The 225,421-nt window shown below is 70.6% G+C and carries 206 protein-coding genes, 1 pseudogene and 1 riboswitch (2 of these 208 running past the window's edge); of the genes and pseudogenes, 109 read left to right on the top strand and 98 right to left on the bottom strand.

Going from position 1 to position 225,421, the window contains the following annotated elements; translation table 11 throughout:
- A protein-coding gene (locus tag OG453_RS05785; protein WP_266865113.1) for a trehalose-6-phosphate synthase crosses the window boundary here: on the bottom strand, window positions 1–174 show its 5' portion. The gene continues 1,233 nt to the left of window position 1, outside the view; only the first 174 of its 1,407 coding nucleotides appear in the window; the start codon lies at window positions 172–174; its stop codon lies beyond the left edge, outside the window.
- A gap of 134 nt (window positions 175–308) precedes the next feature.
- Window positions 309–1,253, bottom strand: a complete 945-nt coding sequence (locus tag OG453_RS05790; RefSeq protein WP_266869728.1) for a glucosyl-3-phosphoglycerate synthase — start codon at window positions 1,251–1,253, stop codon at window positions 309–311.
- A 155-nt stretch (window positions 1,254–1,408) separates the two neighbouring features.
- Window positions 1,409–1,538, top strand: a riboswitch (SAM riboswitch).
- Between the two features lie 17 nt (window positions 1,539–1,555).
- On the opposite strand from OG453_RS05790, the gene thrC reads away from it, so the two are divergent.
- The 5 genes from thrC to OG453_RS05815 all read left to right on the top strand — a co-directional run bounded on the left by thrC (window position 1,556) and on the right by OG453_RS05815 (window position 9,240).
- Complete coding sequence (gene thrC / locus OG453_RS05795; RefSeq protein ID WP_266865116.1) at window positions 1,556–2,860, top strand: threonine synthase; 1,305 nt, start codon at window positions 1,556–1,558, stop codon at window positions 2,858–2,860.
- 112 nt (window positions 2,861–2,972) lie between these two features.
- Entirely contained in the window at window positions 2,973–3,248 is a 276-nt protein-coding gene (locus OG453_RS05800) for a MoaD/ThiS family protein (RefSeq protein WP_266865118.1), read from the top strand.
- Between the two features lie 424 nt (window positions 3,249–3,672).
- Window positions 3,673–3,876, top strand: a complete 204-nt coding sequence (locus tag OG453_RS05805) for a cold-shock protein (RefSeq protein WP_005315736.1) — start codon at window positions 3,673–3,675, stop codon at window positions 3,874–3,876.
- Window positions 3,877–4,161: 285 nt separating this feature from the next.
- Window positions 4,162–5,787 carry a chaperonin GroEL gene (gene groL, locus OG453_RS05810; protein WP_266865120.1) on the top strand — a complete coding sequence of 542 codons (1,626 nt, stop codon included), beginning with the start codon at window positions 4,162–4,164 and terminating at the stop codon, window positions 5,785–5,787.
- Window positions 5,788–6,132: 345 nt separating this feature from the next.
- The gene (locus OG453_RS05815; RefSeq protein WP_266865122.1) at window positions 6,133–9,240 is read left to right on the top strand and encodes a helix-turn-helix transcriptional regulator; all 3,108 of its coding nucleotides are present in this window, start codon (window positions 6,133–6,135) and stop codon (window positions 9,238–9,240) included.
- A 77-nt stretch (window positions 9,241–9,317) separates the two neighbouring features.
- Here OG453_RS05815 and OG453_RS05820 read toward each other — a convergent pair whose 3' ends face one another.
- Window positions 9,318–10,571, bottom strand: coding sequence for a hypothetical protein (locus OG453_RS05820; protein WP_266865124.1), 1,254 nt, complete (start codon window positions 10,569–10,571; stop codon window positions 9,318–9,320).
- Between the two features lie 349 nt (window positions 10,572–10,920).
- Window positions 10,921–12,168 carry a triacylglycerol lipase gene (locus OG453_RS05825; protein WP_266865126.1) on the bottom strand — a complete coding sequence of 416 codons (1,248 nt, stop codon included), beginning with the start codon at window positions 12,166–12,168 and terminating at the stop codon, window positions 10,921–10,923.
- A 533-nt stretch (window positions 12,169–12,701) separates the two neighbouring features.
- On the opposite strand from OG453_RS05825, the gene OG453_RS05830 reads away from it, so the two are divergent.
- The 3 genes from OG453_RS05830 to OG453_RS05840 all read left to right on the top strand — a co-directional run bounded on the left by OG453_RS05830 (window position 12,702) and on the right by OG453_RS05840 (window position 14,569).
- A complete protein-coding gene (locus OG453_RS05830; RefSeq protein WP_266865128.1) occupies window positions 12,702–12,977 on the top strand; it encodes a hypothetical protein in 276 nt (91 codons plus the stop codon).
- Window positions 12,978–13,016: 39 nt separating this feature from the next.
- Window positions 13,017–13,304: a hypothetical protein gene (locus OG453_RS05835; RefSeq protein WP_266865130.1), complete on the top strand. Its 288-nt coding sequence runs from the start codon at window positions 13,017–13,019 to the stop codon at window positions 13,302–13,304.
- A gap of 74 nt (window positions 13,305–13,378) precedes the next feature.
- Window positions 13,379–14,569 carry an MFS transporter gene (locus OG453_RS05840; RefSeq protein WP_266865132.1) on the top strand — a complete coding sequence of 397 codons (1,191 nt, stop codon included), beginning with the start codon at window positions 13,379–13,381 and terminating at the stop codon, window positions 14,567–14,569.
- A gap of 10 nt (window positions 14,570–14,579) precedes the next feature.
- On the opposite strand, the gene OG453_RS05845 is transcribed toward OG453_RS05840, so the two are convergent.
- The 3 genes from OG453_RS05845 to OG453_RS05855 all read right to left on the bottom strand — a co-directional run bounded on the left by OG453_RS05845 (window position 14,580) and on the right by OG453_RS05855 (window position 16,760).
- Window positions 14,580–15,434: a hypothetical protein gene (locus OG453_RS05845; RefSeq protein ID WP_266865134.1), complete on the bottom strand. Its 855-nt coding sequence runs from the start codon at window positions 15,432–15,434 to the stop codon at window positions 14,580–14,582.
- A 236-nt stretch (window positions 15,435–15,670) separates the two neighbouring features.
- Window positions 15,671–15,937, bottom strand: a complete 267-nt coding sequence (locus OG453_RS05850; protein WP_266865136.1) for a DUF397 domain-containing protein — start codon at window positions 15,935–15,937, stop codon at window positions 15,671–15,673.
- Window positions 15,918–16,760: a helix-turn-helix transcriptional regulator gene (locus tag OG453_RS05855; protein ID WP_266865138.1), complete on the bottom strand. Its 843-nt coding sequence runs from the start codon at window positions 16,758–16,760 to the stop codon at window positions 15,918–15,920. The genes OG453_RS05850 and OG453_RS05855 overlap by 20 nt, the downstream gene beginning before the upstream one ends.
- Window positions 16,761–16,874: 114 nt before the next feature.
- Here OG453_RS05855 and OG453_RS05860 point away from each other — a divergent pair, with 114 nt between their 5' ends.
- Together OG453_RS05860 and OG453_RS05865 are read left to right on the top strand one after the other, a co-directional pair.
- Window positions 16,875–17,087: a hypothetical protein gene (locus tag OG453_RS05860; RefSeq protein ID WP_266865140.1), complete on the top strand. Its 213-nt coding sequence runs from the start codon at window positions 16,875–16,877 to the stop codon at window positions 17,085–17,087.
- Window positions 17,084–17,308 carry a hypothetical protein gene (locus OG453_RS05865; RefSeq protein WP_266865142.1) on the top strand — a complete coding sequence of 75 codons (225 nt, stop codon included), beginning with the start codon at window positions 17,084–17,086 and terminating at the stop codon, window positions 17,306–17,308. The genes OG453_RS05860 and OG453_RS05865 overlap by 4 nt, the downstream gene beginning before the upstream one ends.
- Before the next feature lie 3 nt (window positions 17,309–17,311).
- Here the strand turns inward: OG453_RS05865 and OG453_RS05870 are convergent, their stop codons facing one another.
- The 7 genes from OG453_RS05870 to OG453_RS05900 form a co-directional block, all read right to left on the bottom strand.
- Window positions 17,312–18,073, bottom strand: coding sequence for a polysaccharide deacetylase family protein (locus tag OG453_RS05870; protein ID WP_266865144.1), 762 nt, complete (start codon window positions 18,071–18,073; stop codon window positions 17,312–17,314).
- A gap of 193 nt (window positions 18,074–18,266) precedes the next feature.
- Window positions 18,267–18,605, bottom strand: a complete 339-nt coding sequence (locus OG453_RS05875; RefSeq protein ID WP_266865146.1) for a helix-turn-helix domain-containing protein — start codon at window positions 18,603–18,605, stop codon at window positions 18,267–18,269.
- Complete coding sequence (locus OG453_RS05880) at window positions 18,602–18,979, bottom strand: type II toxin-antitoxin system RelE/ParE family toxin (RefSeq protein ID WP_266865148.1); 378 nt, start codon at window positions 18,977–18,979, stop codon at window positions 18,602–18,604. The genes OG453_RS05875 and OG453_RS05880 overlap by 4 nt, the downstream gene beginning before the upstream one ends.
- Before the next feature lie 45 nt (window positions 18,980–19,024).
- Window positions 19,025–19,297: a type II toxin-antitoxin system Phd/YefM family antitoxin gene (locus OG453_RS05885; protein ID WP_266865150.1), complete on the bottom strand. Its 273-nt coding sequence runs from the start codon at window positions 19,295–19,297 to the stop codon at window positions 19,025–19,027.
- A gap of 114 nt (window positions 19,298–19,411) precedes the next feature.
- Window positions 19,412–20,932, bottom strand: coding sequence for a PTS transporter subunit EIIC (locus OG453_RS05890; RefSeq protein WP_266865152.1), 1,521 nt, complete (start codon window positions 20,930–20,932; stop codon window positions 19,412–19,414).
- Between the two features lie 62 nt (window positions 20,933–20,994).
- Window positions 20,995–21,957 (bottom strand): N-acetylmuramic acid 6-phosphate etherase, encoded by a 963-nt coding sequence (gene murQ / locus OG453_RS05895; protein ID WP_266865154.1) that lies wholly within the window; start codon window positions 21,955–21,957, stop codon window positions 20,995–20,997.
- 74 nt (window positions 21,958–22,031) lie between these two features.
- Window positions 22,032–22,955, bottom strand: a complete 924-nt coding sequence (locus OG453_RS05900) for a MurR/RpiR family transcriptional regulator (protein ID WP_266865156.1) — start codon at window positions 22,953–22,955, stop codon at window positions 22,032–22,034.
- Between the two features lie 100 nt (window positions 22,956–23,055).
- Here OG453_RS05900 and OG453_RS05905 point away from each other — a divergent pair, with 100 nt between their 5' ends.
- The 3 genes from OG453_RS05905 to OG453_RS05915 are packed head-to-tail and all read left to right on the top strand — an operon-like array spanning window position 23,056 to window position 24,019.
- Window positions 23,056–23,427: a hypothetical protein gene (locus tag OG453_RS05905; protein ID WP_266865158.1), complete on the top strand. Its 372-nt coding sequence runs from the start codon at window positions 23,056–23,058 to the stop codon at window positions 23,425–23,427.
- The gene (locus tag OG453_RS05910; protein ID WP_266865160.1) at window positions 23,424–23,690 is read left to right on the top strand and encodes a DUF4031 domain-containing protein; all 267 of its coding nucleotides are present in this window, start codon (window positions 23,424–23,426) and stop codon (window positions 23,688–23,690) included. Before OG453_RS05905 ends, OG453_RS05910 begins: the two co-directional genes overlap by 4 nt.
- Before the next feature lie 26 nt (window positions 23,691–23,716).
- Entirely contained in the window at window positions 23,717–24,019 is a 303-nt protein-coding gene (locus tag OG453_RS05915) for an NIPSNAP family protein (RefSeq protein ID WP_266865162.1), read from the top strand.
- 6 nt (window positions 24,020–24,025) lie between these two features.
- On the opposite strand, the gene OG453_RS05920 is transcribed toward OG453_RS05915, so the two are convergent.
- The 3 genes from OG453_RS05920 to OG453_RS05930 all read right to left on the bottom strand — a co-directional run bounded on the left by OG453_RS05920 (window position 24,026) and on the right by OG453_RS05930 (window position 27,202).
- Entirely contained in the window at window positions 24,026–25,243 is a 1,218-nt protein-coding gene (locus tag OG453_RS05920) for a Cmx/CmrA family chloramphenicol efflux MFS transporter (protein WP_266865165.1), read from the bottom strand.
- A 211-nt stretch (window positions 25,244–25,454) separates the two neighbouring features.
- The gene (locus OG453_RS05925; protein ID WP_266865167.1) at window positions 25,455–26,528 is read right to left on the bottom strand and encodes a GNAT family N-acetyltransferase; all 1,074 of its coding nucleotides are present in this window, start codon (window positions 26,526–26,528) and stop codon (window positions 25,455–25,457) included.
- A 20-nt stretch (window positions 26,529–26,548) separates the two neighbouring features.
- Complete coding sequence (locus OG453_RS05930) at window positions 26,549–27,202, bottom strand: hypothetical protein (protein WP_266865169.1); 654 nt, start codon at window positions 27,200–27,202, stop codon at window positions 26,549–26,551.
- A gap of 97 nt (window positions 27,203–27,299) precedes the next feature.
- Between OG453_RS05930 and OG453_RS05935 the strand changes: the two genes are divergently transcribed.
- Both OG453_RS05935 and OG453_RS05940 read left to right on the top strand, forming a co-directional pair.
- A complete protein-coding gene (locus OG453_RS05935; RefSeq protein ID WP_266865171.1) occupies window positions 27,300–28,709 on the top strand; it encodes an MFS transporter in 1,410 nt (469 codons plus the stop codon).
- A 151-nt stretch (window positions 28,710–28,860) separates the two neighbouring features.
- Window positions 28,861–29,535, top strand: a complete 675-nt coding sequence (locus OG453_RS05940; protein WP_266865173.1) for a maleylpyruvate isomerase family mycothiol-dependent enzyme — start codon at window positions 28,861–28,863, stop codon at window positions 29,533–29,535.
- A 126-nt stretch (window positions 29,536–29,661) separates the two neighbouring features.
- Here OG453_RS05940 and OG453_RS05945 read toward each other — a convergent pair whose 3' ends face one another.
- Complete coding sequence (locus OG453_RS05945; protein WP_266865175.1) at window positions 29,662–30,675, bottom strand: hypothetical protein; 1,014 nt, start codon at window positions 30,673–30,675, stop codon at window positions 29,662–29,664.
- 182 nt (window positions 30,676–30,857) lie between these two features.
- On the opposite strand from OG453_RS05945, the gene OG453_RS05950 reads away from it, so the two are divergent.
- From OG453_RS05950 to OG453_RS05965, 4 genes are all read left to right on the top strand, one after another.
- The gene (locus OG453_RS05950) at window positions 30,858–31,079 is read left to right on the top strand and encodes a heavy-metal-associated domain-containing protein (protein WP_266865177.1); all 222 of its coding nucleotides are present in this window, start codon (window positions 30,858–30,860) and stop codon (window positions 31,077–31,079) included.
- A 56-nt stretch (window positions 31,080–31,135) separates the two neighbouring features.
- Window positions 31,136–33,415 carry a cation-translocating P-type ATPase gene (locus tag OG453_RS05955; protein ID WP_266865179.1) on the top strand — a complete coding sequence of 760 codons (2,280 nt, stop codon included), beginning with the start codon at window positions 31,136–31,138 and terminating at the stop codon, window positions 33,413–33,415.
- Window positions 33,416–33,550: 135 nt separating this feature from the next.
- Complete coding sequence (locus tag OG453_RS05960) at window positions 33,551–34,249, top strand: copper homeostasis protein CutC (protein ID WP_266865181.1); 699 nt, start codon at window positions 33,551–33,553, stop codon at window positions 34,247–34,249.
- A 49-nt stretch (window positions 34,250–34,298) separates the two neighbouring features.
- Window positions 34,299–34,901 (top strand): DUF2165 domain-containing protein, encoded by a 603-nt coding sequence (locus OG453_RS05965; protein ID WP_266865183.1) that lies wholly within the window; start codon window positions 34,299–34,301, stop codon window positions 34,899–34,901.
- 7 nt (window positions 34,902–34,908) lie between these two features.
- Here the strand turns inward: OG453_RS05965 and OG453_RS05970 are convergent, their stop codons facing one another.
- Entirely contained in the window at window positions 34,909–36,951 is a 2,043-nt protein-coding gene (locus tag OG453_RS05970; protein ID WP_266865185.1) for an ATP-binding domain-containing protein, read from the bottom strand.
- Between the two features lie 566 nt (window positions 36,952–37,517).
- Between OG453_RS05970 and OG453_RS05975 the strand changes: the two genes are divergently transcribed.
- The gene (locus OG453_RS05975; protein ID WP_266869729.1) at window positions 37,518–38,684 is read left to right on the top strand and encodes a glycosyltransferase 87 family protein; all 1,167 of its coding nucleotides are present in this window, start codon (window positions 37,518–37,520) and stop codon (window positions 38,682–38,684) included.
- Window positions 38,685–38,760: 76 nt separating this feature from the next.
- Window positions 38,761–38,997 (top strand): hypothetical protein, encoded by a 237-nt coding sequence (locus OG453_RS05980; protein ID WP_266865187.1) that lies wholly within the window; start codon window positions 38,761–38,763, stop codon window positions 38,995–38,997.
- Window positions 38,998–39,029: 32 nt separating this feature from the next.
- On the opposite strand, the gene OG453_RS05985 is transcribed toward OG453_RS05980, so the two are convergent.
- Window positions 39,030–40,673, bottom strand: a complete 1,644-nt coding sequence (locus OG453_RS05985) for a DNA repair helicase XPB (protein ID WP_266865189.1) — start codon at window positions 40,671–40,673, stop codon at window positions 39,030–39,032.
- Between the two features lie 106 nt (window positions 40,674–40,779).
- On the bottom strand, window positions 40,780–41,394 hold the full coding sequence (locus tag OG453_RS05990; RefSeq protein ID WP_266865191.1) for a Uma2 family endonuclease: 615 nt from the start codon (window positions 41,392–41,394) through the stop codon (window positions 40,780–40,782).
- A gap of 400 nt (window positions 41,395–41,794) precedes the next feature.
- Here OG453_RS05990 and OG453_RS05995 point away from each other — a divergent pair, with 400 nt between their 5' ends.
- Window positions 41,795–42,598 (top strand): hypothetical protein, encoded by an 804-nt coding sequence (locus tag OG453_RS05995; protein ID WP_266865193.1) that lies wholly within the window; start codon window positions 41,795–41,797, stop codon window positions 42,596–42,598.
- Between the two features lie 146 nt (window positions 42,599–42,744).
- Window positions 42,745–42,969: a hypothetical protein gene (locus OG453_RS06000; RefSeq protein ID WP_266865195.1), complete on the top strand. Its 225-nt coding sequence runs from the start codon at window positions 42,745–42,747 to the stop codon at window positions 42,967–42,969.
- A 12-nt stretch (window positions 42,970–42,981) separates the two neighbouring features.
- Here OG453_RS06000 and OG453_RS06005 read toward each other — a convergent pair whose 3' ends face one another.
- Window positions 42,982–43,401, bottom strand: coding sequence for a hypothetical protein (locus OG453_RS06005; RefSeq protein WP_266865197.1), 420 nt, complete (start codon window positions 43,399–43,401; stop codon window positions 42,982–42,984).
- On the bottom strand, window positions 43,398–43,847 hold the full coding sequence (locus OG453_RS06010; RefSeq protein WP_266865199.1) for an ATP-binding protein: 450 nt from the start codon (window positions 43,845–43,847) through the stop codon (window positions 43,398–43,400). Before OG453_RS06010 ends, OG453_RS06005 begins: the two co-directional genes overlap by 4 nt.
- A gap of 236 nt (window positions 43,848–44,083) precedes the next feature.
- Here OG453_RS06010 and OG453_RS06015 point away from each other — a divergent pair, with 236 nt between their 5' ends.
- The 4 genes from OG453_RS06015 to OG453_RS06030 are packed head-to-tail and all read left to right on the top strand — an operon-like array spanning window position 44,084 to window position 45,470.
- Entirely contained in the window at window positions 44,084–44,935 is an 852-nt protein-coding gene (locus tag OG453_RS06015) for a helix-turn-helix transcriptional regulator (protein ID WP_266865201.1), read from the top strand.
- A 3-nt stretch (window positions 44,936–44,938) separates the two neighbouring features.
- Window positions 44,939–45,118 (top strand): DUF397 domain-containing protein, encoded by a 180-nt coding sequence (locus OG453_RS06020; RefSeq protein WP_266865203.1) that lies wholly within the window; start codon window positions 44,939–44,941, stop codon window positions 45,116–45,118.
- A complete protein-coding gene (locus OG453_RS06025; RefSeq protein WP_266865205.1) occupies window positions 45,115–45,294 on the top strand; it encodes a DUF397 domain-containing protein in 180 nt (59 codons plus the stop codon). The genes OG453_RS06020 and OG453_RS06025 overlap by 4 nt, the downstream gene beginning before the upstream one ends.
- The gene (locus tag OG453_RS06030; protein WP_266865207.1) at window positions 45,291–45,470 is read left to right on the top strand and encodes a DUF397 domain-containing protein; all 180 of its coding nucleotides are present in this window, start codon (window positions 45,291–45,293) and stop codon (window positions 45,468–45,470) included. Before OG453_RS06025 ends, OG453_RS06030 begins: the two co-directional genes overlap by 4 nt.
- 13 nt (window positions 45,471–45,483) lie before the next feature.
- Here OG453_RS06030 and OG453_RS06035 read toward each other — a convergent pair whose 3' ends face one another.
- On the bottom strand, window positions 45,484–48,021 hold the full coding sequence (locus tag OG453_RS06035) for a helicase C-terminal domain-containing protein (protein ID WP_266869730.1): 2,538 nt from the start codon (window positions 48,019–48,021) through the stop codon (window positions 45,484–45,486).
- A gap of 1,014 nt (window positions 48,022–49,035) precedes the next feature.
- Between OG453_RS06035 and OG453_RS06045 the strand changes: the two genes are divergently transcribed.
- Entirely contained in the window at window positions 49,036–50,067 is a 1,032-nt protein-coding gene (locus tag OG453_RS06045) for a hypothetical protein (RefSeq protein ID WP_266865209.1), read from the top strand.
- Window positions 50,068–50,079: 12 nt separating this feature from the next.
- Here OG453_RS06045 and OG453_RS06050 read toward each other — a convergent pair whose 3' ends face one another.
- Genes OG453_RS06050 through OG453_RS06065 form a run of 4 tightly spaced genes read right to left on the bottom strand, consistent with a single transcriptional unit; the run spans window position 50,080 to window position 54,045 of the window.
- On the bottom strand, window positions 50,080–51,051 hold the full coding sequence (locus OG453_RS06050; RefSeq protein ID WP_266865211.1) for an ABC transporter substrate-binding protein: 972 nt from the start codon (window positions 51,049–51,051) through the stop codon (window positions 50,080–50,082).
- Window positions 51,048–51,923 (bottom strand): ABC transporter ATP-binding protein, encoded by an 876-nt coding sequence (locus OG453_RS06055; protein ID WP_266865213.1) that lies wholly within the window; start codon window positions 51,921–51,923, stop codon window positions 51,048–51,050. The genes OG453_RS06050 and OG453_RS06055 overlap by 4 nt, the downstream gene beginning before the upstream one ends.
- A complete protein-coding gene (locus tag OG453_RS06060; protein ID WP_266865215.1) occupies window positions 51,920–53,050 on the bottom strand; it encodes an iron chelate uptake ABC transporter family permease subunit in 1,131 nt (376 codons plus the stop codon). The genes OG453_RS06055 and OG453_RS06060 overlap by 4 nt, the downstream gene beginning before the upstream one ends.
- Window positions 53,047–54,045: an iron ABC transporter permease gene (locus OG453_RS06065; protein ID WP_266865217.1), complete on the bottom strand. Its 999-nt coding sequence runs from the start codon at window positions 54,043–54,045 to the stop codon at window positions 53,047–53,049. Before OG453_RS06065 ends, OG453_RS06060 begins: the two co-directional genes overlap by 4 nt.
- A gap of 140 nt (window positions 54,046–54,185) precedes the next feature.
- Here OG453_RS06065 and OG453_RS06070 point away from each other — a divergent pair, with 140 nt between their 5' ends.
- The gene (locus OG453_RS06070; protein ID WP_266865219.1) at window positions 54,186–54,815 is read left to right on the top strand and encodes an HAD family hydrolase; all 630 of its coding nucleotides are present in this window, start codon (window positions 54,186–54,188) and stop codon (window positions 54,813–54,815) included.
- Here the strand turns inward: OG453_RS06070 and OG453_RS06075 are convergent.
- Complete coding sequence (locus tag OG453_RS06075) at window positions 54,808–55,059, bottom strand: hypothetical protein (RefSeq protein WP_266865221.1); 252 nt, start codon at window positions 55,057–55,059, stop codon at window positions 54,808–54,810. The two genes, OG453_RS06070 and OG453_RS06075, sit on opposite strands and share 8 nt — an antisense overlap.
- A 172-nt stretch (window positions 55,060–55,231) precedes the next feature.
- Between OG453_RS06075 and OG453_RS45105 the strand changes: the two genes are divergently transcribed.
- Complete coding sequence (locus OG453_RS45105) at window positions 55,232–55,615, top strand: cold-shock protein (protein ID WP_055701393.1); 384 nt, start codon at window positions 55,232–55,234, stop codon at window positions 55,613–55,615.
- A 67-nt stretch (window positions 55,616–55,682) separates the two neighbouring features.
- On the opposite strand, the gene OG453_RS06085 is transcribed toward OG453_RS45105, so the two are convergent.
- The 4 genes from OG453_RS06085 to OG453_RS06100 form a co-directional block, all read right to left on the bottom strand.
- Window positions 55,683–56,552, bottom strand: a complete 870-nt coding sequence (locus OG453_RS06085) for a 1,4-dihydroxy-6-naphthoate synthase (RefSeq protein WP_266865223.1) — start codon at window positions 56,550–56,552, stop codon at window positions 55,683–55,685.
- A complete protein-coding gene (locus OG453_RS06090) occupies window positions 56,545–57,228 on the bottom strand; it encodes a futalosine hydrolase (RefSeq protein ID WP_266865225.1) in 684 nt (227 codons plus the stop codon). Before OG453_RS06090 ends, OG453_RS06085 begins: the two co-directional genes overlap by 8 nt.
- Complete coding sequence (locus OG453_RS06095) at window positions 57,198–57,707, bottom strand: DUF2771 domain-containing protein (protein ID WP_266865227.1); 510 nt, start codon at window positions 57,705–57,707, stop codon at window positions 57,198–57,200. The genes OG453_RS06090 and OG453_RS06095 overlap by 31 nt, the downstream gene beginning before the upstream one ends.
- 77 nt (window positions 57,708–57,784) lie before the next feature.
- The gene (locus tag OG453_RS06100) at window positions 57,785–59,197 is read right to left on the bottom strand and encodes an MFS transporter (RefSeq protein WP_266865229.1); all 1,413 of its coding nucleotides are present in this window, start codon (window positions 59,195–59,197) and stop codon (window positions 57,785–57,787) included.
- Between the two features lie 358 nt (window positions 59,198–59,555).
- Between OG453_RS06100 and OG453_RS06105 the strand changes: the two genes are divergently transcribed.
- The 3 genes from OG453_RS06105 to OG453_RS06115 all read left to right on the top strand — a co-directional run bounded on the left by OG453_RS06105 (window position 59,556) and on the right by OG453_RS06115 (window position 64,770).
- Window positions 59,556–60,494 (top strand): DUF3027 domain-containing protein, encoded by a 939-nt coding sequence (locus OG453_RS06105; protein ID WP_266865231.1) that lies wholly within the window; start codon window positions 59,556–59,558, stop codon window positions 60,492–60,494.
- A gap of 577 nt (window positions 60,495–61,071) precedes the next feature.
- On the top strand, window positions 61,072–64,233 hold the full coding sequence (locus tag OG453_RS06110; RefSeq protein WP_266865233.1) for a sacsin N-terminal ATP-binding-like domain-containing protein: 3,162 nt from the start codon (window positions 61,072–61,074) through the stop codon (window positions 64,231–64,233).
- A gap of 90 nt (window positions 64,234–64,323) precedes the next feature.
- The gene (locus OG453_RS06115) at window positions 64,324–64,770 is read left to right on the top strand and encodes a prevent-host-death family protein (RefSeq protein ID WP_266865235.1); all 447 of its coding nucleotides are present in this window, start codon (window positions 64,324–64,326) and stop codon (window positions 64,768–64,770) included.
- A 71-nt stretch (window positions 64,771–64,841) separates the two neighbouring features.
- Here OG453_RS06115 and OG453_RS06120 read toward each other — a convergent pair whose 3' ends face one another.
- Window positions 64,842–67,244, bottom strand: a complete 2,403-nt coding sequence (locus OG453_RS06120) for an HAD-IC family P-type ATPase (RefSeq protein ID WP_266865237.1) — start codon at window positions 67,242–67,244, stop codon at window positions 64,842–64,844.
- A 95-nt stretch (window positions 67,245–67,339) separates the two neighbouring features.
- A complete protein-coding gene (locus OG453_RS06125; protein WP_266865239.1) occupies window positions 67,340–67,609 on the bottom strand; it encodes a DUF2530 domain-containing protein in 270 nt (89 codons plus the stop codon).
- Between the two features lie 213 nt (window positions 67,610–67,822).
- Here OG453_RS06125 and OG453_RS06130 point away from each other — a divergent pair, with 213 nt between their 5' ends.
- Window positions 67,823–69,271: an NCS2 family permease gene (locus OG453_RS06130; protein WP_266865241.1), complete on the top strand. Its 1,449-nt coding sequence runs from the start codon at window positions 67,823–67,825 to the stop codon at window positions 69,269–69,271.
- 55 nt (window positions 69,272–69,326) lie between these two features.
- Here OG453_RS06130 and OG453_RS06135 read toward each other — a convergent pair whose 3' ends face one another.
- Entirely contained in the window at window positions 69,327–69,509 is a 183-nt protein-coding gene (locus OG453_RS06135) for a ribbon-helix-helix protein, CopG family (protein WP_135333375.1), read from the bottom strand.
- Window positions 69,510–69,653: 144 nt separating this feature from the next.
- On the opposite strand from OG453_RS06135, the gene OG453_RS06140 reads away from it, so the two are divergent.
- From OG453_RS06140 to thpR, 3 genes are all read left to right on the top strand, one after another.
- The gene (locus OG453_RS06140; RefSeq protein WP_266865245.1) at window positions 69,654–70,091 is read left to right on the top strand and encodes a MarR family winged helix-turn-helix transcriptional regulator; all 438 of its coding nucleotides are present in this window, start codon (window positions 69,654–69,656) and stop codon (window positions 70,089–70,091) included.
- 56 nt (window positions 70,092–70,147) lie between these two features.
- Window positions 70,148–71,488, top strand: a complete 1,341-nt coding sequence (locus OG453_RS06145) for an MFS transporter (RefSeq protein ID WP_266865247.1) — start codon at window positions 70,148–70,150, stop codon at window positions 71,486–71,488.
- Between the two features lie 119 nt (window positions 71,489–71,607).
- A complete protein-coding gene (gene thpR / locus OG453_RS06150) occupies window positions 71,608–72,177 on the top strand; it encodes an RNA 2',3'-cyclic phosphodiesterase (protein ID WP_266865249.1) in 570 nt (189 codons plus the stop codon).
- Window positions 72,178–72,314: 137 nt separating this feature from the next.
- Here thpR and OG453_RS06155 read toward each other — a convergent pair whose 3' ends face one another.
- The 3 genes from OG453_RS06155 to OG453_RS06165 all read right to left on the bottom strand — a co-directional run bounded on the left by OG453_RS06155 (window position 72,315) and on the right by OG453_RS06165 (window position 74,598).
- Window positions 72,315–73,307 carry an aldo/keto reductase gene (locus tag OG453_RS06155; protein ID WP_266865251.1) on the bottom strand — a complete coding sequence of 331 codons (993 nt, stop codon included), beginning with the start codon at window positions 73,305–73,307 and terminating at the stop codon, window positions 72,315–72,317.
- Window positions 73,308–73,368: 61 nt separating this feature from the next.
- Complete coding sequence (locus tag OG453_RS06160) at window positions 73,369–73,974, bottom strand: Uma2 family endonuclease (protein WP_266865253.1); 606 nt, start codon at window positions 73,972–73,974, stop codon at window positions 73,369–73,371.
- An 81-nt stretch (window positions 73,975–74,055) separates the two neighbouring features.
- The gene (locus OG453_RS06165; RefSeq protein ID WP_266865255.1) at window positions 74,056–74,598 is read right to left on the bottom strand and encodes a MarR family winged helix-turn-helix transcriptional regulator; all 543 of its coding nucleotides are present in this window, start codon (window positions 74,596–74,598) and stop codon (window positions 74,056–74,058) included.
- 15 nt (window positions 74,599–74,613) lie between these two features.
- Here OG453_RS06165 and OG453_RS06170 point away from each other — a divergent pair, with 15 nt between their 5' ends.
- Window positions 74,614–75,120 (top strand): carboxymuconolactone decarboxylase family protein, encoded by a 507-nt coding sequence (locus tag OG453_RS06170; protein WP_266865257.1) that lies wholly within the window; start codon window positions 74,614–74,616, stop codon window positions 75,118–75,120.
- A gap of 374 nt (window positions 75,121–75,494) precedes the next feature.
- On the top strand, window positions 75,495–76,676 hold the full coding sequence (locus tag OG453_RS06175; RefSeq protein ID WP_266865259.1) for a calcium-binding protein: 1,182 nt from the start codon (window positions 75,495–75,497) through the stop codon (window positions 76,674–76,676).
- 77 nt (window positions 76,677–76,753) lie between these two features.
- Here the strand turns inward: OG453_RS06175 and OG453_RS06180 are convergent, their stop codons facing one another.
- Window positions 76,754–77,101, bottom strand: coding sequence for a DUF397 domain-containing protein (locus OG453_RS06180; protein ID WP_266865262.1), 348 nt, complete (start codon window positions 77,099–77,101; stop codon window positions 76,754–76,756).
- Window positions 77,098–77,904, bottom strand: coding sequence for a helix-turn-helix transcriptional regulator (locus tag OG453_RS06185; protein ID WP_266865264.1), 807 nt, complete (start codon window positions 77,902–77,904; stop codon window positions 77,098–77,100). Before OG453_RS06185 ends, OG453_RS06180 begins: the two co-directional genes overlap by 4 nt.
- A gap of 83 nt (window positions 77,905–77,987) precedes the next feature.
- Between OG453_RS06185 and OG453_RS06190 the strand changes: the two genes are divergently transcribed.
- Together OG453_RS06190 and OG453_RS06195 are read left to right on the top strand one after the other, a co-directional pair.
- The gene (locus OG453_RS06190; protein WP_266865266.1) at window positions 77,988–78,401 is read left to right on the top strand and encodes a hypothetical protein; all 414 of its coding nucleotides are present in this window, start codon (window positions 77,988–77,990) and stop codon (window positions 78,399–78,401) included.
- 106 nt (window positions 78,402–78,507) lie between these two features.
- Window positions 78,508–79,443 carry a hypothetical protein gene (locus tag OG453_RS06195; RefSeq protein ID WP_266865268.1) on the top strand — a complete coding sequence of 312 codons (936 nt, stop codon included), beginning with the start codon at window positions 78,508–78,510 and terminating at the stop codon, window positions 79,441–79,443.
- Between the two features lie 4 nt (window positions 79,444–79,447).
- Here OG453_RS06195 and OG453_RS06200 read toward each other — a convergent pair whose 3' ends face one another.
- A complete protein-coding gene (locus OG453_RS06200) occupies window positions 79,448–81,307 on the bottom strand; it encodes a tetratricopeptide repeat protein (RefSeq protein ID WP_266865270.1) in 1,860 nt (619 codons plus the stop codon).
- Between the two features lie 133 nt (window positions 81,308–81,440).
- Between OG453_RS06200 and OG453_RS06205 the strand changes: the two are divergent.
- Window positions 81,441–82,236: pseudogene (locus OG453_RS06205) on the top strand (triphosphoribosyl-dephospho-CoA synthase).
- Here OG453_RS06205 and OG453_RS06210 read toward each other — a convergent pair.
- Window positions 82,233–83,549 (bottom strand): DUF418 domain-containing protein, encoded by a 1,317-nt coding sequence (locus OG453_RS06210; RefSeq protein WP_266865272.1) that lies wholly within the window; start codon window positions 83,547–83,549, stop codon window positions 82,233–82,235. The pseudogene OG453_RS06205 and the gene OG453_RS06210 sit on opposite strands and share 4 nt — an antisense overlap.
- A 345-nt stretch (window positions 83,550–83,894) precedes the next feature.
- On the opposite strand from OG453_RS06210, the gene OG453_RS06215 reads away from it, so the two are divergent.
- Window positions 83,895–84,680 carry a hypothetical protein gene (locus OG453_RS06215; RefSeq protein ID WP_266865274.1) on the top strand — a complete coding sequence of 262 codons (786 nt, stop codon included), beginning with the start codon at window positions 83,895–83,897 and terminating at the stop codon, window positions 84,678–84,680.
- Here OG453_RS06215 and OG453_RS06220 read toward each other — a convergent pair.
- On the bottom strand, window positions 84,670–85,419 hold the full coding sequence (locus OG453_RS06220; RefSeq protein ID WP_266865276.1) for an SGNH/GDSL hydrolase family protein: 750 nt from the start codon (window positions 85,417–85,419) through the stop codon (window positions 84,670–84,672). The genes OG453_RS06215 and OG453_RS06220 overlap by 11 nt on opposite strands.
- 96 nt (window positions 85,420–85,515) lie before the next feature.
- Between OG453_RS06220 and OG453_RS06225 the strand changes: the two genes are divergently transcribed.
- Entirely contained in the window at window positions 85,516–86,520 is a 1,005-nt protein-coding gene (locus OG453_RS06225) for a WD40 repeat domain-containing protein (protein WP_266865278.1), read from the top strand.
- A 103-nt stretch (window positions 86,521–86,623) separates the two neighbouring features.
- Here OG453_RS06225 and OG453_RS06230 read toward each other — a convergent pair whose 3' ends face one another.
- Both OG453_RS06230 and OG453_RS06235 read right to left on the bottom strand, forming a co-directional pair.
- Window positions 86,624–87,022 carry a PPOX class F420-dependent oxidoreductase gene (locus tag OG453_RS06230; protein ID WP_266865280.1) on the bottom strand — a complete coding sequence of 133 codons (399 nt, stop codon included), beginning with the start codon at window positions 87,020–87,022 and terminating at the stop codon, window positions 86,624–86,626.
- Between the two features lie 46 nt (window positions 87,023–87,068).
- The gene (locus OG453_RS06235; RefSeq protein ID WP_266865282.1) at window positions 87,069–87,860 is read right to left on the bottom strand and encodes a TetR/AcrR family transcriptional regulator; all 792 of its coding nucleotides are present in this window, start codon (window positions 87,858–87,860) and stop codon (window positions 87,069–87,071) included.
- Between the two features lie 154 nt (window positions 87,861–88,014).
- Here OG453_RS06235 and OG453_RS06240 point away from each other — a divergent pair, with 154 nt between their 5' ends.
- Window positions 88,015–89,055 (top strand): ATP-binding cassette domain-containing protein, encoded by a 1,041-nt coding sequence (locus OG453_RS06240; protein WP_266865284.1) that lies wholly within the window; start codon window positions 88,015–88,017, stop codon window positions 89,053–89,055.
- Window positions 89,052–89,882 (top strand): ABC transporter permease, encoded by an 831-nt coding sequence (locus tag OG453_RS06245; RefSeq protein WP_266865286.1) that lies wholly within the window; start codon window positions 89,052–89,054, stop codon window positions 89,880–89,882. Before OG453_RS06240 ends, OG453_RS06245 begins: the two co-directional genes overlap by 4 nt.
- Before the next feature lie 82 nt (window positions 89,883–89,964).
- Here OG453_RS06245 and serC read toward each other — a convergent pair whose 3' ends face one another.
- Complete coding sequence (gene serC, locus OG453_RS06250; protein ID WP_266865288.1) at window positions 89,965–91,083, bottom strand: phosphoserine transaminase; 1,119 nt, start codon at window positions 91,081–91,083, stop codon at window positions 89,965–89,967.
- A gap of 279 nt (window positions 91,084–91,362) precedes the next feature.
- Here serC and OG453_RS06255 point away from each other — a divergent pair, with 279 nt between their 5' ends.
- Window positions 91,363–94,188 (top strand): FAD-binding and (Fe-S)-binding domain-containing protein, encoded by a 2,826-nt coding sequence (locus OG453_RS06255; RefSeq protein WP_266865290.1) that lies wholly within the window; start codon window positions 91,363–91,365, stop codon window positions 94,186–94,188.
- A 468-nt stretch (window positions 94,189–94,656) separates the two neighbouring features.
- On the opposite strand, the gene OG453_RS06260 is transcribed toward OG453_RS06255, so the two are convergent.
- The gene (locus OG453_RS06260; protein WP_266865292.1) at window positions 94,657–95,091 is read right to left on the bottom strand and encodes an ATP-binding protein; all 435 of its coding nucleotides are present in this window, start codon (window positions 95,089–95,091) and stop codon (window positions 94,657–94,659) included.
- Between the two features lie 165 nt (window positions 95,092–95,256).
- Between OG453_RS06260 and OG453_RS06265 the strand changes: the two genes are divergently transcribed.
- From OG453_RS06265 to OG453_RS06315, 11 genes are all read left to right on the top strand, one after another.
- Window positions 95,257–95,802: a GntR family transcriptional regulator gene (locus OG453_RS06265; protein WP_266865294.1), complete on the top strand. Its 546-nt coding sequence runs from the start codon at window positions 95,257–95,259 to the stop codon at window positions 95,800–95,802.
- The gene (locus OG453_RS06270; protein ID WP_266865296.1) at window positions 95,799–96,578 is read left to right on the top strand and encodes a GntR family transcriptional regulator; all 780 of its coding nucleotides are present in this window, start codon (window positions 95,799–95,801) and stop codon (window positions 96,576–96,578) included. Before OG453_RS06265 ends, OG453_RS06270 begins: the two co-directional genes overlap by 4 nt.
- Window positions 96,579–97,584: 1,006 nt before the next feature.
- Entirely contained in the window at window positions 97,585–98,082 is a 498-nt protein-coding gene (locus OG453_RS06275; RefSeq protein WP_266865298.1) for a cupin domain-containing protein, read from the top strand.
- Window positions 98,083–98,221: 139 nt separating this feature from the next.
- Window positions 98,222–99,250 carry a DMT family transporter gene (locus tag OG453_RS06280; RefSeq protein WP_266865300.1) on the top strand — a complete coding sequence of 343 codons (1,029 nt, stop codon included), beginning with the start codon at window positions 98,222–98,224 and terminating at the stop codon, window positions 99,248–99,250.
- Between the two features lie 76 nt (window positions 99,251–99,326).
- The gene (locus tag OG453_RS06285; RefSeq protein ID WP_266865302.1) at window positions 99,327–100,121 is read left to right on the top strand and encodes a TIGR03084 family metal-binding protein; all 795 of its coding nucleotides are present in this window, start codon (window positions 99,327–99,329) and stop codon (window positions 100,119–100,121) included.
- Complete coding sequence (locus OG453_RS06290; RefSeq protein ID WP_266865304.1) at window positions 100,118–101,809, top strand: acyclic terpene utilization AtuA family protein; 1,692 nt, start codon at window positions 100,118–100,120, stop codon at window positions 101,807–101,809. The genes OG453_RS06285 and OG453_RS06290 overlap by 4 nt, the downstream gene beginning before the upstream one ends.
- A gap of 16 nt (window positions 101,810–101,825) precedes the next feature.
- Window positions 101,826–103,427 (top strand): acyl-CoA carboxylase subunit beta, encoded by a 1,602-nt coding sequence (locus OG453_RS06295; protein WP_266865307.1) that lies wholly within the window; start codon window positions 101,826–101,828, stop codon window positions 103,425–103,427.
- A 10-nt stretch (window positions 103,428–103,437) separates the two neighbouring features.
- Window positions 103,438–105,327, top strand: coding sequence for a biotin carboxylase N-terminal domain-containing protein (locus tag OG453_RS06300; protein WP_266865309.1), 1,890 nt, complete (start codon window positions 103,438–103,440; stop codon window positions 105,325–105,327).
- Window positions 105,324–106,490, top strand: a complete 1,167-nt coding sequence (locus tag OG453_RS06305) for an acyl-CoA dehydrogenase family protein (RefSeq protein ID WP_266865311.1) — start codon at window positions 105,324–105,326, stop codon at window positions 106,488–106,490. Before OG453_RS06300 ends, OG453_RS06305 begins: the two co-directional genes overlap by 4 nt.
- A 36-nt stretch (window positions 106,491–106,526) precedes the next feature.
- Window positions 106,527–107,261 carry an enoyl-CoA hydratase family protein gene (locus OG453_RS06310; RefSeq protein WP_266865313.1) on the top strand — a complete coding sequence of 245 codons (735 nt, stop codon included), beginning with the start codon at window positions 106,527–106,529 and terminating at the stop codon, window positions 107,259–107,261.
- Complete coding sequence (locus tag OG453_RS06315) at window positions 107,249–107,839, top strand: TetR/AcrR family transcriptional regulator (RefSeq protein ID WP_266865315.1); 591 nt, start codon at window positions 107,249–107,251, stop codon at window positions 107,837–107,839. The genes OG453_RS06310 and OG453_RS06315 overlap by 13 nt, the downstream gene beginning before the upstream one ends.
- A gap of 116 nt (window positions 107,840–107,955) precedes the next feature.
- Here the strand turns inward: OG453_RS06315 and OG453_RS06320 are convergent, their stop codons facing one another.
- Window positions 107,956–109,056, bottom strand: coding sequence for a citrate synthase 2 (locus OG453_RS06320; RefSeq protein ID WP_266865317.1), 1,101 nt, complete (start codon window positions 109,054–109,056; stop codon window positions 107,956–107,958).
- A gap of 291 nt (window positions 109,057–109,347) precedes the next feature.
- Between OG453_RS06320 and pdxH the strand changes: the two genes are divergently transcribed.
- Complete coding sequence (pdxH, locus tag OG453_RS06325; protein WP_266865319.1) at window positions 109,348–110,097, top strand: pyridoxamine 5'-phosphate oxidase; 750 nt, start codon at window positions 109,348–109,350, stop codon at window positions 110,095–110,097.
- Window positions 110,098–110,205: 108 nt separating this feature from the next.
- On the opposite strand, the gene OG453_RS06330 is transcribed toward pdxH, so the two are convergent.
- Together OG453_RS06330 and OG453_RS06335 are read right to left on the bottom strand one after the other, a co-directional pair.
- Complete coding sequence (locus OG453_RS06330) at window positions 110,206–111,069, bottom strand: alpha/beta fold hydrolase (RefSeq protein WP_266869731.1); 864 nt, start codon at window positions 111,067–111,069, stop codon at window positions 110,206–110,208.
- Between the two features lie 723 nt (window positions 111,070–111,792).
- Complete coding sequence (locus OG453_RS06335; RefSeq protein WP_266865321.1) at window positions 111,793–112,485, bottom strand: metal-dependent transcriptional regulator; 693 nt, start codon at window positions 112,483–112,485, stop codon at window positions 111,793–111,795.
- Window positions 112,486–112,721: 236 nt separating this feature from the next.
- Between OG453_RS06335 and OG453_RS06340 the strand changes: the two genes are divergently transcribed.
- Window positions 112,722–113,486, top strand: coding sequence for an SIS domain-containing protein (locus tag OG453_RS06340; protein ID WP_266865323.1), 765 nt, complete (start codon window positions 112,722–112,724; stop codon window positions 113,484–113,486).
- 58 nt (window positions 113,487–113,544) lie between these two features.
- On the opposite strand, the gene OG453_RS06345 is transcribed toward OG453_RS06340, so the two are convergent.
- Window positions 113,545–114,720 (bottom strand): HAMP domain-containing sensor histidine kinase, encoded by a 1,176-nt coding sequence (locus OG453_RS06345; RefSeq protein WP_266865325.1) that lies wholly within the window; start codon window positions 114,718–114,720, stop codon window positions 113,545–113,547.
- A 29-nt stretch (window positions 114,721–114,749) separates the two neighbouring features.
- On the bottom strand, window positions 114,750–115,418 hold the full coding sequence (locus OG453_RS06350; RefSeq protein WP_266865327.1) for a response regulator transcription factor: 669 nt from the start codon (window positions 115,416–115,418) through the stop codon (window positions 114,750–114,752).
- A gap of 121 nt (window positions 115,419–115,539) precedes the next feature.
- On the opposite strand from OG453_RS06350, the gene OG453_RS06355 reads away from it, so the two are divergent.
- Genes OG453_RS06355 through OG453_RS06370 form a run of 4 tightly spaced genes read left to right on the top strand, consistent with a single transcriptional unit; the run spans window position 115,540 to window position 118,995 of the window.
- Window positions 115,540–116,025 (top strand): hypothetical protein, encoded by a 486-nt coding sequence (locus OG453_RS06355; protein ID WP_266865329.1) that lies wholly within the window; start codon window positions 115,540–115,542, stop codon window positions 116,023–116,025.
- On the top strand, window positions 116,022–117,095 hold the full coding sequence (locus OG453_RS06360) for a peptidoglycan-binding protein (protein ID WP_266865331.1): 1,074 nt from the start codon (window positions 116,022–116,024) through the stop codon (window positions 117,093–117,095). The genes OG453_RS06355 and OG453_RS06360 overlap by 4 nt, the downstream gene beginning before the upstream one ends.
- Window positions 117,092–117,781, top strand: coding sequence for an ABC transporter ATP-binding protein (locus OG453_RS06365; protein ID WP_266865333.1), 690 nt, complete (start codon window positions 117,092–117,094; stop codon window positions 117,779–117,781). Before OG453_RS06360 ends, OG453_RS06365 begins: the two co-directional genes overlap by 4 nt.
- Window positions 117,781–118,995, top strand: coding sequence for an ABC transporter permease (locus tag OG453_RS06370; RefSeq protein WP_266865335.1), 1,215 nt, complete (start codon window positions 117,781–117,783; stop codon window positions 118,993–118,995). Before OG453_RS06365 ends, OG453_RS06370 begins: the two co-directional genes overlap by 1 nt.
- A gap of 86 nt (window positions 118,996–119,081) precedes the next feature.
- Here the strand turns inward: OG453_RS06370 and OG453_RS06375 are convergent, their stop codons facing one another.
- The 4 genes from OG453_RS06375 to OG453_RS06390 form a co-directional block, all read right to left on the bottom strand.
- Window positions 119,082–120,458 (bottom strand): PAS domain-containing protein, encoded by a 1,377-nt coding sequence (locus OG453_RS06375; RefSeq protein WP_266865337.1) that lies wholly within the window; start codon window positions 120,456–120,458, stop codon window positions 119,082–119,084.
- Window positions 120,459–120,885: 427 nt separating this feature from the next.
- Window positions 120,886–122,496 carry a transporter gene (locus tag OG453_RS06380; protein ID WP_266865339.1) on the bottom strand — a complete coding sequence of 537 codons (1,611 nt, stop codon included), beginning with the start codon at window positions 122,494–122,496 and terminating at the stop codon, window positions 120,886–120,888.
- Window positions 122,493–123,287, bottom strand: coding sequence for an ABC transporter ATP-binding protein (locus OG453_RS06385; RefSeq protein WP_266865342.1), 795 nt, complete (start codon window positions 123,285–123,287; stop codon window positions 122,493–122,495). The genes OG453_RS06380 and OG453_RS06385 overlap by 4 nt, the downstream gene beginning before the upstream one ends.
- A gap of 173 nt (window positions 123,288–123,460) precedes the next feature.
- A complete protein-coding gene (locus OG453_RS06390; RefSeq protein WP_266865344.1) occupies window positions 123,461–124,120 on the bottom strand; it encodes a bifunctional DNA primase/polymerase in 660 nt (219 codons plus the stop codon).
- Window positions 124,121–124,404: 284 nt separating this feature from the next.
- Between OG453_RS06390 and OG453_RS06395 the strand changes: the two genes are divergently transcribed.
- Window positions 124,405–125,793, top strand: a complete 1,389-nt coding sequence (locus OG453_RS06395; RefSeq protein ID WP_266865346.1) for a transcriptional regulator — start codon at window positions 124,405–124,407, stop codon at window positions 125,791–125,793.
- Window positions 125,794–126,036: 243 nt separating this feature from the next.
- On the top strand, window positions 126,037–128,130 hold the full coding sequence (locus tag OG453_RS06400) for a hypothetical protein (RefSeq protein ID WP_323178609.1): 2,094 nt from the start codon (window positions 126,037–126,039) through the stop codon (window positions 128,128–128,130).
- Window positions 128,131–128,156: 26 nt separating this feature from the next.
- On the opposite strand, the gene OG453_RS06405 is transcribed toward OG453_RS06400, so the two are convergent.
- Entirely contained in the window at window positions 128,157–129,431 is a 1,275-nt protein-coding gene (locus tag OG453_RS06405) for an ABC transporter substrate-binding protein (protein ID WP_266865348.1), read from the bottom strand.
- Between the two features lie 117 nt (window positions 129,432–129,548).
- Between OG453_RS06405 and OG453_RS06410 the strand changes: the two genes are divergently transcribed.
- Together OG453_RS06410 and purU are read left to right on the top strand one after the other, a co-directional pair.
- Window positions 129,549–130,049 (top strand): hypothetical protein, encoded by a 501-nt coding sequence (locus OG453_RS06410; RefSeq protein ID WP_266865350.1) that lies wholly within the window; start codon window positions 129,549–129,551, stop codon window positions 130,047–130,049.
- 94 nt (window positions 130,050–130,143) lie between these two features.
- Window positions 130,144–131,016 carry a formyltetrahydrofolate deformylase gene (gene purU / locus OG453_RS06415; RefSeq protein ID WP_266865352.1) on the top strand — a complete coding sequence of 291 codons (873 nt, stop codon included), beginning with the start codon at window positions 130,144–130,146 and terminating at the stop codon, window positions 131,014–131,016.
- An 18-nt stretch (window positions 131,017–131,034) separates the two neighbouring features.
- Here purU and OG453_RS06420 read toward each other — a convergent pair whose 3' ends face one another.
- Both OG453_RS06420 and OG453_RS06425 read right to left on the bottom strand, forming a co-directional pair.
- Window positions 131,035–132,378, bottom strand: a complete 1,344-nt coding sequence (locus OG453_RS06420; protein WP_266865354.1) for a zf-HC2 domain-containing protein — start codon at window positions 132,376–132,378, stop codon at window positions 131,035–131,037.
- On the bottom strand, window positions 132,375–132,977 hold the full coding sequence (locus OG453_RS06425; RefSeq protein WP_266865355.1) for a sigma-70 family RNA polymerase sigma factor: 603 nt from the start codon (window positions 132,975–132,977) through the stop codon (window positions 132,375–132,377). Before OG453_RS06425 ends, OG453_RS06420 begins: the two co-directional genes overlap by 4 nt.
- 271 nt (window positions 132,978–133,248) lie before the next feature.
- Between OG453_RS06425 and OG453_RS06430 the strand changes: the two genes are divergently transcribed.
- Entirely contained in the window at window positions 133,249–133,623 is a 375-nt protein-coding gene (locus OG453_RS06430) for an STAS domain-containing protein (RefSeq protein WP_266865357.1), read from the top strand.
- A gap of 93 nt (window positions 133,624–133,716) precedes the next feature.
- On the opposite strand, the gene OG453_RS06435 is transcribed toward OG453_RS06430, so the two are convergent.
- Window positions 133,717–134,055: a hypothetical protein gene (locus OG453_RS06435; protein ID WP_266865359.1), complete on the bottom strand. Its 339-nt coding sequence runs from the start codon at window positions 134,053–134,055 to the stop codon at window positions 133,717–133,719.
- Window positions 134,056–134,322: 267 nt separating this feature from the next.
- Between OG453_RS06435 and OG453_RS06440 the strand changes: the two genes are divergently transcribed.
- Window positions 134,323–134,835: an EF-hand domain-containing protein gene (locus tag OG453_RS06440; RefSeq protein WP_266865361.1), complete on the top strand. Its 513-nt coding sequence runs from the start codon at window positions 134,323–134,325 to the stop codon at window positions 134,833–134,835.
- Window position 134,836: 1 nt separating this feature from the next.
- On the opposite strand, the gene OG453_RS06445 is transcribed toward OG453_RS06440, so the two are convergent.
- Window positions 134,837–136,432 (bottom strand): AMP-binding protein, encoded by a 1,596-nt coding sequence (locus OG453_RS06445; RefSeq protein ID WP_266865363.1) that lies wholly within the window; start codon window positions 136,430–136,432, stop codon window positions 134,837–134,839.
- 189 nt (window positions 136,433–136,621) lie between these two features.
- On the opposite strand from OG453_RS06445, the gene OG453_RS06450 reads away from it, so the two are divergent.
- The 4 genes from OG453_RS06450 (at window position 136,622) to OG453_RS06465 (ending at window position 140,908) form a co-directional block, all read left to right on the top strand.
- Window positions 136,622–137,815: an amidohydrolase family protein gene (locus tag OG453_RS06450; protein ID WP_266865365.1), complete on the top strand. Its 1,194-nt coding sequence runs from the start codon at window positions 136,622–136,624 to the stop codon at window positions 137,813–137,815.
- 11 nt (window positions 137,816–137,826) lie between these two features.
- Window positions 137,827–138,990: an acyl-CoA dehydrogenase family protein gene (locus tag OG453_RS06455; RefSeq protein WP_266865367.1), complete on the top strand. Its 1,164-nt coding sequence runs from the start codon at window positions 137,827–137,829 to the stop codon at window positions 138,988–138,990.
- An 8-nt stretch (window positions 138,991–138,998) separates the two neighbouring features.
- Entirely contained in the window at window positions 138,999–139,928 is a 930-nt protein-coding gene (locus tag OG453_RS06460) for an acyl-CoA dehydrogenase family protein (RefSeq protein WP_266865369.1), read from the top strand.
- A gap of 488 nt (window positions 139,929–140,416) precedes the next feature.
- Window positions 140,417–140,908: an ATP-binding protein gene (locus tag OG453_RS06465; RefSeq protein WP_266865371.1), complete on the top strand. Its 492-nt coding sequence runs from the start codon at window positions 140,417–140,419 to the stop codon at window positions 140,906–140,908.
- A 451-nt stretch (window positions 140,909–141,359) separates the two neighbouring features.
- Here OG453_RS06465 and OG453_RS06470 read toward each other — a convergent pair whose 3' ends face one another.
- Window positions 141,360–142,286, bottom strand: coding sequence for a cyclase family protein (locus OG453_RS06470; protein ID WP_266865373.1), 927 nt, complete (start codon window positions 142,284–142,286; stop codon window positions 141,360–141,362).
- An 84-nt stretch (window positions 142,287–142,370) separates the two neighbouring features.
- Between OG453_RS06470 and OG453_RS06475 the strand changes: the two genes are divergently transcribed.
- The 4 genes from OG453_RS06475 (at window position 142,371) to OG453_RS06490 (ending at window position 147,015) form a co-directional block, all read left to right on the top strand.
- On the top strand, window positions 142,371–143,318 hold the full coding sequence (locus tag OG453_RS06475; protein WP_266865375.1) for an SDR family oxidoreductase: 948 nt from the start codon (window positions 142,371–142,373) through the stop codon (window positions 143,316–143,318).
- A 13-nt stretch (window positions 143,319–143,331) separates the two neighbouring features.
- Window positions 143,332–144,546, top strand: coding sequence for an acyl-CoA dehydrogenase family protein (locus OG453_RS06480; protein ID WP_266865377.1), 1,215 nt, complete (start codon window positions 143,332–143,334; stop codon window positions 144,544–144,546).
- Window positions 144,543–145,592, top strand: coding sequence for a Zn-dependent alcohol dehydrogenase (locus OG453_RS06485; RefSeq protein WP_266865379.1), 1,050 nt, complete (start codon window positions 144,543–144,545; stop codon window positions 145,590–145,592). Before OG453_RS06480 ends, OG453_RS06485 begins: the two co-directional genes overlap by 4 nt.
- 169 nt (window positions 145,593–145,761) lie before the next feature.
- Window positions 145,762–147,015 (top strand): MFS transporter, encoded by a 1,254-nt coding sequence (locus tag OG453_RS06490; RefSeq protein ID WP_266865381.1) that lies wholly within the window; start codon window positions 145,762–145,764, stop codon window positions 147,013–147,015.
- Here OG453_RS06490 and OG453_RS06495 read toward each other — a convergent pair.
- Entirely contained in the window at window positions 146,938–147,954 is a 1,017-nt protein-coding gene (locus OG453_RS06495) for a GlxA family transcriptional regulator (RefSeq protein WP_266865383.1), read from the bottom strand. The genes OG453_RS06490 and OG453_RS06495 overlap by 78 nt on opposite strands.
- 71 nt (window positions 147,955–148,025) lie before the next feature.
- Here OG453_RS06495 and OG453_RS06500 point away from each other — a divergent pair, with 71 nt between their 5' ends.
- Window positions 148,026–149,342, top strand: coding sequence for an MFS transporter (locus tag OG453_RS06500; protein ID WP_266865385.1), 1,317 nt, complete (start codon window positions 148,026–148,028; stop codon window positions 149,340–149,342).
- Window positions 149,343–149,398: 56 nt separating this feature from the next.
- On the opposite strand, the gene OG453_RS06505 is transcribed toward OG453_RS06500, so the two are convergent.
- Window positions 149,399–150,031 carry a flavin reductase family protein gene (locus OG453_RS06505; RefSeq protein ID WP_266865387.1) on the bottom strand — a complete coding sequence of 211 codons (633 nt, stop codon included), beginning with the start codon at window positions 150,029–150,031 and terminating at the stop codon, window positions 149,399–149,401.
- 80 nt (window positions 150,032–150,111) lie between these two features.
- Here OG453_RS06505 and OG453_RS06510 point away from each other — a divergent pair, with 80 nt between their 5' ends.
- Window positions 150,112–151,017 carry a hypothetical protein gene (locus OG453_RS06510; RefSeq protein ID WP_266865389.1) on the top strand — a complete coding sequence of 302 codons (906 nt, stop codon included), beginning with the start codon at window positions 150,112–150,114 and terminating at the stop codon, window positions 151,015–151,017.
- A gap of 49 nt (window positions 151,018–151,066) precedes the next feature.
- On the opposite strand, the gene OG453_RS06515 is transcribed toward OG453_RS06510, so the two are convergent.
- From OG453_RS06515 to OG453_RS06530, 4 genes are all read right to left on the bottom strand, one after another.
- The gene (locus OG453_RS06515; protein ID WP_266865391.1) at window positions 151,067–151,513 is read right to left on the bottom strand and encodes an RICIN domain-containing protein; all 447 of its coding nucleotides are present in this window, start codon (window positions 151,511–151,513) and stop codon (window positions 151,067–151,069) included.
- A 54-nt stretch (window positions 151,514–151,567) separates the two neighbouring features.
- Window positions 151,568–152,380 carry an enoyl-CoA hydratase/isomerase family protein gene (locus tag OG453_RS06520; RefSeq protein WP_266865393.1) on the bottom strand — a complete coding sequence of 271 codons (813 nt, stop codon included), beginning with the start codon at window positions 152,378–152,380 and terminating at the stop codon, window positions 151,568–151,570.
- Window positions 152,381–152,477: 97 nt separating this feature from the next.
- Window positions 152,478–154,703 (bottom strand): acetate--CoA ligase family protein, encoded by a 2,226-nt coding sequence (locus OG453_RS06525; protein ID WP_266865395.1) that lies wholly within the window; start codon window positions 154,701–154,703, stop codon window positions 152,478–152,480.
- 456 nt (window positions 154,704–155,159) lie between these two features.
- The gene (locus OG453_RS06530) at window positions 155,160–156,338 is read right to left on the bottom strand and encodes an NAD(P)/FAD-dependent oxidoreductase (RefSeq protein ID WP_266865397.1); all 1,179 of its coding nucleotides are present in this window, start codon (window positions 156,336–156,338) and stop codon (window positions 155,160–155,162) included.
- Between the two features lie 225 nt (window positions 156,339–156,563).
- Here OG453_RS06530 and OG453_RS06535 point away from each other — a divergent pair, with 225 nt between their 5' ends.
- From OG453_RS06535 to OG453_RS06545, 3 genes are all read left to right on the top strand, one after another.
- Window positions 156,564–157,016 (top strand): DoxX family protein, encoded by a 453-nt coding sequence (locus OG453_RS06535; RefSeq protein ID WP_266865399.1) that lies wholly within the window; start codon window positions 156,564–156,566, stop codon window positions 157,014–157,016.
- Window positions 157,013–157,459: a Zn-ribbon domain-containing OB-fold protein gene (locus OG453_RS06540; RefSeq protein ID WP_266865401.1), complete on the top strand. Its 447-nt coding sequence runs from the start codon at window positions 157,013–157,015 to the stop codon at window positions 157,457–157,459. Before OG453_RS06535 ends, OG453_RS06540 begins: the two co-directional genes overlap by 4 nt.
- 227 nt (window positions 157,460–157,686) lie before the next feature.
- On the top strand, window positions 157,687–158,577 hold the full coding sequence (locus OG453_RS06545; RefSeq protein ID WP_266865403.1) for a GNAT family N-acetyltransferase: 891 nt from the start codon (window positions 157,687–157,689) through the stop codon (window positions 158,575–158,577).
- A gap of 336 nt (window positions 158,578–158,913) precedes the next feature.
- On the opposite strand, the gene OG453_RS06550 is transcribed toward OG453_RS06545, so the two are convergent.
- The 4 genes from OG453_RS06550 to OG453_RS06565 form a co-directional block, all read right to left on the bottom strand.
- Complete coding sequence (locus tag OG453_RS06550) at window positions 158,914–159,624, bottom strand: pyridoxal 5'-phosphate synthase (protein ID WP_266865405.1); 711 nt, start codon at window positions 159,622–159,624, stop codon at window positions 158,914–158,916.
- Window positions 159,625–159,649: 25 nt separating this feature from the next.
- A complete protein-coding gene (locus OG453_RS06555; RefSeq protein WP_266865407.1) occupies window positions 159,650–159,955 on the bottom strand; it encodes a hypothetical protein in 306 nt (101 codons plus the stop codon).
- A complete protein-coding gene (locus OG453_RS06560) occupies window positions 159,946–160,101 on the bottom strand; it encodes a hypothetical protein (RefSeq protein ID WP_266865408.1) in 156 nt (51 codons plus the stop codon). Before OG453_RS06560 ends, OG453_RS06555 begins: the two co-directional genes overlap by 10 nt.
- A 405-nt stretch (window positions 160,102–160,506) precedes the next feature.
- Entirely contained in the window at window positions 160,507–161,721 is a 1,215-nt protein-coding gene (locus tag OG453_RS06565; RefSeq protein ID WP_266865410.1) for an acetyl-CoA acetyltransferase, read from the bottom strand.
- A gap of 154 nt (window positions 161,722–161,875) precedes the next feature.
- Between OG453_RS06565 and OG453_RS06570 the strand changes: the two genes are divergently transcribed.
- Window positions 161,876–163,105: an acyl-CoA dehydrogenase family protein gene (locus OG453_RS06570; RefSeq protein ID WP_266865412.1), complete on the top strand. Its 1,230-nt coding sequence runs from the start codon at window positions 161,876–161,878 to the stop codon at window positions 163,103–163,105.
- Complete coding sequence (locus OG453_RS06575; protein ID WP_266865414.1) at window positions 163,105–163,581, top strand: nitroreductase family deazaflavin-dependent oxidoreductase; 477 nt, start codon at window positions 163,105–163,107, stop codon at window positions 163,579–163,581. The genes OG453_RS06570 and OG453_RS06575 overlap by 1 nt, the downstream gene beginning before the upstream one ends.
- A gap of 212 nt (window positions 163,582–163,793) precedes the next feature.
- On the opposite strand, the gene OG453_RS06580 is transcribed toward OG453_RS06575, so the two are convergent.
- Entirely contained in the window at window positions 163,794–164,441 is a 648-nt protein-coding gene (locus OG453_RS06580; RefSeq protein ID WP_135335578.1) for a TetR family transcriptional regulator, read from the bottom strand.
- A gap of 363 nt (window positions 164,442–164,804) precedes the next feature.
- Between OG453_RS06580 and OG453_RS06585 the strand changes: the two genes are divergently transcribed.
- The gene (locus OG453_RS06585) at window positions 164,805–167,171 is read left to right on the top strand and encodes a serine/threonine-protein kinase (protein WP_323178610.1); all 2,367 of its coding nucleotides are present in this window, start codon (window positions 164,805–164,807) and stop codon (window positions 167,169–167,171) included.
- A 128-nt stretch (window positions 167,172–167,299) separates the two neighbouring features.
- Here the strand turns inward: OG453_RS06585 and OG453_RS06590 are convergent, their stop codons facing one another.
- The 3 genes from OG453_RS06590 to OG453_RS06600 all read right to left on the bottom strand — a co-directional run bounded on the left by OG453_RS06590 (window position 167,300) and on the right by OG453_RS06600 (window position 169,758).
- Window positions 167,300–168,082: an enoyl-CoA hydratase/isomerase family protein gene (locus OG453_RS06590; RefSeq protein ID WP_266865421.1), complete on the bottom strand. Its 783-nt coding sequence runs from the start codon at window positions 168,080–168,082 to the stop codon at window positions 167,300–167,302.
- Window positions 168,079–168,534, bottom strand: coding sequence for a Zn-ribbon domain-containing OB-fold protein (locus tag OG453_RS06595; protein ID WP_266865423.1), 456 nt, complete (start codon window positions 168,532–168,534; stop codon window positions 168,079–168,081). The genes OG453_RS06590 and OG453_RS06595 overlap by 4 nt, the downstream gene beginning before the upstream one ends.
- 72 nt (window positions 168,535–168,606) lie before the next feature.
- On the bottom strand, window positions 168,607–169,758 hold the full coding sequence (locus tag OG453_RS06600; RefSeq protein ID WP_266865425.1) for a lipid-transfer protein: 1,152 nt from the start codon (window positions 169,756–169,758) through the stop codon (window positions 168,607–168,609).
- A 127-nt stretch (window positions 169,759–169,885) separates the two neighbouring features.
- On the opposite strand from OG453_RS06600, the gene OG453_RS06605 reads away from it, so the two are divergent.
- A complete protein-coding gene (locus tag OG453_RS06605) occupies window positions 169,886–171,490 on the top strand; it encodes a FadD3 family acyl-CoA ligase (RefSeq protein ID WP_266865427.1) in 1,605 nt (534 codons plus the stop codon).
- Here the strand turns inward: OG453_RS06605 and OG453_RS06610 are convergent.
- Window positions 171,487–171,867 (bottom strand): VOC family protein, encoded by a 381-nt coding sequence (locus tag OG453_RS06610; RefSeq protein ID WP_266865429.1) that lies wholly within the window; start codon window positions 171,865–171,867, stop codon window positions 171,487–171,489. The two genes, OG453_RS06605 and OG453_RS06610, sit on opposite strands and share 4 nt — an antisense overlap.
- Before the next feature lie 155 nt (window positions 171,868–172,022).
- Between OG453_RS06610 and OG453_RS06615 the strand changes: the two genes are divergently transcribed.
- Entirely contained in the window at window positions 172,023–173,024 is a 1,002-nt protein-coding gene (locus tag OG453_RS06615) for an alpha/beta fold hydrolase (RefSeq protein WP_266865431.1), read from the top strand.
- A 1-nt stretch (window position 173,025) separates the two neighbouring features.
- Here OG453_RS06615 and OG453_RS06620 read toward each other — a convergent pair whose 3' ends face one another.
- Entirely contained in the window at window positions 173,026–173,646 is a 621-nt protein-coding gene (locus OG453_RS06620) for a hypothetical protein (RefSeq protein WP_266865433.1), read from the bottom strand.
- Between the two features lie 41 nt (window positions 173,647–173,687).
- On the bottom strand, window positions 173,688–174,308 hold the full coding sequence (locus OG453_RS06625; RefSeq protein ID WP_266865435.1) for a DJ-1/PfpI family protein: 621 nt from the start codon (window positions 174,306–174,308) through the stop codon (window positions 173,688–173,690).
- A 234-nt stretch (window positions 174,309–174,542) separates the two neighbouring features.
- Between OG453_RS06625 and OG453_RS06630 the strand changes: the two genes are divergently transcribed.
- Entirely contained in the window at window positions 174,543–175,160 is a 618-nt protein-coding gene (locus OG453_RS06630; protein WP_266865437.1) for a Uma2 family endonuclease, read from the top strand.
- An 854-nt stretch (window positions 175,161–176,014) separates the two neighbouring features.
- Here OG453_RS06630 and OG453_RS06635 read toward each other — a convergent pair.
- The gene (locus OG453_RS06635) at window positions 176,015–176,563 is read right to left on the bottom strand and encodes a DUF1062 domain-containing protein (protein WP_266865439.1); all 549 of its coding nucleotides are present in this window, start codon (window positions 176,561–176,563) and stop codon (window positions 176,015–176,017) included.
- Between the two features lie 241 nt (window positions 176,564–176,804).
- On the opposite strand from OG453_RS06635, the gene OG453_RS06640 reads away from it, so the two are divergent.
- Window positions 176,805–177,233 (top strand): VOC family protein, encoded by a 429-nt coding sequence (locus tag OG453_RS06640; RefSeq protein WP_266865441.1) that lies wholly within the window; start codon window positions 176,805–176,807, stop codon window positions 177,231–177,233.
- A gap of 167 nt (window positions 177,234–177,400) precedes the next feature.
- On the opposite strand, the gene OG453_RS06645 is transcribed toward OG453_RS06640, so the two are convergent.
- A complete protein-coding gene (locus OG453_RS06645) occupies window positions 177,401–177,604 on the bottom strand; it encodes a DUF397 domain-containing protein (RefSeq protein ID WP_266865443.1) in 204 nt (67 codons plus the stop codon).
- A gap of 11 nt (window positions 177,605–177,615) precedes the next feature.
- Window positions 177,616–178,488: a helix-turn-helix transcriptional regulator gene (locus tag OG453_RS06650; protein WP_323178611.1), complete on the bottom strand. Its 873-nt coding sequence runs from the start codon at window positions 178,486–178,488 to the stop codon at window positions 177,616–177,618.
- A gap of 197 nt (window positions 178,489–178,685) precedes the next feature.
- On the opposite strand from OG453_RS06650, the gene OG453_RS06655 reads away from it, so the two are divergent.
- Window positions 178,686–179,120, top strand: a complete 435-nt coding sequence (locus OG453_RS06655) for an ATP-binding protein (protein WP_266865445.1) — start codon at window positions 178,686–178,688, stop codon at window positions 179,118–179,120.
- Between the two features lie 152 nt (window positions 179,121–179,272).
- Here OG453_RS06655 and OG453_RS06660 read toward each other — a convergent pair whose 3' ends face one another.
- The 3 genes from OG453_RS06660 to OG453_RS06670 all read right to left on the bottom strand — a co-directional run bounded on the left by OG453_RS06660 (window position 179,273) and on the right by OG453_RS06670 (window position 182,984).
- Window positions 179,273–179,452: a hypothetical protein gene (locus OG453_RS06660; protein WP_266865447.1), complete on the bottom strand. Its 180-nt coding sequence runs from the start codon at window positions 179,450–179,452 to the stop codon at window positions 179,273–179,275.
- 198 nt (window positions 179,453–179,650) lie between these two features.
- A complete protein-coding gene (locus tag OG453_RS06665; protein WP_266865449.1) occupies window positions 179,651–179,827 on the bottom strand; it encodes a sigma-like protein in 177 nt (58 codons plus the stop codon).
- A gap of 202 nt (window positions 179,828–180,029) precedes the next feature.
- Window positions 180,030–182,984, bottom strand: coding sequence for a BTAD domain-containing putative transcriptional regulator (locus OG453_RS06670; RefSeq protein WP_266865451.1), 2,955 nt, complete (start codon window positions 182,982–182,984; stop codon window positions 180,030–180,032).
- A 310-nt stretch (window positions 182,985–183,294) separates the two neighbouring features.
- Here OG453_RS06670 and OG453_RS06675 point away from each other — a divergent pair, with 310 nt between their 5' ends.
- The 7 genes from OG453_RS06675 (at window position 183,295) to OG453_RS06705 (ending at window position 193,156) form a co-directional block, all read left to right on the top strand.
- Window positions 183,295–184,536: an amidohydrolase family protein gene (locus tag OG453_RS06675; RefSeq protein ID WP_266865453.1), complete on the top strand. Its 1,242-nt coding sequence runs from the start codon at window positions 183,295–183,297 to the stop codon at window positions 184,534–184,536.
- 175 nt (window positions 184,537–184,711) lie between these two features.
- Entirely contained in the window at window positions 184,712–185,656 is a 945-nt protein-coding gene (locus OG453_RS06680; protein WP_266865454.1) for an LLM class F420-dependent oxidoreductase, read from the top strand.
- 35 nt (window positions 185,657–185,691) lie between these two features.
- A complete protein-coding gene (locus OG453_RS06685) occupies window positions 185,692–186,477 on the top strand; it encodes an SDR family NAD(P)-dependent oxidoreductase (protein ID WP_266865455.1) in 786 nt (261 codons plus the stop codon).
- A 125-nt stretch (window positions 186,478–186,602) separates the two neighbouring features.
- Window positions 186,603–187,730 (top strand): LLM class flavin-dependent oxidoreductase, encoded by a 1,128-nt coding sequence (locus tag OG453_RS06690; RefSeq protein ID WP_266865456.1) that lies wholly within the window; start codon window positions 186,603–186,605, stop codon window positions 187,728–187,730.
- A 149-nt stretch (window positions 187,731–187,879) separates the two neighbouring features.
- Window positions 187,880–189,619, top strand: a complete 1,740-nt coding sequence (locus OG453_RS06695) for an amidohydrolase family protein (protein ID WP_266865457.1) — start codon at window positions 187,880–187,882, stop codon at window positions 189,617–189,619.
- Window positions 189,620–189,838: 219 nt separating this feature from the next.
- Window positions 189,839–191,308, top strand: a complete 1,470-nt coding sequence (locus OG453_RS06700) for an aldehyde dehydrogenase family protein (RefSeq protein WP_266865458.1) — start codon at window positions 189,839–189,841, stop codon at window positions 191,306–191,308.
- 288 nt (window positions 191,309–191,596) lie between these two features.
- Window positions 191,597–193,156, top strand: a complete 1,560-nt coding sequence (locus tag OG453_RS06705; protein ID WP_266865460.1) for an APC family permease — start codon at window positions 191,597–191,599, stop codon at window positions 193,154–193,156.
- Window positions 193,157–193,199: 43 nt separating this feature from the next.
- Here OG453_RS06705 and OG453_RS06710 read toward each other — a convergent pair whose 3' ends face one another.
- The gene (locus tag OG453_RS06710; RefSeq protein WP_266865462.1) at window positions 193,200–194,744 is read right to left on the bottom strand and encodes a CehA/McbA family metallohydrolase; all 1,545 of its coding nucleotides are present in this window, start codon (window positions 194,742–194,744) and stop codon (window positions 193,200–193,202) included.
- A gap of 124 nt (window positions 194,745–194,868) precedes the next feature.
- On the bottom strand, window positions 194,869–195,285 hold the full coding sequence (locus OG453_RS06715) for an ankyrin repeat domain-containing protein (protein ID WP_266865464.1): 417 nt from the start codon (window positions 195,283–195,285) through the stop codon (window positions 194,869–194,871).
- A 133-nt stretch (window positions 195,286–195,418) separates the two neighbouring features.
- Here OG453_RS06715 and OG453_RS06720 point away from each other — a divergent pair, with 133 nt between their 5' ends.
- Genes OG453_RS06720 through OG453_RS06730 form a run of 3 tightly spaced genes read left to right on the top strand, consistent with a single transcriptional unit; the run spans window position 195,419 to window position 199,544 of the window.
- Window positions 195,419–195,958 carry a hypothetical protein gene (locus tag OG453_RS06720; protein ID WP_266865466.1) on the top strand — a complete coding sequence of 180 codons (540 nt, stop codon included), beginning with the start codon at window positions 195,419–195,421 and terminating at the stop codon, window positions 195,956–195,958.
- 33 nt (window positions 195,959–195,991) lie between these two features.
- Window positions 195,992–196,879 carry an LLM class F420-dependent oxidoreductase gene (locus OG453_RS06725; protein WP_266865468.1) on the top strand — a complete coding sequence of 296 codons (888 nt, stop codon included), beginning with the start codon at window positions 195,992–195,994 and terminating at the stop codon, window positions 196,877–196,879.
- Window positions 196,880–196,922: 43 nt separating this feature from the next.
- A complete protein-coding gene (locus tag OG453_RS06730; protein WP_266865470.1) occupies window positions 196,923–199,544 on the top strand; it encodes a bifunctional FO biosynthesis protein CofGH in 2,622 nt (873 codons plus the stop codon).
- Between the two features lie 12 nt (window positions 199,545–199,556).
- Here the strand turns inward: OG453_RS06730 and OG453_RS06735 are convergent, their stop codons facing one another.
- On the bottom strand, window positions 199,557–200,963 hold the full coding sequence (locus OG453_RS06735; RefSeq protein ID WP_266865472.1) for an FG-GAP-like repeat-containing protein: 1,407 nt from the start codon (window positions 200,961–200,963) through the stop codon (window positions 199,557–199,559).
- A gap of 210 nt (window positions 200,964–201,173) precedes the next feature.
- On the opposite strand from OG453_RS06735, the gene OG453_RS06740 reads away from it, so the two are divergent.
- Both OG453_RS06740 and OG453_RS06745 read left to right on the top strand, forming a co-directional pair.
- A complete protein-coding gene (locus tag OG453_RS06740; protein WP_266865473.1) occupies window positions 201,174–204,509 on the top strand; it encodes an ATP-binding protein in 3,336 nt (1,111 codons plus the stop codon).
- Window positions 204,510–204,616: 107 nt separating this feature from the next.
- Entirely contained in the window at window positions 204,617–208,105 is a 3,489-nt protein-coding gene (locus OG453_RS06745; protein ID WP_266865475.1) for an ATP-binding protein, read from the top strand.
- Here the strand turns inward: OG453_RS06745 and OG453_RS06750 are convergent.
- Complete coding sequence (locus OG453_RS06750; RefSeq protein ID WP_266865476.1) at window positions 208,068–208,292, bottom strand: DUF397 domain-containing protein; 225 nt, start codon at window positions 208,290–208,292, stop codon at window positions 208,068–208,070. The genes OG453_RS06745 and OG453_RS06750 overlap by 38 nt on opposite strands.
- A complete protein-coding gene (locus tag OG453_RS06755) occupies window positions 208,289–209,137 on the bottom strand; it encodes a helix-turn-helix transcriptional regulator (protein WP_266865478.1) in 849 nt (282 codons plus the stop codon). The genes OG453_RS06750 and OG453_RS06755 overlap by 4 nt, the downstream gene beginning before the upstream one ends.
- Before the next feature lie 156 nt (window positions 209,138–209,293).
- Between OG453_RS06755 and OG453_RS06760 the strand changes: the two genes are divergently transcribed.
- From OG453_RS06760 to OG453_RS06770, 3 genes are all read left to right on the top strand, one after another.
- A complete protein-coding gene (locus OG453_RS06760; RefSeq protein WP_266865479.1) occupies window positions 209,294–209,722 on the top strand; it encodes an ATP-binding protein in 429 nt (142 codons plus the stop codon).
- A 262-nt stretch (window positions 209,723–209,984) separates the two neighbouring features.
- Complete coding sequence (locus OG453_RS06765; protein ID WP_266865481.1) at window positions 209,985–210,818, top strand: helix-turn-helix domain-containing protein; 834 nt, start codon at window positions 209,985–209,987, stop codon at window positions 210,816–210,818.
- 186 nt (window positions 210,819–211,004) lie between these two features.
- Window positions 211,005–212,120, top strand: a complete 1,116-nt coding sequence (locus OG453_RS06770) for an ADP-ribosylglycohydrolase family protein (RefSeq protein ID WP_266865483.1) — start codon at window positions 211,005–211,007, stop codon at window positions 212,118–212,120.
- A gap of 61 nt (window positions 212,121–212,181) precedes the next feature.
- On the opposite strand, the gene OG453_RS06775 is transcribed toward OG453_RS06770, so the two are convergent.
- Window positions 212,182–213,762: a sodium:solute symporter family protein gene (locus OG453_RS06775; RefSeq protein ID WP_266865485.1), complete on the bottom strand. Its 1,581-nt coding sequence runs from the start codon at window positions 213,760–213,762 to the stop codon at window positions 212,182–212,184.
- Window positions 213,763–214,040: 278 nt separating this feature from the next.
- The gene (locus OG453_RS06780) at window positions 214,041–214,832 is read right to left on the bottom strand and encodes an SDR family oxidoreductase (protein ID WP_266865487.1); all 792 of its coding nucleotides are present in this window, start codon (window positions 214,830–214,832) and stop codon (window positions 214,041–214,043) included.
- 89 nt (window positions 214,833–214,921) lie between these two features.
- Between OG453_RS06780 and OG453_RS06785 the strand changes: the two genes are divergently transcribed.
- Window positions 214,922–215,773: a hypothetical protein gene (locus tag OG453_RS06785; protein ID WP_266865488.1), complete on the top strand. Its 852-nt coding sequence runs from the start codon at window positions 214,922–214,924 to the stop codon at window positions 215,771–215,773.
- A 147-nt stretch (window positions 215,774–215,920) separates the two neighbouring features.
- Here the strand turns inward: OG453_RS06785 and OG453_RS06790 are convergent, their stop codons facing one another.
- From OG453_RS06790 to OG453_RS06800, 3 genes are all read right to left on the bottom strand, one after another.
- A complete protein-coding gene (locus OG453_RS06790) occupies window positions 215,921–216,130 on the bottom strand; it encodes a DUF397 domain-containing protein (RefSeq protein ID WP_266865490.1) in 210 nt (69 codons plus the stop codon).
- Window positions 216,131–216,349: 219 nt separating this feature from the next.
- Window positions 216,350–217,207 (bottom strand): helix-turn-helix transcriptional regulator, encoded by an 858-nt coding sequence (locus tag OG453_RS06795; RefSeq protein WP_266865492.1) that lies wholly within the window; start codon window positions 217,205–217,207, stop codon window positions 216,350–216,352.
- Between the two features lie 431 nt (window positions 217,208–217,638).
- Window positions 217,639–218,406 (bottom strand): GPP34 family phosphoprotein, encoded by a 768-nt coding sequence (locus tag OG453_RS06800; protein WP_266865494.1) that lies wholly within the window; start codon window positions 218,404–218,406, stop codon window positions 217,639–217,641.
- A gap of 205 nt (window positions 218,407–218,611) precedes the next feature.
- On the opposite strand from OG453_RS06800, the gene OG453_RS06805 reads away from it, so the two are divergent.
- Together OG453_RS06805 and OG453_RS06810 are read left to right on the top strand one after the other, a co-directional pair.
- Window positions 218,612–222,301: a D-alanyl-D-alanine carboxypeptidase gene (locus OG453_RS06805; RefSeq protein WP_266865496.1), complete on the top strand. Its 3,690-nt coding sequence runs from the start codon at window positions 218,612–218,614 to the stop codon at window positions 222,299–222,301.
- Window positions 222,302–222,604: 303 nt separating this feature from the next.
- Window positions 222,605–224,467 carry a glycosyltransferase family 87 protein gene (locus OG453_RS06810; RefSeq protein ID WP_266865498.1) on the top strand — a complete coding sequence of 621 codons (1,863 nt, stop codon included), beginning with the start codon at window positions 222,605–222,607 and terminating at the stop codon, window positions 224,465–224,467.
- On the opposite strand, the gene OG453_RS06815 is transcribed toward OG453_RS06810, so the two are convergent.
- Together OG453_RS06815 and OG453_RS06820 are read right to left on the bottom strand one after the other, a co-directional pair.
- Window positions 224,464–224,997 carry a hypothetical protein gene (locus tag OG453_RS06815; protein WP_266865500.1) on the bottom strand — a complete coding sequence of 178 codons (534 nt, stop codon included), beginning with the start codon at window positions 224,995–224,997 and terminating at the stop codon, window positions 224,464–224,466. The genes OG453_RS06810 and OG453_RS06815 overlap by 4 nt on opposite strands.
- 140 nt (window positions 224,998–225,137) lie before the next feature.
- On the bottom strand, window positions 225,138–225,421 hold the 3' portion of the coding sequence (locus OG453_RS06820; protein WP_266865502.1) for a MerR family transcriptional regulator. The gene runs 586 nt beyond the window's last position; the window shows 284 of its 870 coding nt (coding positions 587–870); the start codon falls outside the window, past its right edge; its stop codon occupies window positions 225,138–225,140.

Genomic DNA, 225,421 nt, shown 5'->3' on the forward strand with positions numbered 1-225,421 from the left:
GCAGACCCACAGGGCGTCCGCGTCGTCCCCGATCGCGCTGAGCCCGGAGACGAGTCCGCCGCCGCCCCGCTTGGCCGTCAGCTCCCCGTTCTCCTCCAGGGTGTACGTGACAGGGCCGCGGTTGGACGCGACGAGGACCTGGGCGGCCGGGGCCGCTGCCTGCTCGGAGACCATGTGCCGAAACCTAGCCCCTCCGGGGAAACCTCAAACGTACGGCCGGACCCCCGCGGGGGCCCCGCCGTATACGTTCCAGGAGCAAGCAGTCGCGCGAAGGCTCGAGCGCCCAGTCGCGCCTCCGCTGGGCGTGGCTACGCCACGCGGCGTTCCGCGTACTCCGCGATGTCGGCCATCGGCGGCCGCTCCTCCGTGTCCACGGAGTGGGTGCGCGGCGCGAATCCGTGCTCGTCCCGCTCGAACTGCGTGAGCTCGGGGCGTACGAGGTGTCCGCGGGCGAGCCGCAGCTGTGCCGTCCGGTAGATCGCCGCGGCCATCCGGCCCAGCGCCTGACCGTCCTGGTGACGGTGCTTGCGCACACCGACGTCGACCTGCGCGAGCGCGTCGAGGCCCACCGTGTGCAGCGCGTCGACAAGGAGGCCCAGCTCCACTCCGTAACCGACGGGGAACGGCAGCCGTTCGAGCAGCGACCTGCGTGCCGCGTACTCGCCGCCGAGCGGCTGGACGAAGCCCGCGAGCTGCGGCCAGTGCATGTTCAGCAGCGGGCGCGCCATCAGCTCGGTGACCCGGCCGCCCTGACCTGCGGCCCCGCCGAGCGGGCGGTCGTACATCGCCTTCACGAAGTCCACGTCGGGCTCGGTCAGGAGCGGGCCCACGATGCCCGAGACGAAGTCCGCCGAGAACTCCTTCAGGTCCGCGTCGACGAACGCGACGATGTCACCGCCGGTCACCAGGAGCGAACGCCAGAGGACCTCGCCCTTGCCGGGCACGGCCGGGATGCGGGGGAGGATCTCGTCCCGGTGCACGACCCGCGCGCCCGCGGCGCGCGCGACCTCGGCCGTGCGGTCCTTCGAGCCCGAGTCGATCACCACGAGCTCGTCGACGAGCGGGGCCTTCTCGACCAGCTCACGGCGGATCTCCGCGACGATCTCGCCGACCGTCTCCTCTTCGTCGAGCGCGGGCAGCACGACACTCACCGACGTGCCGGACGCCTTCTTCGCCGCGATGAGCCGGTCAAGCGGCCGGTCGGCGACGGACCAGGAACGCCTGCTCAGCCAGCGCTCGGCCTCTTCCAGCAAGGTCAGGGTCCTCTCTGTGTGATCCATCTCGCGGTTCGGACGACTATCTCAAGCGTCCAGGCCTTCGGTTACAGTCTTGAACAACGCGGATGACCATCGCATGTCGGGGGTCATCGCGTAACAAATGCACCGGGACCGCGAGCCCGGCGCCATAGCGCTCATCCAGAGGGGCAGAGGGATACGGCCCGTTGAAGCCCCGGCAACCCTCCCGCCGACCGACGAGGTCACGGTGGGGAAGGTGCCAATTCCGTCTCGCGGCGAGATGCGCCGCGGGGAAGATGAGGAGAAAGGGCCTCGCCTCCATGGCTGCGCAGACTGTCGCAACGAACGACACCACCACCGCTACGAACTCCGTAGACCTCGGCCCCGCATCGGGCCTCTCCTGCCGCGAGTGCGGCGAGCTCTACGCGCTCGGCCCCATCTTCGCCTGTCAGGCCTGTTTCGGCCCGCTCGAAGTGGCCTACGACCTGCCGACCGGTGACCCCGAGGCGCTCCGCAAGCAGATCGAGTCCGGCCCCGCCAACATCTGGCGTTACGCGCCGCTGCTCCCCGTCCCCGCCGACGTGGCCGACAAGCCGAACCTGAACCCCGGCTGGACCCAGCTCGTCAAGGCCGACAACCTCGCCCGTGAACTCGGCGTCGAGCAGGGCAAGTTGTTCGTCAAGGACGACTCCGGCAACCCCACGCACTCCTTCAAGGACCGCGTCGTGGCGCAGGCGCTCGAGGCGGCGCGCGCCTTCGGGTTCACGACTCTTTCGTGCTCTTCGACGGGCAACCTCGCCGGTGCCGTCGGCGCCGCCGCGGCCCGCGCCGGCTTCCGCTCCTGCGTGTTCATCCCGCACGACCTGGAGCAGGGCAAGGTCGTCATGGCCGCGGTGTACGGCGGCGAGCTCGTCGGCATCGAGGGCAACTACGACGACGTGAACCGCTTCTGCTCCGAGCTCATCGGCGACCCGCTGGGTGAGGGCTGGGGCTTCGTCAACGTCAACCTGCGGCCGTACTACGGCGAGGGCTCCAAGACCCTCGCGTACGAGATCTGTGAGCAGCTGGGGTGGGTCCTTCCGGACCAGCTGGTCATCCCGATCGCGTCGGGCTCGCAGCTCACGAAGATCGACAAGGGTCTGAAGGAGCTGATCCGGCTTGGCCTCGTTGAGGACAAGCCGTACAAGATCTTTGGCGCGCAGGCGGAGGGGTGCTCGCCGGTGTCGGCCGCCTTCAAGGCGGGGCATGACGTCGTACGTCCCCAGAAGCCGAACACCATCGCCAAGTCGCTGGCCATCGGCAACCCGGCCGACGGGCCGTACGTGCTGGACATCGCGCGTCGCACGGGCGGGGCGGTGGAGGACGTCAACGACGAGCAGGTCGTCGATGCGATCAAGTTGCTCGCGCGGACGGAAGGCATCTTCGCGGAGACCGCGGGTGGGGTGACGGTCGGCGTCACGAAGAAGCTGGTCGAGGCTGGCCTCATCGATCCGTCCCTCACCACGGTCGTGCTGAACACCGGGGACGGCCTGAAGACGCTTGACGCCGTCGCTGAGACCTCGCAGGCGACTGCGACCATCCGGCCCAGTCTTGACGCGTTCCGCGCCGCGGGGCTTGCAGGCTAGTCGCCGTAGGGGCTGACCGCCGTCGCCGACCGGCTGGTCGTGGTCCGTCCTCGCGCAGTTCCCCGCGCCCCTTTCAGGGGCGCTCCCTCCCCGTATCTCTGAGGTGAACCCCATGAGCGTCAACGTCCGCATCCCCACCATTCTTCGCACCTACACCGGCGGTCAGGCCGAGGTCGCCGCCGAGGGGGCGAACCTCTCCGAGGTCATCGCCGACCTGGAGAAGAAGCACGCCGGTATCGCCGCCCGCGTCCTGGACGACCAGGGCAAGCTGCGCCGCTTCGTGAACGTGTACGTCAACGACGACGACGTCCGTTTCGAGCAGGGTCTGGAGACGGCCACTCCGGACGGCGCGGGTGTCTCGATCATTCCTGCCGTCGCCGGCGGCTGATCCTTTACGCAACCACCCTGTGTTATCTCAATTGCCCCCTCCGCGAGAGAAGTGGAGGGGGCAATTCCATGTGGTTGAGCGCGGTACAGTTGGGAAACGAGCTTCTCCGTTTGTGCCGAGCGCATATACGAAGTCGGTCCGGAGCCGATAAGAAGTAGCCAAAGTGCACTGCCCATTTGAGCCGATCGCGGCATTTGTCTGGCCCGACTTGCCCTGAACTCCGGCAAATTCTCCGCATATTTCCGATCGGGCGTGCCCGGAATTCTCGTCCGATTGACCTGTTGCAGACGGCAGTTGGACAGATACATTCAGCCGCGGTCGACGCGTTCCGGCGCACACCTCCACATCCCATTGGGGGGGTGAGGTCTGACCCGGGTCCGCGAAGTGCGGGCCCGTGCAAGGGCCAGTAATAGGGGAGTTAGGCATGGCTCAGGGCACCGTCAAGTGGTTCAACGCGGAGAAGGGGTACGGCTTCATCGCGGTCGACGGTGGTGCGGATGTTTTCGTCCACTACAGCGCGATCCAGATGGACGGCTACCGCACCCTTGAAGAAGGTCAGCGAGTCGAGTTCGAGATCTCGCAGGGCCAGAAGGGTCCGCAGGCGGACATGGTCAAGCTCGCCGTCTGATCTCGGCGCGATCGGCCACCGACGCACTCACGGCGAGGGGCCCGTATCCCGACAGGGGTACGGGCCCCTCGTACGTCTGGGATCCGCCAGGGGCGCTTGCACTCGTAGGGGGCGAGTGCTAATCATTGGCTTAGCACTCTCCCAGTGAGAGTGACAGAACTTGGATCGGGTCAGCGAGGTCCGCAGGCCGGGTGGGGCAAGGAACCACACGGCGCGCAGGCCGTCCGTCGCGGGCGCGGGCACGGTCCGTTTGCATTTCCACCCCGTCCGGGAGGACCACTTCACATGGCCAAGATCATCGCGTTCGACGAGGAGGCACGGCGCGGCCTCGAGCGCGGCATGAACCAGCTCGCCGACGCCGTCAAGGTGACCCTGGGCCCCAAGGGTCGCAACGTCGTCCTCGAGAAGAAGTGGGGCGCCCCCACGATCACCAACGATGGTGTCTCCATCGCCAAGGAGATCGAGCTCGAGGACCCGTACGAGAAGATCGGCGCCGAGCTGGTCAAGGAGGTCGCGAAGAAGACGGACGACGTCGCCGGTGACGGCACGACGACCGCGACCGTCCTGGCCCAGGCCCTGGTGCGCGAGGGTCTGCGCAACGTGGCCGCCGGTGCCAACCCGATGGCCCTCAAGCGCGGCATCGAGAAGGCCGTCGAGGCCGTCTCGGGCGCCCTGCTCGAGCAGGCGAAGGATGTCGAGACCAAGGAGCAGATTGCTTCGACGGCCTCCATCTCCGCCGCCGACACCCAGATCGGCGAGCTCATCGCCGAGGCGATGGACAAGGTCGGCAAGGAAGGCGTCATCACCGTCGAGGAGTCGCAGACCTTCGGGCTCGAGCTTGAGCTCACCGAGGGCATGCGCTTCGACAAGGGCTACATCTCGGCGTACTTCGCGACCGACATGGAGCGCATGGAGGCGGCCCTGGATGACCCGTACATCCTGATCGTCAACTCCAAGATCTCCAACGTGAAGGACCTGCTCCCGCTCCTGGAGAAGGTCATGCAGTCGGGCAAGCCGCTGCTGATCATCGCCGAGGACGTCGAGGGCGAGGCCCTGTCGACCCTGGTCGTCAACAAGATCCGTGGCACCTTCAAGTCCGTCGCCGTCAAGGCCCCGGGCTTCGGTGACCGCCGCAAGGCCATGCTCGGCGACATCGCCATCCTCACCGGTGGCACCGTCATCTCCGAGGAGGTCGGCCTCAAGCTGGAGAACGCCGGTCTCGACCTGCTCGGCCGCGCCCGCAAGGTCGTCATCACCAAGGACGAGACCACGATCGTCGACGGCTCCGGTGAGAGCGACCAGGTCCAGGGTCGCGTCAACCAGATCCGCGCCGAGATCGAGAACTCGGACAGCGACTACGACCGCGAGAAGCTGCAGGAGCGCCTGGCGAAGCTCGCCGGCGGTGTTGCGGTCATCAAGGCCGGTGCCGCGACCGAGGTCGAGCTCAAGGAGCGCAAGCACCGCATCGAGGACGCCGTTCGCAACGCGAAGGCCGCCGTCGAAGAGGGCATCGTCGCCGGTGGTGGCGTGGCCCTCATCCAGGCCGCCGCCGTCTTCGAGAAGCTTGAGCTCGAGGGTGACGAGGCCACCGGTGCCGCCGCTGTGAAGCTGGCCCTCGAGGCCCCGCTGAAGCAGATCGCCGTCAACGCCGGCCTTGAGGGTGGCGTCGTCGTCGAGAAGGTGCGCAACCTGACCGTCGGCCACGGCCTGAACGCCGCGACCGGTGAGTACGTCGACATGATCGCCGAGGGCATCCTCGACCCGGCGAAGGTGACGCGCTCTGCCCTGCAGAACGCCGCCTCCATCGCCGCGCTGTTCCTCACCACCGAGGCCGTCATCGCCGACAAGCCGGAGAAGGCGGGCGCTGCCCCGGCCGGCGGCGGCATGCCGGGCGGTGACATGGACTTCTGAGCCTCTTCGGCTCGGTAGGCCAGTCTTCACGTACCGAGGGCGGCACTCCTTCTCACGAAGGGGTGCCGCCCTCGGGCGTTTTCTGTACGACCTTCCATACGGCCTTCTATGCGACCAGAGTCCTGACCGCGACGGCGAGCAGGGTGATGTCCAGGGCGATCGCCACGATCAGGGAGAGCGCCGTGAGAACGGCGAGACGGGACGGGGACACTACGGCTCCTCGGTGAGTGTGTCCGGCAGGGACGTGAGGACTGTCCCGAAGTCCGTGTGCAACGGGGTGCGCCTGGAGGAAAATGAACGCCGTTGAACAGGGGCAGCGTTGAACGGGGAAGCGGAGGGCGGCCGGTGGCGGGCGGTGCGGGCGGCGACGCCGCGGCCGCGCTCGCTCAGCTGCGCAAGGAGCTGAGGCAGCGGCGCGACAGCGCGGGGCAGACCATCGACGGGCTCATCGGGCGTGCGGCGGCCCACCGCGTCCGGCTCGGCCGCACCACCGTCAGCCACGCCTTCAACGACGGCCATCCGCCGCCCACTTGGCGCACCGTCCACGCCCTGGCCCGCGCCACAGGGGCCGACGGCGACGGCGTCGCCCGGCTGCGGGAACTGTGGGAACGGGCCGCCCGCCGGGAGGACGCCGCCCTGCCGGTGCGGCGCGATGACCGCTCCCCGGCGGCGGCGGTGCTGTCCGCGGGCGTCGCGGACCCGGCCCTCCTGGAGGTGCACGAAGCCGTCCTGCCCGGACCGGCCCCCGGGGGTCTTCCGTACCTCACCCCGTACCTGAGCCGCCGCCACGACGGAGAGCTGCGCCGCCGCGTCGAGCCCGCCGTCGCCGGGGAGTGCTCTGTCCTGGTGATGGTGACCGGCGGCTCCTCCACCGGGAAGACGAGATCCCTGTACGAAGGGCTGCGCGCCCTCGCGCCCGACCGGCCGCTGCTGCGGCCCGAGGGCCACGCCGGTCTCCTGGAGCTGCTGCGCGCCGGGCGGATCGGCGCGGGCGCGGTCCTCTGGCTCGACGAGGCGCAGCGCTTCTTCCACGGCGGACCCGGCGCCGAGGCGGCGGCGGACCTGCTGCGGCAACTGCTGCTCGCACAGCGCGGCATCGTGGCGGTGGGCACCATGTGGACCGAGCCCTACCAGGAGTTCCTGGCCAGGCCCGACACGGTGACGGACCCGCACAACCGCGTGCGGGCACTGCTCGCGTCCCCCGCCACGCGCAGAGTGACCGTGCCCGACCGGCTGACGGGCCCGGAGCTCGAATGCTGGCGGCTGCTCGCCGAGTCCAGCGGGGACCAGCGGATGACCGCCTCCTTGAACGCGGGGTCGCGCGACGGTCTTGTCGTGCCGCACCTCAGTGGCGGGCCCGAGCTGCGGGAGGCGTTCGGCGCGGGCCCGGGCGCCTGCTTCAGCCACGTCGAGCACGCGCTCATCAGCGCGGCGCTCGCGGCGCGCGGCCTGCACCACTACGCCCCCCTGCCCGGCGCCCTCCTTTCCGCTGTCGCCGACGCCGCGCTCGATGCCAGGCACCGGCCCGCCGACCCCGACTGGGCAGCCGTCGCGCTGCGCTCCCTCTGCTCCGGGGTGCGCCCCGACGGCCGCCGTACGGACATCCGTTCCGTACTGACCGCGTTGGTCGCCGTACGGACGGTCGCGGGCGGGGATGCGGCCTACGAGCCCGCCGACTACCTGGAGCAGGCGCTGCGCTCCGAGGAGGCGCTGCCCGCGCCGACTCCCGCGCTGTGGCGGGCACTTGAGGAACACACGACGGACCCGCACGAGCTGCTCGTGACGGCCAGGGAAGCCGAGCGGCGCGACTTCCGGAAGCAGGCGACGCTGCTGTTGCGCCGGCTGGTCGCCGCGGGCCACCCGCATGTGCTGGAGATCCTGTTCCTCACGCTGCCCCGCCAGGTGTGGCGCGGCGAGGAGTTGATGCTCTGGATCGCGGAGAACGCCGGGCTCGTGTCGCGCGAGAGCACCCGCGCCTTCCTGTGGAGCGTGGCCCGCGCGAAGTGGCAGGCTCCCGTGGACCGGATCGTGGGGCGGGCGGTCGCACGGGTGGACCTGACCGATCCGGAGCAGCTCGCCGGCCTGCTGTCCGACCTGACGCAGATCGACCAGGAGGCTGCGCTTCTGGACCGGGATCCGATGGCCCGGGTGCGGCTGCCCGAACCACGGCTCGCCGCATGGCTGTTGGGATGCCTGACCCGCCGGGGCCACCTGGACGCGGCCGTCCGGCTCGCCGACCGGCTGCTCCCCGGTGCCGACCTCGGCGACGCGGGGCTCGCCGCCGCGCTCCTGGCGCTGCTGCACGCCGTGGGAGACCGGGGCGCCGATCTCGCCGCCGTGGCGCGGGAGGCGGCGCGGCGCGTCGACGTGGGCGACCAGGACGGTGCCTTGGAGGTCCTTGAGGAGCTGGTCGATGCGGGCGAGCCCGAGGCGGCGCAGCTGCTGGCCGGCCGGGTCGCGGCCGGTGCGGACGTGAGCGATCCGGAGGCCGTCGGGGTCGTACTCGATCAGTTGCGCTTCTACGACGGGATGACCGATGCCGCCCGTCACCTCGCCGAACGAGCCGCGGGAAACGTCGAGTTGAGGTCTCCGGAGGACGTCGCGTTCATGCTGGACGGGATGCGTGCCATGGGTGTGGCAGGCGCCCTGACGCAGCCCTTCGCCCAGGAGGCGGCACGGCACGTCGATGTCACCCGGGCCGCGGGCGTCACCCTCCTTATGTGGACGCTCGGCGAGATGGGAGAGACGCAGGCCGCGGCGCGGATCGCCGACCGGGCCGTGGCGGAGGGGGTGGCCCTCGGCGATCCCGAATGGGCCGCGTACTTCCTCGCCGAGATGGCCAAGCTCGGCAGAACGGACGCGGTCCCGGCGCTTGCCGAGCGTGCCGTGACGGAGGCCGACGCCGGCGACACGCGAGTGAGCTTCCTGCTGGGCGAACTGCGCGACATGGGGCGGACCGACCTGGTGGAGCGCCTTGCGCGGCGCAGCGCCGAGCGGGGCGGCGGTCTCACGCTGGCGCGGCGGTTGCGGGATGCCGGGCAGGACGGATGGGCCGAGCGGGTCATCGACGGGCTGCTCACCCGCTCCCGTGTGCGCCTCGGTGACGCGTACCAACTGGCCATGTTGCTGGACGAGTTGACGGAGGCCGAGGAGTACGCCGCCGCCGCTCGGCTGGCCCGCGACGCAGTACCCCAGGTCTCCATGGTCGGCGTCGAGGGCGCGGACGCCCTGCTGGAAGCGTTGCGCAAGGCGGACCTGCCGGAGGAGGCGGAGCGTCTGGAGGCCCGGGTGGCGCAGCGCCCGGCGCCCCGCGTCTGGTCCCCGAAGGCACCGTACGGCCTGGAGACCGACGGAAGCCCGGCCGAGCCGTGGACGTGGGACGAGCTGCCGCCTGTCGACGAGGCGTGGTGCCGCAAGGCGCGGGCGGTGGCCCGCGAGACGCGGTGGCTGTGACGTGGCCCCGCTCCGTCATGACGTGCCCCGCTCCGTCATCCGGAGCGGGGCCCATGCTGCTACCCGGCCGGGCCGGGCTACGGCAGCCGGTCCATGATCCAGGTGCAGAGTTCCTCGGTGACCAGGGTGTGGCCCTCGTTCCGGGAGGCGCAGAGGTACTCGTCCAGTTCGCTGTCCTCGGAGTTCTCCGGGAAGGGCTCGTACAGCTTCTGATGGGTGTCGACGTCGCGCAGGGCGACCGCGCTGACCGCGGGCACGAAGCAGTGCTCGCGGATCTCGGCCTCCGAGCCGAGGCCGATGATCGCGGGGATCTTGTTCAGCTCGTCGGCGAGGATGCCGAAGCCCTCCAGGGTGCCGCCGGGCGCGCCGTCGATCTCGGGCAGGCCCGAGGTGCGGATCTGCGGCTTGCGCAGGGTCACCACCCTTAGCTGTGCGACGAGTTGGTCCTCACCCGCGGGCTGGGTGTAGAGGTGAGTGCCGGTGATGGCCAGGCCCTTGCCGTGGAACGCCCGCTCGCCGGGGTCGATGCCGTTGCCCTCGCCGGTGCGTACGCCGTTGGCCACGCCGATCTTCCGGGGCTGCCGCGGCCAGCCGCCGACCCGCTCCAGCTCGGCGATGAACTCGGTGCGCTCCTTGTCGGTCTCGGGGCTGTCGTCCCACTCCGCGATGTGCTGCCACAGGAGCTGGCGGGCGGCCGGGCTGTTCATCTGGTTCGAGAAGGCGGAGTTGAGCTTGCGGATGTAGTGGGCGAAGGACTGCAGGGCGATCGGGATCCAGGCGCCGCGGTGCGGGCTGTCATAGGAGAAGTACAGCGCCGTCCGGTGATCCTCGGTGTCGTGCTCCATCTTGGCGAGCGCGTACCGCGTGACCAGGCCGCCCATGCTGAACCCGCCGACGGCCAGCGGATGGCCGCTCTTGCGCCGCGCGATCGCCTCGCGGATGGCGGCCCGCGCGACCTCGGCGTTCTCCAGGATGGACGCGCTGCGCTCCTCGAAGCCGATCAGTACGACGTCACGCCCGCGCTGCCGCAGCTCGCTGATGAACGGGTACGGGCCCCGCTCCAGGATCTCCCAGGAGTAGTCCAGATCGCTGGGGCCCGTGTTGAACCCGTCGCCGAGGAGCACCGGCTTGTCCAGGCCGAACTTGGGGTTGGCGAGGTACACCCAGGCCTTGCCGCCGGGCAGCGTCCACTCCTCGTCCGGGGCGGGGGCCTCGGCGGGGACCTCCCTGGGGCCGGGCGCCAGCGTGATGTGGGCGGCGGACCTCAAGGCTTCGGCGATCTGCTCTTCGTCGGGCTCGCTGGGCTGGTTGGGCTCGTTGGGCTCGGTCATGAAGGTCCCCTCCGGGAGTACCGGTGCGATGGCGTGCGATGACGTACGCGTGCTCATGACGTACACGTGCTCATGACGTTCGGTGTCATCTTTGGTACGCCGGGTAGCCGCCGGCAGCCGGTCCCCGCGATCCGCACCGGGGCCAGGAGCCTTTCGGACAGGGCGACTTCGGCCGATTACGCGTGTGACGCGAGGGGCGTGCCCCGCCGACCAGCGGCGTACCTGTGGCACCGGCGCCGGGGCCCGCGCCGGCCGACGGCGCGTCGGCCAACACGGCGCCGGGACCGGCCGCCCGCACCCCGCCGCGGCGCGGGAACTCTGTCGCGAAGACGACCGGGCCGGGTGACGGCTACTGGGGCAGCCGGTCCATGATCCAGGTGCACAGTTCCTCGGTGATCAGGGTGTGGCCCTCGTTCTGCGAGGCGCACAAGAAGTCGTCCAGTTCGCTCTCCTCCGGAGAGAGCGAGCTGATGTCGGCGTACAGGTTCGCCTCGGTGTCGAGATCGCGGATCGCCACGGCGCTCACCGCCGGCACGAAGCTGTGCGATGCGATGTGCGCCTCGGACCTGAAGCCGAGGATCGGCAGCAGGGCGTTGAAGCGGTCGGCGAGGATCTCGAAGCTGTTGAGCGTGCCGCCTGGGGCGCCGTCGATGGGCGGCAGGCCCGAGGTGTGGACCTCCTTGGCGGGCGGCGGCGTCACCACCCGCAACTGGGCCACCAGTTGCTTCTCGCCCGGCGACTGGGTGTTCAGCTTGCTGCCGAGCACGGAAAGACCCTTGCCCTCGAAGGCGAGTTCGCCGGCCCCGACGCCATTGCCCGTGCCGTTGGCCAGGCCGTTGGCGACACCGATCTTGCGCGGAATCCGCGGCCAGCCGCCGACCCGCTCCAGTGCTTCGAGGAAGCTGGTGCGCTCCTTGCTCTCGGCGGGTGTGTCGTTCCACTCCGCGATGTGCCGCCACAGCAGCTGCTGCGCCGCCGGGCTGTTCATCTGGTTCGAGAAGGCGGAGTTGAGCTTGCGGATGTAGTGCGCGAAGGACTGCAGGGCGATCGGGATCCAGGCGCCCCGGTGCGGGCTGTCGTACGAGAAGTACAGCTCGGTCTGGTGGTCCATGCGCTGCGTCTCCAGCCTGGCCAGCGCGTACCGCGTGACCAGGCCGCCCATGCTGAAGCCGCCGACGGCGAGCCGGTGGTCGCCCCGGCGGTCCGAGATGGCGCGGAAGATCGCGGCCGTGGCGGTCTGGGCGTTGTCCTGGATCGGGGCGCTGCGGTCGTGGTAGCCGATCAGGACGACGTCGCGGCCGCGCCGCCGCAGCTCGGTCAGGAAGGCGTACGGGCCGCGGTCCAGGAACTCCCAGGAGTCGTTCAGGCTGCTGGGCCCGGAGTTGAAGCCGTCGGCCATGAGGACGGGCCGGGTCAGCGCTTGATTCCCCTGGCCGTAGTACACCCAGGCGGTGCCGCCGGGCAGGTCCCATACCTCGTTGGCCACGGGGGCGGGGGTGACCACGGGCTCGCTCGGCCCGGTGCCGAGGGCGATCGGAGGCGCGGCGAGAAGTGCGTCCTGGACCTGCTGCTCGGTGGGTGTGTTCTCTTCGGGCATGGGTGTCCCCTCCTGCGATGTCGGCGACTGGGGCGGCATCGACGTCGACGCGATGACGCTCTGCGTCATATTGGGCACCGGCGGTAGGCATCGGAAGGTGATCGCCCGGATCCGAACGGGAGTTGGGGCGCTTCCGGACAGGGCCCATCCCGTGGGTTCCGGCCGCGGTCGGCGGGACTGGTACGGACCGCGCCGGAGTGGCGTGGGGCGCGTGCGGCGGGGTTGGCCCAGGAGGTGGTCCGGTGGCGCACTTCGGCCAACGGCGCCGCGCACGCCACCGGGCAAGGACGTCGCGAAGTGATCGACAGCGGGTGGTGCGGGCGGCCACGCGGTGCGCCGGGCGGCTCGGAACGGGGGTCGGCGCCGCTCGGCGCGCGGCGGGGCCCGCGGTGGTGAGACTGATCGATTCTGCCTAGCTCACACGAGTGATGGACGGGCTCGATGCCTGGTCAGGGCGGGCGCGGCGCCGGTACCAGTGGGGGTGAGGCCGGCCCGCGCGGGTCGGCCCGCACTCCTCTCAGTAGGGAGACATCATGCGCAAGGGCAAGATCCGACTCGCTGCCGTTGTCGTGACCGCCGTCGCCGGATTCCTGGCGACGGCCAACTCGCAAGCCACAGCGGCCCCTTCCGACCACCGGGTGGCCGCCGTCGAGTCCTCGCCGCCCCGCCCGACGGGGGTCTACGGCCCGTACGCCTTCTACGAAGCGTGCTGGGTCGCGGGCAACAACGGCCAGCAGGCCGGGCAGTGGCAGTCGTTCTTCTGCTCGCAGAACGGCACGGACCAGTGGTGGCTGTTCACCACCCCGTGAGGGCAGTGACCTAGTCAGGGGCTCTTCGTTTCCCTTGACATGAAGATCACCAAGATTCTGATGACGGGTGCCGCCGCCGCGGCGATGGCGGGCGCCTCCGCTTCCGGGGCGTTCGCGGCCGGCCCGGCGCCGAGCGCCCCGGTCGGCGACAAGAACGTGGGGGCGTCGTCCGTCGCGACCGAGGCGCTCAACCAGGCGCACGACAACCTCTACACCGGCCTCGCGATCCGGGGCGGCAGCGAGTCCCCGGATGCGCTGACCGACGTCGCCAACGTCGCCGGCAAGATCGATGAGACAGGGAAGTCCGCGCTCGTCCCGGGCAAGTAGGGGCGAGCAGCCCGGCGGCGGTGTCGGCCAGGTCATGGCAGGCGAGGGCGGTGTGCGGGGTTAGCGTCGGCGGCATGGATGGTGATCACCGGCGTTGGCGCCAGTGCCTGCTCAGCGGGGCGGTGTTCGCCGTGTGCATGGCCGGCACCACACTGCCGACCCCCCTCTACAGCCTCTACCAGGACAAGTTCGGGTTCTCCGAGCTGACGGTCACCGTCGTGTACGCCGTGTACGCCTTCGGGGTCATCGGCGTGCTGCTCCTGGCGGGCAACGTCTCGGACGTGGTGGGCAGGCGTCCGGTGCTGCTGTGGGGCCTTGGCTGCGCGGCGGCGAGCGCCGTCTGCTTCCTCTCCGCCGTCGGGATGGGCTGGCTGTATGCGGGGCGGCTCCTTTCGGGACTGTCCGCCGGACTGTTCACCGGGGCCGCCACGGCGTACGTGATGGACAGGGCACCGTACGTCGGCGCCTCCCGGGCCACGTTCGTGGCGACGGCCGCCAATATGGGCGGTCTCGGCTGCGGTCCGCTGCTCGCCGGTGTGCTCGCGCAGTACGCCGCCTGGCCGCTGTACCTGCCGTTCGCCGTGCACCTCGCACTGGTCGCCTGCTCGGCCGCCGTCCTGCTGCGGCTTCCGGAGACCGTACGGGAGCCGCGGCCGCTGAGCACGGTACGACCGCAGCGGCCCGGCGTGCCCCCGCAGGTGCGGGCGGTGTTCGTACCCGCGGGGATCGCCTCCTTCGTGGGGTTCGCGCTGTTCGGGGTGTTCACCTCGGTCAGCCCGGCGTTCCTCGCAGAGTCCCTGAACGTGGAGAACCACGCCGTGAGCGGCCTGGTCGTCGCCCTTGCCTTCTTCGCATCGACCGCCGGGCAGTTGGCGATCGGCCGGGTCGGGGTGGGGCGATCACTGCCCCTGGGCTGCGCCGGACTCCTCGCCGGCCTTGCACTGCTCGCGGGCGCGCTGTGGTGGGACCTGCTGGCGCTGGTGGTGCTCAGCGCACTGGTCGGCGGGTGCGGGCAGGGCCTTGCGTTCCGCGGGGCGCTGTCCGCGGTGGCCGCGGCATCTCCCGAGGACCGGCGCGCGGCGGTGATCTCGTCGCTGTTCGTGGTCGCGTACACGGGCATTTCGCTGCCGGTCATCGGGGTGGGCGTACTGACGGAGCCGCTCGGTCTGGAGGGCGCGGGCCTTGTGTTCATCGCGTGCATGGCGGTCCTGGTCTCGACCGCGGGCGTCTATCTGCTGCGGCGGCCGGTAGGGGCCAGGGCGTAGCCGCGTACGGTCATCTGCGGGTGCTCAGCGGGGCGCGGGCAGTCGCCGCGTGGGCGCGGACCGCCGCAGGCGACAGGGGCCTCGCGCGCTGTGCGGGCCCGGATGTGCCCCGGCACGGGCCGCATACGCCGTCGGGCAGGGCGCCGGGGCGGCCGGGGGTGCCGCACTTCGCACACTCCAGTACGCGGAGTACGGGGCGGAGGGCTGGTTCCGGCGGGAGCTTGGCGGTGAGGCGGCTGCGCACGAGGGCTGCCGGTCGGTGGATGACGGGCGGCAGCCCGGCGGTGAGGGCGCGCAGGAGGTCCTGTTCCGTGGCCCCGCCCTCGAACCAGCGGGCGGCGTCCGGTGCGAGGGCCGTGCAGTCGGCCTGCGAGAGGGAGAGGGAGGGGGCGGTACGGCCCAGGGCCGCAAGGAGGATGAACGCGCGGCTGCGGGTGGGGCGTTGGGGTGGGTCGTCGCTGTCTTCCGGTACGTCGCCCCGAGTGAATGTCGCCCACCAGGCGTTGTCCCGCGCCGTTCGCGAGAACCACGTTCGGGTGACCCAGCGGGCACTGCCGCTGCCGCGTACGTGTTCGCTGCCGCGCCGCAAGTGGCCCGCCGCCTGGAGCATGTTGAGGGCGGTGCGGAGGGCGCATTGGCCGTACGGGAGGTGCTTGGCCAGCGTCTTTACGGAGATGTCGGCGCCGTCCGGCAGGCGGTCGAGGATCGCGGCGATGGCCGCCTCGCGGGGCGGGAGGTGCGCGAAGTCGTGGGCGGTGCGGGGGCATTGGCCCGGGGCTGAGCGTTTCCCGTAACCCGGATTGGCCATCGGGTGCGGGTCTGCGTGCGCAGGGCGGAAGGCGGCACTAAGCTTGGCGTCAGCCATGGATCGAACCTTGTCTTTCGATCGTGATGGTCAAACCCCCGCAGGTGTTCCAGCACCGGGCGGGGGTTGTTCGTTATGCGGGCACGCTAGAGCGTTGTCACGCTGCGTGGCAAGTCGAACCCGAAAAGTGGTCGGCTGTGCCAACTGCCAGGGAGGGAGGGCGGGTTGAGGCCCGCCTCCCGTTCCTTGGAAAGAGGGCTCGCTGCTTGCGGCTTGAGCTCCGGGGGTCCTCGCTGTCAGGTGGCCTTGAGGTCCGTGATGAACGCGGACCAGGTCGTGGCCCGGAACACGAGCTTCGGGCCGGTGGGGTTCTTGGAGTCGCGGACGGGGACGAGCTCCGGGTGGCCGTCGGCTACTTCGAGGCAGTCGCCACCACTGCCGCCGCTGTACGTGGACTTGCGCCAGGTGGCGACCTCTACGCAGTCGCCACCCTGGCCGCCGCTGTAACTGGACTTGTGCCAGACGGCCGTACTCAGGTCGTACTCAGGGATGCAGTTCTCCATGCTCGTAATCCTGCGCCACCGACTCGATCAGGGCCAGGGATTCCTTCGGGGAGAGCGCTGTGGCCTGGAGCAGGTTGAACATCAGGGTGTGGCGGGTGACTGTCGCCGGGTCGTCCAGCAACTTCCCCATGTTCGGCGCTTCGACGAAGGAAAGTGCGGGCGCGTCCTCGAACTCCATGAGCTTCAGGGGGCCGTCCATCGAAGCGTGAGCTCCAGCGCCGAACGGCAGTACCTGCACGATGATCCGGTGCTTGCGCGCGAGGTCTGCCACGTGGCGAAGCGCCTCCGTCATCACCGTGTCGCCGCCCACTTCCCGTCTGAGGGCGGCCTCGTCCAGAACGGCCCACAACAGCGGGGTTGTTGGATCGTCGAGGAGGTGGGAGCGTTCCAGTCGCGCTGCCACCAGTGCGTCGATCGTCTTGTCCTGCGCCGTCGGGTGATACGCGCGGAAGACCTCCTCCGCGTACGCCTTCGTCTGGAGCAGGCCGGGGATCAGCAGTGTCGCGTACTGCCTGATGGAGGTCGCGATCGACTCCGCCTCGGCCGCCTCCGCGAAGTGATCCGGGTACTTGGACTTCGCGATCGCCGCACAGTTCCGCTCGAAGAACCCCTCTGTACCCAGGAGTTCGTCTATCTGTCGCGCGTACTCCAAGTGCATCCGCCGCGTCCCCGCTTCGAGCTGGCCGATGAACGAGCCGCTGACGAACAGGGGCGTGCCCAGCTCCTCCTGGCTCAGGCCCGCCCGTTCGCGGGCGTGGCGCAGCTCGGCGCCCAGTAAGGCGCGGGGTGACGATGAGGGGTCGAGGTCCTTCGGTCCTGGCATGGCAACTCCCGGTCGTACAGGGCGGGTTGTTGATGCGTCGTCGCTGTTCAGGCTAGCCGGGAGTGACCACGCTGGGTGAGGAAAACGGAACACTGTGTGTGAAAGGCGGAGGTCATGGCGCTGACGGCGGAGGAGCGGGTGCGGGCGGCGGAGGAAGCCGTACGGCAGTTGAGAGCGGGGCTCGAAGGGGCCGGGGTCACGCTGCCCTCGCTGCGGATGGACCCGCTGACGGCGGCGTCGGCCGGGGCCCTGCCCCTGGTCGAGCTGGGGCGCTGCAACCTCGACACGGCGCTGCGGCTGGCCGCCGTACTGGAGGGGGCGCGATGAACGAGGATCCGCGGGTGCCGGAGGAGGGGACGTACGCCGTCGACCACCGGGACGGCAGTGTCGGGCAGGTCATGGGGTGCGAGGGCGGGCTCGTGCAGCTCAGGCCGCTCGGCGGCGGGCGGGAGTGGGACTGCCCGCCGGAGTCCGTCGGGCAGGCGCCGCCGGGCGAGGTACTGCGGGAGAGGGTGCGGCAGGTCAATCGGGAGGGGCGGCTGCCGTGAAGGTCAGCGGACCGGGAAGCCGAAGGTGTAGCCCTGCTGCTTTAGGCGGGGGAGGAGCGTGCGCAGGGCCTCGACGGTCTGGGAGCGGTCGCCGCCCGCGTCGTGGAAGAGGACGGTCGGGCCGTTGGGAAGCTCCCGCTCGACGGTGGCGACCATGGCTTCCGCGCCCGGACGCTCGAAGTCCTTGGTGTCCACGTTCCAGCCCAGCGGGCGCATGCCCCGGGAAGCGGCGAGCTTGCGGCTGGCGGGGGTGAACGCGCCGCCGGGCGCCCGGTAGTACATCGGGCGTACGCCACCGGACGCCTTGGTGATCATGCGTTCGGCGTCGAGGATCTGCTGCGACTGATAGGCCTCGGACTTCTTGTCCATGGCGGTGTCGTGGGACACCGAGTGGTCGCACAGGCGGTGCCCGGCCGCGACCACCTTCTTCACCAGGTCCGGGTGGGCCTGCGCCTGCGTCCCCACCATGCAGAACGTGGCCTTCACGTCGTACTCCCGCAGCACGTCGAGCACTTGAGGGGTCCACTTGGGGTCGGGGCCGTCGTCGATGGTGAGGTTGACGCCGCGCTTCCCCGCCTCCGAGGCGTGCGCGATGGTCTTCGAGACCGGCTTGACGGCGCTGCTCGGCGCCTTCGCCGCCGGGGAGTCGTCCGCCGTACCGGCCTGCGCGCTCCATACCCCCGCGCCCGTGGCGAGCATCGTCACCCCGAGCGCCGCCCCGAGCAACTTGCCGTACCAGCCCCGCCCGCCACTGTGCCGTGCCATGTCCCGCCCCTTTGCGTCCGGCCCCTCGCCGCTCCCCGGTCACTTCGACCACAGGGCAGGACGGAGATCGGCGGCAAAGGGATGCGTCCGTTACCGATCACGGACAATTCCGGGGGAGTTCGCGGACAACTCCCCGCGGGGAGGCGGCGAAATGGGGCGAGGGCGGCATCGTGGGGGGCGTGATGCGGTGGGATCACGCCGCCGGGAGGGCGGTGAAGGTGACCTCTTCGTGGTCGGCGTCCAGGGCGATGTTCAGGGAGGCGTTCATCGCGGTGGCCACGCGGCGCAGGAGAGGCAGGGTGGGGACCGCGTCCGCGCCTTCGATGCGGGAGATTTTGGCTTGGGTGAGGCCTGCGCGCTCGGCGAGCTGGGTCTGCGAGAGCCCCAACTCCTTGCGGCGGTCGTACACGGCCTTGGCGAATGCCATCGCGAGGCGGATCTCGGCGCGGTCGGCCTCGGCCTCGGGTGACTTGGTGTATCCCTCGCGGAGCTTTCGCTCGCGGGCCAGCGTCCAGCGTGTGTGGCTGCTCATTTCGCGTCTCCGTCCTCAGCTCGGTCATACGTCAGATGGGCCGGGCCGTGCTCGCTCTCGCACACCTTACGTATCCGCACCGCACGGTCGACCTGATCCTTCTCATGCATCCGGGTCTTGTGGAAGACCGTGAGGAGCACGATGCGGCGGTCCGGCGTGAACCAGTAGGTGATACGCGTGTCTTGTCCGTCCAGGGTCGGGCGGAGCTCGTACACCCCGTCGCGCAGCGGGCGCGCGAACGGCATGGGTGTGGACGCGCCCATGCCGGCGAGCAACTCCGCGTACTCCTCGACCTTGCGGTGATGCCGATCCGTGAGGAGTTCGAGCCAGACACGGACGTCCGGCTCCATCTCGATCGTGTACAAGGCGTCCATGCGGGGACCGTAATATGTTGTTGGCGACATGATAGCCGTTGTGGCTCAGCTTCGCCGGATCGAGTGACTGGGGCTGTTGTCGAAGAGTCCGGCGAGGAGTTCGGCTGCGCTGACAGTGGGGTCATGCCGGTGGCGCTCGGCCTCGATCGCGGCGAGTTTGTCTGCCGCTTGGTTGAAGGCATCCAGGTCCTCGATGGGCACCAGTGCGGCCACGCGCCTACCGTTGCGGGTCAGTACGGTCATCTCGCCGGCCTCGGCCTTGGCGACAAGCTCGGTGAGATGCGCACGGGCTTCGCGGACGGTGACGCTCTCGCTCATGCCGTAAAGGTACGCATGCGGCAGTGCGCACGTGCAGAGGGAACTGGACGGGACGACTGAGGGGCGGCACCTGTCGGGTGCCACCCCTCACTCATCAACGTACGGCCGAGAGCCCTAGGTCCTCGCCGGTTCCGCCTCCGGAGCCGCCGGCCCGGCTGCCGTACCGGGGGAGCCCGCGACGACCTGCTCGGGGGCGGCCGGCTCCGTGTTCAGTTCCACCAGCATCTGCTTGCTGAAGCCGAAGAAGTACGTGGCCAGGAAGCCCACCGCATAGCCGACCAGTAGGCCGCCGCCGTAGATCGCGACTGTCAGGCCCAGGCCCTTGTTGCCGTCGAGGAGGGGGAACAGCGCCCAGCCCGACGGGCCGATCGCCGTGGAGCCGACCTTTTCGCCGATCATCGAGAAGAAGCCGATGAACGCGCCGCCCGCCGCGCCGCCCACGCACGCCGTGATGAAGGGGCGGCCGAGGGGGAGCGAGACGCCGTAGATGAGGGGTTCGCCGACTCCCAGGAAGCCCGCGGGGAGCGCGGACTTGATCGTCGTACGGATCGATGTGTTGTGCCTCAGACGCTTGAACACCGCGATCGCGCAGCCGACCTGGCCCGCGCCCGCCATCGCCAGGATGGGGAGCAGGACCGTGTAGCCCTGCTGCTCGATCAGGGTGGTGTGGATGGGGATCAGCGCCTGGTGCAGGCCCAGCATCACCAGGGGGAGGAACAGGCCGCCCAGGACCAGGCCCGCGAACGCGCCCGTGTTGTCCAGGAGCCAGTTCGCCGCCGTGCCGATGCCCGTCGACACCTCGCCCGCCAGGAACATCAGGCCGAAGATCGTGACCAGGCCGGAGAGCAGGACCGTGATGGTGGGGGTGACGAGGACGTCCAGGGCCTCCGGGACCCAGTGCCTGCACCACTTCTCGATGTAGGTGGCGAGGACTGCCGCGCCGAGTGCGCCCAGCACGCCGCCCTGGCCCGGCGACAGCTTCTGGCCGAACGCCTCGATGTTCGCCACACCCGGGAAGACGATGATCGCCGCGACCGCGCCACCCAGGATCGGCGTACCGCCGAACTCCTTCGCCGTGTTGAAGCCGACGAAGACGGCGATCAGCGCCATGAAACCGGAGGCGATGGCCGCCAGCGCCGGGGTGATCGACGGCAGCCACTCCAGGTTGATCAGGAGGCCGTTGATGCCCGCGATGATGCCGCAGCCGATCAGGGCGGGGATGAGGGGTACGAAGATGTTCGCGATGCGGCGCAGGAAGAGTTTGAAGGGGGTTGCGTTTCTTGCCTTTCGGGCCTCCTTCAGCGCTGCTCCCTGGGCCGCCAACTCCTCTGCCGTGAGGGTTTGTTCAGGGGCGGGGGCGGGGGCTGCCGCGCTGTCCTCCTCCACCAGTGCCTCGAACTCCGGCGTCACACGCGCGACCGTCCCCGGTCCGAGCACGATCTGGTACGTGTCGTCCTCGACCACGCCCAGCACGGCGGGCAGCGCCTTCAGGGCCTCGTCGTCGACCAGCGAGCGGTCGGCGATGCTCAGGCGCAGGCGCGTCATGCAGTGGGCGATGGACGTGACGTTCCGGGCACCGCCGACGAGGGGGAGGATCGCGGCGGCTGTGGCGCGGTTCTTGTTCTCAGGTGCCATGGTGCGGGGTGCCTTGCTCTGTGCGGGGTGGCGCTGTTCGGGCAGCAGCGGGGGCGAAAGGGTCAGGTGGTGCGGGTTGTGCGCGCGGTGTCCAGGGCTGCCCTGAGGTGGCCGTCCGAGGACGAGAGCAGGTCCGCTGCCGTGGCGCCGTCGACTCCGCCGAGGATGGTGAGGATGGCGTTCTTCACCTCCCCGTCGGTGGCGGCGAGTGCGGCCTCGATCTCCTCGTCGGACGCGCCGGTGGCGAGCGAGACGATGCGGCGGGAGCGGGCCCGCAGCTTCTCGTTCGAGGCGCGTACGTCGACCATCAGGTTTCCGTAGGTCTTGCCGAGGCGGATCATCGTGATCGTCGACAGCATGTTGAGGACGAGCTTCTGGGCCGTGCCCGCTTTCAGGCGGGTGGAGCCGGTGAGCAGCTCCGGGCCGACCACCACTTCGATGCCGTGGTCGGCGGCCGCCGCGAGACCGCTGTCCGCGTTGCAGGAGAGCCCGATGGTGAGCGCGCCCCTGGCCCGCGCGTGCTCGACCGCGCCGATCGCGTACGGGGTGCGGCCCGACGCCGAGATGCCGACCACCACGTCGTCCGCGGTGAGGCCGAGCCCGTCCAGGTCCTCGGCGGCGAACTCCTTGCTGTCCTCCGCGCCCTCGACCGCCGTGACCATGGCGCTCGGGCCGCCCGCGATGAGGCCGACGACCTCGCTGGGCGCGGTGTTGAAGGTCGGCGGGCACTCGGAGGCGTCCAGCACGCCGAGCCGGCCCGCCGTCCCCGCGCCCGCGTAGATCAGCCGTCCGCCGCGGGCCATGCGCTCAGCGGTGCCGTCGATGGCGGCGGCGATCGCCGGGAGCTGCTCGGCGACGGCCGCGGGCACGGTGGCGTCCTCGCCGTTCATGATCTTCGCGATCTCCAGCGTGGGCAGCTGGTCGATCTCGGAGAGCTCGGGCCGGAACGCCTCGGTGGTCAGCGTGTCCAGCTGGGCGCGGAGCTCGCCGTAGTTCTCGTCGGTGGCGTCGGTCGTGGAAGTCATGGCGTGCGGCTCTTTCATACGCGGGCGGGGGTGGCGGGTCCGGTACGTGTGCGGGCGCAGCGGCTGCTGCGGGCTCAGCGGCTGCTGCCGCGAGGGCTGTGGCGGTGGGCGAGCGCTTCGTAGGAGGCGGCGAGCGCGGGGGCCGCCGTCTCGTACGTCCGCTGGGCGACGCCCACGAACAGGCAGTCCACGACGAGCAGCTGGCTCGTGCGGGACGACATCGCGGCGGGCCGCAGCTCGCTCTCGCGCGCGGTGGAGGTGGTCAGTATGTGATCCGCGTACTGCGAGACGGGGCTGCCGGGGCGTCCGGTGATGGCGATGGTCGTGGCACCCCGCTCGAAGGCGACCCGCAGCGGCTCGATGACGTCGCCCGTCGACCCGGAGTGCGTGATCGCGATGGCCACGTCCTTGGCCCGCAGGGTGACGGCGTTGGTGACCGCGAGGTGCGGGTCGGAGTGCGCGTGGGCGATGTGGCCGATGCGCAGCAGCTTCTGCGCGAGGTCCTGGGCGACGAGCCCGGAGGCGGCGACGCCGTAGATCTCCGCGCGCGGGGCGCTGGCGAGGGCGGCGACGGCGGCGCCGAGCTGCACGGTGTCGAGCCCGGCCGCGGTGTCGGCGAGGGTCTGCTGCTCGTCGTAGGCGAGCTTGGCCACGACGTCCGCGATGGGGTCGTCGACGGCGATGTCCGCGGTGACGGCGGGCGCGCGGCCCGACTGCTGCTGGGCGGCGAGTCCGGCGAGGGCCAGGCGGAGGTCGCGGTAGCCGGGGTAGCCGAGCAGGCGGGAGGTGCGGACCACCGTCGCCTCGCTGGTGCCGGTGAGCTCGGCGAGGCCGGTGACCGTGAGGGCCGCGCAGCCTGCCGGGTCGCCGGCGACGGCTTCGGCGACCCGCTGCATGGAGCGGGTCATGGACGGCGCGAGGGTCCGCACCTTGGCCGCGAGGGCGGCCGGGGCGGGGGGCGCCGCGCCCGCGAAAATTTCCTTCACATCATTGGTCACACTTGAAAGATATTTTCGGAGCGGGGAAGGGTCAAGACCCCCTTGGTCCCGATCTCGGACGGGCCTCCGGCAGGTTGCGCATGGGGTGGACAATGGCTGCATGGACGCGATCGACCCCCTGGAGCAGGCGCTGCACGCCGCCCGCGCACTTGTCATCGCCGACCTCGTGGCCCGCGAGGTCGCGGAGGCGGAGGTCGTTTCGCTGGTCGAGGAGGCGGTGGCGCACCGCCGCTGGTGGGTCGAGCAGTGGCCGGACGGCATCGAGTACGTCGCGGGGCTCGTCGCCCAGGACGTACAGGACGCACTCCTTGAGCGCTACGGCCGCTGGCCGCTGTGCCCGGTCTGCGGCTCGGGCGATCCGCACGCGCTGGACGTGGAGCCGGAGTTGGGCCCCGACCCGCACTGGGTGTGCGGCAAGGCGGGCGTCGTCGTGGCCCGGGTGGGCGGCCTGACGGGGACGGGCCCGACGTGACGGTCTACATCGACCCGCCGACCTGGCCGGGCCATGGCCGCATGTGGTCGCACCTGGTCAGCGACGTCTCGTACGAGGAACTGCACACGTTCGCGGAGGCCATCGGCGCCCCTCGCCGCGCCTTCGAGCGCGACCACTACGACGTGCCGTCGGAGCGGTACGAGGACGCGGTGCGCGCGGGGGCCGTGCAGATCGGCTCGAAGGAACTGGTGCGGCGGCTCACGGCGGCGGGGCTGCGCAGGCCCAAAGGCAGACCCGCGTAAGGCGGTTCGAGCCTAGGGTGGGCCGCATGATCACCGTTCATCTGAAGTACGAGATCGATCCCGACCGCATCGACGACTTCGAGGAGTACGGCCGCCGCTGGGTCACCCTGGTCAACCGCTTCGGCGGCGACCACCACGGCTACTTCCTGCCGAGCGAGGGCGACAGCGACATCGCGTACGCCCTCTTCTCCTTCCCGGGCTTCGCCGAGTACGAGCGGTACCGCACCGACAGCGCGAGCGACCCCGAGTGCCAGGAGGCCATCGAGCTTGCGCGCCGGACGGGGTGCATCCGCCGCTATGAGCGGCGGTTCCTGCGGCCTCTGGAGTGAGGGCTTCTAGCGGGCGGCTTCGGCGTCGGCCCCCGCTTGCGTGCTGTCGGCCGAGAAGGCCGTGACCACGCGGCTCGGAGTCCTGCGGTGCAGCCGCAGCGAGAGGGTGACGGCCCCGATCGCCACCGCCGTCATCGCGGCGCCCGCCCAGGCCGTCGACGCGTACCCGAAGTCCAGGTCGATGACCGTGCCGCCGAGCCAGGGCCCGCCCGTGTTGCCGAGGTTGAACGCGGCCGTCGTGGTCGCGCCCGCGAGGGTGGGGGCGGCGCCCGCCACGTTGAACATCCGGGCGTTGAGGGCCGGGGCGGTGTAGAAGGCGGAGACGCCCAGGAGGAAGGAGAGGGTGACGGCGACGGCCGCCGTGCCCGAGAAGAGGGCGAGGGTGACGAGGAAGACGGTGGACGCCGCGATGCCGCTGAGCAGGACGCCGAAGAGGTGCGCGTCGGCGATGCGGCCGCCGATCCAGGTGCCGATGAGCGCGCCGGCCCCGAAGAGGCCGAGGACGGTCGGCACCCAGCTCTCGTCGAGCCCGGCGACGTCCGTCAGGAGCGGCGAGAGATACGAGAACGCGCAGAAGACGCCGCCCGCGGCGAGCGCGGTGATCGCGATGGAGAGCCAGACCTGCCGGTCCCGGTAGATGGAGAGTTCCTTCTTCAGCTCGGGCTTCTCGTCCGGGAGCGGGATGCGCGGGATGAGGGTGAGTACGCCGACGAGTGCGATGGCGGAGGCGACGCCGACCGCCCAGAAGGCCGAACGCCAGCCGAAGTTGTCACCGAGGAAGGCGCCGGCGGGGACCCCGAGGACGTTGGCGATGCTGAGTCCCCCGATCATCACGGCCATGGCGCGGGCCCGCTGATTGACGGGGACCATCGCGATGGCGACGGCGGCGCCGACCGCCCAGAACCCCGCGCAGGCGAGGGCGCTGATCACCCGGGACGCGAAGAGGATCTCGTACGTGGGAGCGAGGGCCCCTGCCACCTGGCCGAGGCCGAAGACCGTGATGAGCGTGATCAGTGTCGTGCGGCGGGGCAGCCGCAGGGTTGCCACGGCGAGGAGCGGGGCGCCGATGACCATGCCGATGGCGAAGGCGGAGATGAGGAGGCCGGCGCGGGGGATGGAGACACCCATGTCGTCCGCGATGGGCGGCAGCAGCCCCGAGAGCATGAACTCGCTCGTGCCGAGGGCGAAGACGGCGAGCCCGAGGATGTAGACGGCCACGGGCATGGCCTTTGGGGCAGGGGTCGGCATAACAGGGGTGAACGCTGGGGTGGGGCATTACATTCCCCGGCGGGGGTGGGGGTGGGCTTGTGTTCCGGGTGCGGGCCGGTCCCGGACTGGGCCGCCGCTCCGCGGCGGATCTTTCCCGCCCACCCACCCGATTGCCCCGGGTTCGCTTCGGGGTAATCGGGTGGGTGAGCGGGAAAGGCAGGAACCGTTACCCGCGACGGACGTAAGCCCGGTTCTCCTCCCGGTCGGAGACGCGGACGTATCCCGACCGCGTCACCACCCCCTGCGAAGCCGCGTTGCCGGGCTCGATCACGGCAAGGAGAGCGGACACCCCGGGACGGGCCAGCGCCCACGCGGAGAGGGAATCAAGCGCCTCGGAAGCGTAGCCGCAACCCCTCGCGGCGACCGCCAGGTCGTAGCCGACCTCCACGACCCCCTCCTCGTCCGGCGGCCCGTGGAACCCCATCCCGCCGACGGCGACCTCGTCCGCCACGCGGACCAGCGCGAACATCCCCCACTCGGGCCGGTGCACCCCGGATCCGTACGCCTTCGTCACCATCTCCGCCGCCGTCCGCGTCCCCTCGAACGGCCCGCTGTCGATCCAGTTCAGACCACCCGTGCCGCCCACGGCGAGATCCGCGGCCGCCGCGGGCCTGACCTCCCGCAGGGCGATCCGTCCGGCGGGAATCTCAAGGGAGTTGTGCCAGCGCCACCCGTCGAGGCGGGTCCGCCCCGGCAGCGTGCCGCGCCCCGTGGCCCAGAGCAGCGTCGGCCACTGCTCCTCCGGCCGGGACGCGGGCGTGACCTGCGGGAAGATCCAGGCGAGCACGGCTTCGCACAGCTCGGCGGGCGGCTCCGCGTCGATGCCGAGCGCCCGCGCGATGTCGTACGTGTGGAGCAGGACCTCCGCGACGCCCATCGCCGCGAAGCCCGTCGCGTCGGCCTTGCCGGAGGGGTACGGGTGGAAGGCCCGCACGCCGGGCGGCGTCGTCCGGATGACCGCCGAGAGCAGCCCGCCGGTCGCCTCGATGACGCTGATCGCGTCGGCGGGGCCCGAACCCTCGTCGAGGGAGATGTCGAAGGGGACGTACGCATCGGTCGCGCGGCCCGTCAACTGCCCCGCGTACGCGACGAGATCGCCCGCGATGTGCTCGGCGGTCTGCAGGCAACTCCACTCCAGGCCACCGGCCTTGACGCTCCAGTCGAGCCCCGCCGCCGCACGCAGCACCCGCGCCGCGTGCGCCACGGCCTCGTCCACCTGATCCCCGCCCATGAAAAGCATGCGCCGAGCGTACGGGAGCGTCAGGGACTGAGCAGGTCGATTTCTGTGGCGAGGTTCGCGCGCGCCGGACCCTCCCACTCCTTCGCCCCGTGCGGCGTACGGAACAGCCGTGGCAGGGCGAGGAGTTGGCGAAGCACCGCCGCGCGGCCCTCGCGGAAGGCGTCGTCGGGGACGAAGGCGTACTCCTCGCGCACGGCGGCGGCGTACGCGGCGTACGCGTCCGGGGCGGCGGCCAGGATCGCCAGGTCGGCGTCGCAGAGCGTCTCGCCGTTCAGATCCCCGTCGGCCGGGTCGTGGCTGACAGTGAGCCGGACGAGCCGGGCCACTTCGGCGACCGACCGCTCGCTCAACCCGGCCTCCACCAGGGCGCGTTCGGCGAGGCGGGCCGAGCGTTCCTCGTTGGTCGAGCGCTCGGGCAGATACACCGCGTCGTGGAACCAGGCGGCGAGCCGCACCAGTTCGGGGTCGTCCGCGTGCTCTTCGAGTACGTCGATGTGGTCGAGAACCGCCGACAGGTGGGCGGTGGTGTGGTACCGCCGCTGCGGCTCGGACCAGCGGGCGAGGAGGTTGTCGGCGTACTTGTACGGGTCGTAGACGCACTCGTCCGTGTCCCGCGCCCGCAGCAGCGTCGTGAGCCAGCGCCCGCGCAGCTCGTCGTTCTTGTCGTCGGCCATGGGGCGACCCTAACTCTTGAGTACCCCTAGGGGGTATGTTAATTTCCCAGCGCTAGATACCCCTCGGGGGTATTCGGACTCTTAGGAGGGGACCGTCATGTCAACCGCCAATCCCAAGCGCTGGTGGGCGCTCTTCGTGCTCGCCACCGCCCAGTTCATGGTGATCATGGACACCTCGATCATCGGGGTCGCGCTCCCCGAGATGCAGCAGGATCTGGGCTTCTCGCAGGGTGAGCTTCAGTGGGTCTTCAACGCGTACGTCATCGCCTTCGGCGGGCTGCTGCTGCTCGGCGGACGCCTCTCCGACCTGCTCGGGGCGCGCAAGGTCTTCGTGTCGGGGTGGCTGGTCCTCATCGCGGGGTCCGTTCTCGCGGCCGCCGCGCAGACCGCCACCGTCGAGGTCGTCGGGCGCGCCGTGCAGGGCGTCGGCGGCGCGCTGATCGCACCCGCCGCGATGACCCTCCTGATGATGCTCTTCGGGCACGACCCGAAGGAGCTCGGCAAGGCGATGGCCCTCTACGGAGCGGCGGCCCCCGCGGGCGGCACCGCCGGAGTCTTCCTCGGCGGTGTCTTCACGGAGTGGCTGAGTTGGCCCTGGGTGTTCATCATCTACGTGCCGATCGGCGTCGCGACCCTCGCGGCGACCCGTCTGCTGCCCGCCGTCGAGGGCAAGCGCGGCTCGGTCGACATCCTCGGCGCGGTCTCCGTCACGGCCGGCCTCGCGCTCGCCGTCTTCGCGGTCGTACGGGCGCCGGAGGCGGGCTGGGGCACGACCTCCACGGTCCTCCAACTGGTCGGCTCCGTGGCCCTGTTGGCGCTGTTCCTCGTCATCCAGAAGTCGGTGCGCGAGCCGCTGATGCCGCTCAAGGTGTGGCGCATCCCGCGGCTCGGTTCCGCCAACCTGGCGATGACGCTGCTCGGCGCGGCGTGGATCCCGATGTGGTACTTCCTCAACCTCTACCTCCAGCAGGTCATGGGGTACGGGGCGTTCGCGTCGGGCGCGGCTCTGCTGCCGATGACGGGGCTCCTGATGGTCTTCATGACGGCCATCACGGCGCGGCTGCTCGGCCGCTTCGGGGCCAAGTCGCTGATCGGTACGGGTCTGTTGGTGCTCGCGCTCGGCCTGGTGTGGCTGGCGCAGGTCGGCCCGACCGGCTCGTTCGTGATCGATGTGCTTCCGGCCTCGCTGGTGGCGGCGCTCGGCATGTCCCTCGCGTACATCCCGGCGATGATGGCCGCGATGTCCGGCGCCCCGCAGGAGCAGGCGGGCCTGGCCTCGGGCATCGTCAACACCACATACCAGGTGGGCTCCGCGCTTGGCCTCGCGGCGCTCACCGCTCTCGCGACGTCGCAGGGGGCGGGGGAGCTGGGGAGCCTGCCGGCGCTGACGGACGGGTTCAGCGCGGCGTTCACCGGTGCGGCGGCCGTGGCTGCGGTCGGGGGCGCCGTCACGCTTCTGGTGATGCGGGGAGAGTCGGTGGCCGCGAAGGAGAACGTGAACGCTTAGTGGGGTGACCGTCTGTCGTCGGCTTCGCCGTACTCGTCCTCAATCGCCGGACGGGCTGGATACTTCCGGCCCGTCCGGCGTTATGTGCGGCGTCAGGAATCCTGCGGCGTAGTCCGTTGCCGCACGTCGCCGTACACGCTTGGCTAGCGACATGACCACCACTCCGAACCGTGACGAGACCTACGAACCCGAGCGACCGGGACGCCTCCTGCGCACCGAACGCGACGTACTCATCCCGCTTTTGAGGAAGGCCGACGACTCCGCCTACGCGATCCGGACCTGCTGTCCCGGCTGGACGGTGCGGCACGTTCTGGCGCACTGCAGCTCGGCGCTGATGCGCGTCGTCGAGAAGCGTTTCGAGGAGGGCGTCTACAGCCCGGAGAGCAATGAACGTGACATCGCCGAGCGCGCCGACTGGTCCAACTCCCGCATCGTGGACGAGTTGGAGCGCGGCATGACGGAGGCAGGCGCGGTCATGGTCGGGTTCAAGGGGCGCCTCGACGGCGTGTCACTGGGGGAGTGGGTGCACGCGGGGGATGTGCGCGCGGCCTGGGGCCTGCCCGGCGCGTACGGGGGCGACGGCCTCGCGGACGCGCTGCCGCTGCTCGCGGAGCACAGCAGGAGGACGTCTGCGCTGCCGCTGCACGCGGACGTCGACGGCTGGGACGAGCCGCTGGTCCTGGGAGTCCCCGACGGCAAGCGCCCGCCGGCCCGCTACATCGGCGACGCCCCGACCCTCATCAGGCTGTACACGGGCCGCCCTTTGACGGGAACCCGCTACGAACTGGCGGGCGCGAAGGAGACAGAGCTGCCGATCTTCGACTGAGGGCAGCGGGACATGCGAAAGCCCCCGCGCCCCAAAGGGGCGCGGGGCTGAATCGATATGCGGCTCCGCCGCGTGGGCGCGACCAGCCACAACGAACCCGCAGCGACCCACAACCCCGCCCTACGCTCAGTGCGCGTGCCCCGAGTCCCCCGACTCGGCAGTCTCCCCACCCCCGGCGTCGGCCCCACCGGCGGAGCCCCCCGCATGGACGGTGAAGGCCGCCGTCCGGACCTTCCCCTCATGCTTGAAGTCGAGGAACAGCCGATAGGCCCCCGCACTGGGCGCCGTCGCCTGGAAGGACACGCCGGGCCCCGGCTTGGTGCGGCCATCACCCGGCTCGCCCGTCGGGTGGACATGGAGGTACGCGAGGTCCCCCGACCGCAGGGCGACCAGATGCCCGTACGAACCGAGGTACGGCTGGAGGTCGGTCACCGGCTTGCCGTTCTTCGACACGTTCAGGGTCAGGCCCGCCGACTTCCCCGGCTTCAACTCGCCCTTGAGGCCGACCTCGTAGCCGTCCACCGATGCCTTCGTGTTGTGGGCCGGCAGACCCGCGGGGGCGTACTTGCCCGCCACCGCCAGATCCGCCCCCAGCGTCAGGCCCTCCTTCGCGCCCTTGGGCTTGAAGTCGGCGAAGACGCGGTAGCCGCCCGCCTCGGGGAGCTCGACCGGCGTCGACCAGGTGCCGTCCGCCGCGCGGGACGGGTGCAGATGGCGGTAGGTGGTCAGGTCGCGTGAGGCGACGATGAGGTGCAGCTCCTTGTCGTGTTCCTTCTCGTACGCCGTGACGTTCTTGCCCGTGCTGCCCTTGCCGGTGCCGTCCTTGCCGCCGCCGTCCCTGACGATCGTGAACCGCAGCTGCTCGCGCTTCTCGGCGTCGACGCGGGCGGTCTTCAGGTCCAGCGTGTAGCCGCGCTCGGAGATCTGCAGGCCGCCGGGGACCTCGGCCGCGTGGCCCCCGCCCTGCTTCTCGCCCTTCTCGCCGGCGGCGGCCTCCTCACCTCCGCCGTGGCCGCCGTGCTCGCTCGCGGGCTTCTTCTGCGAGGTCACGGGGTCGACACCCTTGCCCACGCCGTACGCGGTGCCGAACGTCGCGGCGACCGCGGCGGCGAAGGCGGTGATCTTCAGTCCGGTGTTCATGGCGACTCCCGATGGATGACGTAAGCGGGTCGATGCGGGCCGATGTCTCGAAGATACCCCCTAGGGGTATGAAGTCAAGCGGTGGGTTCCTCTTGCGTTCGATACCCCCTAGGGGTATATATAGATCTCGTCAGCGGTACCCACCCCGGGTACCCCGCCCATCGAGGCCACGGGAGGCCCCCATGTCCGCGTACACCACCACCTACAAGGTCGACGGCGTCCACAGCGCCCACTGCAGGGGCGTCGTCAGCGACGTACTCGGCGCGCTCGACACGGTGACCGGCGTGCACATCCCCGCCGACGGCACCGGCCACGTCAGCGTCACCACCACCGCCGAGCCGGACGACGCCCGGATCGCGGAGACCGTCGAGGACGCCGGTTACGACTACGTCGGCCGCGTCTGACCCGCAGGGCCGCACCCCGCACCCAAGCCCGCCCACGTCACGAGGAGCCCGCAGCCATGTCCACCACTCCCGGCACCACCGAGGTGGCCTCAACCGCAGAGGTCGAACTCGCCATCGGTGGCATGACCTGCGCCTCGTGCGCCGCCCGGATCGAGAAGAAGCTCAACCGCATGGACGGCGTCGAGGCGACCGTCAACTACGCCACCGAGAAGGCCAAGGTCAGCTACAACGGCGAGGACATCGCCGTCCAGGACCTGATCGCGACCGTCGAGGCCACCGGCTACACCGCGCAGGAGCCCGCCCCGGCCCGTACGGAGCAGGGTCCGGTCGATGAAGAGCGGCAGGCCGACGAGGAACTGCGGCCGCTGCGCCAGCGGTTGACCGCCGCAGTCCTGCTCTCCGTACCCGTCATCGCGATGGCGATGGTCCCCGCCCTGCAGTTCGAGTATTGGCAGTGGCTCTCGCTGACCCTCGCGGCGCCGGTCGTGACGTACGCGGCATGGCCCTTCCACAAGGCCGCCTTCACCAACGCACGGCACGGCGCGGCCACCATGGACACCCTGATCTCGGTCGGGACGTCGGCGGCCTTCCTCTGGTCGCTGTGGGCGCTGTTCTTCGGTACGGCGGGCACGCCCGGCATGACGCACCCCTTCGAGCTGACCATCGCGCGGAGCGACGGCGCCGGGAACATCTACCTCGAAGCCGCCGCCGGCGTCACCGCCTTCATCCTCGCCGGGCGCTACTTCGAGGCCCGGTCGAAGCGGAAGGCCGGGGCCGCGCTGAAGGCGCTGCTGCAGCTGGGCGCCAAGGACGTCACCGTCATCCGTGACGGTGGGCGCGAAGAGACCATCCCTGTAAGTGACTTGAAGGTCGGCGACCGGTTCCTCGTCCGGCCCGGCGAGAAGATCGCCACCGACGGCAGGGTCGTCGAGGGTGCCTCCGCCGTGGACGCCTCCATGCTCACCGGCGAGTCCGTGCCCGTCGAGGTCGCCACCGGCGACGGCGTCACCGGCGCCACCCTGAACGTCGGCGGCCGGCTGGTCGTCGAGGCCACCCGCGTCGGCGCCGACACCCAGCTCGCCCGGATGGCCAAGCTCGTCGAGGACGCGCAGAACGGCAAGGCCGCCGCCCAGCGCCTCGCCGACAAGATCTCCGCCGTCTTCGTGCCGGTCGTCATCGCCCTGGCCATCGGCACCCTCGGCTTCTGGCTCGGCAATGGCTCCGGCCTGACCGCCGCCTTCACCGCGGCCGTCGCCGTACTGATCATCGCCTGCCCCTGCGCCCTGGGCCTCGCCACGCCGACCGCCCTCATGGTCGGCACCGGGCGCGGCGCCCAGCTCGGCATCCTGATCAAGGGCCCGGAGGTCCTGGAGACCACCCGCAAGGTCGACACGATCGTCCTGGACAAGACCGGCACCGTCACCACCGGCAAGATGACCCTGCTCGCCACGCACGCGGCGGACAACACCTCCGAGGACGAAGTCCTGCGCCTGGCAGGTGCGTTGGAGCACTCCTCGGAGCACCCCATCGCGCAGGCCGTCGCCACCGGTGCGGCCGAGAAGGTGGGCGCGCTGCCCACCCCCGAGGACTTCGCGAACGTCGCGGGACTCGGCGTCCAGGGCATCGTCGATGGCCACGCGGTCCTGGTCGGCCGCACCCAGCTCCTCGCCGAGTGGGCGATCCACCTGCCCATCGACCTTGAGCGGGCCAAGGCGGAGGCCGAGGCGGCGGGACGTACGGCCATCGCGGTCGCCTGGGACGGCGAGGCACGTGCGGTCCTGGAGGTCGCGGACGCGGTCAAGGAGTCGAGCCCCGAGGCGATCAAGCGGCTGCGTGCGCTCGGGCTCACCCCGATCCTCCTGACCGGCGACAACAAGGCCGTCGCGGCGTCGGTGGCCGCGGAGGTCGGCATCGCCCCCGATGACGTGATCGCCGAGGTCATGCCGCAGGACAAGGTCGACGTCGTCAAGCGCCTCCAGGCGGAGGGCCGCAGCGTCGCGATGGTCGGCGACGGCGTGAACGACGCGGCCGCGCTCGCCCAGGCCGACCTGGGCCTGGCGATGGGTACCGGCACGGACGCCGCGATCGAGGCGGGCGACCTGACGCTCGTACGGGGCGACCTGCGGGCGGCGGCCGACGCCATCCGCCTCTCGCGCCGCACCCTGGGCACGATCAAGTCCAACCTCTTCTGGGCCTTCGCCTACAACGTGGGCGCGCTGCCCCTGGCGGCCTCCGGCCTCCTGAACCCGATGATCGCGGGCGCCGCGATGGCCTTCTCCTCGGTCTTCGTGGTCGGCAACAGCCTGCGCCTGAGGGGGTTCAAGCCGCTGAGCTGAGTACCCGTCCTTAAGATCGCCCCGGTGCGCTTGGGTAGCGCCGGGGCGATCTGCGCGTAGGCTGGGGAATTGGACTAGACCTGTGTTCTACGTTCCTTTCCGCCCCCGAGGCGCCGGACCCGAAGGAAGACATCCATGAGCAAGCGTGCAGTCCTGGAGGTGATCGCCCTCGATGCCGAGGACGCCGTCGCCGCCCAGGCGGGAGGCGCCGACCGCCTCGAGCTGGTCACCGACATGGCCGCGGACGGCCTGACCCCGTCCCGCGAGACCTTTGCCGAGATCCGCGCCGCCGTGGACATCTCCCTGCGCGTGATGCTGCGCCTCGCGGACGGTTTCGCCGCGGGGGACTCCCGACAGCTCGACACTCTCGTACGCCGCGCCCGCGAGCTGCGGGAGGAGGGCGCCGACGAGTTCGTCCTCGGCTTCCTCGACGAGGCGGGCGGCCCCGACCTGGCCGCGGTCGAGAGGGTGGTCGGCGTCCTGGACGGCTGCCGCTGGACGTTCCACCGGGCCATCGACCGGGCCGCCGACCGCGACGCCCTGCGCAAGCAGCTCGCGGACCTGCCGGGGCTCGACACCTACCTCACGGCGGGTTCGGCGGCAGGCGTCGACGAGGGTCTGACCACACTCCTCACGGAGGCGGCACGGTCCGGGGAGCCCGGTTACGAGCAGCAGATCCTGGTCGGCGGCGGCCTCCGCCTCGACCACCTGCCGAGACTCAAGGCGGCCGGCGTCGACGCCTTCCACATCGGCGGCGCGTCCCGCCCCGACGGCTGGTCGGCACCGGTCTCCGCGGCGGCCGTCGCCCAGTGGCGGGCCGCGGTCGACGATTGATCGTTTCCCCTCCGGGCGCTACAACTGGGATCGAAACGGAGGGGACTTCATGTCGAGACCAGCAGAGAAAACGCGTCCCGCGGAACGAATACTCAGGGCCGGGACACTGCCCGTCGTCGCGTTGCTGTTCACCGGGACGCTCGCGCTCTACATCGCGCTCGTCGCGTTCGGGAACATCACCGACTTCGACTCCAACCAGCAGTTCGTCCGCCATGTCCTGGCGATGGACTCCACGTTCAAGGACGACGACCTGATGTGGCGCGCGGTGGAGTCCACCGCGCTCCAGGACACCGCGTACGTGGTGATCATCGCCTGGGAGACGCTGGCCGCGCTCGTCCTCGGCACGGCGACGGTCCTGTGGGCCAGGGGCCTGCGCCGCCCCGAGGTCCTGCGCCGCGCCCAACGCGCGGGCACCATCGGCCTGTTGATGCTCATCCTGCTGTTCGGAGTGGGCTTCATCGGGATCGGCGGCGAGTGGTTCGCCATGTGGCAGTCGGAGGACTGGAACGGCCTGGACGCGGCCACGCGCATCGTGACGATCACGGGCATCGCGCTGGTCGTTACGCACCTGCCGTCCGCCGTTTCCGCGGCGGACGGTTCCAGGAAGGTGTCCGAGAAGGTGTCCGAGAAGACGTCCGAGAAGGCCGACTGACCGGGCGTCAGGCGAGCTGTGCGGGCAGTCCGGCCGCGTGCACGACGATCAGGCCGGACACCGCACGGGTCAGCGCCACGTACAGCCGGCGCAGACCCGTCCGTTCGTCCGGCTCCCCGTCGACCACGGCGGCGGGCTCGTCGAGCACCACATAGTCGTACTCAAGACCCTTGGCCAGGGACGCGGGCACGAGCGTGAGCCGGGCGTCGGCCGTGGTCTCCTGGCCGGGGGAGAGGTACGAGATCCCGGCCGCCTTCAGGGCATCGGCGAGCGAGGGGATACGGGCGTCCGCGGCGATCAGCCCGATGGACCCCTCGTGCCGCAGCGAATCGGCACAGGCCTCCAGGCAGGCGGCGTCGAGCCCTTCGACGTCCTCGACATGCCGCACGGCGAGCGAGCCGGGCGACTCCCGCACCGAGTCGACCGCCGCGAGTCCGGGCGCGATGTCGGGCAGCAGCCGGGACGCGTACGCGATGACGTCGCGCGGCACGCGGAAACCGGCCGTCAGCTCCTCCACGACGGCGTCCCCCTTGCCCAGGTGGGCGAGGGCCTCGGCCCAACTCCGGGTCGCCCAGGGCGTGGTGCCTTGCGCGAGGTCGCCGAGGACGGTGGCGGAACCGGTGGTGCAGCGCCGCCCCACGGCGCGGTACTGCATGGGGGAGAGATCCTGCGCCTCGTCGAGCACCACATGCCCGAGCGAATGCGTACGCGACACGAGATCGCTCGCCTCATCGATCAACGCGGCATCGGCGGCGGACCACTTGGCGCTCTTGACGCCACGGGCGGGCTTGGCCCAAAGAACGGCCTTCTGCTCTTCTTCTTCCAGGAGCCCCTCGGCGTGCTCGGCGAGGAAATCGGCGTCGGACAGCAGCCGCAGCACGAGCTTCGCGGGATCAACGGGCGGCCAGACGGCCTTCACCGCGGCCTTCACGGCGGTGTTGCGCGCGACGGCGTCCTGTACGCGGTCGTCGGGGGCCTCGCCGCCCTGCTCCATGCGGACGAGGACGGCGTGGGCGATGCGCTGGGGAAGGGCGTCGCGAGCGGCTCCGTACCGAATATCGCGTTCGAGCAACTCCCCCACGATCTCTTCGAGTTCATGGGCGGGCACCCGCCACCGCCGGGACCCGCGCACGACGACGAGGGGCTCGGTGGGCATGGTCACGTGCGAGCGCACGGCCTTGCGCAGCACTTCGGCCATGCGGGCGTCGCCCTTGACGAGGGCGGCGATGGGATCGTCCGCGCCCCGCACCTCCACATGCGCGACGAGGGCGTCGACGGTGGCCTGCCTGACCTCCAACTCGCCGAGGGCGGGCAGGACTTGCTCGATGTAGTGCAGGAAGGAGGCGTTCGGCCCGATGACGAGGGTCCCGGTCCGGGCAAGCCGCTCCCGATGGGCGTACAGCAGATAGGCGACCCGATGCAGCCCGACGGCGGTCTTCCCGGTCCCGGGCCCACCCTGGACGCACACGCTCCCGCCAAGACCACTGCGAACGATCTCGTCCTGCTCGGGCTGGATGGTGGCGACGATGTCCCGCATCGGGCCCACGCGGGGCCGCTCGATCTCCTGCTGGAGGAGCTTGCTGGTCCGCTCGTCCTCGGTGGCGTCGCTGAGGTGCTCGTCCTCGTACGCGGTGAGCTCGCCGCCGGTGTAGCCGAACCGTCGCCGCAGGGCGATGTCCATCGGGTCCTTCTTGGAGGCCCGGTAGAACGGCTGGGAGACAGGTGCCCGCCAGTCGATGACCATGGGGTCGCCATCGCCGTCGTGCACATGCCGCCGCCCGATGTAGAACTGCTCGCCCTCGGCGCCTTCCGCCTGGTCGGCGCCGGGGGCGTGCAGATAGTCGAGCCGCCCGAAGAAGAGAGGCGTGTGCGAAAGGTCGGCGAGGGACTTGATCCGCTCGTCGATCTGGCTCTGCAGGACGGCGGCGTTCACCCAGTTCGCGGTGACGTCACGGATGTCGAGGGCCTCGGCGTCCTCACGCATGGCGCGAAGCGCCGCGCGGGAGCCCGCCAGGTGGCCTCGTTCATGGGCGAGCGGATCTTCGGGCACGGGGCGCCTCCGGCGGGTTGCGTGATCGGATGTGCGACGGGGCCGACCGGTTTCCGTCCGGCCGGCGGCGGGGCGCGACCCGCGGGCAGACCGGGCATCTTATGCGGGGGACGCGTGGCGGGGCCAACGAATTTCCCTCCGGGGGCTCACCTGACCGAACAGGCCTCTCCCGCCCACCCACCCGATTGCAGGTGAGGGGGGCGGAACCACGCCACTCACCCGCAGTGTGCGACGTACGCGAGGGGACGGGCATCGGCCCCCACGCACCGACACCGCGCATCGAGACGCGAGGGGACGTGTCGGTATGTCCGCACGGAGCACGGTACGCAGGACTCCCCAGCCGCAGCAGCAAGACGCTCGGACCGAGATGGCGAGTACGGACATACCGGCGCGGCCCCGCCCCTGGACGGGCAGTCCCGCAGACGGCAACAGGAGCTACCGCCCGGCCAGCTAAGGTCACCGCCGTGAGGGAACGCACCGTAACCAAAAGCACACTCACCGCCGCCATCCTGCCGACGGCCTCGCTGCTCGCCTTCTCCGCCCTCTGCCTGACGCAAGGCCTGCCCATGGCCGACGCCCTCGTCTACCGCGCCGAAGGGGCAGCGGTGGCCGACGGAAGCGACCTCTACGGGTTCGCCATCACCGAGTGGGACCTCCCGGCGACGTACCCGCCCTTCGCGGCCATCCTCTTCGTCCCCACGACCTGGCTCCCAGTCCCCGCCCTCAAGCTCACGTTCCTCATCGGCAACATCGCCCTCCTGGCCCTCCTGATCCACCTCTCTTGCCGCCTGACAACCACCCCCACCCGCCGCACCACCCTCCTGACCGCCACAGCGGCAGCGCTCTGGCTGGAGCCGGTCTTCCAGACGATCCTGTTCGGCCAGATCAACCTGGCCCTCGCCTGCCTGATCCTCTGGGACCTCACCCGCCCGCCCGGCGCCCCCGGCAAGGGCGTGGCCCTCGGCATCGCGGCGGGCATCAAACTCACCCCCGCGATCTTCATCGCGTACCTCTTCCTGAGAGGACGCGTACGCGAGGGCTGCACCGCACTGGCGGCCTTCACCGGCACGGTCGCTCTCGGCGCCCTCGTGCTCCCCGCAGCCAGCGCCGACTACTGGACGCACCGCCTCTTCGAGACGGGCCGCGTCGGCAAGGCATGGATCGTCGACAACCAGTCGCTCCAGGGCCTGATCGCCAGGGCGCTCCACGACCCCGCCCCCGGCCCGGCATGGGCGATCCCGGCGGCCCTCACCGCCGCACTCGGCCTCTGGCTGGCGCGCCGAGCCAAGTCGGAACCCCGCGGCATCCTCCTGACGGCGGCCACCGCCCTGCTGATCTCCCCGATCAGCTGGTCCCACCACTGGGTGTGGTGCGTACCGCTCCTGACCCTGCTCATGGCGGAGGGCCGCCCCCGCCTGACCGCGGCGGTGGCGACCCTCTTCACGGCCCGCACGCTGTGGCTGCTCCCGCACCAGGGCGACCTGGACCTGCATCTGCCGTGGTGGCAACAGCCGTTGGCTTCGCCGTACGTGCTGCTCGGCGTGGCGCTGCTGCCGATGTTGAGTACGTATCTGAGTACGGGGACGGAGGCGCGGGCGCCGCGCGCGGAGGTTGACTCGCTCCATGGACACCGAGCCGCGAACCGAGACGGAGCCGGGAACCGAGACGGAGCCGGGAACCGAGACGGAGCCGCGATCCGAGACGGAGCCGCAGGAGGCGTGGGCCGCCCGTAACGCCGCCTATGCCGCCGCGCACCCCGTCCCCCGCCCGAGCCGCATCCTCGGGCCGGCTCTCGCGACCCCCGTCGTGGTGCTGCTCCTCGTGCTCGGCGGGTACTTGGTCTCGCTGGACGCGGAGCTCGGTGACGCGTCGTCGCCGGAGCACCAGGACCTGGTGGCCCGCTATGTACTCGCGCTGCTCGGCGGCGTCGGCTGCCTGGCGGCGGGCTGGCTCACGCCGCGCGACTCGCGCGCGGCGTGGCTGCGGACGGCGTTCGCCCTTACGTCGGTCGTGACGATCCCCGTGGCGATGCTCGCGGGCTCCTGAGCTCCTGAGCCTGACGGCGACCGGCGTCGGCCTCAGCCCTCGGCCAGCAGCTCATCCGCATCGACGATCCGGTACGCGTACCCCTGCTCGGCAAGGAACCGCTGCCGATGCGCCGCGAAGTCCTGGTCGATGGTGTCCCGCGCCACCACGGAGTAGAAGCGCGCCTCGTGCCCGTCGGCCTTGGGACGCAGCACACGACCGAGCCGCTGTGCCTCCTCCTGCCGGGAACCGAAGGTTCCGGACACCTGGATGGCGACGGTGGCTTCGGGCAGGTCGATGGAGAAGTTCGCGACCTTGGAGACGACGAGAACCGAGATCTCGCCTTCCCGGAAGGCACCGAACAGCTTCTCGCGCTGCGCGTTGGTCGTCTCGCCCTTGATGACGGGCGCGTCCAGATGCTCGCCCAGCTCATCCAACTGATCGATGTACTGCCCGATGACGAGGGTCTGCTCCCCGGCATGCTTCTTGACCAGCGCCTCCGTCACCTTCCGCTTGGTGGCGGTGGTGGCGCAGAACCGGTACTTCTCCTCGGCCTCGGCGGTGGCGTACGCGAGCCGCTCCGAGTCCGTCAGATTGACCCGCACTTCCACGCAGTCGGCGGGCGCGATGTACCCCTGAGCCTCGATCTCCTTCCAAGGAGCATCGAACCGCTTGGGCCCGATCAAGGAGAAGACATCGGACTCCCGCCCGTCCTCCCGGACCAGGGTCGCGGTGAGCCCAAGACGCCGCCGGGCCTGCAGATCGGCGGTGAACTTGAAGACGGGGGCGGGCAGCAGATGCACCTCGTCGTAGACGATGAGCCCCCAGTCACGGGAGTCGAAGAGCTCAAGGTGCGGATAGATGCCCTTCCGCTTGGTGGTGAGCACCTGATAGGTCGCAATGGTGACCGGCCGGATCTCCTTCTTCGTCCCGCTGTACTCACCGATCTCGTCCTCGGTGAGGGAGGTCCGCTTCACCAGCTCGTGCTTCCACTGCCGCGCGGAGACGGTATTGGTCACGAGAATGAGAGTCGTCGCCTTGGCCTCGGCCATGGCCCCGGCCCCGACCAGCGTCTTCCCGGCGCCACAGGGCAGTACGACAACGCCACTCCCGCCGTGCCAGAAGCCCTCCACGGCCTGCTTCTGATACGGCCGCAGCGCCCACCCGTCCTCGGCGAGGTCGATCCGATGCGCTTCTCCGTCGACGTACCCGGCAAGATCCTCGGCGGGCCACCCCAACTTCAGCAACGTCTGCTTGATCTGCCCACGCTCGGAGGGATGCACGACGACGGTGTCCGCGTCGACCCGCTCGCCGACGAGCGGCTGCACCTTCTTGGACCGCAGGATCTCTTCGAGCACGGGCCGGTCGGTGGAGGTCAGCACAAGCCCGTGCGTCGGATGCTTGGACAACGTGAGCCGCCCGTACCGCGCCATCGTCTCCGCGACGTCCACGAGCAGCGCGTGCGGCACGGGATACCGCGAGAACTCCACAAGCGCGTCCACGACCTGCTCCGCGTCGTGCCCCGCCGCACGGGCGTTCCACAGACCGAGCGGCGTCACGCGGTAGGTGTGGATGTGCTCGGGGGCACGCTCCAGCTCCGCGAAGGGCGCGATGGCACGGCGGCAGGCATCGGCCCGCTCGTGGTCGACCTCGAGCAGGAGGGTCTTGTCCGACTGGACGATGAGGGGACCGTTCACGCGCGCACCCTTTCGGTAAGCCAAACGTCCAGTGTGCCGCATGGCGCGCGATTACCGGCCTGACTGTGCTGCGGGCCTCAGCAGCCGGCTCCTCCCTGGGGGCGTCTCAGAAGCGGGTGAGCTCCGTCAGGTCGATCTTCACGGGATACGGGAAGTCGGTGGCGAGCTCGCGACGGTGCACCGGGTGGGAGGGTGCCGGGAAGTACGAGAGGGTGTCGGCGTTCAGCCAGTACTCGTGGACGGCGAGCTGGTTGTCCCGCTCCAGCTCGACGCGCCAGTAGTAGGGGACCTTGGCGGCGGCGAACTCGGCGGGCTTGTGGACGCGGTCGACGCTGCGGGAGCCGGGGGAGACGACCTCGACGACGAGGACAAGCTTGGCGACGGGGACGCACTCCATCTCGAAGAAGCTGAGCCCCGTGCGGTCGTGGACCATGACATCCGGCACCCGGACGTTCTGCTCGTCCAGCATCACGCAGCTCTCGGTGACCACGGAGACGGACTCGGGTTGCGCGTTCTCCAGCGTCCTGCTGATCTTGTCCCGCACCTTGCCGTGCCAGTACTTCGCGCGCCCTCGAACCACGATCATCCCGTCCACGAGTTCCCAGTCGAAGGGCAGCTCCAGGTCTTTGACCTGCTCGAACGTCCAGCCCTCAGCAGGAGGGAACGCCCAATTGTCCTCAGTGGCCTGTACCTGTGCCTCGGCGCTCATCACTGCTCCCATGCGCGTGAGTCTGGACGCGGGTGCGACGCGTGGTCTCGCATACGACGGTACGGTCACCTGAAGTGAGGGTCCAGGAGCGAACGCCTTGACGCGGTGCACGCGGCGCGGGCACGGAGTCCCATAGGGCGAGCTGGTCGGTTGCACCCGCCGTCGTGCGGCGACGGCTGCGGTGGCGCATGCGGGGTGCGGTGCCGAGGCATGTTTTACCCGTAATCCCAACTTGACCTGTCATGGCACTCTCAGCCGGTCTACTCAATTGATCTTTCATAAATGGGGCCTTACAAGCACCGCTGACACATCCATGATCGCTGACACATCCATGATCATTTGCTGGCGCAGCACCTTTCAGGCCGCTGAACCGTTTGATGCTGCGGCGTCAGGATGGCTAGCGTCTGACGGCATGAAGAAGACGACATCCACCGTGCGGGAGTTACAGCAGAAAGCCACCGCGACCGGACGGGACACGCGTACGGCCGTCCTCACCCGCTCGGTCCGGGCCAACGTGCCGCTGCGCAAGACCTTCGTGCAGGCGAACGCGGGGAGTGACAGTCGGAGCGGGCCCCTGAAGGACTTCGTGACCGGGAGGGATCTGCGAGGACTCAAGGCTTACCTGCTCATCGTGGCCGCGTGCAGCAACGGGGACAACGGCTGGTCGACCACGCACGACAGCGCGGTGTGGGCGCGGATGATGGACATTCACGAGTCTGCGGATGACCAGTCCGCCCGCACGGGTGCCTGGCGAGCCCTGCTCCGGCTGCATGAGCGCAAGCTGGTCGACTGCCGCCGCAACGGGACCATGATCACTGCCACCCTCATGCGCGAGGACGGCAGCGGGAGACCTTACGACCGCCCTGACGGCAAGACCGAGGAGAACCGCTATCTCCAGATCCCGGCCGCGTTCTGGACGACGGGCTGTGACGAGCGCTTGGACTTGCCCGGCCTGGCCCTGTTCCTGGTAGTCGCCCGCGAGAAGAACTGGTCGGCCTTCCCCGCAGAGAAGGCCCCCGAGTGGTACGGCTGGTCTGCCGACACTCATGAGCGCGGGCTGAAGAAGCTTGTTTCTCTCGGGCTTGCCGAGCGACGCGAGTACTTCATCAAGGCCCCGTTCGCCCCGCTCGGCTTCACCAAGACCCACCAGTACAAGCGCACCGCCATCGTGCAGCCGCGCAAGCCCCGGAAGAAGGCCGCATCCGCTGGGCGATGAGCCGACCGCACTTGCGGGGCTAACTCCGCCGTCTCGCATGCTGCAGTCCGTCCAGCACCCCCGTCACGCAAGGGTGTGGGGCGTCTCATGCCCACCCCACCTTCCGCCTGCGGACAGTCCGCCGGCCCACCCAAGGAGGAAACTCCATGCCCGCCACAGCCAACCAGCCCCCGCCGCCGGCCCCGCAGTCCTCCGGCACGGACCCCGTGCTGCTCCTGGTGCTGGGGCTCGTCGTCGTCCTGGTCCTGGGCGCCACGCTCTATCTGTGCTTGGTCCACCCCTCGCTGGCCGGTCCGATCGGCGCCGTGGGCGGGATGGCCTCGGCGCTGGCCACCGCGCTCGGCGTGGCGATCGCCCTCCGCCGACGCTGAGCCGGCGCACGGCTACGTGCTCTCCGCGGGCCACCTCGGGGTTCTGTCGCGCACGTACGCGACCTCTGCAGGAGAGAGGGACCTGCACTGACTGAGCTCTTCCAGATTTCTGCGGAGCTCTGCCGTGGCCTGGTCCAGCGGCAGCCCGAGGGCGATGCTCAGCGCGCAGACTTGGGCGAGGCCCATGACTCCTTCTTCCAGCTCGGCGAAAAGGTCCTCGGCCGCTGTGGCCGAGAGGGACCGGTCGAACCAGAGGTCGAGGGTGACGAGGTCCGAGCAGGAGGTGATGCGCTCCTGGATGTCCTCGGGGACGCGGACGCCACGCTTCTCCAGCACGCGCAGGATCAGCGAGGCGTGCTCCTTGGCCCGCGCCTCAGCCCGCCCCTCTGCCCTTCCCTCGGCTTTGCCCCTGAGGTAGGCCGTCTCGTTCACGCCGCCTCCGTCAGCTCACACCAGACGAACTTCCCATTGCTGTAGTGGAGTTGGCTCCCGCTGCCCTGCGCGTACCAGCCCCACTTTTCGGTGCATTCCTCTACGAGCGTGAGGCCTCGGCCCGACGTGAGGGCAAGGTTCGGTGTCGTGGCGAAGGGGGCCGGGGCTGGTGGTCTGGGGTCGGTGTCCCAGACGCCGATGCGGAGGGTCGGGGCGGACCAGCGGAGCCTTATGGCCGCCGGGCCCTTGGTGTGCTGCACGGCGTTTGCGACCAGCTCGGTGGCGACGAGTTCGGCGGCCTCGGTGAGGTGGGGGAGGCCGTGCAGGGTGAGGACGAGGCGGAGGGTGCGGCGGCAGATCGTGACGGCGCGGGGATCGTTGGGGATGGAGAGGGTGTACGTCCACGGGGCGGGTGGGTGTGCGCTGAGATCTCCGGCTTCGGGCATGCGTGAACTCCGTTGTTCGCGGGTGGAAGTGGAGTGCGCGGCGAAGGGTGGGCGGTGGCAGTGTCGACCCCGTCATGGCATGGCGGGGCGGTGCGCTTCCGGGTTCCCCGGGATTCGCAGCGTGTGCGTCGCGTCACTGACGGTAGGGCAGTAATTTGTGCCAACGCAAGCCGGTTGCGTAACCTGGCCATCTCAAGTGGCCCAGCGTCAGGGCTTGTTGATGGGATGTGGTGCGTGTGCCGCCGAGGAGTCAGCCGACCGCACGGCAGGTGCGTCTGGGTACGGAGTTGCGCAGGCTGAGGGATGCTGCGGGCATGACCGCTCGGGAGGTGGCGCGGTTCCTCGGGTCGACATCGGGCCAGATGAGTCAGATGGAGGCGGGCATCGCAGGTGTCAGCGAGGAGCGCCTGCGGAGGCTTGCCAGCCATTACGCCTGCGCGGAACAGGAGTTGGTGGACGCCCTCGTCGAGATGGCGGTGGACCGTACACGCGGATGGTGGGAGGACCACCGGGACACGCTCGCCCCGACCTTCCTGGATCTGGCGGAGTTGGAGCATCACGCGCGAGTCATTCAGGTGATCGCCACGGCCCATGTGCCCGGGCTGCTCCAGACGGAGGAGTACGCGCGGGCGGTGTTCGGGTACTGGGTTCCGCCTCGCCCGGAGAGCGAACTGGAGCAGTGGGTTGCGTTCCGGTTGCGTCGCCAGCAGGTGCTGGAGCGTGAGGACGCCGTTCCATACGAGGCAGTTCTGCACGAGTCCGTTCTGCGCACCCGTGTTGCGGATCGGCGGGTGGCCCGCGCTCAGCTCAATGAGCTGCTGAGGCAGTCGGAGCGTCCGGCTGTGGCGCTGCGGGTCATCCCGTTCGATGTCGACGGGTTCGCCGGGGCGAGTTCGTCACTGGTGTACATGGGTGGTCGGGTGCCGACCTTGGACACCGTTCAGCGGGACACCCCCTACGGCACGGCCTTGGTGGATGCGGCCGCTCAACTCCGCGCCATGCGAACACTTTTCCGTAAGGTGGAGTCGGTGTCCCTCGACCCTGCCAGGTCACGGGACTTCATCCACCGTCTGGTGAAGGAGCTGTAGACCATGATCCAGTGGCAGAAGTCGACGTTCTCCGGTGGCGCGGAAGGCAATGAGTGCGTAGAGCTGGCCTGCGCCAACGACAAGTTGCTGCTCCGCGAAAGCGACGACCCTGCCCAGGTGCTAGCTCTCACCTGCGGTGGTCTCGCTGCCCTGCTGCAGCAGATACGAACGGCCCGGCCGTGATCCAGTGGCAGAAGTCATCCTTCTCCAGCGGTTCGGACGGGGCTTCGTGCGTGGAACTTGCCTCACACGACGACAAGTTGCTACTCCGCGAAAGCGATGACCCCACCCAGGCGCTAGCCCTCACCCGTGACGGCCTCGCCGCCCTGCTGCAACAGATGCGAACGGAACGGCCATGACCCAGTGGCAGAAGTCCTCGTTCTCCGGCGGCGGCGACGGAAACGAATGCGTTGAACTCGCCCGCAGCAATGACAAGTTGCTACTCCGCGAAAGCAACGCCCCGACCCAAGCCATATCCCCCGCCCCCGCAAGCCTCACCGCCCTCCTCCGCCGGCTCAAGGCCGACCGCCGCTGACGGAGGCCCGAGCTCACTCGGCGAGCTCCGCCACCCCCGTCACCCGGTGCAGCGGGTACGTCCTGACCTCGTCCGCCGTGTGGTCGTACGCCGTGACGAAGCCGCCCTCTACGCGGATCGGGGCGATCACGCGCTGGCTCGCCGAGCCCTCCGCGTTCACGTAGCCGATCCAGACCGCCTCGCCGGTCAGGACTGCCGCCTGCATCGTGGCGAGGGTTTCCGCCGCCGTCGTGCGGGGGAGTGCGCCGGTCGTCTCCGGGGTGGCCTTGCGGGGAGTCGTCGAGGCCAGGTCGCCTGCGCGGATGGCGCGCACCGCGGCGCCGGTCATAGTGTCGTCCGGCAGCGGCGGGCCGTCGTGGACGGGCTCGGGGGCCGTGCGCGGTGGTGTGCGGTGGGCGTGGGCGCGGTGGATCAGTACGTCGCCCTCGGCGCTCTCCGCGGCGGGCGCGAAGCCCATCGAGCGCAGCCCTTCGAGGAGCGCGCCGGGGTCGGCCTGCGCGGCGAGCACGGTGGGGGCGAGGCGGCGCAGGCGCAGGCCCTGGGAGCGCTTGTCGGCGAGGATCTCGTTGAGCAGCGCCTCGTCGTCGCAGCGTACGTACGCCGATGCGGCGCCGATCCGCAGATGGCCGTGCTTACGGGCCACGTCGTCGATGAGGTAGGCGAGAGGCTGTGGGACCGGTGTGCGGGAGTGTGCCGCCAGGAACGCGTGCAGGTCGGACGCCGACTTGCCCGCGTCCAGCGCGCGGCGCACCGAGCCGGGCGTGAAGCGGTACACCGTCGCGCCGCCCTTCGACTCGACGTCCGCGAGTACGGCGAGGGTCTCCGCGAGCGGGCGCTCCAGCGGGCCGGGGGCCACCGCGGTGAGGTCCGCCTGGAGGAGCACGTGGTCGAGGGGCTCGGGGAGGAGGGGGGTCAGGAGGCGGGCGGCTCGGGCCGCGGATACGGCCAGCTCGGCGGGGGACGGGGCGGGCGCCGTGGCCGCGCCCTCCTCGGAGCCAAGCAGTGCCCTCCCGTGCGACGACAGCGCGCCGCGGCCCGTGACGCCGAGCAACTCCGCCTCGTTCAGGGTCCATTGGGCGATGCGGGCGCGTAGTTCGAGTGGCGCGTTGCCTGCTGATGTGCTGCTGCCGGTGGACACGCCGCCCGCGGATGCCCCGCCCCCGGCGGAGCCCCTCGGCGGGCGCTCCCAGCGCAGTCTGGCCAGGAGCGAGTCGGGCGTCGGGCTCGCACCGTCCGGGAGTGTTGTGAGGAGCGTCAGGACACGGTGGCGGATCTCCGGGGCCGATGAGCGGTCCAGGTGCGGGCCCAGCGCCGACAGCGTGCGGTCTTTGCCGTCGCGGCCGCCGATCAGGCCCGCCGTGCGGGTCGCCGTCAGCCAGGCCGTGGCGAGAGCCGACCAGCGCTCGGCGGCGGGCAGTTCCTGCCAGTCGTCGTACGCCGGTGTCGCCGCGTACCGCTCCTCCGCCTCGCCGTCCGACGCCACCAGGCCCGCCGCGTAGGCCAGTTCGACCCAGAACGCGGCCACCGGCTCCGGTACGTCGAGGGCCACCGCCGTCCGCTTCAGATCCCGCACGCTCAGGCCGCCGGCCCGCAGGACCGTCGGGCCGCCCTCGTCCCAGTCCTTCAGGAGCTCCTCGACCGTGGCGAGCGCCGTGTACGCCTGGCCCGCCGCCGTCGCGTCCACAACCTGTGGACGGTGCTCGCGCAGCGGCTGCACGGCGGGCGGCGCCGGTTCGATGATGCGGTGCGCGCGGCCCGCGCGCAGGTGCAGGGCCGCCTCGCGGGGGAGTACGACGGTGCCGGGCGAGGTCGGCAGGAGCAGCCCCCGGTCCAGGAGCCAGCGCAGATGCCGCGCCGGGTCTGCGGTCACCTGGCCGTACGGCGGGCCCCAGACGAGCCGCGAAAGCACCTCGACGGACTCGGCGGGGGCCTCGTCGAGCAGCGCGGACATCCGGGTGCGGTCCGTGAAGAGGTCGGTCAGCGAGCGGACGGCGGACACCGCGTCGTGGGTGGAGGGCAGCCCGGCCGCCGTGACGATGTCCTGGATACGGTTCGGCGACATGCCCGCGGTGGCCTCGGCGACGGTGGGGCCGAGGCCGGTGGGGGAGGGGTACTGCGGGGCGGGGGCGAGGAGTTCGCGTGCCGTGCGGACCAGGCGCAGGCGGTCGTCCGGGCCCCAGACGAGGGCCTGCTCGCGCAGGACGCCGACGGCCCGGCCGAGGGCTTCGTCCATCGCCGTGTCCCCGCCGTCGCTCTCTTCGTCTCCGGCGATCAGCGCGTGCAGTTCGGCGTACGTCGCCGGCTCCGGAGCCACGGCGAGGGCCTCGGCGACCTGCTGAGTGAAACGGTCGAGCCGCTCCAGGGCGCGGACGACGGAGGCGCGGGTCGCGGCGCGGGTGGCCAGCTGCGTGAGGTCGGTCGGAACGGGGGTGAGCAGGTCGGGGCGGGCCTGCAGCAGCGCACCGAGCGACTCGTCGCCACGGGAGCGAAGCGCCTCGGCGAGTGACCGGGGGGTGTCCGCTGGACGCTGTGCCTGCTCGTCGGTGCTCATCCCGGCCACGGTAGCGGGTCGGGGGCGGAGGCTGGGCCTTTCGTGCCGGTGGACCGGGGGTGCGGCGTGCTGTGCGGGGTGGGGCTGCGGGTTCGTTGGCGGCTGCGGGGCTGCGGGGCTGCGGGGCTGCGGGGCTGGGGGCTGCCGGGCTGTGGGGCTGTGGGGCTGCCGGGCTGGGGGCTGTGGGGCTGCGGTCTGCGGTGCGGTGTGTCTTGGGGGCGGGGCTGCGGCTCGGGTGCCTGCTTGCGGTGCGGTGCGTCTTGGGGCGGGGCGGCCGCCTTCGGCCGTGGTGGGGCGCCTTGTCGTCTTGGCGGCCGGGCCGTCGTGGGTGGGGCGCCTCGCCGGTGTGAGGGCGGGGCCGCGCCGGTATGTCCGTACTCGCCATCTCGGTCTGGGCGTCTTGCTGCTTCGGCTGGGGAGTGCTGCGTACCGTGCTCCGTGCGGACATACCGACACGTCCCCTCGTGTCTCGTTGCGCGCTGACGGTGTGTGGGGGCCGATGCCGGTCCCCTCGTGTCTCGTCGCGCGCCAACGGTGTGTGGGGGCCGATGCCCGTGCCCTCGTGTCTCGTCGCGCACTGACGGTGCGTGCGGGCCGATGCCGGTCCCCTCGTGTCTCGTCGCGCGCCAACGGTGTGTGGGGGCCGATGCCGGTCCCCTCGTGTCTCGTCGCGCGCCAACGGTGTGTGGGGGCCGATGCCGGTCCCCTCGTGTCTCGTCGCGCACTGACGGTGCATGGGGGCCGATGTCTGTCCCCTCGCGTCTGGTTGCGCGCTGCCGGTGTGTGAGGCCGTGGTCCGGTCCCTTGCGTACGTCGCGTACTGCGGGTGAGCGGTGCGGTTCCGCCGCCTCCCCCACCCGCCCCGGCAAGTCGCCCGCTGCCGGGCAATCGGGCGGGTGGGCGGGAAAGGCATGTTCGGCGCCCCGAGACTGCGGGACCACCAAAGGGACGCGATACCGTCGAGGCACAGCGCATGCGACGGGCGGTCAACGCAGCCGCCCCGGAGGGGACTTCGTGGGGATCGAGAGCGATCAGCTCGTCTACGACTATCTGAGCCGCGTCGGCGACCTGGCCCAGCAGCGCCAACTGCCGTCAGGCACCCGTATGCGCCTCGTCTCGGAGCTCCGCAACGAGATCGACCGCAGCCGGGCCAAGGCCACGGCCGAGAACCCGGCAGCGATACGCCGCATCCTGGACCGCCTCGGCTCCCCGGAAGACCTCGTCGAGGCGGCAGCTTCCGGTAGTGAAGGTTCCGATGCGGGGCCGCGCCGCTCCCGAGACGTACCCCGCCCCGCCGTCCCCACCCAGCGCCCCGCCGAACCGCCCCAGCGCCCCAAACGCCTGCGCCGCATCATCCCCCGCCCCGCCGCCGACGAACCGGAGCTCCCGCAGGACGACTTCCGCCCGTCGCCGCCGCACCTCGCCGGCACGGACGAGCTGGGCCCGAGCGGCTCCGAGCCCGACTGGTGGCGGGTGGAGCGGGATGACGGCAACGGCCCCTTCGGCTTCGCCGACAGCGTGCCGGGCTTCGTCGGCGGCGTAGAGATCCCCGAAATCCTCAAGCCCCCGGCGAAGAAGCGCCCCGACGACGAGCCCGAAGAGGAGGAGTGGGAGGAGGAAGAGGAAGAGGAGGCAGAGGGAGAGGAGCCCGCTCCCCGGCGGCGCCTGAGGCTGCGCCGCCCGAAGGCCGCCGCCGACCCGCGCCCCGGCTTCAGCAACCCCCTGCTGCTGCTCGCCGCCGCGCTCCTCACCGTCGGCGCGATCCTCGGCAACTGGCTTGCCCTCGGCGGCGGCTGGCTCCTCGCCTACGCCTCGCGCAGGCTCAGCCGCGCCGAGGCCAAATGGGCCGTGCTCGGGCTTCCGGGGCTCTCCGTGGCCGCCGGGATCACCTGGCTGTGGGGCAGGAACGAAGGCCGCTGGGGCGATCCCGTCCGCGACGGCCACATGAACGACGCGATGGCCGACACCTGGCCCTGGGTGGTACGCGGCGCGGCCGTCGCCTCCGCGCTCTACCTGTTGTGGAGATCGCAGCGGCAACGGCCGTGAACCGAGCGGAAGTTACTTCTTCGTCAGGTCCGCCTGCATCTCGTCCAGGATCTTGTTCGCCGCCGTGTAGCCGATGCCCTGGATCCACAGCTCGTCCTCGACCGTGTGGACGTTGCCCGACTTGACCGCCTTCATGTTCTTCCACAGGCTGCTGCCCGTGGTCTGCGTCTGCTTGGCCTTCTTCGGATCGCCGTACGTCGCCTGGAAGATGACGTCGGTGTCGGCGAGGTCGATCTTCTCGGGCGACACGTCGTACGAGAAGCCGTCCTTGGCCTTCGCGGAGATCGGCGCGCGGCCGAGGCCGACGTCCTTCAGGATCGTGGCGATGTAGGTCTGCTCGCCGTAGATGCGGATGTCCGCGCCCTCCACGAAGCGGACGACGTTGACCTCCGTCGCCTTGGCCTTCGCCGGGCCGCCGACGGCCGTGGTGACCTTCTTGGCGTGCGCGTCGTAGGCGGAGACGATCTTCTTCGCCTCGGCCTTCTTGCCCAGCGCGTCGGCGTGCACCTGGAAGTTCTCCTTCCAGGGGTGGCCGGTGTTCTCCGTCATCACGGTCGGCGCGATCTCCTTGAGCTGGTCGTACTTGGCGCCGTGCCGGATCTTGCTGGTGAGGATGACGTCCGGGTCGAGGGCCGCGATGGCCTCCATGTTCGGATTCAGCATCTCGCCGACGTCCTTGATGCCGCTGACCTCGTCCTTGGGCAGGTAGCTCGGGAAGCCCTTGGACGTCTCGACGTGCGTGGCTCCGACCGGCTTCACGCCGAGCGTGATCGCGGAGTCCAGCTCGGCGGTGTCGAGGACGACGACGCGCTTGGGGGCGACCGGGACCTTCACGTCCCCCATGGCCGTCTTGACGACGTGCGTCTTGCCGGAGTTCGCCGCGTCGTCGTCGGAGTCCGACGAGCCGCAGGCCGACAGGGCGAGCGCGCCGCTCAGCGCGAGGGCGCCGGCGGCGAGGGCGCGGCGGTTCTGGGAGCGGGTCATGGCTGTTGGGCCACCTTTCGAGCGGATGAGGAGGGTGCGGAGGGTGCGGAGGACTGCGAACGGGACCCGGCGGCCCACGGCGCCCCGGGGACGACCAGCGGCGATCCGGTCACGGGATCCGGCACCACCACACACTCCAGACCGAAGACCTCGCGCACGAGCTCCTCGGTGACGACATCGGCCGGTGCGCCCTCCGCGACGATCCGGCCCTCCTTCATGGCGACGAGATGGTCGGCGTACCGGGCCGCCTGGTTGAGGTCGTGCAGGACGACGACCACGGTGCGGCCGCGGTCGTGGTTGAGCTGGCGCACCAGGTCGAGGACCTCGACCTGGTGCGAGATGTCGAGATACGTGGTCGGCTCGTCGAGGAGCAGCAGGCCGGTGTCCTGGGCGAGCGCCATCGCGATCCATACACGCTGGCGCTGGCCGCCGGAGAGCTCGTCGACGGAGCGTTCGGCGAGCGCGGACACGTCGGTACGTTCCATCGCCTCCGTCACCGCCTTCTCGTCCTCGTCGGACCACTGCTGCCACCAGCTCTGGTGCGGCTGGCGGCCGCGCGCGACGAGGTCGCCGACGGTGATCGCCTCGGGTGCGACGGGCGTCTGCGGGAGCAGCCCGATCTGCTGGGCGATCTTCTTGGTGGGGAGCTTGGCGAGGGCCTCGCCGTCCAGGAGGACCGCGCCGCTCTTCGGCTTGAGGAGGCGGCCGAGGGCCCGCAGGGTGGTCGACTTCCCGCAGGCGTTGGGGCCGACGATGACCGTGACCTCGCCGTCCGGGATCGCGAGGTCGAGGGCGTGCACGACCTCACGGTCCTCGTAGGCGAGGGTCAGCTCGCGGGCGCTGAGGCGGGCATTCAGACAGGCGCCGGTCACGAGGTGCCTCCAGTGCGGACGGAACGGCTGCGGACGATGAGCCAGATCAGGTACGGGGCTCCGACGGCCGCGGTCAGCACACCCACCGGGAGTTCCGTGGGCGAGAAGAGCCGGCGGGCGAGGAGGTCGGCGATGACCATGATCAGCGCGCCGAGCAGCGCCGAGCAGAGCAGCGGGATCTGCGCGGTGCGGGTCATCCTGCGGGCGATCTGCGGGGCCAGCAGCGCCACGAAGTCGACGGGCCCCGCGGCGCCGGTCGCCACGGAGGCGAGGACGACGCCGAGCAGCACGAGACCGAGGCGTACGTGTCCCAGGCGCACCCCGAGCGCGGTCGCCGTGTCGTCGTCCATGGTCACGGAGCGCTGGGCGCGGGCCGCCCACGCGATGAACGGGAGCAGCACGAGCAGGGTCAGGCCGAGCGGCTCCGCCTCCGCCCAGCCGCGGCCGTTGAGCGAGCCCGTCATCCAGATCTGCGCCTGCTGGGCGACGAGATAGTCGCCCTTGGTCATGAAGAGCGTGGTGATGGACCGCAGGGCGATGGCGAAGCCGATGCCGATGAGCACGAAGCGGGTGGCGTGCAGGCCGCCGCGCCAGGCGAAGACGTACACGAGAGCGGCGGCGGCGACTCCGCCGAGCACCGAGAGATACGGAAGGACGGTGTACGAGGTGACCCCGAGGGTCATCGCACCCACCGTGACGGCGCTCGCGCCCTGGCTGATGCCGATGATGTCGGGGCTCGCGAGGGGGTTGCGGGCGACGGTCTGGATCAGCCCGCCGGCGACGCCGAACGCGGCGCCGACGAGGAGGCCGACGACCATGCGGGGTTCGCGCAGCGTGCCCACGACCAGCTCGTCGGGGGACGGCTGCCCGAAGACGACCTTCAGGGCTTCGGCGGGCTGGACGAAGGACTCGCCTATGCAGAGGTACGCGAGACAGCTGGCTGCCAGCAGGGCGCTTAGGGCGAGGGTTACTGAGGCTGCCCGGCGGTGCACCAGGAAGGCTGCTTTGCGGACCCGGAGCACCGAATACCCAGCCGGACGCAGCTTTTTCGGTGGCCCGGCAGTGGGCGTTGTGCCCACCCGTTCCGCCGTGCGGAACGCCTGCCCACAACGAGGGCGGTCTGTCATGCCGCCACCACCTTCCGGCGCACGAGCGTCACCAGGAACGGCACCCCGATCAGCGCGGTCATCACCCCGGCCGGTACCTCGCTCGGCGGAAAGATCACCCGCCCCACCGTGTCGGAGACGAGGAGCATCACCGGCCCCAGGACAGCGGCCATAGGAAGCACCCAGCGATGCCCGCTGCCCACGATCGCGCGAGCGATGTGCGGTACGGCGAGCCCGATGAAGGCGATGGGCCCGGCGGCCGCGACCCCGGCGCCGGTGAGCACGGTGGCGCCAAGTCCGCCGACGATCCGCACCGTCGCGACCTTCTGCCCGAGCCCCTTGGCCACGTCCTCCCCGAGGGCGAGCGCATCGAGCCCGCGCGCCACGGACAGCACGAGCAGCAGCCCCACGAGCAGGAACGGCCAGATCTGCCCGACGACCTCCGTGTCACGACCGGAGAGCGAACCCACCTGCCAGAAGCGGAACTCGTCCAGGGCGGAGGCCTTGGTGGTGAGGACGGCGGTGGTCAGGGAGACGAGGAGCGCGTTGATCGCGGCGCCGCCGAGCGCGAGCTTCACGGGGGTCGCCCCGCCCCGTCCGCTCGCGGCGATCGCGTACACCGCGACGGACGCGATGCCCGCGCCGACGAAGGCGTACCAGACGTACCCGGTCAGCGTGTGGACCCCGGCGAAGGCGATCGCCATGACGACGCCCACCGACGCGCCCTGGCTGACGCCGAGGATGCCGGGGTCGGCGATGGGGTTGCGGGTGATGCCCTGCAGGACGGTGCCCGCCAGGGCGAGCGCGGCGCCCACCATCAGGCCGATGACCGTACGCGGCACCCGCATCTCGCGGACGACCTCGGCGGCGTCGCTGTGCCCGCCGTGCAGCAGGGCGTCGAAGACGGCGGACGGCGCGATCGCGCGGGCGCCGACGGAGAGGCTGAGCAGGACCGCGAGCAGCAGGGCCAGCACGGCCGCCGTCATCGCGACAGCGCGTCTGGCTGGCACACGCATCGGCTGAGCTCGTTTCGGAAGAATCGGCAGGGTGGAGGTACGGCGGTACATCAGGGGCAAAGCAGAGGTAAGGCTTGGCTAAGCCTAAGGGGGACCTCAGCCCCCGTCCCCCGGCCGTCGGGCCTCTGCACAATGGCCCCATGACCTCTCGCGCTCCGACGGTCGGTTTCGACCTCGACATGACCCTGATCGACTCCCGCCCGGGCATCAAGGCGGCCTACGAGGCACTGTCCGCGGAGACGGGGACGTACATAGACGCCGACTTGGCCATCACCCGCCTCGGCCCGCCCCTTGATGAGGAGCTGCGCCACTGGTTCCCCGAGGACAAGATCCAGGAGATGGGCGACCGTTACCGTGAGATCTATCCCACATACGCCATCGCGCCGGCGCTCGCGATGCCCGGCGCCCGGGAGGCCGTCGCCGCGGTCCGCGAGCACGGCGGCCGCGCGATCGTGGTGACCGCCAAGCACGAGCCCAACGCCAAGCTGCACCTGGCGCACCTCGGCATCGAGGCGGACGCGGTGATCGGCTGGCTGTGGGCCGAGGCGAAGGCGGAGGCGCTGCGCGAGCACGACGCGGCGGTGTACGTCGGCGATCACACCGGTGATGTACGCGGCGCGCGTACGGCCGGCGCGCTGTCCGTCGCGGTGCCGACCGGGCCGTGCGACGCAGCCGAACTGCGCGCGGCGGGCGCGGACGTCGTGCTCACCGACCTGACGGAATTCCCCGCCTGGCTCGCGTCGTACGCCGCCGACGCCGCCGCTAAGTAGCGGCGGACCTGGCCTGGCGGCGCTGGACGGCGATACCGCGCAGCACTCCCGCCCCGGCGACGAGGAATCCGACCCCCATCAGCATGCACACCGCGTACGCGATGGACGGGAAGGGATCCGTGCCGAGGAAAAGCGGGGCCACTGTGACGAGAGTGGCCACGGCTCCGACGAAGAAGACGATCGCGCCGGCACGGACCAGGCCATCGCCCGGTCCGGCTGAATTCGCTTGGGTTTTGTCACGCACCCCACCAGGGTAGTTCCCAGCGCGAAGGAAGAATCCGGGGACGTCTTGTCACCGGCTCCCGGACCAATAGTCTTGGTCCTGGCGGGTCGGGCGACCCGCTGTAGTGCTATCCAGAGCCGTTTTTCCGCGGCATAGACGAGTACGACGACAAGTACGAGGACGAGGACTTCACGTGCCTACCGGCAAGGTCAAGTGGTTCAACAGCGAGAAGGGCTTCGGCTTTCTCTCCCGCGATGACGGCGGCGACGTCTTCGTGCATTCCTCCGTACTGCCCGCCGGCGTCGACACACTCAAGCCCGGACAGCGCGTCGAGTTCGGCGTCGTCGCGGGCCAGCGCGGTGACCAGGCCCTTTCGGTCACGATCCTCGACCCGACGCCGTCGGTCGCGGCGGCCCAGCGCCGTAAGCCGGACGAACTGGCCTCCATCGTGCAGGACTTGACGACGCTCCTGGAGAACATCACGCCGATGCTGGAGAAGGGCCGTTACCCGGACAAGGCATCCGGCGCGAAGATCGCCGGCCTGCTCCGTGCGGTGGCGGACCAGCTGGACGTCTGACCGAGCTGTTCTTTCCGTACGCACGCGGGGCGGGCCGAGGCTTTTCGGCCCGCCTTGCGTACGAGATCTAGCCGAAGTTCAGCGCACCGGGCGGCAGCGCCGGGACAAGACCCTCCGCGGCGGCCCGTGTCAGCAGCCCCCGGACCGCCGCATATCCGCTCTCGCCGAGATCCGCGGTGAACTCGTTCACGTACAGACCGATGTGCTGGTCGGCGACCGCCGGGTCCATCTCCTGCGCGTGCTCAAGGACGTAGGGCCGGGATGCCTCGGGGTCGTCCCAGGCCATGCGCACGGAGGTCCGCGCCGCGTCGGCGAGCTGCCGCAGCCGCTCGGCGCCGAGCGACCGCTTGGCGATGATCGCGCCCAGCGGGATCGGCAGGCGTGTCGTCTGCTCCCAGTGCTCGCCCATGTCGGCGAGGCAGTGCAGGCCGTAGTTCTGGTAGGTGAAGCGCGCCTCGTGGATGACGAGCCCCGCGTCGACCTTTCCGTCCCGCACCGCGGGCATGATCTGGTCGAAGGGCAGCACCACGATCTCGCCGACGCCACCACCGGTCAGGGTGTCCGCGGCCCAGAGCCGGAACAGCAGATACGCCGTCGACTTCTCGCTCGGCACCGCCACCGTCTTGCCGGTGAGATCGACCCCGGCCTCCCGGGTGAGCACCAGCGGTCCGCAGCCCCGCCCGAGCGCCCCGCCGCACGGCAGCAGCGCGTACTCGTCGAGGACCCAGGGCAGCACGGCGTACGACACCTTCAGGACGTCGAACTCGCCGCGCTCCGCCATGCCGTTGGTGATGTCGATGTCCGCGAAGGTGACGTCGAGCTCGGGCGCGCCGGGCACCCGGCCGTGCGCCCAGGCGTCGAAGACGAACGTGTCGTTGGGGCAGGGCGAGTACGCGATCTGCAGCGGCCGGTCCACCTGGGCCTGGGTCTCAGTCATGCCTCTTCCAACTCTCCAGTACGGGCGCGAACTTCCCGAACGCGTCAGTCAGCGCGGCGAGCGCGTCGCCGATCCGCCAGGCGCCGCGGTCCCGCGGCCCGACGGCGTTGGAGACCGCGCGGATCTCCAGGACGGGCAGTCCGTACGCGGCGGCCGCCTCGGCGACCCCGAACCCCTCCATCGCCTCGGCGAGCGCACCGGGGTGGCGCCGCCGCAGCTCGGCGGCGCGCTCGGCGGAGCCGGTCACGGTGGAGACGGTGAGGACACCGCCGGCCCGGCCGCCGGTCGCCGCGGCCACGTCGCGTACGAGGGACGGCGGCGGGAGGTGCGTGACGGCACCGAACCCTAGTTCGGTGACCGGCAGGAACCCGTCGGGCGTCTGGGCGCCCAGATCGGCCGCGGTGATCTCGTCGGCGACGACGAGGGAGCCGACGGGCGCGCCGGGCTGGAAGCCGCCGCCGATTCCGGCGGAGACGACGAGGTCGTACGTGCCGCGCGCGATGGCGGCCGCGGTGTGCGCGGCAGCGGCGGCGGGGCCCACCCCGGCGGCGACGACATCGCCGTACTCAGAAGGCAGGCCCTTGGCCACCGCGTCCCGTTCGGCCGGGACGGCGGTGGCCACCAGAACACGTACCGAAGCCGTGGTCAGGAGTCCTTCTCGAGCTTGAACGACCACAGGCCCGTCGCCTTGGAGCCGGAGCCCTTGCCGCCCTCGAGCAGGCTGACGGTGGTGGCGTTGGTGCCGCCGCCGTACTGCTGGTTGAAGAAGACGCTGCCCGGGATGACGACGTACGTCTTGTCGCTGGACTCGGTGAGCGGCTGACCGTTCATCAGGAGCGTCCAGCCCTTCTCGGCGATCTCCGGGTCGACGCCGAAGCGGACCTTCTCGTCGGGATCGACCTTGATGGACTTGACGTCCTTGTCCTTCAGGCAGCCCTGCAGCTGAGACTGCTTGAGCTCCTCGCCGTCGTTGTAGCAGGAGGCCTCGGTGTTCACCGAGTTGCTGCCGACCGTGACGGTGGCGAGCGGCGTCGGCTTGTCGCAGGCGGACAGGACGAGGAGTCCGGCGGAGACAGCGCCAATGGCAGCCACGGAACGGCGGCGGCGCGCCGAGCTGTGAACGTGTGCGGCTCCGCCGCGGAGCAGGGAGGTCATGGGCGAAGGCTATCGGGCACCTCGTGCCGTCCTGCCACGTGGGGGTCGCGGCGTGCCGCACCCGCGATGTGACGGGCTCACGCCACCCGGCGCCGCTGCGGGCCGCCGTGCCGGGCCGCCGCGAGGAGGCCCCGCACGGTCGACAGCCAGCCGATGGCGACGATCGCGGCGGCCACCGAGAGGCCGAGCGACCCGTTCAGCGGCAGCGCCATGCCGATGCCGCCGCCGATCACCCAGGCCACCTGAAGCGTCGTCTCCGAGCGGGCGAAGGCGGAGGTCCGCACCTCTTCCGGGACGTCCCGCTGGATCAGCGCGTCCAGGGACAGCTTCGACATGGCCTGCGCGAAGCCCGCGACGGCGCCCAGGCAGGCGACGCCGACCGCCGAGAAGAACAGCGCGGCGGTGATCGCGACGGCGAGGACGAAGGCGACGACGGTCACGATGATGATCTCCGGCGCCCGCGACTTCAGCCCGGCACCGACGGCTGTGCCGAGCGCGTTCCCCACGCCGGCCGCGATCCCCACTATCCCCAGGGACACCGCCGCGCTCTGCCCGGCGAGCGGCTCCTCGCGCAGAAGGAAGGCGAGGAAGAAGATCAGAAACCCGGAGAGACAGCGCAGTGAGGCGTTGACGGCGAGGGCGTGGGTGACGGCGGGTCCGACGGTACGCAGCCCCAGTTTCCGCTTCTTGCTGGTGTCCGCCGCGGCTTCGGCCCGCGCGTGCAGATGCAGATGTTCCTCGTCGGCGGCGAGCAGCGCCTTGCTCTCGCCCTTCGCGGAGTCGACCTTGGGCGGCAGCGAGAGGGACAGGAACATCCCGACGACGAAGATCACAAAGGCGCCGTAGAGCGGCCAGCGCGGCCCGAGCGCCTGCAGCCCCGCCCCGATGGGCGCGGCGATACCGGTGGCGAGCAGCCCACCCAGGGTGACTCTGGAGTTGGCCTTGACCAGCGAGAACCCGGCGGGCAGGAGTCTGGGCACGACAGCGCTGCGGACGACCCCGTAGGCCTTGGAGGCGACGAGCACCCCGAGTGCGGCGGGATAGAGCTGGATGCTCCCCGTGATCACCGCTTCCGACAGGAGCAGGGCGAGCAGCGCACGGGCCAGCATCGCGGCGGCCATCGCGTAGCGGCGGCCGTGCGGGAGGCGGTCCAGAAGCGGGCCGATGACGGGGGCCAGGAGGGTGAAGGGCGCCATGGTGATGGCGAGATAGAGGGCGACACGGCCGCGGGCCTCGTCCGTCGGCACGGAGAAGAACACGGTCGACGCGAGCGCGACGGTGATCATGACGTCGCCCGCGCCGTTCACGGCGTGCAGCTCGATGAGCTTGCCGAGCCCGGACTCGCCCGCGCCGTGCGCGTGCGTGGCCTTCCTGATGCCGCGGGCGGTACCGGTGAAGGGCAGATGCAGGGCACGCCCGACGGAACGGACGGCCCTGCTCAGCGCCGAGCCCGCTCCGCTGTTTCCCTGAGAGGACCTTGCGGCGGCCACCTCGTCATAGTGCCCTCTATCGGGCCGCGCTAGTGCGCATCGACAGCCGGGTACGCGGGGTAATCAGGTGGGTGGGCGGGAAAATCCCCCGCGAAGCGGCGGGCGCGGGCGGCCCCCGCCACGGGGGCCGGGCACGCCGGTGTAGGCCCAGGGGCCAGGAGAAGGTAGCGTGCGTAGCGCGCCTGCGGCGGTAGTTCTTGGCCGCGCGCCTCTCGCTCATCCCGCAGAATGGATGACGTAGGGGTGCGCCCGAGGACGTTCGGGCGCGGACGTCGACGCGGCCCTTTGGTCCGCTCCGTCCGCACTCCCGCGTATGGGTGGCGCACTCGTGAGACGGCGTAGGAGAGAAGCGATACCTGTGAGCGCAGCGACAACGCGAAGCCGTACCCCGCGTACCCCGCGTACTCCCGACCGCCTGTGCGCCGAGGCGGTGGGAATGGCCCGTGAGGCGGCCGAGGAGGCCGCCGCACCGGGTGTCGTCGGTGAGCACGTCGATGTCGTGGTCGAGGGCGACCGCGTGGTCACGCACCTGTTCGAATGCAAGGAGTTCGGCTACCGGGGCTGGCGCTGGGCGGTGACGGTGGCGCGCGCCTCGCGGGCCAAGTTCGTCACGCTCGACGAGACGGTGCTTCTTCCGGGCCCCGACGCCTTGCTGGCCCCCGAGTGGGTGCCGTGGAGCGAGCGTCTGCGCCCCGGCGACATGGGCCCGGGCGACCTCCTCCCGACGGACGCCGAGGACCTCCGCCTGGAGCCCGGCTTCTCCGGCGAGGAGGAGCCGCCGCCGAATTCCGCGGTCTCCGAGGAGATGGCGGAGCTGGTCGAGGCGGAGGACGCCGAGGTGACGTCGGGGCCGCCGGCCGAGCTCCCGATGGCCCCCGCGCGCGGCTCCATCGCCGCGATCGCCGACGAGCTCGGCATGCGCAGGGCCCGTGTCCTTTCCCGGTACGGCCTGCATGCCGCGGCCGATCGCTGGGAGGAGACGCACGGCGCGAAGACCGCGATGGCGCAGGCGGCGCCTGCGACCTGTGTCAGCTGCGGCTTCCTCGCCCCGATCGGCGGGTCGCTCGGCCAGGCGTTCGGGGTGTGCGCGAACGAGTTCGGTCCTGCGGACGGCCAGGTGGTGTCTCTCGCGTACGGCTGCGGTGGGCACTCGGAGGCCGCCGTCATGCCGCGGCCCTCGCGCCCCGCGGAACCGGTCCTCGACGAGACCCGCGTCGACGTCCTCCCCCTGCGTCCGTCCCCCGACTCGGGCTCGGTCCTGCCGGAGGGCCCGAGCGAGGACCTCGGCCACTCCTGAGCTCCCGCTGGGGGCAGCCGACTCCTGGGCGGGCCCGCGGTCCCTTCGCGCTCCGCGCGGATTCTTTCCCGCCCACCCACCCGATTGCCCTGCGGTTCGCCCTCGGCCCGGGGCTCCGTGTGGCTGTGGGTTTTTGTCTGCGGCGAGTCGGGGTTCCTTCCCGCGCTCCGCGCGGATCTTTTCCCGCCCACCCACCCGATCACCCCGCAGGGCAATCGGGTGGGTGGGCGGGAAGAACCCGCGCGGAGCGCGGGAGGTCACGGGCGGCTCGCAGCCGAGAGACGTACCGCGGTCCGTGGCTGCCGGGTGATCGGGTGGGCTGGGTGGGGAAATCCCGCGCGGAGCGCGGGAATGTCCGCTGTCGGCCGCACTCCCGACCGCCGGAACCGCCCCGTCCCTGTCGACTGCGGAGTAATCGGGTGGGTGGGCGGGACAAGCCCGCGCGGAGCGCGGGAAAGTCACCCACCGGCCGACAGCCGAAGGACCGGCCCACCCCGCCGGAGGCAGCCGCACTGCCCGAGGCCCCCCGGCCACGCGATACCGTTCGCCCCGCGAACCAAGCGAGGGAGACGACACCGTGAGCAAGACCGTGCGGCCGGCGGCCGAGGGGACTGACCCGTTCGGCACGGCTCGGCTCCGACGGGGAGTCCTCGATTCCTGGGCGGCAAGCCCGGCGAGGTTCCGCGAGGACGCCAACGCCGAGGAGGACCTCGCCCTCGGCGGCTACCGTGACCGCCTCGTCGTCGAGCTGGCGCAGAACGCCGCCGACGCCGCGGCCCGCGCCGGGGCACGGGGCCGCCTCGCCCTCACCCTCCGGGACGGAGTCCTCGCCGCCGCCAACAACGGCGCCCCCCTCGACGCCGCCGGCGTCGAGTCCCTCTCCACCCTCCGCGCCTCCGCCAAGCGGGAGGGGCACGAGGAGACCGCCGTCGGGCGGTTCGGCGTCGGCTTCGCCGCCGTGCTCGCCGTCTCCGACGAGCCCGCCGTCGTCGGGCGTACCGGCGGAGTCCGCTGGTCCCTCGGCGAGGCACGCGAACTCGCCGCCGAAACCGCCCGGTTCAGCCCCGGCCTCGGCGACGAGATCCGGCGCCGTGACGGGCATGTGCCGCTGCTGCGGCTGCCGCTCGCCGCCGAAGGCACCGCCCCGGACGGGTACGACACCGTCGTCATCCTGCCGCTGCGCGACGCCGCCGCCGAGGATCTCGTCACCCGGCTCCTTGAGGGGATCGACGATGCGCTGCTCCTCGCCCTCCCCGGACTTGAAGAAGTCGTCGTGCAGGTCGCGGACGCCGAGCCGCGCGTCCTTCGCCGCACCGCCGGGGACGGATTCGTCGACGTATCCGACAGCCGTGAGGACCCGGAAGGCCGTACGACCCGCTGGCGTACCGTCAGCCGACAAGGCCCCCTGGAGCAGGAGCTGCTCGCCGGCCGCCCCGTCGAGGAGCGGCTGCGGCCCCACTGGTCCGTGACCTGGGCCGTTCCCACCGACCACGACGGCGCCCCGCGGCCGCCCCGCGGCGCCCCCGTGCTGCACGCGCCGACGCCGAGCGACGAGCCGCTCGGCGTGCCCGCGCTGCTCATCGCCTCGTTCCCGCTCGACACGACCCGGCGGCATGCCGCGCCGGGTCCGCTGACCGACTTCCTCGTGCAGCGGGCGGCCGACGCATACGCCGAACTCCTCGCCGGCTGGCGGCCCGTGGGGGAGGGGATCATCGGTCTCGTCCCCGGGCCGCTCGGCAAGAGCGAACTCGACGGTGCGCTGCGCCAGGCCATCCTCGACCGGCTGCCCCGCACCGCCTTCCTGCCGCCCGCCGTCGAGCCCGCCGCCCCGAAGGACGACGCGTCGGACGTCCCCGACTGGGAGGTTCCCGTCGCGCTGCGGCCCCGTGACGCGGAGGTCGTGGAGGGCGCGGGCGCCGAGACCGTACGCGTCCTCGCCGACGTTCTTCCCAGCCTGCTGCCCGCCGGGCTCGAGCGCCGCGCCGAGCTGCGCACCCTCGGCGTCGCCCGGGTCCCGCTGACCGAGGCGATCGACCGCCTTGCCGGTCTGGAGAAGGACCCTGACTGGTGGCGGCAGTTGTACGACGCCCTCGCCGGTGTCGATCCGGACCGGCTGACGGGCCTGCCTGTCCCGCTCGCCGACGGGCGTACGACGATCGGGCCCCGTCAGGTCCTGCTGCCCCTCACGGGCGCGGACAGCGAGGACGGCGACCCCGCGGCCCTCGCCCGGCTCGGCCTGAAGGTCGCGCACCCCGACGCCGTCCACCCCCTCCTGGAGAAGCTCGGCGCACTGCCCGCCACGCCCCGCGCCGTCCTGACGACCCCGCAGGTCCGTGCCGCCGTCGCGGCCTCCCTCGACGACGACACCTGGGACGAGGACGCCCTCGATGCCGAGGAGCTGGCGGATCTTGTCCTCGGACTCGTCCGTGGGGCGAACCTCGCGCCCGGCGACGAGCCCTGGCTCGGCGCGCTCGCGCTGCCCGACGAGGACGGCGAACCGGCACCCGCCGGTGAACTCGTGCTGCCCGGCAGCCCGTTCGCCGAGGTCATGCGCGAGGACGAACTCGCCATGGTGGACGCCGATCTCGCCGACCGCTGGGGCGAGCAGCCGCTGGCCGCGTGCGGCGTCCTGGCGACCTTCGCCCTGGTCCGCGCCACGGATGTCGTACTCGACCCCGACGAACTGGAGCCGCGCGAAGGGGACTTCGCCGAGCCCGACGACGCGGGGCTGCTCGACGCGGTCGACGTGTGGTGCGAGGACGTGCTCGACCGGCTTCCGGACACGCCCGTACCGCCGGTCGCGACCGAGATCGTCGCCGTACGGGATCTCGATCTGGTCGACGAGGACCGCTGGCCGCAGGCGCTGGCCCTGCTCTCGCGCCCGCCGCTGCGGGACGCGCTGACGCAGCCGCTGCGGATCCTGCTCCCGGACGGCACGACGGAGACCGTCCGGTCGTACACGGCGTGGTGGCTGCGCGGTAACCCGGTCCTCGGCGGCCGTCGTCCCGCGGGTCTGCGGGCCTCGGGCGGCGACCCGCTGCTCGAAGGTCTCTACGACGCCGCCGACGCCTCCGGTTTCGACGACGAGCAGGTCCTTCGCGCCCTCGGCGTACGCACGTCCGTCGCCGCCCTCCTGGAGGAGCCGGGCGGCGCCGCCGAGCTGCTCGACCGGCTCGCGGACCCGGAGCGGACCGTTTCGGCGGCCCAACTGCACGCCCTGTACGGCGCCTTGGCCGACCTGGACCCGGAGCAGGTCACGCTGCCGGACGAGGTGCGGGCCGTGGTGGACGGCGAGGTCGTCGTGGTGGACGTGACGGACGCGGTGGTCGCGGACGCCCCCGACCTGCTGCCGGTGGCCGACGGCGTGGCACTGCTGCCGGTGCAGCCCCGCAAGGCGGCGGACCTGGCCGAGCTGTTCCAGGTGCGCAGGCTGAGCGAGACGGCGGCGGTGGAGCCGGCCGGGGAGGGCGCGGAGCACCCGGTGCCGGATTCGGTACGGATCCTGCTCGGTCCCGCGACCCCGGAGACGTACATCGAGCACGACGAGCTGATCGCGGGCGGCGTGGAGCTGGACTGGCGCCGGATGCCGGACGGCACGATCCACGCGGCGACGCTGGAGGGCGTGGCCGCGGGGCTCGCCTGGGCGGCGGGGCAGTGGCCGCGGCGTTTCGAGGTGGCGGCGCTGCTTGAGGATCCGTCCCGGACGGAGGAGCTGGAGCGGGACCGCTGGTTCGACTGAGGGGCCGCGCGGCTGCCGCGAACCCCCAGGCTCGACTTCAGATTACGTTCTGAGTGTTGTTGGGGGATGAGCCTCAGCCAGAGTGAAGCCGTGACGTTCTCGGACCTCTCCCGCAATCCGAAGGCTGTTGCCGAGCGGGCGGCACGGCTGGGCAGGCTGCGCATCACCCACCGGGACGCGCGGGACTTCTACCTGACCGATGCCGACCGTGAGGACCAGCGCGACCAGTCCCTGACCTCGGCCTCCCGGGTGTTCGTCGCCCTGATGCGCGACGACGCGAGCCTCCGAGCGCTGCTCGTCGCCATACCGGAAGTCTTCCCTTGGGCGCGGCATCTCGCGGACCGGGAGGTCCGGGAATTCACGGTCGAGCTGGTCGAAGCGTTGTCGGACGCGGCCGAACTGGACCTCGACCGCAACGCCGCCGAGGTCATCGCGGGCTGGCGCGCCACGGCCCGCATCAAGGCCGACCCCGCCGAGTACCGCGAGGCCAAGGAGCCCACTGAGGGTGACTTCGGGCCTGTGCAGATCACCGGATGACGCCGAAGCGTGGCCAGGCACCAGTCGCCGCGACACCCCAAGGACACCGACTGCCGTTGACCGCAGTACCGTCACGCCGGAAAGCGGCGGCCGACCCACCGGTAGACGACCTCGATGATCAGTGAGGCCGCCGCCGCGATCGCGACCGCCGCCCACGGCATCGTCGTACCCACCAGCTTCAGTTGGAAGAAGTCCTGGAGCCAGGGGACGGTGAGCACCAGCAGGAAGCCGAGACCCATCGTGGCGATGAGCCCGATGCGCCACCACGTGTAGGGGCGGGCGATGATCGCGAGCACCCACATGGCGATCAGGAACAGCGCCAGCGTGGCCGCGCTGGTCTCGGCTTCCCGTGCGCCCGCGCCCTCGTAGTGGTGCCGGGCCAGGAGGTACGTCGCGAAGGTGGCGACGCCCGCGACGACACCGCCCGGGATCGCGTACCGCATGACCCTGCGTACGAAGTGGGGCTTGGCCCGCTCCTTGTTGGGGGCCAGTGCCAGGAAGAACGCCGGGACGCCGATGGTGAGGGTCGAGAGCAGGGTGAGGTGGCGGGGCAGGAAGAGGTATTCCACCTGCGAGCAGACCACAAGCAGCGCGATGATCACCGAGTAGACGGTCTTGACCAGGAACAGCGTCGCGACCCGCGTGATGTTGCCGATGACCCGGCGGCCCTCCGCGACCACTGAGGGCAGCGTCGCGAAGCTGTTGTTGAGGAGCACGATCTGGGCGACCGCCCGCGTCGCCTCCGAGCCCGAGCCCATGCTCACACCGATGTCGGCGTCCTTCAGGGCGAGTACGTCGTTGACGCCGTCGCCCGTCATCGCGACCGTGTGGCCGCGCGACTGGAGGGCGCCCACCATGTCGCGCTTCTGTTGCGGGGTGACCCGCCCGAAGACGGAGTTGGCGTCCAGGGCCTCGGCCATCTCGCCCTGCTCCGTGGGCAGCCGGCGGGCGTCCACCGTGTTCTCCGCGCCGGGCAGGCCCAGCTTGCCGGCGACCGCGCTCACCGAGACCGCGTTGTCGCCGGAGATGACCTTGGCGGCGACGTCCTGCTCCTCGAAGTAGCGCAGGGTGTCGGCGGCGTCCGGGCGAAGCCGCTGCTCCAGGACGACCAGGGCGGTGGCGCGGGCTCCGGCGGCGACGTCCGGGTCGTCCAGCTCACCGGCGGCGCGGGCGAGCAGCAGCACGCGCAGGCCCTGCTGGTTGAGATCCTCGATCTCCGCGAGGGACGAGTCGTCGGCGGGCAGCAGCACATCGGGGGCGCCGAGCAGCCACGTCGAGTTGTCGCCGTCGCCCTCGCTGAAGGAGGCGCCGCTGTACTTGCGGGCCGAGGAGAAGGGCAGCGACTCGGTGCAGCGCCACTCCACGGCGTCGGGGTAGGCGTCGATGATCGCCTGGAGCGATGCGTTGGGGCGCGGGTCGGATTCGCCGAGGGCGCCGAGGACTTTTCGTACGTACGCCTCGTCCGAGCCGTTGAGCGGGCGCAGCTCGGTGACGTCCATGCCGCCCTCGGTGAGGGTGCCGGTCTTGTCCAGGCAGACCGTGTCGACGCGGGCCAGGCCCTCGATGGCGGGCAGCTCCTGCACCAGGCACTGCTTGCGGCCGAGGCGGATCACGCCGATCGCGAAGGCCACCGAGGTGAGGAGCACGAGCCCCTCGGGGATCATCGGGACGATGCCGCCCACCGTGTAGGCGATGGACTCCTTGAAGTTGTCGTCCTTGACGACGAGCTGGCTGATGACCAGGCCGATCGAGGTCGGGACCATCAGCCACGTCACGTACTTGAGGATCGTGGAGATACCGCTGCGCAGCTCGGAGTGGACGAGCGTGAAGCGCGATGCCTCCTCGGCGAGCTGCGCCGCGTACGCCTCGCGGCCGACCTTCGTCGCGGTGAACGCGCCGCCGCCCGCGACGACGAAGGAACCCGACATCATGCGGTCGCCGGGCTTCTTGATGACCGGGTCGGCCTCACCGGTCAGGAGCGACTCGTCGACCTCCAGGCTGTCGGTCTCGACCGCCTCGCCGTCCACCACGATCTTGTCGCCGGGGCCCAGCTCGACCAGGTCGCCGAGGACGATCTGGGAGGTGGAGATCTCGGCGGCCACGCCGCCGCGCCGCACGGTCGGCTTGGCCTCGCCGATGACCGCGAGCCCGTCCAGGGTCTTCTTGGCGCGCAGCTCCTGGATGATGCCGATGCCGGTGTTGGCGATGATCACGAAGCCGAAGAGGCTGTCCTGGATCGGCGCGACGCCGAGCATGATCACCCAGAGCACGCCGATGATCGCGTTGAACCGGGTGAAGACGTTCGCCCGGATGATCTCGGTGGTCGAGCGCGAACTGCGTACGGGTACGTCGTTGACCTCGCCGCGTGCGACCCGCTCGGCGACCTCGGCGGCCGTAAGACCCGTCGCGCGTCCGGTGACCGGTGCCACCGGGTGGACCGGGTCGAGCTCGGCGCCCGCGTCGATATGCGTCATGCCCTCGACGGTAAGGGCGGGAAGGGGCGTTCACCCCTTGAGTGCCGGAAAGATCCGACCACGGTAGGACGCGAACCGTCCCGTGGTCGTACGGGCTACTCCGCGGCCCCGTGCGCCGAATCTTCGGCGGCTCGCTTGAGCGCGGCGTCGCGCCCACGGACGTACCAGATGCCGATCAGGCCGAGACCGGCCCCGGCGAGGCAGGTCCACACCCACCAGGTGGCGTCGCGGTCGTCGAACCAGCCATAGAACGGCAGCTGGACCAGGAAGAGGACGAACCAGAGGATCGTGCCGCCCGTGATGGTGGCGACGACGGGGCCCTCCAGGGGCTCCGGCGCCTCGTGCTTGGGGGTCCACTTCGCCATGTGCACAGCTTACGAGAGGGCCGGCCGCCCCCCGCCCCGGGGCGCACAGGTCTTGTGGCTCAAGGGTCTACGCGCGGAGATAGCGAATTCGGTCTCATGTATTCATACTGAAACGGTTCGTTAATGGCCGATTGCTTTCGTACGAAGAAACAATTCGATCTTAAGGTCACGGCTTAACGATCTTTCCCCTTCCCTGAGCTCATGAGGTCCCGCATGCCTTCCTCGGCCACCTCCCCGGTCGACGCCAGCAATGAGCCGCCGAAGCCCCCGCAAGGCGGCCTCGACGGCTACTTCAAGATCACGGAGCGGGGCTCCACGCTGGCCAGGGAAGTCCGCGGCGGCTTCGCCACCTTCTTCGCGATGGCCTACATCATCGTGCTGAACCCGATCATCCTGGGCAGCGCGAAGGACATGTACGGCAACCAGCTCGACAACGGCCAACTGGTCACCGCGACGGCCCTGGTCGCCGCCTTCACCACGCTGCTCATGGGCGTCATCGGCAATGTCCCGATCGCGCTCGCCGCCGGCCTCGGCGTGAACACCGTCGTCGCCCTCCAGCTCGCGCCCCGCATGTCGTGGCCCGACGCGATGGGCATGGTCGTCCTCGCGGGCTTCGTCGTGATGCTGCTCGTCGCGACCGGCCTGCGCGAGCGCGTGATGAACGCCGTGCCGCTGGGCCTGCGCAAGGGCATCGCGATCGGTATCGGCCTCTTCATCATGTTGATCGGCCTCGTCGACTCCGGCTTCGTCTCCCGCATCCCGGACGCCGCGCACACCACGGTCCCGCTGCAGCTCGGCGGCGACGGCCACCTCACCGGCTGGCCGGTTCTCGTCTTCATCCTCGGCGCGCTGCTCACGCTCTCGCTGCTCGTCCGCAAGGTGCCGGGCGCGATCCTCATCAGCATCGTCGTCATGACGATCGTCGCGATGATCATCGAAGCCGTCGCGACGGTCCCCTCCTGGGGCCTGACGACGCCCGAGTGGCCCGGCAACCCGGTCGCGTCACCGGACTTCGGGCTCATCGGTCAGATCAGCCTGTTCGGCGGCTTCGGCAAGGTCGGCATGCTGACCGGCATCCTCTTCGTCTTCACCGTGCTGCTCTCGTGCTTCTTCGACGCCATGGGCACGATCATGGGCGTCAGCGACGAGGCCAAGCTGACCGACTCCAAGGGCAATGTGCCCGGCATGAACAAGATCCTGTTCGTCGACGGCATCGCCGTCGCCGCCGGCGGCGCCTCGTCCTCATCGGCCACCACGTGCTTCGTGGAGTCCACCGCGGGCGTCGGCGAGGGCGCGCGTACGGGCTTCGCCAACATCGTCACCGGCGGCCTCTTCACGGTCGCGCTCTTCCTCACGCCCATCGCGACGATGGTGCCGTCCCAGGCGGCCACGCCCGCGCTGCTCGCGGTCGGCTTCCTGATCATGTCCGGCTCGATCACACAGATCGACTGGAGCGACTACACCATCGCGATCCCGGCGTTCCTGACGATGACGATGATGCCGTTCACGTACTCGATCACGAACGGCATCGGCATCGGCTTCATCAGCTTCACCGTGCTGAGGCTGGCCGCAGGCCGTGGGCGTTCGGTGCCGGTCGCGATGTACGTCGTGGCGGCCGTGTTCGGCTTCTACTACCTGATGCCGGCGCTGGGTCTCACGTAAGCGCCCCGAAGGGGCGCGGGGAACTGCGCGACCAGCCCCCACCGGTCCGCAGGTGTCACGCGGCCCCGTAGAACTTCTCTGTCTCCTCGACGGACGTCGCAAAGCGTTCGTCGAAGTCATCACGGATGAGCGTCCGGACCACATAGTCCTGGACGCTCATCCCTCTTTTGGCGGCGTGCTGCTTGAGCCGGTCGAGCAGCTCACCGTCTATCCGCAGGCTGAGCACTGTCGATCCCATGCGTGACAGGGTCGCCGCCGCCCCGCCGCGCGCGTCTCACTTTCCGAAGTCGCCTCACTCATATGGGTGACGAAAGGGTTCTCCCTGGTCCAGCACGGGAAACCGGGTGGTCCTTAGGCAGAGTAATGAGTTACTCTAACGAACATGCCGGACCTCTCCCATGGTGACGACGCCGCCGCCGTGAACTCACTGCGCTCCGCCGTGATGCGCCTGTCCCGTCGACTCAAGCACCAGCGGGTCGACGAATCGCTGAGCCCCACCGAAATGTCGGTGCTCGGCACCCTCGCCCGCTGCGGCCACGCCACCCCCGGTGAGCTGGCCCGCAAGGAACATGTGCAGCCGCCGTCGATGACCCGCATCGTGGCGCTGCTCGAAGCCAAGGGTCTCGTCCGTCTTGAGCCGCATCCCGAGGACCGCCGCCAGAAGGTGGTGACCCAGACAGAGACCGCCGAGGCGATGCTCGAGGAGAGCCGCCGCAAGCGGAACGGCTGGCTCGCCGGTCTGGCGGAGCACCTCGACGAGGACGAGTGGGCGCGGCTGCGCGCCGCCGCCCCGGTCCTGGAGAAGCTCGCCCATCTGTAACCCGGCAGGACCCCGGCAGGAACCCCTGCCACGTACGCCAAGGAGGCGAACGCACTTTGAGTACGGGATCCGGAGCAGACTCCGCCCCCGCACCAACCGCCCTCGACAAAGACCCTGCCGGTAAGTCGTCGATGTTCAGCTCGCTGAAGATCCGCAACTACCGGCTCTTCGCCTCCGGCGCCGTTGTCTCCAACACCGGTACGTGGATGGCCCGCATCACCCAGGACTGGCTGGTCCTGAGCCTCACCGGATCGTCCGCGGCCGTGGGCATCACCACCGCGATGCAGTTCCTGCCGATGCTGCTCTTCGGCCTGTACGGCGGCGTCATCGCCGACCGGTTCGCCAAGCGGAAGCTGCTCTTCTGCACCCAGGGCGCGATGAGCATCAGCGGCCTCTTCCTCGCCGCGCTCACGCTCACCGGCAACGTCCAGGTCTGGCACGTCTACCTGGCGGCCTTCTTCACCGGCCTCGTCACGGTCGTCGACAACCCGACCCGGCAGTCCTTCGTCTCCGAGATGGTGGGCCCGGACCAGGTCCGCAACGCGGTCTCGCTCAACTCGGCGAACTTCCAGTCGGCGCGGCTCGTCGGCCCCGCCGTGGCGAGCGGACTGACGGCGGCCGTCGGCCCCGGCTGGGCGTTCCTCGCCAACGGCCTTTCCTTCCTCGCGCCGCTGACCGGCCTGCTCCTGATGCGTACGAGCGAGCTGCACCACACCCCGCGCAAGCCGCGGGGCAAGGGCCAGCTGCGAGAAGGCCTGAACTACGTGTCGAAGCATCCCGAACTGATCTGGCCGATCGTCCTCGTCGGCTTCATCGGCACCTTCGGGTTCAACTTCCCGATCTGGATGAGCGCCTTCGCGGACGACATCTTCCACGGCGGCGTGGGGATGTACGGGCTGTTCAACACCCTGATGGCGGTCGGCTCGCTGGCCGGTGCGCTGCTCGCGGCGCGCCGCGGCACATCACGCCTGCGGCTGCTCGCCGGGGCGGCGATCGCCTTCGGTGTCCTGCAGATGGTGGCGGCCTTCGCGCCCGACCTGTGGATGTTCGTCGCGCTGATCATCCCGATCGGCATCCTCGGTCTGACGGTGAACGTCACCGCCAACTCCTCGGTCCAGATGGCCACGGACCCCGAGATGCGCGGCCGCGTCATGTCCCTGTTCATGATGGTCTTCACCGGCGGTACGCCGCTGGGCGGCCCGCTCTTCGGCTGGCTCGCCGACGCGTACGGCGTCCGCCTGAGCATGGCCGTCGGCGGTCTCGTCTGCGCGCTCGCCGCGGTGGGCGTCGGCCTGATGCTGGCCCGGGCGGCGAACCTTCGCCTGAAGGTGGATCTGCGGCGCGGCCGGCAGCATGTGCAGTTCGTGCCGAGGGAGCAGCTGGCTACGGCGGCGTGACGGTGCCCCTGGGGATGCCGGGCAATCGGGTGGGTGGGCGGGAAGGATCCGCCGCGAAGCGGCGGTTTCGGGAAGGGGCGGGATTGGGGAAAGGAACCGCCGGAGGCGAGACTCGCACCATGAGACTCTTCGCGGCAGTCCTGCCCCCCGCCCCGGTCACGGCCGAACTCACCCAGGCCACAGCCAAGTTGAAATCCCTGCCGGGCGCGGACGACCTCCGCTGGACCGCCCCGCAGGGCTGGCACTTCACCCTCGCCTTCATGGCAGAGGTCGAGGACACCACAGTCCCGGAGCTCTCCGACCGCCTGTCCCGCGCGGCCAAGCGCACGGCCCCCTTCCCCCTCTCCCTGCACGGCGGAGGCCACTTCGGCGACCGGGCGCTGTGGGCCGGCGCCGCGGGCGACATCGACGCCCTGCGTCTGCTCGCCGCCCGCGCGGACGCCGCGGCCCGCAAGTCCGGCATCACCATGGAGGAGCACCGCCACTACCGCCCCCACCTCACCCTGGCCCGCGGCAAGGGCGAGCCACCCCTCGCCCCGTACGCCGAAGCCCTCGCCGCATTCCAGGGCGAGGAGTGGACGGTGACCGAGCTGACCCTCGTACGCAGCAATCTGCCCAAGAGCGGGATGCCGGGGGAGCGGCCCCGTTACGAGGTGGTCGGGCGCTGGCCGCTCGGCGGCGCCGGTTAACCTCGACTACGTGGACCCGAAAACCAGGAACCGGATCATGGCCGGTGTACTCGTGATGATGTTCGTCGTAGTGGCGGTGGCGGCCGCGTTCGGCAGCTAGGACAGCAGCCTGCCGAAGCGGCCCGCCCGCGTACGCCCTACCAGGCGAAGGACTCCGGAGACGGCCCCGGCCCGGGGAAGATCTCGTCCAGCGAGCCCAGAACCTCATCGGACAGCTCGAGCTCGACCGCCCGCAACGCGGAGTCGAGCTGCTCGGCCGTGCGCGGCCCGACGATCGGCGCGGTCACGCCGGGCCGGGTGAGCAGCCAGGCCAGCGCGACCTCGCCCGGCTCAAGGCCGTGCTTGTCGAGCAGTTCCTCGTACGCCTTGACCTGCGCGCGTACCTCCGGCTTGGCGAGTTCCGCCGCGGCCCGCCCACCGGTACGACGCGAGCCCTCGCCTTCCTTCTTCAGTACGCCGCCAAGGAGACCGCCGTGCAGCGGCGACCACGGGATGATCCCGACGCCGTAGTCCTGGGCGGCTGGGATGACCTCCATCTCGGCGCTGCGCTCGGCGAGGTTGTACAGGCACTGCTCGCTGACGAGGCCGTAGCTGCCGCGCCGTGCGGCCACCTCGTTCGCCTGGGCGATCTTGTACCCGGGGAAGTTGGAGGACCCGGCGTACAGGATCTTCCCCTGCTGCACGAGCACGTCGACGGCCTGCCAGATCTCCTCGAAAGGGGTCCGGCGGTCGATGTGATGGAACTGGTAGATGTCGATGTAGTCGGTCTGCAGCCGCCGCAGCGACGCCTCCACCGACCGGCGGATGTTGAGCGCGGAGAGCTTGTCGTGGTTGGGCCACGGCGCTTCTCCGTCGACGGCCATGCTCCCGTACAGCTTGGTGGCGAGCACGACCTTGTCGCGCCGCTCGCCGCCCTGCGCGAACCAGGTGCCGATGATCTCCTCGGTGCGGCCCTTGTTCGGGCTCCAGCCGTAGACATTGGCGGTGTCGAAGTAGTTGATCCCCGCGCCGAGCGCGGCGTCCATGATCGTGTGGCTGTCGGCCTCGTTGGTCTGCGGCCCGAAGTTCATGGTCCCGAGCGTGAGCCGGCTGACCTTGAGCCCTGTGCGTCCCAGCTGCGTGTACTTCATGGGTACCTAGCCAACGACTTTGAGTGGGCTCCAGGCAAGGGGGCGCGGCCTGGTGGGGCGGTCAGTCGCGGGGGAAGTCGTCGGTCTTGAGGACGAGGTCGGCCGGCGTGCAGGTCAGGTCGACCTCGTAGCCGAAGGAGAACGGGAGATCGCTGGCATAGTCGATGCCGTTGTCGCCCTCCTTGGGGCAGGTGTAGAGGTGACACTGGCCCTCGTACGGATCCACGATCAGATAGGCAGGGACTCCGGCTGTGGCGTATGCGTACTTCTTGGCGTAGTAGTCGTTCTCGGCAGTGCCCTTGGAGATGACCTCGGCGACGAATTCGACGTCCTTGTACTGCCAACCGCGCTCATGATTCCACTGTGCCCCGTCCCGCAGTTTCGCCACGTCCGGGCAGAAGCCGTTCTGGTGTCCGGGGAAATCGATGCGCACGTCGGAGAGCACCATCACATCCATGCCGAACCTGTCCTCCAGGGCTCGGACGATTCGGCGAATGATCTGCCAGTGCGTGTTCCGCTGCGGCGTCATGAAGACGGCTCCCCCGACGATCTCGACTCGGTAGCCTTCGAGGAAGTGGTCTCGCCCGAGCGCCTTGAACAGTGCGTCCAAGCCGTTCCTGTCGCCGATCTCGGCCATTTCGATCCTGTCGGTGTCTACGACGGTCATCGTGGCGCTCCTCCCCGGCTGCCCCACAGTTGAGTACAGCCGCGCAGTACAACGATACGCACGGAGCCAAGGTCACGTCCGTCACGAACCGCCCATCCACCCCGCCGCGTCGAGCCGGAACGCCTCCGGTGGGACGACGGTGCGGAGGTCGTCCTCCATGGCGCGGAGGCGTCGCGTGCCCAACTGCCTCGCCCACTCCGCGTGCAGCTCCTCGAAGATCGCCGCCGAACGGGCGAGCGCGTCGATGCCGTGCGGCGTCAGCCGGACCAGCTTGCGGCGGGCGTCGGCGGGGTCGTCGGTGCGTGCCGCGTAGCCGAGGGCGATGAGGCGGTCGATCGTCTTGCCCGCGGCCTGCTTGGAGACGCCGAGCCGTCGCCCGACCTCACTGGCGCTGGCGCCCTGCATCCCGATGGCCTGCATGGCGAAGCCGTGCGCGGGGCGGGCGTCCGGGTGCCCCTGCCGGGCCAGCTCGGCGTGCAGCTGGTCGATGAGGGTGCGGAACCCGGCGAAGAGGAGCAGGGGCAGCTCGTAGCCCCGCCCGTCGCTCTCAGGATTCTCCGAGGAATCCCCCTTGCGGGAATCGTCAACCTGGTTTACCTTCTTATCGTCAACCACGTTGTCCATCGTAAGGGGTACCTCTTGTTCGCTGAGCACACTGTGGAGACCGCACCGGCCGAGTCGCGCGCCGCGATGGAGCGCACGGCAGCCGCCTTCGGCAAAACCCCGAGTGCGGTGGCGCGCCTCGCCGAGTCACCCGAACTCCTCAATGGCTTCCTGGAGTTGAGCGCGAGCTTCGAGCGCTCGACGCTGGAGCCGGTGGCCCGGGAGGTCGTCATCATGACGATCGCCGTACGCAACGACTGCCACATCTGCGTCACCATGCACACGGGGAAGCTGCGCAAGCTGGGCGCGGGGACGGGGCTGATCACCGCGCTGCGGGAGGGCCGGGCCCTGGAGGATGAACGGCTCGAAGCCGTACGGCAGTTCACGCTGGAGGTCCTTGCGACCGCGGGCGGTGTCGATGATGAGCAGCTGAAGGCGTTCCTGTCCCACGGCTACACGGAGCGGAACGCGTTGGAGGTCGTGCTCGGCATCGGTACGTACACGATGTCGACGTTGGCGAATCGGCTTACGCGGGCCACGTGAGGGCGGGGCGGGGCTGGCCCCGTCGCCGCCTGCCGGGTATCCGACTGCTGGGATTCTTTCGCTTCCTTCTGGTGGCGGATGACTGTTTCAGCATCAAATTGACACTTTCGCCCGCTCTATTCCGATGTTGAGTATGCCGGTGTCATGCTGGCGCCAACGACCCGCACGGGCCAACTCGGCGCAATGAACGGGGAGTTGAGCGTCAGCCGCGGCCCAGTCCTCGCCCGGCGGGCGGCAGACGGCAGGCTCCGGGGATGCCCCCGGAGCCGCCCCGCCGTCGTCGGCCCGTCGTGCCGTTGTCTGCATCACTGCGGATGCCCAGGGGGCTGCCTGCCCCCGCCGACAGGATGCGGACGCGGAAAGGGGACATCCTGATGTCTTCGACCACGCACTCCCGGTCCTTACCGCGCAGACTGCGCACCCGGCTGACCGTCCTGGTCTCCGCCCTCGCGCTGGCCCTGTACGGAATGCTCGCCGTCGCCGGACCCGCGCACGCGGACGATCACATCCAGATCACCGACTCGGCCGACCCGGTCCCGGCCAACATCCCGTACGACTACATCGTGACCATCCCCGAGCCGCTGTTCGAGGGCGGCTTCGGCGATGCCACCATCGACCTCAGTGGCGCCGCGGCCACCTTCACCGGAGCCGTCACCTCCAACAACGTGTCCTTGTCGTGCAGCGCGTCCGGCACCCACGCGTCCTGCTTCCCGCAGTTCAACCCGGGAAATGACCCCATCACCATCACCGCGACGGTGCTGCCGACCGCTGCCGGGATCGTCACTGCCGACGCCGAGCTGGTGGGCATGGGGCCCCTCGGGTCCGCCAGCACCACCACCACGATCGGCCCCGGAGGGCCCAGCGGCGCCGACCTGTCCACGGCCGTCTCCGACACCCCCGACCCAGTCGCGCTCGGCGACTCCTTCACCGACACCGTGACCGTCGCCAACAACGGCCCAGGCGCCGCCACTTCGGTCGATACCTCCGTCACCTACACGGGCGCCGCGGTCTCCGTGGGCAGCGTGTCCTCCAGCCAGGGCACCTGCACGCCCAGCGGCTCCACGGTGAACTGTTCCCTGGGTTCGCTGGCCGCCAGCGGCTCGGCCACCGTGACGGTCACCGTTGAACCCGCCGCCACCGGCACCGTCACCGCGACGGCCACCAGCAGCGCCGTCGAGGACGACCCGACGCCCGGCAACAACAGCGACTCCGAGTCCACCACCGTCAACAACGCCAACGGCTGCACGATCACGGGCACCGGCGGCGCCGACACGATCAACGGCACCGTCGACAGCGACGTGATCTGCGCGCTGGGCGGCAACGACACCGTGAACGCCGACAACGCCGACGACACCGTCTACGGGGGCGCCGGAAACGACACCCTCAATGGCGGCAACGGCGAAGACACCCTCAACGGTGGCGACGGCGACGACACCCTGAACGGGAACAACGGCAACGACACCATCAACGCCGGGCCCGGGGACGACACCGCCGACGGCGGCAACGGAACGGACACGTGCCCCGGCACTGAGCACCCGACCAGCTGCACCGCCTAGTTTTTGCCCCCCCCCGCACCACCGCGTGACACTGCCCCAGCCGGCCACTGGTTGGGGCAGTGGTGTGCCCCCGGCGGTTACGCGGTGGCGTGGGCGAGGAATGCGGTCCAGGCGGTGGGGGTGAGCGTGAGGTGGGGGAGGGTGGGGGCCTTGGAGTCGCGGATGTGGATGGCGGTGGGGGTTGCGGCTGCCTCTAGGCATTCGCCGTCGCCGCTGCTGTGGCTGGACTTGGTCCAGTCGGGGGCCACCTCGACGCATTCGCCCTCGCTGCCGCTGTAGCTGGACTTGCCCCAGTGGACGGCGGCTTCGACGCACTCTCCCTGCTCGCTGCTGTAGCTGGACTTGTTCCAGGAGAGGGCTGCCTCGACGCATTCGCCCTCGTCGCCGCTGTAGCTGCTCTTGAACCAGTCGAGCTCCATGCTCATAGTGTCTCTGCCGCCTCTTCGATCAGCCTCGCGGACTCGTCAGGGTTGAGAGCCTGTGCTCGCAGAATGCCATACCGTGCGAACAGGCTTCCCAGGTCCGGCTGTTCGCAGATGAAGTAGCCGCCCCTCGGGCCCTCGACGTAGGCGAGCTGGCGATGCTCGGCTGATTCCAGAAGGATCATGGGCCCGTTCAGCCCCGCATGGGCTTGCCGGTCGTGCGGCATGACCTGGATCTCGACATGGCGCAAGCGGCCGATGCCGAGGATGTGGTGCAACTGTTCTTTGAGAGCCATGGGCCCACCCAGCGGCCGTGCGAGCGTGCTCTGTTCCAGTACGTAGCTAATGACGGGCGCTGGCTTGCGCTGGAATAGCTGTTGGCGCGCTAGTCGAGCTGTCACCCGCTGCTCGATCTCGTCGTCGTCCAGCGCCGGGCAATGGCAGTTGTAGATCGCCCGCGCATACGCCTCCGTCTGGAGCGAACCGGGGATCACATGGCTCTGGTACACGTGAAGGGCGGACGCCTGCCTCTCCTCGGCGAGGTAATCCTCGGTCCACGGCCGAAGCCCGCTCTCCCTGAACTCCTTCTCCGCGAGCAGCAGAAGTGCACCTTGTGCACTCAGTACCTCGTCCGCGATCTCGACGAGCGTGCCCCTCGGCGGCCGCTCTCCCCGCTCCACCATCGCCACCTGCGACTTGGAGTACTGGACATGCGAGCCCAGCGCCTCCTGCGTAATCCCGGCCCGCTCGCGGAAGAACCGCAGCAGCGCGCCGAACGTCTCCGACCCGCGTTCACCTGAGTGCACAACATCCTCCCCAAGTGCACAGCCCTGCACGGCCCTTGTGTGGCCCTGGTCACAGTATGTGAGCAGCCGGAAGCATTCGGCGCATGAACCTGAAAACTCCACCCCCCGCCCCGGTCCACGACTGGATCCCCAGGTCAGGCCACGCCCTGCGTCACGCGGGCATCCACTTCGACGCGATCCGCATCGGTGGCGCGCTGGGTGAGCAAGTCGCCTACGAACTCATGCAGTTCACGGATTTCGAGGCGGGCCCGATCGTCCGCGAGGCGACGGGCGCGCGCAATCTGTACTTCCTGCTACCGGCGGGGGGCGCCGCCCGGCACGTATGGCGGGACGGCGCGCGGGCCATCGGCAGGGAGGGGAGAAGTGTGGCCTTCGTCGGCGTACCGGCACTGCGGGGCAACACCTGGCCGCTGGACTGGCGGTCGCCGCCGACCGCTGAAGTGCCGTTCGTGGAGGCGGAGTTGTTGCACGAGGCGGTGAGATGTGCTGTACGGTGAGCGCGTCATCACACTCCGTGTCCACTCGGGCGCGGAGCGGTCCTCGGAGGTGCTTGCGACACCGCCCGAGGACCTTCACCACCGAATGGATCAGAGGTCCACCGGGATGCTTCGGCATGCTATCGCGCCCACGCGGCGCTACACGAAGGCTTCGCACGACGTCGTACGGCATCAGGCCCTGAACAGCGACGCGAAGATTCTGCTCCTGTACGTGCAGGGGCTCTCGGAGGCGGATGCCGCCGCCCACTCCCTCGGAGAACACGCGGCACGGCTCGGCATCAAGGGCCGCGCCTACCAGCGGGCCAAACAACTCCTCGGCGAATACGGCTACTTGCACGCCTGGCGCTGGCAGGGCGAGCGCGGCCGCTGGGTCACGGAGCAGCTCCTGGCGAACATCACCCTCACGCGTGAGGAGGCGTCGGCGGTCCGGGCGGGAGGCGCACCTCCGAGTGAGCGCCCGCCGACGGTCGGCGGTCCGGGCGTGCGGAACGTCGGGGGCTCTTTACCGGTAGAAGAACTACCGGAGAAGAACCTTCCCCACCCCCCACCCCAAGAGCCGCCGCTTGCGGAAGGCGAGGGTGAGAGTGAGGGCGACGATGAACTGGCAGAGGCGGAACGGGTGTTGCTGTCGCTGCGGCACGTGAACCGTGACCTGCTGCTGGGGGTGCGCGAGGCGCGGGGGCTGGCGAACGCGGCGGCGGAGTGGTTGCGGCGAGGCGTCTCGGCGGGTGACTTGCGGCGCGCGCTGACGGTGGGGCTGCCTGCGGGTGGGGTGCGGTCGGCGGTGGGGTTCGTCAGGCACAGGTTGGTGCAGAAGCTGCCGGTGGAGGCGGCGGTGGATGCCCCTCCGGGGGCGACACCGGCTGGGCTGGTGACGTGCGTGGGGCCGGGTGCCGAGCATGTCTTCAGGCCGGTGGGCGAGGAGACGCGGTGCGGGCGGTGCAGGGTGGTGGGGGCGGGGGCGTCAGCCGCGGGTGCTGGCACTGGGCCTCAGCCTCAACCACCGTCGTGGCGCGATCGGCTTGCCGGCGCTGCGGGGTGAGGGTTCAGGCCTCGGCTTCTGCGATCTGGCGGCGCAGGGCTTCGGCTTCGTCGGTGCGGCCGCTTTCCTCCAGCAGGATGGCGAGGTTGTGCGCGGCGTTGGGGTCGCCGTTGTTGTGGGCGTGGCGGTAGAGCTGTTCGGCTTCGTCGGTGCGGCCGGTCTCTGCGAGGAGGATGGCGAGGTTGTACGTGGCGTCGGGGTCGCCGTTGTTGTGGGCGTGGCGGTAGAGCTGTTCGGCTTCGTCGGTGTGTCCAGCCTTGTTCAGGAGGATGGCGAGGTTGTTGGCGGCGTTGGGGTGGCCGTTGTTGTGGGCGTGGCGGTAGAGGTGCTCGGCTTCGTCGGTGCGGCCGGTCTCTGCGAGGAGGATGGCGAGGTTGTTGGCGGCGTTGGGGTGGCCGTTGTTGTGGGCGTGGCGGTAGAGGTGCTCGGCTTCGTCGGTGCGGCCGGTCTCTGCGAGGAGGATGGCGAGGTTGTACGCGGCGTTGGGGTGGCCGTTGTTGTGGGCGTGGCGGTAGAGGTGCTCGGCTTCGTCGGTGCGGCCGGTCTCTGCGAGGAGGATGGCGAGGTTGTACGTGGCGTCGGGGTCGCCGTTGTTGTGGGCGTGGCGGTAGAGCTGTTCGGCTTCCTCGGTACGGCCGTCCTCTGTTAGGAGGTTGGCGAGGTTGTTGGCGGCTGCCATGTCGCTAGCCTCGACGAGCGGTCGCCAAGCCGCCTCAGCGATGCTGTGCTCGTTGGCCCGGTACGCGCTCACCCCAATGGCGAAGCCATCATCCTCATCGGCAGCGCTGCCGAGCGCCCCATCCCATGTCCATCCCGGCACGGCCGACTCCGCAGCATCCACCAGGTAGTCAAAAGCCGCCCACCGCTCCTCCGCCATCGGTACCAGCAGACTCGTCACGCCAAACCGCACGCGCGACGCCCAGTGGAAGGCCTCCTCCAAGGGCTCGGGTCGCAGCACCCGACCGCCCGCCGCAGCCAGATAGTGGTCGTGCAGCTCGGCCAGCAGTGCCTGCGGGTAGGGCCCGCGCAGACCCGTGCGCGTCAGGTCGACGGCCGCCGAAACCAGCGCCGCGCCGCGCGGATGCCCCTGCGCCGACCACGCGTGCCGCCACTCCCGCAGCAGCGCGGGCCCCGCCGCCAGATACTCCCCGATCCCGTAAGTCCCGTGGTGAGCAACGGCGTCCACGATGCGTGAGTCGTCGCAGTCGCCGGCGCGAGAGAGCTCCTCATCGCTCCACAAGCGGTTCAGGTCGACGACCTCGGCCAGCCGCAGCACCCGCGAACCGATGCCATCCTCCTGGCCCAGGCTGAACGTCTCGTACGGCTTGAGGCGCATCGTCGCGACGACGGGGACATCGAGCCTGACGAGATCCTCGAGTACGTCCGGCTCAAGCCCCTCCGGGCCCAGGTACCGCTCCAGGTCGTCCAGCCACACGACGCACGGCACCCCGGCCCGCTCCACCACTTCTGGAGCCCGCTCCAAGTGCCCGCCTGGCGGAGGCGCCACCACCCGTCGCCCCGGCAGGACCGCCCGCACCGCCTCGTACGAAGCCCGCGTCTTCCCGGCCGTGGAGTCGCCGACGACCACGACAAGGCCGCCCCGCGCGACCGCCTCGCGCAAGACCTCGTCCACGTCCCGCTCGACGTACGGCGGCAGCTTGCTCCCGTCATCGCCGGGCCGCGCCCGATGCGCACCCGCCGCCAACGCCTCCCACTCGTCGGTGAGCGGCCAGCGGTCGGAGTCCCGCAGATAGCGCGGGAGCGATTCCTCGCTCTGCGGCGGCGACGTGATGGTCACGTTGTGCACAGTGTCGGCCTGGACGACTGCGTCCTGACGGCCACCGGAGACTGTGTTCTCCCCCATACATAGCTACGGTAGTCCGCTTGTCTTCAACTGCCGCTCCACGTCCCGTGATTGCCGGGGGCAAGGGTGACCCACAGGCCGCTCACAGCGCACCCCGAGGGGACTCACCGGATCCGCGCCTAGCGTCGCCGCCATGGCAGCAGAAAGTGAGAGTCGCGGCGTGGCGCTTTCAGGGGCGTACGACGACGAGTTGCTCGCCCGGTCCGCCGTTCGGGCGCTGCTCGTGGAGGCCGAGCTGGCACCCAGGCCCGGTGCCGTCCGCGAGGACGTGACCGCCGTGCGGTGGGCGGCGAAGGCGCTGCATCCCGGCTTCGCCGCCATGGCCGCCGCCGCACGCCGCAGCGCGGAGCCCACGCAGGCCCTGCGCGAGGAGCTCGGGTCCATCGGCCGCGCGACCGAGCGGTCCATGCTGCGGGCGACGGGCGGCGTGAACACGCACCGGGGCGCCATCTGGGCGCTGGGGCTGCTCGTGGCGGCCACTTCCCTCCAACCAACCTCACACATAGGCAAGTTGACCGACACAGCCAAAGCCCTCGCCGCCCTCCGCGACCGCGCCCCGCCTCCCCTCGCCCGGCTCGACCGTCTCCGCGCGCTACGGCGCCGCAGGCGCCCGCGGCGAGGCGCGCGCCGGATTCCCGCACGCGCGGCGGGCGTTGGCCGCTCTGCGGGGCGGGACCTGCCACCCAGACGTACCCCTCTCCCTCATGAGCACCCTCCAGGACACCGGGGTCCTGTACGCCGCCGGACCCCACGGCCTCCGCGCCGTCCAGGCCGGGGCGCGGGCCGTGCTCGACGCGGGCGGCACCGCTACCCCCGAGGGCGCCGCACAGCTTGCCTCCTTCGACGCCGAGCTGCGCGAGCGCGGGCTGCGGCCGCGAGGCAGTGCCGCGCTGCTCGCCTGCGGGATCTTCCTGGAGGGGGTGCGCTAGGCCGAGCCGCGCCCGGGCCGGTACATGATCCTGCGCAGCACCGTCTCCGCCGGGCCCCGCCGCCCCGCCCGCTCCAACGCGTACGCACCCGCCACCGTGATCAGCCACACCCCCACCGCGAACAGCGCCATCGTCGCGCTCGACAGGTGCTCGCCCAGGCCGAGGCCCCAGGCCGCGAGGACGGGGGCGAAGAGGAGCGAGTGGGCGAGGTAGCAGGAGAGGGACCGTTTGCCCACGGCGGTCACGGCGGTGACGGCGGTGACGGCCGACAGGGCCCGAGTGCCCCCGCGGGACTCCCGCCCCGCCCACCAGTGCGCGAACAGCGCCACCGCCGCCACATATCCGAGCCCGGCCGCGTTCCCCGTCGCGTCCCGCAGCATCGTCAGGACGCCGCCCTCGCTCTGCGCGTCGTCCGGGACATCCAGCGCCCCCACGTGCGCAAGCGCGGCGGGCAGCGCCCCCAGCCACCCCACCGCGATGCCGATCACTGCGGTCCATCGCAGTAGGGGCAGGTGGCGGCCCGGGTTCTCCAGTACGCCCCTGCGCGCGGCCCAGAAGCCGAGCAGGAAGACGACGTACGCGCCGCCGACGAGGGAGAGCGGGGCGGCGGCGAAGGTCACGAAGAGCCCGCTGCCGATCCGCGTCCCCGCGGCCGCCACCCAGCTGGACTCGCCGGCGGCGTAGGCATCGGCGCCCGGTTCGGCACCGGCGTCCCCGAGTGACCCCAATTCCCCTGCCAGCAGGGCGGATACGACGGGCTGGGCGGCCAGCAGCACGAACTGCGCGGTGGCGATCCAGATCCACCACTTCAGCGCACGGTCGCTGCGCCGCAGGAACAGCCAGCCGAGGATGAGGCTGACCACCCCGTAGAAGCCGATGATGTCCCCGGCCATCAGGAGGGTGGAGTGCAGCAGCCCGATGACGATCAGGCACACACTCCGCCGCCGCAGCAGGCGCACCGCGTCCCGCTCCGAGGTTCCGGCCGCCGTCTGCCGCAGGAAGAGCCGCATCATCCCGTACCCGAAGAGGAACGCGAAGAGCGGATAGATGCGCAGGTCAAGGACGGTGATCATGGTGAACTGCGCGGCATGGTCCAGCCATCCGCCGTCCACCGGCTGCCACCCGGAAGGACCGTGCCGGGCCGCCGTCAGATGGAACGCAGTGTTGGACAGGACGATGAACAGCAGCATGAGCCCGCGCGCGAGGTCGGGTGCGAGGGCCCGCTCGGCGGGCAGCACGCCCGCACGGCGGGGCGCGGTGCGAAGGCCCGTCTTCGCGGTGCGGGCACCCGTGTTCTTGGTCTCGACCGTCATGCTTCGACGCTAGAAAGGCGGCAGCGGGGTGGGCATCCGCCTTCCGTTCTGAGGTGGCCGACGAAGGGATGCGGTCGGCTGCCGGTCCCGCCGACCAAAGTACGAAGCCGCTGTTGGCGGTGTGTTGGCGGAGCTGCCTAGCGTTCTTCCTGCCGGGCGTCACGGGGGCGCCCGGCATGAAACGGGGGAACGAACGGGGGATCGGGGCGGGGTACGGGGGAGCGAACGGGGGACGGGGCGGTGCGGAGATCTTCCGCGCCGCCCCGCGCGCTTGAGGCAGGCCGGCGGCCGCCAAAGACCCACCCCCGTTGGGGAGTTGTTGGCACCCTCCGCGAAGATCCGCGCATGACCATGAAGAAGATCGTCCGCTCCGTCGGCGTGCTCGCCGCCGCCGCGGGGCTCGTCGCGCTCAGCAATCCGGCGTACGCCGCGGGGGACGTGTACCAGGGCACCGGATGGCGGATCCTGAACGGCCGGGGGATCCAGTCGCTCAGCCCGGATCCGTACGTCATCCATCTCGTCGAGCCCAAGGCGTCCGAGACCAAGCTCACCGCCGCGCAGACCAAGACCGCCGAGTCCCAGCTGCGGGCGCAGCTGAAGAAGACCGCGGCGCAGCTGACCGCGGTCACGGGGACCAAGTTCACGCTGGCCAGTGGCTATCACAAGGAACAGAACGCCTGTAACACCGCCGAGCGTCACGTCATCACCGTCGGCCTGAAGTACCGGCCCTTCATGCCCGGCAACAAGCCGGGCTTCTCCCAGGCGCACCCCTGCTCGGCGAGCGGCAACCAGAGTGCGTGGGGCGGGTGGATATGGGTCGACAGCGAGTACTGGAAGCCGGGGGACTACGCGATAGGACCGGCGCGCATCTCGAACATGATGAGCCATGAGATCGGGCACTCGATCGGGCTCGACCACGCGAACGCCGACGGCCCGGACGCCAACAAGACCGTCGACCCCTTCGAGTGCGTCAGCAACAGCAGCAAGGACACCCCGGTCATGTGCTCGCCCAACGGCGGCCACGGCAGGGCGAAGGGCGGCAGCGAGGACCGCGTCAAGAAGTACGCCGGTCAGTACACGAAGTGGGACATCGCGGGGCTCAAGGCCCTCAAGGCCAACTTCAGCCGGTAGTAAGTGAGTTGAGCAGTTCTGGGCGCGTCGTCCCGTACGGCGCGCCCACGCCCCACGCCTGGTGCATGGCGTCGGCGAACGCCCCCGCGAGGCGGTGCTCGCCGGAGGCGTTGGGGTGCGTCCCGTCGTAGGTGTCGACGTCGATGTCGTACGACGCCGGGGACGAGGCCAGGAGCAGCGGGGACGTACCCGTGTCGAGGTCGGCGACCGCCTTCGCGAGCAGCATGTTGAAGCGGGCGACCTCCGCCGCGAACGGGGCGTCCGTGCGGGCCCGGACGTTCGGTATGACGGGGAGCATGACCATCCGGATGTGCGGGTTGGCCGTACGGGCCTGAGCGACGAAGCGGCGCATGTTCTCCGCGGTCTGCTCGGCGTTCGTGTAGAAGCCGAGGTCGATCAGGCCGAGGGAGATCAGCAGCACGTCGGGGCGGTCGCGCGTCACCGCGTCGGCGATCTGCGGCGCCATGTGCAGCCAGCCCTCGCCCCAGCCCGCGAGGTGGTTGCGGGGGAAGGCGGGGTCCGTGCCGTCGGCGTAGGCGTGCGACGTCGGTTCGCCGGTGGACTTGTCGTGCAGCGTCAGACGCGGGCCCACGACGGCGAAGCCCTCGCCGCCGAGCTCGCCCAGCTCGCCGAGCTCGCCCAGCGAGGACCGCAGGTGTTGCCACATCCGGTGGCGCCAGGTGTGTTCCCCGGCGCTTCCGATCGTCATCGAGTCGCCGACGAACATGAACCTGAGCATCCGCTCATCATCCCGGATCAAGGCCCCGGCCTGCGATGTGAGGCTCAACACCCGCCGGACGCCCGTCGCCCCGCGCCGGGGTGGCAGTCTTGGGCCATGCGTTCACTGCGTACTTCGATGGGTGCCATGGCTGCGGCCGCCGCCGGCTGCCTGGTCCTGCTCGGCGCCGCCGCTCCGGCCGCCGCCGACGACAGCCACGACGGGTTCACCATGAAGGACCCTCGCATCATCGAGTCCAGCGGCCTTGCCGCGTCCCGCGCCCACCCGGGCGTCTACTGGACGCACAACGACCAGGACAAGGGCGGGGCGCTGCTCTACGCCGTGGACGGCAAGACCGGCGAGACGGTCGCGACGATCACCATGACCGGCGTCGGGAAGCCACGCGACGTCGAGGCGGTCTCCGTCGGCAGCGACGGCAACCTCTACGTCGGCGACATCGGCGACAACCTCGGCGGCACCTGGTCCCACGTGTGGATCTACAAGCTGCCCGAGCCGAAGCAGCTCCGCGACCAGACCGTGCGCGCCACGCAGTACACGGTGAAGTACGAGGACGGGGCGCGCGACGCGGAGGCGCTGATGGTCCACCCCAAGACCGGGCGGATCTACATCGCCGACAAGAAGGAGGAGGGCGGGGCGCTGTACGAGGGGCCTGCGCAGATGTCCGCCTCCGGGGTCAATGTGTTCAAGCGGCTGGGGAAGACGGGCCTCTGGACGACCGACGGCGCCTTCTCGCCGGACGGCAAGCAGCTCGCACTGCGGGGCTATCTGGGCGGTGTCTCGTACGCCTGGAAGGGCGAGGGGAAGATGCCGGCGCGCGAGGGGCGGCTGAGCGTTCCCCTGCAGGGCCAGGGGGAGTCGGTGTCGTACACCCTGGACGGGACGACCCTCATGTACGGCACGGAGGGCGAGCAGGGCGAGGTCGAGCCGGTTGAGGTGGAGGGCGCGGGCGGCACCGCCGGTTCAGGCGGCGGAAGTTCGGGCCCGGATGCCGGGGATGGCGGGGGCGCCGGGCTCGACGGGGACTTCAAAGTGGGGGCGTTGGCCCTGGCCGTCGTGGTGGCGGCCTTCCTCGGCCTGAAGCGGGTGTTGCGGCGGCGCTGAGGATGAAGTCTGCGGGCCGTATGTGGCTGGTCGCGCAGTTCCCCGCGCCCCTTTGGGGCACGGAAGCGCACCCCGTGGGGCTTCGGGGCGCGGAAGTGCAGCGCTACTCGCCCAGTACCCGTACCTCGTAGTGCAGCGTCTTGTCCCGCGTGACCTTGTGGGTGAGCGGGACGAACAGGCCGTGCAGTACCGGGTACTTGCGCCTGAGCAGCTTCGCCGCGTGCTTGTTCTCCTCGCCGCCCTGGTCGAGCAGCCGCACCCGTGCCTTGATCTCGGGTCCTGTCGGTGCGCCGCGCAGTGTGGACGGGGCGATCTCGACCTCGGGGTTGCGGCGCATCCGCTTGGCCTTCCACGCCTTGGCGTAGGTGCGGACGTACGCGTGGTCGCCCTCGACGACGATGCTGACGGGGGCGCCCACGCCCGTGCCGTCCTTTTTGTGGCTCGTGAGCAGGACGGTGTACTGCTTCACGAACGGGGCGAGGGCGGGGCTCGCTGGGCTCATGGGTTTCGGCGTCATCCGTCCATACAGGCACTGATCGCCGTATATGTCACGCTCTCTGGGCGTCCTGCTCACCCTCGCGCCGGGCGACCAGGACGTCCAGGCCGTCGAGCAGCCGCTGCAGGCCGAACTCGAAGTGGTCGAAGTCCGCGCCGAACGCGTCCTCGGAGAGGCCGGCGAGCGCCGGGTAGCGGCCGCTGCGCATGATCCTGTCGAGGGCCGGGGCCTGCGCCTCCCAGAACTCCCGGTCGGACAGGCCGGTCTTGCGCACCGCCTCGATCTCGTGCACCTGGGTGCGGGCGACCCCGGTGACGTACCCCTCGGTCATGACGATCACCCCGATCAGCTCGGGGTCGGTCAGGCCCATCGGCTTGATCCGGGACAGCGTCCGGTCGAGGCCGCCGACGGCTCCGGGGCCGAGCACCGGGCGGGCCTGGTTGACCTGGAGCAGCCAGGGGTGGCGGCGGTAGAGGACGAGGGTCTCGCGGGCGTACTCCTCGACGCCCTCGCGCCAGCCGCCGGTCCAGGGTTCCGCGCCCTCGGGGTCCTCGGGGGGCGCGTACACGCGGTCCAGCATCAGGTCGAGCAGATCGGCCTTGCCGGGGACGTAGCGGTACAGGGACATCGTGCCGGTGCCGAGCTCCGTGGACAGGCGGCGCATCGAGACCGCGGTGATGCCCTCGGCGTCCGCAAGGCGCACCGCCTCGGTGACGATCCGCTCCAGGGTGAGCCCCGGCTTGGGGCCCCGCGCCGGGCGCTCGCCGCTGCCCCAGAGCATGTCGAGGCTGCGGGTGATGTCGCTGCCGGTGCGCTGGACGTCGCCGCCGTTCGTGCTCGTCATGGCGCTCAGCCTAATGGTCCGAGAAGTAATTGGGTACGGTGTACCCGCAAAACTGGGTACGGTGTACTCTCAATTGGGTACGCCGTACTCATAGGGCGCCGGGCTTAGCGCATAGGGCATAGGGCTTGTGGCGGAACTGGCTGGAGGGGCAGCGATGGACGGGAACGACTACGACCGGAACGACTACGCGGTACGGGCCGAGGGCCTGGAGAAGCGCTACGGCGAGAAGAAGGCCCTGGACGCCTTCGACCTCACGGTCGCGCGCGGCACGGTGCACGGACTGCTCGGGCCGAACGGTGCGGGCAAGACCACCGCCGTCCGCATCCTCTCGACACTGGTACGGCTCGACGGCGGGCGCGCGGAGGTCGCGGGCGCCGATGTCGTCCGCAGCCCCGAAGCCGTACGCGCCCGCATCGGCCTCACCGGGCAGTACGCGGCGGTCGACGAGGTGCTCAGCGGCCGGCAGAACCTGGAGATGTTCGGCCGCCTCTTCCATCTGGGCGGCAGGCGGGCGGCGCGCCGCGCCCAGGAACTCCTGGAGCAGTTCGACCTGGTGGAGGCGGCCGACAAGAGCGCGGGCGACTACAGCGGCGGCATGCGCCGCAGGCTCGACCTCGCCGCCTCGATGATCCTCGCGCCGGCCGTCCTCTTCCTGGACGAGCCGACCACCGGACTCGACCCGCGCGGACGCCTCGAAGTCTGGGACACCGTACGGAAGTTGGTCGCGGACGGCACGACGGTCCTGCTGACCACCCAGTATCTGGAGGAGGCCGACAAACTGGCGTCCCGGATCACCGTCATCGACCAGGGCCGCGCCATCGCCGACGACACCCCGGAGGGCCTGAAGTCCACGGTGGGCGGCAGCTGCCTGGAGGTCGTGGTGCGCGATGCCGCCGACCTGTCGGCGGCGTGGACGGCCGTGTCCCGCGTGGCCGACGGCGTACCGCAGACGAACGCCCTGGAACGCCGCGTCCAGGCGGACGTCACGGACCGGGTCGGCGCACTGACCGAGGTGGCGCGGACGCTCCAGGACCAGGGCATCGCGATCGAGGACATCGGCCTGCGCAGGCCGAGCCTGGACGACGTGTTCCTGCGGCTGACGGGACACCGGGCGGAGCCGCCTGCGGAGTCGCCCGCGGAGCCGCTGACCGATGCCGACGCGAAGCACGACGAGAAGGACGGAGTGGCGGCATGAGCGTCGCACTGACCGCGGACACCTCGCGCGGGCGCCTCTACTGGACGCTCGCCGACTCCTGGAACATCACCCGCCGCTATCTCACCCACTACCAGCGCCGCCCGGTCTACATCGCCTGGCAGCTGGGCTTCCCGATCATCTCCGTACTCCTGTACGGCTTTGTCTTCGGCGAGGCGATGAAGGTGCCCGGCGGCGGCGAGGACGGCGACTACAAGCAGTTCCTGATGCCCGGCATGTTCGTGATGACCATGGCCTTCGGCTTCATGAACACCGCGATGGGCGTCGTCACCGACTCCACCAAGGGCGTCATCGACCGCTTCCGCTCGATGCCGATGGCGCCGTCGGCGGTGGCGTCCGGGCGCGGCCTCGCCGACCTCATCGTGGCCTGCGCCGAGCTGACGATCCTCGCCCTGACGGCGCTGGCCATCGGCTGGCGGTCGAGCGCGGGCCTGCCGCAGACCCTGGCGGCCTTCGGCCTCCTCCTGCTGCTGCGCTTCAGCCTGATCTGGGTGGGCGTCTACCTGGGTCTCGTCGTCCCGACCCCGGAGGCGGCGGGCGGCCTCTACGCGGTCGCCTTCCCGCTCACCATGATCTCCAGCGTCTTCGTGGCGCCGTCGCTGATGCCGGACTGGCTGGCGCCGATCGCCGCGTGGAACCCGGTGTCCTCCACGGGCACGGCGGCACGCGAACTGTTCGGCAACCCGGGCGCGGGCGGCGCGAGCTGGGTGGAGCAGCACGCGATCCTGATGGCGGTGGTGTGGCCGCTGGCGGTCTCGCTGCTGTTCCTGCCGCTGGCGGTAAGGAAGTTCAAGCAATTGAGCCGCTGAGGAGTTTTTCCGTACGCGAACGGGGGCGCCCGGCACGGTGTGTGCCGGGCGCCCCCGTCGACGTACGAAGAACCATCTATCGCTACAGCTTGTCGATCACGTAATCAATGCACTTGGTCAGCGCCTCGATGTCCGCCGGGTCGATCGCCGGGAACATGGCAACGCGCAGCTGATTGCGGCCCAGCTTGCGGTACGGCTCGGTGTCCACGATGCCGTTGGCCCGCAGTGCCTTGGCGACGGCAGCGGCGTCGATCTCGTCCGCGAAGTCGATCGTGCCGATGACCTGCGAGCGCTTGGCCGGGTCCGTGACGAACGGCGTCGCGTACTTGGACTCCTCGGCCCAGCCGTACAGCGTGCGCGAGGAGGCAGCCGTGCGGCCGGTCGTGAACTCCAGGCCGCCCTGGCTGTTCATCCACTCCAGCTGCTCGCCGAGCAGGAAGAGCGTGGCGAGCGCCGGCGTGTTGTACGTCTGGTTCTTGCGGGAGTTGTCGATCGCCGTCGGGAGGCTGAAGAACTCCGGGACGTGGCGGCCGGACGCGTGGATCCGCTCGGCGCGCTCGATGGCGGCCGGGGAGAAGACACCGATCCAGAGGCCGCCGTCCGAGGCGAAGGACTTCTGCGGGGCGAAGTAGTAGACGTCCGTCTCGGCGATGTCGACGGGGAGGCCGCCGGCGCCGGAGGTGGCGTCCACCAGGACGAGGGAACCCGCGTCCGCGCCGGCCACCCGCTTGATGGGGGCCGCGACGCCGGTCGAGGTCTCGTTGTGCGTGAACGCGTAGACGTCGACGCCCGCCTCGGCCTGCGGCTCCGGGTGCGTGCCCGGGTCGCTGCCGATGACGGTGGGCTCGGCCAGCCAGGGGGCGAGCTTCGAGGCCTTGGCGAACTTGGAGGAGAACTCGCCGAAGCTGAGGTGCTGCGACTTGTTCTCGATCAGGCCGTGCGTCGCGATGTCCCAGAAGGCGGTGGAGCCGCCGTTGCCCAGGATCACCTCGTATCCCTCGGGGAGGGAGAAGAGGTCGCGCACACCCTCGCGCACCCGGCCGACCAGGTTCTTGACCGGGGCCTGGCGGTGGGAGGTGCCGAGCAGGGAGGTACCGGTGGCGGCGAGGGCGTCCAGCGCCTCCGTGCGCACCTTGGAGGGGCCCGCGCCGAAACGTCCGTCGGCGGGCTTGATGTCAGCGGGAATCTGGATCTCAGCCACGGGGCGAGCCTAGCGGCTCAGGGCACGGGGTCTGACGGGTGTCCGCCGGGTGAGATCGCGTCGCCACGCGGGGTGGACGCCGCGGGGCTCCGCCCCGGACCCCGCTCAAGGCCGCCGCTCCGCGGCGGATCTTTCCCGCCCACCCACCCGATTGCCCCGCAGATCTTTCAGCCTGTCGAGGGGGTCCCCCCTGCTCTTTAAGAGCTTGGGGGAGTTTGAGGACGAACTCGGCGGAGCCGGGGGATTCGGGTAGGGGCGGGATTGGGGAAGAGAAGACGCATGAACGACCACGGAGACCTGGAGCGCGCCCTACGAAAAGCCGTCAGCGGAGACGTGGACTTCTCCACGACCGCCCGCGCCCTGCACACCATGGACGCCTCCAACTACAGACGCGTCCCGCAAGGCGTCCTCGCCCCGCGCGACGCGGACGACGTGGCGGCGGCACTCACGGTCTGCCGGGAGCACCGCGTCCCCGTGGTCGCCCGCGGCGCAGGCACCTCCATCGCAGGCCAGGCCACCGGGGTGGGCCTCGTACTCGACTTCACCCGCCACATGAACCAGATCACCGCCCTGGACGCGGACACGCGAACGGCGACCGTCCAGCCAGGAGTGATCCTGGACAACCTCCGCAACGCGGCCGGCCGCCACGGCCTCACCTTCGGCCCCGACCCCTCCACCCACAACCGCTGCACCCTCGGCGGAATGATCGGCAACAACTCCTGCGGCTCCCACTCGGTGGCCTGGGGCACCACCGCCGACAACGTCCACGGCCTGAAGGTCATCACTTCGGGAGGCGAAAGACTCAACCTCGCCCAGGGCTGGGAAGGCGCTCCCGAGGGCCTGCGTCCCTTGGTGGACGCCGAGTTGAAGCTCCTGCGGACCGGCTTCCCGGAGCTGCCCCGCCGCATCTCCGGATACGCCCTGGACGCCCTGCTCCCCGAGCACGGCGTCGACCTGGCCCGCGCCTACTGCGGCTCGGAGGGCACGCTCGCCGTCCTGACGGAAGCGACCGTGCGCCTCGTCGAGGCTCCACGCGCGCGTGCCCTCGCCGTTCTCGGATACGCGGACGAGAGCGCGGCGGCGGAAGCGGCGGCCGCACTGCTTCCGCACGGCCCGCTGACGGTGGAGGGCATGGCCGCCGACCTGGTGCGCGGCGCGGAAGGGCTGCCCAGGGGCGGCGCCTGGCTGTTCGTGGAGACGGGCGGCGGCAGCGAGGCCGAGGCACGCGCGCGTGCGGAGGCGATCGCGAAGGCGGCTTCCGGCGACGGCGGCTCCGTGGACTCGCTGGTGGTGACCGACCCGGCGGGACAGCGAGCGCTGTGGCGGGTCCGCGAGGACGCCAGCGGGACGGCGACGAGGATGCCGGACGGCAGCGAGGCATGGCCGGGCTGGGAGGACTGCGCGGTCCCGCCGGCCCGGCTGGGCGCGTATCTACGGGACTTCAGGGCGCTTCTCGCGGACCACGGCCTGCGCGGCACTCCGTACGGCCACTTCGGGGACGGATGCATCCACGTACGCATCGACTTCGACCTGATGAGCGAGGAGGGCGTACGCGGCTTCCGGCGCTTCTCGGAGGACCTGGCGGAGGTGGTGGTCGCGCACGGCGGATCACTCTCCGGCGAACACGGCGACGGCCAGGCGCGGGCGGAACTGCTCCCCAAGATGTACGGCAACGACTTGGTGCGCCTCTTCGAGCGGGTGAAGGGAGCATGGGACCCGGCGGACCTCCTGAACCCGGGAATGCTGGTGCGCCCCGCGCCGCTGGACGCGAACCTCCGCTTCACCCCGCTGCCGAGAAAGCCGGTGGACGTCGCCTTCGGCTATCCGCACGACGGCGGCGACTTCTCGGCGGCGGTGCGGCGATGCGTCGGGGTCGCCAAGTGCCGTACGGAGTCGACGGGTTCGGCGGGTAGCGGGGTGATGTGTCCCTCCTACCGGGCGACGGGCGAGGAGGAGCACTCGACGCGGGGCAGGGCCCGGCTGCTGCACGAGATGCTGGCGGGAGAGGTGGTTACGGACCGCTGGCGCTCGACGGAAGTCCGCGAAGCCCTGGACCTCTGCCTCTCCTGCAAGGGCTGCCGCTCGGACTGCCCCGTGGGCGTGGACATGGCCACGTACAAGGCGGAGTTCCTGCACCACCACTACGAGGGCAGGCGCCGCCCCGCGTCGCACTACGCGATGGGCTGGCTGCCGCTGTGGCTACGCCTCGCGTCCCGCACCCGCACGACCCGCCTGGCCAACGCCCTGTCCCGTGTAGGCGTGTTGGCGGACTTGGCCAAACGCGTCGCCGGTATCGCCCCGGAACGAGAGATCCCGCGGCTCGCCCCGGAGACGTTCCGCGGCTGGTGGCTCAGGCAGTCACGCCGCAAGGGAACACAGATCACGTCGTCCGACCGCTTCGTGGTCCTATGGCCGGACACGTTCACGGATCATCTCTCGCCGGAGGTGGGACGGGCGGCGGTGCGGGTACTGGAGGACGCGGGGCTGACGGTCTTCGTGCCGGGAAGCGGGGTGTGCTGCGGCCTGACGTACGTATCAACGGGCCAACTGGACCGCGCGCGTAAGGTCCTGAGCCGAACCCTGGACCACATGGAGCCGCTCCTGGAGGGCGGCGCACCGGTGGTCGTCCTCGAACCGAGCTGTGCCGCGGCCCTGAAATCGGACCTGGTCGAACTCCTAGGCGAGGACGACGAGCGGGCGCGGCGCCTCGCCTCCGCGGTCCGCACGTTCGCCGAGGTCCTGGAGGAACGCGCCCCCGACTGGCGCCCGCCGCGCATCGACCGCCCGGTGGTCGGCCAGACCCACTGCCACCAGCACGCGGTCCTGGGCGACGGCCCGGAACGCAGACTCCGCCAGAAGGCAGGCTTGGAGGGCGAGTTGAGCGGAGGCTGCTGCGGCTTGGCGGGCAACTTCGGCTTCGAGGCGGGCCATTACGAGGTCTCACGAGCCTGTGCGGAGGAGCAACTACTCCCGACGGTGCGCTCGGCCCCGCCCTCGTCGGAGATCCTGGCGGACGGCTTCTCTTGCCGTACGCAGCTGGAGCAGTTGGGGGAGGGGGTTCGGGGGCGGCATCTGGCGGAGGTACTGGCGGAGGGGCTTCGGTGATCCGGTGGTTGATTGGCGCCGGGGCCGCCCGGTTGTCCTGAGGTTGGCGGTTCCGGGCCGGGCGTAAAGGGCGCTCCTTCGTCGCGTCGGCTGCGCCGATTCCGCTTCGCTCCACCCTTGACACCCGTCCCTCCACCGCGAGAAGCGTGATGACCGGGCGGCCACGAAGCGGGGCTCACGGGGACCACCCGGCGGGCCATCCGGCTTTCCTGCCGGGTGCGGACTGGTTCGTATCAGTGCAGCCGGGCGGGAGGGGTGCGCGGCCGGTCCGGGGATGGGTCCCGGTCTCGTCAAGCGTCTGCCGACCGGATCTTCCGGGGTGGCGGCCGCTTGCGGGGTGGCCGTCACGCGGCACCGGTGCTGGGGGGTGGGGGACCTACTTTGGGAAAGTTGCGTTCTGGCACGAAGGGGGCGCACGCCATGCGAAACACAACTTTGCCGAAGTAGGTCGCCCCGGAACCGCCAACCTCAGGACAACTGGGCGGCCCCGGCGCCCTGTTCGCCGCAGGTGGCATTCACCGCCTTGAACGTGAGCCATACGGTCTTGCCCACCGAGTGTTCCGTGACACCGAAGGCGTCGGACAGTTCGCGGGCCAGGTGCAGGCCTCGTCCCGTGCAGTCGTCCGCGGTGGGCGTCGACGGCGTGGGGTAGCCGTCACCGCTGTCCCGGACCGTGACGCGGAGCTCGGCGTCTGCGCGTGAGATCGAGAGGCCCAGCTCGAATTCGCGGCCTTGGGGGACCCCGTGCAGCAGCGCGTTCGTGGCCAGCTCGGACACGCAGAGGCGGATGTCGTCGTGTCGTTCCGTGATGCCCCAGGTGGTGAGGGTGTCGAGGGCGAAGGCGCGGGCTGCGCGGACAGATCTGGGATGCCGGGGGAATCGTCGTTGCTGTGACAGGCGCACAGTGAACCACCGCCTTGTGCAGGGAGGTTGTACGATCGAGCAGGACCGTACTGCTATTCACGAATAGCAGCAAGGTTGGGCCAAGGCGGCGACCTACAGTGAGTTGGCTACGGTACGAAGGCGGCGCAACGCAGCAAGAAGCCCTCCGGCGCAGTGGAGTTCACGATGACCAGCAGTGGTGACTGGGTCAGTACGTCGATGCCGTATCTCACGCCGACGGGCCGGGAGCGCCCCGAGGCATGGGGTGCTGAAGCGGCCGCTGCGGGGCGCAAGGGGACTCAGCGCATCGTTCAGGCCGGTGAGGTTCCGGCGCCCGGTGAGGTGGCCGAACTGCTCGGCGTGACCGAAGGGGGGCCCGTGGTCGTTCGGCGTCGGATCATCGAACTCGACGGCGAACCCAATGAGTTGACGGATACCTATTACCCCGTTGAGATCGCCGGGGGGACTCCGCTGGCCGCCACGGCCAAGATCCGTGGAGGCGCGGTGACTCTGCTCGCCGAGCTCGGGCACTCCGGGGTCACGGTGCGCGAGGACGTCACTGCCCGGATGCCGAGCGAGGAGGAGCGGGCGGCCCTTCGCGCAGGTCCGGACGAGCCGGTCCTGCGGCTGGCCCGGGTCACCCTGGACGCGGAGGGCCGGGCCATCCAGGCGGACTTGATGGTGATGCCTGCCACCCGCCAGCGGCTGCGCTACGAGATTCGGATCGGATGAACGTGCCCCGTACCGATGCCAATGCGTCCGACCGCCGCGCGCTGCATGAACGCATCGCCGCCGATGTGCGGGACGAGATCATGAGCGGTGAGCTGGCGCCGGGTGCCAGGCTCCCCTCGACGGCGCAGCTCAAGGCCAGATTCGATGCGTCGAGTGCCACTGTGCAGAAGGCGCTGCAGCTGCTCAAGGATGAGGGCCTGGCCGTCGGCCGGGCCGGGGCGGCGGTCACCGTCCGCGAGCACCGCCAGCGGACCCTGCGGCCTGCCGCGTACATGGCTCCTGCCGGGGACGGGCGCCCGTATCGCTGGCTGACCGAGGCCGCCGAGCACGGCGCGAGCCCTCGGAGCACGCTGCTGGAGGTGGCCGAGGTGGTGCCGCCGGCGGATGTCTCGGCGGCGCTGGGGCTCGCCGGTGGCGGTGTGGCCGTGCTGCGCCGCCAGCTGCTCAGCATCGACGACGAGCCGGCGGAGCTGGTCGCCTCCTACTATCCGGTGGAGATCGCCCGGAGCACCCCGATCACGGAGCGGCGCAGGATTCGTGGTGGCACCCCGGCCCTGCTGTCCGGGCTCGGCTTCCCTCCGCGGCTCAGTGTCGACCGGGTCTCGGCGCGGGTGCCCACCCAGGAGCAGTACACGGCTCTCCTGCTCCCCAGCAGCCTCCCGGTGCTGCGCACCCTGCGCGTCGTCTACAGCGATGACGAGCGGCCCATCGAGGCGACGGTGATGGTCAAGGCGGGCCACCTGTACGAGCTGCAGTACGAGTTCGTGCCGTCCTGAGCTGCCGCCGGCGGCGTCGGGTGAGATGCCAACTGACGTGCTGTAGTCGGGGGGCTCTGCTGTTCCGGCGGTGTATTGGCGCCGGGGCCGCCCGGTTGTCCCGAGGTTGGCGGTTCCGGGCCGGGTGTAAAGGGCGCTCCGCTGCGCTACGCGTCGGCTTCGCCGATTCCGCTTCGCTCCACCCTTGACACCCAACCCTCCACCGCGAGAAGCCAATTGACCGGGCGGCCACGAAACGGGGCTCACGGGACTGCGGGGATGGGTCATCCGGCTTGAGCGCCGGGTGCGGACTAGTTCGTAGCAGCGCTGCCCGCTGAAGGGGTGGGAGGGGTGCGCGGCCGGTCCGGGGGTCGGTGCCGGTCTCGTCAAGCGGGCGCGGACCGGATCTTCCGGGGTGGCCGTCGCTTCCCGGCCGAGAGGTGGGGGTGGGGACCTACTTTGGAAAAGTAGTGTTCTGGCACAAGGGGGGCGCGCGGCACTGCGAAACGCAACTTTGCCGAAGTGGGTTCCCCACACCCCCCTCTCGCCCTTCTCGCGGCCGGGGCCGGTCCGCACACGCTTGACGAAACCCGCCACCCATCCCCGAACCGACCGCGCAGTCCGTCCATCCCTTCAGCGGGCAGCGCTGCTACGAACAAGTCCGTACCCGGCAGGAAAGCCGGACGCCCCAAGGGCCCGTCCCCGTGAGCCCCGCTTCCTGGGCCGCCCGGTCATATGGCTTCTCGCGGTGGAGGGTTGGGTGTCAAGGGTGGAGCGAAGCGGAATCGGCGCAGCCGACGCGCAGCGCAGCGGAGCGCCCTTGACTCCCGGCCCGGAACCGCCAACCTCGGGACAACCGGGCGGCCCCGGTACGAACACCACCACCGGCCCACATCACTGCCTGGACCCCAAAGAAATTGACCGGGATTTCTCGTGCCCAATTGCACTCGTCCAGAGGTCTTTCCGCTTCATAGAGTGGTGATCACAACGCAGCGAACCCCGCTGCCGAGCCGAAGAGGACACCGCCATGAGCAGCAAGAACACCGACTTCTCCGCCCTCCTCACCCGCGCATCGGACGCCGAGACCTCCGCCGATCCGAGCAGCGTGATGACCCTCCTTGCCGAGACGGACGGGCCGGAGGGCGGGTTCACCACGTACCGCTCCACGTTCGCCGAAGGCGCCGTCGGTGCTCCCGCGCACCTCCACACCAAGGCCACGGAGCTGTTCTTCGTGATCAGCGGCTCCCTCCAGGTCCTCGTCGGCGAGGAGATCACCGTCCTGAACGCCGGTGACTTCCTCGCCGTGCCGCCGCACACCCCGCACGCCTTCGCCGCCGCCCCGGGCTGCACCGCGGACGTCCTGTTCGTCTTCACGCCCGGCATGGCCCGCTTCGACTACCTGCGCCTGCTCGGCAGCGTCATGCGCGGCGAGACCGACCCGAAGAAGATCGCTGAGTCCTCCGAGCGCTACGACAACCACTACGTCGACAGCCCCGTCTGGCGAGACGCCCTCGCCGCCTCGTGAGCGCACCTCACCTCGGAATGTGGACGCGGTTTGCGTACAGCAGTGAAACCGCTCCACAATCCTGACGTGGTCTACTACCTTGGACGAGGCAGTCCAGGTGAGTGGACTGGCCGAGGCTGGAGAAGTGGAAGGGTTGGCTGTGGACGCGTCGAGGAGTGGCCAGGAGGCGGCAACCGGCGGGCGGTGGGGTGCCCTCGGGCCCGTCGGGCTGGTGCTCGCGGGCGGCGTCTCCGTCCAGTTCGGCGGCGCCATCGCCGTGAGCGTGATGCCCAAGGCGGGAGCCCTCGGCATCGTGACCCTGCGGCTCGCCTTTGCCGCTCTGGTGCTGATGATCGTCTGCCGGCCCCGGCTGCGCGGGCACTCGCGTGCCGACTGGGGGACCGTCGTCGCCTTCGGTGTGGCCATGGCCGGGATGAATGGGCTCTTCTATCAGTCCGTTGCCCGGATTCCCATGGGGCCCGCCGTCACCCTTGAAGTGCTCGGGCCGCTTGCCCTGTCCGTCTTCGCCTCCCGGCGTGCGCTGAATCTGGTGTGGGCCGGGCTCGCGTTGTGCGGGGTCTTTTTGCTGGGCGGGGGCGGTGGCTTCAGTTCGCTTGATCCTGTTGGTGTCGCGTACGCGCTTGGCGCCGGTGCCATGTGGGCCACGTACATCGTCTTCAGTGCGCGTACCGGGCGGCGCTTTCCGCAGGCCGACGGGCTTGCGCTCGCCATGGTCGTCGCCGCCGTGCTCTTCATGCCGCTCGGGTTCATCGAGTCGGGGGACAAGCTCATTCAGCCGGAAGTTCTCGGGCTTGGTGCTGCCGTTGCTGTGATGTCGTCGGTGCTCCCTTACACCCTGGAACTGCTCGCCCTGCGGCGGCTTCCCGCCTCCACCTTTGCGATCATGATGAGTCTGGAACCGGCCATCGCCGCCGTCGCCGGATTCCTCGTCCTGAACCAGGCCCTCTCCGTGAACGAGGCCCTCGCGATCTCGCTGGTCATCGCCGCCAGCATGGGCGCCGTCCGCACCCAGGTCGGGCGCAGGTCGGCCCGTGGCGGGGGTGTCGTCGCGGGGGGTGCGGGCGGTGTCCCGGAGACGGAACCCGCCCCCGAGCCCGCCCCCAAGCCCACCCTCGAGCCCGCCATGAGCGCCGTCGCCGAACCCCTCCCGGAGTCGTCCGGAAAGTAATGCAAGCACGCTTGCTTGTTTCTCCGGGCGCTGCCATGCTCCGGGGCACACCGTCGTGCCCCGAGGGGAGCGCCCCGTGTCCGAAGCTGTGCCCGTACTCGACGATCTGCGCAGTGAGAGTGAGGAACTCGACCAGCTGGTAGAGGGGTTGGGGGATGAGCAGTGGGCGCTCGCCACGCCCGCCGCCGGCTGGACCGTCGCCCATCAGATCGCCCATCTCGCCTGGACCGACCGGGCCGCGTTCATCGCCGTGACCGATCCTGATGCCTTTGGGAAGTTGGTCGAAGAGGCCCTTGCCGCTCCCGGCTCGTTCGTCGACGACGGGGCCGAGGAAGGGGCCGGTCTGCCGCCCGCCGAGCTGCTCGCGCGGTGGCGGGCGGGGCGTGCGGAGCTCCTGGCGGCCCTGCGCGCCGCCCCTCGCGGCACCCGCTTTCCCTGGTACGGGCCGCCCATGTCCGCCACCTCCATGGCGACCGCGCGGCTGATGGAGACCTGGGCCCATGGGCAGGACGTCGCCGACGCGCTCGGCGTCCGGCGGACCCCCACCGACCGGCTGCGGCATGTGGCCCATATCGGGGTGCGGGCCCGTGACTTCTCCTTCGGCGTGCATGGGCTGAGCGCGCCCGGTGAGGTCTTCCGGGTCGAACTTGTCCTTCCTTCCGGTGAGTTGTGGGTGCAGGGGCCTGAGGATGCCGGGCAGCGCGTCACCGGGCCCGCTCTCGACTTCTGTCTGCTCGTCACCCAGCGCGCCCATCGGGACGATCTCTCCGTACGCGCCGAAGGCCCCGACGCAGAGCGGTGGCTCGATGTCGCGCAGGCCTTCGCGGGGCCCGCCGGACCGGGACGCTCGGCGACGGGAGCCACCCCGTGAGCCGCATCCTGCGCGTCGGCAACGCCTCTGGGTTCTACGGCGACCGCTTCGACGCCATGCGCGACATGCTCACCGGCGGCCCGCTCGACGTCCTCACCGGCGACTATCTCGCCGAGCTGACCATGCTGATCCTCGGGCGCGACCGGCTCAAGGACCCGTCGCGGGGGTACGCGAAGACCTTCCTGCGGCAGCTGGAGGAGTGTCTGGGGCTCGCCAAGGAGCGGGGCGTCCGCATCGTCGCCAATGCCGGTGGGCTCAATCCGGCCGGACTTGCCGATGCCGTAAGGGAGTTGGCCGGTCGGATTGGGGTCGAGACCAACGTCGCGTACGTCGAAGGTGATGATCTCGGCGGGCGCTTCCCCGGCGCGCTCACCGCCAACGCCTACCTCGGCGGCGCCGGAATCGCCGAGTGTCTGAGGGGCGGGGCCGACGTCGTCGTCACGGGGCGTGTGACCGATGCCGCGCTCGTCACGGGGCCCGCCGCCGCGCACTTCGGATGGGCGCCGGACGACTACGACCGGCTCGCGGGAGCCGTCGTCGCCGGGCACATCCTCGAGTGCGGGACACAGGCCACCGGCGGCAACTACGCCTTCTTCAACCAAAGGCCGGGGCAGCTGCTCCGGCCCGGATTTCCCCTCGCCGAGATCCACGAGGACGGGTCAAGCGTCATCACCAAGCACGCCGGCACCGGCGGCCTCGTCGACGTCGGCACGGTCACCGCGCAGCTCCTGTACGAGACGTCCGGCGCCCGGTACGCCGGACCCGATGTCACCGCCCGGCTCGACACGGTCACCCTCACGCAGGAGGGGCCGGACCGCGTCCGCGTCGGCGGTGTGCGCGGCGAGGCGCCGCCCCCGACCCTCAAGGTCGGCCTGAACCGGCTCGGCGGCTTCCGCAACGAAGTCGTCTTCGTCCTCACCGGGCTCGACATCGAGGAGAAGGCCGCCCTCGTGCGGGCGCAGATCGAGGACGCGCTCGGGGGCGCCAAGAAAGCGCCCGCGGAAGTGCGTTGGGACCTCGTGCGCACCGACAGGGCCGACGCCCCCACCGAGGAGACCGCGAGCACCCTGCTGCGGCTCGTCGTGCGCGACCCGCAGCAGGAGCCCGTCGGCCGCACCCTGAGCGGCGCCGCGATCGAACTGGCCCTCGGCAGCTACCCCGGATTCCACGTGACGGCACCCCCGGGCAAGGGCGCCCCCTACGGAGTCTTCGAAGCCGCGTACGTCGAGCGGGGCGAGGTCCAGCATGTGGCGGTGCTCCCGGACGGGGAGCGGTTCTCCGTGCCGCAGGGTGCCGAGACCCGCGTACTCGAAGAACTCGAAACCCCACCGCTGCCCGAACCCCTGCCGCAAGGCCCCACCCGCCGCGCCCCCATCGGCCTCGTCGCCGGCGCCCGTAGCGGCGACAAGGGCGGTGACGCGAACGTCGGCGTGTGGGTGCGGACGGACGAGGCGTGGCGGTGGCTCGCCCACGAACTGACCGAGGAGCGCTTCCGTGAACTCCTCCCGGAGACCGCCGACTTGACCGTCGTACGCCATGTCCTGCCGAATCTGCGCGCGCTGAACTTCGTCGTCACCGGGATCCTCGGCGAGGGAGTCGCCTCGCAGGCCCGCTTCGATCCGCAGGCCAAGGGCCTGGGCGAGTGGCTGCGCGCCCGCCACGTCGACATACCGGAGGCCCTGCTGTGAGCCCGGAGGTACTGCTGTGACCGTCCTAGCGTCCGCGCTCGACCCCGCGAGCCCCGAGTACGCCGAACACCGCGAGGCCATGCTCGCCAAGCTCGACGGGCTCGGCAGTGAACAGGCCAAGGCCTTGGAGGGTGGTGGCGAGAAGTACGTCCAACGGCACCGGAAACGGGGGAAGTTGCTGGCGAGGGAGCGCATCGAGTTGCTTCTCGACCCCGATACGCCCTTCCTTGAGCTGTCCCCACTGGCGGCCTGGGGGAGTGACTATCCCGTCGGTGCCTCGATGGTCACCGGTATCGGTGTCGTCGAGGGCGTGGAGTGTCTGATCACCGCCAACGACCCGACCGTACGCGGCGGGGCGAGCAATCCGTGGACGTTGAAGAAGGCCTTCCGGGCTCATGAGATCGGGCATGCCAATCGGCTGCCGTCCATCCATCTCGTCGAGTCGGGGGGTGCCGATCTGCCGTCCCAGAAGGAGATCTTCATCCCGGGGGGTGCGATGTTCAAGCACCTCACCCAGTCGTCCGCCGCCGGAATCCCCACGGTGGCCGTCGTGTTCGGCAACTCGACCGCGGGCGGCGCGTACGTACCGGGCATGAGCGATCACGTGATCATGGTCAAGGAGCGGGCCAAGGTCTTCCTGGGCGGGCCGCCGCTGGTGAAGATGGCCACCGGCGAGGAGAGCGACGACGAGTCGCTCGGCGGCGCCGAGATGCACGCCCGCACCTCCGGCCTCGCGGACTATCTCGCCGAGGACGAGCGGGACGCGCTGCGGCAGGCCCGGCGGGTCGTCAAACGGCTCAACTGGCGCAAGGCGTACGCCGATCCGGTCACCGTCGTCGAGCCGCCGAAGTACGACGAGGACGAGCTGCTCGGCATCGTGCCCGGCGATCTGAAGGTGCCCTTCGATCCGCGCGAGGTCATCGCCCGCATCGTCGACGGCTCCGATTTCGATGAGTTCAAGCCGTTGTACGGGGCCAGTCTCACGACCGGGTGGGCCCAGCTGCACGGCTATCCCATCGGCATCCTCGCCAACGCGCAGGGCGTTCTCTTCAGCGAGGAGTCCCAAAAGGCCGCCCAGTTCATCCAGTTGGCGAACCAGCGTGACATCCCGCTGCTCTTCCTGCACAACACCACCGGCTACATGGTCGGCAAGGAGTACGAGCAGGGCGGCATCATCAAGCACGGGGCCATGATGATCAACGCCGTCTCGAACTCGCGCGTCCCGCATCTTTCCGTCCTCATGGGGGCGAGTTACGGGGCCGGGCACTACGGCATGTGCGGGCGGGCCTACGACCCGCGCTTTCTCTTCGCCTGGCCCAGCGCCAAGTCCGCCGTCATGGGGCCGCAGCAGCTGGCAGGGGTCCTGTCGATCGTGGCCCGCGCCTCCGCGACCGCCAAGGGGCAGCCCTACGACGACGACGCGGACGCCGCCCTGCGGGCCATGGTGGAGCAGCAGATCGAGTCGGAGTCCCTGCCGATGTTCCTCTCGGGGCGGCTCTACGACGACGGGGTCATCGATCCCCGCGACACCCGCACCGTCCTCGGCCTCTGCCTGTCCGCGATCCACACCGCCCCCTACGAGGGTGCGCGTGGCGGCTTCGGCGTCTTCCGGATGTGAGGAACTCCCCGTGATTACTTCCCTGTTGGTCGCCAACCGCGGCGAGATCGCCTGCCGCGTCTTCCGCACCTGCCGCGACCTCGGCATCGCGACCGTGGCCGTGTACTCCGACGCCGACGCGGACGCCCTGCACGTGCGCGAGGCCGACTCCGCCGTACGCCTGCCGGGCTCGGCGCCCGCCGACACCTATCTCCGCGGCGAACTGATCGTGAAGGCCGCGCAGACGGCGGGCGCGGACGCCGTCCATCCCGGCTACGGCTTCCTCTCCGAGAACGCGGACTTCGCGCGCTCCGTGCTCGACGCGGGGCTCGTCTGGATCGGGCCGCCCCCCGAGTCCATCGAGGCCATGGCGTCCAAGACGCGGGCCAAGGAGCTGATGGGCATCGCGTCGCTCGACTCGGTCACCGAGGCCGACCTTCCGGTGCTGGTGAAGGCGGCGGCGGGCGGCGGAGGGCGCGGCATGCGCGTCGTACGTGAACTGGCCGTGCTGGAAGGGGAGTTGGTGGCCGCCCGCGCGGAGGCGGCGAGCGCCTTCGGGGACGGTGAGGTCTTCGTCGAGCCGTACGTCGAGGGCGGCCGGCACGTCGAGGTGCAGATCATGGCCGACGCGTACGACACCGTGTGGGCGCTCGGCACCCGGGACTGCACGCTTCAGCGCAGGCACCAGAAGGTCATCGAGGAGTCCCCGGCGCCCGGCCTCGGGGACGGTCTCATCGAGACGCTGCACGCGCAGGCCGTGCGGGCGGCGCGCGTGACCGGGTATCGCGGGGCGGGCACGGTCGAGTTCCTCGTCGCGGGCGACAAGGCACACTTCCTCGAAATGAACACCCGCCTTCAGGTCGAACACCCCGTGACCGAGGCCGTGTTCGGGATCGATCTCGTCGCGCTGCAGATCCGGGTCGCGGAGGGCGAGGCGCTGGAGGGCGAGCCGCCGACCGCGCGCGGCCACGCCGTCGAGGCCCGGCTCTACGCCGAGGACCCGGCCACCGCATGGGCCCCGCAGACCGGCACCCTGCACCGCATCGACGTGCCCGGCGTGCGCCTCGACACCGGGTACGCGGACGGCGACACGATCGGTGTGCACTACGACCCGATGCTGGCCAAGGCCATCGCGTACGCCCCCACCCGCGCCCAGGCCGTGCGCAAGCTGGCGGGCGCCCTGGAGCGGGCCACCGTCCACGGCCCGGTCACCAACCGGGAGTTGCTCGTTCGGTCCCTTCGGCACCCGGAGTTCACCGAGGCCCGCATGGACACCGGCTTCTACGACCGGTACGTCACCGAACTCGCCACGGCCGCACCCGACCCCCACGCCCCGCTGGCCGCCGCGCTCGCCGACGCGCACGGCCGCTCGCGGTTCGGCGGCTGGCGCAACCTCGCATCGCAGCCCCAGGTCAAACGCTTCCGCAGCGAGCCGGACGGCACCGAGCACGAGGTCGGTTACCGGCACACGCGGGGCGGATTCACCGCCGACGGGGTGCGGGTCGTGTCCGTGGCCCGCGATCTCGTCGTACTCGAAGTGGACGGCGTACGACGGCAGTTCACGGTCGCGCGGTACGGCGACGACCGGGTGTACGTCGGCGGGGTCGCCCTCACGCCGCTGCCGCTGCTGCCCGAACCCACCGCTCGCCAGGAGCCCGGCTCCCTGCTCGCCCCGATGCCCGGCACCGTCGTGCGCCTGGCGGAGGGACTCGCCGAGGGGGCGACGGTGGCCGCCGGGCAGCCCCTCATCTGGCTGGAGGCCATGAAGATGGAGCACCGCATCTCCGCCCCCGCCTCCGGCACGCTCACCGCCCTGCACGCCGAGCCCGGCCGCCAGGTCGAGGTCGGCGCGCTGCTCGCAGTCGTAGACGTAGACGTCGAAGCCGCCGTTGGCGCCGTACAGGAGGAGCAATCCGTATGAGCACCGTCCTCGAAACCGAAGAGCACAAGGATCTGCGCGCCGCAGTCGCCGCCCTCGGCAAGCGCTACGGCCGCGAGTACATGAACGGCGTCGTCAAGGCCGAAAGCCACCCCGACGAACTGTGGGCGGATGCCGCCAAGCTCGGCTACCTGGGCGTGAACCTGCCCGAGGAGTACGGCGGCGGAGGCGGCGGCATAGCCGAACTCTCCATAGTCCTGGAGGAGTTGGGCGCGGCGGGCTGCCCCCTGCTCATGATGGTCGTCTCGCCCGCGATCTGCGGAACCGTCATCGCCCGCTTCGGCACCGACGAGCAGAAGCGGGCCTGGCTGCCGGGCCTGGCCGACGGCAGCCGCACCATGGCGTTCGGCATCACCGAGCCCGACGCGGGATCCAACTCCCACCGCATCACGACGACCGCGCGCAAGGACGAAGCGACCGGCGACTGGCTGCTCACCGGCCGCAAGGTGTTCATCTCCGGTGTCGACATCGCCGACGCGACGCTCATCGTGGGCCGCACGGAAGACGCCAAGACGGGCAGCCTCAAGCCCTGCCTCTTCATCGTGCCGCGCGAGACGGAGGGCTTCCAGCGGCGCCAGATCGAGATGGAACTCCAGGCCCCGGAGAAGCAGTTCGAGCTGGTCCTCGACGACGTACGCCTCCCGGCGGACGCGCTGGTGGGCGACGAGGACGCGGGGCTGTTGCAGCTCTTCGCCGGCCTCAACCCCGAGCGGATCATGACGGCGGCGTTCTCGATCGGCATGGCTCGGTTCGCGCTCGGCCGCGCCGTCGAGTACGCCAAGGAACGCAGCGTGTGGAAGAGCCCGATCGGCGCCCACCAGGCGATCGCGCACCCGCTCTCGCAGTGCCACATCGACATCGAACTGGCCCGCCTGATGATGCAGAAGGCCGCCCGGCTCTACGACGAGGGCGACGACATGGGCGCCGGCGAGGCGGCCAACATGGCGAAGCTGGCGGCCGCCGACGCCTGTGTGAAGACCGTCGACCAGGCGGTGCACACGCTGGGCGGCAACGGCCTGACGAAGGAGTTCGGCATCGCCTCGCTGATCGTGGCGTCGCGGGTGGCACGGATCGCCCCGGTGAGCCGGGAGATGATCCTCAACTTCGTGTCGCACCAGACGCTGGGGCTTCCGAAGTCGTACTGACGCCAAGTGCTCGGCCCCTCAACTCCCGGAGTTTCTATGAGTGTTGTGTACGCACCCCAGGAGCGCGGCATCGCGACCCTCACCCTGGACGCGCCCGCCAACCGCAACGCGCTCTCGGCGGGCCTGGTGGCCGCACTGGCCGAGGCGCTTGCCGACTGCGGCAAGGACCCCGACGTACGCGGGATCGTCCTCACCCACACCGGGTCGACGTTCTGCTCGGGCGCCGACCTGCGGGAGCCGCCGGACCCGGCCGCCTTCGTGGCGCTCCTTCGGCAGATCGTGGAGCTGCCGAAGCCGGTGGTGGCGCGGGTGGACGGGCATGTACGGGCCGGTGGGCTCGGCCTGCTCGGGGCGTGCGACCTGGGGGTCGCGGGCCCGGGGTCGTCCTTCGCGCTCACGGAGGTACGGATCGGGGTCGCCCCGGCGGTGATCTCGATGCCCCTCCTGCCGCGCCTCGACCCGAGCGCCGCGTCGCGCTACTTCCTCACGGGGGAGCGGTTCGACGCGGTGGAGGCGGCGCGGATCGGTCTGCTGACGGCGGCGGGCGAGGACGTGGACGCCGAGCTCGCCCCGCTGCTCGACGGGTTGCGGGAAGCGGCGCCGCAGGCCCTGGCCGAGACGAAGAAGCTGCTCACGGCTAGGGTGCTCGACGCATTCGACCACCACTCGGACGCCCTCATCGCCCTGTCCGCGCGGCTCTTCGGCTCCGCCGAGGCACGGGAGGGGATGGCGGCGTTCCTGGAACGACGGGAGCGCCCATGGGTGTTGTGACCGCGGCGGACCGCTCGCCGAAGCAGGACCGCAGCCGGGCGACGCGGCAGCGTCTCCTGGAGGCCGCCGTGTCCTGTCTGGCCGAGCACGGCTGGGCGGGGTCGACGGTGTCCGTGGTCGCCGAACGGGCCGGGGTCTCGCGGGGCGCGGCGCAGCACCACTTTCCCACGCGGGAGGACCTGTTCACGGCGGCGGTGGAGTACGTGGCCGAGCAGCGCTCGACGGCTCTGCGGTCGCTGCCGGCGCAGGACAGGGCCGCCGTGGTCGCGGCCCTGGTGGACCTCTACACGGGGCCGCTGTTCCGGGCGGCGCTGCACCTGTGGGTGGCGGCGTCGAACGAGCCGCAGCTGGGATCTCGGGTCACGGAGCTGGAGGCCCGGGTGGGCCGGGAGACGCACCACATCGCGGTGGAGCTGCTCGGCGCGGACGAGTCGCGCCCCGGCGTCCGGGAGACGGTCCAGGGACTCCTGGACATGGCGCGAGGCCTGGGCCTCGCGAACCTTCTGACGGACGACGGGGCGCGGAGGGAGCGGGTGGTGGGCGAGTGGGCGCGACTACTGGACGCTGCGCTGGGCTAGGGCGGGCTCAAGACCGCCGCTTCGCGGCGGATCTTTCCCGCCCGCCCACCCGTTTACCCGGCAGTGGCTTTTTCAGCCCGTCCGGCGTTTGAGGACGAACTCGCCGGAGGCAAACCTCAGCGCGCGATGTCCCCGTACCCCTCGATCTCCCGGGGGTTACGCGTGCCCGGCCCGACATATCGGGCCGACGGCCGCACCAGCCGCCCCGTCCGCTTCTGCTCAAGGATGTGCGCCGACCACCCGGCGGTCCGCGCGCACGTGAACATGGACGTGAACATGTGCGCCGGCACCTCGGCGAAGTCGAGGACGATCGCGGCCCAGAACTCGACGTTCGTGGCCAGGACCCGGTCCGGGCGGCGGGCGTGCAGCTCGTCGAGCGCCGCCTTCTCCAGCGCCTCCGCCACCTCGAAGCGAGGAGCGCCCAGCTCACGGGCCGTACGGCGAAGGACCCGCGCCCGCGGGTCCTCGGCCCGGTACACCCGGTGCCCGAAGCCCATCAGCCGCTCGCCCTTGTCCAGCGCCTGCTTCACGTACGCGACCGCGTCGCCCGTCCGCTCGATCTCCTCGATCATGCCGAGGACTCGGGAGGGCGCCCCGCCGTGCAGCGGCCCGGACATGGCACCGACCGCGCCCGAGAGCGCCGCCGCCACATCCGCGCCCGTAGACGCGATGACCCGCGCCGTGAACGTGGACGCGTTCATGCCGTGCTCGGCGGCCGACGTCCAGTACGCGTCGACGGCCTGGACGTGCTTGGGGTCGGGCTCGCCGCGCCACCGCTTCATGAAGCGCTCGACGACCGTGTCGGCCTTGTCGATCTCCCGCTGCGGCACCATCGGCAAGCCTTGCCCGCGGGCGGACTGGGCGACGTACGAGAGCGCCATGACGGCGGCCCGCGCCAGATCGTCGCGGGCTTCCTGCTCGCTGATGTCCAGGAGCGGCTTCAGGCCCCACACGGGGGCGAGCATCGCGAGGGCCGACTGGACGTCCACGCGGATGTCGCCGGAGTGCACGGGGATCGGGAACGGCTCGGCGGGCGGCAGACCGGGGTTGAAGGCGCCGTCGACGAGCAGGCCCCAGACGTTGCCGAACGAGACGTGACCGACCAGATCCTCGATGTCGACGCCGCGATAGCGAAGCGCGCCGCCCTCCTTGTCGGGTTCGGCGATCTCCGTCTCGAACGCGATGACTCCCTCAAGTCCGGGTACGAAGTCGGACATCAGGCGGCTCCTCGTGATGTGTACGACAGATGGTGGTGACAGACAGCTCGTGACCATGTGTCAGAAAGGGGATGCTGCCGGTCCGGTTACGTGGTCCGTCGACTCGCGGTCCGGATCGGTCACCCCGGTGATGCCCCGTGCGGCTGGTGGTCACCCAACCGATACGGCAGCGGAACGATATCCCTTGGTGCCACCCTTGGCGATGGATAGCGGCACTCAGTGCCACACGTCACCTCTACGTGGTGACCGTCGGCCCGTCGGGTGACCCTTCGTATACGGCAAGATGACCGCGTGACCGATCGAGCCGCCGCCTCCTCTGCCCCAGCTTCGCCGTCAGCCGCCGCACACGCTCCCCGGGCGGCCGGGCCCGATCCCGCGGCCCTCCGTGCCCAGTACGGCGCCGACGGGCTTCTGGAGGCGGAGCTGCCCGGAACGCCGATGGAGCAGTTCGCGATCTGGTTCGCGCAGGCGCTCGCCGCGGCCGAGGCGGGCGTGCTTCACGAGCCGAACGCCATGGTCGTGTCGACGGCGGACGCCGATGGCCGCCCCAGCTCCCGCACGGTCCTCATGAAGGGCTACGACCGGCACGGCTTCGTCTTCTTCACCAACTACGAGTCCCGCAAGGCCCGCGAGCTCGCCGCCAACCCGAACGTCGCGCTGCTCTTCCCGTGGCACCCGGTGGCCCGCCAGATCATCGTCACGGGCACGGCGGAGCGCGTCGGCCGCGAGGAGACGATCGCGTACTTCCGCAGCCGCCCGCACGGCTCCCAGCTCGGCGCCTGGGCCAGCGCCCAGTCCTCGGTGATCGCGGGCCGCGAGGAGCTCGACCGCGCGTACGCCGATCTGGCGGCGCGCTACCCGGAGGGCGAACAGGTCCCCGCGCCCCCGCACTGGGGCGGCTTCCGCGTCGAGCCGCAGGCGGTGGAGTTCTGGCAGGGCAGGGCGAACCGGCTGCACGACCGGTTGCGCTATGTGCGGGCGGATGCGGAGGCCGATCCGGGTTCCGCGACGGGCTGGACGCTGGAGCGCCTCAGCCCGTGAGAGCGGCTGTCCAGGATCGCCCCGCGCGAATCAGCCTGTCCGGCGTTTGAGGACCGGGGGCACGGGGGCGGAGCCCCCGAACCGGCACCCCAGCTGCGGGGCGCGAACCTACCCCGTAAGGACCCCGTCCAGAAACGGCTCGATCGCCTCGCGCCAGGCCTCCGGCTGGTCGTAGTGGACGAGGTGGCCGGCGTCCGCCACCTCCGCGTACGCGCCGCGCGGCAGCACGCGGACCATTTCCTGGGACTCGGCGCGGCCCAGCTCGCCGTCCAGGCCGCGGACGACGAGGGTGGGGCACTGGACCTGGGCGAGGTCCTCCCAGTGGGCGTCGTGCACCCACGTCTCGCGGGACTTCAGCATCTGGTCGCGGTCGAAGACGGGGCGCCAGCCGTCGGGGCCCTCGGTCATCACCTCGGCGAAGAACTCGCCGCGGGAGGGGTTGGGCCGCTCCACCCAGGGGTCGTCCTCGCCGAACCATTTCCGTACGTCGGCGAGGGTCGCGAAGGGGACGGGCCAGGCCTTGAACCAGTCCTCCCACTCGCGCTGCGACGCGGCCCCCAGGGCGGACGCCCGCATGTCGCAGATGATCAGGGCCCGGACGAGATCGGGGCGCCTCGCGGCGAGCTGCCAGGCGGTGAGCGCTCCCATGGAGTGGCCGATGAGAACGGCGGGGGCGAGGCCGAGCTGGACGAGCGCGGCCTCGGCGTCGTCCACGTAGGCCTCGCGGGTGAAGGGGCCCTCGGGTGGCTTCTCGCTCTGCCCGTGCGCGCGCTGGTCGAGTGCGACCGCGCGGTGCCGCTCGGAGAGCCAGCGGGCGGTGCCCGCCCAGTGCGATGCGCGGCCCATCAGGCCGTGCAGTAACAGCACACCGCCCGGCGACCCGTCGGCCTCCCTGGATTTGGGAGGATCGGCGAACTCCCAGGCGGCCAGGCGCACGCCACCCGCGCCCGTCACGTCGATGCGCCGCACCATGATTCCTGGCACCCCCCTTGAATCCTCTCGGGCTGAACGCCTGGTTCTGTCACGCACCCCCGCACGCTATCGAACTCCCTTTCGAAAGCGGGCGGATCGCCGGCAACACCCCTCGTTCGAGTGACCGCCCTCAAGGATTGGCCGCCGCAGCCGAGGGGAGATCTTCATCGGGAGGCGGGCCGCTCGGGGAAATCGGTCCGAGGGGGATGACCCTGGGAGCTCGGGGCTCCGGGTCAGAACAGGGGAGGACAGGCCCCGGCGCTCAAGGGCGCCGGGGCCCTCTGCATGTCCGAGGCGATGTCCGCGGCGTACGGGCACGCCATCTCCGCGGCGTACGGGCACACCATCTCCGTGACGTGCGCGCACGACCCGCGTGCGGACCCGCACGCGGCCTCGCTCGTGCTCACCAGACGGGCACATCCTTCTGCCCCCTCCCACGCCCGTGACGGCCAGACCCGGTGCCGACACGGTCAAGAGCCCTCAGGTCATATGCCTCTCGCGACAGCCTCGCACGCAAAACGTCCGGCCGCTGCGATTCCGCACACTGAATCTTGGACCCCACAGGATCCAGGAGTCTTCACAACTGCCCAATACTTACCGGTAGTTGACGCATGTTTCCCCCAACGGGAGACGGAATCCGCCGAAAGCCGACGTGGACGGCCGATGACGACGGCCGATGACGACGGCCGATGACGACGGCCGATGGCGAAGGCCGCCACGGCCTCAGCGCTTGGCGACGAACACGTGCGACGCGACATCCGCGGCCAGCTCGGCGGCCTCGCCGCTGCTGCCCACAAGAACCCCGCCCGCGGACTCCGTCACGCTCACCACGGAGCCGGGCTGGACGCCCGCCCGCCGCAGTGTGTACATCAGCTGCGCGTCCGTCTGGATCGGCTCACCGATCCGGCGGACCACGACCGTCTTGCCCTCGGCGCCCGGGTCGAGGTCGACCAGCGAGACCATGCCCTCGTCGAGGAACGGATCGGCGCCGTCCTTCTCGCCCAGCTCCTCAAGGCCCGGGATCGGGTTCCCGTACGGAGACTCGGTGGGGTGGCGCAGGAGCTCCAGGACACGGCGCTCCACCGCCTCGCTCATCACATGCTCCCAGCGACACGCCTCCGCGTGGACCTGCTCCCACTCCAGGCCGATCACGTCGACCAGCAGGCACTCGGCGAGCCGGTGCTTGCGCATCACGCGGGTGGCGAGCCTGCGGCCCTCCTCGGTCAGCTCCAGGTGACGGTCGCTCGCGACGGCCACCAGGCCGTCACGCTCCATGCGCGCGACCGTCTGGCTCACCGTCGGCCCGCTCTGGTCGAGCCGCTCGGCGATCCGGGCGCGCATGGGGACCACACCTTCCTCCTCCAGCTCGAGGATGGTGCGCAAATACATCTCAGTGGTGTCAATCAGCCCCGACATGGGTGCCCCTCAGATCTCGCTCGTGCGACCGGCCCTGCCCTCAATTCTGACGCATAGCGCTGACAACCGGGCTGCGCCGGGGAAAACCCGGTACAGGTGGTCTTGACGGGGGTGCCCGGGCCGTATTGACAGGGCACTGGTCCAGACCGCAACGTGATCCGCGGCACGCAGGACGGACAGACGTACAGGGCATGCATACGTACAGCACATTCGTACCCGGAAAGGTTCCTCGGCGCATGGGCTCCAAGAGCGAGAGCAAGCTGGCCGGTCAGTACATCGACGCCGCGATCGGCCTGCTCGGCCGGGTCCGCGACGAAGAGGGCGGGAACGTAGAGGCGGCGGGCACGCTGCTGGCCGACGCCGTCGAGGCGGGCGGCAGGCTCTTCGCCTTCGGCGCCGGGCACTCGTCGCTCGCCGCGCAGGACGTCGTCTACCGCGCGGGCGGCCTCGCCCTGATGAACCTCCTCGCCGTCCCCGGCGTCGTCGGCATCGACGTCATGCCCGCCACGCTCGGCTCCGCCCTGGAGCGCGTGGACGGCCTCGCGGGCGCCGTCCTCGACTCCTCGCCGGCCCGCCCCGGCGACGTACTCGTGATCATCTCGCTCTCCGGGCGGAACTCGCTTCCCGTGGAGATGGCGATGAACGCCCGCGCGCTCGGCCTGAAGGTCATCGGCGTGACGTCGGTGGCGTACGCGACGGAGACGAAGTCGCGGCATGTGTCCGGGACCTTCCTCAAGGACCACTGCGACGTCGTGATCGACTCGAAGATCGCGCTCGGTGACGCGGAACTGAGCCTTGATTCCGTCGATGCGCCTTTTGGGCCCGCCTCCAGCGTGGTCACCAACGCGATCATGCAGGCCATGATGGCCACTGCGGTTGAGGCTCTCGCCGGGCGGGGGGTTCAGCCTCCGTTGCTTCGGTCGGGGAACGTGGATGGGGGCCATGAGTGGAACGGGCGGGTGTTTGAGGAGTACGGAGACCGGATTTTCTATCGGCGGTGAGCGGCTGCGGGTGCGTCGTGGTTGCTCGCGCAGTTCCCCGCGCCCCTAAAAGGGGCGCCTAGCGCCCCGGCGGGAATCGGACCCGCACCGTTAGCCCTCCGCCCTCCCCGTTCGCCTCTGCCGTTACCTCCGCCCCGTGTGCCCGTGCGATCGCTGCCACGATCGACAGGCCCAGTCCCGCGCCCTCCCCCCTCGCATGCGTACGTTCCCGCAGGCGTCGGAAAGGCTCGAAGAGGTGGGGGACGGTCTCGGGTGGGACCGCGGGGCCCGTGTTGGTGACCTCGATGCCCTCGGGGCCCGTGCGCAGGTCGACGCGGCCGCCCTTCACGTTGTGGGACACGGCGTTCGCCACCAGGTTGTGCACCAGGCGGTCCAGCAGCACCCCGTCGCCGTGCACGGTCAGCGGCTCGGCGTGCACCGACACGGTCACCTCGCGCTCCGCCGCCCGGCCCGCAAGGCCCTCCGCGACCGCGTCGGCCAGCACGTCAAGGGCGATCGGCTCCCGGCGTTCAAGGCCCTGCTCGGACGTGGCGAGCAGCAGAAGACCCTCGATGAGGTGCTCGCTGTCGTCGGCCACCGAGATCAGTTTCGTACGGATCTTCGTGACCTGTTCCGCGTCCGGCGCACCGGCCAGGCCGATCTCCGCGGCGGCCCGCTGCACGGCGAGCGGGGTGCGCAGCTCGTGCGCCGCGTTGGCCGCGAACCGCTGCTGGGCGCCGACCAGCTGCTCTATCCGGCCGAGCATCTCGTCGAACGTGTCGGCCAGCTGCTTCAGCTCGCCGGGCGGGGCGTCGAGCGCGATCCGTTCGTGCAGGTTCTCGCCGGAGAGCCGGCGAGCGGTGCCGGTGATCACGGCCACGGGGCGAAGGACCCGGCCTGCCATCCACCAGGCGAGCAGGATGGACAGCGCGGCGTAGACGAAGAGGACGATCACGGAGACGGTCAGGAGTCGGCTGAGGGCGGCCTGCTCGGCTACATCGCTGATCTTTGTGACGGCGAGGCCCTGGGTGACCTCGGTGGGCAGGCGTTTGGTGGGGGCGGCCGAGGCGGCCGGGCTCGGTGGCCGCCAGGGCGGGCCGATCCTGCTCGCGGGGACTGCGGTGGTGACGGCGGCGGTGATCGAGGAGTAGAGCCCCTGCCGGACCAGGAAGTAGACGAGGCCGGTGAGCAGGGCTCCGGCGAGGACGAGCATGCCGCCGTAGAGGGCGGTGAGCCGGGCGCGTTCGCTGCTCATGCGGAGAGGCCCTGTCACTCCGAGCCCTTTCACGCCGACCAGCCCGCGATTCGGTAGCCGGCACCCGGCACCGTCTCCACCACCGGCGGATCGCCCAGCTTCGTGCGCAGTTTGGACAGCGTGACCCGGACCGCGTTCGTGCGGTAGCTGGTGTCCTCCTCCCAGACCTGTTCGATCAGGTCCTCGCCGCTGACCACCGCGCCCTCCGCCCGCAGCAGCGCCTCAAGGACCGCGAACTCCTTGCGGGAGAGGGCGAGATGACGCCCGTCGCGGCTTGCCTGGCGGCGGGCCGTGTCCAGGACCAGGCCCGCGCGTTCGATGACCGGCGGCAGCGCGGGGCGGGTGCGGCGGCCGAGCGCCAGGACGCGGGCCAGCAGCTCGTCGTACGCGAACGGCTTGGTCAGGTAGTCGTCGGCGCCCAGACCGAGGCCCGCGACCCGGTCCCGGACCGTGGCCGACGCCGTCAGCATCAGGACCCGGGTGAGCAGCCGCTGCCGCACGACCCGGCGGCACACCTCGTCGCCGTGCAGGCCCGGCAGGTCCCGGTCCAGGACGACGACGTCGTACTCGCCGAGCTGGAGCTTGCGCAGGGCGGTCAGGCCGTCGGACGCGACATCGACCGCGAGCGCGTCGCGGCGCAGCCCGTCGGCGATCATCTCGGCCAGGAATTCCTCGTCCTCCACCAGCAGTACACGCATCCGGCCTGTGTACCTGAAGTGCACCTTTCGTCGATGTAAGCGTCTCCGTTGAGAGAAACGAAACCCCGCTTGCCGCCAGCCTGTGCGCGTCGACGTGACAGCGAGAAGTGAAGGGGACGTCATGAGGACTCGTACGCGCTCAGCAGCCGTCGCATCGGGGTTCGCCGCGCTCGCCCTGTTCGCCGGAGCCTGCTCCTCCGGCGGCGGCGAGAGCAGCCAGGACAACGCCGACGGCGGAAAGGGCAAGCAGGCCGACGCCGCCTTCAAGGAGCGCGAGTGCCTGCGCAAGCACGGCCTCAAGGTGGCCGAACCCAAGGCCGGCGAGGACAGCCGCGGGATCACCATCGGCGGCGACCTGAGCAAGGAGAAGATGCAGGCCGCCATGAAGGAGTGCACCGGCAAGGGCGGCGGCGCGGGCGGCGGATCGGTCTCGCAGGCCGACAAGGACAAGATGCTCAAGTACGCCCGCTGCATGCGCGAGAACGGCTACAACATGCCGGACCCCAAGTTCGACGGCGGCGCCATGCAGGCCCAGCCCATGCCCAAGGGCGCCGAGGTCAAGAAGATGGAGAAGGCCGCCAAGGCGTGCAAGGACATCGTCGCGTGAGGCGCCGCACCGCCGTCGTCTCCAGCGTGGTGGCGCTGCTCGCCGTCACCGGCGGCGGGATCGCCGTCACCGCGCTCGCCGACGCGAAGAACGGCAAGGACGGCTCCGTACGCCAGAACGCCGGACTGCCGCCCGCCACCGCCCCCGTCGAGCGCGGCGACCTCAGCAGCGGCACCCAGACCGACGGCACCCTCGGCTACGCCAAGGAACGCAAGGTCAACGCGGGCGCCACCGGCATCCTCACCTGGACCACGGGCACCGGCTCGACGATCCGGCGCGACGGCCGTCTGTACGAGGTCAACGGCGTCCCGGTACGGCTCATGTACGGCACCGAGCCCATGTACCGCACGCTGAAGACCGGCGACGAGGGCGACGACGTACGACAGCTGGAAGAGAATCTGCGGGCGCTCGGGCACGGTGCGGGCCTCGCCGTCGACGACACGTACACGGAAGGCACCGCGGCCGCCGTCAAGCAGTGGCAGAAGGCGCACGACCGCAAGCAGACGGGGCGGGTCGGCCCGGACCAGATCGCCTTCTCGCCCGGAGCCGTCCGCGTGAAGTCCGCCGAGTCGGCCGTCGGCGACCAGGTCGCCCCGGGGAAGCCGGTGCTCGCCACGACCGGCTCCGAACGGGTCGTACGTTTCGACCTCGACGTCGCCGAGGGAAAGCTCGCCAAGGCGGGCACGAGGGTCACCGTGGACCTGCCGGACGGCTCGACGGTCAAGGGCCGGGTCGCGTCCGTCGGCAGGACAGCGAAGCCGGGCGACGACCCGGCCGACAAGACCCCGAAGATCCCGGTGACGGTCTCCTTCGACGACCCGGGGAAGGTCGACGGATTCGACCAGTCCCCGGTGACGGTGAACCTCACCGGCGAGACCCGCAAGGACGTGCTCTCCGTCCCCGTCAACGCGCTCCTCGCACTGCCCGGCGGCGGCTACGGCGTCCAGGTCGTCGAGCACGGCCGCGCCCGCCAGGTGAAGGTCGGGCTCGGCATGTTCGGGCAGGGGCGCGTCGAGGTGAGCGGCGGCGGGCTGCGCGAGGGTACGAAGGTCGGGGTGCCCAAGATATGAGCGCCGTCGTGGAGTTGGCCGGGGTCACCAAGGAGTATCCGGGCGGGGTCGCGGCCCTGCGCGGAGTGGACCTGACGGTGGAAGAGGGCGAACTCCTCGCCATCGTCGGCCCGTCCGGGTCCGGCAAGTCGACGCTGCTGCACATCGTCGGCACGCTCGACCGCCCCTCGGAGGGTTCGGTGGCGATCGCGGGGCACGACGTCGCGTCCCTCACCGACCGCAGCCTCTCGGCGCTGCGCGCGCGGCACATCGGCTTCGTCTTCCAGGCGTTCCACCTGGTGCCGGGGGTCAGCGCGCGGGACAACGTCGCGGAGGGCCTGCTGTACTCCGGGCTCCCGCGCGCCGAACGCCGCCGCCGCGCGGCCGACGCGCTGGAGCGGGTCGGCCTCGCGGACCGCATGAGACACCGGCCGCACGAACTCTCCGGCGGCCAGAAGCAGCGCGTCGCCATCGCACGGGCCGTGGTCGGCGCTCCGGATCTGCTGCTCGCGGACGAGCCGACCGGCGCGCTGGACTCGGCGTCCGGCGAGGCGGTCATGGAGCTCCTGCACGACCTCAACGCGGAGGGCGCGACGATCGCCGTCATCACCCACGACACGGAGATCGCCCGGCGGCTGCCACGGCAGGTGCGGATCAGGGATGGGCGGGTCGTGGCGGATGCGCGGGCAGAGGAGGTGTCCGTCTGATGACTTCGCTTGATACGTCACGCAAGAAGCTGCGAGCAGCGCGGCTCGGCCCCCGCGACGTCCTGCACGTCGGATCGGCGGGGCTGCGCAGCCGCCCGGTCCGGGTCGTCCTGTCCGCGCTCGGCATCGCGATAGGCATAGCCACGATGATCGCGGTGGTGGGTATCTCCTCATCGAGCAAAGCCCAACTCATGCAGGAACTCGACGAGTTGGGTACGAACATGCTGGTCGCGTCGCCGGGGGAGCCGCTGTTCTCGGGCGAGAAGGTGGTGCTGCCGCGCGACGCGGCGGGCCGGGTCTCGCGCGTCGAGGGAGTGGAGAACGTGGGCGCGACAGGCGACCTCGACCGCTCCGTACGGCGCAGCGAGAAGATCCCCGAGGACGAGACCGGCGGCATCTCCGTCAAGGCGGCGACCGAGGGTCTGCTGGAGGTGCTGCGCGGCGAGATGGCGCACGGCACCTGGTTCAACGCGGCCAACAGCCGCTATCCGTCGCTGGTCCTCGGCCATGTCGCGGCGCAGCGCCTCGGCATCACGGAACCGGGCACCCAAGTGTGGCTCGACGACCGCTACTTCACCGTCATCGGCATCCTCGACCCGCTGCCGCTGGCCCCCGAGATCGAACGCTCGGCGCTCGTGGGATGGAACGCGGCGAAGTCCGAACTCGCCTTCGACGGCCGCCCCACCTCGGTGTACGAGCGCTCGACCGACGCGGCGGTCGGGGAGGTCCGCGGGCTGCTCGCGGCGTCGATCGACCCGGAGAACCCGAGGAACGTACAGGTCACGGACCCGTCATCGGCGCTGAAGGCGAAGGCGGCGACGGAGGGCGCGTTCTCCACGCTGCTGCTCGGGCTCGGCGGGATCGCCCTGCTGGTCGGGGGCGTCGGGGTCGCCAACACCATGATCATCTCAGTCCTGGAACGGCGATACGAGATAGGCCTCCGCCGCTCGATGGGCGCGACGAAGGGACAGATCCGGATTCAGTTCGTGACGGAGTCGCTGATGCTGTCGGGCCTGGGCGGTGTCGCGGGAATCGCCCTGGGCGCGGCGGCGACGGCGGCGTACGCGGCGTCGGGCGGCCTGCCCTGGGTGATCCCTTTGTGGGCGGTCACGGGCGGCTTCGCGGCAACGCTGGTGATCGGCACGGTGGCGGGCTTGTACCCGGCGGTACGGGCGGCGCGGCTTTCCCCGACGTTGGCGCTGCACGCGGGGTAAACGCGCTGCCGGGTAAACGGGTGGGTGGGCGGGAGAGATCCGCCGCGAAGCGGCGGCCTCGAAAGCCCACCCACCCGCAGAAGCAGTCAGGAGCCCAGCACGCGCGCCAGGTCCAGCGAAGCCGCAACCCTCGCCGAGACGCTCTCCGCGTACGCCGCGTCCGCCCGCTCGAACTGCGTACGGCTCGCACCCCGCAGAAACGTCACCACGCCCAACGTCCGCCCCCGGCTGCGCAGCACCGTGCACAGCGCGTGCACGGAGTCCTCCGGCCACTGCCTGGCCGCGGCCCACTCCCGGGCCCGCTCGGGAGCCGCCGCGCCCGCACTGGCACGTACGGAACCCGCCCGCTCGACACACTGCGGCGCCGGATGCCCCTCCAGATACCGCACCGGAAGGCCCGCCTTCGCCACGGGAAGGCACGGCCCCGGCGCCCCCGCGGGCGTCGCAGCCGCCCGCACGAGCCGCACCGGCTCGTCCCCGGAGTCCCCCGCCACCAGATCGATCAGCGCGTGATCGGCGAATCCGGCAAGCGCGAAGTCCAGCTGGACGGTCGCCGCCTCCGTCGGATCCTCGCACTCGGCCGCAGCACGCGCCGCCCGATGCAACTGCTGCGAACGGAACCGCAGTTGAGCCGCCTCCTGCTCGGTCTGCTTGGCCTCCGTGACGTCCTGGAAAAGCCACCCCACACCCAGCGGAACCGGCTCCTCCGCCAACGGCGACGCCAACCGCACAAAACCACTCCGCCAGCACCGCCGCTCCGGCTCACCGCTCTCCGAGGCCCGCACGGACACCCACATCTCGGCGGGAGCCGGCGGCGCCCCCTCGGCAAGCACATGCGAGAGCGCGCTCTCCAACTCCTCGACACCCTGCCCCAGCAGATCACCGAGCGGCCGCCCGAGCACCGCCGTACGCCCCATGCCAAGGGCCCGCGCCGCATGCTCATTGACGACAGCGGGCCGAAGATCGGCATCAACGAGAACAACCCCCCAAGAGGCGTTCTCGAACAAGGCCTCGCTCAGGGCGATGGACCGCTCCAGATCGATCTGCGCGTGCACCTCACTGAAGGCGCAGTACACCCCCGCGGGCTTCCCGTCCCCGCCCCGCACCGCGGCGGACTGCGTCCGCACGAGCACCCGCCCGCCGTCCTTGGTCAGCAGCGCGAACTCGTGCACCTGCCGCCCAGGAGCCTCCATGGCGGAGAGCAGCCGCGTCTCGACCTCCTCGGCATCGGCCGTCCGCACCGCCCACCCCGCGAACCCCCGCCGCCCGACGGCCTCCGCCGCCGACCACCCGAGTATCCGCTCGGCCTCACGGTTCCAGTGGGTCACCACCCCGTCGGCATCGAACGCGCACAACGCGGCGTCCATCCCGTCGAGCAAAGCCGCAAGCAATTCCGCCCCACCCGGTTCGGGCTCCTCGGGCCCCAACTCATCGGTGGTCCCGCTACGCCGGGAAGCACTCACCTGGCACCCCCTGCAGGCCGTGTCCTCATGAGCTGCATGCTCTGCGAGTTCTGCGTATACCGCACGTCAGATCATTGAACTCGAACGTGACGCAGCACACAGGTGGTTCCCGGAAGTTGGGCGAAATCGTTGCTCCATAAAAACGGTTGTGCGACGGACGGGGCGGTTCCTAGGGTGGCACGTACACACGAAGGGAGGTGGTTCGGCCGATGTATGGAAACCGGACGCGTGAGGTGACTGCGGGCTAGTGGCCCGTCGTCGCAACTCGAATTCGGTGCCGGACCAGCACGTGTGATGTGCGTGCAGCCGGCCCAATCCCAAGCAGTCACCCGACCCGCGAGCCGCCGGTACGTCCGGCCGGCTTTCCGCCGTTGCGTACGGCGGGAACCACGGCTCGCGGGTTGTCCGCGTTCCGGAGACGCTCAGGTCAGCCCTTGCTGACCGCGAGGAGGATCTCCGGGAGGCGGCGCGCCACCCTCGGGGCGGCGAGGCGCAGGCCGAAGTAGGTGATCAGCGCGCCGTACGCGCCGCCGAGCGGCAGCAGCACCCAGGACCAGTCGGCCCCGCCCGCCACATGCAGCCAGATGGTGAAGGCGAGGACCGGGGCGCACAGCAGGGCCGCCGCGACCATCCCGCCGAAGATCGAGATCCAGGCAAGGCCTGCCTGGCCGGGGGCCACGTTCTTGTAGCCCTCCTGCGGGATCGAGTACGGGAAGCGGGCCGATGACCAGGCACCCGTCGCCAGCATCGCGCCGAGCAGCGCGAGCGAGAGGCCGAGGCCTTCCGGCAGGACGGGCCAGTCGCCGAGCACGGCCGCCGTGATGACGGTGACCAGCGTCGCGTACGGCAGGGTGATCACCAGCAGGGCCAGTGCGCGGCCGCGCAGTTCGACGTACGCGTCGTGTGCGGAGGAGATCGTCATCGCGACCATCCAGAACGCCGAGGTGTCCTGGCCGAACTGGTTGTACATGAGGACGCCGAGCATCCCCGCCGCGAAGCACGCGAAGTAGATCGAGCCGGTGCCCTGCAGGGCGTTGAAGAGCGGCACGATCAGGCCGATGGCCAGGGATGTCACCCAGGCGGCCTTCGTCTTCGGGTCGCGCCATACGTAGCGCAGGCTGCGCTCCATGACGGTGCCGGTGCGCCCGGCGGGCAGCAGCCGTCCCAGGCCGCGCGTGGAGCGTTCCTTGGTGGGTTCCGCCGCGGCGAGCGTGGAGCCGTCGGGGGTCGTCATCAGGCGGGTGAGGCTGCGCTGCCAGAGGGCGAGGAGGCCGGCCAGTGCGGCGCCGCTCAGGGCGAGTTGGGCGACCCCGACGGCATACGACCCCTCGCTCACCGAGTCGACGGCGCCGATCGCCGACGCGGGCGGGATCCAGCGCAGCACGTCCCTGGCCGGATCGAGCTGTGAGAGCCCGGACGAACCGAGCCGCTGCGCCCCGAAGTTGACGACCTGCGCGCCGACCGCGATGACGAGGCCGCTCAGTACGGCGAGGTCGCGGCCCTTGCGGCTGGTCAGCAGGCGGATGTTGGCGGCGGCGACGGTCCGGGCGAGGGCGACGCAGATCAGCACGGTGAGTGCGATGGCGAGGATGCCGGTGACGAGGGCGGCGCCGCCGTGCGCGAGCGAGATGACCGAGCCGAGCGCCAGGCAGAGCGTGAAGAGCGGCCCGATGCCCACGAGGGACGCCACGAGCAGTGCGCGCACCAGCGGCCGCGGCCGCAGCGGCAGCATCACCAGGCGCGTCGGGTCGAGGGTCTCGTCGCCGCTGGGGAAGAACAGCGGGAACACCGCCCAGCCGAGCGCGAGGATCGCGGTGAGCAGGATGGAGACGGTGGCGGCGTGTTCGTTGCCGCGCAGCGCGATCAGGCCGAGGAGCTGCAGCGCCGCCATGAGGAGCGCGGCCACGACGGAGGCGATGTAGGCGGCCTTGCGGCCGGACGACTGGTGCAGCCCGTTGCGCAGGAGCGAGAGCTTCAGTCGTACGAAGACGGGCGTGATGGAGGGCGCAGGGGCGACCGCCGCTTCGGCGGGGCTCATCGGGTGCCGCCGCCGAGCCAGTCGAGGTGCGAGCCCGCGTCACGGCCGTTGGCCCCGACCAGCTCCAGGAACGCTTCCTGGAGGGAGGGCGCCGCGCCGCGCACGTCGGCGAGGGTGCCCTGTGCGCGGATGCGTCCGGCCGCCATGACGGCGACCCAGTCGCAGAGCGACTCGACGAGTTCCATGACGTGCGAGGAGAAGACGACGGTGGCCCCGGAGCCGGTGTAGCGCTCAAGCACGCCCCGGATGGTCTGCGCGGAGACCGGGTCGACGCCCTCGAACGGCTCGTCGAGGAAGAGGACTTCAGGGTTGTGCAGCAGGGCCGCGGCGAGGCCGATCTTCTTCCGCATGCCGGTGGAGTAGTCGACGACGAGTTTGTGCTGGGCGCCGGCGAGGTCGAGCACGTCCAGGAGCTGGGTCGCACGTTTGTCGACCTCTTCGCCGGGAAGTCCGCGCAATCTTCCCGTGTACGCGAGGAGTTCGCGCCCCGAGAGCCGCTCGAAGAGGCGCAGGCCTTCCGGGAGGACGCCGATGCGGGCCTTGACCTCGACGGGGTCGGTCCACACGTCGTGGCCGACCACCTCGACCGTGCCCTGGTCGGGGCGGAGAAGGCCGGTCACCATCGAGAGGGTGGTGGTCTTCCCCGCGCCGTTCGGTCCTACGAGGCCGATGAACTTGCCCGCGGGGAGGGCGAGGTCGATCCCGGCAACCGCGATCTGCTGGCCGAAGGCCTTCCAGAGCCCTTGCACCCTTACCGCCGCGGGGGCTGCCACCGGGTCTGCCTCGGTCACGGTGTCCGCCGCCCTTCGTCGTAGCCGTCTCTGAAGTGCACGATACGTCTTGGGCACCGAAAGGCCTGCGGGGCAATGGGGTGGGTAGGAGGGAAAGATCCGCCGCGAAGCGGCGGTCTTGAGCGGGGTCTGGGGCGGAGCCCCAGGTGCGGCGCCGCACCCGCAGGGGCGCGCTACCTCCGCGCCTCGCGCCCACACGCGTACGCCAGAGGCGAGATGATCTCCTCCGCATCGGGGAGCCACCGGTTCGCCGCGGTCGGCCGGCAGGCCCACTGCACCGCGCCGGTCGCGCCGAACCGCGTGGGCGGCGCCGCAACGTACGTTCCCTCGCCCAGCGCGTCCAGGTCGATCGCGGCCGGCGGCCAGCCCAACTTGCGTACCAGGTCAGGCACCTTCACCGCCGCACCGGGGAGGACGAAGAACTGCATGCGGCGGTCCGGCGTGCAGGTCACGGGACCGAGCGTCAGTTCCATCCGCTCCATGCGCGCGAGCGCGAGGAACCCCGCCGTCTCCGGCACGTCGATCGCGTCGAACGTACGGCCCGTCGGCAGCAGGATCGACGACTTCGGCTGCTTGGACCACAGCCGCCTGGCGACCGTCGCGCTGCCCGTCGCCTGCGTCGCCCAGTCCTCGCGCGCCGGGTGCGATCCGGGCTGTGTGCACGCGCCGTCACCGCACGAGCAGACTTCGGTGCCTTCGACGGACTCCAGCCACGTCCCGGGGAACACGTCCCAGTGGCGCTCTTCCGCATATCGCACGGCCGTGTCCAGCAAGGCTTCTCCGCGCTGCTTCGGGATGTGCGCGGCTGACGTGACTCCCAAGGTCTCTTCCACGAAGTTCTCAACTCCGCCCGCCACCTACGGTTACGGCCCCGCCGTGCGCCGGGGCGGAGCATCGATCCTGCATCCGGGGCGCATGGGTGCACGGGCGGGGGCGCGCATGGGGAATGGGTTCCATGTGCGGGTAGCCAGGTCTGGGGCGCTCAGAAGAAGCCCAGTTACCGACTTATGGTCCGTTTGTGGTGCATCTTCCGTTTGCCCCTAGGGCATTGATCATCTGGGTGGCCGAATTTCGGCCCCTGTACCGATGATCCAACGTGCGCATCAGGGGGTACGCCATGGCCGCAAGGCCGCTCGTCGCGCGGCAGCCCAACGAAAGGCTGCAGGCACTCATTCAGGAAGCGGGTTGCTCGAACGCGGGCCTGGCCCGCAGGGTCAACATGTGCGGTGCGGAGCACGGTCTCGATCTGCGCTACGACAAGACGTCCGTCGCCCGGTGGCTGCGCGGGCAGCAGCCGCGCGGCCGGGCGCCCGGCATCATCGCCGAGGCCCTGGGCCGCAAGCTGGGCCGTACGGTCACGATCGACGAGATCGGCATGGCGAACGGCAAGAACCTCGCGTCGGGCGTGGGTCTGCAGTTCTCGCCGACCGTCCTCGGCGCCATCGAGCAGGTGTGTGAACTGTGGCGCAGTGACGTCGGGCGGCGCGATTTCCTCTCCGGGTCGTCCGTCGCCGCCTCCGCGCTGGTCGAGCCGAGCCGCGACTGGCTGATCTCGTCGCCGGACGCGCAGGTCGGGCGGATGGCGGGGCCGCGGGTCGGGATCTCCGACGTGGCGGCGGTGCGGGCGATGACGGAGGCGCTGACGCAGCTTGACCACCAGTACGGCAGCGGGCATGTGCGGCCGGTCGTCGTGCACTACCTGAACAGTGTGGTGTCGGGGCTGTTGGCGGGCTCCTATCGGGAGTCCGTGGGGCGTGAACTGTTCTCCGCCGTCGCGCGGTTGACGGAGCTCGCCGGGTACATGGCCGTCGACACGGGGCAGCCGGGGCTCGCCCAGCGCTACTACATCCAGGCGCTGCGGCTCGCGCAGGCGGCGGGGGACCGGGGGTACGGCGGGTACGTACTGGCCGCGTCCATGAGCCATCTCGCGGCTCAGCTCGGAAACCCGCGGGAGATCGCGCAGTTGGCGAGGGCGGCCCAGGAGGGGACGCGCGGGCGGGTCACCCCGCGCGCGGAGGCCATGTTCTACGCCGCCGAGGCGCGGGGGCACGCGCTGCTCGGGGACGGGCGGTCGACGCAGGCCGTGGCGGGCCGGGCGGTCGAGGCGATGGACCGCGCGGCGGGGGAGGCCGGTTCGGGCGATGACCCGGTGTGGATCCGGCACTTCGACCACGCGTATCTCGCCGATGAACTGGCGCACTGTCACCGGGACTTGGGACAGGCGGACGCGGCGGCGCGCAGTGCGGAGGAGTCCCTGGCGGGGCACCCCGAGACGCGGGCGCGGCGCCGGGCGATCGGGCTCGTCCTGCTCGCCACGGCGCAGGTGCAGCGGCGGGACGTCGAGCAGGCGTGCCATACGGGCCTGAAGGCGGTGGAACTGCTCGGCACGCTGCGGTCGAACCGTGGCGCGGAGTATCTGGACGACTTCAAGGACCGGCTCGATCCGTTCAGGGACGAGCCGGTGGTGCGGGAGTTCGGGGCGCGGATGGACATCCAGGCCGCGTGAAGCTTTTGTGGTGTCCGCTGTGGCCGGGTGAACGCCACCTGGCCCTGGCCCCTCCTCACCGTGAACGGCCAACTCCGGTATGCGATCGATCCTTCGCCGAACCATTACCAGCGTCTTGAGGTGAGGTTTTGTTACTCCCGTGATCGTGGCGGAGGCGGGGGTTTGAGCTGCGTGGCAGACGGCTGTGGCGACCCGGTAGCGTGAGCCGACGGTTCCGTAGGTCCCCCATTCGTAGGAGTCCCGGTGACGCAGCAGAGCGGACAGGGCGCCGCTTCCTCCGATCCGCATTCCGCGGACCGGCACGCGCACGAAGGCATCGTGCTGCCTGCCGACGGGAGCGAGCCCCTGATGCCCGGCACCGCCGGTGACCATGTGGCCCCCACGGGCGGCAGCCCCTGGGGCCAGCCGTGGGGCCCCGCCCCTGCGGACCCGCCGGGCGCGGGCCAGGCCTGGGGCTCGGCCCCCGACCAGCCGCAGACCTACGGCGCGGGCACCCCGCTGCCGCCCGAGGGCACACAGCCCCAGCAGGGCGCCGCACAGCCTTACGGGACGCAGCCCGCGGACGCTTCGTACGGCGGCCAGGCGCCGACCCCTTCTTATGGCGGCCAGGCGTCGGCTCCTTCGTACGGTGGTCAGGCACCGACTTCTTCGTACGGTGGCCAGCCGTCGGCTCCTTCGTTCGGTGGTCAGCCGTCGGCCCCTTCATACGGTGGCCAGGCGCCGGCCCCTTCGCACGGTGGGCAGCCGCAGGACGCTTCTTACGGCGGGCAGGCTCCGGGTGCTCCGTACGCGGGGCAGGCTCAGGGCGGCCAGCAGGCGGGGCAGCACGCGGGGCAGCCCGACGGCGGGGCCTATGGGGCGCAGACCTCGGGTGGCGCGCACGCCGGGCAGCCTGCGGGTGGCATGCACGCGGGGCAGTCCGCCGATGCCGCGTACCCGGGGCAGCAGGGACAGCACGCCACACCTGGGCAGTCGGGACAATTCGCCCCTGGTGCGCAGTCGGGCCAGCTCCCGTCCGGTGCGCAGCCGGGCCAGCTGCCGTCCGCCGCTCAGGGCGGCCAGCTTCCGCCCGCCGCTCAGGCCGGGCACCTTCCGTCCGCCGCTCAAGACGGCCAGCTTCCGCCCGCCGTTCAGCCGGGCCAGCTGCCTCCGGTCGCCGCGGCCGGTCAGCTGCCGGCCGCTGGTGGGGCCGGTTCCGCGCCGTTGCCGCCGGCCGCCGGGGACGCCGACGCGACGCAGTACATACCGGCGATGCCCGGTGCCGGTGCCGGTGCCGATGAAGGTGCCACCCAGTACATACCGCCCGTCGCGCCGGGCGCCCTGCCCCCCGAGGCTCCCGCGGGCGACGGGACGCAGGTTCTGCGGCGGGTCTCCAACCCCGCCGCGCCCATGCCCCCGGCGGCTGCGGGCCCCATGCCGGGCGCCGCCCCTGACGCGGACAGCGAGCCCACGCAGTACATCGCTCCCGTCCCCGCCGCACCCGGCGCCGCCCCCTTCGGGATCCGGCCCGGAGCTCCGGGGGACCGGCAGCCGCCCGCCGAGTTCGACAGTCTCTTCCGTACGGAGCAGCCGGAGTCGGAAGGCCCCGCCTCCACGCAGCAGATGCCCCGCTTCGAGCACCCGCAGCCCTCGCAGCCCGCCGGGCACGGCGGCGACGGCGGGGGACGTGCCGCGCGCCGTGCCGCCGCGGCCGCTCCCGCCCGCGGGGGCCGCACCGGTTCGAAGGCGCCGCTGTTCGCCGCCGTGGGTGTCGCCATCGCGGTGCTCGGCGTCGGCGCCGGCGCGATGCTCAGCGGCGGGGGCGGTGACGAGGACAAGGACGACCCCAAGACCGTCTCGGAGTCCGCGCCCGCCGAGGAGAAGCCGTCGCCGTCCGTCGACCCGGCCAAGGAGCAGGCCGTCGCCCTGGACAAGCTCCTCGCCGACAGCAACAACAGCCGTGACTCGGTGATCGCCGCCGTACGCAATGTCGGCAAGTGCGCGAACCTCGCCCAGTCGGCCACCGATCTGCGCAACGCGGCCAAGCAGCGCAACGGCCTGGTCACGCGCCTGGCCGGGCTCTCCGTGGACAAGCTGCCCGCCAACGCCCAGCTGACCGCCTCCCTCAACAAGGCGTGGAAGGCGTCAGCGTCCGCCGACAACCACTACGCCGCGTGGGCAGGACAGGTCGCGGGCAAGAAGGGCTGCAAGAAGGGCCACGCCCGCTCGACGCCGCACGCGGTCGCCGCGAACAAGGCGAGCGGCGAGGCGACCACGGCCAAGCAGCAGGCGGCCGGGCTGTGGAACACCATCGCCAAGCAGCACGGGCTCACCACCCGCGACAAGTCGCAGCTCTAGAAGCCCCCGCCGGTAGGCCTGCGGGCCTACCGGACCCCCTCCAGGGTCTTGGAGACGTTCACGAAGCCCTTGCGTGCCGGGACCAGACGGCCGTCCCGTACGACCTGGAACGTGATGTCGGCGTTGACCAGGCGCGGGAAGTCGCTCGCCGCGAGCATGTCCTTGAAGCGCCAGCTCAGGGTGGGCGTCAGGCCGCCCGTCTTCACCTGCAGCCCCTTGTCGAGGGCCCGGCGCAGGGAGCGGGACGAGACCTCGTCGCCGTCGAGCGACTCGACGACCTGCTTCAGGACGGTGTAGGCGATCCACGTGGTCTGCACGCCCGCGTCCGCCGGGTCGACCCGGTTGTCGCCGAAGGCCCGCTGCCGGATGACCTCGCGCATCTCGTCCCAGCGGGGATCGCTTGCCGCCGGGTACCAGCCGGTGACGTAGGCGCCTTCGTACGGTCCTTCCGCGCCGCCCGTGCGGTCGATGAGGGACTGGTCGACGCTGCCGAGCACGGAGGAGATCTTCGCGGTCGGGTACGCGTCCTCGGTGCGCCGGTAGGAGTCGTAGAACGTGTCCGTGCGGGCGCCGAGCGCGGCCGTCACACAGCCGCCGGTGCCCGCGCGGGTCAGCGCCTGCTCGGCCTGCGAGGTGAAGTCGGTGCCGTCCTCGGGGGCCCGGATGTCCATGGCGGGCTTGCGGCGGCCCTCGGCGAGGCCCGCGTCGAGGAGCTTGGGGAGGGCGTCGCCGGCGATCGTGTCGGGGCGTACGAGGGAGACGCGCTCGCAGCGGGCGGCGAGCTGCCGGCCGTTGCCCGCCATCAGGGCCGGTTCGCCGCCGTTGACCGGGTACGACAGGGGGCTGCTGAACTCCTCGTCGGTGACGCCGTAGCCGCCGATGTAGGGGACGCCGGCGACTTCGAGGGGGGAGAGGAAGGACTGGCCGTGCTGGCTGTAGGAGCCGACGACGGCGGCGACCTTCTTGGCGACCGCCTCGCGGGCGCAGTCGGCGGCGCCGACCGGGTCGTTGTGGTCGTTGCAGGTGATGACCTTGAGCTCGCGGCCGTCGAGGCCGCCGTGCGCGTTGACCCAGCGGGCGTAGGCCTTGGCCATGGCGGGGATGCCGGGCTTGTTGGTCGCCTTGGTGTTCTCGGGGGCCCAGGTCATGACGGTGACGGGTTCGTCCCTGGATCCCCCCGTGGATCCAGGGATGACCCCGCAGCCGGTTGTCAGGGACGCACACGCCACCACCAGGGCGGCCGCGGTGAGCGCTGTGGACTTGGAGGGGCGGGGGAGCAAGGTGCGTCGCGAGACCGGCATGTGCAATCACGATTCCGCCGCTGCGCCAACCAAGGAGTGACGTTTCGCCAACGCATGGTGACAAGAAGGTGAATGACAGGGGCCGATTCGGCCGCCCGAAGGGGGAACGTACGATCGATGACCGTGCAAGGTTCGGAGAAGTCTTCCCGTCGCGGCAGTCGCTCAAGCACCATGGGCGGCATGCCAACGAACGACATGCCGTGGTGGCGCTGGCGCAGCAACGTGCGCTCGGCGCTGCACATGCTCTCCGACCCGGAGTTCCAGCGTGAGTGCTGGCTCGCGGGCCGCGAGGAGTACGGGGACGTGACCGATGCCGTGTACCGGCTGGTCGAGGACACGTGGCTGGACAACTGGTCCGCCGAGAAGTACGTGGGGACGATCTTCCGGGATGCGGAGGAGGCGGCGCTGGTCGATGCGGCGGTCCTTCGGGTGCTGCGGATCATGCACGAGGTGGGGCCGGATGCTTTGGTGTCCGCCTATCTCGATCATCCGGGGTGGCCTGAGGCGGTGCGGGCGGCGCGTGATGCGCATGTCTCTCTTGCTGTGAGTGACGGGGAGAGCCCCGATGAAGTGCCCCGGACGCTTGAGGTGCTGCGGATTTTGACTCGGTCCGCCTGAGCTTTGCGTCTGCGGGTGCGTCGTGGCTGGTCGCGCAGTTCCCCGCGCCCCTTCGGGGCCCACAGCCGGGTCGGCGTGTGGGAACCTTGGGCGCATGAATCAGAAGGCCCCCGCCACCGCTGAGCAGTACGTCCTCAACATCTCCTGCCCCGACAAGCAGGGCATCGTGCACGCCGTGTCGAGTTATCTCTTCATGACCGGGTGCAACATCGAGGACAGCCAGCAGTTCGGCGATCACGACACCGGGCTCTTCTTCATGCGCGTCCACTTCTCGGCCGAGGCGCCGGTGACCGTGGAGAAGCTGCGGGCCAGCTTCGCCGCGATCGGTGACTCCTTCCAGATGGACTGGCAGCTGAACCGCGCCGACGAGAAGATGCGGGTCGTGCTGCTGGTCTCCAAGTTCGGACACTGCCTGAACGACCTGCTGTTCCGCTCCCGGATCGGCGCGCTGCCCGTCGATATCGCGGCGGTCGTCTCGAACCACACGGACTTCGCCGAGCTGGTCGCCTCGTACGGCATCCCCTTCCACCACATCCCGGTGACGAGGGACAACAAGCCGCAGGCCGAGGCGCAGCTCCTGGAGCTCGTGCGGTCGGAGAACATCGAGCTCGTCGTCCTCGCCCGCTATATGCAGGTGCTCTCGGACGACCTCTGCAAGCAGCTCAGCGGCCGGATCATCAACATTCACCACTCGTTCCTGCCGAGCTTCAAGGGCGCGAAGCCGTACCACCAGGCGCACGCGCGCGGTGTGAAGCTGATCGGTGCCACCGCGCACTATGTGACGGCGGATCTCGACGAGGGCCCGATCATCGAGCAGGAGGTCGAGCGCGTCGGGCACGACGTGACGCCCGACCAGCTCGTGGCGATCGGCCGTGACGTGGAGTGCCAGGCGCTCGCGCGGGCCGTGAAGTGGCATGCGGAGCGCAGGATTCTGCTCAACGGGCGCCGGACGGTCGTCTTCGCCTGACGGCAGCTCTTTCCCTGCTTACATCCGGCTCAGCGAAGCCGCCGCGAACAGTACGTCCCTGATCGCCTGGCGGTCGCCGTTCTGCCCCGCGGCCGCTTCCTCCGGTGAGACATGGCCCGCGGCCAGACGGCAGAACTCGACGCCGTCCAGGGCGACGTGGGCCACCTCGTGGTCGGCGGAGGCATCGGCGGCGGGGGAGTCCAGCGGGATGAACCACTCGCCGCCGCCCATGCCCTCGACCTCCAGGCGCAGGCTCCGGCCGGGCGCGCCCGCGGCCACCAGTCCGCGCGGCGGCGGTGCGAGGCCGGAGCGGCGGCGGTCGGCGAGGGTGCCGGGGAGCATCCGGGCGGCGAGGTCGATCATGCGGTGCAGATGGCGCGGGGACGGCGGTTCGTAGGGGTAGTCCACCGCGTCCGCGATGTCGCCCGCGTGGATCCAGCACTCGAAGGCGCGGTCCACCATCGAGTCGCGCAGCGGCAGCTCGGGGCGGCGGCCCGTGGCGTCCGGCGCGCCGTACGCCACGGCGAGGCCGCCCGAGCCGTCCCGTGAGCCGGGGCTCTGGGAGGACCCCGCGGTGAAGGACACCGTGCGGATCAGTTCGTGGCTCTGGTCGCGCCAGGGGCCGTGCACCGCGCGCGTGGGCGGGAAGTACGAGGCGCGCCAGTACGCCTCCGTGCGCTGGGTGGGGGTTGCCGGTACCGGAGCGCCCGCGTTCAGCGGGTCGTCGAGGCCGAGGGCGGCGGCGACCAGGCCGTCCACGGCCAACAGGTGCGCGATCACCCCGGCGACCGTCGTCTTGCGGCTGACCGGGCCGTCCCCGTCGAACCACCGCAGGCGCACCGGGGCGTGCCACTCCGAGTCCCCGATGTCCCGCAGGAGCGCGTCGAGCCTGGCCGTCTCCGCGTCGTACGGGATGGCCCACTCCGGCACCGGGATGCGCGGCGGGCGGCGGCCGAGGCAGCTCTCGATGACGCGGCCCCGCAGGCCGGGGTCGAGGTCGAGGCTCTCCTCCTGGTGCAGCAGGCCGACCGCGTCGCGCAGCCGCAGGGCCTCCTCCGCGCAGGGGCCGCAGTCGCCCAGGTGCTCCTCGACGGCGATCGCTTCCTCGGGGGAGCAGGCGGCGAGCGCCCATGCGCCGAGGAGGGACTTCAGGACGCGGTGGTCGAGGGCCAGCGGAGGCTCGGGCAAGGGGAGCCCGGTGTCCTCTATGGAGGTGCGGGGCAGCGGTATGCGCGGCGGCTTTCCGGGGTGCGGCGGGCGGCCGCCCTCGCCCAGGCCGCTTCCGGAGCCCGTGCCGCTTCCGGCGCCGCCGCCGGGGAGCTCGGGCTCCTCGTACGGTTCCTGCCGTCCGGGCCCGTTCACAGCGCTCTCCGGTAACCGGGAGGCGCCTCTGGCGCGGGGTCCTTGTCGGCGGCCTGGGCGCCCGCGTCGTTGGCGGTGGAGAGCAGCTGCAGGCCCAGGCGGAGGCGGCGGCGCGCCTCGTCCTCCGTGACGCCGAGGTCGGCGGCCGTCTGGCGGTAGTCCCGCCGCTGGAAGTACGCGAGCTCCAGGGCGGCGCGCAGCGGGGCCGGCATGGCCGTGACGATGTAGTCGGCGCGGGCGGCAGCGGAGGCTCGGCGCACCTTGCGCTCCAAGTCCTCCGTGGTGCCCTCGCCGCCGCGGGCGAGGGCGGCGGACTCGGTCTGGCGAAGCCGCCGGACGGCCCGCTCGTGGGTGAGCTTGGCGACCCAGGAGCGCAGGGGGCCCTGCTTGGGGTCGTACGCGTCCGGGTTCTCCCAGATGTGGGCGAAGACCTCGCGGGTGATCCGGTCGGCGGCCTGCTCGTCGCCGAGCACGCGGTGGGCCAGGCCGTGCACGAGCGAGGCGAAGCGGTCGTACAGCTCCCCGAGCGCGGCGGCCTCGCCGTGCGCCAGCCGCTGCTGCATGCGGCGGTCCCAGCGACGCGGCGCGTCCTTCGCCATGCGGCCCCCTCTGCGCTGCCGTGCTCTGCCCTTGCCGTCCTCTGCCCTCGGCTCGCCGGATTCGTGCCCGTCGAAACCTTCCATCGAATGTAGTCGCCGTCACCGACAACGGGCTTCCCTTTACGGCAAAGTACGCGCCCACCCGGCCTCGGATGATAGGGACCGGCGTCCCTGGTGTTTCATGGAGGAGAGGTGGGGCAGCCGCGACGTAGGAAGCGTAGGGACAGCTTCCGGATCTTCGCGCGAGCGACGAGCAGCGAGAGGCGTGCGTGTGACGCTGAAGGTGGCCGTGGACGAGCAGGGCGGCTGGGCCGTGCTGCGGGTGTCCGGCGAGATGGACCTGGTGACGTCGCCCGTGCTGCGCCAGCGCGTGCACGACGCCGTCGCCGACGGCCGCCGGAGCCTGGTCCTCGATCTCTCCGAGGTCCTCTTCTGCGACTCCAGCGGCGTCGGCGTACTGATCGCGACGCGCCGCCTCTTCCGCTCCTGTCAGGGCCGGCTACGCCTGATACTGCCCGCGCACGGCGCGGAGGACGGCTCACACGTGAACCGGGTCCTCGCGGCCCTGGGCGTACGCCGCCTCTTCGAGGTCTTCCCGGACGTGACAGCGGCGGTGGACGACGGGGCGGCGCCGCTCTCGGCGTGATGCGGCCGGTCGGCAGCGCCCGAAGGGGCGCGGGGAACTGCGCGACCAGCCAAGACGGACCCGCAGACGATCACCGCTCTACCTGCGGAGCATTCAGCAGTCGCCGAGGTCGCCGTCGATCTTGTTGTAGTAGCGCGTGCCGCCGTAGTAGATCTTCAGGCCGCAGACGCCGTGCCACTTGCCGCCGGTGAACTTGTGGCTCTTGTCGCGGGCGATCTTGTAGTAGCCGGAGTCGCTGCCGGCCTGGTGGACGTTGACCTTGATGTTGCCGCTACAGCGGTTGTACACCCGGAGGATCTGGTCGCTGCCACTGATGGTGATCTTGTGCTTGGCGCACCCCAGACGGGTGTCGGCCGCGCCCGCCGAGGGGGCGCTCGCGAGCGTCATCGCCATTCCGGCGGTCAGGGCCCCGACAATAAGTTTCGTACGCATGCTTCTCCTTGGTCGGTGCCGGGTCCGGGAGCGGAGCGGCAGTCGGCTCGTCAAACGCTCAGGGCCCAGCGGGAGTTGAGGATCATGCTCACAGGGCGGCCCAACAATTCCCCAACACACCGCCCACAGCGGTGGGACGCGTTTGCGCGTAACCTTCGGCTTCCTGACGCCGGGCGGTTGCCGAACACGTACGCTCGCTGCCAGAGACACCCAGGGAACCCCCTGTGCACACGCACCCAACCGCAGAAGTGAGGCGGCCCGAACACCATGGACAGTGCCGAGTACGAGCGTAAGATCGCGGCCCGTTTCGCCACGTTCGATCAGGACGGCAACGGCTACATCTCCCGTGAGGACTTCAGCACGGCGGCTGTCGCCCTGCTCACCGAGTTCGGCGCGACAGCGCGTTCCGAGAAGGGCCAGGCCCTCTACATCGGGGCCGAGGCCTTCTGGCAGGGCATGGCCGGCATCGCCGACCGTGACGGTGACCAGCGGATCACCAAGCACGAGTTCGTGGGCGGCGCGGTGAAGCGCCTGCGCGACAACCCCGCCCGGTTCGCCGAGATCGCACGGCCGTTCCTCGACGCAATGATCGCCGTGGCGGACGCCGACGCCGACGGCGCGGTCACCCCGCAGGAGGTCGGCCGCGCGCTGAAGGCGCTCGGCGTCCAGGCGGACATCGCCGAGGTGGCGGGCACCGCGCTCGACGCGGACGCGGACGGCAAGGTCTCGGAGGCGGAGATCGTCGCGGCGTTCGCGGCGTATTTCACGGTGCCCGAGTAACTCACCCCTCCGCGAACCGCTCGCGCAGCTTGTACTTGAGCACCTTCCGCAGGGTCTCGTTGCGGGGCAGGGCCTCCACGGTCTCCAGCTGTTCCGGCAGCTTGTACGTGGACAGGCCCTCCCCGCGCAGATACGTCACCACGGAGTCCAGCGACAGGGCGTCATGTGCGCCCGTCCGCTGCTCGATCACCGCGCACACCCGCTCGCCCCGCTCGGCGTCCGGGAGGCCGATGACGGCCGCGTCGTTCACGGCCGGATGCCGGTGAAGGAGATCCTCGATCTCCTTCGCCGAGATGTTCTCGCCCTTGCGGATGATGATGTCCTTGGCCCGGCCGGTCAGGACCAGATGTCCCGTCGGCTTCACGTGCCCCAGGTCCCCGGTGATCAGGAAGCCGTCCGCGTCGAAGACCTCCGCGCTCTGCCGGGGGTCCAAGTAGCCCTGGCAGACGGCCTCCCCGCGCAGCCGCACCTCGCCGTCGACCCCGGCGGGCACCTCCTTGCCCTCGGCGTCTGTGACCCGGATCTCCATCCCCTCCGGGGGGAGTCCCTCCGTCGTGGCGAGGTTCTCCGGAGTGTCGTCCGGGGCGCCCATCGTGATCATCGGTACTTCGGTCATGCCGTAGCCATGGGTGAGCTGGCACCCCATCTCGCGTACGACCGCGTGATAGATCTCCGGCGGCTTCGGCGCCCCGCCGCCCGCGAGGAGGCGCAGGGTGGGGATGACCTTCTCGCCCGCCGGGAGCCCCCGCTGCTCGGCGAGGAACATCGAGTAGAACGCGGTCGACCCGCCCGCCACGGTCACGCCGTGCCGCCGGTAGCCGTCGAGCGCGTCCGGCAGCGCGAACTGCTCGAACATGACCGCCGGGAAGCCGTACAGCAGGAGCATCACGGTGTAGTCGGGCCCGGCGATGTGCGCGAAGGGGAACGCCATCGAGCCGATGTCCGACACCTTCAGATGCAGGGCGTGGGCCAGGCAGGACCCGCCCGCGATCAGTGAACGGTCGGTGTGCAGCACGCCCTTGGGGTCGGACGTGGTGCCCGAGGTCCAGTAGATCCAGCGCACCGATGTGCCGTCGGCGGGCGGGGGCGGCAGAACGGACGGGTCTCCGTCGGGCAGGTCGTCGTACGCGTACGCCTCGAAGACGCCCCGCGCGCCGAGCCGCCCCGCCATCTCCGTGTGGTCGAAGCCGCGCCACACCCCGGGCACGGCGAAGAACTCGGCCTTCGACTCGCGCAGCGCGAAGCCGACCTCGCGGTCGCGGTAGAAGGGGATGACCGGCGACTGCACGGCGCCGATGCGGGCCAGCGCGAAGGACAGCAGGGCGGTCTCGATGCGGGTCGGCAGCTGCCAGGCGACCACGGTGCCGGGGCGTACGCCCATCTCGTACAGGCCTGCGGCCACGCGCTCGCAGCGGCCGCGCAGTTGGCCGAAGGTGAGCGTGCGATCGTCCGCGGGATCGGCGGCGGCCTGGACGAGGACCGGGGCGTCGGGGGTGAGCGCGGCGCGGCGTTCGATGAGCTCCCAGAGGGTGCGGGATGCGCCGAGCGCGTGGGCGGTCTCGTTCTCTGCAGTGCTCGAGCTGCTCGAGGTACTCATGCGATGCGATCCCCTCGTGGCCGGAACCGAAGCTGCGCCCAACTGACGGACAGTCAGATCGTGCGGAGAGCGTAAGGCTCACCGCCTTGTCGGTCCAGGGGTGCGGGGCTAGCCTGCTATCTGACGGGTCATCAGATCGCCCGGAGTGGCCGGAGGGATGACCGGAGGCGCCTTGAAAGGCAGGACACCATGACCGAGCTTCCCCGGATCGTCAGCGTCGACGACCATGTGATCGAACCCGCGCATCTCTTCGAGACCTGGCTGCCCGCCAAATACCGCGACCGCGGCCCCAAGCCCCTCACCGCGGGCATCGGCGAACTCGCCTACGTGGCGGGCAAGTACCAGATCACGATGGACCCGGACGGGCCGCCCACCGACTGGTGGATCTACGAAGACCTCAAGTTCCCGTACAAGCGGAACATCGCGGCGGTCGGCTTCGACCGCGACGAGATGACCCTGGAAGGCATCACCCGCGCGGAGATGCGACGCGGCTGCTGGGACCCCGTCGAACGCCTCAAGGACATGGACCTCAACCATGTCGAGGCGTCCCTCTGCTTCCCCACCTTCCCGCGGTTCTGCGGCCAGACCTTCGCCGAGGCGCACGACAAGGAGGTAGCCCTGGCCTGCGTGCGCGCGTACAACGACTGGATGGTCGAGGAGTGGTGCGGCGACAGCGGCGGCCGCCTCATCCCGCTCTGCATCATCCCCCTCTGGGACATCGACCTCGCCGTCGCCGAGATCAAGCGGAACGCGGCGCGGGGGGTGCGGGCGGTCACCTTCTCCGAGATCCCGACCTATCTGGGCCTGCCCTCCATCCACTCCGGCTACTGGGACCCGTTCTTCGCGATCTGCCAGGAGACCGGCACGGTCGTCAACATGCACATCGGGTCCAGCTCCCAGATGCCCGCCGCGTCTCCGGACGCCCCGCCCGCCGTGCAGGCCGCGCTGTCCTTCAACAACGCGATGGCCTCGATGATGGACTTCCTCTTCAGCGGCGTGCTCGTGAAGTTCCCGCAGCTCAAACTGGCCTACAGCGAGGGTCAGATGGGCTGGATCCCGTACGCCCTCGAACGCGCCGACGACGTATGGGAGGAGCACCGCGCCTGGGGCGGCGTCCGCGACCTGATCCCCGAGCCGCCGTCGACGTACTACTACCGCCAGATGTTCTGCTGCTTCTTCCGCGACAAGCACGGCGTCGCGTCGCTGGACGTGGTCGGCCGCGACAACGCGACCTTCGAGACCGACTATCCGCACGTCGACTCGACCTTCCCCAACACCAAGGAAGTCGCCCTCGACCACGTCAAGGGCCTCGACGACGAGACGATCTACAAGCTGATGCGGGGCAACGCGATCCGCATGCTGGGCCTGGACCTGGACAAGTAGGCGGGGCCGGCGTGGATCTCACGTACACGGAGGAAGAAGAGGACTTCCGGGCGCGGCTGCGCGCATGGCTCGCCCGGACGCTCCCCGAACTGCCGCCGCGCCCCGACCCGCTGGACTGGCCGGGGCGGCGCGCGTACGACATGGGGTGGCAGCGCAGGCTGTACGACGCCGGGTACGCGGGCCTGCACTGGCCGGCCGACGCGGGCGGCCAGGGGGCGACCCCCACGCAGCATCTGATCTTCCTGGAGGAGACGGAGAAGGCGGGCGCGCCCTACGTAGGCGCGAATTTCGTGGGCCTGCTGCACGCGGGCCCGACCATCGCCTCCGAGGGCACGCCCGAACAGCGGGCACGCTGGCTGCCACCCGTCCTGCGCGGCGACGAGGTGTGGTGCCAGGGCTTCAGCGAGCCGGACGCCGGATCGGACCTCGCGTCACTGCGCACGCGCGCGTGGCGGGACGGCGACCACTACGTGGTGAGCGGGTCCAAGATCTGGACCTCGCACGCGGAGGTCGCCGACTGGTGCGAGCTCCTCGTGCGTACGACACCGGTGAGCGAGGCCGTGCCGAAGCACCGGGGCATCTCCTGGCTCGCGATGCCGATGGACGCCCCCGGGATCACGGTCCGCCCGCTGCGCACGCTCGCCGGCTCCACGGAGTTCGCCGAGATGTTCCTCGACGAGGTGCGGGTGCCGGTCGCCAACCGGGTCGGCGCGGAGAACGACGGCTGGCGCGTGACGATGGTGACGCTCTCCTACGAGCGGGGGACGGCCTTCGTGGGGGAGGTCGTCGCCTGCCGCCGCGTCCTGGGCGAGCTTGCCCGCGAGGCCCGCAAGAACGGGCGCTGGGACGACGCGGTGCTGCGGCGCAGGCTGGGCAGGCTGAGCGCGGAGTTCGGGGCGCTGTGGCGGCTCACCCAGTGGAACGTGAGCGAGTCGCAGCGCTCCGGGGGTGTGCCGGGGGTCGGCGGGTCCGTCTTCAAGCTGCGGTACTCGCATGCGCGGCAGGAGCTGTACGAGGCGGCGGGGGAGGTCCTTGGCGCGGGCTCCTTGGACCTGGACCACGAGTGGACCCTGGACCGGCTCTCGTCCCTCTCGTACACGATCGCCGCCGGGACCTCGCAGATCCAGCAGAACATCGTGGCCGAGCGGATACTCGGCCTCCCCAAGGGGCGGTGAGGGAGCGTATGGATTTCCAACTCACTGAGGATCAGCGGGCGTTGCGGGGCGGGGTGCGGGATCTTCTCGAGGGGCGGTTCGATGTGCGGGCCGCCTTGGACGAGGGCTCTTCTCTGGACCGGGGTTTGTGGAAGGAGCTGGGGGACGCCGGGTTCTTCTCGCTGATGGTGCCGGAGGCGGATGGCGGGGTCGGACTGGGGCTTCCTGAGGCGGTATTGGTCTTTGAGGAGGCGGGGCGGGCGTTGCTGACGGGGCCGCTGGTGGGGACGTTCCTCGCCGCGGGGTCCTTGCAGGGGGCTGCGTCGGGGGAGGTGGTGGTCACTTGCTCCCTTGGTTCACTGGTCCCTTGGCTGGACGAAGCGGATGTTGTCCTGGGCGGCGGCGTGGAAGGTGCTGTTCCTTTTCGGTCGCTGGATCCCCTTACGCCGCTTCATCGGTTGCCCGGCAGTGGGGGCTTTGCCCACCCGTCCCGCCCTGCGGGACGCCTGCCCAAAGCAAGGGCGGGGGTGGGGGCGGCGGCGGAGGCGGTCGATGGGGATCTGGCGGATCTGCTCGTCGCCGCCGAGCAGCTCGGGTCCGGCGGGAAGACTCTGGAGATGGCTGTCCGGTATGCCCGGGAACGTACCCAATTTGGGCGGGCCATCGGGGGGTTCCAGGCCGTGAAGCACCTGTGTGCGCAGATGCTTGTCCGTGTCGAGGTCGCGCGCGGTGCCGTGTACGCCGCGGCCGTCACCGGTGACGTACTGGAGATCGCCGGGGCCAAGCTGCTCGCCGACGAGGCGGCGGTGCACAACGCGCGGGACTGTCTGCAGGTGCACGGCGGGATGGGGTTCACCTGGGAGGCGGACGTGCATCTGCATCTCAAGCGGGCCTGGGTGCGGGCGGGCCTTGGCCGGTCGGCGGCCCAGGCGGAGGAGGAACTGGCCGCGGCGCTGTGAAGGGCGGGCCCGATGTGACGCTGTGCGTTCGGTGTGACGCCGCGTGTGCACTGTGAACTGTGGTGCCGCCGTGCGGCGAGTGATCGACTTGTGAAGCCTATGAAGCGGGGGGAAGCTACAGAGCGTCGATATCGGGTTGTGTCCTAGGCGTGACTCGTCGCGGCACGGAGTCGGGCTTCCGCTCCGGTACCTTGTGTGGGATGCGAATGGTTCTGAGGCCGAGCCATGCCGGTGCTGCCCCTGAGGCGGCTCCGGGCCCGGCGTTGCGCGCCGCTCGCAGCGCAGGAAGGCGCCTCGCGCCCGCCTGTTCGACCCCCGGCAGCACGCGTCGCACAGTATGCCGCGCGCGTACTCCTTCGCGCTGGAATATGCCCGAAGCGCTTGTTGGGGTGACTGAACGTCAACCATGCTGTCTCTCAAGGGGATCACGTTCCGTGACCCTGTGGAGTCGCGAGGCGATGTGTCCGCCGGTTCGGATGGTGTGAGCGGTGCAGGTGCTTCAAGTTCAGCTGGAGGTCAGGCCCGACCCCGCCGAGGTGGGGCGGGCCCGCAGGTGGGCGCGTTCGCGGCTCGCCGGTTCCGGCATAGGAGTCGATGAGCCACTGGCCGAGACGCTGATCCTGCTGATTTCGGAGCTCGTCACCAACGCCGTTGTGCACACCGGCTGTCCGGCCGTGCTGCGCATGGTGCTCCCCGACACCCCGGACGTCGCCGAAGAGGCCGCGGGGCAGGTCGTGGGCACCGTCAGGGTCGAGGTCGCCGACGCCAGTGCCCGCCCGCCGCGGCCGCGCCACGCGGACGGCGAGGAGACCAACGGCCGGGGCCTCGAACTCGTCGACGGACTCGCGGACCGCTGGGGCTGGCAGCCCGAAGGCGCCGGCAAGAGCATCTGGTGCGAGGTGGACCGGTGCGAGCAGGGAGTCGGCGCGGTGGCGTTCGACGGCACGACCTATGACGACGTGGCGTACGAGGCTGTCTGAGCCGTTGCGTGTGAGGCCGTCCGAGCCTTGCGTGCGAGGCCGTCTGAGCTTTGCGTGCGAGCCGTCTGAGCTTTCGGCGGGCGCCCCTGGCCCCGTTCCGGGCTCCGGTATGCGCCGTCGCGTGCCACGATGCGCGGCCGTGCGCGGTCGGCACAAAAGCGGCATAATTCATTAATCACCGGACGGGTGTTGACGTACCGTGTCCGATTGATCACGCTTATGTGCAGCGATTCGCCGCGAGGGGACGCCGAGGGACGGTGGTGTGTGTGGCCCGGACCTTGGCGAGACGTGGGTCGCCATTCGGCGTCAGTCCCTTCGGGGCCGAAAGTGACAGGGCTTGGTCGCCGGAGCCGGATGGCGGCGCGTGCGGCAACGCGCTCGGGGCGGGAGCCGGGGCGCCGCCATCCGAAGGCTCATTACGGGGTTCACGGCACGGCCGCCCCCGCGGACCTCACAGCACCGCGACCGGCGCCACCGGTGACCCCGTGCCGCCGATGAACGGCTCGGGCATCGCGGAGAGCAGGAAGCTGTAGCGGGAAACTTCTGCACAGGCTGTGGACAACTTTTCCAGATTCCAGTTCTGGCCCTGCGGCATCCCCATCTCGACGAGGTCGAGCGCGTGCACCGGCAGCCACAGGTTCTCGATCTCGGGCGGGAAGATCTCGAAGGTGAGGGTGTCGTTGGCGACCGCCGCGACATCGCGCGCGTGGAACCACTCCGGGGTGCGGACCGAGAGGCCCGGCGACGGATAGCCGTACGCGTGCTTGTCGCCCGCCAGGTAGACCTGGACCTGCCCCGTGCGTACGAGGACGATGTCGCCGGCGCGGACCGTGACGCCCCCGAACTCCTCGGCCTCGGCCAGGTCTTCGGGCGTGACCGCGTGATCGCCCGGCAGCCGGTCCACGCCCTTGGCGCGGGCGACGTCGAGCAGTACGCCGCGCGAGACGAGGTGCGGCACCTTGTCGATGCCGCTGAACTGGGCGCCGGTGTGCGGGGTGATGGAGTCGGCGGGGCGGCCGTTGTAGATCTTTCCCGAGTGCGACACGTGGGTGAGCGCGTCCCAGTGGGTGGCGGTCTGCAGGCTCATCGTGACGACGTCGTCGCTGGTGGCGACCGTGCCGGGGCCGAAAAGCTCCTGGTTGATCTGTGTCATGGAGTGGAGGGGGTTGACCCGGCCTTGGATCAGACCCGACTGGACGCCGTCCTCCTTGAGGGGCAGCGCGAGCGGGACGCGGTGGCCGCTGCGGACGGTGGCGGCGGCCTCGCGTACGACCTCGTCGGTGATCAGGTTGAGGGTGCCGATCTCGTCGTCGGAGCCCCAACGGCCCCAGTTGTTCACGCGCTTGGCTATGTCGTGGAACTCGGGCGGCAGCGACATGAGTCCTCCCCGGGGCTTGTCTTTCGGTATCTGACGGGTCATAGAATCTAACGGTCCGTCAGAAACCGCGGGAAGGGGCCGGACGTGGGGAACTTCTTGGCAGGCAAGGTGGTGGCCGTCACCGGCGCCGGGCGCGGCATCGGCAGGGCCGTCGCGCTCGCCGCGGCGGCCGAGGGAGCGAGGGTCGTCGTCAACGACTACGGCGTCTCGATGGAGGGCGGCGAACCGACCAGCGAGATAGCCGATGCCGTGGTCAAGGAGATCCAGGCCGCGGGCGGCGAGGCGGTCGCCGTCGCCGACGACATCTCCACGATGGCGGGCGGGCAGCGGATCGTCGACGTCGCGCTCGCGCGGTACGGGCGCATCGACGGTGTCGTGTGCGTGGCCGGGATCCTGCGCGAGCGGATGCTCTTCAACATGTCCGAGGAGGAGTGGGACCCGGTGGTCGCCACCCATCTGAAGGGCACCTTCACCGTCTTCAGGGCCGCGTCGGCGGTCATGCGGAAGCAGGGCACGGGCACGCTGATCGGGTTCACCAGCGGCAACCATCAGGGGTCCGTCGCGCAGGCCAACTACAGCGCGGCCAAGGGCGGGATCATCTCGCTGGTGCGCAGTGCGGCGCTGGGTCTGAACAAGTACGGGGTGACCGCCAACGCCGTTGCCCCTGTTGCCCGTACGCGGATGTCGGCGAACGTACCGATGGAGCTGAAGGAGATCGGGGAGCCGGAGGACGTGGCCGCGCTCGTCACCTATCTGCTGAGCGACCGGGCGCGGGAGGAGAAGATCACCGGGCAGGTCTATACGGTCGCGGGGCCGAAGATCGCGGTGTGGGCGCAGCCGCGCGAGCTGCGGGCCGGGTATGTGGAGGGCGGCTGGACGCCGGAGAAGATCGCCGACTTCCTGCCGGGGACGGTGGGCGTCGACCCGATGCCGATGCTGGCGCAGCTTGAGGCCATGGCGAAGGCGGCGGCGGCCAAGGACCGGCCCAACGCGGGGCCGGGCGCGGCGCCCGGTGCGCGGCCGGGCGCGTAGGCGGGCCGGGGGCGTGGACTTCGGGTTCGGCGTCGAGGACGAGGAGTTCCGGGCCGAGGCGCGGGCATGGCTCGCCGGGCGTCTCGTCGGCGACTTCGCCGGTGCGGTCGGGCGGGGCGGGCCGGGGAGTGAGCACGAGGGTGGGGCTGAACGGCGTGCCTGGGAACGGGAGTTGGGGCGCGGCGGTTGGATCGGGCTCGGGTGGGATTCGGACTCGGGCTCGGTCGCGTACGGGAATCGGCGGGCGACGCTGACCCAGCAGGTCGTCTGGGCCGAGGAGTACGCGCGCGTGCGGGCGCCCGGACGGTACGGGCACATCGGCGAGAACCTGCTCGCGCCGACGCTCCTCGCGCACGGCACGCAGGAGCAGCGGGACGAGTTCCTGCCGGGCATCGCGCGCGGGGAAGCCCTGTGGTGCCAGGGGTACAGCGAGCCCGGTGCGGGGTCCGATCTGGCGGGGGTGCGGACCAGCGCGGTGCTGGATGCCGGGTCGGGGTCGTATCGGGTGACCGGGCAGAAGATCTGGACCTCGCTCGCGCATGAGGCCGACTGGTGTTTTGTGCTGGCTCGGACCGAGGCCGGGTCTCGAGGGCACGCGGGGCTCTCGTTCCTGCTGGTGCCGATGGACCAGCCGGGGCGGATCGAGGTGCGGCCCATCCGGCAGTTGACCGGGACCAGCGAGTTCAACGAGGTGTTCTTCGACGGGGCGGTCGCCAGTGCCTCGCATGTTGTGGGCGGCGCCGGCAACGGGTGGCGCGTGGCCATGGGGCTGCTCGGGTTCGAGCGGGGCGTGTCGACACTGGTCCAACAGATCGGATTTGCGGAGGAGTTGGCAGGGGTCGTGCGGTGCGCTCTTGATTCGGGGGCCGCTGTGTCCGATCCCGTGCTGCGGGACCGGCTGGTGCGGCAGTGGGCCGAGCTGCGGGTCATGCGGTGGAACGCGCTGCGTACGTTGGGGAGTTCGAGCGGTGGAGTGGGGGCGCCGAGCGTGGCCAAGTTGCTGTGGGGCCGGTGGCATCAGCGGCTCGGGGAGCTGGCGATGGGGGTGCGGGGGGCTGCCGCGGCAGCGGGTCCTGCGGACTGGAGCGAGGAGTCCCCGTACGAACTCGACGCTCTGCAGCGGCTCTTCCTCTTCACGCGGGCCGACACGATCTACGGCGGCTCGGACGAGATTCAGCGGAACATCATCGCCGAGCGGGTGCTCGGTCTGCCGAGGGAGGCTCGATGAGGGGTGTCGTTTTCGACGGGCGCAAGGTCGACGTCGTCGATGACCTGGAGATACGTGATCCGGGGCCGGGGGAGGTGCTGGTCGCCGTCGCGGCGGCGGGGCTCTGCCACAGCGATCTGTCGGTGATCGACGGGACGATTCCGTTCCCGGTGCCTGTGGTGCTCGGGCACGAGGGCGCGGGAGTGGTGGAGGCCGTGGGCGCGGGGGTGACGCATGTCGCCGCCGGAGATCACGTCGCGCTCTCGACCATCGCGAGCTGTGGCGCCTGCGCCGAGTGCAACCGGGGGCGGCCGACCATGTGCCGCAAGGCGATCGGGATGCCTGACCGGCCGTTCTCGCGGGGCGGTGAGCCGCTGTACCAGTTCGCGGCGAACTCCGCGTTCGCGGAACGGACGCTCGTCAAGGCCGTGCAGGCGGTGAAGATCCCGGAGAGCATTCCGCTGACGTCCGCCGCGTTGATCGGGTGCGGGGTGGTGACCGGGGTCGGCGCCGCGCTGAACCGCGCGAAGGTGGACCGCGGGGACAGCGTGGTCGTCATCGGGACGGGCGGCATCGGGCTCAATGTGCTGCAGGGGGCGCGGATCGCGGGGGCCACGAAGATCGTCGCGGTGGACTCGAACCCGGGGAAGGAGGCGGTGGCCCGGCAGTTCGGGGCGACGCACTTCCTGGAGTCCGTGGAGGGGGTGAAGTCGATCCTGCCGAACGGTGCCGATCACGCCTTTGAGTGCGTGGGCCGGGTGGAGTTGATCCGGGCGGCCATTGATCTGCTGGACCGGCATGGGCAGGCGGTGCTGCTGGGCGTGCCGGCGGCCACGGCGGAGGCGTCCTTCACCGTCTCGTCCCTGTTCCTGGACAAGTCGATCCTGGGCTGCCGCTATGGCTCGGCGCGCCCGCAGCGGGACTTCGCGCTGTACGCGGAGCTGTACGGGGAGGGGCGGCTGCTGCTGGACGAGCTGGTGACGGCGACGTACCCCGTGGAGGACTTCGCGAAGGCGGCGGGGGATGCGGAGGCGGGGCGGGTGGCCAGGGGGGTCTTGACGTTCTGAGGGGGCTGGCCGGGGGCCTTGGGCTGGGTGGCCTTGGCGGGTTTGTGGCCGCTGGTCCTGTGGGGCCGTTCTGTCCCGCCGCTTCACGGCGGATTTTCCCCGCCCACCCACCCGATCACCCCGGGTAATTCAGGGGCGGCTCACCCCGGTGGGAGCCTAGCTTCGGGGGATGAGTTATCGCGATGTGGCGACCCGGCCCGTAGCCGCGTGGGGCGTCGTGGCCGTGGGGGCGAGGATGCCCGTGGCCATGGCGCCGCTCGCCCTGGTTTTCCTGGTGCGGGAGCGCCCCGGCGGCTACACCCTGGGGGCGGTGCTCGCGGCGGCGTACGTCGTGGGCGAGATCGCCGGTGCACCGCTGCTCGGGATGCGGATGCGGGCCGAGCGGGCCAGGCCCCAGCTCGCGGCGGGGCTGGCCGTCGGCGCCCTCGGCTTCGGGGCGCTGGGGGCGTTCCCCCACACCCACCCCGTGGTGCTCGGCGCGGCCGCCTTCCTGGCGGGCGCAGCCCCCGCCGCCGCCCCCGGCGGCCTGCGCGCCCTGCTCACCAGCCTCGTGCCCGAACACGCCGCCGCCCAGGCGCTGTCCGCCGAGTCGGTGCTCACGTTCAGCGTGTGGGCCGTCTCGCCCGCCGCCGTCACGGGCCTCGCGCTCGGCGTCGCGCCGCAGCTGCCGCTGGTGCTCGCCGCCGTACTCATGGCCTCCTCCGTGCCCGGCCTGTGGATGCTGCCGGCCGGCTGGCGGTCGGACGAGAACGACCGGGGCGGCGAGTCGATGGTCCGGATCATGATCCGGGCCTGGCCCGTGTATGTGACGGGTGCCGCCAGCCTCTCGCTCCTCGCCCTCGCCGAACTGGTGCTCCCCGCACTGCTTGAGCAGCGCGGCATCGAGGTCGGCTGGGCGGGCCCCCTGCTCGCCGGGCTCGCGATCGGGTCGGCCGTCGGCTCGGTGGTGTACGGGCTGCGCAGCTGGCCGGGGCGGCTGCGCACGCAGAGCATGGTGCTGATGTTCGCGGTCTCCGGAGTCGTCGCCGTCGTCGCGCTGATGCCGAGCACCGGACTGATCGCCGCGGGCCTCGCCGTCGCGGGACTGCTGCAGGCCGGCGCGATGCTGACCCGGAATCTGACCCTGCGCGAGGTCCTGCCGCCGAGCGCGCTCGCCGCCGGCTACTCGGTCATGTACGCGGCTGTAGGCGCCGGTTACGCGGCCAGCGGCTCCCTCGCGGGCGGCCTGCTCACGGTCGTCGCACCGTCGACCGCCATCCTCGCCGGGGTCGGCCTCACCCTCGTACTGACGGTGGTGGGCGTGCTCGGCGAGGTCAAGCCGGCACCGTCCGGCGGGGGCAAACCGTCACCGTCCGGCGACGCGGACGACGGTCCGGAACGTGCGCCGGTACGCGGTGGGGGTGACACCGAGAGCCGCCTGTAGGTGCTGCCGCATCGACTGGGGCGTTCCGAAGCCCGCCTCCCGGGCCACCTGGTCGACCGACAGATCGCTGGACTCCAGCAGGTGCCGCGCCCGCTCCACGCGTTGCTGGGTCAGCCACTGGCCGGGGCTGATGCCCACCTCCTCGCGGAAGCGGCGCGTGAAGGTGCGTACGGACATCGACTCCTGGTCGGCCATGTCGCGCAGCTGGATCGGTTCGTGCAGATGGCCGAGCACCCAGCCGCGGGCCGTGGTGGTGGTCGCCAACTGGGGCTCGGGGACGGGGCGTTGGATGTACTGTGCCTGGCCGCCGTCCCGGTGCGGCGGCACCACCGTGCGGCGCGCCACCTCGTTGGCCACCGCCGAGCCGTGGTCGCCGCGTACGACATGGAGGCAGAGGTCGAGACCCGCCGCCACGCCCGCCGAAGTGAGCACGTCGCCGTCGTCGATGAACAGGACGTCGGCGTCCACGGTGATCTTGGGGAAGAGCCGCTGGAAGTGCTCGGCCGACGACCAGTGCGTGGTGGCCCTGCGGCCGTCGAGGTAGCCCGCCGCCGCGAGGACGTAGCCGCCCGTGCAGATGGCGACCAGGCGGGTGCCGGGCCTGATGTGGGCGAGGGCGGCGGCGAGTTCGCCGGTCAGGCGGCCCTCTTCGTAGACGGGACCCAGTTCGTACGACGCCGGGACCACGACGGTGTCGGCGGTGGCGAGGGCCTCGGGGCCGTTCTCGACGAGGATGGCGAAGTCCGCGTCGGTGCGGACCGGGCCCGGCGGGCGGATCGAGGCGGTGATCACCTCGTACAGGCGCTCGCCCTCGCTGTCTCTCGTACGCCCGAAGATCCGTTGCGGAATGCCCAGTTCGAAGGGGATCACGCCGTCCAGGGCCAGGACGACGACGCGGTGCCGGGGCGTGCCACTGGTGGAGCCGGTCGCTGGGGCCATGGCCCGATTCTAGCGAAGGCTGTCCCTCGGGCCACTCGATCGTGATCGACGGCGGCCCGATGCTGATGGGCGTGACACAGACAGACCTGAACGAGACGACCGGGCCGACCTCGAAGGCTCCGCGGCCCCGCCGCATCCACCGCGCGTGGTTCGTCGCCGCCGTCACCTTCGTGACGATCATCGGCGCCGCGGCCTTCCGGTCGCTGCCGGGGCTGCTCATCGACCCGCTGCACCAGGAGTTCCAGTGGTCGCGCGGCACGATCGGGCTCGCCGTCTCCATCAATCTCGCGCTGTACGGGCTCACCGCGCCGTTCGCCGCCGCGCTGATGGACCGGTTCGGCATCCGCAAGGTCGTCGCCGTCGCACTCGTCGTGATCGCGCTCGGGTCCGGCCTGACTTTCTGGATGGACTCCGCCTGGCAGCTGCTGCTGTGCTGGGGGCTGCTCGTGGGCCTCGGGTCCGGTTCGATGGCGCTGGCCTTCGCCGCGACCGTCACCAACCGGTGGTTCACCACGCGCAAGGGCCTGGTCACCGGCATCCTCACGGCCGCGTCCGCCTCCGGCCAGCTGATCTTCCTGCCGCTGCTCTCCTGGATCGTCGACCGGCACGACTGGCGTCCTGCCGCGGTGACGGTGTCGCTCGCCGCCCTCGCGGTGGTCCCCTTCGTCTGGCTGCTCCTTCGTGACCACCCGGCCGACGTGGGCCTGAAGCCCTATGGCTCCGAGGAGTTCGTGGAGAAGCCGCCACCGGTCACGGGCGCCGCGCGGCGCGCGGTCACGGTGCTCTTCGAGGCGGCACGCACCGGCCCGTTCTGGCTGCTTGCCGGTTCCTTCGCGATCTGCGGCGCCTCGACGAACGGCCTGATCCAGACGCACTTCGTGCCCGCCGCGCACGACCACGGCATGCCGGTCACGGCCGCCGCGTCGCTGCTCGCCGTCATCGGTGTCTTCGACGTGATCGGGACGATCGCCTCCGGCTGGTTCACCGACCGGTTCGACGCGCGGCGCCTGCTGGCCGTGTACTACGCGCTGCGCGGCGTCTCGTTGCTCTTCCTGCCGCTGCTGCTGGTCTCGCCGTCCGTGCAGCCCCCGATGATCTTCTTCATCGTCTTCTACGGCCTCGACTGGGTGGCGACGGTGCCGCCGACCCTGGCGCTCTGCCGCGAGCAGTACGGCGACGACAGCGCGATCGTCTTCGGGTGGGTGCTCGCATCGCACCAGTTGGGCGCCGCGGTGGTGGCCTTCGCGGGCGGTGTCGCGCGGGACACCTTCGGGTCGTACAACGTGGTCTGGTACGCATCGGGCGCGCTGTGCGCGGCGGCCGCGCTGATGGCGCTGGTGATCCGGCGGCGGGGCGAGGGCGCGGGGGTGCGGCCCGCTCTCACATAGGTCTCACGGAGGGGGTGGCGATCCGTCCTGCTCTCACGGGGCGATCCGGCCCGCTCTCACGTAGCGAAGCGGCCGAACCTGCCCCGGTGGAAGAGCAGCGGATCCGCCTCGTCCTCGTCGGCGGCCCCGAGCGCCTCCACCTTGCCGACCACGATCAGGTGGTCGCCGCCGGTGTGCACGGCCTGGATGGTGCAGTCGATCCAGGCCGGTGCGCCGGTCAGCCGGGGCGAGCCGGTGACCGGCGCCGCCTCGTGCTCCACTCCCGCGAACTTGTCGGCGCCGCTGACCGCGAAGCCGCGGCACAACTCGCCCTGGTCGGCGCCCAGGACGTTCACGCAGAAGACGCCCGCGCGGGCGATGCGGGGCCACGTCGTCGACGTACGCGCGACCATGAACGAGACGAGCGGCGGGGCGAGGGAGAGCGAGGAGAAGGACTGGCAGGCGAATCCGGCCGGGCCCGGTTCGCCTTCCGATGCCGGTGCCGTGACAACGGTCACGCCGGTGGCGAAGTTCCCCAGCACGCGCCGGAATTCGCCCGGATCGAGCGGAGCCCGCTCGTCGTCGCCGACGGCCCGCAGCTGCGGGCGCGGCAGGGCCTCGACCGGCCCGGTGGTGGTCGATGCCCCGACCGACCTGAGGTATCGGACGGCGGTGGCCGCCATCCCAGCGTGTCCCATCACATCAGCCATTGAAGCTGACGGGCCGTCAGATGGGAAGGGTGCGGAGGGCACTGCCTGAGCGCCGTCGGGGGCGGCGTATCTTCACCCCCATGACGTGGGGGAACGTGCGGGACGCCTGGGACAACGAGCATGTGACGGCCGCCGCCGCGGCGGGCGCCGCGCAGCTTCCGGTGGCCGCTGTGGTCGCCTTCGTGCTGTCCCTGGACGACGACTCCTACGGGACGGCGGGCTACGGCGGGGCCTTCGGTCTCGTCTGCGTCGCCCTCCTCCTGCCGCTGCTCCTCCCGGTCCTCGGCCTGGTGCACGCGTGCGTGCAGACCGTTCCGGGCCTCGCGCTGGGGCGTGCGGTTGCCCGCAGGGTGCGGCGCGGCCCGGAGTGGGCCTGGACCCTGGCCGGCCAGCTGGTGCCGGGCGCGGGGTGGGGGATCCTCTTCGCCGCCTTCGGCGGCCCGTTCGCCGGGGTCACGCTGTGGGCGGCGGCGAGCGGTGTGCTGCCCGCGCTGGCCGTCGCATACTGGGAAGGGCGTCCGGGGCGCGGGCTCGCACGGGCGCCGCGGCGCAGGATCTGGTTCCGGTCGGGCCTGGCCTCGGTGGGACTGTGCGTGGCGCTCGTGGGGGCGTCCTTCGTGGCCACCGTCACGGGCGTCATCAGGGAGTACGAGCCGCCGCAGCTCGGCGTCGAGCAGGTCGCCGGGGTGTGGCGCCACGAGGACGGCGGCAAGGCGGTCCTGCGGCTGCGGGCGGACGGGAGGGTGGACCTCGCCCCGAATCCGTACGAGGACGCCACTACAGGCGACACGGTCGACTGCGAGACCACCGGCACCTGGACGATCGACGTCGACGTGGACGCCCGGCGGCCCGTGGTCGCCATCGAGACGGACGGCTGCGACGGCAGGGAGACCTGGACGATCGGCGGGACGGAGGACGACCCGGAGCTGTTCGTGGTGCTCGGCGATGTGGACGCGCCCGAGGTCGAGATCCTGGTCAAGGACTGACTGTTCGAGGTTCGAGGAATGACTGGTCAAGGGGCTGGGGGGGAGAGAGTTACACCGCTTCGAGGATCCAGCGCTGTGTGGCCCGCCCGTTCCATTCGACCAGCAGGATTTCTGGCCCGTCGTCGCCGCCCGAGAGGTCGAAGACATCCCCTGAGCGCGGACTGCGGACGCGGACGGTGCCCTCGTCGACGTACTCGATGATCCACGCCGTCGGAGTGGCGCGGGAGCCGAGCCGCGGCGGGATGCGCCGGGAGGCGCGCTCTCCTACGTAGACGTCGCCGACCTTGCTCTTGATCGTGTACGCGTTGTCGTCGCCCGCCTCGGTCGGGTCGTCGTCGTGGAAGGCGGTGACCTCCCACTGCTGGCCGGCCAGCTTGCTGGCGATGGCGCCGACGATCGGCACGTTCGGGCCGAGGTTGGCGTCGGCGAGCTCCATGTAGAGACCGCTGGCGTCGTTCCTGACGAGATAGACGCCGTCGGGCGGGCTTCCGGCCATGTGCCCTCCTAGGTCGGGTCTTCTGCCCTCAACATAGGAGGCTGCGCGCGGGCGTCAACGCCCCTCGTACGACGGGGTGCGCCGTTCGACGAAACTGGCCACGCCCTCGTTGGCGTCCGCCGTCGTCATGTTGATCTCCTGCGCGGCGGCCTCCGCGGCGAAGGCGGTCGCGCGGTCGGATTCGAGGGCGGCGTTGACCAGCTGCTTGGTCATGGCGATGGCTCGGGTCGGCCCTGTGGCGAGGCGTTCGGCCCAGGCGCGGGCCGTCTTCTCCAGCTCGTCCGCCGGTACGACACGATTGACGAGGCCGAGCCGTTCGGCGTCCGCGGCGGGCAGCGCGTCCCCAAAGAACATCAGCTCCTTCGCCCGCTGCGGCCCCACGAGCCGAGGCAGCAGATAGGCGCCGCCGCCGTCCGGCACGAGCCCGCGCCGCACGAACACCTCGATGAACCTGGCCGGTTCGGCGGCGATGACCAGGTCGCAGGCGAACGCGAGATGCGCGCCGATCCCGGCCGCGGTGCCGTTGACCGCGGCGATCACCGGCTTCTCGCAGTCGAGGACGGCCGCGATGAGCCGCTGGGCGCCGAGCCTGATGGTGCGGGCCACATCTCCGGGAACCCGCTCGCCACCGCTCGGCGCACCCCGCAGATCGGCCCCGGCGCAGAAACCCTTGCCGGTGGCGGTGAGCACGACGGCGCGGACGGCGGGGTCGGCGGAGGCGTCGGCGAGCAGCGAGATGACGCGTTCGCGCTGGTCCCAGGTGACGGCGTTCATGGCTTCGGGCCGGTTGAGGGTGATCCACGAGACGCCGTTGTCAGTGGCGTGGAGTACCAATGAGTCGAGGGAGATTTCGGGGGAGGAAGTCATGGGGAAGCGGTTCCGTTCGTTGATGGGGCGCTGCGGGGTATTCGGATGGGTGGGCGGGAAGAATTCGCCGCGAAGCGGCGCTTCGAAAGCGCCCCACTCACCGGCAGACGGCCAAGGCGTCAAGAGCGACGGCCCCCTGCCCCCGGGGCAGAACCATCAGCGGATTGATGTCCAACTCGGCAATCTCATCGCCCAGTTCAAGCGCCATCCGCTGAACCCGCAGCACGACTTCGACGAGCGCGTCGACGTCAGCGGGCGGCGCCCCTCGAACCCCGTCCAGCAAGGCCCGCCCCCGCAACTCGGAAAGCATCGCGGAGGCTTGGGCCTCCCCAAAGGGCGGGACCCGCACGGCCACGTCCCGCAGGACTTCGACAAGGACCCCGCCAAGACCCACCGTCACGGTCGGCCCGAACAGCTCGTCCTGGGTGACGCCGACCACCATCTCGACGCCCCGCTCCACCATCTGGCAGACCAGTACGCCGTCAAGGGCGATCCCCTCGTAGCGCGCGATGTCGGTCAGCTCCCGATAGGCGTCCCGCACCTGGCTGGCCGAGGTCAGCCCGACCTTCACCAGGCCGAGTTCGCTTTTGTGGGCGAGCCGCGCGCCAGAGGCTTTCATCACGACCGGGTAGCCGACGAGCCCCGCCGCCCGCACGGCCGCCGCCGCGCTGGTCACCAACTGCTCACGCGGTACGCGAATCCCGTACGCGCGCAGCAGCTGCTTCGCCGCGTGCTCGCTCAGCTGCTGGCCCGGCCGCATCAGGGCCTGGGCCTTGCGGAAGGACGGCGACGCGGTGCGGGGCGCGTCGGCGAAGGGGGAGCGGTAGCCGGCCGTGAAGCGGTGGTGGTCGAGATAGGCGCGCACCGCCGTGATGCAGTTGGCGAAGGTGCGGAAGGTGGCGACGCGCGAGGAGCCGAGGAGCGTCGTGCGGTAGGCCTCCTCGGTGCCGACGGGCGAGCCCCACACCACGCACACCAGCTTGTCCGTCTGTTCCGCCGCGTCCACCAGGTCCTGGGCGAGCTTGTCGCTCATGGGCGGAAAGGGGCCGGTGATGGGGCAGATGAGCACCCCCACCTCCGGGTCGTCCAGGATCGCGTCGATGATCTTCCGGCCGCGCCAGTCGCCGACCGGATGCCCGCCGTTGTCGACGGGGTTGGCGACGTTCAGATAGTCCGGTATCCACTGGTGCAGCTCCGTCTGCTTGGCGCCGGAGAGGGTGGGGAGCCGCAGCCCCGCCTCGGTCGCCAGGTCAGAGAAGTGCGCGCCCGTGCCGCCCGAGATCGAATAGACGACGACGCCGTCGGCCTGCGGTGCCCGCGCGCGGGCCAACAGGGCGGAGGTGTCCTGGAGTTCGTCGAGTCCGTCCACGCGGATCACGCCGTACTGCCGCATCGCCGCGTCGACGACCGCGTCGGCGCCGGTGAGCTTGCCGGTGTGTGAGGCGGCCATCCTGGCGCCGGTCTCGGTGCGGCCGACCTTGACGGCGACGACGGGTACGCCGTGCCGGGCCGCCCGGTCGGCGGCGAGCAGGAAGGAGCGGCCGTCCTTGAGGCCTTCGACGTAACAGGCGATGGCCCCGACCTCGGGCTGTTCGGCGAAGTAGGAGATGAAGTCGGCGGTCTCCAGGTCGGCTTCGTTGCCGGTGGGTGCCCAGTGGGAGAGGCGTATGCCGATCTCCTGCAGGGTGAAGACGGGCCGGCCCTGGTGGCCGGACTGGGTGATCAGGGCGATCGCGGGGCCGTCCAGATCGTCGCGGAACCGCTCGAAGGCGTTGAGGTTGGTGTTCGGCCCGAGCAGCCGAAGGCCCGAGCGTTCGACGGCGGCGGCGAGGCGGGCCTGGGCGGCCGCGCCCTCCTCGCCGGTCTCGGCGAACCCGGAGGCGAAGGCGACGGCGAACTTGACCTTGGACTCGGCGAGTTCCTCGATCACGGGCAGCGGATCGCTGACGAGGAGTACGGCCAGATCGACCTGTTCCGGCAGGTCCGCGACGGAAGGGAAGCAGCGTATGCCGAAGACGGACTGACGGGTGGGGTGCACCGGATGCAGCCGGGCGCCGCCGCGCTCGGCCCAGGCGATGAGCTGGCGCGTGATGCCGGTGTTGGGCCGTCCTTCGGCGTCCGACGCGCCGATGACGGCGACGGACTCGGGGCGGAAGAACTTGTCGAGGTCCGGTACTTCGGCGTGCAGTGGGCGTCCGCTGACGTCCAGGTCGTCCGCCGTGGCGGCCTGGCCGTGGACGCTGGGTGCCGGGGCTTCGCCGCAGGCCACAACACGCGCGCGGCGGGGGTCGGTGGTGAAGGTGCCGTAAGTCGATCCAAGCATCGGTCCGCCCGCTCCTGTGTGACAGCAACTCAACTGACGCTCAGTCAGATTACTGAACTGACGCTGCGTCAGGAACAGTGCTGCATGCAAAGTATGGGGCGTCCCTTGAGCTGTACCCGTTGACCCGGGGGCGCTACCCCCTGCCGGGGGCTGGGCGTCGGGAGGGGGGTTGTATCGGCCACCGGGGGTGCCATACCCCGGTGGCCGGGGGGCGTTGGCCCACTGCGGGGCCGTTGGGGGCGGGTGTTTGTCGACTGTGCGCCGTCGTGGGCGGGGTGTGTGTCGACTCCTGCGCCGTCGTGGCTGGTCGCGCAGTTCCCCGCGCCCCTTCGGGGCCCGGACCCCGGCTTCGGTTGTATTGCTCAGGTGGCTGCGCCCCGCGTCCCGCGCCCCGCGTCCCGCGCCCCTTTGGGGCGCCCCGAAGGGGCGCTCCTTCGGGGCTCGGCCGCGCTTCGGCTACCTGCGCCTCGCGCCCTGTGTCCTCGCCACCGCCTTCGCGATCTTCTCGGCGTCCAGGGCCAGTTCGCGCAGCATTCCGCTGATCGGGTTCGTGAAGCCGGTGAAGTAGAGGCCCGGTGCCGTCCGTGGCGTCCGTGACCCCTGGACGACCGGTGCACCCCGCTCGTCGAGTACGCCGAGGTCGCCGACGAGCGGCTCGAGGCCGCGCCGGTAGCCCGTCGCCGCGATGACGACCTCGGGGCCGATACGGGTGCCGTCCGCGAGGGCGATCTTGCCGTCCTCGAAGGACTCGACGGCCGCGACCGGTTCGACCCGCCCCTTGCGCACGGCGTCGATCAGACCCACGTCCTGTACGGGGATCGCCCCCTCGGCGACCCGCGAGTACAGGCCCGTGTCCGGGCGCGGCAGCCCCTGCTCGGCCAGGTCGGGAACGCTCACCTTGGCGAGCGGGCGCGCGATGCGGTCCACCAGGGACACCGGGAGCCTGCGGCACAGGATTCCGGAGAGCTGCGCGGGCCAGCCGGCCGTGGAGCGGCGCACGATGTGCGGCGCGGTGCGCACCGCGAGCCGTACGCGGGACGCGCCGCCGTCGGCGAGGTCGACGGCGATCTCGGCGCCGGTGTTGCCGACGCCGACGACCAGGACGTCCTTGCCTTCGTAGGGGCCGGCGTTGCGGTAGGCGCTCGCGTGCAGGAGTTCACCCGCGTACGCGTCGCGGCCGGGCCAGTCGGGCAGGTGGGGCGTGTGGTTGTAGCCGGTGGCGACCACCACCGCGCTGCCGGTCAGCTGCCGGCCGCCGGTGGCGTGCAGCAGCCAGCCGTTGCCGTCGGGGGCCGGTTCGAGGCGGGAGACCTCGACGCCGGTGACGGTCTCCAGCTGGTGGAACTCGGCGTATTTCTCCAGGTAGCGGAGCACATTGTCACGTGACACCCAGCGTCCGAAGGTGCGCGGTATCGGGAGCCCCGGCAGCGCGGAGAGGCGTCGTGTCGTGTGCAGGCGGAGGCGGTCGTAGTGCCCGCGCCAGGAGGCGCCGACGCGGTCGGACCGCTCGAGCACGACCGCGCGTACGCCGCGTGCGCGCAAGGCGGCAGCCACCGAGAGCCCGCCGGGTCCGCCGCCGATGACGTACACGGGACGGTCTTGCTGTGGCGCTTGTGGGGGAGTGGTGTCGGCCATGGACCTGAGCGTAATCACGTGGTCACTTGATGGGGGACGGTCAAGCCCCAAACCGGTTGCGAATTGATCACACGTGTACGCGGTGTGCGGTATGTCCGCGCCTCGGTCGACTCCCTTCCCGCGTACGCCTCTTGCGCGGTCGCCGCCCATGCGCTGAACTGACGTACCGTCAGAAACGCGTACCCGAAAGCACCCGAAAGCCGAGTAAGCGGGAGAGGCCACGGCATGGACACGATCTGGCTCACCGGCGCCGAATGGCTCGCCGTGCTCCGCATAGGCCTCGGCCTGTGGTGGCTGGAGAGCTGGCGGCACAAGGACAAGAAGGGCTGGTTCGAGCGCGGCACGGGCATCGCCTGGGCGGCCGACGTGGCCGCCAAGCACAAGTGGAACGCGGTCCGCAGCGGCTTCGACACGGTGATCGCGCCGCGCCCCAAGACCATGGCGTACGTCGTCGTCTACGCCGAACTCGCCCTGGGTCTCGGCCTGATCGCCGGCTTCCTCAGCCCGATCGCCCTGATCGGCGGTCTGCTGCTCAACCTCCTCTATCTCCTCCTCATGATCCACGACTGGGCCGAGCAGGGGCAGAACGCGATGATGGCGCTGATCTCGCTCGTCGCCCTCTTCGCCATGTCCTGGCAGTCGTGGTCGCTCGACAACGCGATGGGACTGTTCCTGTGAGCACCGCTCCCGCGGGCACCGGCCCGCGCTTCGACCTCCCCGAGCCCGACGCCTTCACCCGCCCCTACTGGGACGCGGCAGCCGAAGGCCGGCTCCTGATCCGCCGCTGCGGCGGGTGCGGCACGGCGCATCACTATCCGCGCGAGTTCTGCCCCCGCTGCTGGAGCGAGGACGTCACCTGGGAGCGGGCGAGCGGCCGGGCGACGCTCTACACCTGGTCGGTCGTCCACCGGAACGACCTGCCGCCCTTCGGCGGCCGCGTCCCGTACATCGCCGCCGTCGTCGACCTCGCCGAGGGCCCGCGCATGATGACGGAGATCGTCGACTGCGGGGAGGACGAGCTGCGCATCGGGATGGGGCTTGAGGTGGCCTTCCGGGAGGCAGGGGGGTTTGCGGTGGCGGTGTTCAGGGGGGTGGGGGTCGGCGGGGGGCCTCGGTTGTAGGACGGGGCCGCGCCGGTATGTCCGTACTATCCATCTCGGTCCGAGCGTCTTGCTGCTGCGGCTGGGGAGTGCTGCGTACCGTGCTCCGTGCGGACATACCGACACGTCCCCTCGCGTCTCGTCGCGCGCTGTGGGTGCGTGGGGGTCGGGCCGCCGCTGTGTGGCGACGGGTGCTCGCGGACCAGAAATCGTTTCCGTACATCACCCGGTGCGATGGATCATCGTCCATGGCCTCATCTTCCGAACCCCGCTGGCAGCTGACCTCCGACCTCGATGAATTCCGGTCCCGCGCACGGGACTTCCTGCACTCCGCTCCCGCCCTGCACACCGCGCTGCTCAGCGTCACCGAGACGCTGCGTACGCGGGGCCTTAATGCGTACGGGGATGGGGCGCCCCTCTTCGGAGTCCTCGCCGACGGTGATGGCGCCGACAGTGACGGCGCCGTGACCGGTGCCTTCGTGTGGACACCGCCGCACGGCCTCGCCCTGAGCCCGCTCACCGACGCCTCCGCCGCCGACGAGCTCGCCGCGGTGCTCGCCGACGCGGGGCGTCAACTGCCGGGCGTCGGCGGCGAGGAGACCACCGCGGCCGCGTTCGCCGACGCCTGGCAGCGGCGCACCGGGGCCGTCGCCACCGTCGCCTACCGGCAGCGGCTGTACCGCCTGGGCACGCTCACCCCACCCGAGCCGTCACCGCAGGGCGGCGCGCGCGTCGCCACCGCCGCGGACCGGGAGCTCCTGGCGCGCTGGCACACGGAGTTCGAGGAGTCCGTCGGCGGGCACGCGGGGATGGAGGCGGGCGCATGGGCCGACACCCGCATCGCCTACGGAGGCGCCACCCTGTGGGAAACCCCCGACGGCACGCCCGTCGCCATGGCGGGCAACACCCGCCAGGTCGCGGGCCAGGTCCGGGTCGCGCCCGTCTACACCCCCGCCGACCTGCGCGGCCGCGGCTACGCGGGAGCCGCCACCGTCGCGGTGAGCCGGGCCGCGCTGGACGCCGGGGCGGACGAGGTGCTGCTCTTCACGGACCTCGAAAACCCCACGAGCAACGGGCTGTACCAGCGGATCGGCTATCGGCCGGTGCGGGACTTCACGTTGTACGACTTCACGGCGTAGGTGGGCCGAGAGCCGCTCCGACTTCACGGCGTGGGTGGGGCGGAGGCGGGTCCGGCCGCACGGCGTGGGTGGGCTGGGGGCGGGTCCGGGCGCACGGCGTAGGTAGACCGGGAGCTGGTCCGGCCGCACGGCGTGGGCGCCTGACACGCTCGGGTCTCATGGCGTGGGCGTCTGGCGCTGAGGCCTCATGGCGTAGGTAGACCGGGAGCAGGTCCGGCCCACACGGCGTAGGCGCCTGACGCTCGGGTCTCACGGTGTGGGTGTCTGACGCTCGGGTCTCATGGCGTAGATGCCTGGCGCTGCGGCCTCATCGCATAGGCGCCTGGCGCTCCTGCCTCAGGGCCACAGCAGCTCCCGGGCCCAACTCCCGTCCGCCGCACGCCGGTAGCGCAGTCGCACATGCCGGCGTCGTGCGTCGCCCTGGAAGAACTCGACCTCCTCTGGGGCGAGCACATACAGCGTCCAGCTCGGTGCCGGTGCGTCCGGTTCCGCCTGTGCCCGTTGCCAGGCGGTCTCGCTCGCGGCGACCAGATCCTCGTACGACGGCAGTGCTTCGCTCTGCCTGCCGACCAGCGCCGACGCCAGCGCCCCCGGCGAGCGTCGCGCGAGGTCGGCACGGCTCTCGGCGGGGCCCGCGGCCGTGACCCTGCCGCGCACCCGGACCTGGCGCCCCTGCGCGGGCCAGTAGAAGCCGAGCGCCGCATCGGGGCGCGCCGCGAGCTGGCGGCCCTTGGCGCTGCCCGCGTGCGAGCCGAAGTGCCAGCCGGCCGCGTCCGCGTCGTGCAGCATGATCGTCCGTACGTCGGGACGTCCCGTCTCGTCCGCCGTGGCGAGGCTCATCGTGTGCGGCTCCACCTGCCCCGCCTGCGCGACCTCCACGAACCACTGCCAGAAGAGGGGGAGCGGTTCGGCGGGGACCGCCGCAGGGTCGAGGGCGGGCAGTTCGGTGTCCCACACCTTCAGGGTGCGGAGCAGGGCGCGGCCCTGGGACTCGGGGTCGGTGGCGGATGTCGGGGCAGCGGTCGTCGCCTCAGGGATCTCGGTCATGCCGTGAATCTAGTCAACCCGTGATCTAGGTGAGGGCGGTGGTCGTACCCAGGCCCTTCCACCTGCCCGCACCCTCGTACCGCTCGATCCAGATCGGCCCTCGTGCGTCGCCGGGCCTGCCGAGCAGGTCGAAGGGCCCGTCGAGACCCTCGACCCGGACCTCCTGCAGGGCTCCCCACAGTTGCTCGCGGGGCTCCGCCATCGGCTCGTCGTATGAGGACGCCGATGTGGTCGCCCCCTTCGACGTCACCGACTCCAGCGCCTCGGCTACGGCTTTGGCGGCCTGGTACCTCTCCAGGGCGCCCGGCAGGTGGGAGAGGCTCAGGTCCATGATCCGGTCGCACCAGGCGGCGCGAAGACCTTGACGGCGACTTCCCGCCCGAGGCCTTCGTCGAGGGCGCGCCAGACCTCGCCCATGCCGCCGGAGCCGATGGGTTGGCGCAGCCGATTGCGCCCGTCAAGCAGCGTCCCCCGCATCTCCCCGAGCGTAGGCCCGGAGGGCTGCCCTCAGTAGCCCGCCGATGCCCCGCGGCGCCGCCTCACCGAACAAGCCTTTCCCGCCCACCCGCCCGATTGCCCCGCAGCGACGGGGCGTCTGGCTGCCGTAGGGGTGGGTGGGGGAGGCGGTGGAACCACACCACTCACCCGCAGTACGCGACGTACGCAAGGGACGGGACATCGGCCTCCACGCACCGTCAGCGCGCAACGCTCGCGAGGGGACGTGTCGGTATTTCCGCACGGAGCACGGTACGCAGCACTCCCCAGCCTCAGCAGCAGAACGCTCGGACCGAGATGGCGAGTACGGACATACCGGCGCAGCCCCGCCCCCAAGACGAACAGCCCCGCAGAGCACACCGCACCCCCGGCCGGCAGGAGGCCCCCTCACCCCCGCCCCAGCACCACCGTCCCCGAAGAGCAGAACCACCCCCCGGTCCCCGAAGCCACCGCCACCTCCGGCAGGCGGCCCCCCGCCTTCCGCACCTGGCGTCCCTCGCCCGCCTCGCCCCGCAGCTGCCGCACCGCCTCCACCAGCAGGAACAGCCCCCGCATTCCGGGGTGTTGGGCGGACAGACCGCCGCCGTCCGTGTTCGTCGGCAGCTCCCCGTCCCGCAGCAGGCGGCCCTTCTCCACGAACGCCCCGCCCTCCCCCTTCCCGCAGAAGCCCAGATCCTCCAGCGTCACCAGCGTCATATACGTAAAGGCGTCGTAGATCTGCGCCACGTCCACGTCCTCCGGCCGCACCCCCGCCCGCTCGAACGCGAGCCGCCCGCTCACCGCCGCCGGGGAGACGGTGAAGTCGTCCCACTCCGACATCGTCGTGTGCGACACGTGCTCGCCCGCGCCGAGCACCCACACCGGCGCCGAAGCGCAGTCGGCCACGTACTCCTCGGCGGCCAGCAGCACCGCGCAGCCGCCGTCGGAACGAATGCAGCAGTGCAGCTTGGTGAACGGGTCCGCGATCATCGGGCCGCTCAGCACCTCGTCCACCGTGATCGGCTCGCGGAACATCGCGTCCGGGTTGGTCGCGGCGTTCGCCCGCGCCTGCACGGCCACCGACGCGAGCTGCTCCAGCGTCGTGCCGTACTCGTGCATATGGCGGCGCGCGGCCATCGCGTACTTGGCGATCAGCGAGTGCCCGTACGGGACTTCGAACTGCAGCGGCCCCCGCGCGCCGAACGACAGATTCGACGTACGCCGTTTCGCCTTGATGTCCGCGCGCGCCGTCGATCCGTAGACCAGCAGGACGGCGTTCGCCCGTCCCGCCGCTATCGCCTCCGCCGCATGCGCGGCCATCACCTCCCAGGTGGCGCCACCGACCGAAGTCGAGTCCACCCAGCGGGGTTTGAGGCCCAGATACTCGGCGACCTCGACCGGTGCCAGTGTGCCGAGGCCCGCCGACGCGATGCCGTCGATGACGTCGCGGCCGAGCCCGGAGTCGGCGAGCGCACGGCGGGCGGCCTGGGCGTGCAGGGCGTAGGGCGTGGCCTCGTCGACCCGGCCGCAGTCCGAGAGGGCGACACCTACGACGGCGACCTTGCGGGAGGGCGAGGGGGAGGGCGAGGGGGAGCGGGTAGCGGAAGCGGTAGCAGCAGCCATGAATCTGACGGTACATCAGATTAATGAGTCGGGCCGAGAGTCGGGATCGCATCGCGTCACGTCAGCGCTCTGTGCATATCGCCGCCGCCGTCCTAGCATGACGGCCCGTCAGATCTGGGTACCGGGCCGCCGGGCCCTGGGGAGGAGCCTGCCGATGGACGCCGCCTTCAGTGCGGAGCAGGACGAGATCCGCCGCACCCTTCGCGAAGTCATCACCAAACGCTGCGGCCCCGACGAGGTCAAGGCCGCGGTGCGCACCCCGGCAGGCCACGACTCCACCCTCTGGGCGGCCCTCGCCGAACAGCTCGGTCTGCCCGGCCTCGCCCTCCCGGAGACGTACGGAGGAGTCGGCTGCACCACTGCGGAACTGGCCCTCGGGTGTGAGGAGTTGGGCCGGGCCCTCGCCCCGACTCCCCTCTTCGCCACCGCGGTCCTCGCCGCCCCGCTGATCCTCTCCCTCGGCACCGAGGAACAGCGCGCCGAGCTGCTGCCCCGCATCGCCGCGGGCGAGCTGACCGCCGCGCTCGCCGTCCCCGGCGTCGGACTCGCCACGGCCCTCGGTCTCGTCGGAGACAACTCCGGCGACTGGTCGGGCGGCGGCCGCGCGGGCGGCGTACAGGCGAGGCTCTCCGACGGGGATTGGCGGCTGTACGGGCAGGCCGAGCAGGTGCTCGACGGGCACAGCGCGGGCCTCCTTGTCGTGGCCGCGCACGCGGGAGGCTTCGCACGCTCCCGTACGCTCCTCTTCCTCGTACGCGACGGGGCGCCCGGCATGGTGCGCACCCGGCAGACCGCGCTCGACGAGACCCGCACCCAGGCCCGCGTCGAACTGCGCGACGTGGAAGCGGAGTTGCTGGGCACGGACGAGTCGGACGTGCCGGGCGCGCTCGCCGCCGTCGGTGACGTCGCCGCCACCGTCGTCGCCGCGGAGGCCGTCGGCGCCGCGGACCGGGTGATGGAGCGGACCGTCGAATACGTGCAGCAGCGCGAGCAGTTCGGCCGCGCCATCGGTTCCTTCCAGGCGGTCAAGCACCGCCTGGCCGATGTGTATGTGCAGGTCCAGGCAGCGCGCTCGGCCGCCTACTACGCGGCGTGGGCCGCCGGCGCCGAGGCCGCCGGGTTCGGCGGACAGGGCGCCGAACGGGCCGGCGGGCTCGCGCTCGCCCAGGGCCTCGACGCGCTGCGGACCGCCGCGTCCGAAGCCGTACAGCTGCACGGCGGCATCGGCTTCACGTGGGAGCACGAGGCGCATCTGTACTTCAAGCGGGCGTCCAGTGACGAGCTGCTCTTCGGCCCGGTGCACCGGCTGCGGGCGCGGGCGGCGGAACGGGCGGGTCTTTTCGAGGGCGGACCGGCCGCCGCCGCACTGGAAGAGGCCGTCTGATGCCGCCGGGTCTGCGCCTGATCCAGAAGGTGTCGTCGACGCGCACGTTCGCCAGGATCGCCCCGCACTTCATCCCGGCGATGGACCGCACGGTGCACCGCCTCACCCGCGGCAAGGTCCTGCTCAGCGCGAAGATGCTGCCCGGCGTCATCCTGACGGTGCGCGGCGCGAAGAGCGGACTGCCGAGGCGTACGCCGCTTGCGTGCATGCCGGAGAAGGACACGGGCGGCTGGGTGCTGATCGGGTCCAACTTCGGGCGTCCGGGCCACCCCGCGTGGACGGCCAATCTCCTGGCCAACCCGGACGCGGACATGAGCTGGCAGGGCGAGGACATCCCGGTGCGGGCAAGGCTGTTGAGGGATGAGGAACGGGAGGAGGCGTGGGACGCGGTCCTGGCCTTCTGGCCGCCCTACGCCACGTATCAATCCCGAGTGGAAAGGGAGATACGCCTGTTCCGCCTGGAGAGGCGGAGCTGATACCGCCCCAAAGGGGCGCGAGGCTGTGTCATTTGCGGCTCCGCCGCGAAGGGGGTCCCCCCTGTTCGAGCGAAGCCGAGAACTTGGGGGAGCGACCAGCCACAGCGAACCCGCAGACGAGAACCGCGAACCCCGCAGGGACCACAACGGCGGATCACAGACGTGATCCGCCGCTGTGGCTGACAGGACAAAAGACGGGAGCCCCGCAGGGGCTACTTCGTCGGCTTCTTGCCTGTCACTCCCAAATGCACCAACAACGCCAGATTCGGCTTCAGTTCAGCCTGCTTGACGCCCCACGTCTGGAACCCCCGCTGGTGCGAGGCGACCGCGGCGAGCATCGCCACCAGGGAGCCGGCCATGGCCGCCGGGCTGACGTCCTTGTCGACCTTGCCCTTGGCCTGGAGTTCCTTGACCGTGTCCGTAAGGGAGTTGTTGACGGAGTTGAGGATCTTCATGCGGATCTTGTAGAAGCGCTTGTCGCCCTCGGCGGCGCCCAGATCGACGACCCGGAGGATCGCGTCGTTCTTGCGCCAGAAGTCGAGGAAGCCGTCGACAAGCTCCTGAGCGGTCTGCCACCCCGCCTTGCCGACCCAGGACCGCCCGTCGAGCAGCTGGGTCAACTCGGCGCCCTCGGCGGCCATTTGCTCGGCAATCTCCAGGACGGCGCCCTCGACGTCCGGGAAGTACTGGTAGAAGGTCGCTGGTGAAGTCCCCGCCTTCCGGGCGACGTCGATGACTTTGACGTCCCGGTAGGGCGAGGAGCTGAGCATCTCGCTGAGGCAGTCGAGCAGCTTCTGACGCGTCGCCTGACCGCGCCGACCGGCCACGCGGCCGTCGACGGTACGTACCTGTCCTGTCATGCCGTCAGCTTACCGAGGGGTGATCGGAGCGCGATTCGGCCGAGTGCAAATGGGGTTGGGGGCGCTATTCGTCTCGGTATTCGCCCGATCCACCCGCGGGGGCGGATACAGGTCTCGGCGGTGGATTCCGGCCGCCCATGAAATAGAGCGGACGTTCGAATCGAGCGCCTCTGGCGTTTCTTCTCCCCCTTCCGTCCCTTCTTGCGTCTCCTTTGTCCCGAGACACCCCGATCCCGCCCCCGGTTCGCAACCGTCGCCCCGTACAGGAAGAATCAGGGTGCGTGCCGCCGTAGCGGCTCGGTGGTGAGACGCTGCACGGGGCCGCTCGATACGGTGCCCGCGTACGGGGAGGTGGCAGGGCAAGTGGTGGATCAGCTGACGCAGCACGATCCGAGGCGGATCGGCCCGTTCGAGGTGCTCGGCCGGCTCGGAGCCGGTGGCATGGGCCTTGTCTACCTCGCGCGCTCCGCGTCAGGTCGGCGGGTGGCGATCAAGACGGTGCGGACCGAGCTCGCCGAGGACCAGCTGTTCCGGGTCCGCTTCACGCGCGAGGTCGAGGCCGCACGGGCGGTGTCCGGTTTCTATACGGCCGCCGTCGTGGACGCCGACCCGCGCGCCGCGGTGCCGTGGCTCGCCACCGCGTACGTTCCCGCGCCCTCCCTCGAAGAAATAGTGAATGAGCACGGGCCGCTGCCCACCCAGGCCGTGCGCTGGCTCGCGGCGGGCGTCGCCGAGGCCCTGGAGTCCATCCACGGCGCGGGCCTGGTCCACCGCGACCTCAAGCCGTCGAACGTACTCGTCGTCGAGGACGGACCCCGCGTCATCGACTTCGGCATCGCGTCCGGCGTCTCCAACACCCGGCTGACCATGACGAACGTCGCGGTGGGCACCCCCGCGTACATGTCGCCCGAGCAGGCGAAGGACTCGCGCAGCGTCACCGGCGCGAGCGATGTCTTCTCGCTCGGCTCGATGCTCGTCTTCGCCGCGACCGGCCACGCGCCCTTCCACGGCGCGAACCCCGTCGAGACCGTCTTCATGCTGCTCCGGGAAGGCCCTGACCTGGAGGGACTCCCGGACGAGCTGCGTCCGCTCATCGAGACGTGCATGCAGATGGAGGCGGCGCTTCGGCCCAGCCCCGCTGACCTCCAGGCCCAGCTCGCGCCGCACCTCTTCGCCTCCGAGAGCGAGGACGGCGACAGCGGTACGGCCTCCGCGTGGCTGCCGGAGCGGGCCGTCGCCCTCATCGAGGCCCGCAGGGGCGGCCGCCCGCCCGCACGGGTCGCCGCTTCCTCGTCCGGCAGGAGCGGCGGGCGGGGCGCGGCCCCCGCCTCCTCCGCCGCCGCGCCGCAGCCCTCGCACGCGCCGCCCGCCCCGCCGTCCCAGCCGCCGCAGCTCGGTGGCGTGCCGGACGCGGGTCCTGTGCGTCTTGCCGGGGCGAAGGTGCCGATCGGGCCTGGCCCCCGGGTGGCCGACGCCCGCGCCGCAGCCGTGGCCGCACCGCCCGCCGAGGCCGGCCTCGCCGCGTCCTGGTCGCGCTCCAAGGCCGCGGCGAACGGCGCCGACCCCGTGGTGCCCGCGCCCACCGCGGCGCCGGACGCGGGGGCGGCCTGGCGGCCGTGGCGTTTCCGTATGTCGAATGACGTATGGGGCACGCCCGCCGTCGCCGGGAACCTGGTCTACGTCACGTCCTTCGAGGTGCACGCCCTGGACGTGAGCACGGGCCGCCGCAGCTTCAAGACACGGGACGTCGCCTGGTCCATGGCGGTCGCCGACGGACGTATCCACGCATCCGACGGCCCCACGCTGTACGCGCTCGACGGCGCCGACGGCTCGGACCTGTGGCGGCTGCCCACCGACGCCTGGGTGTACTCCCTGCACGCCGACCGGGGCACGGTCGTCACCGGCACGCGCGGCGGCGGCGTACAGGCCTGGGAGGCGGCGAACGGCGAGAAGCTCTGGGAGATCACCGGAGCCCAGACCGACTTCGAGACCCCCGAAGCGGGCCCCGTCATCCACGACGGCACGGTCTACGTCTGGCAGAACGCGCGCCTGCGCGCCCTGGAGGCACGCACCGGCGAGGAGCGCTGGTCGTACCCGATCGGCGACGCGGCATCCTGCGGGGGCGTACCGGTCCGCCTGACGCAGGCGGAGGACGGCTACGTATACGTGTCCGCCGGGACCCGCGTCCTCGCGATCGACGTGGCGGGCGGCCACGTCCGCTGGCACTTCGAGGCGCCCGCCGTCTTCCTGTGCCCGCCGGCGTTCGCGCCGGGGCCCGCGGTGACGGGTGGTGGCGTGTATCTCGCCGACTACCTGGGCACTGTGTACGCCCTCGACGCCACCGACGGCCGTGATCGCTGGCGTATCGCCACGGAGTCCCGGGCGTCGATCGAGCCGGTGCTCGTCGCCGACGGCCATGTCCACGTGGGCAGCGGCAAGGGCCTCTACACGCTGGACGCCGTGACGGGCACGCCGAAGTGGCGCTTCCAGGCGGGCGGCGAGGTCGTCGGCACGCCGGTGGTCGCCGACCGGCGCATCCACTTCGGCTCGACCGACCGCCTGCTGTACACGCTGAAGGCCGACGACGGCCGCCTGCGCTGGAAGCTGGCCACCGGGGGAGAGATCACCGGGGCGCCCGTGGTGCGGGACGGCGTCGTGTACGCGTGCAGCAAGGACCGGTGCGTTTACGCGCTGGACGCGGAGCGGGGGACCGGGACGGCGCGGTCCTAGGACCGCAGCCCGCTCGTCTCTGCTGGGACGGCCGTCGTACCAGGCTTGGAAGGGGCTAGACGGCGGCCGCCACTGCTGACGCTACGCCGTCTGTGTGACCCACGCCACCTTCCTCTTCCGTACGCCGGTCATCTCGTCCGGTGGCCGGAGCCGCGGCCCGTGAACAGTTCCGCCTGCCGTTCCGGCGGCAGATTGCCGAGCGTGATCAGATGCGGCGCCTGCGCCAAGGCGTGCGTGCGGGCCGCCTCCCTGGACGACCAGAGCGCGCGCACCGTGCCCTGGACCGCCTCGGTGGGGTGAGACGCGATGACCTCGGCGGCCTTCGTGGCGGTGGGGAGGAGTTCCTCGGGCGTCGTGAGCTCGGAGACGAGGCCCGTCTCGTACGCGCGGCGGGCCGAGACCCGTTCCGCCGACCCCATCAGCGACATCCGCGCGATCTCCCCGTACGGCATCCGCTGCGCCATGTGGATCGACTCGTAGGCGCTGACCATGCCGTACGTCGTGTGCGGGTCGAAGAACGTGGCGTGCTCGGCGGCGATCACGAACTCCGCCTCGCCGATGAGATAGAAGGCACCGCCGCAGGCCATTCCGTTGACGGCGGCGATGACCGGCTTCCAGAGGTCGTTGGCCTTGGGGCCGATGGTCAGGAGCGGATCGTCCATGGAGTAGGGGGAGTTGGGCTGCGGGACGTCCGTGTCGCGGTCGATGCCGGTGCAGAACGCCTTCTCGCCGGCGCCGGTGAGGACGATGGCCCGTACGGTGTCGTCGAAGCGGAACTCCCGCCAGGCGGCGGTGAGTTCGGCAGCCGTGTCTTGGTCTATGGCGTTGTGGCGGGCGGGGCGGTCGAGGGTGACGACCGCGACGCCCGTCTCCTTGTCGGTCCGTATGTTCAGGGTCCTCTCGGGGCTCATGGCCGCTCCAGGAGCCAGCGGGGCATCGCTATGCCGTCGATCTCGGTGAAGGCGATCTGGACCTTCGCGCCGATGCGGAGGCGTTCGGGGTCGACGGAGTTCAGGGGGGCGTCGGGGGTGGCCACGAGGTTGCCGACCAGGCGGATGCGGGGGGCGTCGGCCAGTTCGACGATGATCGCGTTGTACGGGGCGTGTTCCGCGTACGCGGGGAGCAGGGGTGGGTGGGGGCGTACGTAGGACCAGATGCGGGCCTTGCCGCTCATGCGGCGCCACTCGCTTTCGAAGGACTGGCAGTGGGGGCAGCAGGGCCTGGGCGGGAACCGGAGCTCGCCGCAGGCGGTGCAGGCTTGTATGCGGAGTTCGCCCTGGGCGGCGTACTCCCAGAAAGGGGCGCCGTCTGTGTCGATCGTGGGGGTCAGCAGGGGCTCGGTCTTTTGCGTCGCGTCTGCCATGTGGGTGTCCTTTTGCGGCTGCGGGTTTGTTTGTGGTTGCTCGCGCAGTTCCCCGCGCCCCCTAGGGGCGCTTTACGGGGCCCGCAGTAGCACCGCCGACGTTGGGACTCCCTCTCCTGCCGTCACCAGGCAAGTGGCCGCATCCGGGACCTGGGCCGTGCTCGTGCCCCGCAGCTGCTTCACGCCCTCGTTGATCAGGTTGAAGCCGTGGACGTACGCCTCGCTCAGGCCGCCGCCACCGGTGTTGATCGGGAGGCGGCCGCCGCTCTCCAGCGCGCCGCCCTCCGTGAACGCGCCGCCCTCGCCTCGACCGCAGAAGCCGTACCCTTCGAGCGACAGCGGGATCAGCGGTGTGAAGGCGTCGTAGATCTGCGCCACGTCCACATCCTCCGGCCCGAAGTCCGCCTGCTTCCACAGGTGTCGGGCCGCCGTCCAGGCGGGGCCCGTCAGCGGGTCGTCGTTCCAGTAGTTGACCATCCCGTGGTGCTGCGCGGGCAGCCCCTGGGCGACGGAGTGGACGTACACGGGCTTCTGGCGGCAGTCGCGGGCCCGCTCGGCCGAGACGATGACGCACGCCAACGCACCATCGGTCTCAAGGCAGTTGTCGAAGAGGCAGAGCGGTTCGCTGATCCAGCGTGACGTCATATACATGTCGCGGGTCAGCGGACGTTCGTACATCATCGCGGCCGGGTTCTGGTTGGCGCGGTTGCGGCAGGCGAGGGCGACGTTGAAGAGGTGGTCGCGGGTCGCGCCGTACTCGTGCATATACCGGCGGGCGAGCATCCCGATCTCGTCGGCCGGGCGGAGCAGCCCGAAGGGGCGGGTCCACTGGGCGGGGGTGGGGAGTTGGACCGCCGTGTTCTTCCAGGGGCGCGGGCCGCTGCCCCGCTTCCGGGAGCGCCATGCGACGCCGACGCTCGCCTGTCCGGTGGCGACGGCGGCCGCGAGGTGCGCGATGGTGGCGCAGGAACCGCCGCCGCCGTAGCCGACCTTGCTGAAGTGGGTGACGTCTCCGGCGCCGATCGCCTTGGCGACCTCGACCTCGTCCGTCTCCTCCATCGTGTACGAGGCGAACGCGTCGACCTCGGACGGTGCGATGCCCGCGTCGTCGAGCGCGGCGACGATGGTGCGGCACGCCAACGTCTTCTCGTCCTCGGGCAGTTGTTTCGCGAACGCGGTCTGTCCGATCCCGACTATCGCTGTAGCGTCTTTGAGTGAAGCCATGGGCAACGGCACCTCCCCGGGTGGCTCGGCCCTCAGGGCTTCGCCATACGTCGTCCCGACTGCTGACAGCGCGTCAGGCTACAGCTAATCTGACGGATAGTCAGCTACTGCGTCGGAGGGGCTTGCCATGCGCGGCGACCTGGAGTGGGGCAGCATCCCGGGACTTGTCCGGGCGGCCGCCGAGCGGTACGGGGAGCGGGAGGCGGTCGTCGAGGGCCGCACCCGTGTCTCGTACGAGGAGCTCGGCCGGCGCGTGGAACGGGCGGCCGCCGCCTGCATGGCCAACGGCGTCAACTCCGGGGACAGGGTGGCCGTTTGGGCCCCCAACACCCTCGACTGGATCGTCTCCGCGCTGGGCGCCGTCTCGGCGGGCGCGGTCCTCGTCCCCCTGAACACCCGCTTCAAGGGCACGGAGGCCGCCTACGTCCTGGAACGCAGCCGCGCGAAGCTCCTCTTCATCACGGGGACCTTCCTCGGTACGTCGTATGTCGCCTCGCTGCGTCGCGCGACGGCCGAGGGGAGGGGAGACGGCCCGCTGCCGGGCCTCCCGCACCTGGAGCAGGTGGTCGTCCTGTCCGACGACGCCCCGGAGGACTTCCGCACCTGGAAGGACTTCGTCGCGAGCGGTGACGGGGTGCGTGCGCAGGACGTCCGGGCGCGCGCGGACGGCATCGACGGTGCGGCGCCCTCGGACATCATCTACACGTCCGGCACGACAGGGCGCCCCAAGGGCGCGGTCATCACCCACGCCCAGACCCTGCGCTGCTACGACGTCTGGAGCGAGCTCGCGGGCCTGCGCGAAGGCGACCGCTACCTGATCGTGAACCCCTTCTTCCACACCTTCGGCTACAAGGCGGGGATCATCGCCTGCCTGATGCGGGGCGCGACGATGATCCCGCAACCGGTCTTCAACGTGGACACGGTGCTCGCGAACGTGGCGGCGGAGAGGATTTCTGTTCTCCCAGGGCCGCCGACCTTGCACCAATCAATCCTTGACCACCCGTCCCGGGACCAGCACGACCTCTCCGCCCTGCGCCTGGTGGTGACCGGCGCGGCGGTGGTCCCCCTCCAACTGGTGGAACGCCTGCGCAGCGAGCTCCACATCGCCACCGTCCTGACGGCGTACGGCCTCTCGGAGGCGAGCGGCATCGTCACGATGTGCCGCCAGGGAGACGCGGCGCGGATCATCGCCGCCACCTCGGGCCGAGCCATCCCCGACACGGAGGTACGGGTGGTGTCCCCCGGCGGCGAGACGCTCTCGCCGGGTCATCCGGGCGAGATCCTCGTCCGCGGACACAACGTCATGCAGGGCTACTTCGAGGACCCGGCGGAGACGAAGAAGACGCTCACACCGGACGGCTGGCTGCGCACGGGCGACGTGGGAGTCATCGACGGGGCGGGCAACCTGCGTATCACCGACCGCATCAAGGACATGTTCATCGTCGGCGGCTTCAACGCCTACCCCGCCGAGATAGAGCAACTCATCGGCGTGCACCCGCAGGTGGCGGACGTGGCGGTGATCGGCGTCCCGGATCCCCGCCTGGGCGAGGTGGGAAAGGCGTATGTGGTGCGCCGCCCCGGCGCGGTTCTCACCTCCGACGACCTGATCGCCTGGTCACGCCGGGAGATGGCCAACTACAAGGTGCCGAGGCAGATCGAGTTCGTGACGGAGCTGCCGAGGAACGCGAGCGGCAAGGTCCTGAAACAGGAACTGCGCGTCAGGAAAGGCTAGTTGGCTTCGGCTCGCTCGCCGGCACTGCGCTCGATGCAGAACTCATTGCCCTCCAGGTCGCTGAGGGTGACCCAGCCGCGCCCGTCGGGCAGCCGGTGATCACCCACGAGCTTCGCCCCGAGCGCGAGCAGCCGCTCGACCTCTTCGTCGCGGGTGCGGTCCTGCGGCTGCAGATCGACATGGACACGGTTCTTGACGGTCTTGGCGTCGGGCACGGTGACGAAGAGAAGAGTCATCCCGTCGGCCTCGACCAGCGCTTCCGGGTCCCCCGGGAAGTCTTCGTCGGAGAGTTTCCCGCCGAGGACTTCGGCCCAGAAGGTGCCCTGGCGGTAGGCGTCGGAACAGTCGAATGTGAGGTGGCGCACCAAAGAACTCATGAGCGGGACTATCGGGGAGCGGCGGACCGGCTGTCCAACGAGTTTCGGGTGAGCGTTCGGGACCGTTTGCCGCCCTGGCAAATTTTCTGGCGGGCGGTAGGTCCCGGATCCCAGGATCGTGGTGTACGTACGTAACGCCTGATCCGGGAGGAAACATGCCGAGCCCGACGCACGGCCCGCAGCACCGACTGGTGGACGTCCCCGGTGGCGGCCGGATCCACCTGGTGGAGCAGGGGGAGGGCCCGCTGGTCCTGCTCGTGCACGGCTTCCCCGAGTCCTGGTACTCCTGGCGCCATCAGCTTCCGGTTCTGGCGGAGGCGGGCTTCCGGGCGGTCGCCGTCGACGTACGCGGATACGGGCGCTCGTCGAAGCCGGAGGGGGTGGCGGCGTACCGGATGCTGGCGCATGTGGCCGACAACGTGGGGGTGGTCCGCGCGCTGGGCCTCGGCTCCGGTGGGGAGACCGCGACGATCATCGGGCACGACTGGGGCTCGGCCATCGCGGCCAATTCCGCGCTGCTCAGGCCGGACGTCTTCACGGCGGTGGCCCTGCTGAGCGTCCCCTACGCGCCGCGGAACGGCTTCCGGCCGACGGACGCGTTTGCCCGGATCGGGGGCGATGAGGAGTTCTACGTCTCGTACTTCCAGAAGCCGGGAAGGGCGGAGGCGGAGATCGAGCCGGACGTGCGGGGCTGGCTGGCGGGCTTCTACGCGGGGCTCTCGGCGGACACGATGCGACCGCCCTCCGCTGCGGGCGGCAGCCTCCACTTCATCGCACCGGGCGGCAGGATGTCGGACCGCTTCGAGGCTGGCGGGGCGCTGCCTTCCTGGCTGACGGTGGCCGAACTCGACGTCTACGCGGCCGAGTTCGAGCGGACGGGCCTGACCGGAGCGCTCAACCGCTACCGCAATGTCGACCGAGACTGGGAGGACCTGGCGGCCTGGGACTCGGCCCCGATCCGCCAGCCCTCCCTCTTCATCGGCGGCGAACTCGACCCCTCGACGACATGGCTGTCCGACGCGATCAAGGCGTACCCCGAGACGCTCCCCGGCCTGGTGTCCTCGCACATCCTGGAGGGGTGCGGGCACTGGGTGCAGCAGGAGCGGCCCGATGAGGTGAACCGACTGCTGCTGGAGTGGCTGCGGGGCCTTCGCTGAGTCAGTGCCCGACGGGCGGTTCCATGCAACCGGTCTCCGGGAAGGGTCCGTTGGTCTTCAGGCCGTAGTTGGTCGGCTGCACGAAGGCGGTGACGCAGGCGTGCCGGCCTACGTAGAGCCCGATCGAAGCGCCTTCGGGCGTGACGTACTCGTCGGTCTCGCCCTCGTAGCGCTGGCGCATCGCCTGCACGTCGAGCTCGCCGCCGAGCAGCTTGCCCCGGCTGCTGACCTTCCGGATCTCGTACCCGAGCTTGCCGGTGAGCGCGTCCTTCACGCTCTCCGGGTCCCACTTCTTCTCTCTGTGGAGTTGCTTGAGCACGGGCTCCATGCGGGCGGCCTCGGCCTGGGCGGCTTCCTCGTCGGCCGGGGTCATGTCGCCGGGGCGGCGGTAGGCGTTGTTGTCCCCGTTGTGGGGCGCACCGTCGACGACGCCGGGCTCTACGTAGGGGGAGGCGCCGGGAGAACTGCTGGCACTGGCACTGGTGCTGGGTGCACCGGCGTCGGTGTCGGCGTCGCGCCGCTGCTCACCACAGCCGGTGAGTGCTGCGAGGGCGGTGCCTATGAGGAGAGCGGACACCGCGCCGGGGCGCGGCCGCTGCGGTGACGTGACCATGCGGACCATGCCGGTGACTCTGCCACGTTCCCGCAAGGGAGCTGCCCCTTTCAGACGGCTCCCTGCCCCCGAACCATCTCCACCACCGCGGCCGGCGCCTTCTGCGGGGACCCCGCGTCGTACGGCGGCTGAGGGTCGTACTCGATCAGCAACTGCCGGGCCTGGGCACACTCGTCGCCCGCGATCTTCCCGAGGAGGGTGAGCCCCATGTCGATCCCTGCGGAGACCCCCGCGGCGGTGACGTACTTGCCGTCGAAGACGACGCGCTGCCCGGTCGGCTCGACACCGAACTGCTTAATCTCCTCAAGAGCAAGCCAATGGGAGGTGGCCTGCCGCCCGTTGAGCAGTCCGGCGGCGGCGAGGATGAGGGAGCCGGTGCAGACGGAGGTGGTCCAGGTGGTGCCGGAGTCCACGCTCCGGAGCCACCCGAGTACGGCTTCGTTGTCGAGGGCGGGGGCGGGGCTGCCGGGTACGACGACGATGTCGGGCCGAGTGACGTCGCGAAGCTCCTTGGTGGCGACGAAGGAGAGCGTCCGGGTGTCATCGAGGACGGGCCCGGCCTCCTCGGCGACGAAGACGACTTCGGAGTCGGGCAGCGCGGAGAGGGTCTGGAAGGGGCCGATGGCGTCCAGGGCGGTGAAGTTGTCGTAGAGCAGGATCGCGATCTGCACGGGGCTGCCTTTCGGGTGGGCGGGAACCGGTGCCGGTCGGTCGTGCCATCAATTCTTCAGCCGGCTACGGGCGTCCGCAATGACGAGTCCCCCACCTTTCCTGCCAAGGGCCGGCCTGCGTAGCCGCGACGCGAGCGCAGGAACGTTGCCGCCTCACTCGCGCGGGTGGCGATACCGTCGTACGGGCAACGCACCACGCCAAGTCCCTCCACGATCTCCTCCATGGGAGCAGTCATGGCCGCAGAGGCACACGGCGGCGACGGGCGGACGCAGGCAACCTCCGAGAACTGGATGTACCCGCCGGAGGACGGCTGGACGTACGACCAGGTCAAGGAATTGGACGTCCCGTTCGACTGGGAACTAGTGGATGGGAACATCGCGGTACGTGGGGCGTCGAAATGGTGGCACGGCCAGGTGAGGGATGAGCTGTACTTACACTTGGAGTCGGCCAGGCGGGCGCCGTACGCGACCAACGTCGAGCGGTGGACCATGTTCGACGAGCGCACTGTGTCGAAGCCGGACGTCGTGGTCTTCGACAAGACCGGCCTCGATATCCGCACCCTGGAGTGGACTCCGGTCGCCAGCGTCGTCCTGGCCATCGAGGTCGTCTCGCCCGGTTCGCGCACCGACGACCGCTTCCGCAAGCCGGGGATGTACGCCGAGGCCGGGATCGCCTACTACTGGCGCGTGGAGCGGGGCGAGGACGACATCCCGGTCGTGCACGAGTTCTGGCGACACCACGAGTCCGGCGTCTTCGTGCCGAGCCCCGACAGCCCCGTCCACACGGGCAAGCTCACGACTGAGGTGCCGTTCCCGGTCGACATCGACCTGGGGAGTCTGGTCGAGGTCTGATACGGAGCTTTGCTGGGCCGGTGGTGGTGTTCGTACCGGGGCCGCCCGGTTGTCCGGAGTGTGGCGGTTCCGGGCCGGGTGTAAAGGGCGCTCCTTCGTCGCGTCGGCTGCGCCGATTCCGCTGCGCTCCACCCTTGACACCCGTCCCTCCACCGCGGGAACCGAGATGACCGGGCGGCCACGAAGCGGGGCTCACGGGGACGGGCCCTTGGGGCGTCCGGCTTTCCTGCCGGGTGCGGACTAGTTCGTAACAGCGCAGCCCGCTGAAGGGATGGACGGGCTGCGCGGTCGGCTCGGGGATGGGTGGCCGGTTTCGTCAAGCGTCTGCCGACCGGATCTCCCGGCCCCAGCCGGGAGAGAGGCAGAGAGAGAGGGGGGTGTGGGGAACCTACTTCGGCAAAGTTGCGTTTCGCAGCGCCGCGCGCCCCCCTTGTGCCAGAACACTACTTTCCCAAAGTAGGTCCCCCACCCCCCACTCATCCAGGAAGCGACGGCCACCCCGGAAGATCCGGTCCGCGCCCGCTTGACGAAGCCGGGACCGATCCCCGGACCGGCCGCGCACCCTTCCTCCTCACGGCGCCTGCGACGGACTAGTCCGCACCCGGCAGTGAAGCCGGATGACCCATCCCCGCCGTCCCGAGAGCCCCGCTTCGTGGCCGCCCGGTCAATTGGCTTCTCGCGGTGGAGGGACGGGTGTCAAGGGTGGAGCGAAGCGGAATCGGCGAAGCCGACGCGCAGCGCAGCGGAGCGCCCTTTACACCCGGCCCGGAACCGCCAACCTCGGGACAACCGGGCGGCCCCGGCGCCAACTCGACGCCGGGACAGCAAAGCCCCCCGCTACCCCAGCAGGGCGCTCAGCGCTTGAGCATGAAGGTGAAGTCGCCGGAGAGCTTGCCGCTCAGGCGGGCTGCCGAAACGAGCTTCCCCTCCTCCATCGGCCGCTCGACCTCGGACCGCGAAAGACCGCAACCGTCAGCGATCAGTCGCATCGGCCGGACAGGGATCCGGGCCGCGAAGCGGACCGAGACGTCGATCACCTCGCAGTCCAGGTGATCCGTTCCGCCGGTGTCGAGGCGCCAGGCCTTGTCCCAGTCGAGGGCGATGCGGTTACGGCGCCGTACGACTGGATCCTGGAGCAACTCAGCTGCCAGGCCGGGGTCGTTGTCGTGCATCCGGTCCAGCAACTCAGGTTGTACGGAACGCACATGCATCCGCTCCAACACCGTGAGCTTCGCGGTCTCTCCGCAAGAGCGGCAGAGCACGAGGAGCCAGGCGTCGAGGAGCTTGTGGTTGGCGTTGACGCGAAATTTTCCGTTCGCCCGGAAGCGCTCGGACGCGCACGTGTGGCAACGGCGGAGAACGGTAGGCAGGCAGGTGGGCATGACCACCCAGCTATTGAGCACAGAAGTACACCGGTTTCAGTGAGAAGTCCGCAGCAAAAAGCAGCGCGGCGCATAAGCGCGACGCGCGACAAATCAGCAATCGGGAGGTCTCACGCGGTGTACAACGGAACGCCCTTGCTTAGACGACGTGGTTCGGCAGCACGGTAATGGCACACAGCGGCGCTGCCCACTGGTTTTCCGAGTGCCTCACAGAGCGGCAAGCGGGGTTTCTCTGGGCGGCACGCGCTCATACGGTGGCCTGATGATGCCGATCAAGAAGGTCCAAGTCACCTTCGACTGCGCAGAACCTGAGCGCCTCGCTCGCTTCTGGTGTGAGGTGTTGGGGTACGTCGTGCCGCCGCCACCGGAGGGGTTTGCGACTTGGGACGATTTCAAGCGTTCGCAGCCACCTGAGCAGCAGGACGCATGGTTTGCCTGCATCGACCCTTCAGGCGTGGGCCCGCGACTGTACTTTCAGCGCGTACCCGAGGGGAAAGCCGCCAAGAACCGGCTGCATCTTGACGTGCGCGTCGGCATCGGACTCGTGGGTAAAGAGCGCCTCGCCGCACTTGAGGCCGAGTGCGAACGGCTGGTCCCGCTCGGGGCGGTTCACGTGCGAACGCTGTATGACGGCAATGATTCGTGCATCCCGATGCAGGACATCGAGGGCAATGAGTTCTGTGTCGACTGAGGCGCCACGAACGTGCCCTCGTTCGGCGGAACGCCATCCTCGGCTCGGGGCTGGCGTGCTTGATGTGCCATCTGCGGGGGTCCCATGACCCTGACGGCGCGCCGCCCGGGGCCCTTGCCGGGTGAGGTCGCCGGGGGGGAGGGGGGAGTAGCGGCGAATGCCGGAAGCTACCCGTCGGCGTGGGTGAAGGCAGCGGACTTCGCGCCGCGTATGAGGGCGGCGAGGCAGGCAGGGGTGGTGGTCAACTCTGCGGCGGGGGCGTCGCTTTCGCGGATGCGGACGGTGGATTGCGTCGCGCTGAGCTCAACGCAGTTGGCTCCGTCGCCGCCACCGGAGAATGAGGACTTCTGCCAGGTGATTGTCGTCGCCATGTCCAGGCCCCTCAGACTTCCTTGATCAGTCGGTGGATGAGATCTCTCGATCTTACTTCGTCGAGTGCGACACCCTGCACCTTCCTGAACAGGGCGCGATATCGGGCCAGTTGTGACTCCCCGTCCAGAAATGCCACCCCGTGTACGGAGTCCAACTGGACTGTGTCGAGCTGTGGGAGCGGCCCGCCCGCGTACAGCATCGGGTACCCGACCCCGGCGAATCCGTCCACGTTGAACGGGATGACGCGCACAGTGACTCCTGGCCGCTGAGTCATCTCCAGAATATGAGCCAACTGGCCTTGTGCTACCGCACGGTTGGCGACCCTGATGCGTAGGGCGGCCTCGTGTACCACGGCCTCGTAGGGTGGTGCTTCGTTCCCGTCGAGGACCGACTGCCGACGCAATCGGTAGGAAACGCGAGCCTCCAGCTCCTCGGTGGGGAACTCCGGGACCGAGTAGGCGAAGATCGCCCGAACCTGTTCCTCGGTCTGAAGCAGCCCCGGCACGTGCGCGATCTCAAGGGTGTGCAAGTACTGGGCGCTTCGCTCGAGTTCCGCCAGGTCCAGGAATCCCGTGGGCAGCAGCTCCCGGTACTCCTCCCACCAGCCGTGCGCACGCTCACTCGCCATGGCGGCCAATGCCTCCACCAGGCCCGATTCGGCACAGGCGTACTGGCTGGCGAAATGGCGTACTCGATCCGGGCTCACGCCGACCCGCGCCGATTCGGTGTTGGACAGCTTCGTCTGTGCGATGCCCAGCTCCCGGGCCGCCTCTTGGACTGTGAGCCCCGCCCGTTCGCGGAGTTTGCGAAGCTCCGTCGCTAGCCGCGTCTGCCTGGCTGTGATGACCTTCCGCGCTGGCATCTTTCCCTGCTCTCCCGCCACTTGAAGACTCTGCCAGGCTACGGGAGGAGCTTGACCGGGGTTACTAATAACCCCTACCGTCTGTAATGCGACGCACACCCTGCGAGATCACGGGGAACCCGGAAGCGCACCGCCCCGCCATGCCATGGCGGCGGCGACATGCCACCGCCCGGAACCGCAGGGAGTCCGAACCTCCCTCACTCCACACGGAGTTCCGCATGCCCAAAACATGCAGCAGCAACGGCGGTGGCGAAGCCGAGAGCTTCGCCGAGCCATGGGAATACACCCTCTACATCCCCCACGACCTGCGCGCCGTCACCATCGGTCGCCGCACGCTCCGCCTCATCCTCAACGCCCACGGCCTGCCCCACCTCACTGAAGCCGCCGAACTCCTCGCAACGGAGTTGATCAGCAACGCCTTACGGCACACCAAGGGGCCCGCGGCTCTGCGCCTCCGGTGGGCGAGGAACGTACTCCGCATCGGAGTGTGGGACGCGGACCCGACCCCGCCGGAGCCGACGCCGCTCGCCGTGGCCGCGTATGCCGAGGAAGGGCGGGGGATCGGGATCATCCAGAGCTGCGCCGACGGGTGGGGGTGGTATCCGCTGACGGATGCCGGCAAGTACGTCTGGTGCGAGTTGCGCGCGGCCTAGCCGGTGGCGCGGGATGCCGCTGAGGTGGCGGTCGCGTGGCGTGGCGCTTGCCAGTGGTGTTCGGGGGCGTGCTATCGGGGGCTCTGATGGGATGCGCGGCATGCATAGGCGGGGCCGAATAGCGCTCTCGGCCCCGCCTATGTTCTGGCTTGTCAGCCAGCGTGATTGTCGAGCGGGGTGACGCCCGCGTGATTGTCGAGCGGCGCGACCGGGCTGTGGCTGTCGAGCGGCGCGACCGGCCTGTGGCTGTCGGCGAACGCCGGGGCTGACGCCCCGCCCGCGGCCGCAGCCGCGATCGCGAAGGTGACGAGGATCTTTTTGGCGCGGGTCATTCCAACTCCTTAGGAGAGGCGGACTTCCAACGTCAGTGACGCTAGTGGCTAGGGGGACAAATGTTCGAGCCCTCTGGTTGGAACTGGCCACGAGATGACGTGATCGCGGCTGTCCCCCCCAGACATGCGTCGGCCGCGGTGGCTCCCCCTCCGCGCCACCGCGGCCGATCGATCCCCCGTCAGGATGTAAGACTTGGGTTAGTCCTTCGGCGGGGCGGGCGTGTGGCCCTCGCCCTGCGTGGTCACGGTGCCGTCCTTCGGCGGGGCGGGCGTGTGGCCCTCGCCCTGCGTGGTCACGGTGCCGTCCTTCGGCGGGGCAGGCGTGTGGCCCTCGCCCATGGTGGTTACGTCGCTCTTCTTGGCGGTCTCGCTCATGGCAACTCCTATGGAATTGACGGGCTCTTGATATCGGATACGCCCGTTCGGCAACTCCCCCGAGGGTCGCCGAACGGGCGTTTTGGGCCGCTCACTCTATCTGCAGGGCCCGTGCGACCCGTCTGCCCCCCGACGCGACGGATCGACTCCATGAGAGTGGCAGCCACTCATAAACGTTCGATGAACGTCCCTCCGGGCCTGGTCAGGCGGCGGCGGCAGGCTTGAGGAGATTGCGGACCTGAGCCGCTTCGGGCGCGCCCGCCTCCTCGTGGATCGACAGAGCCTCACGCCAGCAGGCCCGTGCGCGGTCGAGTTGTCCCAGGCCGACGAGAGACTCACCAAGCAGGGTCAGTACGTTGGCTCGCATCCACTCGCCACCGACACATCCAATGGCGAGCGCCTGTTCGGCGTGCTGGGCCGCCTGCCCGGCGTGGCGGTCCGCCAAGTAAACCTGGGCGACGCGGTAGTGCGTCGTTCCCTCCCACAGGCGCTGGCGGTTATCGGCGAAGATCCGAAGGGCGTCGTTCAGCTGCTCAAGCGCTTCCGAACGGCGATCCGCGTCACTCAGGGCGAGTCCGAGAGCGTACTTCGCGTTGGCCAGGCGGTACGTGACACCGAGGTCGCTGTATATGGCGATCCCCTGCTGAGCGAGATCAATCGACTTGGTGGTGCGCCCCATCGCGAGGAGGGCCCGAGACAGATTGCACAGGGCGCTTGCCTCGCTGTGACGGTTGCCGTCGGCGCGGAAGACGTCGATTGCCCGGCGCAGGTGCGTCTCGCTCACTGCCGGCTGGTTGATGCAGTTGTTGACGATCCCCTGTTCGTTAAGAGCGTTCCCGGTGGTCCACGGGTCTCCGGAGGTCGAGGCGAGCGCGGTGGCGTGCTCCAGCTCAACGGCGGCGTCGTCAAAGCGACCAACTTTGTTGAGTACTTGGGCAAGCGTCACGCGTGCCCGCCCTTCGGCAAGCGCGTCGCCTGCCGCGGCGGCGGCCTCGCACGCGGCGCGTGTCGCCATCTCGTACCGGTGCGAGATCGCCCCTGACTCCGCCAGGTCCTTCGCCGCGAGCAGTAGGTCCACAGCCCGTCGCAGGCTGTTCTTGCTCAGCGAATGCTGGACACACGCCAGGATGCAAGAGGCCTCCGCATGCAGCCAGTCAAATGCCTTGGTGCCGTCGGTGAAGTCCAGGCCGCCCCGGCCGGTCACTTCCAAATGGTCCGCGGTCCGGTCCCCCGGCCGCTCTATCGCATAGACCCGAGCCGCCGAGCCCAAGTAAAAGTCCAACAGCCGCGACATGGCCGCATCCCGCTCGCTCGGCGGCTGCTCATCCCGCTCCGCGCACGCACGCGCGTAGAGCCGGACCAGGTCGTGGTACCGGTACCGGCCCGGAGCCGCCGACTCGACCAAGGACGTGTCGACGAGGGACTCCAGGAGGTCTTCCGTCTCCTCGGTCGGCAGGTCGAGTACCGCAGCCGCGGCCGCCAGCGACAGGTCAGGGCCGTCCGCGAGCCCCAGCAACCGGAACGCCCGCGCCTGCGCCGGCTCCAGTTGGCCGTAGCCCAGTTCGAACGTCGCCTTCACCGCCAGGTCGCCCGCCTGGAGTTCGTCCAACCTGCGGCGCTCGTCCGCCAGCTTGGCGGCGAGCGTAGAGACCGTCCAGGTGCGGCGGGCCGCCAGGCGAGACGCGGCGATGCGGATCGCCAGCGGCAGGAAGCCGCACGCCGCCACCACGTCCAGCGCGGCCTTCCGCTCCGACTGGACCCGCTCCTCGCCCACGATTCGGGTGAAGAGGAGCAAGGCCTCCTCCGGCGACATCACGTCCAGGTCCACCAGGTGCGCGCCCGCCAGATCCACCATCCGGATACGGCTCGTCACCAGCGCGGCGCAGCCCTCCATGCCCGGAAGCAGCGGTCTCACCTGGGCCGCGTCCCGCGCGTTGTCCAGGACCACAAGCACCCTGCGGCCGTCCAGGACCGACCTGTACAGCGCCGAACGTTCCTCCAAGGAGTCCGGGATCGCCGAGTCCGCAGTGCCCAGAGCTCGGAGGAACGCGCCGAGGACCGTCTCCGGCTCCGCCGCCCGAGCGCCCGCCCCCTGCAGGTCCACGTACAGCTGGCCGTCCGGGAAGTGCGTGCGCGTCACGTGGGCGACATGGACCGCCAAGGTCGTCTTGCCCACGCCCCCGATTCCCGCCAGCGCCGAGACCGCCATCACCCGGCCCTCTGCCGAGGAGAGGATCTCGCTCAGTTCGGAGACGAAAGATGCCCTTCCCGTGAAGTCCGGGACCGTCGCCGGGAGCTGCGCCGGGCGGACCACCGCTGCCGCCGGCTCCGGGGCCGCCGCCGACGGTTCCGCAAGGGCCGGGTCCGCCTGCAGGATGCGTTGCTGCAGCTCCTTCAGGCCGGGGCGCGGGTCCACCCCCAGCTCGTCCGCCAGCAGGCGGCGCGTGTCCGCGTACACCGCAAGCGCCTCCGCCTGGCGCCCGCTGCGGTACAGCGCCAGCATCAGCAGCTCGCGCAGCCGCTCCCGCAGGGGATGCGCCGCCGTCAGCGCCGTCAGTTCCGAGACCGACTCCGCGTGGCAGCCGACCTCCAGGTCCATGTCCAGGCGGGATTCCAGCAGTTGGAGGCGCCATTCCTCCAGGCGTGCGCGCTGGGTTTCCGCGTACGGGCCCGGCACATTCGCCAGAGGTTCGCCGTCCCACAGGCTCAATGCCTTGTTCACCAGCGTGCGGGCCTGGCACAGGTCGGCCACGCCGCGTGCCTTCTCGGCCTCCGCCCACAGGTCCTCGGCGAGGGTGAGGTCGAGCGCGCCGTCGGCCACCACCACCGCGTAGCCGCCCGACTCGCTGACCAGGACGCCCGGCGGCAGCACCTTGCGCAGGCGGGATGCGTACGTGCGGACCGCCGCGAGGGCCTGGGACGGGGGTTCGTCGCCCCACAGGGCGTCGATCAGCTCCGATGCCGTGGCCGTGCGGCCGTCGCGCATGAGGAGGGCCGCGAGCAGGGCGCGCTGTTGCGGCGAGCCCATGGAGAGCTGCTCGGTGCCGAGCCACGCGCGTACAGGCCCGAGCACGCTGAACTGCGACGTCTGTTCGACCTCGGGGGTGCTCCCCGGGGCCGGACGCCGCTGCTCCGGTACTCGCGGTACACCGTCCATCGCTCCCCCTGCTGCCCTGCCGTGACCGGCCGTCGCCGTGCCTGGTTGTGCGTCGCGGGGCTGCCCTACCCGCGTTTGCCGTTCGTCTATCCGGATCGACGCCGGATCGACACCGGATGGAACCGGATCGGACCGGTTCCATCCGGTTCGGGTCCGGTTCATGGTTCTTGCTCCCCGCCAGTTTGCCTTGTTCATGGCGGATGCGTCAGCTCCGCGAGACGGCTCTCACAGGGTCCTCGCACTCCGGGCCGGGCAATCGACGGCGTACGACTAGCTGACGGGTCGTCAGATCAGCGCTACCGTGGTCGACATGGACACCACTGAGACCCTTCCGACGTTCCCGAGGATCATCTCGGTGGACGACCACACCGTTGAGCCCGCCCACGTCTGGCGGGACCGTCTCCCGGCGAAGTACCAGGACAGCGGGCCGCGCATCGTCCGTGCGCCCCTGAAGGAAATGACCTTTATGGGCGGGAAGTTCGCTCCGGTGATGGGGGCGAAGGGGGATGACGGGCCCATCGGCGACTGGTGGGTCTATGAAGACCTGCATCGGCCGCTCACTCGGCTCGACACCGCCGTCGGGTATGACCGTGACGAGATCAAGCTTGAGGTGATTACGTACGAGCAGATGCGGCCCGGGTCGTTCAGCGTCCCGGACCGGCTCGCCGACATGGACGTCAATCACGTCCAGTCCGCCCTCTGTTTCCCCACGTTTCCCCGTTTCTGCGGGCAGACCTTCACCGAGGCCAAGGACCGCGAGCTCGGGCTGCTCGGCGTGCGCGCGTACAACGACTGGATGGTGGAGGAATGGTGCGGTCCACAAGCGCGCGGCCGGCTCATCCCGCTCACCCTCATCCCGCTCTGGGACGCCGAGCTCGCCGCCGCCGAGGTGCGCAGGAACGCGGCGCGCGGCGTGCGTGCGGTCGCGTTCTCCGAGATACCGCCCCACCTGGGTCTTCCCTCCATCCACACCGACGAGTGGGACCCCTTCCTGCGGGCCTGCGACGAGACCGGCACCGTCATCGCCATGCACATCGGGTCGAGCAGCAAGATGCCGAGCACGTCGGCGGACGCGCCGCCGGCCGTGGGGTCGACCATCACCTTCGCCAACTGCTGTTTCTCGATGGTGGACTGGCTGATGAGCGGGAAGTTCGAGCGGTTTCCGAATCTCAAGATCATGTACGCGGAGGGGCAGATCGGGTGGATTCCGTACATCCTTGAGCGTGCGGATGTGGTGTGGGAGGAGAACCGGGGGTGGGGCGGGGTCGCCGACAAGGTGCACCGGCCGCCGTCCGAGCTGTTCACGGAGCATGTGTACGGGTGCTTCTTCGATGACGCCTTCGGGCTGAAGAACCTCGACTCGATCGGGGTCGGGAATGTTCTTTACGAGACCGACTATCCGCACTCCGACTCGACCTGGCCCAAGTCCCGGGAGGTGGGGGAGTCGCAGATGGGGCACCTCGCGCCGGACGTCATCGACCGGATCGTGCGGGGCAACGCCATCGAGCTGCTCGGGCTCACGAGTGATGGGTTGTGGGCCGCCGGAGCGTGATGCCGCGGCGGAGGGCCCGGCGTTCCCGTGGGGGAGGCCGGGCCCTTCTTCGTGCCCCATCCCGTGCCTGAAGGTTCGCCCCCACCCCTTGCCTGACGGTTCGTCAGCTACGACGATGTGTGCGTGTCGTCGGATATGACGGATCGTCAGATCTAGATGGGTGGGTGGGCTTCTCATGGCGCAGGGCTTTCCGCAAGGGCGACTCGTGTACGGGATGCAGCTCCCGATCCAGTCGCAGAGCGCTATGTACGCGGAGGCGTGGGAGGCGGACGCCACCACCGAGGATCTCGCCGAGATCGCCCGTGTCGCCGATCGCAGTGGTTTTGCGTATATCGCGAGCTGTGATCACGTGGCCATTCCGCGGAGGCTCGCGGAAGCCATGAGCACCATCTGGTACGACCCCGTGGCCACGCTCTCCTTCCTCGCCGGGATCACCGAGAACGTACGGCTGATGAGTCACGTCGCCGTCGTGGGCCTGAGGCATCCCCTCATCAGCGCCAAGCAGTACGCCACCCTTGACCGGCTCAGCGGCGGGCGGCTCGTCCTGGGGGTGGGGGCCGGGCACGTACAGGAGGAGTTCGAGGCGGTCGGGGCCGACTTCGAGCGGCGCGGGCCCGTCCTCGACGAGACCATCGATGCCTTGAAGGCCGCCCTCGGCCCGGACGAGTATCCCGAACACCACGGTGAGTACTACGACTTCGAGGGGCTCGGGCAGCAGCCGCGGCCCGTGCAGCCGCGCGTGCCGGTCTGGGTCGGCGGCTCGTCGCCCGCCGCCGTGCGCAGGGCCGCCGTGCGGGGCGACGGGTGGCTGCCGCAGGGCGACCCGCGCGACAAGCTGCCCGCGCAGATCGCCAGGCTCAGGCGGCTGCGGGAGGAGGCGGGGGTGCGGGACCCGATCACCGTGGGGGCCATCGCCGAGCCGCTGTATGTGGGGGAGCCGGCCTGGTCCGTGGGGCGGCGCACGCTGAGCGGGAAGCCGGACGCCCTCGCGGATTCGCTGCGTGCGTACGGGGCGATGGGCGTGCAGCAGATACAGGTGCGGTTCCGCTCGCGCAGCCGCGGTGAACTGACCGATCAGATGGCGGCGTTCGCCGCCGAAGTCGCTCCGCACCTGAACTGAGAAGTGGACTCCGCACCCCAACTGAGGAGACTGGCATGGGCAAGCTGGACGGGCGCGTCGTCATCGTCACCGGCGCGGCACGCGGACAGGGCGAGCAGGAGGCCCGGCTCTTCGCCGCCGAGGGGGCGAAGGTCGTCATCGGGGACGTGCTCGACGACCAAGGGGAGGCGCTCGCCAAGGAGTTGGGCGAGGAGTCGGCCCGGTATGTGCATCTCGACGTCAGTCAGGAGGCCGACTGGCAGTCCGCCGTGGGCGCCGCCAAGGACGCGTTCGGGAAGATCGACGGGCTCGTCAACAACGCCGGGATACTGCGGTTCAACGAGCTGGTCAGCACGCCGCTGGAGGAATTCCAGCAGGTGATCCAGGTCAACCAGGTGGGCTGCTTCCTGGGTATCCGCACCGTCGCCCCCGAGATCGGGGCGGCCGGCGGCGGCACCATCGTGAACACCGCCTCGTACACGGCGATGACCGGCATGGCCTATGTCGGCGCGTACGCCGCCACCAAGCACGCCATCCTCGGGCTCACCCGCGTCGCGGCGATGGAGCTCGCCGGGCAGGGCATCCGCGTCAACGCCGTCTGCCCGGGGGCCGTCGACACCCCGATGACGAACCCGGCGCAGCTCGACCCCACCGCCGATCCGACCGAGGCACGGGAGGCCGTCGCCGAGCTCTACAAGAAGCTCGTGCCGCTCGGGCGGATCGGGAAGCCCGAGGAGGTGGCCGCGCTCGCGCTCTTCCTCACCGGCGGGGACTCGGCGTACATCACCGGGCAGCCGTTCGTCATCGACGGCGGATGGCTGGCGGGGGTCAGCATTGTCTGACGATGCGTCAGTGCGGGGCGGTCGCGGGTATTGACGGTCCGTGCGACCGGTGGAACAGTCGACCCATCAAGATCTGACGGTGCGTCAGAAACTCCGTCGGAAACTCACGAGGATGGTGAACCTCCTTGGAATTCGGTCTCTTTGTACAGGGATACGTGCCCGCCAAGCGGGCCAAGGTCGACCCCGAAGCCGAGCACAAGGCGCTCATCGAGGAGACCGAGTACGTCATCCAGGCGGACAAGTCCGGGTTCAAGTACGCCTGGGCGTCCGAGCACCACTTCCTGGAGGAGTACTCGCACCTCTCCGCCAATGATGTCTTCCTCGGCTATCTCGCCCACGCGACCGACCGCATCCATCTGGGCTCCGGCATCTTCAACCCGCTGGCCCCGGTGAACCACCCGGTCAAGGTCGCCGAGAAGGTCGCCATGCTCGACCATCTCTCCGAAGGACGCTTCGAGTTCGGGTCGGGGCGCGGCGCCGGGTCGCACGAGATATTGGGCTTCATGCCGGGGATCACCGACATGAACCACACCAAGGAACTCTGGGAAGAGACCATCGCCGAGTTCCCCAAGATGTGGCTCCAGGACGAGTACGTCGGCTTCCAGGGCAAGCACTGGTCGCTGCCGCCGAGGAAGGTGCTTCCCAAGCCTTACGGGAAGTCCCACCCTGCTATGTGGTACGCCGCCGGGTCCCCGCCCTCGTACGCGATGGCCGGAAAGAAGGGGCTCGGGGTTCTGGGCTTCAGCGTGCAGAAGGTCTCCGACATGGAGTGGGTCCTCGAGTCGTACAAGACGGCCGTGAAGGACGCCGAGCCGGTCGGGGCCTTCGTCAACGACAACGTCATGGTGACGTCGACCGCGATCTGTGCGGAGACGCACAAGAAGGCGGTCGAGATCGCGGTGAGCGGGGGTCTCAATTACCTGCAGTCGCTGCTCTTCCGGTACCACGACACCTTCCCGCGGCCCGAGGGCATCCCGGAGTGGCCCGAGCTGCTTCCCGAGTACAGCGAGGAGATCATCGAGCTGCTCATCGCCGAGGAGCTGATGATCTGCGGCGACCCGGACGAGGTGCTGACGCAGTGCAAGCGGTGGGAGCAGGCGGGGGCCGATCAGCTGTCGTTCGGGCTGCCCATCGGGATCTCGCCGGAGGACACGAAGAACACGATCAAGCTGATCGGTGAGCATGTGATCCCGAAGATCGATACGGATCCTGTGCACCGCACTACGCGTATGCGGGGTGCCTCCGGCGGTTGAGCCGGCCCTTGTGACTGCCCCGGCCTTCCCTTCCCGGACGGAGGCCGGGGCTCCCCCCTTCGCCCTTCGGGCGCGTCCTCAAGCGCCGGACGGGCTTGATCTTCTCCCACCCACCCACCCGTTTACCCCGAAGGGGGACTCGTACCGTCATGCTTGATCACCTCATCAAGGGCGCGACCGTCGTCGACGGGACCGGAGCCCCCGCACGCGTCGCCGACGTAGGCATCCGGGGCGGGCGCATAGCCGTCATCGCCGAACCCGGCACCGTCACCGAGTCGGCCGCGACCAGCGAAGACGCCCAAGGGCGCGTCCTCGCCCCCGGGTTCGTCGATCCGCATACGCACTACGACGCCCAGCTGTTCTGGGATCCGTACGCCACGCCCTCCCTCAACCACGGCGTCACCACCGTCGCCGGCGGCAACTGCGGCTTCACTCTTGCCCCGTTGAACCCGGCACGCCCCGAAGACGCCGACTACACACGGCGGATGATGTCCAAGGTCGAGGGCATGTCGCTCGTCGCGCTCGAAGAGGGCGCGCCCTGGTCGTGGAGCTCGTTCGGGGAGTATCTCGACGCCCTGGAGGGGCGCGTCGCCGTCAACGCGGGCTTCATGGTGGGGCACTGCGCACTGCGCCGGTACGTCATGGGCGCGGACGCGGTCGGCGGTCAGCCGACCCCCGCGCAGTTGGAGGAGATGCTGAGCCTGTTCCACGACGCCATGGACGCCGGCGCCTGGGGGCTCTCCACCACCCAGTCCTCCACCCACTCCGACGGCGACGGGCAGCCAGTCGCATCCCGGCACGCGAAGCCCGATGAGCTGCTCGCGCTCAGCCGGGCCGTCGCCGAGCACGAGGGAACGCAGCTCGAAGCCATCGTCGCGGGGTGCCTGGACCAGTTCAGCGACGACGAGATCGACCTCTTCGTCGACATGAGCGCGGCCGCCGGGCGGCCGCTCAACTGGAACGTCCTCACCATCGACTCCGCCGTGCCCGAGCGCGTGCCGCGCCAGCTGATCCCCAGCGAGCGCGCCCGCAAGGCGGGCGGCCGCATCGTCGCCCTCACCATGCCGATCCTCACCCCCATGAACATGTCCCTCGGTACCTTCTGCGCCCTGAATCTGATCCCCGGATGGGGAGACGTCCTAGGCCTGCCCGTTCCCGAGCGCATCGCCAAGCTGCGTGACCCGGACGTCAGGGCCGAGATGCTGCGGCGCGCCGACAGCAAGGAGGCGGGGGTCTTCCGGCGGCTCGCGCACTTCGACCGGTACGTCATCGGGGACACGTACTCGAAGGAGAACGAAGGGCTGACGGGGCGGGTCGTCCGGGACATCGCCGCCGAGCGCGGCCAGGAGCCCTTCGAGTGCCTCGTCGAGATCTGCGCCAACGACGATCTGCGTACGGTCCTGTGGCCCATGCCCTCCGACAACGACCCCGAATCGTGGACCCTGCGCCAGGAGGCCTGGCAGCACGAGGACGTCATGCTGGGCGGCTCCGACGCGGGCGCGCACCTGGACCGGATGTGCGGCGCCCCGTACACGACGCGGTTCATCGGGGACTGTCTGCGGGGCCGCAAGCTGGTCGGTCTTGAGGAGGCGGTGAAGATGCTCACCGACGATCCCGCCCGGCTCTTCGGGCTGCGGGACCGCGGGCGCATCCAGGAGGGCTTCCACGCCGACCTCGTCCTCTTCGACCCCGAGCGCATCGACGCGGGCAAGGCGACCCTGGTGCACGATCTGCCGGGGGACAGTCCGCGCCTCGACTCGAAGGCGATCGGCATCAACGCGGTGTGGGTCAACGGAGTCGAGACCATCCGTGAGGACCAGGTGACGGGCGCGACCCCCGGCACGGTGCTCCGGTCGGGCCGGGACACCAGGACGGTGAGCACCAATTGAATCCTCCCCCCGCAGAAGCAGAGGGATTCCTGGCTCACGCCGCCTGGAGGTCAACGACCCGACAGGTCTTCCGCGATCAGCACCAGCCGGGTTGAAACCAGCCCGGGTTCGTGCAAAAAGTTTGGAGGTGCATGTGCTGTCTTGGCTCTCGATCAGCACGGCGTACGCGCTTGGCTCTCGCAACGCACGCCGGTCGGTTTACCCGATCGGAGGTATCCAGTGACCTCCGAACTCCCCCGCGAGCAGCGGCTGTTCATCGGCGGCGATTGGGTCGAGCCGGACGGCGGCCACTACGAGGTGATCAACCCGGCGACCGAGGGCGTCGTCGGGCTCGCCCCCGAGGCGAGCCGCGCGCAGGTGCACGAGGCGGCGACCGCGGCCCGCGAGGCCTTCGCCACCTGGTCGCGCACGACACCCGAGGAGCGGGCCACGGTCCTCGACCGGGCCGCGGAGATCATGCAGCGCGATTTCGCGTCGTACGCCGAACTCGCCCAGGCCGAGAGCGGCGCGACGACCGGGACGGCGCGCGGGATGCAGGTCGCGGTGTCGGTGGCGCGCTTCAAGCGGTACGCGAAGGGGGCCTTGGAGCCGGTCGAGACGGCTCTCCCTCCGCAGATCAGTGAAGCCGGGCCGATGGGCAAGGCGGGCGTCCTCGGGGCGCTCGCCGTGCGCCAGCCGGTGGGCGTCGTCACCTGCATCACCTCGTACAACAACCCCTGGGCCAATCCCGCGGGCAAGGTCGCGCCCGCCCTGGCCATGGGCAACACGGTCGTGGTGAAGCCCGCACCGCAGGACCCGCTTTCGGTGTACCGGATGGCGGCCGCGCTGGAGGAGGCGGGAGCGCCGGCGGGCGTGGTGAACGTGGTGTCGGGGGCGCGCCCGGAGGTCGGGGAGGCGGCCGTCGACTCGCGGGACGTCGACATGGTCAGCTTCACCGGCTCGACGTCGGTCGGACAGCGCATCGCCGAGGTGTGCGGCCGCGACATGAAGCGGCAGCTGATGGAGCTGGGCGGCAAGGGCGCGGCGCTCGTCTTCGACGACGCGGACCTGGACGCGGCGGTGGCGGGGATAGGGACGACGTTCGCCTTCTACAGCGGACAGATCTGCACGGCCCCGACGCGAGTGATCGCGCATCGGGCGATCCACGACGACCTCATCGAGAAGCTGAAGGGCTACATCGGCTTCATGAAGGTCGGCGATCCGCGGGAGAAGGGGACGATCGTCGGCCCGGTGATCTCGTCCGCGCACCGGGACCGCATCGAGTCGTACGTGGAGCTGGGCCGCAAGGAGGGTGCGCGGGTGGTGGCGGGCGGCGAGCGCCCGGCGTTCGACCGAGGCTTCTACGTCGCCCCGACGCTGCTCGCGGACTGCACGAACGACATGCGGGTGGTGAGGGAGGAGATCTTCGGCCCGGTGGTCGTGGTGGTCCCCTTCGACGAGGAGGAGGAAGGCATCGCCCTCGCCAACGACAGCGACTACGGCCTCATCGACTACGTCTGGTCGGCGGACGTGGCCCGCGCCTTCCGGGTCGCGCGGCGGCTGCGGGCGGGCGGGGTCGGCGTGAACACCATCGGGCGGAACATGGAGGCGCCGTTCGGGGGGTTCAAGAAGAGCGGGGTGGGCCGGGACGTGGGGTCGTACGCGCTGCACGCGTACAGCGAGCTGCAGTCGATTGTCTGGCCCGGATGAGCCCATAAACGGGCGATATCGCAATGAAACGGGCGCCAGTGTCTCGCGAATAGTCCCTTATGTGAAGTGTGAGATGACGCTCGGGAAAATTTTGAAACGGGTCAAAACGGACAGTGCTGCGGTTCCCGCATATCGGACGGCCCGAGATTTGCCTGGTAATAGCTGACGGATTCGATTGAGCGGTCAATCAATCGATGGCGCTTGCCCGATTCATCCATCGATTGGAAGCCGAAAGATCCGGACCTCATCCCTCCGGATGTGGAAACCGCAGGACTTAACGTCCTGTTCATGAGCCAGTTGGACGTACGGCCCCAGGCCGGAGACACGGTAAGCGGCGCCCCCGACGGGGGCGTACGCGCCAAAGGCCTCGGCGGGAACTCCGTGGGCCTCATGGGCAGCGCCGTCATCGGCATCTCGACCGTCGCCCCCGTCTACTGCCTGACCTCGACCCTCGGCTCCACAGCCGGCGAGGTCGGTCTGGCCATGCCCGCGGTCTTCCTCGCGGGCTTCCTGCCGATGCTCCTGGTGGCCTTCGCCTACCGCGAGCTCAACAAGGCCATGCCCGACTGCGGCACATCCTTCACCTGGACCGTCAAGGCCTTCGGCCCGCGGATCGGCTGGATGTGCGGCTGGGGCCTGGTCATCGCGACGATCATCGTCCTCTCGAACCTGGCAGGCGTCGCGACCTCGTACTTCTGGCTCCTGGCGGGCGAAATCACCAGCAGCGACTCCGTCGCCGCCCTGGACGACAACAAGGCCGTCCATATCCTCACGTGCCTCGCCCTGATCGCGGCGGCCACGGCCATCAGCTATCGGGGGATGACGGCTACCAAGGGGGTGCAGTACGCGCTGGTCGGCTTGCAGCTGGTCGTACTCGCGATCTTCGTGGTGATGGCGTTCCAGAAGGCGGGCAGCCCGGACTTCCCGATGTCGGCCGACTTCTCCTGGTCGTGGCTGAACCCGTTCGCGGTCAAGTCGTTCTCCTCCTTCACCGCGGGCCTCTCGCTCGCGATCTTCATCTACTGGGGCTGGGACGCCTGTCTGGCCGCCAACGAGGAGACGACCGGCAGCGACAAGACCCCCGGTCGCGCCGCACTCATCGCGATGGTCGTCCTCGTCGGCTCCTACCTCGCGACGGCTGTCGCCGCGCAGATGGTGGTGGGCTCGGGCACCAAGGGCCTCGGCCTCGCCAACCCCGACACCTCCGACAACGTCTTCGCCGTACTGGCCGGCCCGGTGATGGGTCCGACGCTCGGCATCCTGCTCTTCGTCGCGGTACTCGCGTCGGCTGCGGCCAGCCTGCAGACGACGTTCATCCCGGTGGCCCGCACGGTCCTCGCGATGTCCGCGTACGAGGCGCTCCCGAAGTCGTACTCGCGCGTCCACCCGCGCTTCAAGACTCCCGGCCGCGCGACGGTCATGGCGGGCATCGCGACCGCCGTCTTCTACACGGTCATGACGCTGGTCTCCGAGCACGTCCTGGTCGACACGATCTACGCGCTCGGCCTCATGATCTGCTTCTACTACGCGCTGACGGCCTTCGCCTGTGTGTGGTACTTCCGCCGTGAACTTCTCGGCTCCGTGCGCGACTTCGTCTTCAAGGGCCTGCTCCCGGCACTCGGCGGCATCCTGCTGACCGGCGTCTTCACCAAGACCCTGATCGACATGTGGAACCCGGAGTACGGCAGCGGCTCCTCGGTCTTCGGTGTCGGCTCGGTCTTCGTGATCGGCGTGGGCCTGCTGCTCCTCGGCGTGGTGATCATGCTGGTGATGGGCCGCAAGAGCCCGGCGTTCTTCCGGGGTGAGGTACTGAAGCGCGACACCCCGGCACTGGTCGTCGCGGACTGACCCTCCAGTTCGCCCTGGAGGGTCTGTGCGCCGTGCTCGTCGTCTAGTCGCGGCCCAGGAAGATCGGGTTCGTGAAGGCAGCCAGTGGGCCCGGCAGGCCCGTCACCACGGGGGCGTGGCGGACCTCCGCGCGGACGTACGCCGCGTACGAGGCCGTCGTCTGCCACTGTGCCGTGCCTGTTCCCGATTCAGGGAGGGCCGGGGATGTGAAGAGGGTGCCCTGGTCCGTCACGAAGCGGATCGTGCAGCCGGGGGCGCCCGTCACGTCGAGGCGGATCGTCACCGGGGCTTCGGGGGTGACGGGGAGGCGTTCGCCGATGCCTGCCTGTTTGCCCTTGCCGCCCGTCGCCGTGAACTTCAGCGATACGTTCTTGGATTCGGCCACGTAGCTGTGGCCCGCGCGGATGCCGGCCTGGATGGCCTCGCGGGTCAGGTCGTCGGCGAGGACGACCGTCTGCGGGGAGCCGACGGGGTCGGGGTCGCGGTGGGCGTCGCTGTTGCCCATGGCGGGGATCCATGGCTTCCGGCCGCGTACGGCCGCGACGAGGGTGCTGTCCCAGTCGGCCAGCGAGACCTCGTCGTCCGGGGTGTACGCGCCGTTCCACACCTCCACCGCGTCCGCCTCGCCGAAGCCGAACTTCCAGTTGCAGCCGACGCAGGTGGCGTGCGGGTGGGCGGGGACGACCAGGCCGCCCGCGTCGCGGATCTCGCGGGCGTACTTGCCGAAGCGGTTGTCCCGGGCGCGGTAGCGCCAGTCGACGAACGTGCCGGGGTCCGTGCCGAGGGCGACCACGTGGCCGTTGCGGGTCGTCACCTCCTCGCCCAGCATGATCAGTAGGTCGTCGCCTGCCTGGTCCGCCCAATGGGGGTGTGCCGAGTGCGTGTTGTGGTCTGAGGAGTTGATGAAGTCCAGGCCCGCCGCGCGCGCGAGCGACGCGATCTCGGCCGGGGTGCGCCTGCCGTCCGAGTACCAGGAGTGGAGGTGGCAGTCGCCGCGGTACCAGGCGCGGCCCCGCCCCTTCGCTCGGTCCGGTGGGTAGACGGGCTTCGGTGTCTTGCCCGGCTCCCCGTACTTGAGGGTGATCGTCACCTCGTAGGGGAGGCCCTGCGGGGCGACCGTGTACGGGCCGAGCGCGATGTTCCAGGTGCCGGCCTTGACCGGGCCCGGGATGTAGCCGGGGGTCGCGTCGTCGGCGCGGATGAAGAACTCCGTGCGTGCGCCGCCCGACCAGCCGCGGAAGCCCTTGCCGCCGAGCGCGGTGCCGCGCTGGTCGAAGACGCCGATGTCGAGCGCGTTGTTCTGGGTGCCCGCCGGGACCGTCGCCTTCTCGTACTTGTACGCGACGTGGATCTCCCGTACGCCGTCCGGGACTTCGACCGGCAGATAGACGAAGTCGGGCGACCCGGTGGGCAGCGTGCCGCGCACCACCTTGGTCTCGTCGGCACTTCCGGATTCCCGCCCTGCGGCGTTCGCGAAGCTCACGCTGTTCAACGTAAGCGCGGCGGCGGCTCCCGTCACGAGGAGTCCGCGCCGGTTCAGGGGTGTGTCGGTGGCTCTGCTGCGGTGGTGTAGCTCGTCCTCGCACATGTGGCGGCTCCCCAGGGTGTCGGATGAGACTGCAGGGCAACCCTGGTATTCAGCCGTGAACTTCCCGGCAAGGGAAGGCAATTGACAGACTTACGGGTGGTGTCGGGCGTGCGCGCAGCGGTGCCTAGGCTTTCGCGCCCGCCTTCCGCAGCACCGTGGCCGTCTCCTCGTGAGGGCCTTGCAGCGCCCAGTACAGCGGGGTGTTCCCGCTGCCCCGGTCCTCGCGGAGGTTGGGGTCGGCGCCGTGCGCGAGGAGTTCGTGGACTGCTTCGGTGTAGCCCCAGCACGCCGCCCCGCACAGGGGCGTGCCCTGGTCGCCGTGGCCGCTCTCCGTGTCGGGGTCGGCGCCTGCCGCGAGGAGCGCGCGGACGATGGGGGCGTTGCCCTGGACGGAGGCGATGTAGAGGGGGGTCGAGCCGTCGGGGTCGGGGGTGCGCGGGTCGGCGCCCGCGCGCAGCAGCGATTCCACCTCGGTGGGGAGGCCGAGCAGCGCGGCCCGGACCAGGCGTTTCGTCAGCTTCTTGCGGCGCCTTCCGTTCATGGGGGTCAGGTTAGGTCGGAGGGGCGCGTGCGGGCGTATGAATTTCGGCTCCCCCGTGCGGCGGAGGCGCGGGGCGCGGAGTCGGCTCGTACGCCGATGTGGGCGGCGTGCCTGCCTCGGCAGCATGGGCCGCATGATGAAGCTGAGCGCACTGCCGGACGTCCCCCGCTGGGCCGTGATCGCCGCCCACGCCGTCCCTCTGGCCACCCTGCCCTCCGGCCTGTGGCGGGTCGCCCTGGCCACGGGGCTGCCGGTGGCCAAGGATCCGTTCCCCGGCGGGTGGCAGACGGTGTACGTGCTGGGGCTCAGCGTCGTCGCGGAGTGCCTGGCCCTGCTGACCCTCGGCCTGGTGCGGGGGTGGGGCGAGGTCGTACCGGGGTGGGTGCCGCTGCTCGGCGGGCGCAGGGTGCGGACGATGGCGGCGGTGGTTCCGGCGTCGCTGGGGGCGGCGGGGCTGCTGGGGCTCCTGGGCTGGTCGTTCTACGCCCACATGGCGGGCCTGGGCTCGGGGGCCACCGACACCCCGGTCCAGGAGGCGATCCTCGTCGCCTGCTATCTGCCGCTCCTCGCGTGGGCCCCGCTGCTGATCGCGGTGACGGTCGCGTACTACCGGCGGCGGACGGGTCACACGGGCGCGGCATGGACTCCTGCGCCGATGACGGCTAGTAAGTGAGCCCCGCCCCCCCCGCTGACCGGAGGCCGACCCATGCGAGTAGCCGCCACGATCTACCTCACCGACGAGACCATCACCCCGATCCGCCTCGCCCAGGAACTGGAGCAGCGGGGCTTCGCGGGGCTCTACCTCCCCGAGCACTCCCACATCCCCGTGCCCCGCGAAACCCCCTACCCCGGCGGTGAATTCCCGCCCGAGTGTGCCCGCATGCTCAACCCCTTCGTCGCCCTCGCGCAGGCCGCCGCCGTCACCCGGACCCTCTGCCTCGGCACGAACATCACGCTCGTCGGGCAGCACGACCCCATCGACCTCGCCAAGCAGATCGCCACCCTCGACCATCTCTCCGGCGGCCGTTTCACCCTCGGCATCGGCTACGGCTGGAACCGCGAGGAGGCCGCCGACCACGGAGTCCACTGGCCCACCCGGCGCGCCCTCGTGCGGGACCGGATGGCGGTCATGCGGGCCCTCTGGGACGGTCAACCCACCGCCTACGAGGGCGAGTTCGCGAGCGTGCGAGCCAGTGACGTACACCCGAAGCCACAGCTCACCCCCCGCGAGCGCAAGCAAGGCCCGCCCCTGCACGGCCCCCGCACCCTCATCGGCGGCGCCGCAGGCCCCAAGCTCTTCGCGCACATCGCGGAGTACGCCGACGGCTGGCTGCCCATCGGCGGCGGTGGCCTGCGCGAGTACCTGCCGGCGCTCCGGGAGGCATGGGCGGACGCGGGCCGCCCGCCCGGTGACCTGTACGTCGCCCTCTCGGCGGTCGAGCCGACCCCCGGCAAGCTCGCCCACTACGCCGACCTCGGCGTCGACGAAGTCATCGTTCAGCTGCCCGCAGGCGAGGAGGCCGACGTGCTGGAGGCGCTCGACGGATTCCAGCGATACGTGCACCTCACACCGGCCGCCGGAAACCAGCACTGACCTGTGGCTGTTTCTGTCGGCGCCCGCTCGTATGCTCGGAGCCATGACCAACAGCGCGCCGCAGGACCCAGCACCTAAGGACCCAGCACCGCAGGAGCCGGCCCGACCCACCGCCAACGCCATGCGCCGCGCCCTCAAGCGCGCCAGGGACGGCGTCGCGCTCGACACCGCCGAGGCCGCCGTGCTGCTCCAGGCGCGCGGGGACGACCTCAAGGATCTCGCCGCGTCCGCCGCGCGGGTGCGTGACGCGGGGCTCGCGGCGGCGGGGCGGCCCGGCGTCATCACGTACTCGAAGAAGGTCTTCATCCCGCTGACGCGGCTGTGCCGGGACAAGTGCCACTACTGCACGTTCGTCACTGTCCCCGGCAAGCTGCGCCGCGAGGGGCACGGCATGTTCCTGTCGCCGGACGAGGTGATCGACATCGCCCGCCGCGGTGCCGAACTGGGCTGCAAGGAAGCCCTGTTCACGCTCGGCGACCGGCCCGAGTACCGCTGGCCCGAGGCGCGCGAGTGGCTGGAGGCGGAGGGGTACGACGACACGCTCGCGTATGTGCGCGCGATGGCGATCCGCGTCCTCGAAGAGACGGGGCTGCTCCCGCACCTCAACCCCGGCGTCATGACCTGGACCGACCTCCAGCGGCTCAAGCCCGTCGCGCCCTCCATGGGCATGATGCTGGAGACGACGGCGACGCGGCTGTGGAGCGAGCCGGGCGGTCCGCACCACGGGTCGCCCGACAAGGAGCCGTCCGTGCGGCTGCGGGTGCTCGAAGACGCAGGGCGCTCCAACGTTCCCTTCACGACCGGCATCCTCATAGGGATCGGTGAGACGTACGAGGAGCGTGCGGACTCCGTATTCCGGCTGCGCTCGACGCAGCGTTCGTACCACGGCATCCAGGAAGTCATCGTCCAGAACTTCCGTGCCAAGCCGGACACGGCGATGCGCGGCATGCCGGACGCCGAGCTGGAAGAGCTCGCCGCGTGCATCGCGGTGGCCCGGCACATCCTCGGCCCGAGCGCCCGCATCCAGGCCCCGCCGAACCTGGTGGACGCGGAGTACGCGCTGCTCATCGGCGCGGGCATCGACGACTGGGGCGGCGTGTCGCCCCTCACGCCCGACCATGTGAACCCGGAGCGGCCCTGGCCGCACATCGACGAGCTGGCTGAGAAGACCGCCGAGTCGGGCTTCACGCTGCGCGAACGGCTCACGATCTACCCGGAGTTCATCCAGCGCGGCGAGCCCTGGCTCGACCCGCGCCTCCTTCCTCACGTACGCGCGCTCGTCGACCCGGAGACGGGCCTGGCGAACGCGGACGCACGCCCCGCCGGACTGCCCTGGCAGGAGCCCGACGAGGGGTACGTCGCCTCATCCGGCCGCACCGACCTGCACCGCACCATCGACACGACGGGGCGCACCTCCGACCGGCGCGACGACTTCGACGAGGTGTACGGCGACTGGGACGCGCTGCGCGAGCAGGCCGCGCCCGGCATGGTCCCGTCCCGCATCGACGGCGACGTGCGGGCTGCTTTGAAGACGGCCGCCGACGACCCGACGCGCCTGACGGACGCGCAGGCGCTGACGCTGCTGCACGCGGACGGGCCCGCGCTCGACGCGCTGTGCGGCATCGCGGACGACGTACGCAAGTCGGTGGTCGGCGACGACGTGACGTACATCGTCACGCGGAACATCAACTTCACGAACGTCTGCTACACGGGCTGCCGTTTCTGCGCCTTCGCCCAGCGCAGGACCGACGCGGACGCGTACACGCTCTCCCTGGACCAGGTCGCCGACCGCGCCCAGCAGGCCTGGGAGGTCGGCGCCACCGAGGTGTGCATGCAGGGCGGCATCCACCCGGACCTGCCCGGCACGGCGTACTTCGACATCGCGCGGGCCGTGAAGGAGCGCGTGCCGGGCATGCATGTGCACGCCTTCTCGCCGATGGAGGTCGTCAACGGCGCGACGCGCACGGGCCTTTCGATACGTGACTGGCTCAGCGCCGCCAAGGAGGCGGGCCTGGACTCGATCCCCGGCACGGCCGCCGAGATACTCGACGACGAGGTGCGCTGGGTCCTGACGAAGGGCAAGCTGCCGACGGCGACGTGGATCGAGGTGGTGAAGACGGCCCACGAGCTGGGCATCCGCTCCTCGTCCACGATGATGTACGGACATGTGGACCAGCCGAGGCACTGGCTCGGGCACTTCCGCACGCTGGCTGCCATTCAGCAAGAGACCGGTGGCTTCACGGAGTTCGTGACGCTCCCCTTCATCCATACGAACGCGCCGGTGTATCTGGCGGGCATCGCGCGCCCAGGGCCGACCAGCCGCGACAACCGCGCGGTGATCGCGATGGCGAGGCTCCTGCTCCACCCGCACATCCCGAACATCCAGACCAGCTGGGTGAAGCTGGGCACGGAGGGTGCGGCGGAGATGCTGCGCTCGGGCGCGAACGACCTGGGCGGCACGCTGATGGAGGAGACCATCTCCCGGATGGCGGGCTCCAGTTACGGCTCGTACCGCTCGGTGAAGGATCTTGTCGCGATCGCGGAGGAGGCGGGGCGCCCGGCCAAGCCGCGGACGACGCTGTACGGAGAGGTGCCGCGGGAGCGGCAGGAGGCGGCCGCCGCGTCGGACGGCCACCTCCCGGAGCTGCTTCCCGTGCTGGACTGACTACGGGGGCGACTACTGCGCGAGCTGGCCGCCGAGCTGGGCGCCCTCCTGGGGGGTGCCCAGCGAGGACGGGCTGAACGACGTGATGTTGGTCGTCACCAGGCCGTCCTTGGAGCCGCGCAGGAGCCAGGCCGCCCCCGAGTCCTTGACCGTGCCGTCCTCGGTGGGCGCGCCCACCGTCAGGTCGGCGCGGTTGTTGTTGTTCACGTCGGAGAGCAGGACCGCGGAGCCGAAGGCGTCGTCGCCCTCCGAGACGCCGGGGACGCCCGCGGTGGACTGGTTGAAGGCCTGCGCGCCGGTGCCGGTCAGGCCGGTCGCGCCGCCCTTGAGGAGGACGATGGCGCCGGTGTCGCCCGCGGAGTCGATGTCCTCGCCGGGCACCCCGACCGCGATGTCCGGGTAGCCGTCGCCGGTGACGTCACCGGCGGAGAGGGAGTAGCCGAACTGGTCGCCCATGTCGCCGAGGTCCCAGTCGCCCTGCTCGCCGACGCCGGGGACGCCCGCGGTGTCCTGGGTGATCTTCTTGGTGCGGTCGGAGAGACCGGACGCGGCGCCGTAGATGACGCGGACGGCGCCCGCGTCGAACTCCTGCATCTCGGAGACGTGGTCCACCTCGCGGGCCACCAGGTCGCCGTACCCGTCCTTGTCCACGTCGGCGATGACGCCGTCGACGGTGAACCGGCCGGTGGGAGTGGTGGCGCCGGTGAAGCCGTCCTTGCCGCCCTTCCACAGCTTCGAGGTGTGCTGCATCTCCTCGAAGGAGTGGCTGGTGACGAGGTCGTCCGCGCCGTCGCCCGTCATGTCGCCGACGATGATGTCGGCCGGGCCGTCGTCCTCGCCGATCTCCAGGAGCTTGCTGGACGCGGGCTTCCCGTCGCGGGTGAACGGGCCGAAGCGGGTCTCCAGGCCGGCGCGGGTGTTGGCGACGAGGTCGGCCTTGCCGTCGCCGTTGAAGTCGCCGGCCTTCAGGTCCCACGCGGACTCGCCGGGGAACTGCGAGATCCCGGTGAGGCCGAACTCGGAACCCCAGAGCACGACGTCGTAGGGCTCGTCGTTCACGACGAGGTCGGTGTACCCGTCGCCGTCGAGGTCACGTGCGGTGGTGCGCAGGCCGAAGCCCGCCCCCTGCTCGGGGGTGCCCGGCATGCCGGGGGTGGCGCGGCTGATCTGCTTGGCGTTCGCGGTGTCGGCGCCGGCCGCCGAGCCGTACACGATCGATATGTAGCCGGCGCCGGTCTTGCCGTCGACGGTGCCGCGGCCCGCGGAGACGGCGAGGTCGGCGTACCCGTCCTTGTTGAAGTCGGTCACCGGAATGCGGTGCGGTACGGGGGCCGCCGCCGCGGAACCGGTCGTCGCCACGACGGCGAGCGGCGTCGCGATGGCGGCCGCCGCGACGGCGGCGATGAGGGAACGGCGCACTGGTCCTCCTGTGGGGAAACTACTGTGACGCAAGGGAGACCAGCGCCTCGGCGGGATGGTTGTACATCGCAGGTTCACCTTTGCGGCGCCGGGTGTTGGTGATCGTGCGGGGGCGGCGGTTTCGGCCCCCGCGCGGGCCGGTGGTGGAAGACTGTGCGCAGGGCAGACGGCGGCAGGCGTGCGCGGGGACTTTCGGGGGAGGTGCGGCCCATGGCGTCCGGGGGTGCGGAGCGGCGGCCGTCCATGCAGGAGCTGATACGCCGGCGCAGGCGGGCCGGATTCGTCGGCCGGCGGGATGAACTCGCCGCGTTCCGCGAGAACTTCGACCTGCCGGTGGACGACGAGCGGCACCGCTTCCTCTTCCACGTACACGGCAACGCGGGCGTCGGAAAGACCTCTCTGCTACGGGAGTTGGAGCAGCTGGCCCGCGATCGCGGCGCGCTGACCGCGTACGTCGACGAGGCGGTCGGCAGCGTGCCGGAGGCGCTGTCCGCGATCAGCGCCCAATTCGCCCGCCAGGGGCGGCGGTTCAAGGATCTGGACCGGCTGCTCGCCGCCCACCGCGACCGGCGGCAAGAGGCGGAGTCGGTGTCGGCGGCAGCGGCGGCCACGGTGGAGGGCCCGCAACCCGGCCCCTTGGTCAATCCGCAGCCCGTGCCCTCGCCCGCCGGGATGGCAGCGGCCCGCGTCGGCCTGGTCGGCCTGGGGCTCGTGCCGGGTGTCGGCGCCTTCGCCGGAGCGGTCGACCCCGCCCAACTCGCCCAGGGCGCCGACCGGTTGAGGGCGGGCCTGAGTGCGCGCTTCCGTAATCAGGAGGACGTCCAGCTGGTCCTCTCCCCGGAGCGGGTCCTCACGCCGGTCCTGATCACCGAGCTCTCGGACGCAGCGGCGGCGGCACCCTGGATCGTGCTGTTCTTCGACACGTACGAGATCACGGCGCCGATCCTCGACGGCTGGCTGCACGAGGTGATGACGACCGAACGGCACGGCGCGCTGCCCGCCAACGTGGTCGTCGTGACCGCGGGCCAGCGGCCCTTCGACGCGACGCGCTGGGGCGGCTACGCGGACTTCACGGCGGACGTGCCGCTGGGCCCGTTCACCGAACTGGAGGCGCGGGGGCTGCTCGCCGACAAGGGGGTGGCCGCCGAGCCGGTGGTCGAGGAGGTGCTGCGGCTCACCGGCGGCCTTCCCGTCCTGGTGTCCATGCTCGCCCAGGGGCGTCCGGTCGACCTCGACGATGTGAGCGACCCGAGCTCGACCGCCGTCGAGCGCTTCCTGAAGTGGGAGGCGGACCCCGTCCGCAGGGCGGCGGCGCTGGCCTGCGCGCTGCCCAGGCGTCTTGACGGCGATGTGTTCCGGGCGGCCGTGGACTGCGCGGACGAGGAGGCGCCGGGACTCTTCGGATGGCTGCGCGCCCTGCCCTTCGTGAGCGACCGCGGCGACCGCGTGCAGTACCACGCGGTGGTGCGCGCGCCGATGCTGCGGCTGCAGCGCAACCGTTCGCCACGGGGCTGGGCGCGGCAGCAGCAGCGGCTCGCGGAGACGTTCACCGCCTGGCGGGCGGAGGCCGAACAGGGCGTCACCGTGGACGACTTGTGGTCCGACGACAGCTGGTGGGAGCTGCGCCTCTCCCAGACGTACCACCTGCTGTGCGCCGACCCCCGCGGTGCGCTTCCGCAGGCCTTGCGGGGCGCCGTCGACGCCTGCGACAAGGGCGAGGTCATGGCGAGGCGCTGGGCGCAGCTCCTCATCGAGGCCGGGGACGACGTCGAGGCGGAGGGTGTGGGCCGGTGGGGCCGCGACCTCCTGGCCGCGCTCGCCGAGGGATCACCGGTCGACGCGCTGGGGCTGCTGCTCGACCGGGCCGGGCTCGACACCGAGGGGCAGGCCCTCGCCCGTACGCTGCGCGGCCGTGATCTGCGCGAGAGCGGCGAGTACGACCGGGCGCTCGCCGAGTACGACCGGGCCGTCGAGCTCGATCCGGAACAGGAGCGGGCGTACTTCGGCCGGGGGTTCACGCACAAGCTGCGCCACGAGTTCGACGCGGCGCTCGCCGACCTCGACCGCGCCCATGAACTGGACCCCGACGCCGACCGCGTCCTCGCGCTGCGCGGCGAGACCCACCGGCTCCGTGGGGACCACGAGGCGGCGATCACGGATCTGGACCGGGCGATCGAAAGGGACCCGGCGGATCCGATGCCCTGGGCGGACCGGGGCCTGGTCCGCAATGGCCTCGGCCAGAACGACGCGGCGCTCGCGGACCTCGACCGGGCGGTCGAGCTCGACCCGGACTACGCGTGGGCGCTGGTGCAGCGGGCCGGGGTGCACAGCGACCGGGAGGAGACCGAGCGGGCCCTCGCGGATCTCGACCGTGCCCTGGCGCTGGCCCCCGAGTGGACCTATATCGTCCGGGTGCGCGGCAACGCGCTGCGGGCTGCGGGCCGGTGGCAGGAGGCGCTCGCCGAGTACGGCCGGGCCGTCGAACTGCTCCCCGATGATGCCACCGCCTTCGCGGGCCGGGGCGTCGCGCACTCCTGCCTGGATCAGGAGGAGGAGGCGCTGGCAGACCTCGACCGGGCCATCGAGCTGGCCCCGGACTACGTCTGGGCGCTCGGTCACCGCAGCAGGGTGCGCTGCTACCGGGACGAGTACGAGTTGGCCCTCGCCGACGCCGACCGGGCCGTCGCCCTGCTGCCCGGCGACGCCTGGTGTCTCTACTGCCGGGCGGAGGCGCTGCACCGCCTGGACCGGTCCGAGGAAGCGACCGCCGACCTGGACAAGGCCCTCGACGCGGAGCCCGACTACGGGACGGCGCTCTGCAAGCGCGGGTCCATCCGGCATGAACAGGGCCGCTACACCGAGGCGTTCGAGGACCTGGACCGCGCCCTGGAGCTGGAACCCGACGCTCCCTGGTACCTCATACGGCACGCGATCACCTGCCGCGCCACCGGCCGCATCGAGCGGGCCCTGGCCGACGCCGCGCGCTACAACGAGGTCAGCACCGACTCCTCGTGGGGACACGACTTCGCCGCGCGTGTCCACCTGTGGTGCGGCCGCCCGCGCGAGGCCCTCGCTGAGATCTCCGCGGCCGTGGCGGCCGGCGCGGAAGAGACCGACCTGCTGGAGGAACTCTCCGCGGTCCACCGCAGAACGGGCCGCTGGTCGCTCGCCCGGGAGGCCGCCCGCCGGATGCCCGACGAGGTGGACCGCCTCGGCTTCCTGGCCCTCGCGGAGACCGGCGAGCGGGGAGCGGCGGCCGCGGCCCCGCTCTGGCACGAGCTGAACGCCTGCCTGCCCCGCTCGGCCGCCGGGCAGCCGGACGCCGCCTCCGCGGCCATGATCGCCGCGGCCCAGGACGACTGGCCCGCCCTGGACACCCACATCACCGCCTTCATCACGTCCGACCAGGAGTGGGACGACTTCGCGGAGCTTGCCGAGCTCATGACGGAACTCCTCCACGCGCCGGGGGCCGACAGGGGGCGGCTCGGGGCGCGCATCGCGCGGGTGGCGGCGGCTCGGGACGCCGTCCGGGAGCGGTATGCGTGAGTTCCGCCGCCGCTGACAATCCGCGGAGTTCGGAGTCCTCGGCAGGCTGACCCGTGGCATGACCTGGTGGAATAATTCGGGGCAGGGCAGCGGGGGAGGTGCGGACCGTGGCACCGTCGGCAGACTCGGAGCAGCCGTCCATGCAAGATCTGATCCGGCGCAGAAGGCGCGCCGGATTCGTCGGACGCCGGGGAGAAATCGAAGCGTTCCGCGCCAACTTCGACGTATCGCCCGGCGATGAGCGGCACAGCTTCCTGTTCCACATCCACGGGATCGGCGGGGTCGGAAAGACGTCCCTGGTACGGGAGTTGGAGCAGCTGGCGCGGGAGCGCGGCGCTTTGACGGCGTACGTCGACGAGGCGGTGGGCAGCGTGCCTGAGGCGATGGTCGTGATCAGCGCCCAATTCGCGTTGCAGAAACGCCGGTTGAAGACCATCGATCGACTCCTGGCCACCTACCGGGAGCGACGCCATGAGGCGGAATCGGCGTCCGTGGCGACGCTCGACCAGGAGCAGGATCCTGGCCGTGCGGCGCCGCCTCCGTCGCCCGGCAGTATGGCGGTGTCCCGTGCGGCCCTGGTCGGTCTCGGTCTTGCCGCGCCGGGCATGGGAGCTTTTGCGGGAGCGGTGGATCCGACCCAACTCGCGCAGGGAGCCGACAAGGTGCGCGCCAGGCTCGGCGCGCGTTTCAGCAGTCAGGACGACGTCCAGCTGGTCATGTCCCCGGAGCAGGTCCTCACACCCGTCCTCCTGAACGAACTGGCCGATCTGTCGAAGAGTGCCCCGTGGATCGTCCTGTTCTTCGATACGTACGAGAGGACGGCGCCGTTCCTCGACGGCTGGCTCTACGAGGTGATGCTGACCGACCGGCATGGCGCGTTGCCTGCCACCGTGGTCGTCGTGACGGCTGGGCAGCACGCCTTCGACACTGCCCGATGGGGCGGCTACGGGGACTTCGTCACGCACGTGCCGCTGGACCCCTTCACCGACCTGGAGGCGCGGGGGCTGCTGGCTGCGAAGGGCGTCGTCGCGGAGCCGGTGGTCGAGGAAGTGCTGCGGCTCTCCGGCGGCCTGCCCGTCCTCGTTTCCACCCTTGCCGAGGCCAGGCCCGCCGATCCGGACGACGTGGGCGATCCGAGCGCCACGGCGGTGGAGCGGTTCCTCAAATGGGAGCGGGATCCGGTGCGCAGGGCGGTGGCGCTGGCGTGCGCGCTGCCGAGGCGGATCGACGCGGACGTGTTCCGGGCGGCGGTGGACGGCGTCTGCGCGGAGGCGGAGGTGGGCGGCCTTCTCGGATGGCTTCGGGGCCTGCCGTTCGTCAGTTACCGGGGCGATCGCGTCCAGTACCACGCGGTGGTGCGGGCGCCGATGCTGCGGCTGCAGCGCAATGGTGCGCCCAGGCAGTGGGTCGGGCAGCACCGGCGGCTCGCGGAGACCTTCGGCGGGTGGCGGGAGGAGGCCGAAGCGGGGCTGCACCCGGAGAAGCTGTGGTCGGACGAGCCCTGGCGTGACCTGCGCCTTGCGGAGTCGTATCACCTGCTGTGCGCGGGGGAACGGATGGCGCTGCCCGTCGTTCTTCGGGATGCCGCCAACGCGTGTGACTCGGGTGAGGTTGTGGCGCGGCGCTGGGCGCAGGCCCTGGTCGACGCGGGGGAGGACGCGCAGGCGGAGGCGGCCGCGCGGTGGGGGCACGATCTGCTGGACGCCCTGGCGGACGGCGCGGGACTCGCCGCCGCCCTGCGGCTGCTGATCGACCGGGGCGGGTTCGATCAGCGGGGGCGGGCCTTCGCGCTGATGGTGCGGGCAGGCGATCTGCGGGACAGCTGGGCGTTTGCCGACGCGCAGGCCGAGTACGACCGGGCCATCGCGCTCGATCCGGAGCTCGAGCGCGCGCATTACGGCAAGGCGCTCACGTACATGTGCATGGATGAGCCGGACTCCGCGCTGCCCTGTATGGATCGGGCGGAAGCGCTGGGGCCTGACAGCGCGAGGAACCATGCCGTGAGGGGTGACGCGTACCGGCGCTTGGGGCGCTACGAGGAGGCAGTCCGGGAGTTGGACCGTGCGTTGGAGCTCGACCCGGTGAACGCGGAAGTCCTGGTGGACCGGGGAGTTTCGCGACACGAGATGGGACAGCGGGACGAGGCGCTGGTCGATCTGGACCGGGCACTGGACATCTCTCCTGATGACGTATGGGCGTTGAGGTGCAGGGCCAAGGTACTGACCATCCGCAGGGACCATGTGCAAGCTCTGGCGGACATGGATCGCGCGGTCGAAGTAGCGCCGGAGTGGCACCTGGTGGCCCATGAGCGCGGTGAAGCCTTGCGCCTCGCCGGCCGCGCTGTGGACTCCCTCGCCGATTACGACCGAGCCATAGCACTCGACGGCGAGGACGTGGGGGCATATACGGGCCGCGGTGCCGCTCTGAACGTCCTCGGTCGGCACGACGAGGCGCTGGCAGACTGCGACCGGGCGATAGAGCTCGATGGTGACTACGCGGCGGCCTATGCGGCCCGGGGTGCCGCCCTGGCCTCCCTCGGTCGGCACGACGAGGCGCTGGCGGACTGGGACCGTGCGATCGAACTCGACCCGGCCAATGTCTTTGCGTTGCATCGCAGGTCCATGGTGCACCGAGAGCTGTCCCACTACGACCGGGCGTTCGCCGACGCCGATCAGGCCAACGGCCTGCTGCCGGACAACGTTGCGATCCTGTACGAGCGTGGTGCAGCGCTGAGCCACCTGGGTCGGAACGAGGAGGCACGCACCGATCTGGACCGGGTGCTCGAACTGGGCCCTGAAGATCAGCAGGCGCTTGCGGTCCGAGGTGACCTACTGTGCGAGCTCGGTTGCTATGAACAGGCGTTGGCGGACCTCTGTCGTGCCATCGAGATCAATTCCGAATTCGCCTGGGCAATAGCACGGCGGGCCTGGGCTTTTGCAGTCACCGGTCGCTCGCAGCAGGCGCTGGCGGACCTCGCGCGCTATGCGCAAATCGGCGAGAACCCGGGTTGGGCGCACCGCAAGACCGCCCAAATCCATTTGTGGCTGGGGTGCGCCGACCGGGCACTGACCGCCATGTCCGCCGACGAGGTTGCGGGAAACGCGTTCAGTGCTGTGGTGTTGGCTAAGGCGTACCGCATGACGGGGCAATGGGACCTGTCCCGCGAGGCCGTGCGGACGCTGCGGGAGAGTCAAGAGGTGGTTGGGGCCGCCCTCTATGCTCTGGCGGTGTCCGGTTCCGAGGGGCTGGGGGGCGCCCGCCCGCTGTGGGAGGAAGCCGCCCGTTCGATCCGGGCCGTTGATCCTCCACTTGCATTGCGGAGCCCTCTCCCGGCAGTGATCGACGCGGCCCTCGGTAACTGGGAGGCGCTCGACGCCCGGCTCTCGCGAGTCCTGGCCGCGGGCGTACCCGAAGTGGAGTGGGACGACCTGGCGGAGCACGCCGACCTCCTCACGGAGGTGCTGCGCGCCCCCGGTGCCGACCGCTCCCGCCTGGCCCCGCGCCTGGCGAGGGTCGTCGCGGCGAGGGATGCCTTCCAGGCGCGGTACGCGGAGGCGGTCATCGAGTCGACTGAAGGGACCCCGCCGCGTACGTGAGGAAGTCGGCCCAGGTGGTGTTCGTGAAGGCGAGTTGAGGCCCCTGGGTGTTCTTGGAGTCGCGTACGTGGATGGTGCGGGGGGTGGGAGCGATTTCCACGCAATCGGAGCCGGCTTCGTTGCTGCTGTAGCTGCTCTTGAACCACTCCAGCTCGGAACCGTGGCCCGTAACGGAGTTGATGCTCATGTCTCTCCCAGCAGTTCCTCGATGAAGGCCAGTGACTCTCGCGGGGTGAGAGCCTGCGCCCGGATGCTTCCATACTGCATCTCCAAGTACTGCACCTCCCTGGGAGTGGTCACAAGACGGCTGATGTGCTGCACCTCCGCATAGCCGAGGGTGGCGCCGCCCTTGAGCTTGAACAGCCGGAAGGAGCCGCCTAGTCCCGCGTGATCGTCACGATCGGTGGGCATCACCTGGATCTCGACGTTGCGCAACTGTCCGATGTCCAGGAGTCGTTCCAACTGGCCTCGGTGCACCGCTCTGCCTCCGATGGGTCGCCGGAGAGTGACCTCTTCCTGCACGAAGCTGAAGACGGGCTCTGGCTTCGTGCGGTCGATGACCTCCTGCCGTGCCATCCGTGCCCCGACTTCCCGTTCGATGATCTCCTCGGAGTACAAGGGACGGCGCATGCCGAAGATCGTCTGGGTGTACTCCTTCGTCTGCAGCAGCGCGTGGATCGTGTGATTGCTGTAGGCGCCGAGTTCCACCGCCTGAGCCTCCAACTTCGCCAAGTCTCGGACTTTCTTCGGGTATTGGGCCTCCGCCACATCCCTCTTCATCGCGGCGATCTTCCCGCCCGCACCCAGGACGGTGTCCGCCTTGTCCAAGAACTCCGGCCGAGGAATCCGCTTCCCCCGCTCGATCTTGTAGACCAGGTTCTCGCCGTACCCCACGGCCCTGCCGAACTCGGCGGCCCCAAGACCGGCCGTTTCCCGCCAGAGCCTGATCTGGCGGCCGACAGCGATCACCGTCCCCGACTCGTCCTCCGGATCGACGTCCCAGCCGGGCTCGTCCGTACCGTCAGTGCTCACCGCGTCCACCTCCGCCGTGCCGCCCGCCCCCAACGGTTCCTACGCACGCAGCGTCACGCCGGACAGGCTGTACAGGTCAGGACAGCCGCTGGACAGCCACGTACGCATGGGCGTCATCGCTGTTCAGCGTACGCACGCATGGCCACGCTGAGTGACATGAACCCAGAAGTCACCCAAACCAGCGTCCGGGCACGCCAGTTCAGCATCCTGCTCTCCGCAACGCGAAGAGGCGCCCGCCTCGCCCGGCTGCTCACGGAGCGTCAACTCGCCGACTGGCGGCTGCCGTCCGAGTCGGCGGAACACATCGTCGCCGAGCTCGCGGCGAACGCGGCCCTGCACGGGCGCGTGCCGGGCCGGGACTTCCGTCTGACCCTCACGCTCGACGTGGTTGGCACGCTCCGTATCGAAGTGACGGACCCTCGTGGCGACCGGCTCCCGGGAACCCCGGACCCGGCGGACCTGTACGCGGAGTCCGGGCGAGGCCTGCTCATCGTGGCGGCGTACGCGGACCGCTGGGGAGTCGAGGAGTGCTCCCCCTGCAAGACGGTCTGGGCCGAGCTGGCGCCGGGTCGCGGCGAGCCGTGACCCGGTCGGGCCCGACACCAAAGACAAAGAACCGGGAAAGCACCAGGGGAAAAGCGAGGGGAAATACCCGACCCAACCCCGCCCGTCCCGACGGTCACCCACAAGGGTGATCATCCCCAACTCGACTGGCGCTCAAGGGATTTCGTGGTGCAACGTCAGCCGAGACAGAACGCATGACCACAACCGAACATGAGACGGCCCCCGCCGGGACGGCAATCCCGAACGAGGGCCTGACACCGAGGAAGAAAAGGACTCTTCCCCCATGGCTGAACAGCAGCCTAGCGCGCCCTTGCGCGCCCGCACCGCCCGTTCCCGAGCCGGGTTGGACCACGTCGTAGAACGCCACAGCGAGCAGTTCACCGTGGTCGGAAACCACCTCGCCCAGCACGCCGAGCTGTCCCTGACAGCGATCGGTCTCGCGACGCACATGCAGTCGCTCCCCGATGGCGCACGGGTCGGCATCAAGTCCCTCGCCGCGAAATTCCCCGAAGGGGAGACGCGTATTGCCGCCGCCCTGAGGGAGTTGGAGGCGCACGGGTATCTGTCCCGTGCCAAGGAACGGCTGCCGTCCGGCCGGATCGTGACCCGGACGACCTCCTACAACAAGCCGAGGTCCGCACGCCCCGCCGTGGCCCCCGCGCGGGAGTCCGAACCGGCGGCTCCATCCACATCCACTCCGGTCGCGCCGCCCGCAGCAGTGCCCCCGCTCCCCGAACCCGAGAAGCCGGACCTCGAAAGACACCGCACCGCAGCGGAGCTGCTGGCCGGGCTGCGCGCCCTCGACCCGCGGCTGCTTCTCACCGAGCGGGACGTATGCCGCCTCACGCCCGCCGTGGCGGCCTGGCTGGAGCGAGGTATGGAGCCCGCTGCCGTACGGGGCGCGCTGGTCACGGCACTGCCCCGCGAGCCGCTCCGGCACCCGGCAGGCCTCCTTGCCCACCGCCTCGCCGCCCTGCTGCTACCACCCCTGCCCGACACCTCGGAAGCGCCCCGCCCGGCCCCGTTCCAGACCTGCGAAGGCTGTGACCGAGCCTTCCGGGCTCGGGAGCCTGGCCAGTGCCGGGACTGCGGCTCACCCGGCCTGGCGGCGGCATGAGGTGATTTCCTCCCCGAGATGAAAGGCCTGGTGAATATGAAAAGGCCTGGTGAACGCCGGTCAAAAGTGATCTGAAGGGCGACTCTTCAGATATCGCATCGACCCTGAACCGGCCGTTCCTGGTCGATTACAGTGCTGCGCAGAAGTGCACGGGGGAGCGACAGGGAGAGCAGGGGAGGAGGTGCCGTGAGCACCGCAGCAGCCACCGGAGTCTGGGGCCGTGCCGAGCAGCAGGACTTTCGCAGCCGGGTGCGCGGCACGCTGCTCGGAGCCGCCCTCGGTGACGCCCTCGGCGCGCCCGTCGACGAGCTGAGCCTCGATGGGATACGTGAGGCCCACGGTGCGGAAGGGCTGACCGACCCCGCCCCCGCGCACGGCAGACGCGGCGCCGTCACCGCCGCCACCCAGCTCACCCTCTTCACCGTCGACGGACTCATACGCGCCCAGGTGCGGCGCGACACCGGGGCCTGGCATCCGCCGACCGATCTGCACCGCGCCTACCGGCGGTGGGCCACCACCCAGAGCGACTGGGGGCCCGACGAGCGGCGCAAGGAGGACGGCTGGCTCGCGCGCGAGGAGTGGCTCTACTCGCGGCGGTCGCCCGCCAGGGCCTGCCTTGTCGGTCTCGGGGACGAGACCATGGGCACGCTTGAACTGCCCAAGAACCCCGAAGAGCGGGGCGCGGAGGCCGTCACCCGGTCCGCTCCCTTCGGGCTGCTCGTGGGGTGGGAGCCGCAGCTGGTCCTGCAGCTCGCCGTGGAGTGCGCCGTGCAGACCCACGGGCACCCCGGCGCCTATCTCGCCGCCGGCGCACACACCGTGCTCGTGCACGGGCTCGCCCGGGGGGAGTCACTCGACGGTGCCATCCAGCGGGCGCTCGCCCTGCTCGCCGCGAGGCCGGGGCACCAGCCCGTCACCGATGCGCTGAAGCATGCGCTGGGGGCCGTACGGCAGGGAATGCCCTCTCCCTCCCGGGTGGAGGAGCTGCTGGGGGACGGCTCCGCGGAGGGTGTGCTCGGAGCCGCCGTGTACTGCGCCCTGGTCGGCGAGGACATCCGCCACGGGCTGCGGCTGGCCGTGAACCACGGCGGTGCGTCGGCTGCCGCCGGGTCCTTGTGCGGGGCCCTGCTCGGCGCCCTGCACGGGGAGACCGCGCTGCCTCCCGGCTGGCTCACCGAGCTTGAGGGGCGCCCGACGATTCTTGAACTGGCGGACGACTTCGCCATGGAGATGACACAGGGCCCGGCCTTGCACGGGCCGGCGGTTTCTTCGCCGGGGTGGCTTGCGCGGTATCCCCGGTAGGACGGGCTGAATTGAATCAGCCCGTCCGGCGTTTGAGGACGAACTCGGCGGAGCCGGTGATCTACGGTGCGGGACGCTGCGGGGTGCCCACCACGTCGTCCCCCGCTTCCGCCGGCGCAGGAACAGCCGCTGAACCGGCGGAGCCATCATCGTCCGTATTCACGCGCTCGATGATCGCGTCCCGCTCCGGGGTGTCCTCCGGCTTCACGTAGCCGATCAGGATGTAGAGGAAGAGCGATACCGCCAGCGGGATCGAGACCTGGTACTGGAGCGGCACTCCGCCCTCCACGCTCCAGTTGATGGGGTAGTTGACCAGCCAGAAGGCCAGCAGGCCAAGCGCCCAGCTGGTCAGCGCCGCCGTCGGGCCCGACTTGCGGAACGGCCGCAACAGACCCAGCATCATCGGGATCGCGATCGGACCCATCAGTCCGGCCACCCACTTGATGACGACCGTGATGATGTCCTTGAACGTGGGCGAGTTGACCTGCGTGGCCACCGCCATGGACAGGCCCAGGAAGATCACCGTGGTCAGGCGCGCCGCGATCAGGCCCGAGCGCTCGTTCCACTGCCTGGCCTTCTTGGACAGGACCGGCGCCACGTCCCGCGTGAAGACCGCGGCGATCGCGTTGGCGTCGGAGGAGCACATGGCCATCGTGTGGGAGAAGAAGCCGACGATGACGAGGCCCAACAAACCGTGTGGCAGTAGCTGTTCGGTCATCAGGCCGTACGCGTCCGAGCCGTCCGGGTTCTTCGCGTCGACCAGGAGGGGCGACATCCACATGGGGAAGAACAGGACCACCGGCCACACCAGCCACAGCGCCGCCGACAGGCGGGCCGAGCGCGCCGCCTCCTTCGGGCCCGAGGTCGCCATGTAGCGCTGCGCCTGGTTCAGCATGCCGCCGTTGTACTCGAAGAGCTTGATGAACAGAAAGGCGAGAAGGAAGACCGTTCCGTACGGGCCGACCAGCGGCTTTCCGTGGCCCGCGAGTTCCGGCTCGTCCCAGACGCCGAAGAAACCGCCGTGGTCGCCCAGTTCGAGGACGACGGCCACGAACATCGCGACGCCCGCGAAGAGTTGGATGATGAACTGGCCCAACTCCGTGAGTGCGTCCGCCCACAGGCCGCCGATCGTGCAGTAGACGGCGGTGATCGCGCCGGTGATCAGGATGCCCTGGTTGAGCGAGACGCCGGTGAAGACGGAGAGCAGCGTCGCGATCGCGGCCCACTTCGCGCCCACGTCCACGATCTTGAGGAGCATGCCGGACCAGGCGAGCGCCTGCTGGGTGGGGAGGTTGTAGCGGTTCTTCAGGTATTCGAGCGGCGATGCCACGTGCAGCCGTGAGCGCAGCCGGTTGATGCGCGGCGCGAAGAGCCTGGCGCCGATCGCGATGCCGAGCGCGATCGGGAAGGACCAGGTGACGAAGGACGTCACGCCGTAGGTGTACGCGATGCCCGCGTACCCGGTGAACATCACCGCGCTGTAGCCGGACATGTGGTGCGAGATGCCCGAGAGCCACCAGGGCATCTTGCCGCCCGCGGTGAAGAAGTCGCTGACGTTGTCCACCCGCTTGTGGGACCAGACGCCGATCGCGACCATCACACCGAAGTAGCCGATGAGCACGGCCCAGTCGAGACTGTTCATGTGCGCCCTCCAGGGGTCCGCCTTGTGAACTGCGCAGAAATGCCGTGCACTTCGCCAGTTTCGTGACATACGGACGTGGGCGGCCTTGAAGTGCCCGCTCATCGTGGGTTCGGCCGTGGGGCGCGGACAACCGCCCGTGAGGTCAAGAGCAAGTAAAATCGTTCTGTTTACTGACCTGTGTTCACATCCTTGACTGTCACCGGGTACGAAAAGGCCGTACGGGAAGCAAGTCCCGTACGGCCGTGAGGAGTTCCGCCCGGGAGCGGGCGGCGCGGCGGCTACCGCATCAGCTCCCCCGCGTTCACCAGGAGCGACTGCCCCGTGATGGCCCGCGCCCTGTCCGACGCCAGGAATACCGCCGCGTCCGCCACGTCCCCGTCGGTGGCCAGCTCGGGCAGCGCCATCCGCGCCGCGAGCCGGTCCCGTACCTCCTCCTCCGGTACGCCCTCGGTGTGCGCGGTGAACTGGACGTACGCCTCGACCGGCGGGCCCCACATCCAGCCCGGGAGAACGGTGTTGACCCGTACGCGGTGCGGACCGACCTCGTGCGCCAGCGAGTACATCGCCGACGTCAGCGCCCCCTTAGACGCCGCGTACGCCGCCTGGCGGACTTGCGAGGGCGCGGTGACGGCCGACTGCGTACCGATGAAGACGACGGAGCCGCCCCGCTCCTTGAGCGCGGGCAGGCAGGCGCGGGTCATCCGCAGGGTGCCGAGCAGATTGACGTCGATCACCTGCTGCCAGGTCGCGAAGTCCGCGTCCGCGACGCCCCCGAAGTAGCTGTCCCAGGCGGCCACATGGACCACCGCGTCGATCCCGCCGAAGCGTTCGCGGGCGAGCCGCGCCAGGGCCTCGCACTGCGCCTCGTCGGTGATGTCGGTCGCGCGGTACGCGGTGTGCGCGCCCTCGGGGTCGATCTCCGCGGCCGACTTGGCGAGGTTCGCCTCCGTGCGCGCCCCGAGGACGGCACGGCCGCCGTCGCGCACCACGGCGGCCGCCACCTGATGACCGAGCCCGGCGCCGACCCCCGAGACGACGACGGTCTTTCCTTCGAGGAGCGACGGCGGCATGGGCGCCTCCCGGCTATGGCAGTTTTGCTGACGGGGCGTCAGAGTATGGGCGTCCACCGGAGGAAGGAAGAGGAAGGCAGGGGAGAGGCATGGGGGAAGACACACGCATTGACACTCGCAGTGACACGTACGCCGAACTGGCCGCCGTCGGGCCCTACGGCGTGCACCCGGGGCACGCCCTGATCACCATGGTCGAGCCGCATCCGGGCCATGAGTACGCGTACAACCGCTGGTACGAGGACGACCACTACTACGCCGGCGCGATGGCGATGCCCTGGATGTACGCCGGACGCCGCTGGGTCGCGCCGCGCGAGCTGCAACTCCTGCGCCACCCGGAGAAGTCGGCGGTCGCCCAGCCGGTGACGGCGGGCTGCTATCTCTCCACGTACTGGGTCACCGAAGGGCGCTACGACGACCACATGAAGTGGACCGTCGGCATCAACAAGCGGCTCAACCGGGACGCCCGGGTCTATCAGGACCGTACGCACGTCTTTACCGCCTTCCAGGACCACGAGGCGACGGTCTACCGGGACGGCGCGGCCGGGCCGCGCGACTTCCACGCGCTCGACCATCCCTACCAAGGCCTGGTGCTCGAAGTCGTCGACGCCGAATCGGCGGAGCAGCGGGCGGAGTTGCTGGAGTGGCTGCGGGCCAAGCAGTTGCCGCGCGCGCTCTCCGGGTCTCCTGCCGCGATGGTGACGATCTTCCGGCCGACTCCGCTGCCGGGGGACCGGATGACGTACGTGAAGCAGGTCGAGGGCGTCGACACGCGCCTCACCCTGCTCTGGTTCCTGCAGGTCGATCCGCGGGAGTGCTGGCAGGAGCACTTCGCGGGGCGCGCGGACGCGGTGGCGGAATCGGGCCTCGGGCGGGTGGAACTCGTGGCGCCGTTCATTCCGACGGTGCCGGGCACGGATACGTACGTGGATCAGTTGCGGTAGCTCGTAGCTCGTAGCTCGTAGCTCGCATCTCGTAGCCGGTAGCGGGTTTCCGGAAATAAGCCGAGCCCCCTCGGCCGGGACGGCGGGCCAGTCGAGAGGGCTCAATCGGTGGTGCGTATGAGGTTGTTGATCTCGGGGTGGCGCGTATTAGCCGAGGGGTGACGTCTCTCGCGTCACCTCGGAGACGAATGCGCTCCACGATTCGGCGGGGAAGGCGAGGACGGGGCCCTCGGTGACCTTCGAATCCCGGACCGAAATCGCCGTCGAAAGAGGCGACTTGACCTCGACGCATGCGCCGTTTCCCGTGGAATACGAGGACTTGACCCACGTATTCGTAGCGCCCTGGTGAATTGCCATGGTTACTCCGGTTTGCCCAGTTGATGAGTTGCGGTCACCGCTGTGAGCGGTTGCGCCAGCAGTTGTTGCTTGATGGCGTGAATGACGCTACTCGCCAACATCGGTGCGTGAAGGGATCGTTCACTCAACCGGATGGCATATTCCAGTGGGGTCTTCCGCCCCGATGCGGGAAAGGTGTACCGTGCGGCGCCTTCCCCGCGAGGGCCCTCGGCTGATCGCTCAGCGCGCGTACTCTTTCGCGATGTCCGCGATGAGTTGGCGTGAATGATCCACATTCAGGGCCTGTGCCCGCAGATGCTCGTACATGACGCTGTACTGCTGGACGTCGTTGGCCTTCTCCAGATAGAGATCGCTCGTGACGCCTTCGATGTAGACGACGCTGGAGTCCGCCGCGTCCGGGAACTCGAGAATCGCGTACTGCCCATTGAGGCCGGGGTGCGCGCCCATGTCGAAGGGGATCACCTGGACGGTCACGTGCGGCAGTTGTGACTGCTCCACGAGATGCTCCAGCTGGTCGCGCATCAGATGCTTGGAGCCGACGACGCGGCGCAGCGCGGACTCGTCGAGGACGGTCCACAAGCGCAAAGGATTCTCCGGCGCGGAGATGCGCTCCTGGCGGCGGACGCGGACCTGCACACGCTTCTCGATGTCCGTCGGCGTGGTCTCCGGCAGCGCGCCGGTGATCAGCGCCTCGGCGTACGCGCGGGTCTGCAGCAGCCCGGGGACGACCTGGGGGTCGTAGACGCGCAACGAGGCGGCGTCCGTCTCCAGGCCGATGTAGACGCTGTACGGGATGTCGCCGAAGGAGTGCCACCAGCCCTGCTGGCGGGAGTCCTTGGCCATTTGCATGAGCGAGTCGACGATGCGGTGGTCCTCGACCTCGTACACGCCGCACAGATCGCGTACGTCGCGCTGACTGATGGAGCGGCGGCCGTTCTCGAGGCGGCTGATCTTCGACTGCGAGACCAGCAGGCGCTCGGCGACCTCCTCTGCCGTCATGCCCTTGAGCTCGCGGAGCCGGCGAAGCTCCTGGCCCAACCGGCGTCGCCGGACGGTGGGATTGACATTGGACGCCACGGACGTGCACCTCCGACTACAACATGCCTCTACTTTGCGTGTCTGCTGTTCAGCAGAGTGCCACCATCGCGCCGCGCACCGCTGGGAAACGGCCGATGTGCGGACGGGGGTGAGCGCTGGTGTGAGGACTGATGTGAGGGGTGCGGTCCGACTGCTCGGCGCCTGGTGCGCTGCCAGGTGTTCCTCGTGCTGATGTGCGGCCGCGCGGGGCGGTGGAACCGGTGTCGTCGTCCGGACGGTCCGGTTCCGGTGCCCCGCGCGGCCCAGCGGCTCCCGAACCGGGTCTGGGGGACTGCGGTGCGGCGTGGCTGTTGCGGTGCTGGGTCGTACTCGATGCTGAGCGGTTCTGCTGGTTCGTTACTGCTGCACTGCTGCACTGCTGGTTGCTCGTGGACTGCTGGTTGCTCGGCCGGGATCGCGCCCGGCCGGGCTCAGTGGGCCACGGCGCGTGCCATGGATCCGCGGCGTGGCTGCATCGGGACCACGCCTGGTTCCGGAGCGGTCCTGGCCGGCTGCCGGCCACCGCCCTGCCCGCCGCCCGGTCCCGCTGGGGCCGGACTACGGCGTGGCTGAGCGGCCACACCGTTCTGGACGTCCATCACGGCGTGCGCCACGAGGCCGCCCATGGGGTCGTGCCTGATCAGATCCCGGAGCCTGGAGCGCGATGAACGCCCCTCGTTCCCGGGATACAGGTGCTTGCCGAGTCCGACCGCATGGGCCAGCGCGGCGAGCGCCGCGGTCCGCGGGTCCGGCGGTACGCCGGTGCGGATCGCGCTGTCCAGCCGGGCCCTGATGTCCCGGCTGATCGCCGTGTCCGTCGCTTGGTAGCGAGTCGTCGGCAGTACTCCGCACATCTGGCCCGATACGGCATGCACCATGCCGCACCGCTCCAGGTGCGCGAGGTAGATCTGGCGCAGCCCCAGTCGGGGCCCGCCAATCCAGTGGACCGCCCGAACCGGGCTGCCGCGCCTGCGCAGCAGTTCCAGTGCGGAGTCCAGAGTCGGATCTCCGGTCGGCCGTGGCATCACCACGGCGATACGATCCCCGTCTGGGGCTATCCGTCCGGCCAGCGCCAGCTCCACTAGCTGTGCTCCGGCCAGACCGAGGTCGAGCGACTGCGGCTGCGCTGTGGTACCCGTGGCCGGGTCCAAAGCGAGCAGCAGAAGCTCCTCCGGAATTGTTCTGCGGCTCCTGCCCATCCATGCCTCCCCGCGTGGATGAATGACAGGGTGACCCCTCTCACATTGGTCTGTCGAGGGTGCGTGACCGGTAAGTACGGGAACCAGTAGGTATGTCGTTCTCGTCTACCACGGGGGTTAAGCCCTCACACAGGACACTGGTACATGGTTCGGACAGCGGGTCCGGCCGGTTTTTGGCGTAACGGCAACGCAATACGCATACGGCATGGCGTACGAGGAGGCATCGGTGGCGGGCGAGACCCCCGACAGGTCGAAGCAGCGGAAGTCGTCTGGCAAGTCGTCGGGGAACCCGACCGCTGAACCGACCCCGACCTCCGGCGCGGACCCGCGCCTGGCGGTGGCCCGCGAGGTCCCCGCGGCACGGGAGCAGGACTCGGCGACGGCGGTCTTCTCCACGAAGGCGGTGACGGAGGCGGCGGCAGCGGATTCTGCAGGGGCGGCTGCCGAGCCTGCCGGGGCTGCTGGTCCCGCTGGGGCCGAGGAGTCTGCTGGGGCTGCTGGGTCCTCGGAGGCTTCGGAGTCCTCTGCGAAGTCGGAGTCCTCGGAACCTTCGGGCTCCGCGGAGGCTGCCGGCGGCGAGTCGAGCGGCGACGAGTCGAGCGGCGGCGAGTCGAGCGGCGGCGAGTCGAGCGGCGGCGAGTCGAGCGGCGACGCGCGGCTGCGGGCCGCGGTCGCCGCGTGGGTCGCGGGCGGCGAGGGTGCTGCCGGGGAGGGCGCTCCTGCCGAGGGTGGTGCTGCTGCCGGCAGCGGATCCGCCGCCGAGGACGGAGATTCCGCCGCGAGCACGGCTGCCGAGGGTGGCACTTCCGTCGGCGATGACGCTCCGGCCGGGGGCGATGCTGCCGCCGAGCAGGGTTCCCCTGCCGGGGGTGGGACGCCCGCCGAGGACGGAGATTCCGCCGGGAGCACGGCTGCCGAGCGTGCCGCTTCCGTCGGCGATGACGCTCCGGCCAGGGGCGATGCTGCCGCCGAGCAGGGTTCCCCTGCCGGGGGCGGGACGGCTTCTGCGGAGGACGAGGCTCCTGCGCACGGCGAGGCCGACGCTGAGGTCGCCACGGGGAGCGAGGTTCCTGACCAGGGCGATTCCCCCGCCGAGCGTGGCGCTGCTGCCGAGGGGGATGCCTCCGCCGACGGCGACGCTCCTGCTGCCGCGAAGGCCGACGCCCCCGCTGGGGACGACTCTCCTGCCGGAGGCGAGCCCTCTGCCACGGATGGGGCCTCCGTCGGGGGTAACGCTTCTGCCGAAGCCGAAGACCTCGCTGCCGGCGACACCCCGGCTGCGGACGACGCTTCCGCCGGGGATGACGCCCCGGGAGCGAGCAAGGCTTCCGGCAAGGGCGACGCTGCCGGAGCGGGCAAGACCGCCGGCGCGGACGACGCCACTGCCGAGAAGGGCTCCGCGGCCGAGGGCGCCGCCCCCGCCGCCAACGACGACGCCTCGGCCACGAGCGATGCTTCCGCTGTGCGCGCCGCCCTGGGCGCGAGCAAGACTCCCGCCACGGACGACACCTCGGCCGAGGCGGGCTCCGCCGCCGAGAGCGCCGCCCTTGCCGAGGCCGTCGCCTCCGCCACGGGCGACGCCCCGGCCAAGAGCGATGCCCAGATCGAGGGCGACGACTCCGCGAAGGGCGACCGCTCGGCCAAGCGCGATGCTTCCGCTGTGGGCGCCGCCCTGGGCGCGAACAAGACCTCCGCCACGGACGACACCTCGGCCGAGGAAGACTCCGCCGCCGAGAGCGCCGCCCCTGCTGAGGCCGTCGCCGCCAAGGGTGACGCCCAGGCCAAGGGCGACGCCTCCGCCGTGAGCGACGCTGCGGGAGCGACCAAGACCCCCGGCACGGACGCCGCCACCGCCGCGGAGGCTCCCGCCGCCCCCGTCGGGTCCGTTGCTACCGCCAAGGGCGACGACGCCCCGGCCAAGAGCGACACCTCCGCCGTGGACGACGCCCCGGAAGCGACCAAGACCCCCGCGAAGAGCGACGCCCCGGCCAAGGGCGCCGCCCCCGCAAAGGGCGACACCCCCGCCGAGGACCAAGCCCCCGCAGCCGCCAAGGACGCCAAGTCCGACAGCGGATCCAAGAACGCCAAGCCCAGCGACGACGCCAAGCCCGACGCCGACCCCAAGACCCCCGACGTCGACCCCAAGACCCCCAAATCCCCCGGCGTCGACCAAGCCACCGCCGTGTTCCGGGCGCTGCACCCCAAGGCGGTCGATCAGCCGACCACCATGCTCAAGATCGGGGACCACAAGCCCGGCGGCAAGGGTGACTCCACAAAGCCCGATGCGGGTGATGCAAAGTCTGGTGCAAAGGGTGGCGCGGCGACGCGTGACGCCAAGTCCGGCCCCAAGTCCGCCCCGAAGGCCGGAGGTGACCCCAAGCCCGCCCTCAAGCCCGAGGGCGACGCCGAGCGCACCAGCAAGTTCGTCGCGCTCAAGCCTCTCGATGAGCAGCCCGGCACGCCCGCGGGCACCGGAGCCAAGTCCGAGGCGCCCACGCCAGGCAACGCGCCCACGCCAGGCAACGCGCCCACGCCAGGCAACGCTCCCACGCCAGGCAACGTAGGGCCCGAGCGCACCACGCAGCAGCCCTTGCCGCCCAAGCCGCCGCTGGATCTTCTCGCCGAGCTGACCAATACCCCGCCGCCGGCCGAGACCCCCGTCCGTACCGCCGTGCGGCGGGTGAAGATCTGGACGCCGCTGGTCCTGCTCCTGGTGATCGTCTTTGCGGTCGTACAGGCCGTGCGGCCACTCCCGACGCCCACCCTGAAGCTCACCGCGAAGGACTCCGTCAGCTTCGAGGGCGGCAAGCCGTCCATGCCGTGGCCGGGCGAGGGCCAGGCCGCCATGGACGTCAACGGCATCGGCAGCTTCGGGACCTCCGGTGACCAGAAGCCCGTACCGATCGCGAGCATCGCCAAGGTCATGACGGTCTACCTGATCCTGCGCGACCACCCCCTGAAGAAGGGCGACCCCGGCCCGAAGATCCCCGTCGACGCCGCCGCGCAGAAGCACTACGAGACCGGCAAGCCGGCCAACGAGTCCGTGGTGAAGGTGACCGAGGGTCAGAAGATCACCGAGTACGAGGCGCTGCAGGCGGTCATGCTGCCGTCGGCGAACAACGTCGCCAAGCTGCTCGCCCGCTGGGACACCAAGAGCGAATCGGAGGACGAGTTCGTCGCGAAGATGAACAAGACCGCCAAGGAGCTCGGGATGAAGAACACCCACTACACGGACCCCAGCGGCCTCGACAAGACGACCGTGTCGACCGCCGAGGACCTGGTGAAGCTCGGCCGTGCGGCCATGGAGAACCCGGTCTTCAACGAGATCTCCCGCCAGCCCAACTACATCGACCTCAACGGCGACAAGCAGAAGAACTTCTTCGGCCTCGTCCCGACCGTCGCCATCGGCATCAAGACCGGCACCACCACCGCGGCCGGCGGCAACATCCTCTTCGCCGCGGAGAAGAAGGTCGGCGGCAAGACGCAGACGATCATCGGCGCCGCCCTCGGCCAGTACGGCGACAACGGCGTGGCCAACATCGACGAGGTCACCGGCGTCACCCGCAAGCTCATCGAGGCCGGACAGGGCGCGCTCACCGCGAAGACCATCGTGAAGAAGGGCGATGTGGTGGGAGAGGTCGAGGACGGGCTCGGCGGGTCGACCCCCGTCGTCGCCACCGAGGACGTGTCGGCGGTCGGCTGGTCCGGTCTGACGGTGAAGCTGGAGCTCGACGCGGAGAAGGGCAAGACCATCCCGAACTCGGCGAAGGCCGGCACCAAGGTCGGTGTGCTGAGCGTCGGCGACGGCAAGGGCGGCGCCATCGAGGTGCCGGTCGCCCTCCAGAGCGACCTGACCGAACCGGGCTTCGGCGCCAAGCTGAAGCGCGTCGGCTAGCACCACCGGCCGAGAGCCCGGCGTCGCCAAGTCGCCAAAGAGAACAACAGCGGACGCCGGGCTCCGCGTCACCACGCACGCCGCCTCCGGGACCGCAACCGGACCTACGCCAAGCGGCCGCACGCCGTTGGCCGAAGTCGGACGGACCCTTCCCGGGGTGCGGCACCACCCCGGGCCCACCTCCGGGCTGCGTGCTAGCGTCACAAGCTCGGGGGCAGTACGCCGGGATGAGTCAAGGGGTGTTCCGGGACGAACCCCCAGGCGCTCGCCCCCAGGACAGGAACAACACGGGGAGAGCCTTCAGTGGCCACAGCGGAGCCGACGCGAGCCGACGACGCGGATCCTGAGCCCGGCTCCGGTGGAACGTCGCGCACCGGCGCACGAATAAAGCTGCCCGCCCAGCGCCGCCCCGAGCCCGCGGCGCCCGAACGGGCCCCCTGGCCGCGCCGGTTGCTGCGGCACCCGGTGACCATCGCCACCGTGTCCGCGGCCGTGCTGCACCTCGTCTGGTTCTTCACCACCGCCAACGGCGGCGGAGACCTCGCCGCCCAGGACGCCTGGGCGGAGTTCGCCGGACGGCACCCCGACTCCGCGTACAACCTCGCCTGGTACGGCGGGATGCACCCGGTGTCGTACAGCGTCATCTCGCCGTATCTGATGTCGGTGCTCGGCGTGCGGACCACGATGATGGTCGCCGGTACGCTCTCCGCCGCGCTGCTCACGATGATCCTGATCCGCAGCCGTGCGGTGAAGCAGCCGCTGTGGCCCGCGCTCGCGGGCGTCTTCGCGCTGTTCTGCAACGCCGTGTCGGGCCGCGTGACGTACGGCCTCGGCCAGATGTTCGCGCTCATGGCGGTCGCCGCCGTCTTCTGCTGGCCCCACCGCTGGCGCTACAAGCGGTGGGCGAAGGCCCTGGTGGCCGCGCCGTTCGCCGCGCTCGCGACCATGGGAAGCCCGGTGGCCGGGCTCTTCGTGGGGCTCGTCGCCGTCGCGCTGTTCCTCAGCAAGCGCTACCCCGGCGCGTACGCGCTCGGGCTCGCGCCGGCCGTCGTCGTCGGTGTCTCCGCGTGGCTCTTCCCGTTCTCCGGTACGCAGCCGATGTCGTTCGGGTCGGCCTCGCTGCCGCTGCTCTACTCCGGGTTCGTCTTCTACGCCGTACCGAAGCAGTGGAAGACCGTGCGGATCACGACCGCCGTGTACGCGGCCTTCGTGCTCGGCGTCTGGCTCGTCAGCTCGCAGATCGGCTCGAACATCACCCGCCTCGCGATGTCCTTCGCGGGCGTCGTGCTGCTCGCCGCGCTGCCGTACGCCGTGCCGAAGTCCCGCCAGTGGTACGTGACCGTGGTGGCCATAGTCGGCTTCATCGGCTGGGTCGGGTTCAAGGCCGGGGACGACGTCGTCCACACGACACCGGCCGCGACCTGGTCGCGCGAGCTGGCGCCGATCGTCAACGAGCTTCAGGAGGTCGGCGCGGAGAAGGGCCGCGTCGAGGTGGTGCCCGCGCGCAGCCACCGCGAGGCCTCCGCGCTCTCCCCGTACGTGAACCTCGCCCGCGGCTGGAACCGGCAGGCGGACATGGAGCGCAACCCGCTCTTCTACGACGACACCCTCAACTCGGCCAACTACCACGAGTGGCTGCAGCGCTGGTCCGTGCACTTCGTGGTGGTGCCCAACGGCGAGCCCGACGGCGACGGCGGCAAGCGCGAGGCCGCGCTCATCGAGAAGGGCCTGCCGTATCTGAAGCAGGTGTGGGTGGACTCGAACTGGCAGCTGTACGAGGTCATCAACCCGAATCCGCTGGCCGATCCGCCCGCCGTCGTCGAGCGCGCCGAGCAGGGCGAGTGGACGATCGAGGTGAAGAAGCCGGGCAAGGTCCTGGTCCGCATCCCGTACTCGCCGTGGCTGAGCATCGTGGACGCCGACGGCAAGGGCGTCGAGCGGCCCGTGGAGACCGAGGAGTCCAAGCAGCGGCGCGAGAGCGACGAGGACCTGCCCAAGGAGTTCGACAACCTCAACGGCTGCCTGATGGAGGCCGAGGAGAACGCCGACGGCGACAAGTGGACCGAACTCCTGGCCCCTGGGCCCGGCGTCTACCGCCTTGGCGCCCCCTACCAGCTGCCGCGCGGCACCGCCTGCCCGGAGGAGCTGCGGGAGAGCGTGCGCTAAGCGGCGGTCGGGGATGTGGTACCGGCCGCCCGGAGGGCGCGCGTGTAGCGGCGCGTCGCCGGGATCAGCGTGACCGCGCCCAGGAAGAAGTACGAGTTGATCACCATGCTCTTCCAGAAGTCCCAGGTGCCGGTGTCGACCGCCTCGTCCTCCATGCCGAGCAGGCCGTGCGGGGTGAGCCCGGTCGCCACGGTGATGTTCTCGACGAGGCCGGGCAGCCCGCGCAGCGTCAGCAGGGCGCAGCCGAACAGGAGCGGACCGCGCACCATCCACCGGGGGACGCGCGCGCCCCAGGGCCTGACCGTCGCGAGGACACAGCCGACGCCGGCCGCCGACATGAGGGTGATCAGAGCGTCGTAGCCGAGGAAGACCGCGATCTCGGTGTCGCTGTGGTCACCGGGCCCGATGGCGTCCTCGTACATGACACCCATCTGCAGATGCCATACGAAGCTGACGGCGAGCCACAGGGCGGCGGCGTGGGCCCAGCCGGGGCGTACGGGGGGCCGTTGGGATTCAGGGTGGGAACGCATGCCGCCGAAGCTAGGGCGGGCCGCCGGGTGCCCGCGTCTGCCCGGAGAACGGGTCCGCCTCCCTCGGGAGGCGGACCCGACCGTCATACCGCTACCGGATACCAGTTACTGGATTCCGGCTACCGGCTACCGGCTACCGGCTACCGGCTCACGGGGAACGCCACGTCGCACACCTGGTCGTCGGGGCCCGTCGTCTCCCACTCCGCGAAGTAGATCTCGCGGCTCGGGCCCGTGATCTTCAGGCCCTCGCGGGCGATCCACTCCTCGACCGCCTGGAACGCGGCGAGGATCTGCGGGTACGAGACCTGCGCCTTCGTGATCCGGGTGAAGGCGAGCCGGTGGGCGGGCTCCACGCGCGATTCGGCGCCCCGCTGCCGCCCAGCCGTCTGCGCCCACGCCCGTGCGGCCGCCGCGTCCCTGACCG

It is taken from the genome of Streptomyces sp. NBC_01381 (assembly GCF_026340305.1).
In the GTDB taxonomy this organism is placed as follows: Bacteria; Actinomycetota; Actinomycetes; order Streptomycetales; family Streptomycetaceae; genus Streptomyces.

Bases quoted from the DNA above. Each gene is read 5' to 3' on its own strand.
- thrC (WP_266865116.1), top strand. From the start codon at position 1,556: ATGGCTGCGCAGACTGTCGCAACGAACGACACCACCACCGCTACGAAC.
- OG453_RS05800 (WP_266865118.1), top strand. From the start codon at position 2,973: ATGAGCGTCAACGTCCGCATCCCCACCATTCTTCGCACCTACACCGGC.
- OG453_RS05805 (WP_005315736.1), top strand. From the start codon at position 3,673: ATGGCTCAGGGCACCGTCAAGTGGTTCAACGCGGAGAAGGGGTACGGC.
- groL (WP_266865120.1), top strand. From the start codon at position 4,162: ATGGCCAAGATCATCGCGTTCGACGAGGAGGCACGGCGCGGCCTCGAG.
- OG453_RS05820 (WP_266865124.1), bottom strand. From the start codon at position 10,571: ATGACCGAGCCCAACGAGCCCAACCAGCCCAGCGAGCCCGACGAAGAG.
- OG453_RS05825 (WP_266865126.1), bottom strand. From the start codon at position 12,168: ATGCCCGAAGAGAACACACCCACCGAGCAGCAGGTCCAGGACGCACTT.
- OG453_RS05830 (WP_266865128.1), top strand. From the start codon at position 12,702: ATGCGCAAGGGCAAGATCCGACTCGCTGCCGTTGTCGTGACCGCCGTC.
- OG453_RS05835 (WP_266865130.1), top strand. From the start codon at position 13,017: ATGAAGATCACCAAGATTCTGATGACGGGTGCCGCCGCCGCGGCGATG.
- OG453_RS05840 (WP_266865132.1), top strand. From the start codon at position 13,379: ATGGATGGTGATCACCGGCGTTGGCGCCAGTGCCTGCTCAGCGGGGCG.
- OG453_RS05845 (WP_266865134.1), bottom strand. From the start codon at position 15,434: ATGGCTGACGCCAAGCTTAGTGCCGCCTTCCGCCCTGCGCACGCAGAC.
- OG453_RS05850 (WP_266865136.1), bottom strand. From the start codon at position 15,937: ATGGAGAACTGCATCCCTGAGTACGACCTGAGTACGGCCGTCTGGCAC.
- OG453_RS05855 (WP_266865138.1), bottom strand. From the start codon at position 16,760: ATGCCAGGACCGAAGGACCTCGACCCCTCATCGTCACCCCGCGCCTTA.
- OG453_RS05860 (WP_266865140.1), top strand. From the start codon at position 16,875: ATGGCGCTGACGGCGGAGGAGCGGGTGCGGGCGGCGGAGGAAGCCGTA.
- OG453_RS05865 (WP_266865142.1), top strand. From the start codon at position 17,084: ATGAACGAGGATCCGCGGGTGCCGGAGGAGGGGACGTACGCCGTCGAC.
- OG453_RS05870 (WP_266865144.1), bottom strand. From the start codon at position 18,073: ATGGCACGGCACAGTGGCGGGCGGGGCTGGTACGGCAAGTTGCTCGGG.
- OG453_RS05875 (WP_266865146.1), bottom strand. From the start codon at position 18,605: ATGAGCAGCCACACACGCTGGACGCTGGCCCGCGAGCGAAAGCTCCGC.
- OG453_RS05880 (WP_266865148.1), bottom strand. From the start codon at position 18,979: ATGGACGCCTTGTACACGATCGAGATGGAGCCGGACGTCCGTGTCTGG.
- OG453_RS05885 (WP_266865150.1), bottom strand. From the start codon at position 19,297: ATGAGCGAGAGCGTCACCGTCCGCGAAGCCCGTGCGCATCTCACCGAG.
- OG453_RS05890 (WP_266865152.1), bottom strand. From the start codon at position 20,932: ATGGCACCTGAGAACAAGAACCGCGCCACAGCCGCCGCGATCCTCCCC.
- murQ (WP_266865154.1), bottom strand. From the start codon at position 21,957: ATGACTTCCACGACCGACGCCACCGACGAGAACTACGGCGAGCTCCGC.
- OG453_RS05905 (WP_266865158.1), top strand. From the start codon at position 23,056: ATGGACGCGATCGACCCCCTGGAGCAGGCGCTGCACGCCGCCCGCGCA.
- OG453_RS05915 (WP_266865162.1), top strand. From the start codon at position 23,717: ATGATCACCGTTCATCTGAAGTACGAGATCGATCCCGACCGCATCGAC.
- OG453_RS05920 (WP_266865165.1), bottom strand. From the start codon at position 25,243: ATGCCCGTGGCCGTCTACATCCTCGGGCTCGCCGTCTTCGCCCTCGGC.
- OG453_RS05925 (WP_266865167.1), bottom strand. From the start codon at position 26,528: ATGCTTTTCATGGGCGGGGATCAGGTGGACGAGGCCGTGGCGCACGCG.
- OG453_RS05930 (WP_266865169.1), bottom strand. From the start codon at position 27,202: ATGGCCGACGACAAGAACGACGAGCTGCGCGGGCGCTGGCTCACGACG.
- OG453_RS05935 (WP_266865171.1), top strand. From the start codon at position 27,300: ATGTCAACCGCCAATCCCAAGCGCTGGTGGGCGCTCTTCGTGCTCGCC.
- OG453_RS05940 (WP_266865173.1), top strand. From the start codon at position 28,861: ATGACCACCACTCCGAACCGTGACGAGACCTACGAACCCGAGCGACCG.
- OG453_RS05945 (WP_266865175.1), bottom strand. From the start codon at position 30,675: ATGAACACCGGACTGAAGATCACCGCCTTCGCCGCCGCGGTCGCCGCG.
- OG453_RS05950 (WP_266865177.1), top strand. From the start codon at position 30,858: ATGTCCGCGTACACCACCACCTACAAGGTCGACGGCGTCCACAGCGCC.
- OG453_RS05955 (WP_266865179.1), top strand. From the start codon at position 31,136: ATGTCCACCACTCCCGGCACCACCGAGGTGGCCTCAACCGCAGAGGTC.
- OG453_RS05960 (WP_266865181.1), top strand. From the start codon at position 33,551: ATGAGCAAGCGTGCAGTCCTGGAGGTGATCGCCCTCGATGCCGAGGAC.
- OG453_RS05965 (WP_266865183.1), top strand. From the start codon at position 34,299: ATGTCGAGACCAGCAGAGAAAACGCGTCCCGCGGAACGAATACTCAGG.
- OG453_RS05975 (WP_266869729.1), top strand. From the start codon at position 37,518: ATGGCCGACGCCCTCGTCTACCGCGCCGAAGGGGCAGCGGTGGCCGAC.
- OG453_RS05990 (WP_266865191.1), bottom strand. From the start codon at position 41,394: ATGGGAGCAGTGATGAGCGCCGAGGCACAGGTACAGGCCACTGAGGAC.
- OG453_RS05995 (WP_266865193.1), top strand. From the start codon at position 41,795: ATGAAGAAGACGACATCCACCGTGCGGGAGTTACAGCAGAAAGCCACC.
- OG453_RS06000 (WP_266865195.1), top strand. From the start codon at position 42,745: ATGCCCGCCACAGCCAACCAGCCCCCGCCGCCGGCCCCGCAGTCCTCC.
- OG453_RS06010 (WP_266865199.1), bottom strand. From the start codon at position 43,847: ATGCCCGAAGCCGGAGATCTCAGCGCACACCCACCCGCCCCGTGGACG.
- OG453_RS06020 (WP_266865203.1), top strand. From the start codon at position 44,939: ATGATCCAGTGGCAGAAGTCGACGTTCTCCGGTGGCGCGGAAGGCAAT.
- OG453_RS06030 (WP_266865207.1), top strand. From the start codon at position 45,291: ATGACCCAGTGGCAGAAGTCCTCGTTCTCCGGCGGCGGCGACGGAAAC.
- OG453_RS06035 (WP_266869730.1), bottom strand. From the start codon at position 48,021: ATGAGCACCGACGAGCAGGCACAGCGTCCAGCGGACACCCCCCGGTCA.
- OG453_RS06050 (WP_266865211.1), bottom strand. From the start codon at position 51,051: ATGACCCGCTCCCAGAACCGCCGCGCCCTCGCCGCCGGCGCCCTCGCG.
- OG453_RS06060 (WP_266865215.1), bottom strand. From the start codon at position 53,050: ATGACAGACCGCCCTCGTTGTGGGCAGGCGTTCCGCACGGCGGAACGG.
- OG453_RS06065 (WP_266865217.1), bottom strand. From the start codon at position 54,045: ATGCGTGTGCCAGCCAGACGCGCTGTCGCGATGACGGCGGCCGTGCTG.
- OG453_RS06070 (WP_266865219.1), top strand. From the start codon at position 54,186: ATGACCTCTCGCGCTCCGACGGTCGGTTTCGACCTCGACATGACCCTG.
- OG453_RS06085 (WP_266865223.1), bottom strand. From the start codon at position 56,552: ATGACTGAGACCCAGGCCCAGGTGGACCGGCCGCTGCAGATCGCGTAC.
- OG453_RS06095 (WP_266865227.1), bottom strand. From the start codon at position 57,707: ATGACCTCCCTGCTCCGCGGCGGAGCCGCACACGTTCACAGCTCGGCG.
- OG453_RS06120 (WP_266865237.1), bottom strand. From the start codon at position 67,244: ATGACGCATATCGACGCGGGCGCCGAGCTCGACCCGGTCCACCCGGTG.
- OG453_RS06125 (WP_266865239.1), bottom strand. From the start codon at position 67,609: ATGGCGAAGTGGACCCCCAAGCACGAGGCGCCGGAGCCCCTGGAGGGC.
- OG453_RS06130 (WP_266865241.1), top strand. From the start codon at position 67,823: ATGCCTTCCTCGGCCACCTCCCCGGTCGACGCCAGCAATGAGCCGCCG.
- OG453_RS06135 (WP_135333375.1), bottom strand. From the start codon at position 69,509: ATGGGATCGACAGTGCTCAGCCTGCGGATAGACGGTGAGCTGCTCGAC.
- OG453_RS06140 (WP_266865245.1), top strand. From the start codon at position 69,654: ATGCCGGACCTCTCCCATGGTGACGACGCCGCCGCCGTGAACTCACTG.
- thpR (WP_266865249.1), top strand. From the start codon at position 71,608: ATGAGACTCTTCGCGGCAGTCCTGCCCCCCGCCCCGGTCACGGCCGAA.
- OG453_RS06155 (WP_266865251.1), bottom strand. From the start codon at position 73,307: ATGAAGTACACGCAGCTGGGACGCACAGGGCTCAAGGTCAGCCGGCTC.
- OG453_RS06160 (WP_266865253.1), bottom strand. From the start codon at position 73,974: ATGACCGTCGTAGACACCGACAGGATCGAAATGGCCGAGATCGGCGAC.
- OG453_RS06165 (WP_266865255.1), bottom strand. From the start codon at position 74,598: ATGGACAACGTGGTTGACGATAAGAAGGTAAACCAGGTTGACGATTCC.
- OG453_RS06175 (WP_266865259.1), top strand. From the start codon at position 75,495: ATGTCTTCGACCACGCACTCCCGGTCCTTACCGCGCAGACTGCGCACC.
- OG453_RS06180 (WP_266865262.1), bottom strand. From the start codon at position 77,101: ATGAGCATGGAGCTCGACTGGTTCAAGAGCAGCTACAGCGGCGACGAG.
- OG453_RS06190 (WP_266865266.1), top strand. From the start codon at position 77,988: ATGAACCTGAAAACTCCACCCCCCGCCCCGGTCCACGACTGGATCCCC.
- OG453_RS06195 (WP_266865268.1), top strand. From the start codon at position 78,508: ATGCTTCGGCATGCTATCGCGCCCACGCGGCGCTACACGAAGGCTTCG.
- OG453_RS06200 (WP_266865270.1), bottom strand. From the start codon at position 81,307: ATGGGGGAGAACACAGTCTCCGGTGGCCGTCAGGACGCAGTCGTCCAG.
- OG453_RS06210 (WP_266865272.1), bottom strand. From the start codon at position 83,549: ATGACGGTCGAGACCAAGAACACGGGTGCCCGCACCGCGAAGACGGGC.
- OG453_RS06215 (WP_266865274.1), top strand. From the start codon at position 83,895: ATGACCATGAAGAAGATCGTCCGCTCCGTCGGCGTGCTCGCCGCCGCC.
- OG453_RS06220 (WP_266865276.1), bottom strand. From the start codon at position 85,419: ATGCTCAGGTTCATGTTCGTCGGCGACTCGATGACGATCGGAAGCGCC.
- OG453_RS06225 (WP_266865278.1), top strand. From the start codon at position 85,516: ATGCGTTCACTGCGTACTTCGATGGGTGCCATGGCTGCGGCCGCCGCC.
- OG453_RS06230 (WP_266865280.1), bottom strand. From the start codon at position 87,022: ATGAGCCCAGCGAGCCCCGCCCTCGCCCCGTTCGTGAAGCAGTACACC.
- OG453_RS06235 (WP_266865282.1), bottom strand. From the start codon at position 87,860: ATGACGAGCACGAACGGCGGCGACGTCCAGCGCACCGGCAGCGACATC.
- OG453_RS06240 (WP_266865284.1), top strand. From the start codon at position 88,015: ATGGACGGGAACGACTACGACCGGAACGACTACGCGGTACGGGCCGAG.
- OG453_RS06245 (WP_266865286.1), top strand. From the start codon at position 89,052: ATGAGCGTCGCACTGACCGCGGACACCTCGCGCGGGCGCCTCTACTGG.
- OG453_RS06255 (WP_266865290.1), top strand. From the start codon at position 91,363: ATGAACGACCACGGAGACCTGGAGCGCGCCCTACGAAAAGCCGTCAGC.
- OG453_RS06265 (WP_266865294.1), top strand. From the start codon at position 95,257: ATGACCAGCAGTGGTGACTGGGTCAGTACGTCGATGCCGTATCTCACG.
- OG453_RS06270 (WP_266865296.1), top strand. From the start codon at position 95,799: ATGAACGTGCCCCGTACCGATGCCAATGCGTCCGACCGCCGCGCGCTG.
- OG453_RS06275 (WP_266865298.1), top strand. From the start codon at position 97,585: ATGAGCAGCAAGAACACCGACTTCTCCGCCCTCCTCACCCGCGCATCG.
- OG453_RS06305 (WP_266865311.1), top strand. From the start codon at position 105,324: ATGAGCACCGTCCTCGAAACCGAAGAGCACAAGGATCTGCGCGCCGCA.
- OG453_RS06310 (WP_266865313.1), top strand. From the start codon at position 106,527: ATGAGTGTTGTGTACGCACCCCAGGAGCGCGGCATCGCGACCCTCACC.
- OG453_RS06315 (WP_266865315.1), top strand. From the start codon at position 107,249: ATGGGTGTTGTGACCGCGGCGGACCGCTCGCCGAAGCAGGACCGCAGC.
- OG453_RS06320 (WP_266865317.1), bottom strand. From the start codon at position 109,056: ATGTCCGACTTCGTACCCGGACTTGAGGGAGTCATCGCGTTCGAGACG.
- OG453_RS06330 (WP_266869731.1), bottom strand. From the start codon at position 111,069: ATGGTGCGGCGCATCGACGTGACGGGCGCGGGTGGCGTGCGCCTGGCC.
- OG453_RS06335 (WP_266865321.1), bottom strand. From the start codon at position 112,485: ATGTCGGGGCTGATTGACACCACTGAGATGTATTTGCGCACCATCCTC.
- OG453_RS06340 (WP_266865323.1), top strand. From the start codon at position 112,722: ATGGGCTCCAAGAGCGAGAGCAAGCTGGCCGGTCAGTACATCGACGCC.
- OG453_RS06345 (WP_266865325.1), bottom strand. From the start codon at position 114,720: ATGAGCAGCGAACGCGCCCGGCTCACCGCCCTCTACGGCGGCATGCTC.
- OG453_RS06350 (WP_266865327.1), bottom strand. From the start codon at position 115,418: ATGCGTGTACTGCTGGTGGAGGACGAGGAATTCCTGGCCGAGATGATC.
- OG453_RS06355 (WP_266865329.1), top strand. From the start codon at position 115,540: ATGAGGACTCGTACGCGCTCAGCAGCCGTCGCATCGGGGTTCGCCGCG.
- OG453_RS06365 (WP_266865333.1), top strand. From the start codon at position 117,092: ATGAGCGCCGTCGTGGAGTTGGCCGGGGTCACCAAGGAGTATCCGGGC.
- OG453_RS06370 (WP_266865335.1), top strand. From the start codon at position 117,781: ATGACTTCGCTTGATACGTCACGCAAGAAGCTGCGAGCAGCGCGGCTC.
- OG453_RS06380 (WP_266865339.1), bottom strand. From the start codon at position 122,496: ATGAGCCCCGCCGAAGCGGCGGTCGCCCCTGCGCCCTCCATCACGCCC.
- OG453_RS06395 (WP_266865346.1), top strand. From the start codon at position 124,405: ATGGCCGCAAGGCCGCTCGTCGCGCGGCAGCCCAACGAAAGGCTGCAG.
- OG453_RS06405 (WP_266865348.1), bottom strand. From the start codon at position 129,431: ATGCCGGTCTCGCGACGCACCTTGCTCCCCCGCCCCTCCAAGTCCACA.
- OG453_RS06410 (WP_266865350.1), top strand. From the start codon at position 129,549: ATGACCGTGCAAGGTTCGGAGAAGTCTTCCCGTCGCGGCAGTCGCTCA.
- purU (WP_266865352.1), top strand. From the start codon at position 130,144: ATGAATCAGAAGGCCCCCGCCACCGCTGAGCAGTACGTCCTCAACATC.
- OG453_RS06425 (WP_266865355.1), bottom strand. From the start codon at position 132,977: ATGGCGAAGGACGCGCCGCGTCGCTGGGACCGCCGCATGCAGCAGCGG.
- OG453_RS06435 (WP_266865359.1), bottom strand. From the start codon at position 134,055: ATGCGTACGAAACTTATTGTCGGGGCCCTGACCGCCGGAATGGCGATG.
- OG453_RS06440 (WP_266865361.1), top strand. From the start codon at position 134,323: ATGGACAGTGCCGAGTACGAGCGTAAGATCGCGGCCCGTTTCGCCACG.
- OG453_RS06445 (WP_266865363.1), bottom strand. From the start codon at position 136,432: ATGAGTACCTCGAGCAGCTCGAGCACTGCAGAGAACGAGACCGCCCAC.
- OG453_RS06450 (WP_266865365.1), top strand. From the start codon at position 136,622: ATGACCGAGCTTCCCCGGATCGTCAGCGTCGACGACCATGTGATCGAA.
- OG453_RS06460 (WP_266865369.1), top strand. From the start codon at position 138,999: ATGGATTTCCAACTCACTGAGGATCAGCGGGCGTTGCGGGGCGGGGTG.
- OG453_RS06470 (WP_266865373.1), bottom strand. From the start codon at position 142,286: ATGTCGCTGCCGCCCGAGTTCCACGACATAGCCAAGCGCGTGAACAAC.
- OG453_RS06485 (WP_266865379.1), top strand. From the start codon at position 144,543: ATGAGGGGTGTCGTTTTCGACGGGCGCAAGGTCGACGTCGTCGATGAC.
- OG453_RS06490 (WP_266865381.1), top strand. From the start codon at position 145,762: ATGAGTTATCGCGATGTGGCGACCCGGCCCGTAGCCGCGTGGGGCGTC.
- OG453_RS06495 (WP_266865383.1), bottom strand. From the start codon at position 147,954: ATGGCCCCAGCGACCGGCTCCACCAGTGGCACGCCCCGGCACCGCGTC.
- OG453_RS06505 (WP_266865387.1), bottom strand. From the start codon at position 150,031: ATGGCTGATGTGATGGGACACGCTGGGATGGCGGCCACCGCCGTCCGA.
- OG453_RS06510 (WP_266865389.1), top strand. From the start codon at position 150,112: ATGACGTGGGGGAACGTGCGGGACGCCTGGGACAACGAGCATGTGACG.
- OG453_RS06515 (WP_266865391.1), bottom strand. From the start codon at position 151,513: ATGGCCGGAAGCCCGCCCGACGGCGTCTATCTCGTCAGGAACGACGCC.
- OG453_RS06520 (WP_266865393.1), bottom strand. From the start codon at position 152,380: ATGACTTCCTCCCCCGAAATCTCCCTCGACTCATTGGTACTCCACGCC.
- OG453_RS06525 (WP_266865395.1), bottom strand. From the start codon at position 154,703: ATGCTTGGATCGACTTACGGCACCTTCACCACCGACCCCCGCCGCGCG.
- OG453_RS06530 (WP_266865397.1), bottom strand. From the start codon at position 156,338: ATGGCCGACACCACTCCCCCACAAGCGCCACAGCAAGACCGTCCCGTG.
- OG453_RS06535 (WP_266865399.1), top strand. From the start codon at position 156,564: ATGGACACGATCTGGCTCACCGGCGCCGAATGGCTCGCCGTGCTCCGC.
- OG453_RS06545 (WP_266865403.1), top strand. From the start codon at position 157,687: ATGGCCTCATCTTCCGAACCCCGCTGGCAGCTGACCTCCGACCTCGAT.
- OG453_RS06550 (WP_266865405.1), bottom strand. From the start codon at position 159,624: ATGACCGAGATCCCTGAGGCGACGACCGCTGCCCCGACATCCGCCACC.
- OG453_RS06555 (WP_266865407.1), bottom strand. From the start codon at position 159,955: ATGGACCTGAGCCTCTCCCACCTGCCGGGCGCCCTGGAGAGGTACCAG.
- OG453_RS06560 (WP_266865408.1), bottom strand. From the start codon at position 160,101: ATGCGGGGGACGCTGCTTGACGGGCGCAATCGGCTGCGCCAACCCATC.
- OG453_RS06565 (WP_266865410.1), bottom strand. From the start codon at position 161,721: ATGGCTGCTGCTACCGCTTCCGCTACCCGCTCCCCCTCGCCCTCCCCC.
- OG453_RS06570 (WP_266865412.1), top strand. From the start codon at position 161,876: ATGGACGCCGCCTTCAGTGCGGAGCAGGACGAGATCCGCCGCACCCTT.
- OG453_RS06575 (WP_266865414.1), top strand. From the start codon at position 163,105: ATGCCGCCGGGTCTGCGCCTGATCCAGAAGGTGTCGTCGACGCGCACG.
- OG453_RS06580 (WP_135335578.1), bottom strand. From the start codon at position 164,441: ATGACAGGACAGGTACGTACCGTCGACGGCCGCGTGGCCGGTCGGCGC.
- OG453_RS06590 (WP_266865421.1), bottom strand. From the start codon at position 168,082: ATGAGCCCCGAGAGGACCCTGAACATACGGACCGACAAGGAGACGGGC.
- OG453_RS06595 (WP_266865423.1), bottom strand. From the start codon at position 168,534: ATGGCAGACGCGACGCAAAAGACCGAGCCCCTGCTGACCCCCACGATC.
- OG453_RS06600 (WP_266865425.1), bottom strand. From the start codon at position 169,758: ATGGCTTCACTCAAAGACGCTACAGCGATAGTCGGGATCGGACAGACC.
- OG453_RS06605 (WP_266865427.1), top strand. From the start codon at position 169,886: ATGCGCGGCGACCTGGAGTGGGGCAGCATCCCGGGACTTGTCCGGGCG.
- OG453_RS06610 (WP_266865429.1), bottom strand. From the start codon at position 171,867: ATGAGTTCTTTGGTGCGCCACCTCACATTCGACTGTTCCGACGCCTAC.
- OG453_RS06615 (WP_266865431.1), top strand. From the start codon at position 172,023: ATGCCGAGCCCGACGCACGGCCCGCAGCACCGACTGGTGGACGTCCCC.
- OG453_RS06620 (WP_266865433.1), bottom strand. From the start codon at position 173,646: ATGGTCCGCATGGTCACGTCACCGCAGCGGCCGCGCCCCGGCGCGGTG.
- OG453_RS06630 (WP_266865437.1), top strand. From the start codon at position 174,543: ATGGCCGCAGAGGCACACGGCGGCGACGGGCGGACGCAGGCAACCTCC.
- OG453_RS06640 (WP_266865441.1), top strand. From the start codon at position 176,805: ATGATGCCGATCAAGAAGGTCCAAGTCACCTTCGACTGCGCAGAACCT.
- OG453_RS06645 (WP_266865443.1), bottom strand. From the start codon at position 177,604: ATGGCGACGACAATCACCTGGCAGAAGTCCTCATTCTCCGGTGGCGGC.
- OG453_RS06655 (WP_266865445.1), top strand. From the start codon at position 178,686: ATGCCCAAAACATGCAGCAGCAACGGCGGTGGCGAAGCCGAGAGCTTC.
- OG453_RS06660 (WP_266865447.1), bottom strand. From the start codon at position 179,452: ATGACCCGCGCCAAAAAGATCCTCGTCACCTTCGCGATCGCGGCTGCG.
- OG453_RS06665 (WP_266865449.1), bottom strand. From the start codon at position 179,827: ATGAGCGAGACCGCCAAGAAGAGCGACGTAACCACCATGGGCGAGGGC.
- OG453_RS06670 (WP_266865451.1), bottom strand. From the start codon at position 182,984: ATGGACGGTGTACCGCGAGTACCGGAGCAGCGGCGTCCGGCCCCGGGG.
- OG453_RS06675 (WP_266865453.1), top strand. From the start codon at position 183,295: ATGGACACCACTGAGACCCTTCCGACGTTCCCGAGGATCATCTCGGTG.
- OG453_RS06680 (WP_266865454.1), top strand. From the start codon at position 184,712: ATGGCGCAGGGCTTTCCGCAAGGGCGACTCGTGTACGGGATGCAGCTC.
- OG453_RS06685 (WP_266865455.1), top strand. From the start codon at position 185,692: ATGGGCAAGCTGGACGGGCGCGTCGTCATCGTCACCGGCGCGGCACGC.
- OG453_RS06695 (WP_266865457.1), top strand. From the start codon at position 187,880: ATGCTTGATCACCTCATCAAGGGCGCGACCGTCGTCGACGGGACCGGA.
- OG453_RS06705 (WP_266865460.1), top strand. From the start codon at position 191,597: ATGAGCCAGTTGGACGTACGGCCCCAGGCCGGAGACACGGTAAGCGGC.
- OG453_RS06710 (WP_266865462.1), bottom strand. From the start codon at position 194,744: ATGTGCGAGGACGAGCTACACCACCGCAGCAGAGCCACCGACACACCC.
- OG453_RS06715 (WP_266865464.1), bottom strand. From the start codon at position 195,285: ATGAACGGAAGGCGCCGCAAGAAGCTGACGAAACGCCTGGTCCGGGCC.
- OG453_RS06720 (WP_266865466.1), top strand. From the start codon at position 195,419: ATGATGAAGCTGAGCGCACTGCCGGACGTCCCCCGCTGGGCCGTGATC.
- OG453_RS06725 (WP_266865468.1), top strand. From the start codon at position 195,992: ATGCGAGTAGCCGCCACGATCTACCTCACCGACGAGACCATCACCCCG.
- OG453_RS06730 (WP_266865470.1), top strand. From the start codon at position 196,923: ATGACCAACAGCGCGCCGCAGGACCCAGCACCTAAGGACCCAGCACCG.
- OG453_RS06740 (WP_266865473.1), top strand. From the start codon at position 201,174: ATGGCGTCCGGGGGTGCGGAGCGGCGGCCGTCCATGCAGGAGCTGATA.
- OG453_RS06750 (WP_266865476.1), bottom strand. From the start codon at position 208,292: ATGAGCATCAACTCCGTTACGGGCCACGGTTCCGAGCTGGAGTGGTTC.
- OG453_RS06760 (WP_266865479.1), top strand. From the start codon at position 209,294: ATGAACCCAGAAGTCACCCAAACCAGCGTCCGGGCACGCCAGTTCAGC.
- OG453_RS06765 (WP_266865481.1), top strand. From the start codon at position 209,985: ATGGCTGAACAGCAGCCTAGCGCGCCCTTGCGCGCCCGCACCGCCCGT.
- OG453_RS06775 (WP_266865485.1), bottom strand. From the start codon at position 213,762: ATGAACAGTCTCGACTGGGCCGTGCTCATCGGCTACTTCGGTGTGATG.
- OG453_RS06780 (WP_266865487.1), bottom strand. From the start codon at position 214,832: ATGCCGCCGTCGCTCCTCGAAGGAAAGACCGTCGTCGTCTCGGGGGTC.
- OG453_RS06785 (WP_266865488.1), top strand. From the start codon at position 214,922: ATGGGGGAAGACACACGCATTGACACTCGCAGTGACACGTACGCCGAA.
- OG453_RS06790 (WP_266865490.1), bottom strand. From the start codon at position 216,130: ATGGCAATTCACCAGGGCGCTACGAATACGTGGGTCAAGTCCTCGTAT.
- OG453_RS06800 (WP_266865494.1), bottom strand. From the start codon at position 218,406: ATGGGCAGGAGCCGCAGAACAATTCCGGAGGAGCTTCTGCTGCTCGCT.
- OG453_RS06805 (WP_266865496.1), top strand. From the start codon at position 218,612: ATGGCGTACGAGGAGGCATCGGTGGCGGGCGAGACCCCCGACAGGTCG.
- OG453_RS06815 (WP_266865500.1), bottom strand. From the start codon at position 224,997: ATGCGTTCCCACCCTGAATCCCAACGGCCCCCCGTACGCCCCGGCTGG.